The sequence below is a fragment of the Shewanella sp. MF05956 genome (assembly GCF_059758055.1).
This window is the reverse complement of the sequence record NZ_JCAYNV010000007.1, coordinates 57,672-230,840: the sequence shown is the minus strand read 5'-3', so window position 1 is coordinate 230,840 and position 173,169 is coordinate 57,672. Positions and strand designations below refer to the sequence as shown.

Annotated in this window: 154 protein-coding genes, 2 tRNA genes, 1 pseudogene and 1 riboswitch (1 of these 158 cut by a window edge); of the genes and pseudogenes, 93 read left to right on the top strand and 64 right to left on the bottom strand. The window is 41.6% G+C overall.

Features of this window, described 5'->3' with window-relative positions:
- Positions 1 to 272: 272 nt before the first annotated feature.
- The 10 genes and pseudogenes from AC19MX_RS10055 to tnpC all read left to right on the top strand — a co-directional run.
- Positions 273 to 323 (top strand): annotated as a pseudogene (locus tag AC19MX_RS10055) (hypothetical protein); the annotation flags it as partial.
- A complete protein-coding gene (locus tag AC19MX_RS10050; protein ID WP_432406030.1) occupies positions 310 to 747 on the top strand; it encodes a hypothetical protein in 438 nt (145 codons plus the stop codon). The pseudogene AC19MX_RS10055 and the gene AC19MX_RS10050, both read left to right, overlap by 14 nt.
- A 123-nt stretch (positions 748 to 870) precedes the next feature.
- Complete coding sequence (locus AC19MX_RS10045; RefSeq protein ID WP_432406033.1) at positions 871 to 1,257, top strand: TIGR02594 family protein; 387 nt, start codon at positions 871 to 873, stop codon at positions 1,255 to 1,257.
- Entirely contained in the window at positions 1,257 to 1,700 is a 444-nt protein-coding gene (locus AC19MX_RS10040; RefSeq protein ID WP_432406035.1) for a hypothetical protein, read from the top strand. Before AC19MX_RS10045 ends, AC19MX_RS10040 begins: the two co-directional genes overlap by 1 nt.
- A 321-nt stretch (positions 1,701 to 2,021) precedes the next feature.
- The gene (locus AC19MX_RS10035; RefSeq protein WP_432406038.1) at positions 2,022 to 2,654 is read left to right on the top strand and encodes a glycoside hydrolase family protein; all 633 of its coding nucleotides are present in this window, start codon (positions 2,022 to 2,024) and stop codon (positions 2,652 to 2,654) included.
- 151 nt (positions 2,655 to 2,805) lie between these two features.
- Complete coding sequence (locus AC19MX_RS10030) at positions 2,806 to 3,258, top strand: hypothetical protein (RefSeq protein WP_432406041.1); 453 nt, start codon at positions 2,806 to 2,808, stop codon at positions 3,256 to 3,258.
- 208 nt (positions 3,259 to 3,466) lie between these two features.
- A complete protein-coding gene (locus tag AC19MX_RS10025) occupies positions 3,467 to 4,495 on the top strand; it encodes a hypothetical protein (protein ID WP_432406043.1) in 1,029 nt (342 codons plus the stop codon).
- A gap of 386 nt (positions 4,496 to 4,881) precedes the next feature.
- Positions 4,882 to 5,226 carry an IS66 family insertion sequence element accessory protein TnpB gene (locus tag AC19MX_RS10020; protein WP_432406118.1) on the top strand — a complete coding sequence of 115 codons (345 nt, stop codon included), beginning with the start codon at positions 4,882 to 4,884 and terminating at the stop codon, positions 5,224 to 5,226.
- The gene (gene tnpB / locus AC19MX_RS10015) at positions 5,223 to 5,573 is read left to right on the top strand and encodes an IS66 family insertion sequence element accessory protein TnpB (protein ID WP_432406121.1); all 351 of its coding nucleotides are present in this window, start codon (positions 5,223 to 5,225) and stop codon (positions 5,571 to 5,573) included. Before AC19MX_RS10020 ends, tnpB begins: the two co-directional genes overlap by 4 nt.
- Before the next feature lie 91 nt (positions 5,574 to 5,664).
- Positions 5,665 to 7,146 (top strand): IS66 family transposase, encoded by a 1,482-nt coding sequence (gene tnpC / locus AC19MX_RS10010; RefSeq protein ID WP_432406124.1) that lies wholly within the window; start codon positions 5,665 to 5,667, stop codon positions 7,144 to 7,146.
- A gap of 212 nt (positions 7,147 to 7,358) precedes the next feature.
- Here the strand turns inward: tnpC and AC19MX_RS10005 are convergent, their stop codons facing one another.
- Complete coding sequence (locus tag AC19MX_RS10005; RefSeq protein ID WP_432404740.1) at positions 7,359 to 8,645, bottom strand: citrate synthase; 1,287 nt, start codon at positions 8,643 to 8,645, stop codon at positions 7,359 to 7,361.
- Positions 8,646 to 9,054: 409 nt separating this feature from the next.
- Here AC19MX_RS10005 and sdhC point away from each other — a divergent pair, with 409 nt between their 5' ends.
- The 9 genes from sdhC (at position 9,055) to AC19MX_RS09960 (ending at position 19,640) form a co-directional block, all read left to right on the top strand.
- The gene (gene sdhC, locus AC19MX_RS10000; protein WP_432404743.1) at positions 9,055 to 9,450 is read left to right on the top strand and encodes a succinate dehydrogenase cytochrome b556 subunit; all 396 of its coding nucleotides are present in this window, start codon (positions 9,055 to 9,057) and stop codon (positions 9,448 to 9,450) included.
- Complete coding sequence (gene sdhD, locus AC19MX_RS09995) at positions 9,444 to 9,791, top strand: succinate dehydrogenase, hydrophobic membrane anchor protein (protein WP_432404746.1); 348 nt, start codon at positions 9,444 to 9,446, stop codon at positions 9,789 to 9,791. The genes sdhC and sdhD overlap by 7 nt, the downstream gene beginning before the upstream one ends.
- On the top strand, positions 9,792 to 11,558 hold the full coding sequence (gene sdhA, locus AC19MX_RS09990) for a succinate dehydrogenase flavoprotein subunit (protein WP_432404749.1): 1,767 nt from the start codon (positions 9,792 to 9,794) through the stop codon (positions 11,556 to 11,558).
- A gap of 16 nt (positions 11,559 to 11,574) precedes the next feature.
- Positions 11,575 to 12,282: a succinate dehydrogenase iron-sulfur subunit gene (locus tag AC19MX_RS09985; RefSeq protein WP_011637799.1), complete on the top strand. Its 708-nt coding sequence runs from the start codon at positions 11,575 to 11,577 to the stop codon at positions 12,280 to 12,282.
- Between the two features lie 211 nt (positions 12,283 to 12,493).
- Positions 12,494 to 15,316, top strand: a complete 2,823-nt coding sequence (gene sucA, locus AC19MX_RS09980; protein WP_432404752.1) for a 2-oxoglutarate dehydrogenase E1 component — start codon at positions 12,494 to 12,496, stop codon at positions 15,314 to 15,316.
- A gap of 29 nt (positions 15,317 to 15,345) precedes the next feature.
- Positions 15,346 to 16,533, top strand: coding sequence for a 2-oxoglutarate dehydrogenase complex dihydrolipoyllysine-residue succinyltransferase (gene odhB, locus AC19MX_RS09975; RefSeq protein ID WP_432404755.1), 1,188 nt, complete (start codon positions 15,346 to 15,348; stop codon positions 16,531 to 16,533).
- 75 nt (positions 16,534 to 16,608) lie between these two features.
- Positions 16,609 to 17,775 (top strand): ADP-forming succinate--CoA ligase subunit beta, encoded by a 1,167-nt coding sequence (gene sucC, locus AC19MX_RS09970; protein ID WP_011637796.1) that lies wholly within the window; start codon positions 16,609 to 16,611, stop codon positions 17,773 to 17,775.
- Positions 17,775 to 18,647 carry a succinate--CoA ligase subunit alpha gene (sucD, locus tag AC19MX_RS09965; RefSeq protein WP_432404758.1) on the top strand — a complete coding sequence of 291 codons (873 nt, stop codon included), beginning with the start codon at positions 17,775 to 17,777 and terminating at the stop codon, positions 18,645 to 18,647. The genes sucC and sucD overlap by 1 nt, the downstream gene beginning before the upstream one ends.
- Positions 18,648 to 18,713: 66 nt before the next feature.
- Entirely contained in the window at positions 18,714 to 19,640 is a 927-nt protein-coding gene (locus AC19MX_RS09960; protein WP_432404761.1) for an AEC family transporter, read from the top strand.
- 77 nt (positions 19,641 to 19,717) lie between these two features.
- On the opposite strand, the gene fur is transcribed toward AC19MX_RS09960, so the two are convergent.
- On the bottom strand, positions 19,718 to 20,149 hold the full coding sequence (fur, locus tag AC19MX_RS09955) for a ferric iron uptake transcriptional regulator (RefSeq protein ID WP_432404764.1): 432 nt from the start codon (positions 20,147 to 20,149) through the stop codon (positions 19,718 to 19,720).
- 367 nt (positions 20,150 to 20,516) lie between these two features.
- Between fur and cobB the strand changes: the two genes are divergently transcribed.
- Both cobB and AC19MX_RS09945 read left to right on the top strand, forming a co-directional pair.
- The gene (gene cobB, locus AC19MX_RS09950) at positions 20,517 to 21,251 is read left to right on the top strand and encodes a Sir2 family NAD+-dependent deacetylase (RefSeq protein ID WP_432404767.1); all 735 of its coding nucleotides are present in this window, start codon (positions 20,517 to 20,519) and stop codon (positions 21,249 to 21,251) included.
- A gap of 13 nt (positions 21,252 to 21,264) precedes the next feature.
- Positions 21,265 to 21,717, top strand: a complete 453-nt coding sequence (locus AC19MX_RS09945; RefSeq protein WP_432404776.1) for an ATP-binding protein — start codon at positions 21,265 to 21,267, stop codon at positions 21,715 to 21,717.
- Positions 21,718 to 21,776: 59 nt separating this feature from the next.
- Here AC19MX_RS09945 and AC19MX_RS09940 read toward each other — a convergent pair whose 3' ends face one another.
- From AC19MX_RS09940 to ggt, 6 genes are all read right to left on the bottom strand, one after another.
- The gene (locus AC19MX_RS09940; RefSeq protein WP_498297798.1) at positions 21,777 to 23,873 is read right to left on the bottom strand and encodes a bifunctional 2',3'-cyclic-nucleotide 2'-phosphodiesterase/3'-nucleotidase; all 2,097 of its coding nucleotides are present in this window, start codon (positions 23,871 to 23,873) and stop codon (positions 21,777 to 21,779) included.
- 429 nt (positions 23,874 to 24,302) lie between these two features.
- Positions 24,303 to 26,474, bottom strand: coding sequence for a M3 family metallopeptidase (locus AC19MX_RS09935; protein ID WP_498297796.1), 2,172 nt, complete (start codon positions 26,472 to 26,474; stop codon positions 24,303 to 24,305).
- A gap of 228 nt (positions 26,475 to 26,702) precedes the next feature.
- The gene (locus AC19MX_RS09930; protein WP_498297794.1) at positions 26,703 to 27,098 is read right to left on the bottom strand and encodes a type 2 periplasmic-binding domain-containing protein; all 396 of its coding nucleotides are present in this window, start codon (positions 27,096 to 27,098) and stop codon (positions 26,703 to 26,705) included.
- Between the two features lie 11 nt (positions 27,099 to 27,109).
- Complete coding sequence (locus AC19MX_RS09925; protein WP_498297792.1) at positions 27,110 to 28,297, bottom strand: porin family protein; 1,188 nt, start codon at positions 28,295 to 28,297, stop codon at positions 27,110 to 27,112.
- Between the two features lie 75 nt (positions 28,298 to 28,372).
- On the bottom strand, positions 28,373 to 29,989 hold the full coding sequence (locus tag AC19MX_RS09920; protein WP_498297790.1) for a methyl-accepting chemotaxis protein: 1,617 nt from the start codon (positions 29,987 to 29,989) through the stop codon (positions 28,373 to 28,375).
- A gap of 470 nt (positions 29,990 to 30,459) precedes the next feature.
- A complete protein-coding gene (gene ggt / locus AC19MX_RS09915; RefSeq protein WP_498297802.1) occupies positions 30,460 to 32,217 on the bottom strand; it encodes a gamma-glutamyltransferase in 1,758 nt (585 codons plus the stop codon).
- Positions 32,218 to 32,324: 107 nt separating this feature from the next.
- On the opposite strand from ggt, the gene AC19MX_RS09910 reads away from it, so the two are divergent.
- Positions 32,325 to 33,503: a GNAT family N-acetyltransferase gene (locus AC19MX_RS09910; RefSeq protein WP_498297788.1), complete on the top strand. Its 1,179-nt coding sequence runs from the start codon at positions 32,325 to 32,327 to the stop codon at positions 33,501 to 33,503.
- 78 nt (positions 33,504 to 33,581) lie between these two features.
- Here AC19MX_RS09910 and AC19MX_RS09905 read toward each other — a convergent pair whose 3' ends face one another.
- The 3 genes from AC19MX_RS09905 to AC19MX_RS09895 all read right to left on the bottom strand — a co-directional run bounded on the left by AC19MX_RS09905 (position 33,582) and on the right by AC19MX_RS09895 (position 36,574).
- Positions 33,582 to 34,199, bottom strand: a complete 618-nt coding sequence (locus AC19MX_RS09905) for a LysE family translocator (RefSeq protein ID WP_498297786.1) — start codon at positions 34,197 to 34,199, stop codon at positions 33,582 to 33,584.
- A 103-nt stretch (positions 34,200 to 34,302) separates the two neighbouring features.
- Positions 34,303 to 35,343, bottom strand: coding sequence for a 4-hydroxyphenylpyruvate dioxygenase (hppD, locus tag AC19MX_RS09900; RefSeq protein WP_498297785.1), 1,041 nt, complete (start codon positions 35,341 to 35,343; stop codon positions 34,303 to 34,305).
- A gap of 70 nt (positions 35,344 to 35,413) precedes the next feature.
- On the bottom strand, positions 35,414 to 36,574 hold the full coding sequence (locus tag AC19MX_RS09895; RefSeq protein WP_498297783.1) for a homogentisate 1,2-dioxygenase: 1,161 nt from the start codon (positions 36,572 to 36,574) through the stop codon (positions 35,414 to 35,416).
- Between the two features lie 218 nt (positions 36,575 to 36,792).
- Here AC19MX_RS09895 and AC19MX_RS09890 point away from each other — a divergent pair, with 218 nt between their 5' ends.
- Together AC19MX_RS09890 and AC19MX_RS09885 are read left to right on the top strand one after the other, a co-directional pair.
- Positions 36,793 to 37,719 (top strand): LysR family transcriptional regulator, encoded by a 927-nt coding sequence (locus AC19MX_RS09890; protein ID WP_498297781.1) that lies wholly within the window; start codon positions 36,793 to 36,795, stop codon positions 37,717 to 37,719.
- 144 nt (positions 37,720 to 37,863) lie between these two features.
- Positions 37,864 to 38,652, top strand: coding sequence for a TIGR00266 family protein (locus AC19MX_RS09885; RefSeq protein WP_498297779.1), 789 nt, complete (start codon positions 37,864 to 37,866; stop codon positions 38,650 to 38,652).
- Between the two features lie 84 nt (positions 38,653 to 38,736).
- Here AC19MX_RS09885 and AC19MX_RS09880 read toward each other — a convergent pair whose 3' ends face one another.
- A complete protein-coding gene (locus tag AC19MX_RS09880; protein WP_498297777.1) occupies positions 38,737 to 39,207 on the bottom strand; it encodes an EVE domain-containing protein in 471 nt (156 codons plus the stop codon).
- A gap of 96 nt (positions 39,208 to 39,303) precedes the next feature.
- Complete coding sequence (locus AC19MX_RS09875) at positions 39,304 to 39,714, bottom strand: YccF domain-containing protein (protein WP_498297775.1); 411 nt, start codon at positions 39,712 to 39,714, stop codon at positions 39,304 to 39,306.
- 213 nt (positions 39,715 to 39,927) lie between these two features.
- On the opposite strand from AC19MX_RS09875, the gene AC19MX_RS09870 reads away from it, so the two are divergent.
- Positions 39,928 to 40,884, top strand: coding sequence for a 1-aminocyclopropane-1-carboxylate deaminase/D-cysteine desulfhydrase (locus AC19MX_RS09870; RefSeq protein WP_432404801.1), 957 nt, complete (start codon positions 39,928 to 39,930; stop codon positions 40,882 to 40,884).
- A 919-nt stretch (positions 40,885 to 41,803) separates the two neighbouring features.
- Here AC19MX_RS09870 and AC19MX_RS09865 read toward each other — a convergent pair.
- The 4 genes from AC19MX_RS09865 to AC19MX_RS09850 form a co-directional block, all read right to left on the bottom strand.
- Complete coding sequence (locus AC19MX_RS09865) at positions 41,804 to 42,514, bottom strand: ChrR family anti-sigma-E factor (RefSeq protein ID WP_432404805.1); 711 nt, start codon at positions 42,512 to 42,514, stop codon at positions 41,804 to 41,806.
- Positions 42,507 to 43,169: a sigma-70 family RNA polymerase sigma factor gene (locus tag AC19MX_RS09860; protein WP_432404888.1), complete on the bottom strand. Its 663-nt coding sequence runs from the start codon at positions 43,167 to 43,169 to the stop codon at positions 42,507 to 42,509. Before AC19MX_RS09860 ends, AC19MX_RS09865 begins: the two co-directional genes overlap by 8 nt.
- A 144-nt stretch (positions 43,170 to 43,313) precedes the next feature.
- Positions 43,314 to 43,904 carry an LON peptidase substrate-binding domain-containing protein gene (locus AC19MX_RS09855; RefSeq protein WP_432404808.1) on the bottom strand — a complete coding sequence of 197 codons (591 nt, stop codon included), beginning with the start codon at positions 43,902 to 43,904 and terminating at the stop codon, positions 43,314 to 43,316.
- 55 nt (positions 43,905 to 43,959) lie between these two features.
- Entirely contained in the window at positions 43,960 to 44,514 is a 555-nt protein-coding gene (locus tag AC19MX_RS09850) for a lipocalin family protein (RefSeq protein ID WP_432404811.1), read from the bottom strand.
- Positions 44,515 to 44,697: 183 nt separating this feature from the next.
- On the opposite strand from AC19MX_RS09850, the gene AC19MX_RS09845 reads away from it, so the two are divergent.
- On the top strand, positions 44,698 to 45,642 hold the full coding sequence (locus AC19MX_RS09845; RefSeq protein WP_432404814.1) for a chemotaxis protein CheV: 945 nt from the start codon (positions 44,698 to 44,700) through the stop codon (positions 45,640 to 45,642).
- A 72-nt stretch (positions 45,643 to 45,714) separates the two neighbouring features.
- Here the strand turns inward: AC19MX_RS09845 and AC19MX_RS09840 are convergent, their stop codons facing one another.
- Entirely contained in the window at positions 45,715 to 46,359 is a 645-nt protein-coding gene (locus AC19MX_RS09840) for a hypothetical protein (RefSeq protein ID WP_432404817.1), read from the bottom strand.
- Between the two features lie 89 nt (positions 46,360 to 46,448).
- Positions 46,449 to 46,808, bottom strand: a complete 360-nt coding sequence (locus AC19MX_RS09835) for a DUF2750 domain-containing protein (protein WP_160052944.1) — start codon at positions 46,806 to 46,808, stop codon at positions 46,449 to 46,451.
- A 227-nt stretch (positions 46,809 to 47,035) separates the two neighbouring features.
- On the opposite strand from AC19MX_RS09835, the gene AC19MX_RS09830 reads away from it, so the two are divergent.
- The 5 genes from AC19MX_RS09830 to ushA all read left to right on the top strand — a co-directional run bounded on the left by AC19MX_RS09830 (position 47,036) and on the right by ushA (position 52,060).
- Positions 47,036 to 48,283, top strand: a complete 1,248-nt coding sequence (locus AC19MX_RS09830; RefSeq protein WP_432404822.1) for a lytic murein transglycosylase — start codon at positions 47,036 to 47,038, stop codon at positions 48,281 to 48,283.
- 73 nt (positions 48,284 to 48,356) lie between these two features.
- Positions 48,357 to 48,839 (top strand): FKBP-type peptidyl-prolyl cis-trans isomerase, encoded by a 483-nt coding sequence (locus AC19MX_RS09825; protein ID WP_432404826.1) that lies wholly within the window; start codon positions 48,357 to 48,359, stop codon positions 48,837 to 48,839.
- 107 nt (positions 48,840 to 48,946) lie between these two features.
- Complete coding sequence (locus AC19MX_RS09820) at positions 48,947 to 49,174, top strand: DUF3389 family protein (protein WP_160052941.1); 228 nt, start codon at positions 48,947 to 48,949, stop codon at positions 49,172 to 49,174.
- 184 nt (positions 49,175 to 49,358) lie between these two features.
- Positions 49,359 to 50,024, top strand: coding sequence for an alpha/beta hydrolase (locus tag AC19MX_RS09815; protein WP_432404830.1), 666 nt, complete (start codon positions 49,359 to 49,361; stop codon positions 50,022 to 50,024).
- A gap of 308 nt (positions 50,025 to 50,332) precedes the next feature.
- Positions 50,333 to 52,060, top strand: a complete 1,728-nt coding sequence (gene ushA, locus AC19MX_RS09810; RefSeq protein ID WP_432404833.1) for a bifunctional UDP-sugar hydrolase/5'-nucleotidase UshA — start codon at positions 50,333 to 50,335, stop codon at positions 52,058 to 52,060.
- Between the two features lie 147 nt (positions 52,061 to 52,207).
- On the opposite strand, the gene AC19MX_RS09805 is transcribed toward ushA, so the two are convergent.
- The 6 genes from AC19MX_RS09805 to AC19MX_RS09780 all read right to left on the bottom strand — a co-directional run bounded on the left by AC19MX_RS09805 (position 52,208) and on the right by AC19MX_RS09780 (position 56,489).
- On the bottom strand, positions 52,208 to 53,053 hold the full coding sequence (locus AC19MX_RS09805; protein WP_432404836.1) for a D-hexose-6-phosphate mutarotase: 846 nt from the start codon (positions 53,051 to 53,053) through the stop codon (positions 52,208 to 52,210).
- Positions 53,054 to 53,229: 176 nt separating this feature from the next.
- A complete protein-coding gene (locus AC19MX_RS09800) occupies positions 53,230 to 53,847 on the bottom strand; it encodes a DUF938 domain-containing protein (protein ID WP_432404839.1) in 618 nt (205 codons plus the stop codon).
- Positions 53,847 to 54,509 carry a response regulator transcription factor gene (locus tag AC19MX_RS09795; RefSeq protein ID WP_432404842.1) on the bottom strand — a complete coding sequence of 221 codons (663 nt, stop codon included), beginning with the start codon at positions 54,507 to 54,509 and terminating at the stop codon, positions 53,847 to 53,849. Before AC19MX_RS09795 ends, AC19MX_RS09800 begins: the two co-directional genes overlap by 1 nt.
- Positions 54,510 to 54,968: 459 nt before the next feature.
- On the bottom strand, positions 54,969 to 55,406 hold the full coding sequence (locus tag AC19MX_RS09790; RefSeq protein WP_432404845.1) for an acyl-CoA thioesterase: 438 nt from the start codon (positions 55,404 to 55,406) through the stop codon (positions 54,969 to 54,971).
- Between the two features lie 105 nt (positions 55,407 to 55,511).
- On the bottom strand, positions 55,512 to 55,775 hold the full coding sequence (locus tag AC19MX_RS09785; protein ID WP_432404848.1) for a Rho-binding antiterminator: 264 nt from the start codon (positions 55,773 to 55,775) through the stop codon (positions 55,512 to 55,514).
- Positions 55,776 to 55,955: 180 nt separating this feature from the next.
- Complete coding sequence (locus tag AC19MX_RS09780; RefSeq protein ID WP_432404851.1) at positions 55,956 to 56,489, bottom strand: SixA phosphatase family protein; 534 nt, start codon at positions 56,487 to 56,489, stop codon at positions 55,956 to 55,958.
- A gap of 331 nt (positions 56,490 to 56,820) precedes the next feature.
- Here AC19MX_RS09780 and AC19MX_RS09775 point away from each other — a divergent pair, with 331 nt between their 5' ends.
- Positions 56,821 to 58,059, top strand: a complete 1,239-nt coding sequence (locus AC19MX_RS09775) for an HD-GYP domain-containing protein (protein ID WP_498297771.1) — start codon at positions 56,821 to 56,823, stop codon at positions 58,057 to 58,059.
- Between the two features lie 177 nt (positions 58,060 to 58,236).
- Here the strand turns inward: AC19MX_RS09775 and AC19MX_RS09770 are convergent, their stop codons facing one another.
- Positions 58,237 to 59,301, bottom strand: coding sequence for a 3-deoxy-7-phosphoheptulonate synthase (locus AC19MX_RS09770; protein ID WP_432404858.1), 1,065 nt, complete (start codon positions 59,299 to 59,301; stop codon positions 58,237 to 58,239).
- 206 nt (positions 59,302 to 59,507) lie between these two features.
- Entirely contained in the window at positions 59,508 to 60,320 is an 813-nt protein-coding gene (gene ppsR / locus AC19MX_RS09765; protein WP_188952407.1) for a posphoenolpyruvate synthetase regulatory kinase/phosphorylase PpsR, read from the bottom strand.
- Between the two features lie 127 nt (positions 60,321 to 60,447).
- Between ppsR and ppsA the strand changes: the two genes are divergently transcribed.
- The 10 genes from ppsA to AC19MX_RS09715 all read left to right on the top strand — a co-directional run bounded on the left by ppsA (position 60,448) and on the right by AC19MX_RS09715 (position 72,249).
- The gene (ppsA, locus tag AC19MX_RS09760) at positions 60,448 to 62,817 is read left to right on the top strand and encodes a phosphoenolpyruvate synthase (RefSeq protein ID WP_432404863.1); all 2,370 of its coding nucleotides are present in this window, start codon (positions 60,448 to 60,450) and stop codon (positions 62,815 to 62,817) included.
- A gap of 128 nt (positions 62,818 to 62,945) precedes the next feature.
- Positions 62,946 to 65,993, top strand: a complete 3,048-nt coding sequence (ydiJ, locus tag AC19MX_RS09755; RefSeq protein WP_432404868.1) for a D-2-hydroxyglutarate dehydrogenase YdiJ — start codon at positions 62,946 to 62,948, stop codon at positions 65,991 to 65,993.
- Positions 65,994 to 66,024: 31 nt separating this feature from the next.
- A complete protein-coding gene (locus tag AC19MX_RS09750; RefSeq protein ID WP_432404871.1) occupies positions 66,025 to 66,477 on the top strand; it encodes a DUF1285 domain-containing protein in 453 nt (150 codons plus the stop codon).
- 112 nt (positions 66,478 to 66,589) lie between these two features.
- Entirely contained in the window at positions 66,590 to 67,009 is a 420-nt protein-coding gene (locus tag AC19MX_RS09745) for a MarR family winged helix-turn-helix transcriptional regulator (protein WP_432404874.1), read from the top strand.
- 510 nt (positions 67,010 to 67,519) lie between these two features.
- Complete coding sequence (locus AC19MX_RS09740; protein ID WP_432404877.1) at positions 67,520 to 67,960, top strand: DUF7832 domain-containing protein; 441 nt, start codon at positions 67,520 to 67,522, stop codon at positions 67,958 to 67,960.
- A gap of 299 nt (positions 67,961 to 68,259) precedes the next feature.
- Positions 68,260 to 69,063 (top strand): DUF2971 domain-containing protein, encoded by an 804-nt coding sequence (locus tag AC19MX_RS09735; RefSeq protein ID WP_432404881.1) that lies wholly within the window; start codon positions 68,260 to 68,262, stop codon positions 69,061 to 69,063.
- 123 nt (positions 69,064 to 69,186) lie between these two features.
- Positions 69,187 to 69,546 carry a hypothetical protein gene (locus AC19MX_RS09730; protein ID WP_432404883.1) on the top strand — a complete coding sequence of 120 codons (360 nt, stop codon included), beginning with the start codon at positions 69,187 to 69,189 and terminating at the stop codon, positions 69,544 to 69,546.
- Between the two features lie 293 nt (positions 69,547 to 69,839).
- Complete coding sequence (locus tag AC19MX_RS09725) at positions 69,840 to 70,547, top strand: uracil-DNA glycosylase family protein (RefSeq protein WP_432404885.1); 708 nt, start codon at positions 69,840 to 69,842, stop codon at positions 70,545 to 70,547.
- Positions 70,548 to 70,947: 400 nt separating this feature from the next.
- Complete coding sequence (locus AC19MX_RS09720; protein WP_432400141.1) at positions 70,948 to 71,604, top strand: Bax inhibitor-1 family protein; 657 nt, start codon at positions 70,948 to 70,950, stop codon at positions 71,602 to 71,604.
- Positions 71,605 to 71,844: 240 nt separating this feature from the next.
- Positions 71,845 to 72,249, top strand: coding sequence for an NUDIX hydrolase (locus AC19MX_RS09715; protein ID WP_432400142.1), 405 nt, complete (start codon positions 71,845 to 71,847; stop codon positions 72,247 to 72,249).
- Here AC19MX_RS09715 and AC19MX_RS09710 read toward each other — a convergent pair.
- Positions 72,211 to 73,233 carry a Gfo/Idh/MocA family protein gene (locus tag AC19MX_RS09710; RefSeq protein WP_432400143.1) on the bottom strand — a complete coding sequence of 341 codons (1,023 nt, stop codon included), beginning with the start codon at positions 73,231 to 73,233 and terminating at the stop codon, positions 72,211 to 72,213. The two genes, AC19MX_RS09715 and AC19MX_RS09710, sit on opposite strands and share 39 nt — an antisense overlap.
- A 3-nt stretch (positions 73,234 to 73,236) precedes the next feature.
- Positions 73,237 to 73,551: a putative quinol monooxygenase gene (locus AC19MX_RS09705; protein ID WP_160052919.1), complete on the bottom strand. Its 315-nt coding sequence runs from the start codon at positions 73,549 to 73,551 to the stop codon at positions 73,237 to 73,239.
- Between the two features lie 141 nt (positions 73,552 to 73,692).
- Here AC19MX_RS09705 and AC19MX_RS09700 point away from each other — a divergent pair, with 141 nt between their 5' ends.
- Positions 73,693 to 74,568: a LysR family transcriptional regulator gene (locus AC19MX_RS09700; protein ID WP_432400144.1), complete on the top strand. Its 876-nt coding sequence runs from the start codon at positions 73,693 to 73,695 to the stop codon at positions 74,566 to 74,568.
- A gap of 7 nt (positions 74,569 to 74,575) precedes the next feature.
- Here the strand turns inward: AC19MX_RS09700 and AC19MX_RS09695 are convergent, their stop codons facing one another.
- From AC19MX_RS09695 to AC19MX_RS09680, 4 genes are read right to left on the bottom strand one after another with little or no spacing between them, the layout of a single operon-like run.
- Entirely contained in the window at positions 74,576 to 74,977 is a 402-nt protein-coding gene (locus AC19MX_RS09695) for a CBS domain-containing protein (RefSeq protein WP_432400145.1), read from the bottom strand.
- Positions 74,974 to 75,324, bottom strand: a complete 351-nt coding sequence (locus AC19MX_RS09690; RefSeq protein ID WP_432400146.1) for a P-II family nitrogen regulator — start codon at positions 75,322 to 75,324, stop codon at positions 74,974 to 74,976. The genes AC19MX_RS09695 and AC19MX_RS09690 overlap by 4 nt, the downstream gene beginning before the upstream one ends.
- 4 nt (positions 75,325 to 75,328) lie before the next feature.
- Positions 75,329 to 76,096 carry a DUF1538 domain-containing protein gene (locus AC19MX_RS09685; RefSeq protein ID WP_432400147.1) on the bottom strand — a complete coding sequence of 256 codons (768 nt, stop codon included), beginning with the start codon at positions 76,094 to 76,096 and terminating at the stop codon, positions 75,329 to 75,331.
- 21 nt (positions 76,097 to 76,117) lie between these two features.
- Positions 76,118 to 76,855, bottom strand: a complete 738-nt coding sequence (locus tag AC19MX_RS09680; protein ID WP_432400148.1) for a DUF1538 family protein — start codon at positions 76,853 to 76,855, stop codon at positions 76,118 to 76,120.
- A 267-nt stretch (positions 76,856 to 77,122) separates the two neighbouring features.
- Between AC19MX_RS09680 and AC19MX_RS09675 the strand changes: the two genes are divergently transcribed.
- Entirely contained in the window at positions 77,123 to 78,244 is a 1,122-nt protein-coding gene (locus AC19MX_RS09675; RefSeq protein WP_432400149.1) for an energy transducer TonB, read from the top strand.
- Between the two features lie 20 nt (positions 78,245 to 78,264).
- Here the strand turns inward: AC19MX_RS09675 and AC19MX_RS09670 are convergent, their stop codons facing one another.
- From AC19MX_RS09670 to AC19MX_RS09655, 4 genes are all read right to left on the bottom strand, one after another.
- Positions 78,265 to 78,609, bottom strand: coding sequence for a hypothetical protein (locus tag AC19MX_RS09670; RefSeq protein ID WP_188952444.1), 345 nt, complete (start codon positions 78,607 to 78,609; stop codon positions 78,265 to 78,267).
- A 410-nt stretch (positions 78,610 to 79,019) separates the two neighbouring features.
- The gene (locus AC19MX_RS09665) at positions 79,020 to 79,406 is read right to left on the bottom strand and encodes a CBS domain-containing protein (protein ID WP_432400347.1); all 387 of its coding nucleotides are present in this window, start codon (positions 79,404 to 79,406) and stop codon (positions 79,020 to 79,022) included.
- A gap of 217 nt (positions 79,407 to 79,623) precedes the next feature.
- A complete protein-coding gene (olsF, locus tag AC19MX_RS09660; RefSeq protein WP_432400150.1) occupies positions 79,624 to 81,363 on the bottom strand; it encodes a bifunctional ornithine lipid synthase OlsF in 1,740 nt (579 codons plus the stop codon).
- Positions 81,364 to 81,749: 386 nt separating this feature from the next.
- Positions 81,750 to 82,781, bottom strand: a complete 1,032-nt coding sequence (locus tag AC19MX_RS09655) for a Glu/Leu/Phe/Val dehydrogenase dimerization domain-containing protein (RefSeq protein WP_432400151.1) — start codon at positions 82,779 to 82,781, stop codon at positions 81,750 to 81,752.
- Between the two features lie 284 nt (positions 82,782 to 83,065).
- Here AC19MX_RS09655 and AC19MX_RS09650 point away from each other — a divergent pair, with 284 nt between their 5' ends.
- Positions 83,066 to 83,506 (top strand): DUF4826 family protein, encoded by a 441-nt coding sequence (locus AC19MX_RS09650; protein ID WP_432400152.1) that lies wholly within the window; start codon positions 83,066 to 83,068, stop codon positions 83,504 to 83,506.
- Between the two features lie 65 nt (positions 83,507 to 83,571).
- Here AC19MX_RS09650 and AC19MX_RS09645 read toward each other — a convergent pair whose 3' ends face one another.
- From AC19MX_RS09645 to AC19MX_RS09620, 6 genes are all read right to left on the bottom strand, one after another.
- On the bottom strand, positions 83,572 to 84,711 hold the full coding sequence (locus AC19MX_RS09645) for a ribosomal protein uL16 3-hydroxylase (protein WP_432400348.1): 1,140 nt from the start codon (positions 84,709 to 84,711) through the stop codon (positions 83,572 to 83,574).
- An 85-nt stretch (positions 84,712 to 84,796) separates the two neighbouring features.
- Positions 84,797 to 86,167, bottom strand: coding sequence for an adenylosuccinate lyase (gene purB / locus AC19MX_RS09640; protein ID WP_432400153.1), 1,371 nt, complete (start codon positions 86,165 to 86,167; stop codon positions 84,797 to 84,799).
- Between the two features lie 39 nt (positions 86,168 to 86,206).
- Positions 86,207 to 86,839, bottom strand: coding sequence for a high frequency lysogenization protein HflD (gene hflD / locus AC19MX_RS09635; RefSeq protein ID WP_432400154.1), 633 nt, complete (start codon positions 86,837 to 86,839; stop codon positions 86,207 to 86,209).
- Positions 86,840 to 86,842: 3 nt separating this feature from the next.
- Positions 86,843 to 87,961 carry a tRNA 2-thiouridine(34) synthase MnmA gene (mnmA, locus tag AC19MX_RS09630; RefSeq protein WP_432400155.1) on the bottom strand — a complete coding sequence of 373 codons (1,119 nt, stop codon included), beginning with the start codon at positions 87,959 to 87,961 and terminating at the stop codon, positions 86,843 to 86,845.
- Positions 87,962 to 88,200: 239 nt separating this feature from the next.
- The gene (locus AC19MX_RS09625) at positions 88,201 to 88,746 is read right to left on the bottom strand and encodes an NUDIX hydrolase (RefSeq protein ID WP_432400156.1); all 546 of its coding nucleotides are present in this window, start codon (positions 88,744 to 88,746) and stop codon (positions 88,201 to 88,203) included.
- 46 nt (positions 88,747 to 88,792) lie between these two features.
- Entirely contained in the window at positions 88,793 to 89,458 is a 666-nt protein-coding gene (locus AC19MX_RS09620; RefSeq protein ID WP_432400157.1) for an rRNA large subunit pseudouridine synthase E, read from the bottom strand.
- Between the two features lie 393 nt (positions 89,459 to 89,851).
- Between AC19MX_RS09620 and AC19MX_RS09615 the strand changes: the two genes are divergently transcribed.
- Complete coding sequence (locus AC19MX_RS09615; RefSeq protein ID WP_432400158.1) at positions 89,852 to 92,077, top strand: NADP-dependent isocitrate dehydrogenase; 2,226 nt, start codon at positions 89,852 to 89,854, stop codon at positions 92,075 to 92,077.
- A 161-nt stretch (positions 92,078 to 92,238) separates the two neighbouring features.
- Here AC19MX_RS09615 and cspD read toward each other — a convergent pair whose 3' ends face one another.
- Entirely contained in the window at positions 92,239 to 92,445 is a 207-nt protein-coding gene (gene cspD, locus AC19MX_RS09610) for a cold shock domain-containing protein CspD (protein ID WP_011637711.1), read from the bottom strand.
- A 196-nt stretch (positions 92,446 to 92,641) separates the two neighbouring features.
- Here cspD and clpS point away from each other — a divergent pair, with 196 nt between their 5' ends.
- Positions 92,642 to 92,950, top strand: a complete 309-nt coding sequence (clpS, locus tag AC19MX_RS09605) for an ATP-dependent Clp protease adapter ClpS (protein WP_188952464.1) — start codon at positions 92,642 to 92,644, stop codon at positions 92,948 to 92,950.
- A 43-nt stretch (positions 92,951 to 92,993) separates the two neighbouring features.
- The gene (gene clpA, locus AC19MX_RS09600) at positions 92,994 to 95,252 is read left to right on the top strand and encodes an ATP-dependent Clp protease ATP-binding subunit ClpA (protein WP_432400159.1); all 2,259 of its coding nucleotides are present in this window, start codon (positions 92,994 to 92,996) and stop codon (positions 95,250 to 95,252) included.
- 273 nt (positions 95,253 to 95,525) lie between these two features.
- Here clpA and infA read toward each other — a convergent pair whose 3' ends face one another.
- The 3 genes from infA to aat all read right to left on the bottom strand — a co-directional run bounded on the left by infA (position 95,526) and on the right by aat (position 97,239).
- Positions 95,526 to 95,744, bottom strand: a complete 219-nt coding sequence (infA, locus tag AC19MX_RS09595) for a translation initiation factor IF-1 (RefSeq protein WP_011496276.1) — start codon at positions 95,742 to 95,744, stop codon at positions 95,526 to 95,528.
- Between the two features lie 78 nt (positions 95,745 to 95,822).
- Positions 95,823 to 96,542, bottom strand: coding sequence for an arginyltransferase (locus tag AC19MX_RS09590; protein ID WP_432400160.1), 720 nt, complete (start codon positions 96,540 to 96,542; stop codon positions 95,823 to 95,825).
- Positions 96,532 to 97,239, bottom strand: coding sequence for a leucyl/phenylalanyl-tRNA--protein transferase (aat, locus tag AC19MX_RS09585; RefSeq protein WP_432400161.1), 708 nt, complete (start codon positions 97,237 to 97,239; stop codon positions 96,532 to 96,534). Before aat ends, AC19MX_RS09590 begins: the two co-directional genes overlap by 11 nt.
- Positions 97,240 to 97,291: 52 nt before the next feature.
- Here aat and AC19MX_RS09580 point away from each other — a divergent pair, with 52 nt between their 5' ends.
- Positions 97,292 to 97,780 carry an outer membrane lipoprotein gene (locus AC19MX_RS09580; RefSeq protein WP_432400162.1) on the top strand — a complete coding sequence of 163 codons (489 nt, stop codon included), beginning with the start codon at positions 97,292 to 97,294 and terminating at the stop codon, positions 97,778 to 97,780.
- A gap of 139 nt (positions 97,781 to 97,919) precedes the next feature.
- Here AC19MX_RS09580 and AC19MX_RS09575 read toward each other — a convergent pair whose 3' ends face one another.
- Positions 97,920 to 98,255: a hypothetical protein gene (locus tag AC19MX_RS09575; RefSeq protein WP_432400163.1), complete on the bottom strand. Its 336-nt coding sequence runs from the start codon at positions 98,253 to 98,255 to the stop codon at positions 97,920 to 97,922.
- A 337-nt stretch (positions 98,256 to 98,592) separates the two neighbouring features.
- Here AC19MX_RS09575 and AC19MX_RS09570 point away from each other — a divergent pair, with 337 nt between their 5' ends.
- The gene (locus AC19MX_RS09570) at positions 98,593 to 99,345 is read left to right on the top strand and encodes a Nif3-like dinuclear metal center hexameric protein (protein ID WP_432400349.1); all 753 of its coding nucleotides are present in this window, start codon (positions 98,593 to 98,595) and stop codon (positions 99,343 to 99,345) included.
- 58 nt (positions 99,346 to 99,403) lie between these two features.
- Positions 99,404 to 101,350 (top strand): monovalent cation:proton antiporter-2 (CPA2) family protein, encoded by a 1,947-nt coding sequence (locus AC19MX_RS09565; protein ID WP_432400164.1) that lies wholly within the window; start codon positions 99,404 to 99,406, stop codon positions 101,348 to 101,350.
- 197 nt (positions 101,351 to 101,547) lie between these two features.
- Here the strand turns inward: AC19MX_RS09565 and metG are convergent, their stop codons facing one another.
- Positions 101,548 to 103,584 (bottom strand): methionine--tRNA ligase, encoded by a 2,037-nt coding sequence (gene metG, locus AC19MX_RS09560; protein WP_432400165.1) that lies wholly within the window; start codon positions 103,582 to 103,584, stop codon positions 101,548 to 101,550.
- 155 nt (positions 103,585 to 103,739) lie between these two features.
- Between metG and apbC the strand changes: the two genes are divergently transcribed.
- The 9 genes from apbC to AC19MX_RS09515 are packed head-to-tail and all read left to right on the top strand — an operon-like array spanning position 103,740 to position 110,835.
- Complete coding sequence (gene apbC / locus AC19MX_RS09555) at positions 103,740 to 104,855, top strand: iron-sulfur cluster carrier protein ApbC (protein ID WP_498297766.1); 1,116 nt, start codon at positions 103,740 to 103,742, stop codon at positions 104,853 to 104,855.
- Between the two features lie 9 nt (positions 104,856 to 104,864).
- Positions 104,865 to 105,503, top strand: coding sequence for a uridine kinase (udk, locus tag AC19MX_RS09550; RefSeq protein ID WP_432400167.1), 639 nt, complete (start codon positions 104,865 to 104,867; stop codon positions 105,501 to 105,503).
- A 23-nt stretch (positions 105,504 to 105,526) separates the two neighbouring features.
- Positions 105,527 to 106,111 (top strand): dCTP deaminase, encoded by a 585-nt coding sequence (gene dcd / locus AC19MX_RS09545; protein ID WP_432400168.1) that lies wholly within the window; start codon positions 105,527 to 105,529, stop codon positions 106,109 to 106,111.
- A gap of 5 nt (positions 106,112 to 106,116) precedes the next feature.
- Positions 106,117 to 106,944 (top strand): aminodeoxychorismate lyase, encoded by an 828-nt coding sequence (gene pabC / locus AC19MX_RS09540; RefSeq protein ID WP_432400350.1) that lies wholly within the window; start codon positions 106,117 to 106,119, stop codon positions 106,942 to 106,944.
- Entirely contained in the window at positions 106,941 to 107,954 is a 1,014-nt protein-coding gene (gene mltG, locus AC19MX_RS09535) for an endolytic transglycosylase MltG (protein WP_432400169.1), read from the top strand. Before pabC ends, mltG begins: the two co-directional genes overlap by 4 nt.
- Positions 107,954 to 108,598, top strand: coding sequence for a dTMP kinase (gene tmk / locus AC19MX_RS09530; RefSeq protein WP_432400351.1), 645 nt, complete (start codon positions 107,954 to 107,956; stop codon positions 108,596 to 108,598). Before mltG ends, tmk begins: the two co-directional genes overlap by 1 nt.
- Before the next feature lie 26 nt (positions 108,599 to 108,624).
- Complete coding sequence (holB, locus tag AC19MX_RS09525) at positions 108,625 to 109,617, top strand: DNA polymerase III subunit delta' (protein WP_432400170.1); 993 nt, start codon at positions 108,625 to 108,627, stop codon at positions 109,615 to 109,617.
- A 47-nt stretch (positions 109,618 to 109,664) separates the two neighbouring features.
- Positions 109,665 to 109,991: a PilZ domain-containing protein gene (locus AC19MX_RS09520; RefSeq protein ID WP_432400171.1), complete on the top strand. Its 327-nt coding sequence runs from the start codon at positions 109,665 to 109,667 to the stop codon at positions 109,989 to 109,991.
- A gap of 55 nt (positions 109,992 to 110,046) precedes the next feature.
- On the top strand, positions 110,047 to 110,835 hold the full coding sequence (locus tag AC19MX_RS09515) for a TatD family hydrolase (RefSeq protein WP_432400172.1): 789 nt from the start codon (positions 110,047 to 110,049) through the stop codon (positions 110,833 to 110,835).
- A gap of 331 nt (positions 110,836 to 111,166) precedes the next feature.
- On the opposite strand, the gene rsmF is transcribed toward AC19MX_RS09515, so the two are convergent.
- A complete protein-coding gene (rsmF, locus tag AC19MX_RS09510) occupies positions 111,167 to 112,621 on the bottom strand; it encodes a 16S rRNA (cytosine(1407)-C(5))-methyltransferase RsmF (RefSeq protein WP_432400173.1) in 1,455 nt (484 codons plus the stop codon).
- Positions 112,622 to 112,743: 122 nt separating this feature from the next.
- Between rsmF and AC19MX_RS09505 the strand changes: the two genes are divergently transcribed.
- Positions 112,744 to 113,970: a nucleoside recognition domain-containing protein gene (locus AC19MX_RS09505; protein WP_432400174.1), complete on the top strand. Its 1,227-nt coding sequence runs from the start codon at positions 112,744 to 112,746 to the stop codon at positions 113,968 to 113,970.
- A 125-nt stretch (positions 113,971 to 114,095) separates the two neighbouring features.
- On the opposite strand, the gene AC19MX_RS09500 is transcribed toward AC19MX_RS09505, so the two are convergent.
- The 3 genes from AC19MX_RS09500 to AC19MX_RS09490 are packed head-to-tail and all read right to left on the bottom strand — an operon-like array spanning position 114,096 to position 118,033.
- On the bottom strand, positions 114,096 to 116,738 hold the full coding sequence (locus tag AC19MX_RS09500) for a PqiB family protein (protein ID WP_432400175.1): 2,643 nt from the start codon (positions 116,736 to 116,738) through the stop codon (positions 114,096 to 114,098).
- Positions 116,725 to 117,414, bottom strand: coding sequence for a paraquat-inducible protein A (locus AC19MX_RS09495; protein WP_432400176.1), 690 nt, complete (start codon positions 117,412 to 117,414; stop codon positions 116,725 to 116,727). The genes AC19MX_RS09500 and AC19MX_RS09495 overlap by 14 nt, the downstream gene beginning before the upstream one ends.
- Entirely contained in the window at positions 117,404 to 118,033 is a 630-nt protein-coding gene (locus tag AC19MX_RS09490; protein ID WP_432400177.1) for a paraquat-inducible protein A, read from the bottom strand. The genes AC19MX_RS09495 and AC19MX_RS09490 overlap by 11 nt, the downstream gene beginning before the upstream one ends.
- Before the next feature lie 209 nt (positions 118,034 to 118,242).
- On the opposite strand from AC19MX_RS09490, the gene AC19MX_RS09485 reads away from it, so the two are divergent.
- The 15 genes from AC19MX_RS09485 (at position 118,243) to AC19MX_RS09415 (ending at position 142,824) form a co-directional block, all read left to right on the top strand.
- On the top strand, positions 118,243 to 118,536 hold the full coding sequence (locus AC19MX_RS09485; RefSeq protein WP_432400178.1) for a YebG family protein: 294 nt from the start codon (positions 118,243 to 118,245) through the stop codon (positions 118,534 to 118,536).
- Between the two features lie 49 nt (positions 118,537 to 118,585).
- The gene (locus tag AC19MX_RS09480; RefSeq protein ID WP_432400179.1) at positions 118,586 to 119,059 is read left to right on the top strand and encodes a free L-methionine (R)-S-oxide reductase MsrC; all 474 of its coding nucleotides are present in this window, start codon (positions 118,586 to 118,588) and stop codon (positions 119,057 to 119,059) included.
- Positions 119,060 to 119,320: 261 nt separating this feature from the next.
- Positions 119,321 to 119,941, top strand: coding sequence for an RNA chaperone ProQ (gene proQ / locus AC19MX_RS09475; RefSeq protein ID WP_432400180.1), 621 nt, complete (start codon positions 119,321 to 119,323; stop codon positions 119,939 to 119,941).
- A 21-nt stretch (positions 119,942 to 119,962) separates the two neighbouring features.
- A complete protein-coding gene (gene prc, locus AC19MX_RS09470) occupies positions 119,963 to 122,014 on the top strand; it encodes a carboxy terminal-processing peptidase (protein WP_432400181.1) in 2,052 nt (683 codons plus the stop codon).
- A 165-nt stretch (positions 122,015 to 122,179) separates the two neighbouring features.
- Positions 122,180 to 124,738, top strand: a complete 2,559-nt coding sequence (gene pepN / locus AC19MX_RS09465; protein ID WP_432400182.1) for an aminopeptidase N — start codon at positions 122,180 to 122,182, stop codon at positions 124,736 to 124,738.
- Positions 124,739 to 124,833: 95 nt separating this feature from the next.
- Entirely contained in the window at positions 124,834 to 125,049 is a 216-nt protein-coding gene (locus AC19MX_RS09460; protein WP_432400183.1) for a DUF2835 domain-containing protein, read from the top strand.
- A 316-nt stretch (positions 125,050 to 125,365) separates the two neighbouring features.
- A complete protein-coding gene (locus AC19MX_RS09455) occupies positions 125,366 to 127,414 on the top strand; it encodes a DUF1302 domain-containing protein (protein ID WP_432400184.1) in 2,049 nt (682 codons plus the stop codon).
- 13 nt (positions 127,415 to 127,427) lie between these two features.
- Positions 127,428 to 128,792, top strand: coding sequence for a DUF1329 domain-containing protein (locus AC19MX_RS09450; RefSeq protein ID WP_432400185.1), 1,365 nt, complete (start codon positions 127,428 to 127,430; stop codon positions 128,790 to 128,792).
- A gap of 52 nt (positions 128,793 to 128,844) precedes the next feature.
- On the top strand, positions 128,845 to 129,855 hold the full coding sequence (locus tag AC19MX_RS09445; protein WP_432400186.1) for a WD40/YVTN/BNR-like repeat-containing protein: 1,011 nt from the start codon (positions 128,845 to 128,847) through the stop codon (positions 129,853 to 129,855).
- A 48-nt stretch (positions 129,856 to 129,903) separates the two neighbouring features.
- Positions 129,904 to 132,210, top strand: a complete 2,307-nt coding sequence (locus AC19MX_RS09440) for an efflux RND transporter permease subunit (protein ID WP_432400187.1) — start codon at positions 129,904 to 129,906, stop codon at positions 132,208 to 132,210.
- A gap of 327 nt (positions 132,211 to 132,537) precedes the next feature.
- Positions 132,538 to 137,382 (top strand): NAD-glutamate dehydrogenase, encoded by a 4,845-nt coding sequence (locus tag AC19MX_RS09435; RefSeq protein ID WP_432400188.1) that lies wholly within the window; start codon positions 132,538 to 132,540, stop codon positions 137,380 to 137,382.
- A gap of 324 nt (positions 137,383 to 137,706) precedes the next feature.
- On the top strand, positions 137,707 to 138,726 hold the full coding sequence (gene pyrD, locus AC19MX_RS09430) for a quinone-dependent dihydroorotate dehydrogenase (RefSeq protein WP_432400189.1): 1,020 nt from the start codon (positions 137,707 to 137,709) through the stop codon (positions 138,724 to 138,726).
- A 171-nt stretch (positions 138,727 to 138,897) separates the two neighbouring features.
- Positions 138,898 to 139,431, top strand: coding sequence for a cell division protein ZapC (locus AC19MX_RS09425; RefSeq protein WP_432400190.1), 534 nt, complete (start codon positions 138,898 to 138,900; stop codon positions 139,429 to 139,431).
- A 1,084-nt stretch (positions 139,432 to 140,515) separates the two neighbouring features.
- On the top strand, positions 140,516 to 141,631 hold the full coding sequence (locus AC19MX_RS09420) for a GAF domain-containing protein (RefSeq protein ID WP_432400191.1): 1,116 nt from the start codon (positions 140,516 to 140,518) through the stop codon (positions 141,629 to 141,631).
- 8 nt (positions 141,632 to 141,639) lie between these two features.
- Positions 141,640 to 142,824, top strand: a complete 1,185-nt coding sequence (locus tag AC19MX_RS09415; RefSeq protein WP_432400192.1) for a putative bifunctional diguanylate cyclase/phosphodiesterase — start codon at positions 141,640 to 141,642, stop codon at positions 142,822 to 142,824.
- A gap of 126 nt (positions 142,825 to 142,950) precedes the next feature.
- On the opposite strand, the gene AC19MX_RS09410 is transcribed toward AC19MX_RS09415, so the two are convergent.
- The 5 genes from AC19MX_RS09410 to AC19MX_RS09390 all read right to left on the bottom strand — a co-directional run bounded on the left by AC19MX_RS09410 (position 142,951) and on the right by AC19MX_RS09390 (position 147,607).
- A complete protein-coding gene (locus AC19MX_RS09410; RefSeq protein WP_432400352.1) occupies positions 142,951 to 143,700 on the bottom strand; it encodes an SDR family oxidoreductase in 750 nt (249 codons plus the stop codon).
- A 73-nt stretch (positions 143,701 to 143,773) separates the two neighbouring features.
- Positions 143,774 to 144,475, bottom strand: a complete 702-nt coding sequence (locus AC19MX_RS09405) for a histidine phosphatase family protein (RefSeq protein WP_432400193.1) — start codon at positions 144,473 to 144,475, stop codon at positions 143,774 to 143,776.
- Between the two features lie 2 nt (positions 144,476 to 144,477).
- A complete protein-coding gene (locus AC19MX_RS09400; protein WP_432400194.1) occupies positions 144,478 to 145,545 on the bottom strand; it encodes a phosphotransferase family protein in 1,068 nt (355 codons plus the stop codon).
- Entirely contained in the window at positions 145,542 to 146,375 is an 834-nt protein-coding gene (locus AC19MX_RS09395) for an SDR family oxidoreductase (RefSeq protein ID WP_432400195.1), read from the bottom strand. The genes AC19MX_RS09400 and AC19MX_RS09395 overlap by 4 nt, the downstream gene beginning before the upstream one ends.
- Before the next feature lie 11 nt (positions 146,376 to 146,386).
- Positions 146,387 to 147,607, bottom strand: a complete 1,221-nt coding sequence (locus tag AC19MX_RS09390; RefSeq protein WP_432400196.1) for an acyl-CoA dehydrogenase family protein — start codon at positions 147,605 to 147,607, stop codon at positions 146,387 to 146,389.
- Between the two features lie 173 nt (positions 147,608 to 147,780).
- Between AC19MX_RS09390 and AC19MX_RS09385 the strand changes: the two genes are divergently transcribed.
- Together AC19MX_RS09385 and AC19MX_RS09380 are read left to right on the top strand one after the other, a co-directional pair.
- Positions 147,781 to 148,722: a LysR family transcriptional regulator gene (locus AC19MX_RS09385; RefSeq protein ID WP_432400197.1), complete on the top strand. Its 942-nt coding sequence runs from the start codon at positions 147,781 to 147,783 to the stop codon at positions 148,720 to 148,722.
- 619 nt (positions 148,723 to 149,341) lie between these two features.
- Entirely contained in the window at positions 149,342 to 150,988 is a 1,647-nt protein-coding gene (locus AC19MX_RS09380; RefSeq protein WP_432400198.1) for a methyl-accepting chemotaxis protein, read from the top strand.
- A 104-nt stretch (positions 150,989 to 151,092) separates the two neighbouring features.
- Here the strand turns inward: AC19MX_RS09380 and AC19MX_RS09375 are convergent, their stop codons facing one another.
- On the bottom strand, positions 151,093 to 151,407 hold the full coding sequence (locus AC19MX_RS09375) for a hypothetical protein (RefSeq protein ID WP_432400199.1): 315 nt from the start codon (positions 151,405 to 151,407) through the stop codon (positions 151,093 to 151,095).
- A gap of 172 nt (positions 151,408 to 151,579) precedes the next feature.
- On the opposite strand from AC19MX_RS09375, the gene AC19MX_RS09370 reads away from it, so the two are divergent.
- Both AC19MX_RS09370 and AC19MX_RS09365 read left to right on the top strand, forming a co-directional pair.
- Positions 151,580 to 152,074 carry a putative 4-hydroxy-4-methyl-2-oxoglutarate aldolase gene (locus AC19MX_RS09370; RefSeq protein WP_432400200.1) on the top strand — a complete coding sequence of 165 codons (495 nt, stop codon included), beginning with the start codon at positions 151,580 to 151,582 and terminating at the stop codon, positions 152,072 to 152,074.
- Positions 152,075 to 152,099: 25 nt separating this feature from the next.
- The gene (locus AC19MX_RS09365; RefSeq protein WP_432400201.1) at positions 152,100 to 153,935 is read left to right on the top strand and encodes an AsmA family protein; all 1,836 of its coding nucleotides are present in this window, start codon (positions 152,100 to 152,102) and stop codon (positions 153,933 to 153,935) included.
- A gap of 178 nt (positions 153,936 to 154,113) precedes the next feature.
- Here the strand turns inward: AC19MX_RS09365 and AC19MX_RS09360 are convergent, their stop codons facing one another.
- Positions 154,114 to 155,667: a lytic transglycosylase gene (locus AC19MX_RS09360; RefSeq protein ID WP_432400202.1), complete on the bottom strand. Its 1,554-nt coding sequence runs from the start codon at positions 155,665 to 155,667 to the stop codon at positions 154,114 to 154,116.
- 149 nt (positions 155,668 to 155,816) lie between these two features.
- A complete protein-coding gene (gene gloB, locus AC19MX_RS09355) occupies positions 155,817 to 156,596 on the bottom strand; it encodes a hydroxyacylglutathione hydrolase (protein ID WP_432400203.1) in 780 nt (259 codons plus the stop codon).
- A 111-nt stretch (positions 156,597 to 156,707) separates the two neighbouring features.
- Here gloB and AC19MX_RS09350 point away from each other — a divergent pair, with 111 nt between their 5' ends.
- Positions 156,708 to 157,442: a methyltransferase domain-containing protein gene (locus AC19MX_RS09350; RefSeq protein WP_432400204.1), complete on the top strand. Its 735-nt coding sequence runs from the start codon at positions 156,708 to 156,710 to the stop codon at positions 157,440 to 157,442.
- 55 nt (positions 157,443 to 157,497) lie between these two features.
- Here AC19MX_RS09350 and rnhA read toward each other — a convergent pair whose 3' ends face one another.
- The gene (gene rnhA / locus AC19MX_RS09345; protein WP_432400205.1) at positions 157,498 to 157,971 is read right to left on the bottom strand and encodes a ribonuclease HI; all 474 of its coding nucleotides are present in this window, start codon (positions 157,969 to 157,971) and stop codon (positions 157,498 to 157,500) included.
- A 77-nt stretch (positions 157,972 to 158,048) separates the two neighbouring features.
- Between rnhA and dnaQ the strand changes: the two genes are divergently transcribed.
- The 4 genes from dnaQ (at position 158,049) to AC19MX_RS09325 (ending at position 160,773) form a co-directional block, all read left to right on the top strand.
- Positions 158,049 to 158,777 carry a DNA polymerase III subunit epsilon gene (dnaQ, locus tag AC19MX_RS09340; RefSeq protein WP_432400206.1) on the top strand — a complete coding sequence of 243 codons (729 nt, stop codon included), beginning with the start codon at positions 158,049 to 158,051 and terminating at the stop codon, positions 158,775 to 158,777.
- 70 nt (positions 158,778 to 158,847) lie between these two features.
- A complete protein-coding gene (locus tag AC19MX_RS09335) occupies positions 158,848 to 160,125 on the top strand; it encodes a TIGR03503 family protein (protein ID WP_432400353.1) in 1,278 nt (425 codons plus the stop codon).
- Between the two features lie 407 nt (positions 160,126 to 160,532).
- A tRNA-Asp gene (locus tag AC19MX_RS09330) sits at positions 160,533 to 160,609 on the top strand.
- Between the two features lie 87 nt (positions 160,610 to 160,696).
- A tRNA-Asp gene (locus AC19MX_RS09325) sits at positions 160,697 to 160,773 on the top strand.
- Between the two features lie 485 nt (positions 160,774 to 161,258).
- Here AC19MX_RS09325 and AC19MX_RS09320 read toward each other — a convergent pair.
- Positions 161,259 to 163,406, bottom strand: coding sequence for a TonB-dependent receptor plug domain-containing protein (locus AC19MX_RS09320; protein ID WP_432400207.1), 2,148 nt, complete (start codon positions 163,404 to 163,406; stop codon positions 161,259 to 161,261).
- 266 nt (positions 163,407 to 163,672) lie between these two features.
- A riboswitch (TPP riboswitch) is annotated at positions 163,673 to 163,772 on the top strand.
- A gap of 205 nt (positions 163,773 to 163,977) precedes the next feature.
- Here AC19MX_RS09320 and thiC point away from each other — a divergent pair.
- From thiC to AC19MX_RS09280, 8 genes are all read left to right on the top strand, one after another.
- Positions 163,978 to 165,945, top strand: a complete 1,968-nt coding sequence (thiC, locus tag AC19MX_RS09315; RefSeq protein ID WP_432400209.1) for a phosphomethylpyrimidine synthase ThiC — start codon at positions 163,978 to 163,980, stop codon at positions 165,943 to 165,945.
- Positions 165,945 to 167,681: a thiamine phosphate synthase gene (thiE, locus tag AC19MX_RS09310; RefSeq protein WP_432400210.1), complete on the top strand. Its 1,737-nt coding sequence runs from the start codon at positions 165,945 to 165,947 to the stop codon at positions 167,679 to 167,681. Before thiC ends, thiE begins: the two co-directional genes overlap by 1 nt.
- Positions 167,678 to 168,481, top strand: coding sequence for a HesA/MoeB/ThiF family protein (locus tag AC19MX_RS09305; RefSeq protein WP_432400211.1), 804 nt, complete (start codon positions 167,678 to 167,680; stop codon positions 168,479 to 168,481). Before thiE ends, AC19MX_RS09305 begins: the two co-directional genes overlap by 4 nt.
- The gene (gene thiS, locus AC19MX_RS09300; RefSeq protein ID WP_498297761.1) at positions 168,471 to 168,698 is read left to right on the top strand and encodes a sulfur carrier protein ThiS; all 228 of its coding nucleotides are present in this window, start codon (positions 168,471 to 168,473) and stop codon (positions 168,696 to 168,698) included. The genes AC19MX_RS09305 and thiS overlap by 11 nt, the downstream gene beginning before the upstream one ends.
- Positions 168,699 to 168,700: 2 nt before the next feature.
- Complete coding sequence (locus AC19MX_RS09295; RefSeq protein WP_432400212.1) at positions 168,701 to 169,471, top strand: thiazole synthase; 771 nt, start codon at positions 168,701 to 168,703, stop codon at positions 169,469 to 169,471.
- Entirely contained in the window at positions 169,468 to 170,586 is a 1,119-nt protein-coding gene (gene thiH, locus AC19MX_RS09290) for a 2-iminoacetate synthase ThiH (protein ID WP_432400213.1), read from the top strand. Before AC19MX_RS09295 ends, thiH begins: the two co-directional genes overlap by 4 nt.
- A gap of 166 nt (positions 170,587 to 170,752) precedes the next feature.
- Positions 170,753 to 171,037: a chemotaxis protein gene (locus tag AC19MX_RS09285; protein WP_432400214.1), complete on the top strand. Its 285-nt coding sequence runs from the start codon at positions 170,753 to 170,755 to the stop codon at positions 171,035 to 171,037.
- A 2-nt stretch (positions 171,038 to 171,039) separates the two neighbouring features.
- Positions 171,040 to 172,503, top strand: coding sequence for a putative metalloprotease CJM1_0395 family protein (locus AC19MX_RS09280; protein WP_432400215.1), 1,464 nt, complete (start codon positions 171,040 to 171,042; stop codon positions 172,501 to 172,503).
- A gap of 404 nt (positions 172,504 to 172,907) precedes the next feature.
- Here AC19MX_RS09280 and AC19MX_RS09275 read toward each other — a convergent pair whose 3' ends face one another.
- Positions 172,908 to 173,169: the 3' end of a LysR family transcriptional regulator gene (locus tag AC19MX_RS09275; protein ID WP_432400216.1), read on the bottom strand. It continues 644 nt past the right edge of the window; only the last 262 of its 906 coding nucleotides appear in the window; the start codon falls outside the window, past its right edge; it ends in the stop codon at positions 172,908 to 172,910.

Here is a 173,169-nt window from a genome sequence, read left to right as displayed (position 1 = left end):
AGCCGACGAAGATAAGCATTGTTGGAAAACAAAAGCGATGCATGATGAATCCATCGATGCTTGAAGCAGTATTAAAGGCTGGATTTAGTAGTTAGGTTAAAAATTAAACACTCATGCGGTGACCCTGGGTAACCGTATGAGTTTGTTTTTTATTCACAATAAATGATTACAACACTCATTTACGTCCAATGAATCATTAAGCGATAACGTACTGAAAAAAATAAGTTTTAACAACATACTATGAGTATAATGGTTCGCCGTACAAACAGAATAAGTATGATGTTAAATTGCAGAAGACATTTGAAAAATATGACAAAAAGTAAACTTTCTAACGCTTTGTGGGTTTTACCCTTTTTTTTAGTTGCACCATGTAGTGCTTCTCAGCTTGATAAGGCAGAAAGTATATTTAAATGCCACGCTGATCAGCCTAAATCGATAGATGTTGTTATTAGTAAAATGGATAACTCGTTTAAATTAGAGCAATTTAATATTGAGAGTTCAAAGCTTGCTAGTGCAGCGCTAATTAGTGATGTGAGTAAATCGAGCTACCACCGCTCTTTAGTGACAGAGCACAGTATGACTTTCACGTACGGCGATAGTGAAGTCTTAGTGAGTGACTACTACAGCGAAGAACTTAATATGATTACTAAAGAAACATCAGTAACAATACAAAAAATTGGTACAAAAGAATATTGGCTTTGTGATGATTCAAGCTTTAGTCAGTTGGGCTCTATTGAAGATTTCTAGTTAGTTACATAGGTATGGCTGAATTACTTATGTCATTGCAATTAATGGTCTTTTATAGTGATTTTCAATATCCATCTGGTAAAATATTGCCCGATTCGCCTCATAATTAGGTCTGACAGCGGTATGAACCTTGCAGACCGTGGTGGTCAAAATGCCTGGTGTGGCTCTTTTGTTGCTTGGGTGATGAAACAAAATAATTTTGAACCCGTGAAAAATGCTTTTAGAGCGAAATCGTGGATTGATTTTGGTAAACCAATAACTCAACCTGTTTACGGTGCTATAGGCATTAAATCAAGGCAAGGTGGTGGGCATGTAGCGTTTGTTGTAGGGCAAAGCGTTGATGGTCAGTATTTGTTTATGCTCGGAGGTAATCAAAGTAATAGTGTGAGAGTTTCTAAGTATAAAAAAGAGGTATGGGATGATTTTGTTGTCCCTTCCAACTTTGATTCATCATCGGCCTCTTTACCTATTTATACTCAAAAGTCATCGATTGCAGGAAGTGAAGCATAATGAAAAAAATAATAGTCATCCTATTCTTGTTAGTCGGTGTTATACATTCCGCAATAGCTCAAAGCGTCGTTTCATTAGAATTAAACGGTTTTATACAAGCAATCGAAAATGTTCATTATCTTGCTAAAATAAAAGTCACTAAAGTAGAAGTAACGGTCCAAGATGATGGATTAGAAAAGCAGGTTTATTTTGCTGACGTTCTTGATACCTATAAAGGTGAATTTCACAAAAAAATAAACTATGAAATGCTTGTGGAGCAAGGTGAGGATATCGTTTTTAATTCGACACCTGTTTATGTCGCACTGTGTATAAATAGTACAGGAAACTACTACTGGCCCGGTACTGGCTCAGAATTCAAACTTTCAACAGCAATTGACTTATGGTTAGCTGAAAACAAAGAAAAATTGATAAATATGGACACTGTCGAAGGATGGTGTAAGTAACCTGAACTCGGGATAACAAAAGGTTTTCAAACAGCCCTTTGTCTCGCTAACGGTGTTGAATGAACTTGCAATAGGCCAGCTATTGACGCATTAATTCGCCTTGTTAGCAAAACAAATGACAAGTTTGAATATTTGAACCCTAATGATTTGATTCTAAGAATTTTACTCCCATTTCTTACCCCGAGTTCACTAACCTAATCCGTTGGGGAATATCTCATAGAAATGGAATTATATCGTTAGATTGTCAAAAATCAGTTCACGAAAATTAAAGAATTACAGATTTTATTTCTTATTAAAGTCAACTATGACAAGGATAATACGATGTCATCGATAAAAATAACTCAAGCTGTCGGGCTGGGTGGCGCAAACAATCTAAACGATGTAAAAACAGTACAAATGGCTTTAAATAAATTACTCAATTTCATTCCTCCTACAAAATCATTAATTGTTGATGGCCGTTTAGGCTCTAGGCCTGAAAGCGCTAAAACTGTTGCTGCGATAAAGCTATTTCAAAGTAAAGTGCTCAACATGGTGCGACCAGACGGTAAAATTGATGCTAATGGTCGAACTCATCGAAAGATGAATGAAAAGTTGGCCGGTAGCATTGGCTTAAATATCGGGCTTACATTAAGGGTAAAAGGTATTAACTTATTAAAAGCAATAGAAAATTTTAGAGGCAACCCTTATGATGATCAAACTGGTTTTGATATAACAGCATGGGTTGAAGGAGCAACCATTGGATATGGTCATTTAATTACTAAAGGTGATTGGGCTAGATACAGTTCTTCGATTACAATATCTGAGGCATCTATTTTATTTGAACATGATTTAGCCCCTTATGTTCGAGATGTGAGGCAACAAGTAAAAGTAGCACTAACTCAACAACAATTTGATGCACTTGTTATTTTTACCTTTAATATCGGCGGTTCAACTTTAAGTCATCTTCGGTATTAACGTTAATTAATGACTCTGCAGCACTGACATCCTATCCGAATTTAGAGTCCGCTTGGAAAGCATGGAAAAAATCTCAAGGGATTGTTAATAAGGGCTTAGTTAATCGCAGAAATTGTGAATGGAATATTTATACAAAAGGGATCTATAAAGAATGGTAAAATTAACAAAGATTATTTTTTTAACTTTTCAACTGTTCGTTATTTCACCGTGTTTCGCTATAGATAATCCTGATGCTCCAGATTATGTCAGCGATTTTATAGCTGATGCACTTATTTATGAAAATAAGTTGTCACAATGTAGTTGTAGTTCTATTGAATTAACTGCTGAATTTGAAGCGTTTAATCAGTTTTTAGACCAACGTCTAGTCCATTCTGAGCGTCTAGTTAATCATTTCGTAACAGGTGATGAAAAATTACTATTTAATGATTCACAAGCTTCTTGGGAAGCTTATGCTAAAAAAGAAAGTGATTTTATACTAGCTAATTGGACAAAAGAAAGTTTCGGTTCTTCTTACTTGTTGTCTCGATTAGATTATCTAACCAGCATCAAGAAACAGCGAATAATAACCCTTTATTATTATGCAAAAAACTACCCACCTTTATGACTTATGTTGTCCTTCAATTCTTATTCAACATCACCTCCAGTTAATGCGTTCGTTGCTTAACTGGAGTTATTTCATAGTCTTAGTGATTATTTGTCTAGCACCAGTATTAACTCAATAAACTTATCACTATAATATTTTACGCCTAATTTTATACCGAAATTAGCCTAAATCAACATCATAAATACCATCAACAACGTAAAGGAATACTATGCACGATATATTTGGCGAAATTAGACGCGAATTTTACACTCAAACAATCAAGGAGTGGTTAGGTTGGATTGTGGGGACATTTCTGCTTGTCGTGTTGATTAAATGGTTTGCTCAACAATATGACGTCCCTGAATTTGAGTTTCATGTCTGGGTTTCAGCGACGCTTTATCTCTGGTATGTCTCGACTATTAGCTTATTAATCGGTAGCACCTACTTTATAGCCCGTAATGCTCAAACTATGTTAGAGAGGCGAGCAACACACCCTCAAAAGCCCGACAGTATTGATTTAACCAATGATTTGGTCAGAGTTAAAAAAATCAAGATTAAAGCCGCGACTATTGCCGTCGTTGCACATGTTATTAATGCCGGTCTTGTTTACTTTGTCACAGGCCACGTGCCTGGCATGACGTCTGAATATCAATTGTATGCTGTGATAGGTGTGTTTGCGATAGCAGCCATTAAACCTGCGATGTTAGCGGTAAATGCGGTTCGGATGGAAATTTTTGGCATGATTGAAGAAGCTGATTATCCACAACAATCTGTAGCTGATTTATGGCGAGTGGTGAATGACTTTAACGACTATGAAGAACGATTAGAAAAAGTATTTGAACGCATAGAAGACGTTAAGCAGGAGTTTAGTCGTGAAAAAGAGATTGCGATTTCTGATATTGTTGAAAAAATAACAGTATATAAAGCTGAATTACACGCGGTATTTGATGAAAAAATAACACTTTTCTCCACATCAGATAGCACAAGAGAAGCAGCTTATCATGCGTTAAAAGAAGCGCAGGCACCACTCAGTAAAGAAGTCTGTAAAATATTGGCGGAACTGCAAAACTTACAAAGCTTTGTGATTGATTTACGTGATAAAAATATTAAGGGTGAGCAATTGATGTCAGCATTAAAAGAGTTTGGAATTGAATCATTGGCTGATTTAAATGTGAGTTTTCAAAAATCGATAGTGACGCATAATCCTCCCTTACGAAGTGTGCCATCGCCAATAGTAGATGAAGGCATACCTAGCTAAAAACGTCTGATTTTTATAGTTCGATTGAGTGATGATGAGGGTGTGTTACAGGTTAACGCACCTGCTTTAACTATGGCTTAAGTGTTATACCCTATACTATGCGCTTGTCGAAGATAAGGTCATGTAACAGCCAATTGTTCCTGTTGTTGAAGATGGTACGCTACTACTTAATCACTGTGGTACATCACATGCTCAGTCTTCCTCATTAGTTTACATGTAATTTACACCGCTTTGACAGCTGATAATAATGCCCATCTAACAGGTTTTCTGGATGATTGCAGTTTGATGTTGAGTTGTCTTTATCGTAAGCGTCTAGCGAAGTACACCTAGCATCGATGTTCTGATTATCTAAAAATACCTGCTCAATGATAAATTTGGAGCAGGTGATGAAAACATACAGAACAACTACTCAGTGGCAGATGCTACTTCAACAACGCGGCTCGTTTAGTGGCACTAATATCGAATTCTGCCAACACCATAATGTCGCTATTACCACTTACTATAAACAGCGCGCTTTACTGGCTGAGTATCAGCCTAATTCAACCTTGCCAGTGCAAACAACGAACCCCACATCATCACGTTTTATTCAGGTAAAACAAACCACCACTGAAGTCTGCGCGCAAACTCATCAACATGTGGTGCAGTTTGATATCCGCACAGGCCAGTTAATGTTTCCAGCCAATTTAGCAACGAACGATATCGTTGCCATTATTAAAGGGCTAACGGCATGAAGATGTTTGTTGATGTGCCCACCGTTTATTTATGTGCTGATGTGGTCGATTTTCGTAAATCGATTAATGGATTGGCGGTGTTGGTGGAAGCAGAGCTTGAACTACCTGTGCTCAGTGGCGCACTATTTGTCTTTTGTAATAAAGGGCGCGACAAACTCAAACTGCTGTACTGGGATAACACAGGGTTTGCCCTGTGGTATAAGCGTTTAGATAAACATAAGTTCAAATGGCCTAAACTCATGTCACCCACCATGACGTTAACCGAGCAACAATTACACTGGTTATTAGCAGGTTATGATGTGATTGGTCACAGCAAAATGGATGTCGCAGGTAAGACCATGCTTTAATTATTCAAAAGAGTTGGCGATCGATTGATGATCATCAAAAGACGTTCAGTTAGCACTGGAAAGCCTTTTGTTATGCCTTAAAATAGGCGTTATGAAAAATGAACTCGCCCTTAAACAGCGTATTGCTGAACTTGAAAAACTGTTAGCGCAGAAGGATGCACAAATCGCAGCCTTGGAAGAGCGCTGGCGTCTGGCCCAACAAAAACAATTCGGCAAGAGTGCTGAAGGCTTTATCGGCCAAGGCGAGTTATTCAATGAAGTGGAAGAGATTGTTGAGGAAGTTGAGGCAGAGCAGCAATCCATTAGCTATACCCGTAAAAAGCCGGTGCGTAAGCCACTGCCAAAAGACTTACCCCGTGAGCAGGTTATTCACGACATCACCGATAAGACCTGTGATTGTTGTGGCGGTGAGCTGCATAAAATGGGTGAAGATAAGTCAGAAAAGCTTGAGTTTATACCCGCTCAAATCAAAGTGATTGAGCGCATTAGGCCTAAGTACGCTTGCCGTCACTGTGATAAATCCTCGACTCAGACACCGATAAAACAAGCCTCAATGCCTGCCATGCCCATCAACAAAGGCATTGCGACGGCGAGTTTATTGAGCCAACTTATCACCAGTAAATACCAATATGGGTTACCGCTTTATCGCCAGGAAGCGATGTTTAAGCAATACGGTATTGAACTCAGTCGCCAGACCATGAGCAGTTGGATAGACAAATCCGCCACACTCTTCGCGCCATTAGTTGCGCGGCTTAAAGCCGAACTGCTAAAGCAGCCCACGTTGTTTGCCGATGAAACACCATTGAAAGTGGTGAAATCCGATAAAGTGAACAGCTATATGTGGGTGTATTGCTCGGGTCGAGACTCACCAGACCCGAATAATCCTATCCCTAATATCGTGCTTTACGACTTCCACAATAGTCGCGCGGCCGCGTGCGTGGTCAATTATCTTGATGGATATCAAGGGTACTTGCACGTGGATGGTTATCAGGCCTATGCCAAAACAGAGGCAACGTTAATCGGCTGTTGGGCTCATGCTCGTCGTAAATTTATCGAGGCGAAAAAGCTACAAGGTAAAAACAAAACCGGCAAGGCAGATGTGGTATTGAGCCTTATCCAAAAATTGTACGGCGTTGAGTCACGCATCAAAGATAAAAGTGTGGATGATAAATACACGACAAGACAACAAGCCAGTGTGCCTATACTGGACAAGCTAAAAGCATGGCTTGAGCAGAACCAGCCAAATTTAGTGGGCAATGCCAAACTGATTGAGGCGGCTAATTACCTGGCTAATCAATGGCACAAGCTTATCCGCTATGTGGATGATGGACGACTCAGCATCGATAACAATAGAGCTGAACGCGCAGTAAAACCGTTTGTGATAGGCCGAAAGAATTGGTTATTTAGCCAAACGGCTAACGGTGCACATGCTAGTGCAACCCTTTACAGTATTGTGGAAACCGCAAAGGTTAATGGACTCATCCCATTTGATTACATCATGGCTTGCCTTAATGACCTGTGCCAACCAGCACCGGATATCGATAGCTTGTTACCCTGGAATTTTAAAAAATAGGTGTGGTTCGCTAGACGCTTACTCTTTATCAAGTGATACTGTTGTTTTAGATTAACTGAGAGCAATTTAGAGGGGAGTTATTCTGAATTAGGTTAGCAATCATTAGAGGTATTTAACGTTGATTTATTCACTACGATAATAATCAGTCACATCCAAACTTAGATAACAAAAAAGCGCCTTTCGGCGCTTTTTTAGTTTGGTTAATCAGGTGATTAACGCTTATCAACGCTCACAAAATCACGCGCAGACTCGCCAGTGTATAACTGACGTGGACGGCTGATTTTATGGCCTGGTTGATCTAACATTTCTTTCCAATGTGAAATCCAACCAACAGTACGTGACAGTGCAAATAACACTGTGAACATATCGTTAGGGATACCAATGGCTTTCATGATGATACCAGAGTAGAAATCAACGTTCGGGTATAGCTTCTTAGAGATGAAGTATTCATCTTCAAGGGCAATACGCTCAAGTTCCATTGCTACGTCTAATAATGGGTCAACCACTTTAAGTTCTTTAAGGACTTCATGACAGGTTTCACGCATCACTTTAGCGCGAGGGTCGAAGTTCTTATAAACACGGTGGCCAAAGCCCATTAGACGGAATGGATCGTTTTTGTCTTTCGCTTTCGCGATAAACTCAGGAATGCGATCAACACTGCCGATTTCTTCTAACATTTCTAAGCAAGCTTCGTTAGCACCACCATGAGCGGGCCCCCACAACGAAGCAATACCAGCTGCGATACATGCAAATGGATTCGCACCAGAAGAACCAGCTAAGCGGACTGTAGATGTAGAGGCATTTTGCTCATGATCAGCATGCAATACAAAAATACGTTCCATTGCTTTTTCAACGACTGGATTAACTTTGTACTCTTCACATGGAGTAGCAAACATCATCGACAGGAAGTTACCCGCATAACTTAAATCGTTACGTGGATAAACAAAAGGTTGTCCCATTGAGTACTTGTAGCACATCGCTGCGATTGTCGGCATTTTCGACACTAGGCGGTAAGCTGCAATTTCACGATGCTTTGGATTGTTCACATCAAGAGAGTCTTGATAGAAAGCAGATAATGCACCGGTTACACCACATAGCATAGCCATTGGGTGTGCGTCACGACGGAAGCCTCTGAAGAAGAATGCAATTTGCTCATGTACCATAGTGTGTTCTTTCACTGTGGCAACAAATTGTTCGTAATCAACTTTCGACGGTAATTCACCGTAAAGGAGCAGGTAGCATAAATCTAAATAGGTCGATTCGGTTGCTAGCTGTTCAATTGGGTATCCACGATGCAACAAAATACCTTTATCACCATCGATATAGGTAATTGCTGACTCACAAGATGCAGTAGCTAAAAAGCCTGGATCGAAGGTGAAATAACCTTTCTTCCCAAGTGTGCTAATATCGATTACATCAAAACCTTCAGTACCTTTTTTAATCGGTAGGTCGATTGAATCGTTTCCTGGTAACTCTAATTTGGCTATATTATCAGCCATACCCCGTTCTCCTTACGTCATTCTTATCTATGAGTGCGGCATGTTAAGCGGACATTACTGTACAGTGAATGTGGATCACAGATCAATTTAAATAAGCGTTTAAATTTGTTAGACCATGGTATATATCAGCTGAAAACCGCTCTGCGCTTGCATTAGAATAAAAAATCAATAAAAAAACTTATTTTGCATAATGTGAGGTTTGTATTTGACAATTCCCACGAGTATACTTGCCTGCGTCCCTAAGGGAGACCAACGTCACAGTTTAGGAATGATGAATTTACGAACTAAATAGTGATTTCTCAACTGATTAAGATGTGTGAGTAGTCTGTTTTTTGTTTAATACTGTTATGCCGAATGTCGACATTGTCCATTAAGCAAAAAAATAGACACATAACAAAAACAATGCTCAATGGAGCTGAGTGAGCAGAACGTGAAAAAGCAAAGACCTGTCCATCTAGACCTGCAGACGATAAGCTTTCCTGCGACAGCTATCGCGTCAATCCTACACCGCATTTCCGGTGTCATCATGCTATTTGCTATTGGTATCCTTCTTTGGTTGTTAAATTCAACTTTAACATCAGCAGAAGGTTTCGCTAGCGTACAATCCTTGTTCGATGGTTTCGTGATGAAGTTCATCCTCTGGGGAATTCTTACCGCGTTGGGTTATCACTTATTAGGTGGCATTCGCCATTTAGTGATGGATACCGGTCGTTGGGAAGAGTTAACTTCGGGTGTCGCATCAGCTAAAGCTACTTTTGCTTTAGCAGCGGTTTTATCAGTAATAGCGGGGATTTGGGTATGGTAACAAACGCAGCAAGTTTTGGACGCAGTGGTGTTCATGACTATATTCTATTACGCGCAAGCGCAGTGATTCTCGCTTGTTATACTGTCTTCTTAGTTGGCTTTATCGCGTGTAGTGCCCCGTTAACATTCGAGATTTGGAATGGCTTATTTAGTTCACTTCCAATGAAAGTATTTACCCTTATAACGTTAGTTGCTTTGCTTATCCATGCGTGGATTGGTGTATGGCAAGTATTGACAGATTATGTCAAAAATACAGCGTTACGTGGTGTATTACAGTTTACCTTTGTATTGATTGCTTTTAGTTATTTAGCGTCAGGCATAGTAATAGTGTGGGGTGTTTAAGTGAGTATTCCAGTACGCGAATTTGATGTAATCGTAATCGGTGCCGGCGGCGCGGGTATGCGTGCGGCATTACAGATTTCTAAAGAAGGTAAGAGCTGTGCGCTTTTATCTAAAGTGTTCCCGACTCGTTCTCATACCGTTTCTGCTCAAGGTGGTATCACCGTAGCATTAGGTAATGCACACGAAGACCATTGGGAACAACACATGTACGACACGGTTAAAGGTTCTGATTTTATCGGTGACCAAGAAGCCATTGAGTTTATGTGTCAAACCGGTCCAGAAGCAATTATCGAACTTGAGCAAATGGGTCTACCGTTTTCTCGTTTCGAAAATGGCACAATTTATCAGCGTCCTTTCGGCGGCCAGTCGCGTAACTTCGGTGGTGAGCAAGCAGCTCGTACTGCTGCAGCAGCAGACCGTACTGGTCATGCGTTGCTTCATTGCCTTTATCAACAAAACGTCAAGCATAAAACAGATGTGTATTCTGAATGGTATGCATTAGATCTCGTTAAAAACGAAGATGGCGTTATTGTGGGTTGTACTGCGATTGAAATTGAAACGGGCGAGATTGTTTATTTCAAAGCCAAAGCAACTATTTTAGCCACTGGCGGTGCAGGGCGTATTTACGCTTCAACCACTAATGCGCACATTAACACTGGCGACGGTGTTGGTATGGCTGCTCGTGCAGGCGTTCAGTTACAAGACATGGAAATGTGGCAGTTCCACCCTACGGGTATTGCTGGTGCAGGTGTTTTGGTTACTGAAGGTTGTCGTGGTGAAGGTGGATATCTTCTAAACAAAGATGGCGAGCGTTTCATGGAACGTTATGCGCCAAACGCGAAAGATTTAGCATCACGTGACGTGGTTGCACGTTCAATGATGACTGAAATTCGTGAAGGCCGTGGTTTAGACGGTCCTTTAGGTCCACATTGTTTACTAAAGCTTGATCATTTAGGTAAAGAAACCCTTGAAGCTCGTCTTCCTGGTGTATGTGAATTGTCTCGTACCTTTGCTCATATTGATCCAGCCGATGGTCCAATTCCAGTGTTGCCAACTTGTCACTATATGATGGGCGGTTTACCGACTAAAGTGAGTGGTCAAGTTATTCGTATGAATGATGATGGCACTGAACAAGATGTATTAGGTTTATTTGCTGTGGGTGAGATTGCTTGTGTATCTGTACACGGTGCAAACCGCTTAGGTGGTAACTCACTGCTGGATTTAGTGGTATTTGGTCGTGCTGCTGGTCAGCATTTAGGTAAAGCATTAGATGCGACACCTGATCCAAAACCGGCTTCAGACGTAGAAATTAATGCATCACTTGCTCGTCTTAATCGTTGGGAAAGCAACAAAGACGGTGAAGAGCCTGCGGTTATCCGTAAAGACCTTCAATTGTGTATGCAGTTAAATTTCTCTGTTTTCCGCAGTGGAGATGCCATGGCTGAAGGTTTAGAACAGCTACAAGCAATTCAAAAGCGTCTTGAAAATGCTAAGTTATCTGATAATTCGACAGAATTTAATACTCAACGTATTGAATGTTTAGAGTTAGATAATTTAATGGCTACAGCGCTAGCAACGGCTTATGCAGCTAACTTCCGTACTGAAAGCCGTGGTGCGCATTCTCGTGAAGATTACTTAGATCGTGATGATGATAATTGGTTATGTCATAGTTTGTATAACCCAGTCACTCAAGGTATGAGCAAACGTGATGTCAACATGACACCTAAATTACGTGAAGCGTTTCCACCCGTAAAACGTACCTATTAGGCAGGAGTTGCAAAAGATGAAATTAACATTTGCATTGTATCGTTATAATCCTGATGTAGATACCAAGCCTTATATGAAGGATTACACCCTTGAAGTGCCTGATGGCACTGACATGATGGTGTTAGATGCGTTAATTAAACTGAAAGAACAAGACTCAACGCTTGCGTTCCGTCGCTCATGCCGTGAAGGTGTGTGTGGTTCTGACGGTGTAAACATGAATGGTAAAAACGGATTAGCGTGTATCACGCCATTATCGACCTTTAAAGGGAAGAAAATTGAAATCCGTCCTTTACCAGGCATGCCAGTAGTTCGTGATTTGGTTGTTGACCTTACTCAGTTCTACAAGCAATACGAAAAAATTAAGCCTTATCTGATTAATGACGAACAGGCTCCAGCTCGTGAACATTTACAATCACCTGAAGAGCGTGCTCATTTAGATGGTTTATATGAATGTATCATGTGTGCATGTTGTTCAACTGCTTGTCCATCTTTCTGGTGGAATCCTGATAAGTTTATCGGACCAAGCGGTTTATTACATGCTTATCGTTTCTTAATTGACAGTCGTGATACGGCCACAGAAGAGCGTTTATCTGAACTAGATGATGCTTACAGTGTGTTCCGTTGTCATGGCATCATGAACTGTGTTGATGTTTGTCCAAAAGGATTAAACCCAACTAAAGCGATTGGTCACATTAAGTCAATGCTGCTTAAGCGAGCTGTTTAATGCACGAAGTTGAGCAAAATAATGTAGATTATTAAGCTCTAATAAGAGTCATCTTCAATCTTGGGGATGGCTCTTTTGTGCGTTATAAGTAAGACCTTCTGCTATTATCTTTTAGCTTATTGAAGATAATGTCAGTCTACGTGTGAAGTAACTTCGTTACTCACTGTTATGTTTATGGCTAGCACGTGTATCAAGTTTGAAAGGAATAACAATGCACCAAGGCATCATGAAAGCCTGGCTCGAGTCGTCACATTTAAATGGTTCGAACTCGTCCTACGTAGAAGAGATGTATGAATCCTATCAAGAAGATCCGCAATCAGTTTCGTCTGATTGGCAGCTTGTTTTTGATAATCTTCCTCCCGTTGAAGGTGCCTCTGTCGAAGTACCGGAAACTGCCCACTCTAAAGTTCGTGACTATTTCCGCAGTTTAGCACTAGAAAGTCGCTCTAAAGGCGCTGCTCGCGTCAGCGACCCTGAGCTGGATGCGAAGCAAGTTAAAGTTCTGCAGTTAATTAACGCTCACCGTTTTCGTGGCCATCAAAATGCCAATCTAGACCCATTAGGGTTATGGAAGCGTGAAGCTGTTCAAGAATTAGATCCTGCTTATCACGGGTTAAATGCTGAAGATATGCAACGTGAGTTTAATACGGGTTCATTCGCTTTAGGCGGTGAAACCATGAAACTTGCTGATATCATTCATGCCCTTAAAAGTACTTATTGTGCTTCTATCGGTGCTGAATACATGCATATTACTGACACCGATGAAAAGCGTTGGATACAACAACGTCTTGAACCGACATTAGGTAAAGCCAAATACGATAATGCAGTTAAAAAACGTATTCTTGAAGGCTTGAATGCGGCTGAAGGTATTGAAAAATATCTTGGTGCTAAGTTCCCTGGTGCTAAACGTTTCTCGTTAGAAGGTGGTGATGCGCTCGTTCCGATGATGCGTGAAATCATTTATCGCGCAGGTGAAGCTGGCACGAAAGAAATCGTAGTGGGTATGGCTCACCGCGGTCGCTTGAATTTGCTTATTAACGTGCTAGGTAAGCGTCCTGCTGAATTGTTTGACGAGTTTGCCGGTAAGCATGCTGATACTCATGGCTCAGGTGACGTTAAATATCACCAAGGTTTCTCATCAGATTTTGAAACGCCAGGTGGCAATGTCCATTTAGCGTTAGCCTTTAACCCATCTCACTTAGAGATCGTTAATCCAGTGGTTATTGGTTCTGTTCGTGCTCGTCAAGATCGTCGTGGTTGTAAAGACGGCCTGCAAGTGATGCCTATTACCATTCATGGTGACTCAGCCATTACCGGTCAAGGCATTGTGCAAGAGACATTTAACATGTCTCAAACACGTGGCTTTACGGTTGGCGGTAGTATTCGTATCGTCGTCAACAACCAGGTGGGCTTTACCACATCTAACCATGCTGACGTGCGCTCTACAGAATACTGTACCGATATCGCGAAGATGGTTCAGGCGCCCATTTTCCATGTGAATTCAGATGATCCAGAAGCTGTAGCGTTTATTTCTCAGTTGGCTGTAGATTATCGTAATGAGTTTAAACGGGATGTGGTGATTGATTTAGTTTGTTATCGCCGCCATGGCCATAACGAAGCGGATGAGCCTAGTGCAACGCAGCCGCTAATGTATGCCAAAATCAAAAAACACCCAACACCACGTAAAATATACGCTGACAAATTAATTGCTGAAAACAGCATTCCTGCTGATGAAGTGACCGGGCTGATTAACCATTACCGTGATGCGTTAGATGCGGGTGATTGTGTGGTTAAAGAATGGCGTCCTATGACGTTGCATACTGTTGACTGGACACCGTATTTAAATCGCGAATGGGATGAAGATTACGCCGGTTCAATGTCGATGGAACGCTTGCAGAATTTAGCCAACAAGTTGGTTGATATTCCACAAAGCCATACATTACAGTCTCGCGTTGCTAAAATTTGTGCCGATCGTGCTTCAATGGCCTCAGGTGAGAAATTATTAGACTGGGGTTTCGCTGAAACCTTAGCTTATGCTTCTATCCTTGAAGACAAAAAGCGCGTTCGCATTACCGGTCAAGACTCTGGTCGCGGCACGTTCTTCCATCGTCATGCGGTTTTGCATAACCAAAACGACGGAACGACCTATTTACCTTTGCGTAATGTGGCTGACGAACAAGGGCCAATTGATATTACAGACTCAGTGTTGTCTGAAGCATCAGTACTTGCATTTGAATACGGTTACGCAACAGCAGAACCTGGTGGATTAACCATTTGGGAAGCGCAGTTTGGCGACTTTGTTAACTGTGCCCAAGTGGTTATTGACCAATTCTTATCATCTGGTGAGCAAAAGTGGGGCCGTTTATGCGGTCTAACAATGTTACTGCCTCATGGTTATGAAGGTCAGGGTCCAGAGCATTCAAGTGCGCGTTTAGAGCGTTTCTTACAACTTTGTGCTAACCACAATATGCAGGTATGTGTGCCATCAACACCGGCACAGGTTTACCACATGTTGCGTCGCCAAGTTGTACGTCCTATGCGTCGTCCATTGGTTGTGATGTCACCTAAATCTTTATTGCGTCACCCGTTAGCGGTATCAAGTTTAGAAGAACTTGCTGAAGGCACTTTCCAAAATATTATTGGCGAGATTGATACTTTAGACGCAAGCAAGGTTGATCGCGTTGTATTTTGTAGTGGTAAAGTGTATTTCGAGCTTCTTGAAAAACGTCGTAAAGAAAACATCACTAACGTTGCCATTATTCGTGTTGAGCAGCTATACCCATTCCCTGATGTGGAAATGCGTGCAGCATTAGAAACATATCAACATGTTAAAGATTTTGTATGGTGTCAGGAAGAGCCGCAAAACCAAGGTGCATGGTACTGTAGCCAGCATCACTTCTGGGCTAACATTCCTGCAGGTGCTCAACTAACTTATGCCGGTCGTGAAGCGTCAGCTGCACCAGCATGTGGTTATCCATCACTGCATGTACACCAGCAAGAATCATTAGTTAATAGCGCATTAAAACTGTCGTAATAGATAATTTATATAAAGGGAAGCTTTCCATGAGTATCGAAATTAAGGTACCCGTATTACCAGAATCAGTTGCTGATGCAACAATTGCTACTTGGCATGTAAAACCTGGTGAGGCGGTCACTCGCGATCAAAACTTAGTTGATATCGAGACTGATAAAGTTGTGTTAGAAGTGGTAGCACCAGAAGACGGTTCGATTTCTGAGTTGTTATTCCAAGAAGGCGACACAGTTTTAGGCGAGCAAGTGATTGCTAAGTTTGTTGCTGGTGTTGTGTCTGGTCAAGAAGTGACTAAAGCTGAAGCTCAAGCTCCTGCTAGTGACGCGGCAAGTGATGAGTCTAGCGACGCATTAAGCCCATCTGTACGTCGTTTAATTGCGGAGCATAATCTTGATGCTGCAAAGATTAAAGGCACTGGTGTTGGTGGGCGTATCACTAAAGAAGACGTTGAAGCATTTGCTAAATCAGCACCTGCTAGCAAACCTGCTGCTGTAGCGGCACCGGTTGCACCGTTAGAAGGTCGTAGCGAGAAACGTGTTCCAATGTCACGTCTTCGTAAAACGATTGCAAAACGTCTTTTAGAAGCGAAAAATTCAACGGCTATGCTAACTACGTTTAACGAAGTTAACATGAAGCCAATCATGGATATTCGTAAGCAGTACCAAGACATTTTCGAAAAACGCCATGGTATTCGTTTAGGCTTTATGTCTTTCTATATCAAAGCTGTGACAGAAGCGCTAAAACGTTTCCCAGAAGTGAATGCCTCTATTGATGGTGATGACATTGTTTATCACAACTATTTTGACATCAGCATTGCCGTATCAACACCTCGCGGATTGGTAACACCAGTTCTGCGTGATACCGATACCATGAACTTAGCTGAAATCGAAAAAGCGGTACGTGAATTAGCCATTAAAGGCCGTGACGGAAAACTTTCTGTTGCAGACATGACTGGCGGTAACTTCACTGTGACTAACGGTGGTGTTTTCGGCTCACTAATGTCTACACCAATTTTGAACCTGCCACAAAGCGCAATCTTAGGCATGCATGCCATTAAAGATCGCCCAATGGCAGTCAATGGTCAGGTTGAAATCCTGCCTATGATGTACCTAGCACTCTCTTACGACCACCGTATTGTTGATGGTCGTGAGTCAGTTGGCTTCTTAGTCGCAATTAAAGACTTCTTAGAAGATCCAACTCGTCTGCTACTTGATCTATAAGTTAGTAGATAAACCCTCGTCGCTGGCTCATGGTGAGCCAGTTGGATTTGATTAGAAGTATATGGATAGATCATCATGAATTTGCATGAGTATCAGGCAAAATCTTTATTTGCCGAATATGGTTTACCAGTCTCTGAAGGCTTTGCATGTGATACTGCTCAAGAAGCAGTAGAAGCGGCTGGCCACATTGGCGGAAACTTATGGGTTGTTAAGTGTCAAGTACACGCAGGCGGCCGTGGTAAAGCGGGTGGCGTTAAAGTGACCGGCAATAAAGACGAAATCAGAGCATTCGCTGAAAACTGGTTAGGTAAGAACTTAGTAACGTACCAGACTGACGCTAAAGGTCAGCCAGTTGCTAAAATTCTAGTTGAAAGCTGTACTGACATCGCTAACGAATTGTACCTAGGTGCAGTGGTTGACCGTAGCACACGTCGCGTTGTGTTTATGGCATCAACAGAAGGTGGTGTTGATATTGAAACTGTGGCTGAACATACGCCAGAGCTTATCCACACAGCTATCATTGATCCGTTAACTGGTCCTCAAGCTTTCCAAGCTCGTGATCTTGGCTTTAAGTTAGGTTTAAACCCAACTCAAATGAAGCAGTTCACTAAGATCTTTATGGGTCTTGCGAACATGTTTAACGACCATGATTTTGCGTTATTAGAAATCAACCCACTTGTTATCACAACTGAAGGCAATCTTCACTGTTTAGATGGCAAAATTGGTATTGATGGCAACGCATTATTCCGTCAGCCAAAAATCAAAGCGATGCACGATCCATCACAAGATGACGCTCGTGAAGCGCACGCTGCTAAATTTGAATTAAACTATGTTGCTTTAGACGGTAACGTAGGTTGTATGGTTAACGGTGCTGGCCTAGCAATGGGCACAATGGACATCGTAAACCTACACGGCGGCAAGCCTGCTAACTTCTTAGACGTTGGCGGTGGAGCAACGAAAGAACGTGTAGCTGAAGCCTTTAAGATCATTCTTTCTGACAGCAATGTTAAAGCGGTATTGGTTAACATCTTCGGTGGTATCGTACGTTGCGATATGATCGCTGAAGGTATTATCGGTGCGGTTAAAGAAGTTGGCGTTAAAGTGCCAGTCGTTGTACGTCTTGAAGGTACTAACGCCGAATTAGGTCGTGAAGTATTGGCAAAATCTGGTCTTGATATCATCGCGGCTACAAGTCTAACTGACGCGGCTGAGCAAGTTGTTAAAGCTGCGGAGGGCAAATAATGTCTGTTTTAATTAACAAAGATACCAAGGTAATCTGTCAAGGTTTCACTGGTGGTCAGGGTACTTTCCACTCTGAACAGGCGATTGCTTACGGCACGCAAATGGTTGGTGGTGTTTCTCCTGGTAAAGGTGGTCAAACTCACCTAGGTCTTCCAGTGTTTAACACTGTTAAAGACGCTGTAGCAGCAACAGGTGCAACTGCAACTGTTATCTACGTACCAGCACCATTTTGTAAAGACGCTATCCTTGAAGCAATCGATGCTGGCCTAGAGCTAATCGTTTGTATCACTGAAGGCATCCCTACACTTGATATGCTACAAGTGAAAGTGAAGCTAGAAGAAACTGGCGTTCGCATGATCGGTCCAAACTGCCCAGGTGTTATCACTCCTGGTGAATGTAAGATTGGTATTATGCCTGGTCACATTCACTTACCTGGAAAAGTCGGTATTGTTTCTCGTTCTGGTACATTAACGTACGAAGCGGTTAAGCAAACGACTGATGAAGGTTTCGGCCAATCTACTTGTGTAGGTATCGGTGGCGACCCAATTCCTGGTACTAACTTCATCGACGTATTGGAAATGTTCCAAAACGATCCACAGACTGAAGCGATTGTTATGATCGGTGAAATCGGTGGTAATGCTGAAGAAGAAGCGGCTGCTTATATCAAAGCACACGTAACTAAGCCTGTTGTATCTTACATTGCTGGTGTTACAGCACCAGAAGGTAAGCGCATGGGCCATGCTGGCGCAATTATCGCTGGCGGTAAAGGTACTGCTGAAGACAAGTTTGCTGCTCTTGAAGCTGCAGGCGTGACCACTGTTCGCTCTTTAGCTGACATTGGTAAAGCTTTACGTACTCGTACTGGTTGGTAATTTATTCTCCAGTTTAAAAAGGCGCCTCGGCGCCTTTTTTATTGCCTTTGAGATAGGTTTTTATCGATGCCCATCATCAGTATTATTTTTCCGATTATGTTTATGGTTGCACTAGGTTATGGACTCACTCGAGCCGGCTTTTTTAGCAAAGAACATATTGCAGGGATCAGTAAATTTACTTTTTATGTCAGCATACCCGCTTTTCTATTTATTAATATGTTTGCCGCACCATTAGCACAAAGTATTGATCCATTTTCTTTATTCGCTTTTTATATCCCCGTGTTGGCAGTGTTTGCCATTGGTTACCTTATTAATCGATATTTGGCGGCTAAAACACTGCAACGCAGCGATGCCAGTGCCGTTTTTGCTTTAGGCTGCAGTTATTCTAATACTGTGATTGTCGGTTTGCCGGTGATTACCGCGGCATTAGGTAAAGCAATGATTGGGTCAATATTTATGATCATTACTTTCCACAGTGCATTTCTATTTGCGTTAACATTTGCTTTGGCCGCTCGTGCTCAGCAGCAAGGTTTTTCGTGGCGCCATTTTATACGCTCCATGGTATTAAATCCGGTTGTGCTAAGTATTAGTCTTGGTATTGTAGCCAATGGCTTGAGCCTTAATTTAGGCGAACAACTTAATGATGGGCTCGTATTATTAGCCAAGCCTGCATTGGCCTGCGCATTATTTGTTTTAGGCGCTAATCTGAGTTTTTATCGGATAGGCGACAACTGGCGTTTTGCCTTGATAGCGAGTGGGTTAAAAGTACTATTATTACCCGCTTTAGTTTATGTGATGGCGGCTATCGTGTTTGAGTTACCTGCGCAAAACACCATGATGTTAGTCTTATTAAGTGCTTCACCGTTAGGCGTCAATGCCTACCTTATTGCGACTGAGATTAAGCAACATCAAGCAACATTAGGCAGCACGGTAGTGTTATCGACTTTGTTATCAGTATTAAGCTTTAGCTTATGGTTAACGTGGTTGGTTTAGCAGAAGTAATACCAATACATGAATTTCAGATAATAAAAAACCAGCAACAATGCTGGTTCTTTTACAACACAAACCGACTATTCGTCAGCGTGATCACATGTGTCGTTAGTGCAGTGACCATAAAGATACAAACTATGGTGCGTCAGCTTAATATTATGTCTCATTGCGATTTCATCTTGACGGCGTTCAATGACATCGTCAGAAAACTCAATCACTTTATCACAGGTTAAACAAACCAAATGGTCGTGATGTTGCTGTGTCGACATTTCAAACACGGCTTTACCATTTTCAAAATGATGACGATTTAAAATACCGGCATCATCAAACTGGTTTAAGACTCGGTATACTGTAGCTAGGCCAATTTCTTCGCCAATTTCGAGGAGTTTTTTATATAAATCTTCAGCACTGATATGTTGGTTACCTGGGTCTTGCATCAGTTCTAGAATTTTAACTCGCGGCAGGGTTATTTTTAATCCGGCTTTTTTGAGCGCTTGATTTCCATCTGTCATTGCTAATCTCTTGATTGCAGAACCCATCGGTTCATCGGTGGATAATCTGACCATTATATGTCTTGAAGATAAAAACATAAACCTCTTAACACGGTTAATCAACTTATATGCAGATTATTTAGTAAAACAGCCACAAATGTTGATAATATTTGCGTTAAATCACTAAAAACTATTTAATAAACTTACTTATACTAAGGGATTATTGCACTCTATAAGCGATAAGATAAGCTATAAGATAAGATGGCGTTAACAGATAAAAACATCACTTAAGTGGAATTATTGTTAGCTGTTTATCATGATAAGATGCCATAAAGTGTTACTGTTACATTAGCAATAATAGTGTCATAACAATAATAAGGGACTTAACATGTACCGGCAAATTGTGGTACTGACCGGCGCGGGGATTTCAGCTGAGTCAGGGATTAAAACCTTTAGAGATCAACATGGCTTGTGGGAGGAACACCATATTGAAGATGTTGCCACTCCAGAGGGTTATGCTCGTGACATTGATTTAGTCGAGCGTTTTTATAATACTCGCTGGCAGCAACTGCATGGTGGAGATGTTGAGCCCAATGCTGCCCATGCTGCGCTGGCAAAACTTGAAGATGAATTTGATGGTGAGCTCCTAGTTATCACCCAAAATGTCGACGATCTGCATGAACGTGCCGGTTCACGCCGCTTGTTACACATGCATGGTGAGCTATCAAAAGGACGATGCCCGCAATCTTTACAAACGTTTATATTGCGTGAGCCTTTTGGTGTCGATAATTGCTGTACTTGTTGTATTCCTGCGCGGCGATTACGTCCACATATTGTGTGGTTTGGTGAAATGCCATTTGGCATGGATAGAATTCACGATGCCTTAGACCGTTGCGATTTGTTTATTGCCATCGGGACTTCGGGAACCGTTTATCCGGCAGCGGGTTTTGTTGATTCAGCCAACCATCATGGTGCTCAAACGGTTGAAGTAAACCTTATTGCTGCAGACAGACATAGCCAATTTCAATATCATTTAACGGGTAATGCAGGCGAAATTGTACCGCAATTAGTTGAACAGATTTTAGCGGGTAAGGTGATTGGTAGTGACACCGCCGATGAATAAGGTGACAGCCGTTATGAATCATCCTAACGTAGCCATTATTATGCGAGGATTGCCAGGCAGCGGTAAATCTTATTGGGTGGAGCAATACATTAGCGCGTTAGGCATTGAACAGTCTTTTCACATTAGGCAATATGGCTATTTTTCAACCGATGATTATTTTATGCATAATGGCGAATACACGTTCAATCCGCACAAATTGGCGCAATATCATCAAGCTAATTTAACGGCATTTATAAATGCGATGTACCATGGTGAACCTGTGGTTATCTGCGATAATACTAATGTCGCTAAATGGGAGTTTATGGCTTACGAAGCAGCGGCAAGGGCATTAGGGTATCAGGTGAGGGTCGTCTTAGTCGGTCAACCCAAAGATGCACAGCATCAACAATTATGTGCCGAGCGAAATCGTCATCAGGTGCCGTTAGCTCATATTCAGAAAATGGGGCACTTATTTGAAATAGAATAAGGTTTCTGAGGCAATAAAAAAGGCGCTGTTAGCGCCTTTTTTGGGTTTTAGCGTCAGGATTACTGAGCGACAGGGGTTGTTAAGTCAATGCTATAGATAGCAAAGCCAGCAACTACATCAGCCGTTAATGGTAATTTAACCATTTTACGTTGTTGATTTTCAGTCACAAACTTATCAGCAACTTCACTGTCTTGAGTTTCAAAACGAATGTCTAATGCCACTGTAGCATTGTCGATTGTTTTAAAGTCCCAGTTGTAATCTGCAGATGGGTCAACCATAGCATCATAACCACCAGTGGCATTAGGTTGTGATTGTTCAGTGATATAAGCAGACAATGCATCACGGTTAGTATCAGGCAGTTCAAGCACCACGTGATCAGAACCGGTACCCGCAAACGATCCACCAAAAGCACGGTAGTTATTTGATGCCACAACAAATGACATTGCAGCTAATTCGTCACCGGTAATCATAGTGCCGTCTTGCGCAGTGTACGCTAAGTCTACAATACGATTTGCATCAGCATTAACAACTGCGCAGTTACGGTCAAACTTACTTGGCTGAGTGACGTCAATTTTGTATGTTAAGCCATCGATAACATCGAAGTTATACGTTGGGTGGCCTGCACGGTTAATCAAGTTTTGTGGTGTACTGACTGTTGGGTCAATTTGGTTAAATTGGTTGGCTGAACATTCAAGCCAATCTTTTAACTCAGCACCGGTCGCTTTAACCGCAACCATTGTATTTGGGTATAAATACAAGTCTGCAGCGTTTTTGTAAGACAGATCGCCTGCATCAACTTGTACGTATTGGCTTGCATCACCTTCAGCATAACGTCCACCGGCTTTAAATGGCGCAGATGCAGATAGGATAGGTAAGTCTTTTAAATCATCAGTGATTAATGCTTTAACGCGTGCAATTTGTGCATTTGATACAATTTGAACGGTTGGATCATCTTGTACTAAGGTTAAGAAGCTGTACATGTCAGCCGCTGCAACACCAATAGGTTGGCTGACATATTCGATAGTGCCATTATGTTCAACTTCAATCGCATCGCGTAAGCTTGCTTCGCCAGTGACTAATTCAACTTTATTAGCATTGTCGTAAATAGGACGCGCTTTTGCTGTTGATTCCTCATGAATAACAGTCCATTTACCTTCTACTTGACGTACGACTAAATCAACCACACCTAGGTTATCACCCCAACGTCCTGGCATTACGGCTGGTACGCCGTTTAATAAGCCTTTAGTGACATCGGTGTTTGGTAAATCGCTATAGGTTGCAGAAGGGAACACAGAGTGGCTGTGACCAAAGAAAATAGCATCAATACCATCAACGTTCGTTAATGCATATGTTGCGTTTTCTGCCCATGGATCGCCAGGGTTTTCGCTTGAACCAATACCAGAGTGCGGAATCGCTAAAATAATATCAGCGCCTTCAGCTTTCATTTGTGGCACAAATTTATTGGCCGCTTGAACAATACCTAATACTTCAACTTTACCGTCTAAGTTTGCTTTGTCCCATTGTAAAATCTGTGGTGGAACAAAACCGATATAACCAATTTTAATGGTTTGCTCATTACCGTCTACGTCAGTAACGACTTTCTCTTTGATGATATAAGGCGTGAACATGTTTTCATTAAATAATACGTCATCCCAACAACCGTCTTTGTCTGCACAAATAACGTTAGCATTAATATAAGGGAAGTTTGCACCGTCTATTGATTGCTCTAGGAATGATAAACCATAGTTAAATTCGTGGTTACCGATATTACCGACTTCATAGTCAAGCGTATTCATCGCCTTGTAAACAGGGTGAGTATCGGTAAGCATGTTGCTTTCAGTTTTGAATTTATTGGCAATATAGTCGCCCATAGGGCTGCCTTGTAATAAATCGCCGTTATCAACCAATACTGAGTTAGTGACTTCAGCACGTGCAGCATTGATTAAGCTAGCGGTACGCACTAAACCAATGGTTTTATCTTCTTTACCAGAGTAATAGTTGTAATCCATCATATTAGTATGTAAATCAGTGGTTTCCATTACGCGCAGTTTAATGTCTGCAGCCACTGTATCTTTATTATCGTTATTATCTGAATTACAACCGCCTAGCCCCATTGCGCCAGCGATAACAACAGCAAGTACTTTTTTATTTAACATAATTATCTCTCTGTTTATTTGACCCCGGGGCATAATTTGTCATATGCCCCTAACGTAGCGTTAACATCGTTTACCTATTTTGATAATAAAATGAAAACACGCCCGTGATTATAAGCATAATTAATGAATAAATTGTGATGAAACACTAAATTAAATTGATTAATAAGTGAGAACGCTCAAATGTTAAGCGTAATTGGTGATAAATTAATTTTTAACTGAGTTGATTAATGAAGTGAAATATTAACAATATGAAAGGTGTGTTTAATATTCATAGTTTTATATGAATGAGTTTTGTTGTCATTGATTTAATCAGTATTGTCGATGCGTTGAATATATATTCATTATTTTTGTTATTACATTCGCAATGATATTAATTTCATTGCGAATGTAATTTTGGCTGTTGTTATCAATGTAGTGTTAATGATCTTATTACTTTAAAAAGCCTCTACTGCGTAATAAGGGGTCTATTCCTGCTTCTTTGCCCCTAAATTGTCGATATAATTTCATCGGATCTTCACTCCCTCCTTTTGAGAGTATATTGTCGCGGAATTTTTGTGCTGTCATTGGATCAAAAATACCGTTTTCTTTAAAGGCTTCAAAAGCATCAGCGCCTAAGATATCTGACCACAAATAGCTGTAATAACCGGCAGAATATCTACCTGAAAAAATATGAGAGAAATAAGAGCTACGATATCGTGGACTGACTTCATTGATTAAATGCATTTTTTTCAATGAGGCCGCTTCGAATTCCGCTGCGTCATGAATTTGATTATTTTCAAGCGAATGCCAATCAAGATCTAAATAGGCAGCGGCCATGTACTCAACAGTATAAAACCCCTGGTTGAATTGACTTGCCGCTTGAATTTTCTCTATCAAAGATTGCGGGATCACTTCATTGGTTTGATAATGCCTGGCAAATTGCGCTAATACTTCAGGTTGAGTCATCCAATTTTCCATCACTTGTGAAGGAAACTCAGCATAATCCCGTGGTACAGCGGTGCCAGATTGTGAACGATAAGTCACATCAGACAACATACCATGCAGAGCATGACCAAATTCATGGAAGAGGGTACTCGCTTGGGCAAAGGTTAATAGTGCTGGTTCTTTACCCGCTGGACGTGGGAAGTTTAAAACATTCACGACGATTGGCATGGATTCTACACCATTCATCTTATATTGCTGACGATACACGTTCATCCATGCACCGCTGCGTTTACTTTGACGAACAAAATAATCACCCATAAATATTGCCAGTAAGCTGCCGTCTTTATCGTACACCTCCCAGGTTCGCACATCTGGATGATATTTCGGTAAGTCATCACGCTCGATTAATGTGATGCCGTATAAACGATTAGCAGTATAGAATACGCCTTTTATGGTGTTTTCCAGTGAAAAGTAAGGTTTAGTTTGTTGTTCGTTAAAACTATATTTAGCGACACGGATCTTGTCAGAGTAATACCACCAATCCCATGGTTGTATCGTGATATTAGCCCCCTGGGTATCGACTAAAGCCTGCATGTCATTGACTTCACTTTTTGCTTTGCTTAGCGCAGCAGGCCAAATTTTATCAAGTAAGTGATAAACATGTTCAGGTGTTTGTGCAGTACGTTCTTCAAGGACAAAATGGGCATAACTCTTGTAACCCATAAGCTCAGCGAGTTCGGAGCGTAGTGCGGCAATTTTGGCTAAAACAATTTTATTGTCATGTTTATTATCTTTATTTGCTTTTGATATGTAAGCATTAAATATTGTTTCACGTAATTGACGATTATCGGCATAGGTTAAAAATGGTGTTATGGAAGAGCGGTTTGTCGTGAATACCCATTTTCCAGGATAGCCTAGACGAGTTGCTTTACGTGCTGCAATATCGATAACATCTTGTGGCAAACCGGATAACTGTTCTGATTCTTCGATAACAAGTTCAAAATCATTAGTTTCTGCAAGTAAATTATTAGCGAAAATAAGATTTAGCTTACTGATTTTTTCATTCAACTCTCGTAACGTGTTTTTGTCTTCAACTGATAAGTTGGCTCCTCCTCGAGTAAAAGCGAGGTAAGTGTCACGTAGAAGTTTAGTTTGTGCGGTATTAAGCGATAAATTATCGCGTAACGCATAAACCGCTTTGACTCGTTGAAACAGCAAATCATTAAGATAAATATCATCTTTAGATGCCGATAATTTCGGGGCTATCTGTTTAGATATTTTTTGTAGTTCATAACTTGTGTCAGCACTGGTTAAGTTAAAAAAAACGTGTGTCACCTTTGACAGTAAATCTCCAGAGAACTCTATCGCCTCAATGGTATTGGCGAAAGTAGGGGGTTGTGGGTTATTGGCAATGGATGTGATTTGCTGGTGTAACTCTGCTATGCCTGCTTCAAATGCGGGTAAATAATCTTCTGAGGTAATGTTGGTGTAGTCAGGTATTTGGTAGGGGGTGTCATAAGGTTTAAAAAAAGGATTGTTTATGTCTTGTTGTATTATTTGTTCTGCGGTTATCTGAACTTCTGTTAACGTTGCCTGAGAAGGTGACGTTGAGCATGCATTTAGAGCTAAGACAATGGCCATACTGGAAAAAAACGGCTTAAGCGATAATCCCTTCATATGATATCCTTTTCGATTATTACTTGAAACATGAGTAATAAAATGTCGCTCATTTAATCACTCTATTTCAAAGCGTAGGTTATTTTTGAACCCGTATTGTACCTATGTGGATGTAAATATTATTATAGCGAATGTAAAGATTACATTTAGTCTGTAACAAAAAAGCCGAATAACTTGTGAGTTACTCGGCTTTTAAATAACGATGATATATGCACTAACAGGCGGTGATTACGGTTTTAAAATCACTTTTACCGTAGCATCAACATCTGCTTCGTCAATATAACCAATCGCATTAGGATTGCTGGCAACAGCTGATTTCATTGCAGCTGCGCTAGGCACCGTTGCCGGTGGGTTACCTTTACCGGTAAAGACCTGTTTTGACCAAAATGCTTTAAGCTGAGCATCTGATTTACCGGTAACGGCTTGGTGAAACGCACTGCGTGTAGCGTTGCCTTCTTCAAGCTCATAAACCACAACAGATGAATCGCCTTTACCTAAAAAGGCTTTTTTTGCATCACTTGCCGACATATCGCCAGAAGCGCTGTTACCAATAACCACTACGGCAGCGTTTGCTGAAACAATAGCTGACAAACTTAGTGCTAATACACTGAATAACGTTTTCATTTCGACACTCCTTAGAATACTGCGTCAAATTTAACGGTGTAGATTAAGGTGTCATCGTAAGTGAATTTACCTGTTGTTGTGTCCATGCTGTTGTTAAGGAAACCACCAGAGGTGTCACCAAAATCATCAGCATAAGTGACGTCAAATTTAACCGCGACGTTATCGATTGCGTCCCAACGTAAACCTAGGCTGTATGCCATTCGCTCAGCATTAAAGGCAACCATTTGAATTGCTGCGGCTTGAGATAGTGGTAAACGCTCGTCATTGTCTTGAGTTTTCAAGTAGGCGACAGTCACATAAGGCGTAAACTCTTTAATGCGGTAACCTAATGTTAAATAACCAGAATCACTATCAGGGTAGGCTCCATCAACTTCAATACGAGTCAATTCTGTCACTGCGATAACTTCACCGTTATCATAACTTGCGCCGACACCCACGAAGGTACCTTTGTCGTCATTGAGTTCTAAGACTGTGTAGCCTGATTCACTTTTAACGCTACCATCAAACTTTGCTTGACCATATACCGCACGTAAAGTCCACGTTTCATCTGTCCAGCTGACGTTTGCACCCATCAAATTACTGACATCAGTGCCCGTAGCTTTAACTTTCGATTCGCCGCCAAACATTTGCATTGTTAGGGTTGAGTCATCATAGTCGACATCATATGATGCACCTGCACCTGTGTATGACGAGAACGGCACAGCACCGTAAACTTCTTCTGGTGGGCGTGCAAAAGGTTGTGCATATCCCACATCTAAGTAGTCTGAATACATGAATAAAGGTACGCGCAGTTTACCACCACGGAGTTTAATGCCATTTTCAAAACGGTGTGCTAAATAAGCCCATTCTGCTTCTACTTCCCAGTCATATTCGCCACGCATCATTAACTGTAAAACAGCTTGAGTGCGGTCAGAAATATCGAATGTGGCTTGTAAGCCCACTTTGCTGTCTTCACTGAAGTTTGCACTTGAATCAGCACTGTTATAGCCAACGTCATTGTCTGAGCTAATATAAGCACCACTGATAAAACCATTAAGTTTCACTTTATCTTTTAGGCTTGCATTTTGCTGTGATTGTAACGCTTGAACTTGCTGTTCTAACTTGGCGATTTTCGCATCTGCTGCGTCGTCAGCTAGGGCAATACTCGGCGCCATTGCAATCGAAATTGCGACAGGCAACGCTTTCAAATTAAATTTCATGTTGTCACTCCTGGTTATTACTCATCATTCGCCCAAAGGCTCATTTTTATAATAGATATTGCCGATACAATGTACTCAAACCTTAAATTGGTTTGTAATAGATTGCAGTTTTTCACTTATGTTTTGAATATCAACGCTTATTCCGCCCATATCCGTTGTAGTAGCCCTGACTTTTTGCGCACTGCTTTCCATCTCGGCCACATATTGTTGAATTAATACTGACGTATTGTGCTGCTCTTCTGTGGCAGCGGCAATTTGGTCATTCACCTCTGCAATTGCACTGACTTTATTGGTAATACTGGTTAAGGCATCACCCGCTGTTGAGGTTGAACGAACGCCTTTGTCAGCCGTTTCAATACCGCGTTGCATCGCATCAACCGCTTGTTTAGAGGTGGTTGTTAGCTCTTTTAACACTTTTTGAATTTCTTGAGTCGATGTTTGTGTCCGTGATGCGAGAGTTCTCACTTCATCCGCGACAACAGCAAACCCTCGGCCATGCTCACCGGCTCTTGCCGCTTCAATTGCCGCATTTAATGCCAATAAGTTAGTTTGGTCTGCAATACTGCGTATGGTGTCAAGGATGCCATTGACCTTATGAGTAAAGGCATCTAATTGATTTACCACAACCGCAGTGGTTTGTACTTCTTCAGCTAAGGTTTTTATCGTGTCTACGGCTTCATTTACAATCACAAAGCCTTTCTTAGCTTCAGTATTGGCATTTTCAGCCTCTAATGCTGCACTTGATGCATACTCTGCAATATGAGTAACACTGACAAACATCTCTTTCATCGCATGAGAAATTTGTTCAATTGCCGCATTCTGGCGTTCAACATTTAGTTCACTTTGCTGACTGCCGTTTAATAAACCGAGTGCCACTTCATTTAAATGTTCTGTTGTGTGCTTTGTATCGGCAAAAGATGATTGAAGTTTAGTAATAAATTGATTAAACCAATAAACAAGTTCTGCTATTTCATCTTTGCCTTGATATTGTATGCGTGAGCGTAAATCGCCTTCACCTTCAGAGATGTTTCTCAGAGATTGAGTCACATTATCGATTGTACTGATAATAGAGCTATTGACTAATAATCCGAACCCAATCATGACCACCGTCGCGACAATGCCAATGATTAACACACTGTTTTCCGCTTGTTCTGTTCGGGTTATCGTGGTCTGGATCTGTTGTTCAAATTGCTCAGAATAGGCTTGTTTTTTCTCGGCAAACTGCTTAAGTAAGGATTGATAGCGTTTGGCGTTATCAGCCGCTTGAACTTGTATTTTACTAAAGTCGACATCATCTTTAATAAACTCAGCGGCCAAACTTCTGGCGTTTTCATGATACAAGGCTAATTCACGCTTTTGCTGTTGCACATGGCTAACCTCTGTTGGCAGTAATACCGCTAACTCGGTCAAATTATCGTTAATGTGTTTAACCATTGTTGCCGCAATATCTAAACTGTCTTCTTCGCCAGTAGTAATCGCTGACTGAATAGTTTGATCTAACTGTAGTAATAAGCCTTGGTTAACGGTCGCTAAATTGAGCGCGGGATAAAGTTGGTTTTGAAGTCCGTTTAACCGTTGTGCATTGTCTTCACCCGTTTGGTTGTTAATGATTAACGAAATCACAAACGACACAATGGCGACAAATGTTAGCAGGGCAATTCTGTGCCTGATTTTTAAATTAGTTAGCTGCATGGCGCCCTTTTCGTAGTAAGTTGATAACCAGTTAATAATAACATTATAAATTTAGTGATTAAATTGCTAATAAAAACGGATGCTTATTAACAAACTGTTGATTGTGTAAAGTATCGTCAGTTATTGCGTTAAAGCAATATAGGATGCGTTTGAAAATTATTTTTTTAATATAAAAATTAGCATTAGATTTTTCTAATACCATGAAAGTGTGATGTTTTATTGTGATTTAATAATAAACAGTTGTTTTGTTTTTTTAAAGTGATGTTTACATTTGAGATGGCTAGAACTAGAAGTGTAATAAAATTTATTTACAATTTTTTTGTCAGTTTAAGCGTTATCAATGAAGAGTCGGCGTGTAGTTATAACGTTTAGTTTGCACCTCATTATTTTTAAATCTGAATAATTAATAAAGGCGACTTTACATTAAAGTCGCCTTTACGTTACGTGCTGATTGAGTTTAGCGGTTAGTGTTAATAACCAACAGCGGCAGAACCTGCTCGGCGAGGATCAGATGCGCCGAAAATACCTTGATCTGTAACCATGATCGATTGCGTGCTGCCAATAGATTCTTGGGTTTTTACCTGGTGACCTTTGGCTTCAAGTAGCGAGATGGTATCGCGATTTAGCGTATGCTCGGCCCAAATAAAGTCTGGCTGCCATTGATGGTGGATTCGAGCTGCCGCAGTGGCTTCAGCAATATTCAATCTGTGGTCAATGACATTCATGATGATTTGCAAGGTAATGTTAATAATGCGCGAACCGCCTGGGCTGCCAGTCACAATGAACGGTTTACCGTCTTTCATGACAATCGTTGGGCTCATCGAACTTAATGGTCGCTTATTACCTTGAACCGCATTGGCATCGCCACCGATTAAGCCATAACCGTTAGGTGTACCGGGTTTAACTGAAAAGTCATCCATTTCATTGTTAAGTAAAATACCGGTGCCTTTTGCCACGAGTCCAGAACCGTAACTAAAATTAAGGGTATAAGTATTTGCCACTGCGTTACCCCATTGGTCTACAACAGAGTAATGCGTGGTTTGGTCGCTTTCATAACCGGCAAGTTTACCGGGTTTTATTTCACTGCTTGGGGTGGTTTTATTAATCGCGATTTTATCTGAAATCGTTTTAGCGTATTCGCGGCTAATTAATTGTTCTACAGGCACAGTAATAAAATCAGGGTCACCTAAAAATTCACTGCGGTCGGCATAGGCATACTTCATGGTTTCTGCCATAAGGTGTAGCGTATTTGCCGTATTGTGTCCTAACTGATCAATGGGGAATTTTTCGAGGACGTTGAGCATTTCAATAATATGAATCCCCCCAGATGACGGTGGCGGCATAGAAACGATTTCGTAACCACGATAATGACCACGCACCGGTTCACGTTCAACCACTTTGTAGTTTGCTAAATCTTGCAAACTCATCACGCCGCCTGCATCTTGAACTGCTGCTACAATCTTGTTCGCTGTTTCACCCTGGTAAAATCCTTTACTGCCTTTGTCTGCAATAAGTGATAACGAATGAGCTAATTCTGGCTGTTTTAAGATTTCGTTTACTTGATAGTCACTACCATCGGCGTGATAGAAAATTTTGGCAGAACTCGGCCATTGAGTAATACGTGATTTAAGCCCGCTTAATGAGTTTGATAAATCAGAGGTAACCACAATACCGTCTTTGGCTAATTTAATCGCAGGGGCAATCACTTGTTTTAAATTCATGGTGCCGTATTTTGCTAACGCAAGCTCCATACCCATAACGGTACCCGGGACGCCTACTGCTAAGCCATGCTCACGGCTAAGTTTGTCGACGGCATTTCCTTTTTCGTCTAAAAAGATATCTTTATGGGCTTTACTTGGCGCGGTTTCACGGTAATCGATAGCAATGGTTTTATTTTGCTCTGCTAAATGTACTAACATAAAACCGCCTCCACCGATGTTGCCCGCTCTGGGGAGTGTAACGGCGAGGGCATAACCCACTGCAACAGCAGCATCAACGGCATTGCCGCCTTGCTTTAATATATCGACACCAATTTTGCTTGCAATCGCTTCTTGGCTTGAGACCATGCCATGTTTGGCATAAATTGGCTGCGCGGTCGCCATTTCGCTGAAAATAGAGATATCATTGGCATAAGATGGGGCGCTGTGTAAGGCCGGATAGCACAATGAGACTGATAATGCTGCGCTAAGTAATAATGGTTTCAGTTTAGGGAGTCGGCTCACGATCATTCCTTGGTGTTTATTTATTTGATTATGTTGTTGAAGATGCCACATGATAGCGGCAATTGGTATGAGATTTTAAATAGAACGATTAAACATTTACAGGTGGGTATTGAGTGGAACAAACCAGGGCGCTAGTTTATCAATTCAGATTTATTAATACTATTAGTGAGATAAAAAAATCCGATTGGAATGATTACTTTGGAATCACTCATCCATTTACACGTCATGAATATTTATCCGCATTAGAATTAAGCCACTGTGTGAGTGTAAAAACTGGCTGGCAACCACAGCATTTAGTGATAAGTCAGGATGATACATTTATTGCGTTGATGCCGATGTACATTAAAACGCACTCTTGGGGAGAGTATGTGTTTGACTGGGCTTGGGCGGAAGCTTATGAGCGAAATCAATTAGACTATTACCCTAAATTAGTCAGCAGTATCCCCTTTACACCAACAACCGGGCAACGTATTGGCTTTGCGCCATCGCTAAGTGAAGCTGAAAAACAATGTGTGATTGCCCAAGCGAGCCAGTTTATTCGCCAGCAGCTTGTTGAGCGTAATTGGTCATCTTGGCATGGATTATTTAGCCAGCAATCACAACATGAACAGTGGGGGAATACAGACGTCATTCAACGTCTTGGTTGTCAATTTCATTGGCGTAATCAAGCCTATAGCGATTTTAATGACTTTCTGGCGAGCATGAGTTCTAGAAAACGTAAAAACATCATTAAAGAACGAGCTCAAATTCAGCAAGCCGCGTTGCGCTTTACCTTTGTTGATGGCGATAAAGCCACTGTTGAGCAATGGCAAGGATTTGTGCAATGTTATCAACGGACTTATTTGAAACGCTCTGGTCATCAAGGCTATTTGTCGGCTGATTTCTTTTCATTAATCGCCAGGACTATGGGCGAATCAATTCGGTTGTTATTGATTGAGAATAGCGATAATCAACTTGTGGCATCCGCGCTTTATTTTGTCTCAGACAGCCATTTATACGGTCGTTATTGGGGAGCGTTAAACGAGTTTGATGGTTTGCACTTTGAGGCTTGTTATTATCAAGGCATCGAATATGCCATTGCTAATCAGTTAAGTGTATTTGACGCAGGCGCGCAAGGTGAGCATAAAGTGGCCAGAGGATTTTATCCTGTTGCCACTTATTCAAGCCATATTATTAAGCATCAAGGCTTTAGTGAGGCCATTGCTGATTTTTGTCAGCAAGAACAGCAGCACATTAGCCTTTATATGCAGCAGATGACAGAGCAATTACCCTACAAGGTGAGTGATCAGTAAGAGCAGTAACAAGTCTGGCTCTACAGAAGCAATAGCGTCAGTAAGGTCATCTAACAAGAAGGGCGTAGGTTTTTGGTATTAATCCAGTGCGAGCCACACACCTACAAGCATCATCAAGCTACCGGCGATACGGTTCATCCAACGGATATTATCGCCGCGGCTTAAAAACAGCCGTAAGCTTTTACCGCCACTGGCATAGGCTAGCATCGATACGCTTTCGGTTATCATGATAATACCCAGTAACACACCAAGCTGTGGACCAACTGGATTATCGACATTAATAAACGGTGGCAATAGTGAAATCATGAACGCCCAGCCCTTAGGGTTGGCAATGGCGGTGATAAACCCTTGGCTTATCAGGCTTACACGGCGGGTATTGACTTGTGCATTGTCGATGACCGCCATTTTACCTTTCGCGCGCCACATATTAATGCCGATATATACAAGATAGGCGCCGCCGACCCATTTGAGTAAATCAAATACCTGTGGGTAATTGAGCATAATGCTGGCAACGCCTAACACCGCGGCTATCGCAACCAATGCTACGCCAACAAGCTCACCTAACATCATCCATAATGTTTTACGTACTCCAATGCTCATGCCCAGTGTCATTGCTAAGGTCATGCACATTCCTGGGGTGATAGAGACAAAAAAGAACGTGGGTATAAATACGGCTAGTACGGCGTAATCAGGCATGACTCGAGTCTTTAATAAACAATTTAGAGGGCTGAGTGTAATGGCCTAAAATGATAAAAACCAGCAATTTGCTGGTTTTTATGTATCAGATTATATTGATTGCTTACAGCACACCGCGTTTCATTTGATCGCGTTCAATGGATTCAAATAACGCTGTAAAGTTACCTTCGCCAAAGCCAAGGTTATTTTTACGTTGAATAATCTCAATGAAGATAGGGCCGAATAGATTTTTGGTGAAAATCTGTAATAAATAGCCGTCATCATCGCCATCAACCAAAATTTGGTGATGTTTAATGCGATCATGATCTTCGGTGACTTGTGGTAGCTTCTCAAAAATGGTGTCGTAATATTCAGGAATAATATCCAGCGTTTTAATCGATGTGCCTTCCATTGCATCTAATGACGCCACGATATCACGGCTTCTAAAGGCTAAATGCTGTACACCAGGGCCGTTATATTCACCCAAATATTCATCAATTTGATTTTTATCGTTGCCTTTACCTTCGTTAATCGGGATGCAAAAACTGCCATCTGGCGAACGTAACGCATAAGAGACCAATGCGGTTTGCGCACCGCTAATGTCAAAGTAGCGTACTTCGGTAAAACCAAAGATATCCTTATAAAAATTCGCCCATTTCTCCATGGTGCCTTTGTAGACATTGTTGGTTAGGTGGTCGACTTCCATAAAGCCTTTTTCCGGCGTGACAATTGGTTGCTCTAAATCGACAAAGTCGGTTTGATAGATATTGTTTTGCTCGCCAAAAGTGTCGATAAAATAAATTAAGCTGTCGCCAATACCGTAAATGGCTGGGTAGGGCATGTCTTTGTTTGCATCATCTGCAGGTTTAGCGCCGCGATTAACCGCTTCTGTGAATGCAAAGTCAGCATCTTCAACACGCCAACCCATCGAGCAAATTGCTGGGCCGTGCGATTTAGCAAACTCAGCAGAAAAGCCTGAGCGACCTTTATTTAACAAAAAGTTAATGTCGTTTTGTTGGTAATAAACGATGTCGTTGTTTTTTGCTTTTTTTAACATCGAAAAACCAAAATCAATAAAGACCTGGTGCATATATTCTGTATCTGGGCTGGCAAATTCAGTAAATTCGATGCCTAAAAGTCCCAGTGGATTAAGTTCGCTAGCCATTTTGTTTTCCTTTTTGTTATGTCAACACGCCATCACTCTTTGGTGACTTTGGTTAAATATAAACGCGGTCTTAGTTTTCTAACCAAGAGCGGTTGTAATCATCACTCATGCAATTTTTTACATGAGTTGTTAAGTTAAGTGGGTTGAAGGTATCTACCATCACCGCATATTCGTAAGTTTCTGTTTTACCAATCGAGGCTTCGGTGCGGCCAGGTTGTGGGCCATGCGGTACCCCTTTTTGATGTAACGTCATGTAGCCTGCTTCAATCCCGGTACGGCTCATAAAGTCGCCGTCAACGTAATAAAGCACTTCATCGCTGTCGATATTGTTGTGGTAATAAGGTGCCGGGATCGACTTTGGGTGGAAGTCGTAAGGGCGCGGCACAAAATTACAAATCACGAAATTGTGTGCGCTAAAGACTAAATGCTCAGATGGCGGTAAATGAATTTTGCCAACTTTAGGTGCATACTCGCTAATGTTAAACGCCCATGGGTACACACAACCGTCCCAACCGACTAAATCAAATGGATGCCATTGCAACATCATTTGTTGATAGCGATCGCCAAACTTACACACTAAGGCAAACTCGCCTTTTTCAACCACTGCATCGGTTAAGGTTGGGGTGCGAATATCACGTTCGCAATAAGGTGCAGATTCAAGCATTTGGCCGTATTCATTTCTAAAGTGTTTTGGCACTTCCACCATTGACGATGATTCAATCACAAACAAGCGTACGTTTTGATAATCATTAAAGGTTAATTGGTATGTGGTACCGCGGGGAATAATCAAGTAATCCCACTTTTTGGTGTTAATAACGCCGTACTCGCTTAACAGTTGGCCTTCACCCTCGTGGATAAAGACCACTTCGTCAGCATAAGCATTGCGGTAAAACTCAGTTGTGGGCTCAGTGACCTTGGCGGTATACATCGCTACATCGTTATTGAAAAAGATTTTATTACGGGCACTAAAAAAGTTGCCTTGGCCATCGGCCTGGCGCGAATCCAATTTATAGTTTTGAATTAAAGGATCTTGCCATTGCTCACCGTGCCCTAACGTATAAGGCTTAACATCAATCGCCTTTGTTGGCATGTTATGGTGATACTTGTTGGAATAAATATTTGAAAAACCGTGAGTTGAAAATAACTCTTCGCGATAAAGTTCACCATTGTCTTTTTCAAAGGCGATATGACGCTTAGTCGGAATGTGTCCTTGCTTAACATAGAATGGCATTTGATATTCCTATGGTTAATCGACTGCGTGTGACGCGGCTGAATGTTGATTATTGTTATGGCCTAATCGCACTGGGCAAACCAATATGTGATCTTATTAACAATTTAGTGGTAAAGATCCACAAAAAAAAGAATAATAAAAAGCTTATCTCAATCAAATTAATAGATGGTTACGTTAGCTTTACACAAGTGTATTGATAACAAGACACTGGAGCGGCTATGCGAATTGATATTGATGCGTTTAATGTACTGCAAGTCCTTGTTGAAGAAGGAAGTTTTTCTAAAGCGTCGGAGCGATTACATAAGGCTCAGTCTGCAGTGAGCTACCAAGTTAAAAAATTAGAACAACATTTAGGGGTGACTTTATTTAATCGTGATCATTACCGCGCAGAGTTAACGCCGGAGGGAAAGGTGATTTTGGCTGAAGGCCAGCGTTTATTGCAGCACTTGGCTAACATAGAACATCTTGCCAGCAGATTCAGTCAAGGCTGGGAACCCAAGCTTGAACTGGTGATTGATGGTGCTCTGCCCATGGAGCCGATCATGAGTGCTTTAAAGCTGATGTCTGAACATAACATTCCCACTAAAATCCAGTTAAATATGGAGTTTTTAGGCGGGGTGCAACATCGGTTTGAGCGCGATCAAGCAGATTTAATGCTAGTTAAAGATTATCGAACGGGACCGTCTTATCTCCCTAAACCGTTACCGACTATCACCAGTGTGCTGGTGGCTTCACCCATGCATCCTTTGAGTCAATTGCACAACATCAGCCTACCTGAATTACAACAGCATGTTGAGCTCACCATTGAAGATTCCTCTCCGAGTAAACGAGCACGTGATGAAATGCAATTTGGTGGTGATAAAGTGTTTTATCTCTCTGGCTTTATTATGAAAAAGAATGCCTTATTAAAAGGCTTGGGCTTTGGCTGGATGCCTGATTTTTTGATCACAGAAGAACTCGCTAACGGTCAATTAACGCAAGTGGATTTTATTGGTGGTAACCGTTTTAGCTTCACGCCACAATTAGTGTCAACGCTAGAGCGGCCATTAGGCCGAGCAGGCCAATTATTTACCGAACTTATTTTGCAAGAATTTGCCCTGTATCAACAGCAACAAACTGGCTTTAGTGGTACAGGTTTAGGTTAACTGGTATTAACAATAATCACTTAGACATATTATGTCACAAAGTTGGCGTGGGAAAAGTGGTTACATCTTGTTAACCTAAACCTAAACCTAAGGCACAGCGAAGATAAATATAAACGAGTAACATTCATTTTTAAGGAGCAAAAAATGACCAGAAAATGTCACGAAGTCGATTACGAAATTATTGGAACCAGTATGCAGTTGGTCGAAATAGAATTAGATCCTAATGAAGCCGTGGTTGCTGAAGCTGGGGCAATGACATACCTAGAAGAAGATATCTCATTTGAAGCGAAAATGGGTGATGGCTCAGAACCGGAGTCTGGCTTTTTTGGTAAATTATTGGGTGCAGGCAAGCGTGCTATTTCAGGTGAGGGGATCTTTATGACTCACTTTACCAATGAAGGTAATCGTAAACGTAAGGCTGCATTTTCAGCGCCGTTTCCTGGCACAATATTGGCTATCGATCTTGCTGAACATAATGGCGAACTGATATGCCAAAAAGACAGTTTTTTAGCGGCAGCGTTGGGCACCCAGGTTACGATGAAGTTTAATAAACGCCTTGGAGTCGGCTTTTTTGGCGGTGAAGGCTTTATTTTGCAAAGCCTTAAAGGTGACGGTATGGCGTTTGTGCATGCGGGTGGCACTTTAATCAAAAAAGAACTGCGCGGTGAAACATTACGTGTCGATACAGGGTGTTTAGTGGGCTTTACCCCAGGGATTGATTACGACATTCAACGTGCAGGTTCACTTAAATCAATGGTGTTTGGTGGTGAGGGGTTATTTTTAGCGACCCTGCAAGGACATGGCACGGTATGGCTTCAAAGCTTACCATTTTCTCGCATGGCAGATCGTATTATTGCTCACGCACCTTCTAGTGGCGGCAAAGACCAAGGTGAAGGTTCGGTGTTAGGTGGCATTGGACGCATGATTAATTAACAGTTGATTGTATGTGAATTAATTAAAAAAAGGTGACTGAATTTAGTCACCTTTTTTATTCATCTCTACTTTTGGTTAATGGCGTTATTTGGCCGTTTGGCCGAGCTTAACAATGTGCTCAAACTCATTGGCTGTAACTGGTTGCACACTTAACCGAGCACCTTTGGTCACTAACACCATGTGTTGTAATGTCGGGTCACTTTTGAGTTGGCTTAGCGGAACTAATTGATCGAGTTTATGTGTAAACTGAATATCTACTTGCCACCAACGTGGTTTACTTGGGTCTGACTTAGGGTCAAAGTAGCGAGATTGAGGATTAAATGCACTCGCATCAAGTTGCGGTTGGCTGACAACGCTGGCAATCCCAACAACACCTGGTACTTTACAGCTTGAATGATAGAACAGAACACTGTCACCCGCATTGATGTCATCACGAATAAAATTTCGTGCTTGATAATTACGGATCCCTTGCCATGACATTGTATTGTTTGGACTATCACGTAAGTCATCAATACTGATGTCATCGGGTTCAGACTTCATTAACCAATATTTCATGCATTACTCTTTTGTATTTATTATTGGGTATACATTACCATCCACACAGCAAAAAGCCGACAACATGATGTTATCGGCTCTATGGTAAACGTCAGTTTATACTGGTTTTGTTACAACTGTTTGGCCAATTGGCGTTAGGCTTAACAGTGCTAACTTAATGTGTTGTATCGCAAATGGAATGCCAATAATGGTCACAAAGCAGGCCAGGGCATGGGCTAAATGACCAATCGCTAACCATATACCAAAGAACAAGAACCAAATGACATTACCGATTAAGCCGAAGCTACCGGTGCCGAGATCTTCATTACCCGTTAAGTGTTTACGATTCACACTTTCTTGGCCGAATGGCCAAAATGCCATTTCGCCAATCACGAAACACGCACGGCCAAATGGAATACCAATAATACTGATAAAGCACAACAGCCCAGCAAGCCACCAGGCCAAGCCCATCACAAAACCGCCTAAAACAAACCAAGCAATATTAAACAGCAAACGTAAAAGAGACATTGTTATTCCTTATTAGAAGCTAATGTACATAACCTGTACCAATTACTCTTAACTAAGCGATTTTCATGCCAAAGTGTTAAGTATATGCTTTTAATGGGTTTTTGTGATTTTTTGGCGTTGTTTTAGATTGGCTATAGTGAAAAAAACAAATCAAACGGTGAGTTTTATCATTTTTTGGTTAAAATACTCATCTTAATGATTTTGAGATTGATCATGTTTACGACAAGCCCTGTACAGCAGATGTTATTTGAACAAAGACGTATTTTTGTGAAACGTGATGACTTATTGCATCCCGATTTTAGCGGTAATAAGGCGCGCAAGTTTTATCATTTTTTATCGCAAGATTATTCTCATGTTACTCATCTGGTAGGATCTGGCTCTGCTCAAGCAAACTCATTATATTCAATGTCTGTATTAGCTAAGCAACGAGGCTGGCAATTTGATTATTACGTGAGTCACGTAAACGACTTTATTATTCATCACCCAAAAGGTAATTATGCAGCGGCAATCGCGAATGGCGCCAATATTATTGATGTCAGCAAACGGAAACAGGCTGACCAATATCAACAGATGCATTTAGATGACGTCGTAAAACAAATACTAGAGTCCAACAATTCGCAGTTTTGTTCACTGTTACACATTCCTGAAGGTGGACGCTGCGAATATGCTGAAGTAGGTTTAGCAATATTAGCCAACGAGATCATCGATTGGGCTCGATTAAATAACATCAGTGAATTAAAAGTTTTTTTACCCTCAGGTACAGGAACAACTGCCGCGTATTTAAATAAGCAACTCATACAACAATTAGCCTGTATTGATGCAACCCAACTCAATATTGAGGTGATAACCTGCAGTACTGTAGGCGGTGATGGCTACTTAACAGAGCAATTTTCACAATTAGTCGACAAGGTGTATTTTCCGACAGTAGTCAATGATGGCCATAAATATCATTTTGGTAAGCTCACTAGGCGCTGTTTTGATATGTGGAAAACTGTGTGTGAGTCTGGCATTGAGTTTGAGTTACTCTATGATCCTGTTGGATTTTTAGTGCTAAAAGATTATTTAGCTAAACACCCGCAGTGGCAAGGCGATATTGTGTATTTACATCAAGGTGGGGTATTGGGGAATCAAACGATGCTACCAAGATATCAACGTAAATTTGCAAAATAGCGATAACTAAACGCAAAAATGTAATGAGTTTTTTAATGAAAAACTTATTGAAATATCGATGGGATTTTGTAAAGGGTAATTCATTTTGCTCTGTTTTAATAAACATCGGTAAGTGAGAGGAGAATACCGAGAAATGAGTTTATTAAATAACAGAGCAAATGATTAACGCGATGCGTTAGGGGTATTACTTACTTGCAGATATTAACCATTTCATGAAGTTTATTGCTTCAATACGCTTTGAAAAGGTTTTTTTGTTTTTACCTAGGCTGTCGGTAAAAGCAATTGAATTTTTGTTTGACGAAATTGAATTAACTGGAAAGCTAACTGAAATTTCATGTCCATTTATGTTGTATGACATATGTCACATTCCTTATTTGTGCTTATCACCCTTGGGTGAAAAAATTGTTCAATATAATATCCTTGGCATTTTTTAGTGGTGCGAAAGATTAACTTGTCGAGATTTAACTTAACCTATTCTGAACTCACTAATCAAGTGTTGTTTTATAAATAGTTGATTAAGATAATAAAACCTAATCACTATTGTTTATACTTTTCACTTAACGGAGTAAGTTGAACATAATTATATGACAGTGTTATGACGGATAAAGTTTGTTGATAATGTTCATACAAACATTGGCCATGTCATGGTCAATAAAAATGAGCAGAAGCTTGTCTTGGGTTTACGAAGGAAGTTGAGCAGACTTACAGGTAGGTACCAAAATTAACAAGATTTTTAAATCTGTATGGATTCTATACTCACTTTTCGTTTATAGCAACAACGTTTTTCATAAAAAAGACAAATAACATGCATTTTTTGCTTGATTACCGCTATAAATATTATATTTTCAATTGGTTTTTATTTTAAGTTGATGATTTAAATCGCGATAATGTTATTATCGCGATTTACAGCAACACCTAATTAATAAAGTAACTCACCAATAGGATTGAGTAACTTACTGATGCCTTTTGTAAAGTACAGTGGCGCATCTACGATTGTGTAACATAAACAACCTTCAGTTGTTTTAGGTGAATGCTCGTGGTCTTGGTCAAGCAACATAAAGTCACCTGGTTTGTAAGTGTTGTAACAATCACTAAACTCACCAGCTAGCAATAACGTTAACTCAGAACCTTTATGGGTGTGATCCGGTATTTCACCGTTTGCCGCAATGTGCAACAAGCTTGCTCTTGCTTGTGGTTCACCGGTGTCTAAACGTAAGCGGCTCACTTTACCTATGCCTTGCCATGAAGCATTAATTTGCTTTTTAAACACACGCGGTAAAGGATAATGCTGACCTTTAATGGTGACACTGTTGTCGATTATCTCAGGCTGTGATGTAGCCTTACTATCAACACTATCAACACTATCATCGGTGTCTAATGCATCGAGTGTTGATGACAAAAATTGGCTGAGTAAATCGTCGAACTCAACGTGTTGTTCCGCTGCGGTTGTATTTTTGACATCACCTTGCTCAAACTGCTGCTCAGACAACGCAATTGTCATTTGATCTAGCTGTTGTTGGCAATGCGGACAAAATTCTGCATGCGCTGCGATGGCAATTGACATTGAAAGAGGCAACTCACCTTTAGCGTGGAGAGACAGCAAATGCTGATCTGGGTGGTAATTAATCATAATGTTTCTCCATAAAGCTTTTTAACTTTTCTAAGCCGAGTCTAAGTCGGGATTTAACTGTTCCGATAGGAATGTTCAGTTTGTCTGCCAACTCTTGTTGTGTCAGCTCTTGCATGTAAATACCTTGAACCACCTGGCGTTGTAATGGTGGTAATTCTTCAACATGTTGCAGTAAGCTTGCTGATAATAAAAAGTCATCATCATTATTTTCTGCATCATCTGATTCAAATAATGGCCAAATGTCATCACCAAATGCATCTTCACGGTTGTGTTGTACTTTGCGAAGCATGTCGAAACATTGATTACGCATAACGGTGAATACCCAAGTGCTAACCGCAGCTTTGTCTGCATTGTACAAATGTGCTTTGGTCCACACGCGAGACATGGTTTCTTGTACCAAATCCATTGCTAAACCTTGCTGGCTTAAACGCTGGACTCCAAAAGAGTTTATTTTGGGCGCGAAATGCGAAAAAAGTTTGGCAAATGATGTTTTGCAGCGGTTGTTTGCAACCTGCATCATAAGTTGAGCAAGCTCGTCTGCTAGCGGATTAGGTTCGTCTGATTTCATAGCACCATTTCGTTGATTAGAGGATCTTTGTGCAAGATTTCCCTTATCATAACGAGTTTGTGCGCTTTGTGATTGAACATTTTCCATTTTTTTCACTCGCATCCAATAAATCACTATTGAGCATATGTGTATATGCCATTTATGCAGCTACTAAAACAGCTGCACAGGGTAGTTGATCAAGTCATTATTGAGTTATACGGCTGATGTAGATTAACGGATCATAAAATGTGATTATTTTATAACGTCGAATAAAAAAGATTTAGCCAATAGGTGGTCGTGACTATGAATGCACTGGTATTTTTCCTTGGCACTCAATGGAATAATCTCTAACCATCGTTGGCATACCCATGAAATGTCGTTAAAGTCGTTTTCACTGTAATGGGCTAAATGTTGTGGGTATTGTTGCAGCAGCTGTTTTAATGTTTTGCTGAGATACTGATCTTTTTTACGCTCATTGAGTTTAATGTGTGGTTGAGCAGGGTGCGTTTCAATGATATTGCTTGGCCACCCATCAATGAGCGTTACCTCAGCACGTTTTAAGCCATCACTTTCTTCTGTAATGTTATTTATGGTGAAGGTTTGCTTACCTTGAACACTTATGCCCAATAAGCCATCTTCTAACGTTTCAAAATCGATAATGTGTGTCAGAGTGCCTATTGGCATGATGGTTTTTTTGTCGTCAGATAACATGCACAGCCCAAAACCCTGGCCACTTTTTAGCGACTCAGACACCAATCGTTTGTATCTGGCTTCAAAAATCCGCAGTTGCGTATACCCTTGTGGGAGTAGGCAAATCGGTAAAGGAAAAATTGGGATAATCATTACAACCTCTGGATTGTGTATTACGGTGCATCGGCTTAACTATACGCTTGCTGAGTTATTGTTGATCACCTTGATTAACCCAAATGAGTTTATCTTCATTTATCGACAATGCGTTAAGCTTAGTGATAAAGCGCTGCTTAATAACCGGGTCAATGGTGGCGGTGCGCGATAGAATCCATGCATAGTCATTATTAGGACCGATCACCAATGAATCGGTATATTGCCCTTGGTCATTTTGTACAATATCGTGTATTTGGTATGCGCCGTAAAATGGGCCAAAGAAGGAGACCTTGAGTAAACCTTGATTGCTGCCGTTAATAAAATAAGCTTTACCTTCAGCTTGATCCCATTGTTGTTTATCTTGTTTGAATCCTTTATTGATGACCACCACTTTGTCGCCGTCAACACTGTATTGCGCAGTGACATTTGACATATTGCGTTCAAATGAATGATCTAAACGGGCGATTTCATACCAGGTGCCTAAATATTGATTTAGCTCAAACGGCTTGACCACATCGACTGGTTTATCAATTATTGTGCAGGCCGATAGCCCAAATACTGACAGTGCAAGTAAAGGCATTTTTATCATCTGACTTAATCGTTTTTTCATTGTCGACTCCGTTTTATAAAACTATATCGATTATTGTTAACTATACGACTTAGAACATTAGATTGATCTTCAATTAACCGGTTTAATCCTTTTTTGTCGGTTCTATCATGCTTACTACGTCCTTTTGTCTGCGTTTTTTAGTATAATTTACTCGATTGTTATTTTCAGTAGGTGGATGGCTTTATGAGAAAAGTGCTCGATACGGTAGATCAACGCACCAAGTTAGTCGGTGAAAACCGTTTAGAACTGTTATTATTTCGCATTAGCTCTACGCAATTATTCGCAATTAATGTGTTTAAAGTAAAAGAAGTGGTGAAGTTACCCACTATTAATGCTTTTCCCGGCAGCAATGCCAATATTTATGGCGTCGCGAATATTAGAGGTGCATCAATCCCGGTGATTAATTTACGTGAAGCGATCGGTTATTCGCCAAGGCCGATTACCGAAGACAGTAATTTGATTATTACAGAGTACAATCGCAGCGTGCAGGCTTTTTTGGTCGGTAAAGTTGAGCATATTATCAATATGACTTGGAGCGACATTATGCCGCCACCAAAAACATCGGGTGGACATAATTACCTCACTGCAATTACGAAAATTGAGCAAGATGGGCTCACTCAATTAGTGTCCATTATTGATGTTGAGAAGGTACTTGCAGAGATTATTGATTACGATGTTAGCTTATCTGACGGGGTGTTAGATGAAGCATTAGCGGGGAAAATGCACGGTCGTAAAGTGTTAATTGTCGATGACTCGTCTACGGCACGTAAGCAAGTTCGTGATACGTTAACACCATTAGGCATCGAGATTGTTGAGGCATCAGATGGCTTACAGGCATTACAGCTGCTGCAAGGCTGGGCTGATAATGGCAAGCATGTGGCAGATGAATTATTGATGATGATTACCGATGCCGAAATGCCCGAAATGGACGGTTATAAGCTCACTGCGGAAGTGCGTGCTGATCCGCGCATGGCATCATTATTTATTACGTTAAATACGTCACTCAGTGGCAGTTTTAATAAAGCCATGGTTGAAAAGGTGGGCTGTAACGAGTTTATCTCTAAGTTTCAGCCAGATTTGTTAGTGGGTGTGGTGCAAGACCGGCTGCGTGCGATTTTGTCGGTATAGATCACTAACTATGATTCCATAAGGGTTACGGCAGAAACTTATCTGCCGTTTGTGCGTCGCACTCGTGCCACGTTATGTCTGGTCATTGTCTTCGATTAGCTCATCAATAATTCTACGTTGATGTTCGCGAGTGATACCAATATTGAGCCTAGCGACTTTAATCGCATGGCAAAATTTAGCTTTACCAAGTAACGTCACCAATTGTTTCAGAAAGTTTGGGTCAAGTGATAATGTATTACTGTAATGCTCAATTGCTTTTGGTAATGATGTGAAGGTGACGTCGTCAAACTCGAACCCACGTTGATAATGACCATTTTCACCATCGAGTAGTACTCCTTCTACACTTAATGGCCAACCTTTAGCGTTAATACGTCCTTGCGCTATTTGGTACATCATCCATGCACTTTTTTTAAAGCCACCAAAGATTTTGCACTCAAATTCAGACTCTTGTAATTCTTGCTCGGTCCAATTAATGCCAATGGCTAAATCTTTACGGTAAAGGTGCATTAGCTGATCTTTAACGGCATCGCGGCAATCCCAAATCGAGGTTAATGGGTTCTTCTTCGCTAAGCCTAAGCACTCTTTACAAGCCGGCACCGCAAGAGAGGGGTGCGGTGTGTGGGTCATTCGATAATAATCAAAAATTTGATCACTCGGTTCTGCGCAAAACCAACATGTGTGGCGCTGTTCAAAAGGAATATCAATTAATGTTGGCATAGGCTTGCACGCTTTAAGTAGTGAGTGGAGAGCTTAAAATAAAAAAGCCGCTCATAAAGAGCAGCTTAAGTGATGTCGATTCAAAAAAGTTATTCTTTTTCGAAGTCGACTAATTCTTTTGCCAAAATGATTGGATCAATTTCTTCGCATTCTTGATCGGCTTCCCAATCAATACCGATAAGTACACCATCGTCATTTAAATCGCCAACCCAGTACTCTAAAAACTCAGTTAGGGTAATGGTAACCGCTTTATAATCTGCCCATTCTTCAGTGCAATGACTGGTCGCGGCTGCTTCGCTTGACCATAAAGGCATCACGTCGGTTTCTTCAAATTCAGATGAGTCACATACTACCCAGCCTTCACCTGTTTCATCTTGTAAGCCCCATAAGACTTGGTGTTGTTTTACGTTTTCGATAAAGCCGATTAGTGCGGGAGTTTGTTCGGTCATGATAAGTCGCTTCAATGAGTGAGAATTAACCTCATTATACGTACTCACAAAATAAGGAAAAGGCTTAATTAATGACAATGTTGTTAATGCTGATTCTTTATACCAATTGGGTGATTAAAATGGTCGGTTTTGAATAAATAAACAGGGATTAATGCTAACAGGTCTTGTTTCCTGAGAAGCGATGCGTCACGATATTCGTCATTCATTTGTGATAAGTAAGTGTTTTCATGACCCATAAAAGCCGTTTTTCAGTGTTTGTTGCTTCCATGTTTGTTTCAAGCACCTTATTAAGTGCTTGCGCGGTATCCGCCTCCCCAGAACCTGTTGTGATTGTTCCGCCTGAGCCTGTACAAGCAGATTTTGCCACTTGTGTAATTAATTTGCAGCAAAAGGCCAAAGCGGCTGGGATATCACAACATATCATCGACACGACTGTTGCTCATTTAAAGTATGTGCCTCGAGTGATAGAACTCGATAATCAACAACCCGAGTTTACGACCTCGTTTGGCGATTACTTTGAGAAACGGGTCACGACTTGGCGCGTTGATCAAGGTCGAAAAATGATGGCAAAGCATCAAGCATTATTGGCTAACTTAACCAAAGAATATGGTGTCCCTGGGCAGTACATAGTCGCTTTTTGGGGCTTAGAAACAAACTTTGGCAGTTATAAAGGCAGTATGCCTGTTCTTGATTCGCTCGCGACATTAGGTTGCGATCCTCGTCGCAGTGATTATTTTACCGGCGAGTTAATACAAGCATTAAAGTTAAAACAGCAATATAATTTCGCTGATAATAAAATGGTTGGGTCGTGGGCCGGAGCCATGGGGCATACTCAATTTATGCCGACTAATTACCGTAAGTATGCTGTTGATGGCGACGGTGATGGTGTTGCAGACCTATGGAACAGTGAAGCTGATGCGCTCACATCGGCCGCTAATTTTTTACAACACTTAGGGTGGAAAGCGGATCAACGTTGGGGCCGTGAAGTTCTTATTCCTCAAGATTATGCCTTTGAGTATTTAGGCAGTAAATCAGTATTACCGTTAACACAGTGGCGTGCCTTAAATATAAAGCAGACCAATGGCCAGCCAATAGCCACTGCAGATATGCAAGCTGCATTGTATTTACCAGCAGGACACACTGGGCCAGCGTTTTTAGGTTATGACAACTTTAATGTGATTATGCGTTGGAATCGATCTGAATTTTATGCCATTTCAGTGGGGCATTTGGCTGATCGTATCAATGGTTCACCAGAATTAACTCGTGCCGTTCCCAAACAACCAAGATTAAGCCGCGAAATCGTAAAACAACTCCAGCAAAAGTTGAATGATGCCGGTTTTGATGTGGGTAAACCGGATGGTATTTTTGGACGTAACTCTGCATTAGGTTTGCAAGGATATCAAAAGCAACATGGCTTGATTGCTGACGGATTTCCAGATGTCGATACCTTTAAACGTCTTGGTATTACGCTATAACATTGACTTTTTTGTGGCTGCTTTGGCGGCCTTTTGATAAGCTTCGGCAAAATTTTAGCGTTAAGGAATAAAAATGAGCATTAAAGACGATATGGTTGTGCAGTTTAATTACTCACTGCGTGACGAGAAAGGCGAAGTGATTGAGTCAAATGAAGGCCGCGAGCCGATTGCCTACTTACATGGCCATGACAACATGATGCCTGGTATCGAAGATGCCATAAACGGTAAAGAAATTGGTGAGAAGTTTACCATTACACCAGCAGCAGCAGACACTTATGGTGAACGCCAACAAGATGCTGAGCAGCGTGTATCTGTAAAACATTTAGTGGGCGCTAAAGTATGGAAACCCGGCATGGCAGCAGTGGTCAACACTGAACAAGGTCAACGTCAGGTTACCATCATCAAAGTCGGTAAGTTTATGGCGACTGTGGATGTTAACCATCCTTTAGCGGGTCGTGAATTAACATTCGACATTGAAATTGTTGGTGCTCGTGATGCTTCAGACGAAGAAATCGCACATGGTCATGCCCATGGCGCTGGTGGTCATCACCACTAAGTAATATTGTTATTTACTCTGAAATCCCAAGTGAATCACTTGGGATTTTTATTTGGGTAACAGTATGATGACTTAAGTATTTTTTAACGCTATTAAAAGGGAAGGTCATGGTCATTGATTTTTCAATCGGCAAGCTCATTGTTACCATCAATGAAATCCAGTGTCGTTTTCATGACAATCATATTGTATTAACCGCTTCTGTTGACGACATCAGTTGTTTTCATCAAGGTCTGGTTATTGCCGCTGATGGTGGCACTGTGCGTTGGAGCATTAAGCTCGACAATGCGACACAATTAGAGCAAGTGCTCAATTGCACCGGTATTCAAGCTCAGTAAGCTTAAGCTAATAACCTCAAATCTGTTTGCAAATGGATTGGAATGATATGCTTAGTGCACATCTTGAATTAATCTGTTTAAGTATAGTGACTGTTGATCTTTCAGGCATAGAGTCAAAATCAACAGGCTCTCGCGAGCGGTTAGTTCTTTGAATCAAGTTTTTGATATAAATAAGGTCAATTTGATGTCTTCATTAGAAAAAATTGTAATCGAACCACAAACAACGGCTACAGCATGTGTTATTTGGCTTCATGGCTTAGGCGATTCTGGCGCAGGTTTTGCGCCTGTAGTTCCGGTGTTAGGCTTACCTGAAAATCACAGTATTCGTTTTATTTTTCCTCATGCACCCGAGCAAGCTGTGACGATTAATGGTGGCTATGTGATGCGTTCTTGGTACGACATCAAAAGCATGGATTTACATGACAGAGCAGATATTCAAGGGGTATTGAGCTCTGAGCAAGCCGTGCAACAATTGATTAATGAGCAAATAGAGAATGGTATCAGTGCGGGTAAGATTATCTTGGCAGGATTTAGCCAAGGCGGAGTAATGAGTTTATTCACGGGCTTACGTTTTACTCAAAAACTGGCGGGTATTATGGCACTCTCTTGTTATTTACCTGGTGGAGAACATTTACCTGAACAACTTGCAGATGAAAACCGGACAACACCTATTTTGCAACATCACGGTGAACAAGATGATGTTGTGCCATTGTTTGCAGGGAAAATGGCAAATGATGCGTTAATAGCCGCTAATTATCAGACAAGTTGGCGCACTTATCCTATGGCTCACAGTGTTTTACCTAACCAACTTACTGATATCGGTCAATGGATACAACACGTGTTGAAATAAAAGCTTCACGCTATTGTTTTTTATTCAGAACAATGGTGTCGATGGTGAGGTTTCAAAAAAGTAAGTGATTTTAGTGGCTTAGCAGTTTATCTGTTAGAGCCATTTTTTTTACTTGTTTTTAACATGTTTATTAACAAGTTGACTGTTTTCAAGAGAGAATTGTTGTCTATTTAAGTTATTGTTATTAGTGTATTAAAAATCACATTTTGTCATAAAAATGAAATCAAAAACCGTCAATCTTTGTTATCATTCAGCCTGTGAATTGGATTTTCACAGATTTAAAAATAAATAATAACTCGGGGTAAATCATGACAAACATGTTAATTAAAGGATTAGTTGCAACGGCTGTATTAACAGCATTAACCGGTTGTAACAGTGACGATAAAACACACTTAGTAGAAACGCCTGTCGCAACAACATGTGCCGAAGCAGGTGCAGATTGTAAAATATTTACAGTATTACACACCAACGACAACCATGGCCGTTTCTGGTCTAACAGTGATGGCGAATATGGTATGGCAGCGCGTAAAACGTTGATCGACCAAATTCGTGCTGAAGTCAGTGCAAACGGTGGCGAAACGTTATTGCTATCTGGCGGTGACATCAACACAGGTGTTCCAGAGTCTGATTTACAAGATGCTGTGCCTGATTTTATTGGTATGAACGAAATCGGTTACGATGCTATGGCAGTGGGTAACCATGAGTTTGATAACCCATTAGCAGTATTAGATTCACAACGCTCAATTGCTAATTTCCCAATGCTTGCTGCAAACATTTATAAGAAAGATGGCACACGTTATTTTGATGCCTACAAAGTATTCGATGTTAATGGCGTTAAAATTGCTGTTATCGGCCTAACCACCGAAGATACCGCTAAAATTGGTAACCCAGAATTTATCGGTGATTTAGATTTTAAAGATCCAAAAGATGAAATTGTCAAAGTAATAGCAGAAATTAAAGAAGCAAAATCTGCAGATTTGATCTTCGCAACGACTCACATGGGTCACTATGCTGATGCTGCAAATGGTAGCAATGCCCCTGGTGATGTTGCCATGGCTCGTGCGTTAGCTAAAGGTGATTTACAAGTTGTTATCGGTGGTCACTCACAAAACGCAGTTTGTATGGAGCCAGGTACTAACGCATATAGCGAAACATTTGAACCAGGCAGCGAATGTACACCTGATATGCAGAATGGCACTTACATTATGCAGGCTCACGAATGGGGTAAGTACGTAGGCCGTGCAGATTTTGAATATTTCAACGGTGAAATGCATTTAGTAAGCTACAAGCTAATACCTGTTAATTTGAAAAAATCAGTAACCGATGCTGCAGGTGTTAAAACTAAGGTATTGATTGCTGACGCAATTGAAGAAGATGCAGCATTAAAAGAATTGCTAAAATACTATCAAGATCAAGGTAGCGCTAAGTTAGGCGAAGTGATTGCAACCACTGATGGATTGTTAGATGGTGAGCGTGCAAACGTACGTAGCATGCAAACCAACTTAGGTCGTTTACTTGCTGATGCACAGCGTACTAAAGTTAAAGCTGACATTGGTGTGATGAACTCTGGAGGTGTACGTGCATCTATCGAAGCGGGTAATATCTCTTACCGTGACGTGCTGACCGTTCAGCCATTTGGTAACATGGTGACATTAAGCACTATGACTGGTGCAGAAGTCACAGAATACTTAAACACAGTAGCATCTTTCCAACGTGGTTCTGGAGCTTATGCTCAAATCACAGGTGTGAAAATGACGGTAGATTGTACTGCGCAAACAGTCGCTATCAGTGAAATCAATGGTAAAGATTACAGTGCCACTGATTCTTATAGCTTTACAGTACCAAGCTTTAACGCTGCTGGCGGTGACGGTTATCCAAAACTTAACCCAGTAGCAACAGGTTATGTGGATGCTGAAGTGTTATACACTTTCTTCAAAGACAAAGGTACTATTGTTGCAGCAGATTATGCGCCAATGGGTGACATTGTTTATGAAAACTCAAACAGCCCACTAGGTTGTGAAGTAGCGGCTAAGTAAGATGCATTAAATGGTTTGCCTTGTATTTGGCTAGCCAAGATGCTCTGAGTAAAGTTGATAAATGTGTTAACAAAAAAGGTAGTTTAGGCTACCTTTTTTATTTTCTCAACTTTTTATTTACTCAACTTAGCCTATGCGATGTTGAGTTTACTTCCAGCGAATATGAGTTGTTAGCGTATGGCTCTCACCGGGGGCGAGTACGACTTTATCTTCTAATACATTGGCCGCTTCTAGGCACACCATTGAAAGATAATCATCGCTATTAAATCGAGACAGTCTTATTGATTTGTCTATCCACGGATTCCATAACACCGCAGACTGACTATTCTCACGGCTTACCACAATAGTCCCTTGTGGCGTATGCAACTCTTGGCAACTGGCTAAATCGGTATAAACGCGATCAGTTTCCCGGTCAAAGGTGACGTTATCTTGTGGTTGTTGAATCGGTCCTTGACCAAATTCAATGTATTTTGATTGGCTAAAGCCACTGGCGGTTAGTTGATGAATATCATCAATCGGGAAATAGCTGTGCAACGCTTGAGTTAAGCTAACACTCGTATCGTCATTGTTGGTATTCACAATACTGACTGACAATGATTCGCCTAAGGTAAATAGCACTTTGACTTCGGTGTTATGTGGCCAATATTGACGTTCAAATTCTGTTGCTGGCAAGCTAAACACTAAATCAACAATTTGGTTACGCATCTTGACTGACTCAAGTTTCCACAGCTTATTACGAGCAAAACCGTGTTGAGGGAAATCAGGGTTTTCATTCATGCCAAACCACGGCCAGCACACAGGGATGCCACCACGAATACCATTACCCGGTTGATAATCATCAGCAGATGAAACCCACAAAAGAGGGGGTTTACCCACAGGGATAAATTGGTCTATCTGAGCGCCTTGCATAAAAATTCGTGCCTGACAAAGCTCAGTGTCTACCTTGACATACTCAAGACCATTTGGGTGTTTTAGGGTGGTAACAGAACCCATAGTGTGTGTCCTTGTGTTAAAAGCTGTTTAAAATAATTGTTGTCGTCTTAACAGACGATAAGCCGCTAGCTTAGCGTATTTCTTCCCGTACGATAATACTCTTGTCGTGTGCAGCCTATTGTCTGTATCGTGTTGAATTAGTGATGAAGAGTCTGTGATAAATGGCGGGAGAGGGATTATGTGCGAGTAAAATACAACAGCCTATTATTTGCAGGCATCGCGACATCTTCTGTAAGAATAAGCCCTTGTTGTTTAGCTAAAGTGGTTATCCATTCAATATCCCGTATACCGCTTAATGGATGTTGCTGCTTTAGCCAAACGTCAAACTGTGCATTACTGTCGCTGGTAAATTCACCTGAATAATTAAACGGCCCATAAATAGCAACACATCCTTTAGGCGCGAGTGTTTTACCACAACCCACAAAAAAGGCTTCTACTAATTCACAGCTCATGATGTGTAGTGTATTTGCTGTATAAATCGCATCGATAGCGGCCACTAATTTTGGCCACGACTGACTGACATCAAGTTCGATGCCATCAGCTAGGTTGTTAAGCGGGTAGTGTTGTAATCGTGCCTGTAAATTATCGAGGTAATGTGGCTGGTCACTAGGCTGCCAGCGAAGGTGCGTTAAATGCTCTGCAAAAAATACACAATGCTGCCCTGTACCGCTGCCGATTTCTAGCACCTGAGTTGTGTGGCTTAACCACTGTACCAGATGAGTTAATATTACATGCTTATTGTTTTCGCATGCCTGTGAAAAAGGCAATTGTGCGAGTGGGATAGTATTTTGCATTACGATAGATCGACTTTTTCCATTTCTAGTTGCTGTAAGGCTATGACAGCTTGGGTACGATTGCGCACGCCAAGTTTTCGAAATATCGCTGTTGCATGAGCTTTAATGGTCGCTTCCGACACACCAAAATCATAGGCTATTTGCTTGTTGAGCAGCCCCTCGGCAAACATTTGCAATACTCGATATTGCTGTGGAGTTAAATCTGATAGACGGCTGGCCATTTTATCGGTTGGATCGTCAGACACTGGCACCAATTGAGTACCGCTAGGTAACCAAATATCACCGTATAATACCGCGGTGAGCGCATCAGTTAATGACTCCATAGAGGCAGATTTAGGAATAAACCCACTGCTTCCATAATGGACCGCACGGCTAATAGTATTAATGTCTTCGTGGGCCGAAATTACCACCACAGGAATATCTGGATAGTGAGTTCTAAGATGGATCAAGGTCGAATAACCATGAGATCCAGGCATTTGTAAATCCAGCAGTATGAGATCAAATTGACATTGTTTGTTATTCAGCACATTTTCCAGCGCTTCAGCACTGTCGGCTTCAACCCATTGAGTTTGATTGAATGCACTGCTCAATGCCTGTCGTAAGGCATTACGAAATAACGGATGATCATCTGCAATGACGATATTTAAATTTTCGAGCTTCATGGCGTTTTTTATTCTATGTTGCACGTGAAGATTAATTCAATGTAACAGAAAAGCAATCGAGTGTTCTATTGCTTTATGCATCAAAATGATGCTTTTTTGTGAATAATACCATTGTGCGTTAATAAGAGATGACTCAACGAGAGTTTAAAAGGGCTTAAACAAGGGGCATGACTGAATGAATAGTGGTCCTTTTTCGAAGCTATACAACGCAGTGTAAGCCCTTTAAACACTCGCCAGAAAGGAATGTCCCAGAGGATTTACTCAGCGTACTCGCTATGTGAAAAGGAACGACCATTAGTGTATCGCGACGCTTTAATCAAAAACTGCTGGACGGATTCTGAGTGGTTACTTATTTAATGCGGATTGGTGTAAACAGCAAAGTATGACTTTAGTTTAGGTTTACATCACAGTTTGTTCGATAGCAGCGCAGCACAATGGCTGCGCTGACAAAGACCGCCATTAAGCGTGAGGCCACACTTGTGTAGGTTGTCGATTTTCATCAATTGCAACAAAGGTAAATACACCGCGAATAGCATGTTCGCGATGATCTTTGTACATGTCTTCTACATAAATATTCACCTCAACTTTTAGTGAGGTGTTACCCACATGGATCACTTTAGCAATCAATTCCGCTAAGCTGCCCGCTGGAATGGATTTTTTAAAATCAATACGGTCAGAGCTTACAGTAACTAACGATTTACGACAAAAACGTGTCGCGGCAATAAAGGCCGTTTCATCCATCCACGCTAATGCGTCTCCACCAAACAAGGTGTTGTGATGGTTAGTGTTAGAGGGGAAAATGGCTTTAAATACTCGCGCTTCAGAATGGATAATGCGTGCAGCGATATCTTCAGGAAAATCAGTTTCAGTTTGATCTGGATTTTGAGCAAGGGACATACAACGACCTAAAATTAAACAATAGACAGGATTAAACGCGGCGCATTGTACTGTATGAGCTTAAGCGGTGTCGAATATTACCCAGTGTGGTTTGTTTTCTCTGCGCTAGCCGAGCAGTAAATGCTCAAATACAGGGTTAGCGCTGAGTACATCAATACGTCTAATGTCAGTTAATATAATGTCTATTGGTTGCTGTTGTTGAGTGACGCCGCGAATCGCTTCGTGTTTTGTGCCACCTTGTTGCACGATTGTCGTTTGAGTAAAGTGGCCCACAATTTCAACACCAGAATGCAAGCTTAACTTCACTTGATACTGATGTAAGCACATGATTTCGATAAAATCATAATGAGCACAATTAATTGGGGGCATTTACTCTTTTTATCCTTTAAGTATTCAGCATTCAGCATTCAATGTACAGATGCAAAGTCTCAACTCATTTACGTGGGTGAGTTAATCGCACATCTATTGACGTAATAAATAGTCGTGCAATTAATCAGGTAGTTAATCACTTCGCTAGCTACATCACTAACAGCATCACTAGCTACATCGTTAATATCGTAATAGTACCGTCGATACTTCATGGTTATTACCATCGACAGTGACTATATAGAGTCTGTCGAACTCGCTTGCATCATTAATGGCAGGCTGTTTTTCTGCGCCAAGCAGTTCTGCCAGTGCGGTTGTGGTATTGCTGTGGCCGATCACCAAAATATGCCCTTGCTGACTTAACAATACTTCTGCTGCTTTTTGAAGATCTGTAGGATCATATAAACTGGGTGCCAGATGCTGCTCTTCAGCTACCGCCAATGCGGTTTCACGCGTGCGCTTATAGTCTGTGGTATACACTTTGGCTAACGGGGTGCTTGATAATACTTGAGCTAAACGGATGGCCCGCAGTTTCCCCTGTGCAGATAAGCTCGGATCTTTTCCCTCAAGCTTTTCTGCATGTCTTACCAAGTAAAACACTTTTGCTTTAGCATTTATCATTTGCATAGGTATATCGGTATTTGATGTCTGTGCCATTAATGAACTGCTGAATAGCATAAGAAAGAAGGTGAGTGCATATCGAATGTCATTAGTCATGTATTAATCCATTAATTTGATGGTCATTGTGTTACCGAAAAAGCGCTTTATTTTATCTATCAACACGTTCGGCGTTTATCCTAGCAATAAACTTTCGTTTATGCAGGTTTTCTTTCTTTCGTTTAATCGTTGCACCAACATATAGGTTTATGATGTGGACATTGCCGTTCAGTGCTTTATGTATTAGAAATTATAGATGATTTTAGCTGTGATATGAATGAGATGGACTATTGTTAATTCATACCTTATTTTCTTTTAAAGCAGCAAGACTTGCTTTAGCAAGACATTTATTACCATGCTCACCGGATTGGTTAACCATTAAGGAAAGGATATGCCTGAATCGTTAGAGGCTCAAATTATTCAATTAGAACCAGATGATGCACTACCTTTATGGCGCCACACCATTTTTATGCGCATATTTACTGTGCTAGCGGTACTGAGTATCCCTTTGTATATCACAAGCGTATATGTATGTATTGACCAAGGAATTTGGTACATGGCGGCCTTTGATACGCTCTGGTATGGCTTGTTGCTATTCATTCTCTTTTGGCCTTCGTTAGCAGATAACACCCGATATTTATGGGGCTGTTTGTTGGCTTTTTTTGTCGGTGCAGGATTTTTGCTCGCGGTGGGCCCTTCAGGTGCGGGTTTGTTTTGGTTGTTTACCTTTCCACCGTTAACCAGTGTGCTGCTTGGCGCAAAGCCTGCGGTAATCGCTCAGGTTGTTAATGCTGTCTTGTTAATACTCACAGGAATTGCATTTCATTACGATTGGTTACATTGGCCTGTGATGGAACACTTTTCAACGACAATTTGGTATGTTGTCGTGATTAACTTTTTGGCTACCTGTGCCATAGTGACCCAATCTATTTCCTTTTTGCTGGGTAAATTGACCCATTCATTGCAATCGACATTAGCATCAAGACAGGCGACCGTGATTGGGTTAGCAAAATTAGCGGAGTATCGAGACAATGATACTGGTGCCCATCTTATTAGAATGCAGCAATACGCTAATATGCTCGCAAAACAAAGACTAGATGATGAACACGTGCCGGCAGAGTTAACAGAAGCTTTTATCAAAGAAATCAGCTTGTCATCGATTTTGCACGACATTGGCAAGGTGGGAATTGCAGACCATATTTTACTTAAACCCGGTAGATTAACCCCTGAGGAGTTTGAACACATCAAAGCCCATCCTGTTATGGGGGCTAAAGTGATCGATAGCTTGCTGAAATATGCGCCTCAATGTGAATTTCTGTTGATGGGGCGAGACATTGCTGGTGGTCATCATGAGAAGTCGGATGGCAGCGGTTATCCAAAAGGCCTTAAAGGTGAATTAATCCCATTGTCAGCAAGGATTGTGGCATTGGTTGATGTGTATGATGCGTTAACCTCTCCGCGTTGCTATAAGCGTCCATTTACACATGAAGAAGCCAAAGAGATAATAACGGCAGGTCGGGGTAATCACTTTGACCCAGCACTAGTTGACAGCTTTATGACAATTGAACAACGCTTTGCTGATTTATCGCAGGCCTCTTTGGCACACCATTCAGTAAGTTATGAGCCATAGATAATCAACTTTTACGATTGATTAAGTGTGCCGTAGGCAATGTTGTTAACAACATGCCCGCACTCATTTTATCGTTGCCCATAAAAATGCCAGTCTGTGTAAACTGGCATTTTTTATGGGCATTTAACTTTGTTTATTTGCAAGCATGCTGATGCTTGCAAATAAATTGAACTGGGATTACTTAGCCAACAGATTTTTGCGGTCACGAGAAGCTTGCGCTAATTCACGCAATAACGTTTCAGAATCAGCCCAATGCAAACACGCATCCGTAATACTTTGACCATACATTAAAGGCTCGCCTTTAATCACTTTCTGATTACCTTCAATCATAAAGCTCTCAGCCATAATACCGGCAATGGCGGTACTACCATTGCGCATTTGTGCCATGATACTGTCTGCAACGTTTAATTGATTTTTATGCTGCTTTTCGCTGTTTCCGTGGCTAAAGTCGACAACCATACGTTGGGTTACGCCGACGGTTTCAAGCTGTGCGCGTGCAACTTCAATATCTTCAGCTGAATAGTTAGGGGTTTTACCACCACGTAAAATAATGTGACCAAACGGATTACCGTGTGTGCGGTAAACGGCCATGGCACCGTCTTTATCTGGAGAGTAAAAAATATGCGGTGCTTGCGCGGCACGAACAGCATCTACAGCAATATTAATATTACCGTCAGTGCCATTTTTAAAGCCAACAGGACAAGACAAAGCAGAAGCCATTTCACGGTGGATTTGGCTTTCCGTCGTACGTGCGCCAATGGCACCCCAGGTGATTAGATCAGCAATATATTGTCCGTTCACCATGTCTAAAAACTCAGTTGCAATCGGCAATTTAAGTTCAGTAATTTGCTGTAATAACTGACGTGCCATACGTAAGCCTTTATTTGGGCTAAAGCTGCCGTCTAAATCGGGATCTGAAATTAAGCCTTTCCAGCCCACAATCGTACGTGGCTTTTCAAAATACACACGCATCAAGATGCATAAGTCGTCTTTAAGCTCATGGTGAAGGTCTGATAAGCGCTGCGCGTATTCTAGTGCCGCTTTAGTGTCGTGAATGGAGCAAGGACCAATAATCACGAGCAAACGTTGATCTTCGCCCGCTATGATGGCTTCAACTTCGCGACGCTGAGCAACAAGGTAATCAGCTGCATCTTGAGTTAAAGGATATTCTGAAGCCAACTGAGCAGGAGAAATAACTTTGCTTAATAAGGTTGTTCTGAGTTCATCTGTTTTAATAGTCATGCATATTACCGAGAAATCGTGAGATGCATCTGCATCATATTGCTCGAGATTATATACCCAAAGAAGTTAAAGATGCGAGGCTTAGCCTAGGATTGTAGGCACTAAAAAACAGATTGCCTTAAAAGCCAAAGGCGAATCAACCTAAGTCAACATCGCCATTTGATGATTTTTTATGCTATTTAAAGCCCAAATCGATTGTTTATTTATCAGAACATGTGGCGTTTAAGACCGGTAATATCGAGAATTTTAGTGGCAATTTCTTCAACCGAATGATTGGTGGTATTCACGAATGGGATGCGCTCTTTTTTGTACATCATCTCAACTTCTTTGACTTCAAGGCGGCATTGTCTTAGTGAAGAATAACGACTGTTTTCCATGCGACTTTGACGTATTTCATGCAAACGATGAGGATCAATGGTTAACCCAAAAAGCTTCGACTTATTGCGTTTGAGTGCTTCAGGTAACTTGAGGTTATCCATGTCATCTTCAGTAAAGGGGTAGTTTGCAGCCTTTATACCAAACTGCATCGATAGATATAAGCTTGACGGTGTTTTACCACAGCGCGATACACCTAATAGAATAATATCGGCTTTATCCATGTGTTTCATGGTTTGGCCGTCATCGTTTTCCATCGTGTAGTTAATGGCATCGATACGGGTTTCATAGCCATGATTACTTTTACCATGAGTACGGTGCAATAAAGGCTTAGCTTGCACGCCTAAGTGTTGTTCGAGTGGCGCAACAAAGGTGTTCAAAAAGTCATAATCGACACATTCACTCGAAAAAATCACGTTACGAATTTCAGGATTAATGATTGAGTGGAACACTAACGGTCTTTCACCTGTTGTAATAAAACAATCATTTATTTGCTGCTTAACTTTTTGAGCTTTTTGAATAGTTTCCACAAACGGAATCGTAAGTGCTTCAAATTCTATAGGAAATTGTGAAAGTACGGCATGACCAAAAACCTCTGCTGTGATCGCGGTCCCATCTGAAATATAGAATACTTTTGGTGTCATTCTGACCTCTTGTAGTAATAAAATTACAAATAAAATTATAGATTTACGCGTCTTGTATGGGAGTGTAAGATGCTATTGCCCTCGTGTGAAGTGGCCACTGAAATAAAAAACTTGCGGAGATAAAACTGTGCAGCAATACGTACTCTGGTATCAAGAATTAGGCATGGGTGATGTAAACAAGGTTGGCGGAAAAAACGCATCCCTTGGAGAGATGATCAGCAATCTGGCTAATGCAGGGGTTCAAGTTCCTGGCGGTTTTGCAACGACCTCTCATGCGTTCAATGAGTTCCTTGAACAAAGTGGAGTTAACCAGAAGATTTTTGACATTCTGGCTACATTGGATGTGGATGATGTCAATGAACTGGCAAAAGTAGGTGCACAGATCAGACAGTGGGTTATCGAAACCCCATTCCAACCTGCGCTTGAAGAAGCGATTCGTGAAGCTTATGAGCAATTGTCGAGTGAAACACAAGACGCTTCATTTGCGGTACGTTCATCAGCAACTGCTGAAGACATGCCAGACGCATCGTTTGCAGGCCAACAAGAAACATTTTTAAACGTTAAAGGCTTTGATGCCGTCATGCTAGCAATTAAGCATGTATACGCTTCACTCTTTAACGACCGTGCAATCTCTTATCGTGTTCATCAAGGTTACGAGCATCAAGGTGTTGCTTTATCTGCTGGCGTACAACGTATGGTGCGTTCAGACAAAGCGGCTTCTGGTGTTATGTTTACCATGGACACTGAGTCGGGCAACAACGACGTTGTATTTATCACTTCATCATTTGGTTTGGGTGAAATGGTAGTGCAGGGCGCGGTTAACCCTGATGAATTCTATGTGCACAAGCCAATTTTATCCCAAGGCCATGATGCAGTAGTGCGTCGTAACATTGGCAGTAAGTTGATTCAGATGGTTTACTCTGATGATGCTTCTCATGGCAAGCAAGTTAAAATCGAAGACGTTGCTGCAGATCAGCGCCGTATATTCTCTATCAATGATGCAGAAGTGATGGAGCTTGCAAAGCAAGCAGTGATCATTGAGCAACATTATGGCCGTGCGATGGACATCGAATGGGCAAAAGATGGTAATGACGGCAAACTGTATATTGTACAGGCGCGTCCAGAAACCGTTCGCAGCCGTGAAGATGTGCAACTAATTGAACGTTACCATTTAAAAACCAAAGGCGATGTGATCTGCGAAGGTCGTGCTATTGGTCATAAAATTGGTACTGGTATTGCCAAGGTATTAACCTCAATTGACCAAATGGATCAAATTGAGCCAGGTGATGTGTTAGTGACTGACATGACTGACCCAGATTGGGAACCTATCATGAAACGCGCTAGCGCGATTGTTACCAACCGTGGTGGCCGTACTTGTCATGCTGCGATTATCGCTCGTGAATTAGGTGTGCCAGCTGTTGTAGGTTGTGGTGACGTGACCGACCGCATCAAAACCGGCGATATTGTTACCGTTTCATGCGCCGAAGGTGATACAGGCCTTATTTACTCTGGTAAACAAGAATTTGAAATCATCACAAACCGTGTTGATACATTGCCGCCATTACCAATGAAAATCATGATGAACGTCGGTAACCCTGATCGTGCATTCGACTTTGCTCGTTTACCTAACGAAGGTGTCGGTTTAGCGCGTTTAGAGTTCATCATTAACCGCATGATTGGTATTCACCCTAAAGCGCTATTAGACTTCAACGACCAAACTGCTGAATTACAATCAGAAATCAATGACATGATTGCCGGTTACGATTCGCCTGTTGAATTTTATATTGCACGCTTAGTGGAAGGTATTGCGACTATCGCCTCTGCGTTTTACCCGAAAAAAGTTATCGTACGTATGTCTGACTTTAAGTCTAACGAATACGCAAACTTAGTCGGCGGTGACCGTTATGAGCCTGAAGAAGAAAACCCAATGTTGGGCTTCCGTGGTGCTAGCCGTTATATTTCTGAATCATTCCGCGATTGTTTCGCACTTGAATGTGAAGCGATTAAACGTGTTCGCAACCAAATGGGCTTAACCAACGTTGAGGTGATGATCCCATTTGTTCGTACCGTAAGCGAAGCTTCTCAAGTTATCGAATTACTTAAAGAGCAAGGGCTAGAACGTGGTAAAGATGGTTTACGCGTTATTATGATGTGTGAATTACCGTCTAACGCCTTGTTAGCTGACCAATTCCTAGAGCATTTCGATGGTTTCTCTATCGGCTCTAACGATTTAACTCAGCTAACACTAGGTTTAGACCGCGACTCAGGAATCATCAGTCACTTGTTCGATGAGCGTGATGAAGCCGTTAAAGTATTATTGGCTATGGCCATTAAAGCGGCTAAAGCGAAAGGTGCTTACGTTGGTATTTGTGGTCAAGGCCCATCAGACCACTCTGACTTTGCAGCTTGGTTAGTTGAACAAGGTATCGACACCGTGTCATTAAATCCAGACACCGTTATTGATACTTGGCTATATCTTGCCGAAGCGCATGGTTAATTTAGCCTAAATAGCGTTAAAAATTGCAGCTCAACCTGCAATTTTATCAAGTTGTCATAAAAGCCGCTTTTTAGCGGCTTTTTTTTGTTTATAATGAACTCAATATACTCATAATAAATAAGTCCTCTATGTTACCTTTGCTATCACATAAACAAACATTAGAACCTATCTATCTAGAATATCTCGACGCGCTTGAACAAAGTGAGTTTGAAGGTGAAATAGACAAGCGTTACAGTGCGCGGCTTATTCAAGCAACCGATAACTCGGTATATCAATTTTTGCCTCAAGCAGTCATTTACCCATTGCATCAGCAAGATGTTGAACTCGTTTTGGCATTAGCCTCTCAACCTCAATATAAGCAAGTGACATTTAGTGCTCGCGGTGGCGGCACAGGAACCAATGGCCAATCACTGACCCACGGACTTATTTTAGATGTGTCTCGCCATCTAAACCAAGTGCTCGAGATTAATGTAGAAGAAGGTTGGGCGAGGGTACAAGCAGGTGTGGTAAAAGATGCATTAAATGATGCATTGCGGCCACATGGTTTCTTTTTTAGTCCAGATTTATCAACGTCAAACCGTGCCACCATTGGCGGTATGGTCAATACAGATGCCTCAGGTGCAGGCTCATTGGTTTACGGTAAAACATCCGATCATGTATTGGGCGTGACGAGCGTGCTTATCGATGGCAGCGTACTTTGTACAACGCCTGTGGCCAACCCACAGCTTGACCAACAACCCTATGGCGACAATCAATTAGCCAACACCATCGCTAAGCAAATCGCAGATGTATGCCGCGAAAAGCGTAGCACTATTATTGAGCGTTTCCCAAAGCTAAATCGCTTCCTAACAGGGTACGATTTAAAGCATGTGTGGAATGATGATCTAACACAGTTTGATCTGTCACGTATTTTAGCAGGCTCAGAAGGTACGCTTGCGGTCATAACCGAAACCAAGCTTAACCTCACGCCGTTACCCAAAACACGCATGATGGTGAACATAAAATATGACTCATTTGAATCAGCACTGCGTCATGCTCCATCATTAGTTAAAGCCAACGCGACCGTGGTTGAAACCGTCGACTCAAAAGTGCTCAACCTTGCTCGAGAAGATATTATTTGGCACTCGGTGGCAGACCAAATCAAAGCGGTGCCTAACAAGATCATTGAAGGTCTTAACATGGTTGAGTTTGCTGGTGAAGATGATGATGTGATCCAAAAAATTGCCCTGCTTGAACAAATGCTGTCAGAACAACTGAGCCATGAGCAATATGGTTTAGTGGGTTTTCAAATCATTAAAGACCGCAGTGACATAGACAGTATTTACGCCATGCGCAAAAAGGCCGTCGGGCTACTTGGCGCCACAAAAGGCACTCGCAAACCGCTAGCGTTTGCTGAAGACACCGCCGTACCACCCGAAAACCTAGCCGACTATATTATGGCGTTTCGTGCACTACTCGATAGCCATAATTTGCAATACGGCATGTTTGGCCATGTAGATGCAGGTGTATTGCATGTGCGCCCCGCATTAGATATGTGCGATCAAGCCGATGAGAAACTCTTAAAAGTCATCTCCGATCAAGTGGCTGCGTTAACCCTTAAATATGGTGGCTTAATGTGGGGCGAACACGGTAAAGGAGTACGCGGCGAATATGGCCCTGCGGTATTTGGCGATGAGCTTTATGCTGTGCTTGAGCAAATTAAAGGCTGGTTTGACCCAGACAATCGCTTAAATCCGGGTAAATTAGTCGCACCGCCAAAGTCTGGCCCGTTAATGTTCAATGTCGACAGTGCCAAACGTGGCAGTTTCGACAGACAAATCCCGGTGCAAACGCGTAACGCATTCCCAGATGTTATGAACTGTAATGGTAATGGATTGTGCTTTAACTACAGCAGCTATTCGCCCATGTGTCCGTCATTTAAAGCCACCGGCGACAGAGTACAGTCACCTAAAGGCCGTGCCGGTCTTATGCGTGAATGGCTTCGTTTACTTGAAGCAGAAGGTGTCGATGTCGACGCATTAGCAAAGTCAAAACCACTAGGGTGGATGCAGCGTACCCAAAATACCCTCAATAACCAACGTGATTACGATTACTCACATGAGGTAATGGAGTCACTTAAAGGCTGTTTGGCCTGTAAGGCTTGTTCAGGGCAATGCCCTGTTAAAGTAGATGTGCCTAAGTTTAGAGCGCAGTTCTTTAATATTTACTACAAACGTTATTTACGTCCAGCCAAAGACTATTTAGTGGCAGGTATCGAAGACTCGTTGCCACTGATGGCTGCAATGCCAAAATTAACTAACCTTGCTTCGCAAAATCCACTGAGCCAGTGGGTCATTAAAAAAGCCATTGGTTATGTGGATGCGCCTAAACTGTCGGTGCCCACATTAAAGCAACGCTTAGACGGCCATGGTAGCCGAGGTTATGATTTAGATGCTTTATGCGCTATACCAGAAGCTGAACGCAGCCAATATGTATTAGTGGTACAAGATCCATTTAACAGTTTTTATGATGCAGGTTTAGTGTATCGCTTTATTCAATTGATTGAAAAATTGGGCTTAAAGCCGGTATTACTGCCGTTTAAACCCAATGGTAAACCGACGCACATTAAAGGTTTTTTAGACAAGTTTGCCAAAACAGCGCAAAACAGTGCCGATTTTTTAAACCGCGTTCACGCGCTGGGCATGCCGATGGTCGGCCTCGATCCTGCTCTAGTGTTATGCTATCGAGACGAATACAAAGAGGTATTAGGCCAACGTCGTGGTCCGTTTGAAGTGTTGCTAGCCAATGAATGGTTAAGCTCAGTCGTTGCAGCACGCAATGATTCAGTACCGTTAACAAATGATGCCCCAGAGTTTACCTGGTTTAGCCACTGCACAGAGTCAACTGCCAAGCCCAATACCGCTAACGAGTGGAAGGCCATATTCAGTCACTTTGGTGCTAAGCTCAACAGTGTCAATTTAGGCTGTTGTGGTATGGCGGGAACTTATGGCCATGAGCTAGAAAACCTTGAGCGTTCAGAGCAGTTGTTTGACATGTCATGGCAACCGACGATTGCGCAAATAGCCACGCACAGCCAAGTATTAGTGTCGGGGTATTCCTGCCGTAGCCAGGTTAAACGCTTTGCAGGGTTTAAACCTCAGCATCCAATTGAAGCATTACTTAAATTAATCAACTAAATGCATTAACGAGATTAAACAAGGTAACAATATGGCAGATGAAACAGCAGCATTACATTCATTTATCCACTCAGGTGAGGCTGCGCTGTGCAGTGAAGACGTGCTGTTTCATATTCAATCCAATGGTGATTGGCTGTATTTAAATAGCCCATTACCGCCTAAGTTTGCTGCACTGTTTAGCAGTATTTTGCATTGCATCGACAACGAATATTACCTTATTACCCCAGTTGAAAAGGTGAGAGTCAGTGTCGACAGTTACCCGTTGATATTGGTGGATTATGAGGCGAGCTCAATAATAGAATCGCCTCACAATACTCAATTAGCCTTTACCAGCAGTATTGGCACACATCTCCAAACGGTTAATCTTGCTGATGTTATCGTTACCGATGATGGCATTTATGCCCCTTTGGTTAGAGGCTTAGTCGGCCAACTTAATCGTGCTTGTTATTATCGATACATTAATGAGTATTTGTCTTGTGACTAAAAATGCTTCTTATCACGTATAGAAATGGTAATCTGAATGAGTTCGAGCGTGTTTAATTGCTGAGCATAGTGATGCAAACTGAACATGCCAATGACGGTGTTGGAGGTATCATTTGAAACGCTTTGAAAGTTTAAGTTACCTGATTTCCCATCTAAATATTACTTTACAGCAAGAACTCGACTCGCGCTTAAAGCGTTATGAGTTAGACAGTAAACTGTGGCCAGTATTATTTACCCTATGGCAAGAAGAAGGGCTCAGCCAAACTGAACTGTCTAAGCGTTGTGATGTGGCCAATTACACCATGACCCGTCTGCTTGATACTTTGCAAGTACAGGGATTTATCACCCGTCATCAAGAAGCCGACAATCGTCGCGCTTTTCAAATCTTTTTAACCGACAGCGGTAAAGCATTAGAACTAGACTTAGTGCACGAAGCCGAGTGGGTTAATGAACGCTTTTTAGCGGTACTCACTGACGCTGAGCAAGATGAATTTATGCGCCTGTTGAATAAAGTGAATCAGTTTAGTCTGTAAAGGTTAAAGTTCAGCGTTGCTTTTGTCCTATTAAATCAGTGTGCATGACTCTTTTTTGTCCCCAAAGTATGTTTGAAATATGGCCAGCGACCACTTACATCTTGGCGCTTCACTCTGCTTCAGACGACATTTAACTGGCTTGCAAATGTCGGCTAGATATCCAGTGGCAGCTAGTCTCTCACCTTTATGTGGTGTGTACTGTGCATAAAAACAGTTGTAATGGTTTTTGGCGTGTCTTTAAGTTTAATCGGCTAATAAGTAAACTAAAGTAGTATGAACAATAATTCTCGAATGTTGTAATGCATTGAAATTAAAGTGTTTTTGTTTGCTGTCAAATATTGGGTTCACTTTTAACGCGCAAGCTCGCTTTTATTGGTCTGTGGAGTTAATTAAAACTGTTTTACATCAATAAGATAGTAAATGTAGGATGATATTAATCAATAACTTAAATGACCGACTTTAAATTTATTTGGCCATTCAATAAGCTGTTATGTATAGCAAGGAGGTTCCGTGGCTTACGATAGAGCTGATTGGCATTACGGTGGTGATTACCCTGAAGATTTACCGCTAGAAAATGCAGGAACACATATAGGGTTATTTTTAGCTTGGATTATAAAAAATAACTTAGAGGGTGAGTTCCATCAAAAAGAGTCTTGTGAAAATCTTATAAAAGTTAGAAATGAAGAAATCAGTGGAAGAGATTTTCTAATCGATATGTGCGATGAGAAATTCTGGGAAGAAGACCTAAGTGAAGAAGGTCAATCTTTTACTAAGCATTACTACGAATCAGATCTTTATCTTAACAACTACGACAGTGCTTTGTCTTCAAATCTTGAAACTTTATATCATGTCGAAAATTCTTGGGATAATTATCATAAATTAGCTCCTTTAATTTCTGCAGCTTATGATAAATGGAAAAAGCCAAAGAAGTTTTGGCAGTTCTGGAAATAGCTATACATAACAAGTCGTTAAAGCAGGACAAATAACAGTTGGCTTTTGCTCCTGCGTCGCTTATTTTAGCCAACAATTATTTGCCTCTTAACGAGGCGTTGAGGTTGTAGAATTACTCTAAAGTAGAAAATCGTGGGTGATTCTTGTGTTTATACAGCCCGTAAAACTCACTTTATAGTAGAATATTCCCTCAGATTTCACGTAGCAACGCAATTTGAGGCTTAATTTTTAATAAATTCTGAGGCTGTTTTTTCTAAAATAGAAATTCTACAGGCTCGTTATGTGTCATGGAGGCTGTGTTGAATATCCCAAAAAAGTTATATAAATATGAATCTGTTTCGGTTCAGTCCTTAGTAAACCTTAAATCACAAACAGTTTATTTTGCTCCTCCTTCCGGCTTTAATGATCCTTACGATTGTGCTTTAAAAGCGCAGATAGCAGAACCGACTGATTCTGAAATAGAGAGCTTGCGTGAAGTTTATTTGGCTAAGGATTGGCCTAAAGAAGTCAAAGAAAAACTTGATAAAGCCTCATTAAAAGAATTAAAACCAGGGCTATTTCGAGCTGCAAAAGATGCTAGTGAGCAAATAATTGACAATTTCATCCGGAGTAGAGGCGTATCTTGTTTCTCGGAAGTAAGCGATGAACTCTTAATGTGGGCACATTACGCAGATAAATACACTGGCTTTTGTCTTGAATTCTCAACTAATCACGAATTATTCGAAAGAGCTAGAAAAGTAGACTATGTAGAAAAAATCCCACTGTTAAATATTAAAAATATTTATGCTGATGGTGAGCGAGATGAAATGATGAACTTGTTTTGTACAAAATCGAAATCTTGGGCTTACGAGAAAGAATGGAGAGTCATTCATAGTGATGCCGGAACTGCTTATACATACCCACCTGAAATTTTAACTGGTGTCTATTTCGGGCCTAATATGCCTTTTGAAATGTTAGAAATAATATGTTTAGTTCTTAAAGGCCAGAACCCTCATGTGAAATTATATCGTGGTAAAAGAAGCGAGCTAGCCTTTAAAGTAGAATTCGAAGAGTTTAACTACACACCATATATTGAAACTCCAGTAGGGAGTTCTGGCACATAACAAGCCAATGAAGCGGGACTGAAAACAGTTTGCTCGGTTTCGCTTCGCTAATTTTTAGCCCCTTATTGGGGCATTAGGTCAATATTCATACATTCATTTCAATCTTAATTTTTAGGGATAACTGTGGAACAAAAAACTATTAGTCCATTAAAGGAAGCATTTCAAAATGTTCGAGAGCAACAAAATATTGATCTTATTCTTCCTGTTTTATTAACATCTGATTTATATATTATTACCGCAGAAACAGAACCTGGCGTGTTTGATTACTTTTATACAAAGTCACCTAATCCAGAACGATTTTGTGTAACTCTAGCCGAAAACGAATCTACTCTAGCTTCTGTAAAATGGCCGAAGCGAAAAATGACTGGCCGTGAATTATTAGTTGATCTGCCAGATGAAATAGAAATCATAATTACTTATGAAGACGGCGGAGACTATATTACTAGAGAACACTTACAGTGGTATCGGAAGCAATTGGCCTAAAAAGCCAATTAACAGGACTAAAAACAGTGGGCTATCGCTCGTGCCTCACTCATTTTAGCCCACAATTTTTCGCCTGTTATTAGGGGGGTGAGGCTGTAGAATTTCTCTAAAGTAGAAAATAGCAGGTGATTTTTGTGTTCATACAGCCCGTTAAACTCACTTTCTAGTGGAATATTCCCTCAGATTTCACGTAGCAACGCAATTTGAGGCTTAATTTTTTAATAAATTTTGAGACTGTTTTTCTAAAATAGAAATTCAACAGTCTCGTTAAGTCACTTGAGTTTGAGGTTTATATGCAAGCACAGAAGTACCTAAGCTTACTTAGTCAACTAAAAATTTCTAAATATAAAAATAGCTCTCAGAGTTTGTGTTGTTTTAATGCTCAAAAAGGAAATGAATATAACAACAATCTTATGATCGTCGGGCGAGCTGTAAATGGTTGGCACCATGAGTTTGATATGAATAATTTAAACGTAGAGACGATGGTTAATGAAATCTTTAATCAGGCGGCTACTTCTGATTGTCCGTTAAAGTGGGTTGAGGATTCGTGGGGGATTAATGAAGGATACAATACAAAGTCATCTGCATTTTGGCGTGTTACCAAACAAGTATCTCAATGTTTAAATGAAAATTCTTCAAGTACAGGATGGGCTAGTAAAATTGTATGGTCAAATCTTTACAAAATTGCTCCAAGCATTACAGGAAATCCTAGTGACAGTCTGTGTGATAAACAGTTTGTCTACTGTAATGAATTACTACTTGCTGAAATTGAAGAATACAACCCAAGAGTAATTATTTTCTTTACTGGTCTTAACTGGTTTAATGGCTTCTTAAGCAATGCTGTATCACTAGCAAGTAATAAAGAACATAGTTTGGTTGAGGCTCATGGAGTCTTAAAGATTAATGATGAAGAAGTCATAATCATAATTGCTAAACATCCTCAAGGCAAACCAGAGGCAGAGATGGTAAATGAAATTTTGAGTATCACATCGGTGACTTAACAAGCTGTTAAACAAGGACTAAATACAGTTGGCTTTTGCTTCTCGTCGCTAATTTTAGCCAACCACATTTAGCCTGTTAACAGGGCGTTGAGGCTGTAGAATTTCTCTAAAGTAGAAAATAGCAGGTGATTTTTGTGTTCATACAGCCCGTCAAACTCACTTTCTAGTGGAATATTCCCTCAGATTTCACGTAGCAACGCAATTTGAGGCTTAATTTTTTAATAAATTTTGAGACTGTTTTTCTAAAATAGAAATTCTACAGTCTCGTTACACATAGACATTTTAACCTGAAACTCACGAATTAGAATGAATGTTCTAACTCGGAAATGTCCAATAACAAGTTATTGTTACGATGAGCATGTACAAACTCAATTCAAATCTCAATTTATAAGGATGTAAAATGGAAGTCGATGTATTTAACAGAACTCACACCAATGACAAAATAATCAGTGGGTCTACTTACAATTTTGTCATTGGCTTAACGCTGTTATGGGGTTTTGCCATCAATTGGCTTATGGTGCTGAATATTTCAGTTGAATCAATCAGTAGCATTAATCCGATAATCTTTTTTATTGGGTATTTTGCTTCGTGTTTTTTTGGTATTTATCTTTTTAGCAAATCAGATAAGCCTATTGTGAGCTTTATTGGCTATAACTTTGTGGTGGTACCGTTTGGGCTGATTATTAATCTTGTGGTGAGCCAATATAATCCAGATATTGTTCAAGAGGCCATTAGGGTTACCGGCATGGTAACGTTTGTGATGATGCTGTTAGGCTCAATGTATCCTGCCTTTTTTAACAAGATAGCGGGTGGGTTAACCATTGCGTTGATTTGTGTGATTGTAGTGGAACTCATTGAAATATTTATTTTTAATACCCATCACGGCATTTTAGATTGGATTGTCGCGCTGATTTTTTGTGGTTATATTGGTTATGATTGGGCTCGTGCTAATGCAATCCCTAAAACATTTGATAACGCCGTTGATAGCGCTGCGGCCTTGTATATGGACATCATCAATTTATTTTTACGAATACTCAGAATTCTCGGTCGAAAATAGTCCACAATAACGATTGATATCAATCGTTATTGTGCTTGTTGATATCAGCGTTTCATATCAGCGTTTAAATGGAGCAGGTAAGCGCCTAGAACAGTAGTCACTCCATATTGATACCATTGCAGTTGGTTTTTTTTGACGCCCTCTGCAATGGTATTACCAGGTGTTAACTCGTTTATATAACGTTGTTCAGTTCAATTTTAGCCCCTGATTTTTAGCCACTGAATTTTAGGTACCAACATCATGGCATTTAATGACTTATTTAGATTGAGCTCGCATGCGGTGATCACCAATGCGGCAGGGGACGTTTTGTTATTAAAAGCCACTTACGGTGACAAGCATTGGGGCTTACCGGGAGGCGGGCTTGATCCTAATGAAACCATTCATCAGGCATTACTGCGAGAATGCCAAGAAGAGTTAAGCTGTTTGGTGAAGGTGAATTATTTATCTGGGGTGTATTTTCACAGTGCTTACCAGTCGCAAGCGTTTATCTTTCGTTGTGAGTTAACCAAAGAGGCGGTGATTAGTCTAAGCGATGAACACAGCGAATACGCATATTTCGCTGTTGCTGACTTATCTTCAGTGCAACAACAACGAATTAACGATTGTCTAGCGTTTAACGGTCAGGTTTTCAGCGCTGCTTTCTAAAGCCGCTTGATGCCAGGTGGTTAACATGCTCATGATATCGTGCGAGTCTTGCAGTTGTGCTAATGGTCTTGGCACTATGTGTTGTTTACTGTCTAGCGCCGCTAGCACCGCTTCTACCTGGTAGTAAAAACCATTGCCTTTGGCTTTAACATTCACAACGTCAGCATCTTGCTCATATAACCTTACTGAAAAATGATTACCTTGAGCTTCTGGTAACCAGGGATTTGAGGTGAACTCAATACTTCCTAAGCTGCCTAAAATGGTAAATCCTGCGTGTAAGCCATAATCTTCAGCTGTGTGTAAATGACATTGCACGCCGTTTGTATAAGTCACAATAGCCGTAGATTCACAAATATTGCCATCTTGCCCACGTCGCCCAGTTGCTTGCAATTGATAATGTTGGCTGATGCTATTACCAAATTGTTGCTGCATGACTAATTGCATTAATGATGCAGGGTAACAACCAAGGTTAAACAACGCGCCAAGACTGGCCGGATTAACAAATTGGCTGATAGCCGCGCAATACTGACCACGAATACTTTTTACGTCACCAATCACGCCAGATGCTAAGGTTTGACATAACTGCTGCATAAAAGGATGCGCAAGATACATTAGCCCTTCTAAAAAGAACACTTTGTTGTGCTTAACCGCATCAAGGCTGGCAATGGTTGATGGCATATCGACCGACAGGGACTTTTCGCATAAGATAGCTTTACCCGCATTGGCTGCTTTAATCACATACTCATGGTGCAAGTGATTAGGCAGGGCGATGTAAATCACATCTACCAGCGGATCATTAATTAATGCATCAAAATCAGTAAATTGATGTGCGATGTTATATTGCGCTGCAAACTCGGCTAACGTTGTGGTGTTACGGCCAGCGACGGCATATATCTGACTTTGACCTTGTGCTTTTATCGCATCAGCCATCACGCCAGAAATAAAGCTGGTGCCTAAAATACCCCAGTTAATTATTTTACTCATCGGTTATTCCTCGGTTGCTAGGCGTTGATAGTCAAAGGCTTGTTTGAGTTCGGTGAGTCCTGCTTTAATAAAGGCTTGAGTATGAGGCGCGGCAAAGTGAGCGTCAAATGCGGCTTGATCATCATAACGCTCCCAAAATACAAATTGCTTTGGGTGAGTTTTATGTTGAGTTGCCATTGCAAGTGAGCAGCCTGGTTCGCTATTCATGTCTGCACAAAATTGACGGATTGCAGCAAGGCCTTGGGCCAACGGTACGTCATCTTTAATGTGAATTTCAGCGGTAATAAAAATGCCTGCTTGATCTAATTTGTAATCCATAACAACTCCTCAATAATGATGGCTCATCGTAAACCAGTTTTGTTAACGGCAATACCAGTCATTGGTGTTTACAGAAAACACTATAGGTTTATAATCTTTGGTATCAATTTATAGTATTTGGGATCAATGAGTGGAGTGGCGATGGATAAATTAACCGCGATGCAAGTGTTTAGCTGCGTAGCTGAGCAAGGTAATTATGCTGCGGCTGCGCATCAGTTTAATATCAGCCGCACCATGGTCAGCAAGCATATTAATCAGTTAGAAGGCTATTTAGGCGTTAAGCTAATCAACCGCACCACACGACAACAAGCATTAAGTGAGTCTGGCCAATTATATTATCAAGAATGTAAAAGCATTTTGGCAGCCATTACTGCCGCTGAAAATACCTTACAATCCATGACAGGCACAGTGAGTGGCAGCATTAAGATTAATGCACCGGTGAGTTTTGGTAATGCGGTACTGGCGCCCATTGTGAATCGTTTTTTGTTAGCGTATCCGCAAGTCGATGTTGACTTACGTTTAGACAATAACCTTGTCGACCCAATGTTAGACAGTGTCGATTTATTGGTTAGGATTGGTGAGCTTAGCGATTCAGCTTTGATTGGTCGCCATATTATGAATTATCACATGCAGTTTTGTGCATCGCCGCAATATGTAGCGCAGCACGCTGAGATAACATCGAATGCAGATTTGCGTGAGCATCACTGTCTTGGGTTTAGCTATTCAAGCAATGGTTCGTTATCTGTGGCGCATCAACAAGTTTTTGGCAAGCGACAGTTTAGGCTGTCGTCAAACAGTGGTGTGGTACTGACTCAAGCTGCCGTTGATGGTTTAGGCGTGGTGTTACAACCCAGTATTGTTGTTAAAGAGGCGATAGATGCTGGCCTCTTAGTCAATATTGCGAGTTTAACCCCACCAGAAGCCATGCCAATTCATTTGTTGTACAAAGATAAAAATTTGCCGTTAAAAATGCGCTCGTTAATTGAGTTTATCGTTAAGCACATTGCTGAACAATAACGTCAGTTTAGCGCTTGATCATGCCTTTTAGTACAATGTCATCATAAGTGACGAAACCTAAAATGTGACCACTTTCGACCACGGGCGCTTTGTTAATGTTAAAGCGCTCAAATAAGCGTGCTGTATAACGTACATCCATATCAGCAGGTACAGAAAATACCGGCTTTATCATGATCTCGTATATATTAGTGCGCTCGGGTGATTTGTCTTTTGCCAACACTTTTCGGGCGATGTCACTCATGAGAACCATGCCATATTCGTCATGTTCATTGCGTTTATCGACCACCAAAATACTGACATTTTTATTGATGGCCACTTGGATTGCTTCTGCAACCGTGTGCATACCGTCAACCATGGCGTAACGGTTATTCATCACATCGCGATTACGGGTAGGGATAATGCTACTCATATTTGATCCTCAATGTCTTTACTTAGCTTAGCAACTTGATGAGCCACACCGACGGCATCTTCAACATCAATTTGAATCGCAATGCCTTTACCTGAATTAGTGTCAAATTCGCCTACTTTAGATATCGTTTCGAGTATCTTGCGGCACATATGTTCTTCAACCAACCATAAAATCACATCGCGTTGTACATCTAAGGTGAGGCCCATAAAGGTTTTCTTTTTTTCTAATCCTTCACCACGAGCATGGTTTATTACCGTCGCGCCAGTGGCTCCTGCAAGCCTGGCTGCATCGAGTACTGCGTCGGTACAATCTTCGTCGACAAAGGCGACGATTAGTTTAAAACGCATAGATTTAGTCCTTAATCGCTTTTCGTTTGGATAAATAATCAACGATTTGGGCGTAACCCATTACGGTGATCATCGGAAATAAACTGGCAAAGGCGATTAAACCAAAGCCGTCAATAAGTGGATTACGCCCTTCAACGTTGGTGGCAAGCCCAAGGCCTAGTGCCGCAACCAAAGGCACTGTTACGGTTGATGTGGTCACGCCGCCTGAGTCATACGCCAGAGGTACAATCATTTTTGGGGCATAAAAAGTTTGAATAACCACGATGACGTAACCGGCCATAATGTAGTAATGGATGGGATCGCCTACTACAATGCGAAAGCACCCTAAAGTAATGCCAATGGCGACACCCAATGCCACAGACATTCGCAGGCCTTGTATACCAATGGTGCCACCTGATACCTGGTTGGCTTTGATTGCTACGGCAATCAGTGACGGCTCGGCAATGGTAGTGCTAAAGCCAATTGCAGCTGCAAAAACATACACCCAAAAATAATCCTGCCAAATAAACGGTGCTTTGCTGCCATCGGGGTGTAAAAACTCGCTGGTGGTTAATTGGTTTGCCATGCTTTCGCCAATGGGGAACAGTGCGAGTTGTAAACCGACTAAGAAAAAGGTCAGGCCAATAATCACATAGACAAATCCCAGTAACACTTTACGCCATTGGGTGACAGGGCGCTTGAGTACGCCAAGTTGAAAGCCAAACAAAATCACTGCAATAGGGATGACATCGCGTGCAGTGAGCAAAAATGTGCTAATCAGCTCAGTAAACAAATTGGCTCCTTATCGCACGCATCAGTTTAAAAACACCATGCCGTAAATTAATACAAAAATCATAGGGCTAAGGCTGGCAAATGCAATGAGGCCAAAGCCGTCTAACATCGGGTTTCTGCCTTTAATCACACTGGCAAGGCCGACGCCCAATGCAGTCACCAAAGGCACGGTAATGGTTGATGTGGTGACACCACCTGAATCGTAGGCGATGCCGATAATATTGGCTGGGGCAAAGCTGGTAAGGATCATCACAAGTACATAACCACCAATGATGATGTAATGAATAGGCCAGCCTTTAAGAATACGGATCACGCCAAGTAAAATGGCTAAACCTACCGAAATCGCAACCGTGATACGCAATCCCATAGCATAGGAACTCATGGCCTGCTTATTAGCCTCAATCGCACCGGCATTTGCGGCAACTTGAGCCGCTTCATTGGCTACGGCTGTTAGCGCCGGTTCTGCTAATGTGGTGCCAAACCCCAATGAGAATGAGAAAATTACTAACCAAAATATACTGCCTTTTCGTGCTAATGCTTCTGCTAATGATTCACCAATGGGGAATAAGCCCATTTCTAAACCAAACACAAAAAATGTTAATCCCAAGACAATAAAGACTAAGCCAATAAGAATAGACCCAAGCTCTGCGGGAGCTTGGCGGAGGACAAATATTTCAAAAAAACTGACCACCAATATAATGGGGACAAGGTCTTTAAAGCTACTCAACATGGCTTGGAGCAATTTTGCGATGGCAGACATCTATACTCCTGAGGGGTAAAGTGATGGGTTCTGATCATGTTTGGCACTTATGTTGGCAGTGTTGGCACTAATATCCAGTGATATAAATAGTAAACGCTTTATTAAGTGTGACTCTTGATAGTAATTTCGCAACATATTGTTTACACTGATTTTCATTAAATTGACTCAGGTCATAAAAGTCAGGCAAACTGTGCCGTACATCTTTGATTACTGATTTATACCCTGTGTAATAAAGGATCTTAGGTAAAACTAAAAAGGACTTTAACCATGAAAAAAACACTTTTACGCTTATCCATTATCGCCGCGTGTGCAAGCCACATGGCCTACGCTCAACCTACGGACATGGTCACTGGGTCGGTTGATTTTTCATCAGCATATCAACAATACAACCAGGCTGTTGAGGCTAATAGCCAAGCCGATATCATCACCTATGCCCAACAAGCTTACGAACTTGGCGAAGTAAAATTCGGCGCAGACAGCATTGATAGTGCCAAATTAGCTATGAACTGGGGAAATGCCATTGTTGTGCAATCGAAGCAGAACAATAATGGCAGGGTGATTCAAGATGAACAGGTGATAAAAGCGCAACAATTATTTGAGTCAGCTTTAGCGGTATATCGTCAAAAATTGCCTAAAAATGATATTGCCCTTATCGATCCACTTGTGGGCTTAGCTGAAACCACCGCAGATGATGCTTATGCCAAAAAAGTGTTGTTTGAGGCGATTGATATTGCTCAAGAAGCGGATAATGAACTCACTATAGCTGAAGTGAAAACTTTGGCTTTTTATCGCCTAACGGGCACGGAGTTTTATACTCGTACAGTTAGAGGTTTTGCTTTTGACGCCTATGATATCTATGTCAGTAAGCTTCCAGAAAACGCGATAAAACGTGTTAATGCGACTTATCTTTATGGGGCATTAAATGAAGCAATGGGTAAACACACTAAAGCTGTTTATGCTTTAGTTGAAGTGATAAAACAATATCAAGCATTACCTTACAGCCATCCTCATGAGCTGCGTGCTCATGCCTTGTTAGTTGATATTTATCAAAAGCAAGGCCAAAGTGATCAAGCCACTGAGCATTGTATTGCCATTGGTAAAATGACGCCATGGAACGAGCAACAAGAGCAAACGCCTTTATTTAGAACGCCACCAGATTACCCTATGTCTTATGCAAAGCGGGGTAAAAGTGGTTGGGTAAAACTACAATTTACCGTAGATGAGCAAGGTTTTGTGCAATCGCCTCAAGTGCTTGACTCTAAAGGTGGTAGTCAATTTGAAAAAGAATCAATTGAGGCGTTAAGCCAGTGGCGTTATGCACCTAAATTTGTGGATGGTAAGCCGGCGCAGGGCACTTCAACAGTGCGCTTAGACTTTACCCTAGGTTAATGAGTCTATAGAGTTGTGAGTTAGCTCAATAAATACATACTCAACATACCCACGCACACAATCACAAAGCCAGATTCAATCATGAACTGGCTTTTTTGTAGCTGTTTTTTACCTTGTTTTAAAATGGTCACCAGTTGGTTTTGTTTGTAGATTCTGCACGATATTAACGACGTTTGCGGATCGGCTATGAGTTGGAAACGGCACTTTTTACCGTTATCGAGCAACACATCATGCATACTCTGTAAACCAAAGTTAAATTTGCGCGACACCACTTTGCCGTTGATAAAAACTCGTTCTAGACCACACCAATTACTGGCTTGTAATTCGATATTGTCTTGATTTAGGTGGTAAGAAAATTTAATCATAATGCTCATCCTTTCACATGATAACCGCGTGTTTACCTATACCCATCACTCAAAACAGCCTTAACATTTTCATCTTTGAACTTGTTGAGTCAGTCATGCAACTGAAAAAAACTGCATTAAGTACTAATAAAGCAGAGCAATGTGACAATTTCCAGCACAAAAATATGAACAATTTGCGAAATAAAGCTATGTTGTTGCTGGCTATGAGAATATTTATTTTTATCATGGAGTATTGCAAAACGTCAGTGATTAAGCATTGGGTAAGATGTGGGCGAATATGAGGTAGCGAGTCGCAATGTGACTGTGAATGAGGATGGTCAATTAGGCATTAGCCAATTCACTTTAACCTTATTGGTTTTAAAGGTCGTGTTAGTGATTAAGCAAAGTGCCTTTATCGGTTGTGGGTCTTTTTAAGCGGTGTAATAGGCTTTTAATAAGTCTTTCCAGGTAATGATCCCCACAATGTGGTTGTTCTCTAATACCGGCAGACAGCCAATGTCATGGTCTAGAATCAGTTTGCTGGCAAGGTTAATATCACAATGAGGGGCTATGGTAACCGGATTATGACTCATCACTTGATGAATTCGTTTTTGTAGGGTTTCGGTATCTCGTATCAATTCTGCAGCGGTGCCAATATTGGGACTAAGAGCCCTTAAAAAATCACGGTGAGACAAAATGCCGGCTAATTTGTCATCTTCATCGATAACCAATAAATGGTGAAAGCTGACATTGTCGAATATTTCTTTGGCGACTGAAAGCCTGTCATACATTTCGATAGTCACAACACGGGTGATCATAATATCTGCCACGCTTATACGATGGTGTGATGATTGATCCTCTGTTTCATTGAACGTGTCCTCTACTGTTTCATTCAAGGTTTTACTCAATGAATTGTTTGATGTGTCTGTCGATGTTGTCATAGATGATTCCCCACTCATTTATTCTTTTATATCAGATAAATAATAGCGTAACAATCAAATAACAACCAACAAACGGACCAAAAAGTATCTAAGGTTATGATGCGGCTTGTTCTCGTGGTAAATGGCCTGCCAGGTACTTTTGGTATTTAAGGGGTTTGAGTTGATGAATATCCACCAGAACTAAGCCATCAATGCAGTCGCCAAACTCTGGGTCGATGCCAAAGTCTAAAAACTTCACGCCTTGATTGTCGCAAAGCTCACCATATTGTTTGAATAATGTGGGTACCGATACGGCCATATTCGCTAACGTCCTTTTAAGTATTTTAAAATTTTCTGCGTAATCGCATCCATTAAATAACTGATCAAGTTGGTTAATTCTGTCTGGGGTAAATTGATAGGAATTAAATGAGCATGCTAAGGTTTCGCTTGATGCAAACTGTTGCTGATAAAAGAACACCAACATTTCCTTTGCTTGCAATGGCAGGCTATCGCTTAACGACACCGGCCCAAATAAATAGCGATATTGTGGATTACTCACTAAAAATGCACCTATTCCTTGCCATAGGTATTCTAAACTGCGTCGGCCCCAGTACTTAGGTTGTACAAAGCTGCGCCCAAGTTCTAAACCTTGCTCTAAATAAGGTTGGAATGCCTGTTTATAGTCAAATAATGACTCGCTGTAGAGTGAGTCTTTTCCTAGGGTTTCACGGAGTGTTTTAGCACTGGCAAAACGATAAGCACCGACAATTTCTAAATCATCTTTATCCCACAGTACAAGGTGTAAATAATGATTGTCGTACTTGTCTGTGTCGCGCCTTTTGCCTGTACCTTCGCCCACGGCGCGAAAGGCAATCTCACGTAAGCGGCCAATTTCACGCATTATTGCACTACTTTGATGATGCTTATAAAGGTAGATCTGCTTGTTGTCTTGAGTTTGTCCGAGTCGTTCGCATTGAGATAATTCACTTTGCAGTTCGCTGCGTTTTTCAGGGTGAGCAATGGCATTTTGGGTGGTAAATAATGGGCTACGATTTTTACCGATACGGTATAAATGATTTTTAAGTAATTTCACTTTAGTTTTTAGGGGGAAATCTTGATTGTTAACGACTTCTTTGGCAATCAGTTGCCCAATACGCACTGGCATGACTTGGTCGACTTGTTTAAACATCTCTTTGACTAACAGCAAGGTTGCAAGGGGTTTGTAAATCATTGAAGCGCCATAAAAGGTGGCTGAGTTTTTAGCATCAACAAACACGGGTAATAATGGCGCATTACAGGCGCGGGCCATTTTTAAAAAACCGCTGTGCCAATGTAAATCGGTGACGCCGGTTGGGCGCAAGCGCGACACTTCACCCGATGGGAATATCAGTACCGCACCTTCATTTTTAAGGTGGTGGTGTATTTCATCCAAATGTTGCTTGGGCGTGCCGCCTGTCATGTTACGTACGGGCAATAAAATAGAATGCAGCGGTTTAATGGCCATTAACAATTCATTAGCGACCACTTTGATGTCGGGGCGAACCTGGCTGATGAGCTTAATAAGGGCGAGGGCATCAAGAGAACCAATGGGGTGATTGGCGTATATCACCACGCGACCTTCGTGTGGGATATTTTCAACTTCGTTATTGGGCACACTGTAGGTAAAGTGTAAACTGGCTAAGATTTGCTCAACAAAGTCTACACCTGATAAATGTGCGTGTTCATTGGCAATGTCATTGCATTGCTTTTCGTGGAGTAAATAACGCAACATAGCTTTAGTGGGCTTGGCTAACCACGGTTTGTTGTGCACATTGGGTAGGTTTTTTTCTAGCACATTATCGACGGAAAATATCATAGTCTAGCCCTTAGTTATGCTACGTACTGTTTTTGAGGGTGTGTATGTTTGTTGCTCTGCATGTCGCTATGTCATTGATTTTGAGCTAGCCGTGATAATGGTTGACGCTGTATCAGTGATTGGGTGTTTTGATTACTGTTATTGACCATCTGCCATTTGCCTCAATAAATAAGTTGAGTCAGTGTTAATTTAAGGTAGGGCAGCGACTTGACAGTTAGGTGAACGATTTATGACAAATCAGAGATATATGTGAGTGTTTAAGCAGCAAAAAGGGAAATGCCAATGCATTTCCCTTTTTGTTAGTTCGGCAGTGTGAACACCACAAGCTTGCTTAATAAAGCCTGTGATGCTTCGATTTCACTATTTTGTCTTGCTATTTCGCCTCACTATCTCGCAGCATCGATAATGGCTTTGGCCATTTCATCGGCGACCGAACCTGTGGTGCGGTTTTCGGCGTCTGCACGGCTAAAAATAGTTAATAGCGTATGATAGATTTGCTCCACTTTGGCTTTAGATGCAGCAGCGTCATAGTTTTTCTCAAATGACACATTAATAATACCGCCAGCGTTAATCACATAATCGGGTGCGTATAAAATACCCATTTGCTTGAGCTTTTCACCATGACGCACTTCTGCTAATTGGTTGTTAGCACAACCTGCAACGATGGTCGCTTTTAGTAATGGTAAGGTTGTGTCATTTAAGGTGGCACCTAATGCACATGGCGCGTACACATCAACGTCTTGAGTATAGATATCTTGCGGGGCAACGACAGTTGCACGAAATTCAGTCGCGACACGGTCAAGCGACGCTTGATGAATGTCAGTGACAATCAACTCAGCCCCTTCTTCGTGTAAATGCTTACACAAGTAATAGCCAACGTGTCCGACGCCTTGCACAGAGATTTTAATGCCTTTTAAGCTGTCAATTCCACGCTGATGCTTAATCGCTGCTTTGATGCCTAAATAGGTACCTAATGCGGTTAACGGCGATGGATCGCCAGATTTGCCTTCAAGACCTGCTACAAATTCAGTTTCTCGACTGGCTATCATAATGTCAGATGTTGACACGCCAACATCTTCAGCTGAATAGTATTTACCGCCTAAACTGTTAACAAAACGGCCAAAGGCTAAGAATAGTGCTTCGCGATCGGTGGTTTTAGGATCGGCGATGATAACAGCTTTACCGCCACCCATGGTTAAGCCGGCAAGGGCATTTTTATAGGTCATGCCACGTGAGAGACGCAATACGTCAGTTAACGCTTCGTCATCTGATTCATAGTTCCACATACGGCAACCACCTACAGCCGACCCAAGGTTAGTATTGTGAACAGCAATAATGGCTTTTAAGCCACTTTGCTTGTCATGACAAAATACCACTTGTTCGTGTTCATCGAACGAAACATGATTAAAAACTGCCACGTTGTTATCTCCGCTTACTAGCATGTTAAAGTAAAGTTCATGTATCTTGGTATTATTGAGTATCCAAGACACAAACGACTGCTTGTTATATTTATTGCAGCACGATAGCATTTAGCGATACTCTCAACAAAGCATGATTTAGTTATTTTTGTGATTGATGTGGAAATTTAGCTTGCCACTTTACGTAAACGTAAAGTAACGTATGTTACATTGATGTTTTTAAGATTGGATAACAGGTGAATTATTGTTCTAACCTGTAATATAACAATAAGATAGGAAGTATTATGACTGAAGAAGTTGCAGAGCAGGTAGCACAGCCAGCACCAGACCAAGAAGCACTAAGACAAGAGTGGGTACGTACTCAATTTCAAAAAGCCAATCGCTTTTTAGCTGAGAAAGGCGTGATCCCAAATAATGTGCTTACCACCGAAAGCCGCTATCTTGCACCTTATTTAGCTATTTGGAAGATGGAATCCAAACAACCTAAAAAACAAACTTTTTGGGTGATGTCGGGTGATTTGCCATCTGACTATGTCGATGTCAAAGTGGCAGCGACGGCTCGCGATGCCATTCGTCATTTCTCAATGATGTGGCAATTAAAAGCAGAAAACCTGCATAAATCAGGCGTGACTAAAGATGCGACGCAGATGAAGTTTGCTCAGCTATTAGTGTCTCGTGCAGAAAGCCTGTACAAAATGCACCAAGACGAGAAACTTTGGGGTTAACTTGCAAATCCTGAATAACAAAAAAGGCACCTAGGTGCCTTTTTGTTTAATACAAATTTAAGCGCTTAGCATTCATCTTCAGCAAGATAAAATAGCCCTTGATTTACGAGTTGTGTCAGCACATCAAGTAAGGTTGTGTCTTCTGTTAACTCGCTGGCTTGCTCAGGCATGATGCTGACTTCATTGGCGAGTAATTGCAGTGTGGACTCATTAACGCCTGGTAACGCAAACACTTCGCCGTTGATAAACAATCTTGACTCTGTGTCTTGCTCGAGACGTAATACTTTTAAGCCACCAATACGTTGAATAATAGCGCCTTGTTCAATGGCGTCCAATAAGTCATCGCTGCTCAATGGTTCTTCATCTTCACAGATATCCAACTCAAAACGATTTTGGCTTAGCAACTTACCTAACATGGTTTGATAGGCTTTAGGATCTTGTGCTAATTGCACTAATAAATCCATAATGCCTTGTTGATGCGTTTGGCTAATGATGCCGGGTGCATCAGGCTCATCCACAGAGGTAAAGCGTTTATTACCTAAATTGTTGTCGATAAGGCTGTCGGCTAATTCAGTTAATAATTCCTGTTGGCTTGGCGCTCTAAACCCAATTGAGTATGAAAGGGCCAAAGTGACTGTTTCGCCGCAATGCGGGTAACCTGGCGGAATGTATAATACATCGCCTTTTTGTAATACCACATCGATAATCGGTTCAAAATCGTCAACTAATGGTGAGTTAGGGTTATCGCCACGACGTTTATGCTGGCCTTTATCACCTACCTTCCAACGACGTTCGCCATCACCTTGAATAATAAATACATCATAGTTATCGATATGTGGTCCTACGCCGCCGCCCGGTGTAGCAAAAGACACCATTAGGTCGTCAAAGCGCCAGTCGGGTAAAAAGCGAAATGCTTCGACTAATGGCTGTGATGCTGGATACCAATGGTTAACGGCCTGAACTAATAACTGCCAGTTATCTTCGCCAAATTGGTCGTAGTCTTCAAATGGACCTTGTACCACGTCCCAATCCTCACCTTTAGTGACAACCACGCGCGATGATATTTCTTCTTCACAGGCGAGACCGGCTAGTTCGTCTGCCGCAATAGGGTCTTCAAAGTCGACAAATGCTTGCTTGATAACAAGGGGTTTCTGTTGCCAATGCTGTTTAATAAAGGCTTGGGTATCAATATTTAATGTGTACATCATTGACCTCAGGTCGTGAGAATGTTTGTCCAATAAAAAAGCGGTCACAGATGCGACCGCTAATGGTATGTATAAGCTTATAAGACTATTTTAGCTCATCAACAAAGGCTTCTGCACGGCCGATGTAGTTTGCTGGAGTCATTTTTTTCAGTTCAACTTTAACGTGCGCTGGCAATTCAAGGCCATCGATAAATGTCGCAAGTTGCGCGGCATCAATACGCTTACCACGTGTCAATTCTTTCAGTTTTTCATATGGCTTTTCGATGCCGTAACGACGCATTACTGTTTGTACTGGCTCTGCCAATACTTCCCAGTTTTTATCAAGCTCTGCAAGCAGCTGCGCTTCGTTCACTTCTAATTTGCTAATGCCTTTTAAGGTCGCTTGGTAAGCAATGAGCGAGTGCGCCATACCGACACCAAGGTTACGTAAAACCGTTGAGTCAGTTAAGTCACGTTGCCATCTTGATACCGGTAATTTAGCGGCTAAATGTTGCATTAATGCGTTAGCGATGCCTAAGTTACCTTCAGAGTTTTCAAAGTCGATTGGGTTCACTTTGTGCGGCATGGTTGATGAACCAATTTCGCCAGCGATAGTGCGCTGTTTAAAGTGTCCTAATGCAACATAACCCCAAATATCACGATCGAAATCGATTAGAATGGTGTTGAAGCGGGCAATGGCATCAAACAATTCAGCGATATAATCATGTGGCTCAATCTGTGTAGTGTAGGCGTTCCAGTTAATGCCAAGGCTAGTCACAAAGCGTTGTGACAATTCATGCCAGTTCACTTCTGGGTAGGCAGAGATGTGTGCGTTGTAGTTACCCACAGCACCGTTAATTTTACCCATAATTTCAACAGCGTTGATTTGGTTTAATTGACGCTCAAGACGCACAGCAACGTTAGCCATTTCTTTGCCTAACGTTGATGGTGATGCAGGTTGGCCATGAGTACGTGACATTAATGGCACGCTTTTGTTGTCATGCGCTAACTTTTTAATCGCATCAATAATTTGCTGACAATGCGGTACCAATACCTGTTCACGCGCTTCTTTTAGCATTAAGCCGTGAGATAGATTGTTAATGTCTTCTGAGGTACAAGCAAAGTGAACAAATTCGTCAATCGCGACTAATTCAGCGTTATCGGCAATTTGTTCTTTAATAAAGTATTCAACCGCTTTTACGTCGTGGTTGGTGGTGCTTTCAATTGCTTTAACGCGCAATGCATCTTGTTCGCTAAAGTTATCTTTGATGCTATCGAGTAAGGCAAGGGCGGTTTCGCTAAACGGGGGAACTTCTTCAATCTCTGGGCAGCTAGATAATAACTTTAACCAGTTAATTTCAACTTGAACACGGTACTTAGTAAGACCGAACTCGCTGAAAATCCCTCTTAATGAGGCGGTTTTACTACCATAACGACCGTCTACCGGAGAGATAGCAGTTAGTGCGGAAAGATCCATTTGAAGCTCCTTGATGAACTTTGTTGTAGGGTGAGTCGATTAATTGTTATTTTGGCTTTTTCTTGCGGTATCAAATATTGCTTTACGGGCAAACACTAAATGGCGACGTTTACCGCCTAATTGGCGCCATAATACCGCACTGCGCATAGCAGCGAGTAATAAAGCTCGAATTTTATGTTGAACTAGGGGCTGCTTTAAGCAGTCCGGGTTACCCGAAATCTGTAATTTTGGACCTAATTCACTGATGATGTCGCTGTATATGCTGGCAAAGTTAGACACGACTTGTTCATCGGTAATCTCAAAGTGGCTCAATTGGCGGTGTATTTGATTAATGCGTTCAGCAAGCATGCCTAAACCATTTGGTGAGCGCGCAAGTTTCCGTTCAAGCGCCAATACACCGACTAAATAGCGGGTGGTTTCGACATCTTTATTGCTGCCATCACCCAATTGATTTTGGATCAGTTGATAGCCTTTATTTAAAATACCTTTGTCTTGATACACATCGGCAGTGGCTTCGGGTTCTGTGACCAAAATGGTATTGAGGGTCGCGGCTAACGCTTCTTTATCACTTTCACCGTGACGCGCTAAATACTGAACCTGACCAATTGCCTGTAAAATACCGGCAAAGGCCATTGTACGTTCGAACAGCAGACTGTCTGGAGTTTGACTCACGGTTTATCCTCGAACTAAGGTATCGATAATGCCGCCACCTAAACAAATATCGCCATCATAAAATACTGCGGATTGTCCAGGCGTGACAGCGGCAACAGGTGTATCGAACATGACAGTAATATTGTCAGGATCGTTATAAACTAATGTACAGATAACATCGCGTTGACGGTAACGGGTTTTAACTGTGATTTTACTGTTATTAGCAGGGCCTTTTCGGTCAACCCAATGTAATTGGTTCACGGTCATACCGTGCGACATTAAACGCGGGTGTTCAGCACCTTGTGCAACCACTAATACATTGCGCAGTAGGTCTTTTTCTACTACGTACCATGGGTCTTCGTTGCTATTTTTAAGTCCACCAATGCCTAAGCCTTTGCGTTGACCAAGGGTGTGGTACATCAACCCTTGATGAGTGCCTATGACTTCGCCTTCGGCGGTTTCAATGTCACCTGGTTGTGCCGGTAAATAGGTGGCTAAGAAATCAGTAAACTTGCGCTCGCCAATAAAACAAATGCCGGTGCTGTCTTTTTTGTCGTGAGTGATTAAGCCCATTTTTTTGGCTATTTCGCGTACTTCGTGTTTTTCAAGCTCACCGACAGGGAATAAACTGCGCGCCACTTGCTCATGGCTGAGTGTATATAGGAAATAGCTTTGGTCTTTATTGCCATCAACACCGCGGAGCATTTCAACACTGCCATCGCTGTTGTCTCGGCGACGAACATAATGGCCCATGGCGATATAGTCGGCGTCTAAAATCTCGTCGGCAAATTCTAGGAATGCTTTGAATTTGATTTCTTTGTTGCACATGATGTCTGGATTAGGCGTACGGCCGGCTTTGTATTCAGCTAAGAAATACTCGAACACGTTGTCCCAGTATTCGGCTGCAAAGTTGACGGTGTGCATTTTAATACCAAGCTTGTCACATACTGCTTGCGCATCTCTTAAATCATCTGCTGCAGCGCAATATTCGTCGGTGTCGTCTTCTTCCCAGTTCTTCATAAACAGACCTTCAACCTCATAGCCTTGCTGGATAAGCAAATAGGCCGAAACAGAAGAGTCCACACCGCCGGACATGCCGACAATGACTTTTTTACCTTGAGAAGTTGGGTTGATTGATGTCATAAATCCTAAAACCGTTGAATATAGAGAGTATGTATATGGTGGCGTTATGCAGTGGTTTCAAGCCAGTGATACCAATGACTCAACCTGAATAGCCGTTAAACACAGTCATAAATTACACAGATAAGCCTTTCGCTTATGGTGCTATTGGTACATGAAAGCGTGTAAACATCACATTTGTGCGGCGCATATTCTACCATGCATTCGAGCGTTGGGCTATCTTGAACGACTGTCAATTAGGCTTAACCCACTGACTTATCGGTGTGCAAATAATCAGCGTTAAGCAATGATAATGGAAAATGATGGCTAACACGTTTAGCTGTTATTGGCGGGCGATTGTCTCGCGTTGCGGGAGGCGACTCATCTAGTAAACCCGCTTGCGCAATAAAATCATCGATGCTTTTGAGCACCAGTGGGCTGCGTAACTGTGCAGAGCGTTGAGTAATTTGCGAATATGATAACCAGTGAGTGCGCACTATCGCACAGTCTTGTGGAATCGATTCGATGGGCGTATCAAGTTCAATACAAAAAGTGTAACGCACAAAGGCAAGGTCTTGGTTGGCACTAAATTGATAAATACCGACAAGGGCTTGCGGCATTATTGTCAATCCAGTTTCTTCTGCAATCTCACGAGCACACGCATTAATCAGTGACTCATTGGCTTCTAAATGACCGGCAGGCTGGTTAAATTTAACCTGTCCATCAATGTGTTCTTCAACCAGTAAAAATTGACCCTGGCTGTAAATAACGCAAGCCACAGTGGTATTCGGTTTGTAACGTTGAGTCATTTATGCCAATCCTTATGATAATGCGATTACCGTTAGGTTGAATCGCCTATTGACTGAGTTGTGAATATTGCCCAGTAGGCAAATCATCTAGACACCATTGACCTATTTTATAACGGATTAATCTTAAGGTTGGGTGACCTACATGGGCTGTCATCCGCCTGACTTGGCGATTACGTCCTTCACAAATTTGTACTTCAAGCCAGGTTGTTGGAATGGATTTGCGCTCGCGTACGGGGGGCACTCGTGGCCAAATGTCGGGTGAGTCCATCACTCTGACCATAGCGGGTAGGGTCATACCATCTTTAAGCTCAACGCCATCACACAATGCTTTGATTGCTGCGTCTGTTGGTTCGCCTTCGACTTGCACCCAATAGGTTTTAAAGGTTTTTTTATTGGGCTGAGTCAACTTCGCTTGCAGCTTGCCATCGTTAGTGAGCAGTAATAATCCTTCACTGTCACGGTCTAGTCGTCCAGCGGCATATACATCAGGGACCGGAATAAAGTCTTTTAGCGTTTGCCGGCCTGCTTCATCAGTAAATTGGCACAATACATCAAAAGGCTTATTAAATAACACGATAACAGGGTGTTTAGCCGCTGGCTTGGTGCTTGCTTTACGCTGTGCCCCGCGATGTTGTGAGTGGTTAGCACCTGCTGAACCGGTGGTTTTAGCGGTGCTTTTTTTGAATGAGCTGAATTTACCGACATTTGACATAAAGGTTTGGATAATATCCTTTGTTGAATACGAGTGAGCAATTGTTGAGTGAATCTTGAGCGATTTTAAAATATTTAATCTTAGTTTACTGTGTATTCGCTATTAGTGGAATTTGAAAATTGCCCAGAATGATCTATGATGTCCGCCTAAAAATTGTGATCTGTACCTAATTTATCATTCGCGGCGGTTGTTTTTATTCAAAGTAAGCGCGGCGATGGCGTCAAAACATAATAAAAAATGGGATAGGGGATTTCACATACTTAATTCACACAGGGTGTGTGCTGTAGTTGCAAATCAAGGTTCACTCCGGTGAGTGTTATCCACCAAAGCCCGTCAAATGCTTACACAATTTATTCTAATAAATTATTAATTTACAATAATGTAGGAAAAAAAATGAAAGATAACACTCCAACGATCATATACACAGAAACTGATGAAGCCCCAGCACTTGCTACTCTGTCTTTATTGCCTATTATCCGTACCTTTACTGACGCAGCAGGCGTAAAAGTAGAAACGCGTGATATTTCTTTGTCAGGTCGTGTTATTGCTAACTTCCCTGAAAATTTAACCGCAGAGCAAAAAATTGCTGATGCGTTAACAGAATTAGGCGAATTGGCGAATAAGCCAGAAGCCAACATCATTAAATTACCAAACATCAGTGCGTCAGTTCCGCAATTAAAAGCGTGTATCGCTGAGTTACAAGCTAAAGGTTATGACATCCCTAACTATCCGGATGAGCCAAAGACTGATGCTGAAGTAGAAGCTAAATCGCGTTACGACAAAATTAAAGGCAGTGCGGTAAACCCAGTATTGCGTGAAGGTAACTCTGATCGTCGTGCGCCTACTTCTGTTAAAAACTACGCTAAGAAAAATCCACATTCAATGGGCAAATGGGCAAGTGATTCACAATCTCACGTAGCACACATGAATGAAGGCGATTTTTACGGTAGCGAGCAATCTGTAACGTTACCAACAGCCGATAAAGTGAATATCGTACTGACACAAGCTGACGGTAAAGAAGTTGTGCTTAAGAGTGGCCTAGCGTTACTTGCTGATGAAGTGATTGACTCAGCTGTCATGAGCAAAAAAGCATTAGTTGATTTTTATACTCGTGAAATTGAAGCGGCTAAATCAGAAGATGTTTTATTATCGCTTCACTTAAAAGCCACCATGATGAAAGTGTCTGACCCTATTTTCTTTGGTCACGCTGTTAAAGTGTTCTTTAAAGATGTATTTGCTAAACACGGTGCATTATTTGCTGAACTAGGTGTTGACGTAAATAACGGCTTTGGTGATGTGTATGCCAAAATCAAGTCACTTCCTGATGCAAAACGTAACGAAATTGAAGCTGACATCGCTGCGGTATATGCTGCACGTCCTGCATTAGCAATGGTTGATTCAGACAAAGGCATCACTAACCTACACGTACCAAGTGACATCATTATTGATGCTTCTATGCCTGCAGCGATCCGCTCATCGGGTAAAATGTGGGGCCCAGACGGCCAGTTACAAGACACTAAAGCAATGATCCCAGATCGTTGTTACGCTGGTGTGTATCAAGAAACTATCGCTTTTTGTAAGAAGCATGGTGCATTTGACCCAACGACAATGGGCAGCGTGCCTAACGTAGGTCTTATGGCTCAAAAAGCTGAAGAATATGGTAGCCATGATAAAACATTCGAGATCGGCGCTGCGGGTACTGTGAATGTGGTTAACCAAGCTGGCGATGTGCTAATGAGCCACAACGTTGAAGCTGGCGATGTTTACCGTATGTGTCAAGTAAAAGACGCACCAATTCTTGACTGGGTTAAGTTAGCGGTTAGACGTTCACGTTTAAGCAATACTCCAGCGATTTTCTGGTTAGACAGCGCTCGTGCACACGATGCTGAATTAATCAAAAAAGTGACTAAATACCTAGCGGCAGAAGATACTTCTGGGTTAGACATTCAAATTATGTCTCCTGTTGATGCAACTCGCGTGACCTTAGAGCGTATCATTAAAGGTGAAGATACGATTTCTGTTACCGGTAACGTATTGCGTGACTATTTAACGGATTTGTTCCCAATTCTTGAATTAGGCACAAGTGCTAAAATGCTTTCAATTGTACCGTTAATGAATGGTGGCGGATTATTTGAAACGGGCGCGGGTGGTAGTGCACCTAAACACGTTCAACAGGTAGAAAAAGAAGGCCACTTACGTTGGGATTCTTTAGGTGAGTTTTTAGCGCTTGCAGCTTCTTTAGAGCACTTAAGCCAAACGGCAAACAACCCTAAAGCACAAGTATTGGCTGACACGTTGGATGTCGCGATTGGTGAGTTTTTAGACAGCAACAAGTCGCCATCTCGTCGTGTGGGTGAGTTAGACAACCGTGGCAGTCACTTCTACCTTGGTTTGTATTGGGCAAATGCCTTAGTTAAGCAAACCGTAGACACTCAGTTAGCTGAACATTTTGCACCTTTAGCACAATCGTTAGCGGCGAACGAAGCGGTTATTTTAGCTGAGTTAAATGGTTCACAAGGTCCAGCAGTTGATTTAGGCGGTTACTATCGTTTAGATGCGGCAAAAGCTGAAAAAGCCATGCGTCCAAGTCCAACATTAAACCAATTTATTATTGGTTAATGGTTAATTGTGTCGGGTCATTATTGCGTCAACGTAGTTATGACCCGGTTATCTAAAAGATAAAGCTCAATAATAAATAAATTGATCGTTGAGCTTAAATTTTAGGCAATAAAAAAGACAGGGATTAAAATCCCTGTCTTTTTGTTTTATAGTCTCACCTACTATATTGTAGGAGAGATGGCTGAAGCATGCATTCCTTTAGGGCCTTCTTCAACTTCGAAGCAAACAGGTTGACCTGCTTTTAAGGTACGATAACCTTCCATTTCGATTGTTGAATAGTGCGCAAATACATCTTCGCCACCCTGATCAGGGCAAATAAACCCGAATCCTTTGGCGTTGTTGAACCACTTTACAGTTCCGTTTGCCATACTTCCACTTCCTTCTGTTGTCTACTTACCAGTAAGATAGTAAAACTTATTATCCAGCGGTCTAGTATTCGCCGCCTACCAAACAGAATGAAATTTGTACGAAAAGATGTCAAGCGAAAATTAACATAAACACAACATTTAATTAATTTAATAATATCAAGTGGTCGGGAACCAAACGAGAGGCTAGTATTAAACAATGGCAAAATTAGGCAGTGTAGAACATATTGAGGAAAAGGTTGAATCTGAGCTACAACCACCCCATATGTATAAAGTGGTGCTAAACAATGATGATTACACCCCGATGGATTTTGTAGTTGAAGTGTTACAACGCTTCTTTGAGAAAAACGAGCAGCAAGCTGTTGATATCATGTTGGCGATACATCACCAGGGCAAAGGATTGTGTGGCGTTTTCCCTTTTGGGATAGCCGAAACAAAAGTATTTCAAGTAAATCAGTTTGCAAGAGAAAACCAACATCCGTTACTGTGTACATTAGAGAAAGCATAAAAATCGTTTTCTTACAGTCTGTGGTTAAATTTAGGGGGTGCTTATGCTGAACAAAGATCTGGAAGTCACCTTGAACCTAGCGTTTCAGCAAGCTAGAGATTCACGTCATGAATACATGACGGTAGAACATTTATTATTAGCGCTTATTGATAATCCTGCAGCATACGAGGCGCTCATCGCCTGCGGTGCGGATGTCAATCGTCTCCGTGAAGAAGTGGCTAATTTCATTCAACAAACCACACCCATTATTGCCGAGTCATCTGAAGAGCGTGAAACCCAGCCTACATTAGGGTTTCAGCGCGTACTTCAACGGGCAGTATTTCATGTGCAATCTTCTGGTCGCGACGAAGTGACTGGTGCCAATGTGTTAGTGGCTATTTTTAGTGAGCAAGAATCACAAGCTGTGTATTTGTTACGCCGCAGTGAAATTACTCGTCTTGATGTAGTTAATTTCATTTCACATGGCATGGGTAAAGATGAAGATTCTGGCGAGTCGTCAGATCAAGATCGCATTGATGATCAATCTGAAAATAGTGAAGATCGCAGCATGTTGGCGCAATTTGCTTCTAACCTCAACCAACTGGCTAAAGAAGGCTCGATTGACCCATTAATTGGGCGTGATGCTGAAATCGAGCGAGCCATTCAAACATTGTGTCGTCGCCGTAAAAATAATCCGTTATTAGTCGGTGAAGCGGGAGTGGGTAAAACGGCCATTGCTGAAGGTCTTGCATATCTTATTGTGAATGAACAAGTTCCAGAAGTGATGGCGAATGCCACTGTGTATTCACTTGACCTGGGTTCCTTGTTAGCGGGCACTAAATATCGCGGCGATTTCGAAAAACGTTTTAAGAGTTTATTAAAAGAATTGTCTGCTGATGAACATGCTATTTTATTCATCGATGAAATCCATACCATAATTGGTGCAGGTGCGGCATCTGGTGGTGTTATGGATGCTTCTAACTTATTAAAGCCCTTGTTATCGAGTGGTAAGTTGCGCTGTATGGGCTCGACGACGTTCCAAGAATATCAAAGTATTTTTGAGAAAGATCGTGCTTTAGCACGCCGCTTCCAAAAAATTGATATTAATGAGCCGTCAGTGGCCGAAACCACCAAAATATTGATGGGGCTTAAATCTAAATACGAAGAATACCATGGCGTACGTTATACCCAAGCTGCAATCAGCAGTGCGGCTATTTTGTCGGCGAAACACATCAACGATCGTCATTTACCTGACAAAGCGATTGATGTTATTGACGAAGCTGGCGCACGCATGGTGATGATGCCGCAAAGTAAACGTAAAAAGACCATTGGTCAGGCAGAGATTGAAGCAATCATCGCGAAATTGGCGCGTATTCCTGAGAAGTCGGTATCGTCTACTGACAAGGATATGTTACGTAACCTTGAACGCAACCTTAAGATGGTGGTCTTTGGGCAAGACAAAGCGATTGAGAGCCTTAGCGCTGCCATACGCTTATCGCGCAGCGGTTTAGGTTCAGAGAAAAAGCCTGTTGGTAGTTTTATGTTTGCTGGCCCAACTGGGGTCGGTAAAACCGAAGTCACCAATCAATTGGCTAACTGTCTTAACCTGAAACTCATTCGCTTTGATATGTCTGAGTATATGGAGCGTCATACCGTATCGCGTTTAATCGGTGCTCCTCCGGGCTATGTAGGTTACGACCAAGGTGGTTTGCTCACTGATGCTGTGATTAAAAATCCGCATTGTGTGGTACTACTGGATGAAATTGAAAAAGCACATCCAGATGTATTCAACTTGTTATTACAAGTCATGGATCACGGTACATTGACCGATAATAACGGCCGAAAAGCCGATTTTAGAAATGTCACCTTAGTCATGACCACGAATGCGGGCGTACAAGAAACGATCCGTAAGTCGATTGGTTTTAGACAACAAGATCATACTCAAGATGCATTAGCTGAAATCAATAAAATGTTTTCACCTGAGTTCCGTAATCGCTTAGATTCGATTGTGTGGTTTAATCATTTAGACATGACCGTCATTGCAAAAGTGGTTGATAAGTTCTTAGTTGAGTTGCAAGCACAGCTTGATGATAAACGTGTAACGTTAGATGTTACTGACGAAGCGCGTACCTTGTTAGCTGAAAAGGGTTATGACAAGTCAATGGGCGCACGCCCTATGTCTCGTGTTGTTACTGAACTCATTAAGCGTCCACTGGCAGACGAAATCTTATTTGGTGTACTTGAGCGTGGTGGTATTGCTCATATTGATGTCAAAGACGGTGAGATTAATATTGATTGTGAGGCCACTGAAAAAGTGTCTTAAGCGTCAGTAATGCTTTTAATTTGGCAATAAAAAGATGACCGTTTGGTCATCTTTTTTTATCTGCGAGCTTTTTGTCCGCGAGATGTATCGACGTTAATGATACCCATCACATTAATTATGTAATCCGTAAAAAGCATTACACTTTTTACGCGGCATGGATCCGGTTGGATGTTTCTGCCTGACTAGATAATGAATACGATTGGTAGCATGTCATTAGACTCAACAACAAAAAAACCGACTGACAGTCGGCTTTTACAATGTTGAGGCTAGCGATTAACGTGCGCGGAAGACGATACGACCTTTTGATAAGTCATAAGGAGTCAGCTGAACCGTGACTTTGTCACCCGTTAAAATACGGATGTAGTTTTTGCGCATTTTGCCAGAGATGTGGGCTATCACCACATGTCCATTTTCAAGCTCTACGCGGAACATTGTGTTTGGCAAGGTCTCAAGGATAGTGCCCTGCATTTCAATGTTGTCTTCTTTCGCCATTAATAAGTTATCCCATTAGCCTTCAAATTTGAAAAATCGGGCGTATCATGCCCCAAAATCGCCTAACTGTAAAGGCCGTTAACAAGAAAGAGGTTCAAGTTCTTCGCCAATTTGCCAACCTTGTGGTGTTAATATTTGATAAGGTCGATATTGGCGCTTGTAACGCATTTTCCGATTTTGATCAATTTGATAGCCTAAATACAAAAATCGTTTACCCATCGATTTTGCTAATTGACATTGAATTAAAATCATCAAGGATCCTAATGACCTTTCGGCATAGTCGGGATCAAAGTAACTGTAAATTGCAGAGAAGCTATGCGCCATATTATCGGTGACAGCAACCCCTATCAATTGCTCCTTATCAAAGACTTCGATAAACATAGGTGGTAGCCAGTCAGACAGTAAAAAGTCGTCGTACTGGCTCTGTGAGGCCGGAAACATAGGCCCATCGTAGTGGCGTTCGGTTATGTATCGCTGATAAAGCTCAAAGTGCTCAGGACGTGTTTGATAGCTTACTTTCCAATGTAAATCTTGATTATTCTTCAAGGTTCTTTTTTGACGTTTAGAAAGCACAAAATCGTGCACATTTAGACGTATAGATTGGCAAGCATTACAGCTTGGGCAGCGGGGTTTATAAATTGAATTGCCATTTCGACGAAAGCCCATGCCCAGTAATTGTTCAAATAATGCCCCGTCAATATGCGGTTCTTGAATGATCAATAACTGCTCTTTATTGCCTTCGATATAATTACAATCAAAAGGCTGACTTATGCCTACGTTGACGGATTTAGAATTCAATTAACACCTCTTGTGGAGTCCAAATAGACGCTGATATTGACTGTTCTCGATGTTGGCGTAATAAAGTTAAAAAGTCACATCTAGGCAAGGCTTTGGCGCCTAAACTGATTAAATGCGGGTTCATGACTTGCGCGTCAATCAAACGAAAATCATGTTTAACTACGTGTTGATTGAGTATAGCAAATGCCGCTTTTGATGCATTAGTTTGCCGATGGAACATCGATTCACCGCAAAATATGCCTCCGACAGGGATACCATACAAACCGCCAACAAGCTGTTCACCATCCCACACTTCAATTGAATGCGCTTTACCTTGCAGGTGTAATTCATAATAGGCCATTTGGATTTCAGCTGTAATCCAGGTGCCATCTTGAGCACTTCTCGGCGCAGCGCAGCCGGCTAATACATCTAAAAATGCATGATTGATAGTGTATCGCCAGCTCGACTTTTTAAGGAACTTAAGCAGACTTTTACTGCCAAAAGGATGTGTCGGTATAAATACGGCGCGAGGATCTGGAGACCACCATAGAATAGGGTCTTGTGCGTTAAACCACGGAAAAATACCCTGGTAATAAGCTTGTTGTAAACGCTTCGGTTGCAAGTCACCCCCTATGGCCAATAAACCATTAGGATCAGTGAGTGCATGCTCTGGCGGCGGAAAGCTTATAGATTCATTTAAATAAGACAGTGAGTTCACAATTGAGTATATTAATTGGCATACCTTGTCGTTAACTTAGCGGAAAATAGCGATGTTTAAAATCATAACCGTCACAGGAAAGAGCATTTTTGCAGTATTGCTGACATTTTGCTTATTTAATAGCCAGGCACAAGCCGCTTACGAGCGTAATCAAGCCGTTCCTGTTGAGAAAGTCCTGTATGGCACAATTGAAAGTGTTAGGCATGTGAGCGAAAAACAATTGGTAGAAGACAGCCACAGTGGTTGGAAAACCTTTGGCGGTGCCTTAATTGGTGGTGTGATTGGTCATCAATTTGGTGGCGGTTCTGGCCAAGATGTTGCGACAGTTCTGGGCGCGCTTATTGGCGGCGGTTTAGGCAGTCAACATGGGCGTTCAGCTTATTATCTAGAAAATAAATTAGTAGAATTAATGATAACCCAAGAAGATGGCAACCAAGTGATGGTAATCCAAGACCTGGACCCTGGCATGAGTTTCAATGCCGGTGATGAGGTGAGGGTCGTTTATTTAACCGGTTACGTTCGTGTCGATTTAGCGATGTAGTGATGTAGCAGAGAGTTACATCCTATAACCTGCAGTGAACACTGTGATTGCAGAGGTATTAACGTAAGCGAAAACAAAAGGAGCCGCGGCTCCTTTTGTTTTGATTCTTATTTACAGGTAACGTTTACCTCGTAAATAATTAGAATCCACGCGGTAATGTTTGACTACCTGCCGTCGTTTCAAGCTTTAAGCGCCACAACTGTTTAGGGGTCAATCCACCTGATGTTGTTTTCGCTTTTTTACTGGGTTGTTTTTTTACTGCAGCTTGGATTTGAGTAGCAGGTTTTACAGCTGCAATAGCATGTGTTGCACAGTGTTCTGCATGCATGCTTTCAAGCTCGCTAAAACGAACCGATTTAGCGCCGTCAATTTTATACCAGCTACCAGCTTGCTCAATCGATACTGCTTTGCCTGATTGTTTTTCAAGGGCAAGTTGCAGTTGGCTGATGACCTCTTCTTTAGTCAATGTTGTCATAGTTAATAACCTATTTGTTATCATGTTAAATGAAGGTTGTGACTAATTTTAAAGTGTTAACACTACAAAAGTCCAATATGTGACTTTAGTTGTCGGTTTAATGCTCAAAAAGTAGGAATTATCAGCATTTATCACTGAAATAGTTTAAATGCTCGAGCATGAGTAACACAAACCCCGATTGCGGATATACAATATGGCTATGCATTTTTCTCAAAATTAATACTGTTTTTTGTCTACATCGCTATTTTTATGTGCGGTGTCATTAAGATCTTTTGAAACGACGATGTCTCAATTTTATAGGAATATTATGTCCACACATTATCCAGGTCAGTCAGCGATCACCCGCCAAGATTTAGCCGCCTATTTAGACAGCTTTTTAAATGTTTCTGCTTTTAAAGATTACGCCCCCAACGGTTTACAAGTGCAAGGTAAGTCAACTATTCGCACCATCGTGACCGGTGTAACGGCATGCCAGGCACTGATAGAACAAGCTGCTGCGGTTAATGCTGATGCGATTTTGGTTCACCATGGTTTTTTTTGGAAAAATGAGCCTGAAATTATTACCGGGATGAAATACCGCCGTATTAAGGCTTTAATGGATAACGACATCAGTTTATTTGGTTATCATTTACCCTTAGATGCGCATCATGGCATTGGTAATAATGCTCAGTTAGCATATCAATTGGGGATTTTAAGCCCGCGAGTATATGAACCCATAGCGCAAGATTTACTGTGGCATGGACACCTAGAACATCCTGTTACGGCAAGTGAGTTTTGCCAATTACTCAATAACGTGCTTAAGCGTGAACCATTGCATATTGGCGATAACAGCAAACCTATTTCAACAGTGGCGTGGTGTACCGGTGGAGCGCAAGATTATATTGATCAAGCCGCACAAATGGGGGTGGATGCCTTTATTAGTGGAGAAGTATCAGAGCGTACTTACCATGCCGCGATGGAACAAGGAATACATTATTTTGCGGCAGGCCATCATGCAACAGAACAATTTGGCATTCAGGCATTGGGTCAACATTTAGCCAGTAAGTTTGATTTAACCCACCATTTCATCGACATCACTAATCCTGTTTAGTGGTGATGTAATGCTGTTAAGTTGCCTAACGTTATGCTTTGTTTGATAAGGATAGTGAATGACTGAATACTTTTTGCAGGCTTTTATATATTTAACTGCGGCTGTCATTGCCGTTCCATTGGCCAATAAACTTGGTTTGGGCTCAGTGTTAGGTTATTTAATTGCTGGTGTAGTCATTGGTCCGATAGTCGGTTTAGTGGGCAACGAAACCAATACCATTCAACACTTTGCCGAATTTGGTGTCGTGATGATGTTATTTTTGGTCGGTTTAGAACTTGAGCCGAAAATGCTTTGGGCGATGCGTAATCGACTTTTAGGCCTAGGAGGATTACAAGTCGGTGGCTCAGTGGTTGCGGTAATGGCCTGCGCGATTTATGCCGGTTATCAAACCAGTATTGCACTCTCAATAGGATTAATTTTTTCGTTATCGTCGACAGCGATTGTATTGCAAACCCTGTCAGAAAAACGTCTTAATAAAACGCATGCAGGCAAAAATGCCTTTTCGGTGTTGCTGTTCCAAGATATTGCCGTTATTCCGATGCTGGCGTTTATTCCCTTATTGGCATTACCTGAATTAGTCGAAAAAGCCCAGGCAGCAGCCAGTAACTTGAGTGAGCAGCATGAACAGCTTAGTTTGGTGGCATCATTACCGGGTTGGGCCTATGCCATAGTGCTGTTACTGGCAATTGCCGTTGTGGTGCTGGGCGGACATTACCTGAGCCGGCCACTGTTTAAAATGGTCGCAGAGTCTGGCGCACGTGAAATATCTACCGCTGCGGCATTAATGCTGGTGATTGGTATCGCGGCGTTAATGAGTTTAGTGGGGATTTCTCCGGCTTTAGGGACATTCTTAGCGGGTGTTGTATTAGCCAACAGTGAGTTTAAACACGAGTTAGAAGCCAATATTGGGCCTTTTAAAGGGCTATTGTTAGGACTGTTCTTTATCACTGTAGGCGCAGGTATCGATTTTGCCGTGTTATTTGCTGATTTTGGCGAAATAATATTAATCACGTTAGGTGTGATGCTTATAAAAGCACTCGTGCTGTTTGTATTAGCCTTAATATTTAGAATTAAAGGCAGTGACCGATGGTTATTTGCATTAAGCCTTGCGCAAGCTGGAGAGTTTGGCTTTGTATTATTAAGCTTCAGTGTGCAGCAACATGTTATCCCAACTGACTTAGCACAGACGTTATCTATCGTCGTTGCCTTGTCGATGTTTTTAACCCCAGGCTTATTTATCTTATTTGATAAAGTGATTTACCCGCGTTTTCAAGTTAAAACCAATCAACGTGAACAAGATAATATAGACGATGAGGGTACCGTGATTATTGCCGGTATTGGCCGTTTTGGCCAAGTGGTAAACCGTTTTCTTATTTCAAATAATATTAAAACCGTTGTGCTGGATTATCAGGTATCACAAGTGGATACCATCAGGCGGATCAATACGAAAGCCTATTACGGAGATGCAACGCGCCCAGATTTGCTGAAAACGGCGGGCATTGAAGATGCCTCTTTATTTGTGGTGGCGATTGACAACCGAGAGAGCAGTGTAGAGTTAGTGAAATATTTGCATCATAGTTATCCTAAACTCAAAATTGTCGCCAGAGCGTTCGACAGAGGGCATGGACACTTGCTTAAAGAGGCTGGGGCAGATGTGGTTGAGTCAGAAACGCACCATTCTGCACTCGAACTGAGTGTATCGTCTTTGCAGTTACTTGGGCACAGTGAAGAATATGCCATGAGGCGCAAAGCTACTTACAAACGTGTAGAAAAAGAAGCATCAAAGCGTCTTTATGATTTTTGGCTAAAAGAATCAGCAGGGGAGCGTTTTAGTAATGACTTTATTAAGTTATTTATGTTGTATGAAGAACGCTTAAAGCAAGCCATGGATGAAGATAATGCTGCTCATCAAGATGATACTGATATCGCAAATCTACACAATGATGATACCGCTGAAGTGATAACCGATGTTGAAAATAAAAATGATACTCAAGCAACCACTTAAGTCAGAGTCTGATCTGTCACATCTGTCTACAATTGCTGATAGGTGTATATATCGGGCTAACCAATCTCATAAGCTAATCACTTTAGCCAATTAACAAAAAGACCGCCGGAGCGGTCTTTTTAATTTATCGGTTTAGTCCTCGAATATATCTATCATAAGGACTAAACAGCAAACATACTTTTATGGTCACAATGATACTATTTTACGCGCATACCCGGTTGTGCACCTTCGTGTGGCTCTAAAATAAACAGGTCTTTACCGCCAGGTCCGGCTGCTAATACCATGCCTTCGGAGTCACCAAACTTCATGGTGCGCGGTGCAAGGTTAGCCACCATCACAGTCAACTTGCCGACTAAATCTTCAGGTGCGTAGGCTGATTTAATCCCTGCAAACACTTGTTTAGTCTCACCACCTAAATCAAGTTCTAGACGCAGTAACTTATTTGCCTTTTCAATGTGTTCAGCTTTGCTGATACGGGCAATACGCAAATCAATTTTTGCAAAGTCATCGAAGGTGATTTCAGGACTAATAGGGTCTTGCGCTAATTGATCAACTGCTTGTGTCGGCGCTGGCGCTTGAGTCACTTGCAGGTTTTCTTTAGACGCTTCGATAATGGCTTCGATGCTTTTCATCTCAATACGTTGCATTAAGGCTTTAAACGGCGCAATTTCATGACCAGATAAATCTTGCGCTAGGTTTTCCCACGTTAAAGTCAGTTGTAAGAAACCTTCAACATCTTGTGCCAGTTTTGGTAACACCGGTTTAAGGTAGGTCACCAATATACGGAACAAGTTTAATGCATTACTGCAAACCTGATGTGCTTCTTCTTGTTTATCGTCTTGCTTAACTAACTGCCATGGTGCGGCGTCAGCAACATAACCGTTTGCAATGTCAGCTAATGCCATAATTTCACGCATGGCTTTACCAAATTCACGGGTTTCATAAAACTCGGCAATGGTTTCTTTTTTAGCTAAAAACATCTCGGTTAGGCTCGTGTCAGCGACGTTAGCAAGCTTACCGTCAAAGCGTTTACTGATAAAACCTGCGGTACGAGAGGCAAGGTTAACCAGTTTTCCGACTAGGTCAGAGTTAACGCGCTGAGCAAAATCTTCTAGATTTAAATCTAAGTCATCAATACGGCTATTTAATTTAGCGGCATAGTAATAACGTAAATATTCAGGATCTAAATTATCAAGATAAGTACGTGCTTTAATGAACGTGCCTTTTGATTTTGACATCTTTGAACCGTTTACCGTCACATAACCGTGCGCATATACGCTGGTCGGCTTGCGAATACCTGCGCCTTCTAGCATGGCTGGCCAGAACAAGCTGTGGAAGTAAACAATGTCTTTACCAATGAAGTGATAAACCTCAGCCGTAGAATCAAGGCTCCAGAAATCATCGAAGTTGAGATCGTCACGTTTGTCACATAAGTTTTTAAACGAGCCCATGTAACCGATTGGCGCATCTAACCAGACGTAAAAGAATTTACCTGGCGCATCGGGTATTTCAAAACCAAAGTAAGGTGCATCACGAGAGATGTCCCATTGTTGCAAGCCTTGCTCAAACCATTCGCCCAGTTTGTTGGCCATTTCTTGTTGTAATGAACCCGATTGAATCCATTCTTTCAACATGCCTTCAAATGCAGGTAGGTCAAAAAAGAAATGTTCGGTGTCTTTCATAATCGGTGTCGCACCCGACACGGCTGATTTAGGATTAATCAAATCTGTGGTGCTGTAGGTTGCGCCGCAATTATCACAGTTGTCGCCGTATTGGTCTTCAGACTTACATTTCGGGCAAGTGCCTTTAACGAAACGGTCTGGTAAGAACATGTTTTTTTCAGGGTCATACAATTGCGAAATGGTTTTGGTTTTGATGTAGCCGCCATCACGTAGCTTAAGATAAATATCGTTGGCTAACGCGCGGTTTTCGTCGCTGTGAGTGCTGTGGAAATTATCAAATTGAATATTAAAATCAGCGAAATCTTGTTCATGCTCTTTTTGCACCTGAGCAATCATTTCTTCTGGTGTAATACCCATCTGCTGAGCCTTCAGCATGATTGGCGTACCATGAGCGTCATCGGCACAGATGTAATAACATTCATGCCCACGTAACTTTTGGAAGCGCGACCAGATATCCGTTTGGATATATTCAAGCATGTGACCTAAATGGATCGGACCATTGGCATACGGTAAGGCACTTGTGACCAGTATTTTTCGCTGTGATGTCGTCATTTTGTCTCTATATCAAATTACACCAAAAATATGGCTTAATCGTACCTGATTGAGTGACATTTTTCATCAAAACATGACTTAAAAAGTGTATTAATCACTATTTTTTTACCAAGTTCTGATACACTTGTAAAAATTTCATGTTCGGAGCCATTGTTTTGGTTAAATCGCATACAAACTATCAATTAAGTGATGAATTATTGTCACCAGTGTTAGATATTTTAGAGGCCTTTGTTGATCCTTATTTGAAAAAAGGCTTAGTTTCGGCACAGTGCGTTACCGCACTATCAATATCAGGAAAACGTTTACAGCTCAGCTTAGTTTATCCTTATCCTTGCATGACCCAATATCGCGATACAGTGATGGCCATAACGAACCGTTTAGCGGTGTTAGATGCCATTGATGAAGTGGAATGCGAAATTGATTTCCAGCCCCGAGTTTACTCAGCTTTACCCTCTATAGCTCCTATTCCAAATGTAAAACAAGTGATTGCGATTGCATCTGGTAAAGGTGGTGTAGGTAAATCAACCACAGCAGTCAATTTAGCATTAGCGTTAAAGGCAGAAGGCGCTGAAGTGGGCATTCTTGACGCCGACATCTACGGCCCTTCAATTCCGTTAATGCTAGGCATACCAAATTTCAGACCACAGTCTCCAGACGGTAAGCACATGACCGCGGCATTAGCTCACGGCATTTCAGCACAATCGATTGGATTTATGCTCAGTGGTGATGAAGCCGCGGTATGGCGCGGCCCAATGGCTGCGGGTGCGTTAGCGCAATTGCTAAATGAAACCCAATGGCCAGAACTTGATTATTTAATTATCGATATGCCACCAGGAACCGGTGACATTCAATTAACGTTATCGCAAAAAGTCCCTGTGAGTGGCGCTGTTATTGTCACTACCCCACAAGATATTGCCTTAGCGGACGCTAAAAAAGGCATTACCATGTTTGGTAAAGTCAATATCCCGGTATTAGGTATTATCGAGAACATGAGTTTTCACCTTTGCCCTGAATGTGGTCATAAAGAGCACCCATTTGGTACTCATGGTGGCAGCCAAATCGCCGAAAAATACAATGTTCCTTTACTGGGCTCATTGCCACTGCATATCAATATTCGTGAATCTATGGACAACGGCACACCCAGTGTAATCAGTGAGCCAGAAAGTGAAGTGTCAGGGATATATCGCGAAATCGCCCGCAAATTAGGGGCGAAATTAGCACTTCAACAAGTTACATCAACCGTAAAAATTAGCATATCAGACGACGAGTAAGGTTAAGAGATGAATTCTCAGCAGTGTGTCATTATTGGGATTGCCGGTGCGTCGGCGTCGGGTAAAAGTTTAATCGCCAAAACTATTTTTGAAGAGTTGTGCAGAGACTTAGGCACAAACCAAATTGGGGTGATAAACGAAGATGCCTACTATCGTGATCAAAGTCATATGACCATGGATGAACGGGTTAAAACAAACTATGACCATCCAAAAGCGTTAGACCATCAGTTATTAGCGACACATTTAACCCAACTTAAACAAGGTGAAGCCGTTAATATCCCTTGTTATAGTTACACAGAGCATACTCGCACTAGCGAAACACTCGCGATGCAGCCTAAAAAAGTGATTATTTTGGAAGGCATTTTGTTATTAACTGATCCTAAGTTACGTGAATTGATGGACGCTAGTGTGTTTATGGATACACCCCTGGACATTTGTTTCTTACGTCGGTTAACCCGTGATGTTGCTGAGCGTGGCCGAACGATGGAATCGGTGATCTCTCAATATAAGCGTACCGTACGTCCTATGTTTTTACAGTTTATTGAGCCATCAAAACAATACGCTGATATTATCGTACCTCGTGGCGGTAAAAACCGGATTGCGACTGATATTTTAAAAGCTAGAATTCAACATTTATTAGCTAAGTAACCGTACCAAGCAGAGGGTGTTGCATGCGTTTAACTGATATTGAAATTGAACAGTGTTTAGATAATGGCACCATTGTTATCGAGCCGCGCCCTAGTATTGAGGCCATCTCTGGTGTCAGTGTTGATGTGCGTTTAGGTAGCCAGTTTCGCGTATTTAAAGACCATACAGCCCCTTACATCGATTTAAGTGGCCCTAGTGCAGAAATGCAATTAGCACTTGACCGTGTGATGAGTGACAAAATTGAAATTGCTGAAAATGAAGCCTTTTTCCTCCATCCTGGTGAACTGGCTCTGGCAGTGACATTAGAAAACGTCACACTACCGGCAGATATTGTCGGTTGGTTAGACGGTCGCTCATCTTTAGCGCGTTTAGGGTTAATGGTGCATGTAACCGCGCACCGTATTGACCCGGGTTGGCAAGGTAAAATTGTTTTAGAATGCTATAACAGTGGTAAGTTACCCTTAGCATTGCGTCCTGGAATGACCATTGGCGCCCTTAATTTTGAACGCTTAAGCTCCGCCGTTGCGCGTCCTTATAACACTCGTAAGAGTGCCAAATATAAAGATCAGCAAGAAGCCGTGGCTAGCCGGATCAGCCAGGACAAATAATGGCGCTGGTTTGGGTTAACCAAGTAAAACAAGGCTCCATCAGCCCTTTTGACCGAGGACTGGCCTATGGTGATGGTGTTTTTGCGACAATGCGTACCGCTTCTGCCCATCAGGCAGCGGCGGTTTTGTTTTTGGACTCTCACCTGCAACGCTTGCAACAAAGCTGTCAGCGAATTGGGATTCAATGGCAAGCAAGTCAGCCACTTGTCGATCAACTCAGTTTATTAGCCGCCACGTATCCAGGTCACTGTATCAAGCTTTTACTCACTCGCGGTGTCGGTGGGCGAGGTTATCAAGCACCTGATATGGCCAATGTCACCGAAGTGGTTTCAGTACATGCTATTCCAGAACATTATCAACACTGGCAACAACACGGTATCGCACTGGCATCATCACCTATTTCTCTTGCACGACAGCCTTTATTAGCAGGGATTAAACACCTTAATCGGCTTGAGCAAGTATTGATAAAATCACAACCCTTAATCGCTAACACCGAAGATTGGTTGGTGTGTGACACTGATGGTTGGGTGATTGAATCTTCGATGGCGAATATTTTTGCTATAAAGCAAGGCAAGGCTTTTACACCTGCAATAACCCATGCTGGTGTGAGTGGTGTCATGCGTGAACAAATGATAGACCGGCTGTTACAAGAGGGCGTTTCGGTTACCGCACAGGCGATGCAATATGTCGATATTTGCAGCGCAGATCATATTTTTATTACAAACAGTTTATTTGGTGTTGTAGATGTTAACACCATTGACCAATTTCAATTTAGCCGTTGGACGCACACATCGCGATTCAGGCACGTTCTGAGTGTAAATTTATCATCATGAAAAAAACAATAACAACTCGATTACTGGCAAGTTTAATACCGTTATTTGCCGTGCTGTGTATCAGCGGATATTGGTTTGCTACAGACTTAATTGCATTTCAAAAGCAGCCATTACCCATCACTGAATTACAACCTCTAAATGTAGCTGCTGGCACGTCTGTGATTAAACTTGCGCAACAACTTGAACAACAAGGGTTGATTGTTGACAGTTGGAAGGTGAAATATCTGGTGAAACTTGAGCCTAAATTAGCCAGCATCAAAACAGGGTATTATCAATTAATCCCAGGGGATACGTTAGAGAGTGTGTTTAAACGATTACGTTTAGGCCAAGAGGCAGTATTTACCGTTACACTTATCGAAGGTAAATCCATTAAAGAATGGCAGCAAGCGTTAGCCAGAAGCGAGCATTTAGTGGTAGGAAGTGATGACTTTAACCAGGTGTTAATCGCCAATGGCGACACATCGGGGTTACCAGAAGGTAAGTTTTATCCTGAAACGTTTCATTATCATGCAGATGACAACGTACAAGCGGTATTACAACGTAGTTATGACATGATGCAAATGAGCCTTAAACAAGCGTGGGACGGGCGAGATGACGATCTTAAGTTAACGTCTCCCTACGAGTTGCTGATCATCGCGTCAATTATCGAAAAAGAAACCGGTAAGCCTGAAGAGCGAAATTGGGTTTCTGCGGTGTTTAATAATCGCCTAAAAAAAGGCATGCGTTTACAAACAGACCCAACAGTGATTTATGGTATGGGCGAGCGCTACAAGGGTAATATTACCCGTAAAGATTTACGAGAAGCCACTGCATTTAATACTTATAAAATCGATGGTTTACCGCCAACACCTATCGCCGCGCCAAGTCGTGCTTCATTATTTGCCGCAGCCAATCCTGCTAAAGTCGATTATTTATATTTTGTCTCGCGTAATGATGGTAGCCATGTTTTTTCAGCCACTCTTAAAGCCCATAACCGCGCAGTAAACGAATTTCAGAGAAAAAGAAAATGATGAGCCAAACAGGAAAATTTATTGTAATTGAAGGCCTTGAAGGGGCTGGGAAATCAAGCGCAATTGCATTAGTTAACGATTTAATCCAACAGTATACCGGACAAGCCCCTGTGTGTACTCGTGAGCCTGGTGGTACACCATTGGCTGAAAAAATGCGCGATCTGGTAAAAATTGCCGATGAAACCGATCCTCTGTGCGACGAGGCTGAGTGTTTACTCATTTATGCCGCTCGCGCGCAACTGATTGCTAATGTGATTAAGCCAGCTCTTGCTAAAGGGCAATGGGTGTTAGGTGACCGTCATAATTTATCATCGCTCGCTTATCAAGGTGGCGGGCGTGGGTTAATGCCGTTAGTCAAAGCGGTGAGTGATGCTTGTTTAGCTGGCTTTACCCCAAATTTTACTTTGTATTTAGATATCGACCCAAAACTGGGGTTAACTCGGGCGGCCAATCGTGGCGAGTTAGACAGAATTGAGCAACAAGCTATCGATTTTTTTGAACGAGCAAGGCAAACCTATTTGCAGCTCGCATCCCAAGACGACTCTATTGTGGTCATTGATGCAAGCCAAAGCATGGATAAAGTCCATCAAGATATTCGCAGTCAATTGCTACAGCGTTTACCTTTATTGCACAATAATAACTAGCGGATATTGATAAGGACTATGCTGAAATGAGCGATTATCAACTGGCACAATTGCCGTGGTTAGCTGATGCCCATCAAGGTTTTGTTGATGTGCATTATCGCGGTAAAAGCAGCCATGCTCATTTACTGAATGTCGACAATGCCTTGGGCGGTATTGTGCTTGCCAATGCTTGTGCACAAACGGTGTTATGCCAACAATTAACGCCAGTAGGGGCGTGTGGTCAGTGTAAGAGTTGTTTGCTACTGCATTCGGGTACCCACCCTGATTTGCACATTATAGAGCCAGACGGAAATCAAATTAAAGTTGATCAAATCCGTCAACTTTGCCAGGCCTTGACGCAAACAGCACAGCAAGGTGGGGCAAGAGTGGCTGTCATCACTCATGCTGAGCGATTAAACATTGCTGCCGCCAATGCCCTGTTAAAAACCTTAGAAGAGCCCGGTGAAGGCGTGGTGCTAATTTTACAAACTAATCGTAAATCGCAGTTATTACCCACGATAACCAGCCGTTGCCAAACGTTAGCATTTATCTCACCACAAAAAGCCGATATTCAACAATGGCTGGCAGAGCAAGATTTATTACCCGCGCCAAATTCACAAGGCAAAATTCATGATGTAACCTGGTGTATTAACGTAGTGGGTGGTCCTTTATCCTTGGCCAGTAGTTTACGCAGTAAACATTATCAACAGTTACTGGCGTATCGCCAAGATTGGGCTCAGAGTTTAAAAACGGGACATTTATGTCATAGTCTTTTGAGCTTGTCTGAACAACAAATTGTTGATGCACTTAATGTTTTGTATTTGTACTTACGCCAATATGTGTTAAAAAGTAATAGTAAGGTTCAATTACAAACGCAAGTGAGTGACTCGCAGCAATTGAACCCGTTAGTGCAAGCTAAATTATTAGAGCTTGCTGGGCGCATAATGCAAATGTGCCAAAAGCTGGAAACAATGCCTAGTGTGAATACTCAGGCGTTGTGTCAACAATATGTCCTAGCTTATAAACAATTAACACATTGATTAGCTAGGTTTTATATCAACATTTTACGAAAAGAATGCATTCATATATGGTTGATCTTGTAGTTAACTACGATACATTACACAAACTTTATCGTGCTTATATGCCGTTTATTAAACCGGCAGGCTTATTCATTGCGACCACAGAAAGCCATTTTTTAGGCCAAGAGCTAACAATCTCATACCGTTTGCCAAATGCAACGCAAGCCAATGAATTTAAAGGCGCAGTGGTGTGGATTAACCCGATAGGTGCTTCAGGCGGGCGTCCTGCGGGTATTGGTGTGAAAATAAAGTCGGATGTAGAAAGTCATAAACACCATATTGAAAAACTTTTATCAAGCGAACTGTCCTCGAGTGATTTGACCTGCACCATGTAGCTAGGTATTCTTGCGCATCTGATTTAGTTACTGACATCGTTGTGAAAGAATACCCATGTTAATTGATTCCCATTGTCACCTTGACCGCTTAAAAGCGGCTCCTGATACTGAAAGCCTTCACACCATTATGGATAACGCCAAAGCACAAGGTGTTGACTATTTATTATGTGTTAACGTTCGTCAGCAAGGCTTTGAAGCCATGCGCGATAAAGTTGCTGCATTTAATAATGTGTTTCTCTCTTCTGGTGTTCACCCACTTGATGTGCAAGAAGGCTTGAATATTGAAGACATCAAACGATTTGCGACCGATCCAAGAGTCGTGGCCATTGGTGAGACCGGTTTAGATTACTTTTATTCTAATGACACTAAGACGTTGCAACAGCAATGTTTTGAGCAACAAATTGCCTTAGCCGTTGAAGTGAATAAACCATTAATTGTCCATACTCGAGATGCTCGAGAAGACACCATTAATATGCTTAAAGCAGGTAATGCTGACAAAGTTGGTGGCGTGTTACATTGCTTTACTGAAAACTGGGAAATGGCCAAAGCGGCTATCGACTTAGGTTTTTATATTTCAGTTTCAGGGATTGTAACGTTTAAAAATGCTGGGGAATTACGGAGTGTTATCCGCCAGGTGCCTAAAGACAGGTTACTGGTTGAAACAGACTCTCCTTATTTAGCTCCAGTACCACATCGTGGTCAAGAAAATCAACCAGCATACGTTCGTGACGTAGCAGAGTTTGTGGCTGAGCTTCGCGGTGAAAAATTCGATGAGCTAGCACAATACACCACTGATAACTTTTTCAATTTGTTTAAAGATGCTGCCAAATTGATTGGGCGATAGCCATTAATGGCAGATAAAAAAAGACCCAAAACTATCCAATTGTTTTGGGCCTAGGGGAAGGGCTCAATAAAGAGCCTTGCGCTACTGTTGAGGCATTTCATTGGCTGAGTATGGTATACCATCAAGTTGTTGAACTTATAAATGGTTTGCTCTACTTAGGTACATTGAAATGCCAAATTCTCAATGGGCTGTAAAATAAATTATAGTCAGGCTTATTTATTTTGCATAACAGTAGTGAAAATATTTTCTACATCTACATCTACATCTACATCTACATCTACATCTACTTCTAAATCTACATCAGTACCAAGAGTCTCATAATTCAACATGGTTATAAGGTTAAATTGACTTTGTCGCGTACTAACTCTCTTGGTAAATTATTTTTTAGTCTATGGCCTAAATGTTTAACCACGCCTAATACAACGTCGTGATAACTCACCAACATTTCCCCGTGGGCAGTAATGGCTAATTGCTGCTGTAATGCGTCATTAAAAGAGTCTGTTGCAATATCTCTGCCCATTAAAAAATCTTGTGCCTGAGGCGCGGATAATTCAACAGTGCGAGGCAAGTATTGCGCTGAGCTTGATAATGCAATAATGGCTTCGTGTTTGGCTTTATAGCCTTTTTTCATGACATCTGCGAGTTTAAGTCCAATACGCTGAAAGCGCATCTTGCCAATAAATGGCATAAACATGGCTGGAAATAACCAGTATTCATCGTCGCGCAGCATGATGATGTCATCTACGGGGAGTTCGATTGCAAAACTATCGCTAAAGTATTGTCTTAATTCTACTTGTTGCTTATCTCCAGCAAGAGTGAACGGAAAGTTTTTTTGTAACTTCGGCTGTTTTTTTATGCGTTCAACCGATTTCGTTTTACGCATTTTTGCAACAAAAAAGCCTTCACTGTCGTAAATTTGCGGCCAAACATGCAAAAATCCTTCTTCAGTACAGGCTTTGTTTGCGCCATCAAACAGATTTTTCAGTGAGACAAACTCAACGGCATCAGGATAAGTCTGCTGCAAATACTGACAGATGTGTTGGTTTTCTAACTGGCTTAACGTACAAGTTGAATAGACTAGCGTGCCACCTGGTTTTAATGCCAAAAAAGCAGATTCGATCAACGCTTTTTGGGTTTCACTAATGGCTGTAACGTCTTCAATGTCCCAATGCTTTAATGCCAGTGGATCTTTACGAACCGTACCTTCACCACAGCAAGGTGCATCTAATAAAATAGCGTCAAACGATTCAAATAAATATTCGCCAAATACGCAGCCGTCAAAATGAGTCAGAGCAGTATGGCTCGCGCCCATCCGCAGTACATTGGCATGGAGCACTTTTACGCGGCTTGCAGAATATTCATTAGCCACTAATAAGCCATTATTTTGCATTAAGGCTGCTATTTGCGTGGTTTTAGACCCTGGTGCTGAAGCGACATCTAAGACTAATTCTGCAGAGGTATTGTCAGCAAATAAGGCTGTAGGCGGTAACATCGAACTGGCTTCTTGAATATAAAACAAGCCTTGGATATGTTCGATGGCGTTACCCAGCTGCACATCATCTTTACCGTCAATCCAAAAACCGTCATCACACCATGGAATTGGCTGTAATTGCCAACCCGTCTGAGTCATTATCTCAACAAATGCAGGGGTCGTTATTTTTAACGTATTAACCCTGATTGATTTGCGCAGTGGAATATCGCAAATGGCGATAAAATCATCCATAGACAGATGAGCAGGCAATTCTTTTTCGATGTGACTGATAAAGTTTGGGTTTAATTGGGCCATATTAACTACGTTACATTATTTATTGCGGAATTAGCCTGATCATACCACGGAATTGTTGCCCCCGTTTCGCAATGATTACTGTATATTAAACAAAAACTCACCACTGAGTCATGGAGTTATGTGTGCTAAATAGGGTTTGGCTTTTATTTTTTATTGTCGCAGCACTTTCAATTGTTATTCAATTGATTGGTGGCAACACTGAGGTGTTAAGTGAGTCGGTTACGGCATTATTTGCCAGCGCTAAGCTTGCTGCCGATATTTCACTCGGGTTAATTGGGGTATTGGCTTTATGGATGGGCTTAATGCAGGTTGGCGAAAAGGCCGGAGTCGTCGGGCTATTTGCACGTGTATTTGAGCCATTGCTGTCTAAACTCATGCCAGAAGTGCCTCGTGGCCACGTGGCGTATGGCAGTATTAGCATGAATTTAACTGCGAATATTTTAGGATTAGACAACGCAGCAACGCCTTTAGGCTTAAAAGCGATGCACGATTTACAGAGTTTAAATCCGGTTAAAACGGTCGCGACAAATGCGCAGATTTTGTTTTTGGTGTTAAATACGTCTTCGGTGACATTGGTACCTGTTACCGTTTTTTTATATCGTGCCCAGCAAGGGGCGGCCAACCCTGCAGATGTGTTTTTACCAATCCTATTGGCAACGAGTGCATCAACAATAGTGGGATTATTAGTCGTTGCCATTGTGCAAAAAATCTCACTGTTTAACAGTGTTATTTTAGCGTATGCAGGGCTTATTATCGGCTCATTAATGGCTGGTATCGCTTATTTAGTGACCTTGTCTGCAGATGCCATAGGTCAAATGTCGATGGTGCTTGGCAATGGTATTTTGCTCATCTTGATATTCAGTTTTATCCTTGCGGCGGGTTATCGAAAAATTGCCGTTTACGATGAGTTTGTCGAGGGAGCAAAACAAGGCTTTAATCAGGCGATAACCTTAATTCCATACCTTATCGCAATGTTACTGGCCATTGGCGTATTGAGGGCTTCTGGCGCATTAGATTATGCGCTACAGATGTTAGCATCCGTGGTGAGTGGTTTAGGCTGGGATACACGCTTTATTGATGCTATGCCCACCGCGTTTATGAAACCGTTTAGTGGTTCTGGTGCGCGGGCAATGATGTTAGAAACCATGGACCATCATGGCGTTGATTCTTTTGCGGGGCGTTTGGCGGCCATTTTACAAGGAAGCACGGAAACCACATTTTATGTGTTAGCGGTATACTTTGGTTCTGCCGGTATTCGTAATGGACGTCATGCGCTCAGTTGTGGCCTTGCTGCGGATATGGCCGGTATTAGTGCGGCAATCGGTGTGTGTTATTGGTTTTATGGTTAATTAACGCGATAGTAAGTAATTTACAAATTGCTAATAAGTAATAATGATTAAATTACTAATAACGATTAAATAAAAAGGCCGATAGTGATATCGGCCTTTTTGTCATTTATATCAAACTAAACTTATCATTTGGTTTGCGTCGGTTGCCACTCGGCCCATTCTTCAAGCATGTTATGTTGCAAGAGGATACGGTCATTGACAGACAAGGTGTTTGAATCAGTAGTGACATCTCGTGTCGCAATGGCTATCCCGCCAGCTAGAATCGTTTCAAGTGATTGAGTTTCTAGTTGTGCACCCGAAAATAAGCCAACATCTAATTTGATCCCAGAGGCATCCCAAAATTGACTGCTTTTATTGACAAGATGAGCGTATTGGGCGTTCACATGTGCAAATAACGTAATATCAACACCGCTATCCGCTAATTGATATCCATCAATCTGCCCGACATTAATGCCACGGAAAAACAGAGGTGTGCCCACTTTAATTGAACCTAATTGCGTATCGACTAGCTGAAATCTCACAGCATCAGTTGGTACGTTTGCATCTAAGCGAGCATGGTTTTTAGCCGTGAATACATCAGTGGTTAACGTTTCTTTTCCTGGGATTACCCCGATATAAGGACCAGTGAGTAGGGTTTCAGGTGCGTTGATACCCGCAAGTGATATTTGCGGCTCTACAATAAAAAACTCACTGTCTACGCGACTAAAATGAGCCGCATAATCACCATAAAGATAAGCTTTGGCATTAAGTATTGTTAAGCTTGGGTCAAGTTTAACGTGTGATATTTCACCTATTTGATGGCCTTGGTATCGTATCGCCGCTTTGGGTGTCACTTTCGCGCTGACAGGTAAGGTGAGGTCAATCACTTTGGCCTGCATTAACGCTAAAGACTGGTTATCGTATAAGCGTAAATTCGTCTTGGTTTCGCTTGCAGTATTACCGTCTAAATGCCCAAGGGTTATACCGCCATTAATAGCACCTTTAAGTGGCGCTACATCTATATTCACACCAGCAAGACTTGCATTGATGGATACGGCATTGTTTCGCCAAAACACCGTATTGGCTTTGATTAGCGGTGCAAACTTTTTGTCGATGTTAATATCGATATTGAATTTATCTGTTTTAGCCTGCCAATTGATTTTAGCAACGGCCCCAATTTGCATCTTTTTGTAATAAATAGGCGAGCCTTCCACTAAATCAGCACCATCAATACTGTTTAAGGTTAACTGGGTCATTTGTTGTTGCGCGTATAAAGATTGCGCGGTTGCTAAAGACTCATGTAACGCTAAGGTGCTGTTTGCTTCAACCAAAGCCTTACTTTTAGCAGGAACAAGGCTAATAGCGCCTTCTAACATAGTGGTTAAGTCTCGCGTCGTTACATTAACTCCATCAAGGGAGGCATTGATGGCCAATGCACTTTCTGGCACAAAAAAGCTGCCTTGAGTGACGAGATTCTTAAATTCAGGCAGAATCTCGATTTGATATTCAACGCTTGTAAAGTCATCACTTAAGTTAACGCTAACCACTTGGCCGATGGGCAATTGCTTATAACGTATTTGCGCGCCATTGCTCACCCCTGTGTGAGTGGAAGCCACGACAGTTAAAGCCAGTTTATCAGCACTGAGTAGGTCAGGGGCTTGTGAGGCAAGGGTGAATTGCATTGTTTCTGTTTGCGGTTGAGTACCCGGTAATACACTAATGACACTCCCCGTGATTAATCGGCCAACATTTTTCATGCCTTTAAGCGACAGCTCAGCTCCGCTTAACCAAAAACGGCTATCAGGGGTAATGAGTTCTTTATAGTGATGATCAACACGAACGGATAATTCTACTCCGTTTTTTGTCAGTTGTTTTTTGTCAACATTACCGACAGTGATGCCCCGGTATACGATGGCAGTCCCTTCGCTAATATCTTCAGCATCAGCAGTCAATAGTGTGAACATAACACCACCTATAGCGGTTTGTTCATCTTGAAATAATGGGTAAGTATCGCCGTTCTTCGCCTTAATTGTTTCTGAGCCACTGTCGAAACTGATACCACCGGCTAAAATGGAAGCAATACTCTCAGTGTTAACTTTAATGCCTGCCAGTGATGCATCAATCTTTAATCCAGACACATTCCAAAAGCGGGAGTCTTTGTGCACTAAGTGAGTGTATTGCTCTTGTACAAATGCACTAATGATAATTTGTTTATTACCGTCAAGGCGGTAACTGACCACACTACCCACAGGCACTTGGCGGAAGAACACCGGTGAACCCACATCAATAGAGCCGAGTTTTGGGGCTTTTAGCTCAATCATAATACCTTCGCTACCCGGTAAAATTGCCGGCGCTTCGCGCTGAGCTTCAAACTCTGTAGCCGAGCGGCCATCACCAGGTTGAATAGCAATATAATTACCTGAAAATAAGGTATCTAAGCCTTCAACACCGGTAATGCTTGCTTTAGGTTTTACAAGCCAAAACAAAGTATTTTGATTTAAAAATGGATCAGCACGGTAGTCCATCACAACTTTAACGTTAACACCTTTCAAATCGTCATCGATCCCGATATCAGACACTTTACCCACAGTTAACCCTTGGTATTTCACTAAGGTTTTACCAATGTCGATGCCTGCTGCACTCGGGAAATGGATTACAATTTCAATGCCAGACTCTTTGATGCTTTTAACGCCAAGCCAGGCGCCTAAAATTAACGCGACCACGGGCAATAACCAGATTGGCGAGAATAATTTTTTCTTCACAACTTTAGGTGATTCAATTTGTGTCATGTTTTTTTTCCAAGCGGTCCCAGAGTAAACGAGTATCAAGCACTTTAGCGGCCAGTTGTGTTAGTAAAATAACTAACGCAAAAGCCGTCGCTGCAGGCGCAGGTTTAGCATCAAGTAATTGCCCCATATTAACGAGTGCAACGGTTAATGAAATAACAAATAAGTCGAGCATCGACCAACGGCCAATCCATTCAATAATATGAAAACCAACCATTAATTTTCTTTTTGAAATAGGTAAGTTAAAGCTAATAGCGGCTAAGTATGTCGCCAGGCCAAATATTTTTAACCAGGGCACTAAAATACTGGCCGTAAACACAATAATAGCAATCGGAAACATGCCTGTTTGGACGAGATGGCTTATGCCGCTAAAGATGGTGTCATTGGTCACAACTCCACGGTTTGTTAACAGCGTAATAGGGTAGATATTGGCTAGCACTAATAAAATAGTGGCGGTAACAAGCAACGCCCAACTTTGTTGTACGCTGGCGTAATTACGTGTCGATAACGGACTAAAACAGCGACGGCAATGGCTATTGCTCGTGACATTGAGCTTTTTACACACGGAGCATAAACATAACCCTAACTGATTACCTTGTAGATGTGTAGGTGCAGTTACCCCCTGCTGTGTAACGACCTCAACGGGCTGCTCAGATGTTGATGATTGATCAATGTTCATCGACATAACTCCACATGTGTTCAAGATTATATTCTCGTTGTAAAAATAAAATAATGACAAATAACATGGTAAAGCTAAACGTGCCCATACCAAAATACACATCTGAAAAATCGGATAATTGAAATGCTGACACTAAAAAACTGATGACATAAATTTCAAGCATGGTCATTTGTGCAATTAACCCCTGATTTTTGAGTAATGTAGTATAAATGCGTTGCCAAAAAGATCGCTGTAGTTTTAACTTTACGATAATAACTTGCGTTAAAATTGATAAAATTAACACTGCAGGCGCAATCACAGCGGCGACTAATACGGCTAATCCCACCACCCAATATCCTTGTGTCCATACGGCAATGGCGGCTTCTATTACTGTGGTGGTGCGGATACTGCCTAAAAAGTGAATTTCCAATACTGGTAATAAATTCGCGGGGATAAAGATAAACAATGCAGCAAGGCATAAAGCTAGCATGCCATTAATAGAGCAATAAGGTGAGTCATATAATACCGTATCGCAACGCGGGCAAATAGCCCTTGCACTTGAAGGCAATGCACGCTTTGTGACTGCCAGATCACAAGACCGGCATAAGATGATGGAATCGTGGTCATCTAGTTCATGCATCAAAAGTTTTTAATCCATAGTCATACACGGTGTTATAAATGAAGCAAACACTTGCTAGGTCATCTTTTTGACTCAAATGACGGCTGATAAAATACAGCACACAATCTATCTGCATTGCCTGATAATATCAGAATAATCAGAACACTTGCATCATAAGTTAATAGTATGAGATTCTATGTACTGTATATAAAAACAGTGAGGATAATATCATGGCAGTGATTACCCAATTTGTCGTGGTCAGAGAAGGGGTGGAAAAGATGACATTCACATCGAAAAAGGAGGCTGACGCCTACGATAAGATGCTTGATATTGCCGATAACCTACTTCCTTTTTTAACGCAAGCAGATTTAGGGCTTGATGAAAATAAGTGCGAACAACTCGCATTTTATCTAGCAAACAATAAAGATGAGCTTTCTAACTTGCTAAAAGGCACAGTACAGGTTAAAACCCCTCCTGCAGCAAAAGTAAAAAAAGCGTCTGCAAAAAATACATCAGCGGAATAACGACGTTAATGCCCATAGTGAGCATGAGCGCCAGAGTTAAGGAACAAGAATGAAAACCGAATTTTACCAAACATTAAACCGCCAAGCCCAAGCATTGTTAGAAGGCGAAGACGATTTAATTGCGGGCATGGCTAACTTTTCAGCATTACTTAATGATAATTTAACAGACCTTAATTGGGCGGGATTTTACATTAAGCGTGCTGACCAATTAGTATTAGGCCCGTTTCAAGGTAAAGTGGCTTGTACTCGAATTGCGATGGGTAAGGGCGTATGCGGAACCGCAGCGGCTTTAAATGAAACCCAGCGTGTTGCAGATGTGCATCAATTTGATGGTCATATTGCGTGCGATTCGGCGAGTAATTCAGAAATTGTCATCCCGGTTCGCCGCGGCGAAGAGGTTGTGGCCGTTCTAGACATCGACAGCCCATTATTGAATCGTTTCGATGAAGATGATCAAATTGGCCTAGAAATGATGGTAAAAAGTTTCGAATCTTGCCTATTTGCTCAAATAGCGAACAAATAAGACTAAATCATGGTCGCATTCGCTGCGGCGGGCTTTATAATACGCAGCTGCACGCATTTGTACTGGATTTCATTGTTAGCGATGATTTAAGCTGATAGTCAATTCGGTTAAATTGTTAAGGTTTGTTTCAATGACTTTAGCAAACAGGCGGATAGTGATAATTTGTACGTTGAGCTTTAACGATGAAGCTTGGCGAAAGATGAACGACTGCATGGCAATTAATGCCGCTGAACCAGTCCCTTTATTAACGTGGAAGTAAAAATGGAATCAACAGACAAGTTGACCGACACCAACGCAATTTTAGCGTATTTATATGAAACCTTTCCTTTATGCTTTATTGCTGAAGGTGAAACTAAGCCATTAAAGATTGGTTTGTTTCAAGATTTGGCTGAACGGTTAGCTGATGATTCTAAAGTCAGTAAAACACAATTACGTGTTGCTCTTCGTCGTTACACAAGTAGCTGGCGCTACCTAAAAGGTGTTAAAACCGGTGCAAAGCGTATCGATTTAGATGGCAGTGAATGTGGTGAGTTAGAGCAAGAGCATATTGACCATGCTCAGGCGACGCTAAAAGAAAGCCAAGAAAAGGCTAAAGCTAAGCGTCAAGCTCAAGCACCTAAAAATGCCCCAAAGAAGCCAGTGAAGAAAGCCGCACCTAAACGTGCTCCAGTGAAAAAAGAACGTCCAGCACCTGTCGCTGCGCCTGTTGTTAAACTTGAGCCTGCAAAGCTTGAAGAGTTAAAACAAAAGCAACGAGTGAATGTTAAGTTAGGCGCGACACCGGTTCCTGGTGTAGTAACTGATATTAACAAAGAAGATGTGCATGTTCAGTTAGACACTGGCTTGACCATCAAAGTACGTGTAGAGCACATACTATTATAGAAATTTAAGGAGTACTTGTTGATGCGAAAACTTACCTTGGCCGTGTCGATTGCCAGCTTATTTGTCGGCTTTTCGGCGTGGGCAATATCACCAACGATTCAAATCAGCGAGTTACCCAAGCTAGCACAAGAGCCACAACACAAAGTGGCTAGCAAGCGAGTAACGACTTTATTTACTCGCTCGCACTACCATCGTTTTAATCTTGACGATGCTTTTTCTGAACAAATTTACGGACGTTTTCTCGAGCAACTTGACTATCGTCGTAATGTGCTCACAGCAGAAGATATCGCTAGTTTTGACCAATACAAAAATCAATTTGATAATATGGTGGCTTCGGGTGATATAAGCCCTGCATTCACCATGTATGATTTGGTGCAAAAACGTCGTTATGAACGTTTCGCTTATGCATTAACACTTTTAGATAAAGAGTTTGATTTTACCAAAGCAGGCGATGCCTATGAGTTTGATCGCGAAGAAGCGGCTTGGCCAAAAGATGACGCTGAAGTTAATGAATTATGGCGTCAACGCGTTAAGTACGATGCGTTAAATCTAAAGTTAACCGGTAAAACATGGCCTGAAATTGTTGAAGTGTTAGAAAAACGCTACAACAATGCGATTAAACGCTTAAGCCAAACACAAAGCGAAGACGTGTTTCAAAGTGTGATGAATGCGTTTGCTCGCAGTGTTGAACCCCACACCAGCTATTTATCGCCTCGCAATGCTGAACGTTTCCAAATGGAAATGAACTTAAGCCTTGAAGGTATCGGTGCAGTGCTGCAAATGGATGACGACTACACCGTCATCAAAAGTCTTGTCGCTGGCGGCCCTGCAGCAAACAGTGAAAAATTATCTCCTGAAGATAAAATTGTCGGTGTCGGTCAAAAAGATAAAGATATTGTTGATGTTATTGGCTGGCGTTTAGATGATGTAGTCGACTTGATTAAAGGCCCAAAGGGCAGTGAAGTTGTATTACAGATTTTACCTAAAAAGGGTGGCGCAAATGCTAAACCTTTTGAAGTCACCATTACACGCGACAAAATACGTTTAGAAGATCGAGCGGCAACCTCTAAAGTGGTTGAACCAAAAGACGGCCAATATGCCAATCGCAAGGTCGGTGTGATCCAAATTCCTGGTTTTTACATGAATTTATCGCAAGATGTTGCCAAAGAAATTACCAAACTTGAACAAGACAACGTTGAAGGCATCATTATTGACCTTCGTGGTAATGGCGGTGGAGCCCTCACTGAGGCCACGTTATTAACCGGTTTATTCATTGATATGGGGCCGGTTGTTCAGATCCGTGATGCTAATGGCGGTGTCAATCAAAACCGAGATAACGATGGTAAGAGTGCATATAACGGCCCGTTGACTGTGATGGTTGATCGTTACAGTGCTTCAGCCTCTGAAATTTTTGCTGCGGCGTTACAAGATTACGATAGAGCCCTTATTGTAGGGGAGTCAACGTTTGGTAAAGGCACAGTCCAGCAGCACAAAAGCTTAGGCAGAATTTATGATATGTACGAAAAGCCAATCGGCCATGTACAGTATACCATCGCTAAATTTTACCGTATTAATGGCGGCAGTACTCAGTTAAAAGGTGTAACGCCAGACGTTCGTTTCCCTAGTGCTCTAGAGCCAGGTGAATATGGTGAGTCTGAAGAGAAAAATGCATTGCCATGGGACAAAGTACCCGTAGCGCAATACAGCACACTAGGTAATATTACACCAAACTTAATCAGTAACTTAGACGTGAAGCATAAAGCACGTATTAGTACAGATACAGAGTTTAGTTATATCTATGAAGATATTAACGAGTTTAAAAAGCATCATGATGACAAAACGATTTCACTGGTTGAGAGTGAGCGTATTGCTTCACGTGAGTCTGATGATAAACGCGCTTTAGACCGTGAGAATGCTCGTCGTACTCATCAAGGTTTGCCAGTAGTTAAATCGCTTGATGACATTGAAACAACGGATGACAGTAAGTTACCTGATGCATTTTTGGATGAAACGGCATATATCACATTAGATATGGCTGATGCAGAAAAACTGGCTAACGCTAGTACTAAATAAGTCACAACGTAATGACAAAAACGCGCTTAGGCGCGTTTTTTCTTAATAAAATTAATATCGATATGTTTTACCGAATTTAACGAACGGTGTAACTGCCTGGTTATATTTGTTTAACGGTACGATAAGCACTGCGACATCAATGAGTTTGTTCGAAAAGGATCCTGTATGAGCCAAGCACAAGAAAAACACCTAAAAAATTATGCCAAGCCAGTATTCACCATTACCCATGTTGATCTTAATGTCATTTTAGATGGCAAAAACACCAAAGTGACAGCGACAAGTAAAGTGATCCGTAATGGTGATCACCAACACGAGTTGGTATTAGAAGGTGAGCAAATATCATTAAGCTCGGTTAAATTGAACGGTGTGGCTGCAAATTATCGCCAGCATGATAACCAGTTATTTATTACCACAGATCAAGCTGAGTTTGAGCTAGAAGTGATTACCTTGTTAGATCCTGAAGCAAACTCAAGCCTTGAAGGTTTGTACATGTCTGATGGCGCTTATTGCACTCAATGTGAAGCTGAAGGTTTCCGCCGCATTACCTACTTTTTAGATCGCCCTGACGTGCTAGCCATTTATACCGTTCGTATTGAGGCCGATAAATCAGCGTTTCCTTTTTTATTAAGTAACGGTAATTTGGTCGACAAAGGCGAAATGCCGCGCTCTGGACGTCATTTTGTTAAATGGCATGATCCATTTCCGAAACCGAGTTACTTGTTTGCCCTTGTCGCGGGCGATTTTGATGTATTAAATGACAGCTTTACTACGCAATCAGAGCGCGAAGTTAAACTTCAAGTTTTTGTTGATAAAGGTAATTTGCACAAAGCTGATCATGCAATGGCATCATTAAAAAAATCGATGAAGTGGGATGAAACACGCTTTGGCTTAGAATATGACTTAGACATTTATATGATTGTTGCTGTTGATTTCTTCAATATGGGCGCGATGGAAAATAAAGGTTTGAATGTGTTTAACACTAAATACGTCCTTGCCGACACAGCCAGTGCCACGGATGATGACTATCACGGTATTGAGTCGGTTGTGGGTCATGAATATTTTCACAATTGGACGGGTAACCGCGTCACTTGCCGCGACTGGTTTCAATTAAGCTTAAAAGAAGGTTTAACGGTATTTCGTGACCAAGAATTCAGTTCAGATGTTGGTTCACGCGCAGTGAACCGTATTCAAGCGATTCGTGTCATGAAAAACCAACAGTTTGCTGAAGATGCAGGACCAATGTCGCACCCTATTCGTCCAGAAAGTGTCATCGAAATGAACAACTTTTATACTGTAACGGTATATGACAAAGGTGCTGAAGTGATCCGTATGATGCACACCATTCTAGGCGAAGAGGGCTTTCAAGCTGGAATGAAGTGTTATTTTGAGCGCCATGATGGTCAAGCTGTCACTTGCGATGATTTTGTCAATGCTATGCAAGATGCCAGCGGTAAAGACTTAACCCTATTTAGACGTTGGTATAGTCAAGCGGGTACACCTGTGGTGACGGTAACCGATAAGTTTGATGCTGATAAAGGTGAATATCATTTAACGGTTGCTCAACAGGTTGTCTCTAAAGGGGTAAAAGGTCAAACGTTACACATCCCATTTAGTATTGAGTTGTTAGACAGTGCAGGGAACTCGTTAGTTAATAAAGTATTGGATGTCACTAAATCCATTCAAACATTTGTGTTCGATGAAATAAGCTCTGCACCAACACCTTCTTTGTTACAGGATTTCTCAGCCCCTGTTAAATTAGTTTATGACTTTACCATTGAAAAGCTAGTGCATTTAATGCGCTATGCAACAAGTGAAGTTGCGCGTTGGGAAGCATCGGTGCAATTAGTCAGTCAAACGATTTGGGCTAACATTGCCCAGTTGCAACAGCAGCAAGTGATGACCGTCGACAGTCGAGTTATCGAAGCATTTAGGGGTATTATTTTAGATGTTAATATTGATCAAGCGCTTGTAGCTGAAATCTTATCTATCCCATCTGCTTCAGCGCTAATAGAACAAGTTGATACTGTTGATTTAGACGCCCTTGCAAAAGCCAGAGAATTTGTCGTCGAAGAGTTAGCCACCGCATGTGAAGATGAATTATTAGTACGCTATCGCGAGCTGGCTAATATCGATGATGCAGGTGCTCGTGCATTTAAGAATATAGCGCTAAGTTTACTGTGTCAGGTATCTGATGTGCATGAGAGCTTGGTCGAAAAACAATATTATGCAGCGCAAAATATGACTGATTGCCTTGGTGCATTAAAGGCAGCGGCCACCGCACAACTAGCTTGTTTGCCTGCTTTGTTAAGTGACTTTGAATCGAAATGGCACTCTACGCCATTAGTCATGGATAAATGGCTCACCTTGCAAGCGCTTATCAATAGTGATGATGTGATTGAGCACATTAAACAGCTAACTAAACACAATAGCTTTAGTTTCTCTAATCCCAATAGAGTGCGTTCATTAATCGGTGCGTTTGCAGCAGCGAATACGTATCAATTCCATCGTGCAGATGGCGAAGGTTACCGCTATTTAACTAAAATCTTAGTTAAATTGAATAAAAGTAACCCACAAGTTGCCTCGCGAATGATTACTCCGTTAATCCAATTTGCTAAATTTGACGTTAAAAGGCAGGAGTTAATGAAGCAGTGTTTGCAAGAGCTCAAAAATCTGCCCGATTTATCGAAAGATTTATACGAAAAAGTCACTAAATCGTTGGCTTAATAGTTGTCGTTTTACTGTCATCTTATTAAGATTAACGGATGACAGATTAGACAATAAGAAAGGAGAGCTTGCTCTCCTTTTTTGTGGAGAAAACAATGGAATTATACTTTTCTTTGAATGTAAGTTACGACGCTTTTTTACCGTACTACCAAGGGCTTGCTGAAAAAGTAGAAGTGCGTGATCAGCATGGAAGAGTGTTGCACATCAATGGTAAGTATTTTAGAACATTTCTAACCCCTCAAGGGATACAAGGTAAGTTCAAATTATTGTTAAATAATGATGGGAGCTTTAAATCACTGAATAAAATTTAGAGTATATACTCCAAACGTTTGATTGATTCATGTTATGGTAAAGTGAATAAGATGATTATTTATAAGTGTATGAAAATAAACTTTTTTCATTAGTGGTTCATTCTTTGTAAACATTTCTATTATCTCAATTCAAATATAAGCGTGTTTTTTTCGATGCTATTGAACCGGACATCGTTCATTTTCTTAAACATTTTCTTTTTTTTGACCTTGCTCAATATAGTTAAATGCTGTAACAATGGTGTTGCCTGTGGGCTAACAAGATGTTGGTTTTAATTCCTATAACAACTAATCCAACAGGTTACGGAGATGAACTAAAATGAATATTGTTAAAAAAAGATTTAACAAGTCGGCTCTCGCTTTGGGGGTGGTGTCGGCATTATGTTTGGGTATGAGCACTTCAGCCTCAGCAGTTTCGTTTGATTGGGGTGATGTTCAAGGAACATTTGACTCAACATGGACAGCAGGTGCAAGTTGGCGCGTATCTGACCGCGATTGGAGTGGTCAAATTGGCAAGGTAAACCAACCCCAATTTGATTGGTCTGGCTATTCTGCTTTTGGTGGTGCGTTTGGTTCAACCAAATACACATCGGCTCAAATTTGGGACCAGTCTGGTTCATACTCGAGCAACAACGATTTAAGTAATTTATTATATGCCAAAGGTGATACTACCTCTGAGATTGTAAAAGGTCTGCATGAGTTATCACTGAAATACGAAAATTACGGTGTATTCCTTCGTGGAATGTATTTTTATGACCGTAAATTAAACGACGGCACTTACGATTTTAATGACCCGTTAACGGGCCAAAAGTTTGACCCATGTGAAGATAGCGAAGCATCAGAAGTGCAATGTAAAGACATTCGCTTATTAGATGCGTTTGTTTATGGTAACTGGGATTTAAATGACGGTGCTAATCCATTAAGTGTTCGCGTCGGTAGCCAGGTAGTGTCATGGGGTGAAAGTGCACTGATCTCTCATGGTATTGCTGAAATCAACGCGGTTGATTTAAACATCCTTAATGCACCAGGTTCAGAACTTAAAGAAGCATTTCGTCCTCAAGGGATGGTATGGGCTTCTTTAGGGTTAACTGAAAACCTCAACGTTGAAGCTTTCTATCAATATGAGTGGCAGGGTATTTGGGTTCCTACACCAGGGTCCAACTTTGCAACCAATGACTTTGCCGGTTTTGGTGGCTACAGTCAAAATGCACAGTTAGGGTTTAACTCTAACCCTGATATTAATCAAGACTTCTTAATATCTGAATATTCTCGTTTATACGAAGCGGCAGCAGCGACAGGGTTTAACCCTGCATATGCGGCCTACATGACGGCATATTCAACTAAAGTTGCGTTGGTGCAAGATGCTGCAGATCCAAGTGATGATGGCCAATATGGTATTAAATTAGGTTATTACTCTCCAGAATTAGGCGAAACTGAGTTCGGTTTGTACTACATGAACTACCATAGCCGTCGTCCAATCATCAGCGGTTCAGCCTCTAACTTTACTGCAGAAGCGATTGGTCGTGATTATGGTCGATTAGCCGCGAGTGGTGGAAACATCGACCGCGATTTACTGCTGAGCATGGAAACGTTCACTAAATCACAAATTGTTTATCCTGAAGATATTCAATTATATGGTTTCAGCTTTAACACGTTAGTCGGTGACACATCTGTTGCGGGTGAAATTGCGCATCGTGTTGACGAACCATTACAAATCGATGATGTCGAATTACTGTTTGCTGCAATGCCTCAACAGCTAGCAAATGCGGGTTTACGTCCAGATTTAGACGGCATTTCTCAAATGGATGTTCCTTTACCTGGAGAAACTGTTGATGGGTATATCACTCGTGATACCACTCAGGCACAAATGACGTTCACTCATTTATTTGGCCCAACATTAGGTTTAGATAACTTAACCATGCTAGCAGAAGTGGGCGGTGTTTGGATCCATGACATGCCAGGGTTTGATGAGTTGCGTTTAAGTGGCCCAGGTACGGCACGTTCTGGTGGTAATCCAGATATGCCGGGCATTATTGAAGCGTTACACAATGGCCCAGAAACGAATCCATTCCCAACAGATTTTGCTTGGGGTTACCGTCTAGTGGCTAAAGCTGACTTTAACAACGTGTTTGCTGGGGTAAACATGTATCCACGCATCATTTTCTCTCATGATGTTAAGGGTATCACGCCTGATCCTATGTTCTTATTTACAGAGGACAGAAAGTCAGTAGCGATAGGTCTAAACTTTGATTATCAAAGTCGTTGGGGCGCGGACATTTCTTACAACAACTTCTTTGGTGGTGTAGGAACAACAAATGCGATGACTGACAGAGATTACATCTCTTTAAACGTCAAGTATTCGATTTAAAAGGATAATTATAATGAAGAAACTGACGATATTATCGGCAGCAGTGATTATGGCACTCGGTGCACCTGCTGCGCTGGCGAAAGTATCACAAGCTGACGCTGACAAATTAGGCACAACCTTGACTCCTTTAGGGGCTGAAAAAGCGGCGAATGCCGATGGTTCAATCCCCGCTTGGGACGGTGGTATTACTAAGCCTGTTGCGGGTTATACCAAAGGAATGCATCATCCTGATCCATTTCCTGAAGATAAAATACTATTCACCATCTCTAACGCGAATAAAGCGCAATATGCTGAGTTTTTAACGCCAGGCCAAAATAAGCTATTTGAGCTTTATCCTGATACGTACAAAATGAATGTGTATCAAACACATCGTAGTGCATCTGTACCTCAGTATGTTTACGATGCAACCAAAAAGAATGCCGTTAATGCTGAATTAGTTTCACAAGGTAATGGTATTTCTGGTGCAACAATTGGCGTCCCTTTCCCTATTCCAGCAACGGGTTTAGAAGTGATTTGGAACCATATTTTGCGTTATCGTGGTGTGGATGTAGAGACTTATCGTAGCCAAGCAGCACCAACGTCTAGCGGTTCTTATACGCTTGTTGAAAATGCTGAAGAAATTCGTTTTGAGTATACTCGTCCAGACATCACGTTGGATAAACTTAAAGAAACCAATACCTTGTTTTATTTTAAACAAGTGGTTACACAACCTGCTCGTTTAGCGGGTACTGCTTTGCTAGTAAAAGAAACCATGGACCAAGAGGCATTACCTCGTCAAGCATGGACTTACAACACTGGGCAACGCCGTGTTCGTAAAGCGCCAAATGTAGCATTTGATACGCCAGGCACAGTATCAGATGGATTAAGAACTACAGATGACTTCGATATGTTTAACGGTTCTCCTTCACGTTATAACTGGGAACTTGTTGGCAAAAAAGAAGTTTATATTCCTTACAATGATTACAAGCTGCATTCAGACAAATTAAAGTATGACCAAATTTTAAAACCTGGTCATATCAATCCTGAATATGCACGTTATGAAAAACATCGTGTTTGGGAAGTGAAAGCAACGTTGAAAGACGGTATGCGTCACATCTATAAATCTCGCGTATTTTATATTGACGAAGATTCATGGCAGGTATCATTAACGGATATGTACGACAACCGCGATGAGTTATATCGTGTTGGTGTGGCACATACCATTAACTACTATGATGCATTAACGAATTGGAGTACGTTAGAAGTATTCCATGATTTACAATCACGTCGTTACTTAGCAATGGGATTAGATAACGAAGGCCGCATGTACAACTTTGATGCGTCACTTTCAGAATCTAACTTTACCCCAGATGCGTTAAGACGTGCCGGTATTCGTTAATTAGCCGTAAAATTGGGGCGCTTAGCGCCCCTTCATTGTTAAGGAAGTTTGTATGACGTTTAGCATGCTTCGCAGTGCAGTGGCGATTGGGATTAGTGCATGTTTATATACTGCTTCAGTCAATGCCCAATTAGACCCACTAACTGTTCAAATTCAGCCTTTAGCTCAATCCTCATTATTACTTGATATTGCCAATGCGGGCGACCATCTCGTTGCCGTAGGGCAACGTGGTAATGTGCTATTACTTAAAAATGGTCAATGGCAGCAAGTTGCTACACCTGTATTAACTCAGCTAACTAAAGTGTTTTTCTTCGATGCTAAGAAAGGCTGGGCTGTTGGCCATGATGCGACAATTATTCATACCGAGGACGGTGGTGAAACTTGGTCGTTACAAATGCAATCAACGGAGATTGAAAAACCCCTTTTAGATGTGCGTTTCTATACGGCTAATGACGGTATTGCTGTGGGGGCCTACGGATTATTTTACCGTACTGCTGATGGCGGTAAAACCTGGCAAGACGAATTTCATCAAGAGTTACTCTTTGAAGAAGATATTGCTTACTTAAATGAGCTGAAAGCTGAAGATGAGGCTCTTTATTTATCTGAACGTTCTGCCTTATTGCCGCATTTTAATCGTTTGATCCGCCTAGCTGATCAACGTTTATTATTGGTAGGTGAATTAGGGATGGTTGCCGTTTCAGAAGATAATGGCCACACCTTTAGTAAAGTCGATTTTGATTATGATGGATCAATGTTTAATGCCATTCAGGTGGGTGACAACATTTACGTGATGGGGCTGCGTGGTCATGTGTTCAAATCAGATTTAAGTTTATCAGAGTGGCAACAAGTTGACTTACCTGTTGAATCGTCAATCAATGGGGCGCTTGTTACTGCAAATAATGAACTATACCTTGTGGGAAATGCTGGGGTTGTATTGTCTATTGATGATACCAAAGCTGAAATCGTCACTCGACGCCAAGGTGAAAACATTGTGGCAATTGCGAAGGACAGTAAAGGCCAGTTATGGTTTGCCGGTTCTAAGGGACTGTTCCAGCTTAACTAACCTTACGGTTAGATTGGATTATAAAACAACAATAATAGGGCCGATAAGATGTTAGAAAAACTGGTCAATGGATTCGAATCTCATTTATTCCGTAATCGGAAATGGGTCATTATTTCATTTATTTTTATTACCTTTTTTTTAGGTTACCAAGCCAGCCAATTAAAAATGGATGCGGCTTTTAGTAAAAATATTCCGCTTAACCATTCGTATATGCAAACTTACACCAAACACCAAAAAGATTTTGGTGGTGCTAACAGCATCATGGTGGCGGTTGAAGATACGAGTGGCAATATCTTCAACCCGGTATTTTTTGATGCACTTAAAAATGTGCATGATCAATTATTTTTTATTCCGGGTGTAGAACGTTCACAAGTTAAATCGCTTTTTTCACCCTCTACCCGTTTCACCGAAGTGGTTGAAGACGGCTTTGCCGGTGGTCCGGTGATCCCAGCTGATTTTCGTAATGATGATTACAGCTTGAAAATTGTTCGCGACAACATTGAAAAAGCAGGCATTGTCGGTCGACTGATCGGTAACGATTATACTTCTGCAATGGTGTCTGCACAGTTGATGGAGTTTGACCCACAAACGGGGAAGGCCATTGATACCATTGCGTTTGCCAACCAATTAGAACAAGAACTGCGAGGCAAGTTTGAAAACGATAAGATAAAAATCCATATTATCGGTTTTGCCAAGATGGCTGGGGATGTTGCAGAGGGCGCCAAAGGCGTACTGCTGTTTTTCTTAATTGCCATCGTCATCACAGCGGTAATGGTTTACCTGTTTTCTAAATCCATCATGTTAACCATTTTACCTTTAGTGTGTAGTTTAGTGGCGGTTTGTTGGCAGTTAGGCTTATTAACTGTGGTTGGGTTTGGCCTTGATCCCATGTCGATTTTGGTGCCCTTTTTGGTATTTGCAATTGGTGTGAGTCACGGGGTACAGATGATCAACGCTGTGCGTCGCCGTGTACTTGACGGTCAGAGCACAAAAGCGGCCTCAGCGTCAGCATTTCGCAGTTTACTGGTGCCCGGTGGCGTCGCGCTTTTATCCGATACGGTTGGTTTTTTAACCCTGTTAGCGATTGACATCGGCATTATTCGTGAGCTTGCTATTTCTGCCTCGTTAGGTGTGGCAGTGATCATTTTAACCAACCTTATTTTATTGCCATTGGTGATTTCATATTTTGAATTACCTAACAAGCAAGAAAACCCAGAAAAGCGCCAGAAGATTGAAAATATGTGGCGTTGGTTATCAAACTTTGCCACGCCGAAATATGCTGTCATTGTGTTGATTTCAACTGCAGTGTTGTACGGGATTGGTTTTCAGCAAGCGACTAAGATGAAGATTGGTGATTTACAGGGCGGTGCACCCGCACTTCATCAAGACTCTCGCTATAACCTAGACACGTTCTTCATCACTGACCATTTCTCTATCACTACCGATGTGATGACAGTGATTGTTGAAGCAACACCTGAAGCCTGTACTTACCACTCTGTATTAACTCAAATTGACCAATTTGAATGGATGGTTGCCAATACTCCGGGTGTTGAATCTACCGCAAGTTTGGCTTCTGTGGCCAAAAAGGTGAATGCAGGCTTTAACGAAGGCAATCCTCGTTGGGAAATATTACCGCGCACTACTGCAAGCTTGGTACAAGCTGTGGGACAGGTGCCGACAACCTCAGGTTTGTTAAACGGTAATTGTTCAGTCATGCCTGTGTATTTGTTCTTAAAAGATCACAAGGCGGAAACCATTGAAGTTGTGGTCAAGAAAGTAAAAGCGGTTGCGGCAGAACTTAATAGCGACACATTACAGTTTAAACTGGCTTCGGGTCCTGTTGGTGTTATGGCGGCGACGAACGAAGCCGTCAGTGAAGCACAGCTTCCAATGATGTTGTATGTTTATGGCGCGGTGTTTGTATTGTGTTTAATCAGCTTTAAATCACTTAAAGCCACAGTTGCAGTCATTATACCGTTGTACGTAGTGTCAACGTTAGCCCAGGCGTTAATGACTTTACTCGACATTGGCCTAGCGGTGAGTACTTTACCGGTTATTGCACTTGGTGTCGGAATTGGTGTTGATTACGGTATTTATATCTTATCGACAATGTCCAATAAACTGACAAATGGTATGCCAGTACAACAAGCTTACTTTGAAGCATTAGTCGAGCGCGGTAGTGCGGTGATATTTACCGGGTTAACGTTAGCTATTGGTGTGAGCACTTGGTTCTTTTCAGACCTTAAATTCCAAATGGACATGGGAATTTTGCTTACCTTTATGTTTTTAGTAAATATGTTAGGGGCAATTATTATTCTTCCAGCACTTTCGGCTATGTTCTGGCGAAAAAAGTAAATAAAACATGTAATTAAATAAAAAAGGGAGCTTAGCTCCCTTTTTTATTTTGCATAGTTACTCTATGCAAACGACTTAAATGTCATTTTAAACGCTAATCTATGCTGACGACTGGATTTATAGAGGATGTACCACTAAAATTTTCCTCGATATAGCAGCAATTTAGTAATAAACTTTGCACCAGATCTCAGATATGAGTTTCTTTTGTAAAACGCAAAACAGTAGTTTACGTGATAAATACAAATGACTCGGACCGACCGAATCAACAAGCCGAAGCATCCATATAATGATAAAAGCGCTGCCATAGACGCTTAAGGAATCTGCAACATGGCCTTGAAAGATGCAATGCCTTCTGTACTACTTGAAAACGTAGTCAACTTAATTCACACAAAAATCCCTAATTCTCAAGCCAAACAAGTGGAGCAATTTGCTAATTGTCTCTATGCCCATATGTCAAAAGACGATCTCAATGCGCGAAATGACAGTGATTTATATGGTGCAGTTGTTAGCCTGTGGAATGCCCTTAATAAAACATCACCAGATAAAACCCATATCCGGGTGTTTAATCCAAGCCAAGCAAAACACGGCTGGCAGTCAACACATTCTGTGATTGAAGTGATTCAATCTGATATGCCGTTCTTGGTTGACTCATTAACCATGGCGCTAAACCGCATGGGCATAACGGCTCATGTGATGTTACATACGCCATTGGCTGTGATCCGCGACAACAATGCTGTCACCGATGTGTCATTTTTAAATGATGCAGCAGAAGACAGCGGCAATGTTGCGGTATTTTTGATTGAGATTGATAAGCAAAACAGCGATGCCGACATTAAAATTATAGAAAAAGAAATACAGTCGGTACTTGCAGATGTTGCAGCCTCAGTCAATGACTGGCAGTTAATGACAGATAAATTAACTGACACGATTAAACAATTGCCTTCACGGCCATTTCCGGGCAACAAGGCCGAGTTACAAGAGTCGATTGATTTTTTAAATTATTTAAACAATCACCATTTTACTTTGCTTGGCTACCGTTATTACGACTTAAAGCGCGTTGAAGGCGATGTAGAGCTTGTACCTGATTTAGACTCAAGTCTTGGTTTAATGCATCGCTCTAAAGCTACTCACAGTGAGCGTGGCCTTTTACTGTCAACCTTGTCTGACTCAGCACGTAAAGAAGCCTTAGATGAAACGTTATTAGTGTTGACTAAGAGCTCAGCCAAAAGCCGGGTACATCGCCCTGCTTATGTCGATTATGTCGGCGTTAAGCGTTTTGACAAAAAAGGCAACGTGATTGGTGAAGACCGTTTTATCGGTTTATACGCTTCTAATCTTTATAACCGCAGCCCGCGTGAAATCCCTTTATTGGGTGAGAAAGTGCAACGTATCCTTGATAATTCAGGGCTTACACCGCGCTCGCACGATTATAAAGCGTTGATGAACATTCTTGAGAATTTACCTCGTGACGAACTAATCCAGGCTAAAGATCATCAGCTTGCTAATATGGCCCATGGCGTATTAGAAATGCAAGATCGAGATAAGCTTAAGTTATTTGTTCGCAAAGACGGTTTTGGTCGCTTCTTATCGTGCTTAGTTTATGTATCAAAAGACCGTTACAACACTAAGTTACGTCAAGACACACAGCGTATTTTGGCACAACACTTCAAAAGTAATGAAGATGTTGAGTTCACCACGTATTTCTCCGAGTCGACTTTGGCTCGAACTCATTACATTATCAAAGTTGATAATAACGATATGGATGTTGATGTGGCCGCGATTGAAAAAAATCTTATCGAAGCAGCTCGCTCGTGGGATGATAAATTACACACGGCATTAAATAATGCCCTTGGTGAGCAAGCGGGTACTGGCTTAACGAAACGTTATTTAAATGCGTTCCCGCCAAGCTATAAAGATGACGTATTGCCAAGCTCTGCCGTAGTCGACATGCAGCACTTAGAAGCATTAGACGACGACCATAAATTAGGTATGTTGTTTTATCAGCCACAAGAGTCAGCATTAAACGACAACAAAGTTCGTTTAAAATTGTTCCATAAAGACGAACCAATTCATCTATCAGACGTATTACCAATGCTTGAAAACTTTGGTCTACGCGTAATTAATGAACGTCCTTATGAAGTGAAAACCAATGACGGGGCCACGTTCTGGATTTTAGACTTCTTAATGACAGTACAAGGTGCTGCTACAGAGAATCTTGCTGACAGCCAAGACCGTTTCCAAACGTCATTGTTACAGGTGTGGCAAAAGAAACTTGAAGATGATGGCTTTAACCGCATGGTATTGTCGACAGGCCTTAGTGGTCGTGAAGTCTCTATTTTGCGTGCATATGCTAAATATATGCGTCAAATCGATGCAACATTTAGTCAGTCATACATTGAAGAAACGTTCAGTCGTTATCCAAAGTTAGCTGATTTACTGGTGAAAATGTTCATCCGTAAATTCAATCCAAAGTTAAAAACACGTACTTTGAGTAAGTTCCTAGAACAAATCAATATCCAGCTCGATGACGTTTCAAGCTTAGATGATGACCGTATTATCCGTCGTTACTTAGATTTAATTAACGCGACATTACGGACTAACTTCTACCAAACCGCAGTGGGTGGTTTAGCGAAAGACTACATTTCATTTAAGTTTGCACCAGGCCTCATTCCTGAGATGCCTAAACCGTTACCGAAGTTTGAAATATTTGTTTATTCACCTCGTGTTGAAGGCGTGCATTTGCGTGGCGGTAAAGTTGCGCGTGGTGGCTTACGTTGGTCTGATCGTCGTGAAGACTTCCGTACAGAAGTATTAGGTCTTGTCAAAGCCCAACAAGTTAAAAACACCGTTATTGTGCCTGTTGGTGCCAAAGGTGGCTTTGTCTGTAAACAATTACCGACAGAAGGTGGCCGCGAGGCTTACTTTACTGAAGGTCAAGAGTGTTACCGTATCTTCATCCGTGCATTGTTAGATATTTCTGACAACATTATTAACGGTGAAGTGGTTCCACCTGTTGATGTGGTTCGTCACGATGAAGACGACGCATACCTTGTTGTTGCAGCTGATAAAGGTACCGCAACCTTCTCTGATATTGCCAATGCCATCGCAGTTGAATACAACTTCTGGTTAGGTGATGCGTTTGCATCTGGTGGCAGTAACGGTTATGACCATAAGAAAATGGGTATCACTGCCCGCGGTGCATGGGAATCGGTTAAACGTCACTTCCGTGAAATTGGCGTAGATTGTCAAACTACACCATTTAGCTGTGTGGCTATCGGTGACATGGCGGGTGACGTATTTGGTAACGGGATGCTGTTATCTGAGCAAACTCAATTAGTCGCCGCATTTAACCATATGCACATCTTTATTGACCCGACGCCAAACATTCCAGAAAGCTATGCTGAACGTCAGCGATTGTTTGTATTACCGCGCTCAAGCTGGGAAGACTACAACGCAAAATTGATTTCTAAAGGCGGCGGAATATTCTTGCGTTCTGCTAAGTCAATTAAATTGACTCCAGAAATCAAGCAGATGCTTGCTACTGACAAAGACACCATGAACCCAACAGAGCTGATGAAAGAACTACTGAAAATGCCAGTAGATCTGATTTGGAACGGTGGTATCGGTACTTATGTTAAGTCGAGCAAAGAAACCCATGCAGAAGTGGGTGACCGTGCTAATGATGCATTACGTGTGAATGGTAAAGAAGTTCGCGCGAAAATCATTGGTGAAGGGGGTAACTTAGGTTGTACCCAATTAGGCCGTATTGAATACTGTGCTAACGGTGGCCGCATGAACACCGATTTTGTTGACAACGTTGGTGGAGTCGATTGCTCAGACAACGAAGTGAACATTAAGATTTTCTTGAACACCTTGGTTGCAGAAGGTGAGTTAACGGTTAAACAACGTAACCGCTTACTGGAAGAAATGACAGATGAAGTCAGCGACATTGTGATTCAAGACTGTAAAGACCAAACTCGTACTATTTCGGTAACTCAAGTACATGGTGTATCACAGCTTAAAGAGCAAATTCGTTTTATTCAGTACCTTGAAAAAGACGGCAAGCTTGACCGTGCTCTCGAGTTTTTACCAACAGATGATGACTTAGCTGAACGTTTAGCCAACGGCCGAGCATTGACACGTCCAGAGCTGTCTGTATTAGTCGCTTACGCTAAGATGGTGCTTAAAGAGCAATTAGTGACGCCAGAAATCACTGAAGATGCCTATTTAAGTAAATTGTTAGTGGCTTATTTCCCTAAGAAGTTACAAGCTAAATATGCTGACAGAATGACGGCTCATCCACTGCGTGGCGAAATTATTGCCACCTCTTTAGCTAATGAATTAGTTAACGATATGGGCTTTAATTTTGTACAACGTATGCAAGATGAGACCGGTGCAACAGTTGCCGAAGCGGCTATTTGCTATACTATGGCGCGTGAAGTGTTTGGCCTTGATGAGCTAACAACATCAATTACAGACTTAAATGGCGTTATTCCTGCACACGTGCAAGGTGAGATGCTGCATCAGTTACGTCGTAATATGCGCCGTGCCTGTCGCTGGTTCATTCGTCATCGCAATCGTGCTCAGGATATTGTGCAAACAGTGGCCTTCTTTAAGCCAGTATTTGAACAGCTTAAAGCCAACGTTGACCAATATATGATTGCTGCTGAAGTGAAAGCCATTTCTGCTGAAATCACTGCGCTAACTAACCAGAATGTACCTAAAGCTGTCGCACAAGTTGTGGCAAAAATGAGTACCTTATTCTCTGCGTTAGACATTGCGCAAATCGCTCAACTTGAGAATAAGACTCTCGAGTTAGTTTCTGAAACCTACTTTAAATTGGGTGCAAAAGTTGAATTACATTGGTTCTTAGAACAAATCAGTGCTCAACCCGTTGCAAACCATTGGCAAGCGCTTGCGCGAGCTGCATTTAGAGAAGAGCTAGATTGGCAACAGCGTGCGTTAAGTTCTGCAGTATTACGTACCTGTACTGATACCTGCGATGCTGACAGTGTGATTAACGAATGGATGACATTAAACAAGCCATTGCTTGAAAGATGGTATCACATGCTTTCAGACTTCAAGGTCTCACAAACTCATGAATTTGCTAAGTTCTCAGTCGCCCTTAGAGAACTGAACTTGCTGATTTTGCATTGCGAAGGTCAGAAGTAGTTTTATACCCAAACAACCTGGAGATGTTCGATTTCAGCAAGAATTTACACACGTTTAAGCAAGGCATGGATTGCGGTTAATGGTTGTTCCCTTTCCAAAATCAATAACGCAGCATAAACGTGTGTAAAACTTGCCCATTGGGAGTTTCACCGTGTTCCCACTACGTTGTTGCGTTAATTCATAAGGTACCTACATTACCGTATTAACGCGCCTAGTATTGAAAACACGGTGAAGCTCTGAAACACGTATCTTCAAGTAGTTTGGGTATATAATGTAAACAAGCCCTGGCGATTGCCGGGGCTTTTTTTAGGTCTAGGAGAAACCATGTTTTACAAAATCGCACAAAAAGTCATGTTTCAGATGGACCCAGAGTTAGCCCATAATGTGGCTATTGGTAGTTTGAAAATGACGGGGAATACTCCGTTAAATTGTTTTTATCGCCAACATGTAAAATCAGCACCCGTGACCTGTATGGGACTGACTTTTCCAAACCCGGTAGGGTTAGCCGCTGGAATGGATAAAGACGGTGAGTCTATGGATGCATTTCATGCGATGGGATTTGGTCATGTTGAAGTGGGCACCGTTACCCCACGTCCACAGCCGGGTAATGACCAACCACGATTATTTAGATTAAAGCCTGCCCAAGGGATCATTAACCGCATGGGCTTTAATAACAAAGGTGTTGATAACTTAGTGCGTAATCTCATCGCCAAAAAATCCGATATTATGGTAGGAGTTAATATTGGTAAAAATAAAGATACGCCAGTAGAGCAGGGTAAAGATGATTACCTTATCTGCATGGAAAAAGTCTACCAATATGCTAGCTACATCGCCGTCAATATCTCTTCTCCTAATACGCCTGGTTTGCGTGCAATGCAATACGGTGAGTTATTAGATGATTTGCTCAGTTCAATTAAAGCCAAACAAACACAATTAGCCGAAAAGTACGGCAAATATGTTCCTATCGCGTTAAAAATAGCACCTGATTTGTCCGCCGATGAAATTCAAGCTATTGCGGACTCGTTAATTACCAATCAATTTGACGGTGTTATCGCAACGAATACCACCTTAAACCGTGATGCTGTAACAGGATTGTTGCATGCTGAAGAGATGGGCGGCTTGAGTGGTAAACCTTTGACTGATTTATCGACCCAAGTGATCAAACAATTATCGATCTGTTTGCAAGGTAAGATCCCGATCATTGGTGTCGGTGGGATCAATAGTGCTGCTGATGCGCTGGCTAAATTCGACGCTGGCTCAACGATGGTGCAGATATACTCTGGTTTTATATATCAAGGTCCAAAATTGATTGATCAGATCGTCAACGCTTATTGTGTAAAATAGCAGCGAAACTACCAAGTTATTGTTCAAAAATCATGCCGCGATCGAATTGTTGATCGTTCGATCGCGCTAACACTATGATACATATGTTATAATTTATAATTAAATTTTGATATTGCGTGAAATTTCATCTATTATGCACTGGTGTTCATTTTAATTTAGGTGCAGACAGCCATGTTATTAATGCCAAACAAGGACTGGCATTGGGAATACAATGAGACTTGCAAACAGCTGAGTATTTCATTGGGTTCCGAGATGGAGTTCTTAACCCCATATAAAGCTAAACAACTCATTCCAGATGCACTTACTGCCGCTGAATTCAGTATTGAACACGCTAAATTCTATATCAAAATGCTAGATACCCTTCCTAGAGTACTTCACATATCCGATGCTGGTATTGTGCAAACTGCGTTAAATGCCACCGCTGCTCACTTTCTTTTACAATCACAAATGCCTAAGTCGTGGTTTTTTGATGTCAGTGATGAATGTGTTTATTGCGAAGTAGGTAAGTTATTCCAATTAAACTGTGGTTATTCAAAAGTGTTAGCCTTGGTGATTGATAATGGCTTACAAGCCGCAACAGTGATGATTTTATCGCAGTATTGCCAGCTTTCAGACAGCAAATCGTTAGTCCAATTTGACACCATTAAAGTGATGCATAACCGCTTACATCCTTTACGTAAAGCAAGACAAGTCGTCGCGGCTTAATAGAGAAAAAGTGCCATTGAGCGTTTTTTAGATTTATTTTACGCGCGTTCAGTATGCCCTTGCTTACACTCGTTACCCGCACGTCCAGATAATCACACTTCCAGTTACTCGCACGACCAGTTAATCAACAAGAAAGCCTATTCCACATTGATGTTATACACATCGTTTACCACGATTTCGCTTCAACTGCTTATCCTCATAGATATTTTTTAGGCTATGATTAATACCATTTCCATTAATTATGTGACCAATCAGAGTCACTCAGACTGTCCAGTTTGAGGCGCATTGTTGAAAATAATGGTTATTCCCTTTTTAAGACTATGCAACAAAGAAATGGACAGTCTGAGCGCCTCCTGCAAGGCGGGTTTCTGTGCCTTCTATACTGCTTAATAGCATTTTGACGTAGAGCAACTATGCCTACAATCCTATTACTTGCCTAGAAGGCACAGAACTCCCGCTGAATGACCAGATAATTAGTGGAATTGGTATAATACCAATCCGCATTAATAAGTGACCATTACACTGTTTCATTAGACCATTACAGAATGCGTCCAGCGGTTTTTGATTAAGGCGTCGTTATGTCGTCATGGTGTTCACTTTCAAATAGCGAGAATGCAGAGCAAACTGCCGATGAATACTTAAAAGGCGAGTGTTAAAAGGGCTTACGCTGTGTTGTATGATTTCGAAAGATAACCACTATTTATTGAGTCATGCGTTTTGTTTAAATCCTTTAAACTCTCGCAGTGTCATCACTTACTTAACGCGGAATGGTATAGTACCGAGTATCATGTGGGGTGTTTTAGTATTCTGTAGCACAACATCATTGTCTAAATCGTAGGCTAAAATTATTGTCCAAAATCATCGGCTAAAAATACGGAAATGCTTGTATAACTTGATAACTTTACGTTACTTTACTCAATACGGTTAACCGAATGCATATTCTCTTTTATTGTTACGCTAACTTATGATAATGGCTCAATATGTGCCAAAACGTCATCGATTCTTAGTGTAAAGCACATTGTTAAGATAATGGTATTACCTCAATAGTGCCAGTGACTCAACGCGAATAGGACAGTCATCTATTATGACGGTAAAAATCAAAGATCGTACAATTGAAGAGAAAATATTATTGGCTGTGACAGTCGTGGCAATATTAATTTTATCGCCATTCTTGATTAAAAGTGTATTTGAACACAATCATTTACGCACCCTTGTCGATCTGATAGCCGTTGGCGGAATTTCAGTGATTTTTATTGGTGTTTGGTTTACCAGCAGGGTTAAGCTCTTTAGTGGATTGCTTGCCATTATTGCCCATGTGAATATTTTATTTGGTATTTATATCGTCGGTAGCGATTTAATTTTTTGGTTGTTTCCGATTATCATCGCCAGTTTTTATTTATTACCGACGTTTATTGCATGTCTTCTCAATGCCTTACTTATTTCAATTGCCGGAGTATTAACTTACCAACAATTTGATGAGTTCTCGTTACCGCTCATTTTGGCCTCTTTGGTAGTAACCGGTATTTTCTCGTTAATTTTTTCAATATTTATGCAACGCAAAAACCGCCAATTATCAGAAAAAGATAAAATAAGTCAGCTACGTAACAATATTTTGGAATTGATAGCCAGTTCGAGCAAATTGTCCAAAGTGTTATCTGCCGTTGTCGAAGGGATTGAAAACGAGCTGCCACGGGCGATGTGCAGTATTTCATTATTAGATGACACAGGTAAACAGTTAAGATTAGCCGCAGCACCCAGTTTGCCCGCGTTTTATAATGAGGCAATCGACATGGTCAATATTGCAGACGGAACCGGTACTTGCACTCAATCTGTAACACTCGGTAAAAGAATCATTGTTGCTGATATTGCTCGCCACCCTAACTGGTTGCCTTTAGCACATTTAGCCAACCAAGCTAAATTGGTTTCATGTTGGTCTGAACCCATTATTTGTCATCATGGTAACGTGTTGGGCACGATTGCAATATATTTTGATAGGCTTTCAAAACCGACAGATAATGAAATCAATTTGGTTGAGCAATTTGTCAATCTTACCCGAATTGCGATTGAGCGTGACAAAGCCGATAACATTATTTGGCATCAAGCTAACTTTGATAATCTAACCAATTTACCAAATCGACACTTATTACATGAGCATTTAACCAATGCGATGATAATGCAGAGCGCGATAAAAAGCAATTAGTGATCGCGATGTTAGATTTAGATAACTTTAAAGACGTCAATGATTCATTAGGGCATGGTGCTGGCGATTTGGTGTTAATTGAGTGTGCAAATCGAATCAAAAACACCATTAGAAAAAATGATATTGTGGCTCGTTTAGGCGGAGATGAGTTTATTATTGCCTTTGTGGGCACAACGGTCCCAGAGGACATTGATAAAATAGGTCAAAAACTCTTAATTACACTTGCTCAGCCCTATATCATTGATCATAAAAATGTCTATTGTACTGCCAGTATTGGGTTGGCATTTTACCCAAATGATGCAATAACCATCGAAGAATTACTCAGAAATGCAGATCAAGCGATGTACCGTGCTAAATCTCGCGGCCGTAATAGCATTCATTATTTTACTGAGAACATGAGTACTGATTTCCTTAAACGTATGGAAATCATGCGCGATTTACGTATTGCCGTTGAGCAAAAGCAGTTTTACATGGTTTATCAACCTATCGTTAACTTAACAACGTCGCGTATTACCAAAGCTGAAGCGTTAATTCGTTGGCAGCATCCTCAAAAAGGAATGATTTCGCCATTAGAGTTTATTCAGGTCGCTGAAGAAATAGGCTTGATTGTTGAAATGAGTGAGTGGATTTTTAACGAAGTTTCACAACAGGTCAATATCTGGCGTAAAGCCTATTGCCCTGATTTATGCATTAGTATTAATACTTCCCCTGTGCAATATAAAAATAATGGTGCACAAATTAACGCCTGGGCAGATTCGCTTATTTTACGAGGTATTCCTTGTGAGGCTATTTCGCTTGAAATAACCGAACATTTATTAATGGAAAATCAACTTGAAGCTGTTGAAGCGCTTGATAAAGTTCGCCTTCATGGGATGTCTGTTGCCATCGACGACTTTGGCACGGGCTATAGCTCTTTTGCATACCTTAAAGACTTTGATTTTGATTACTTAAAAATCGATCAACGGTTTGTGCAAAACATGTCAGCCGATAATAAAGACACGGCACTGTGTCAAGCGATTATTGTGATGGCCAGTAAACTGAAAATGAGCGTGATTGCTGAAGGGATAGAAACCGAACAACAAAAGCAGTTGCTCATTAATGCAGGCTGTACTTTTGGACAAGGTTATTTGTTTGCAAAGCCGCTTTCTGTTGTCGATTTCGAAGCGTTACTCATCGAACAACATACTCAATGATAAAAAAGTCAATCTTTGGGTGGTATAGGATAGAACTAGGCTCTATTTTGCGAGTTATCTTAAATGATAACTCGCAAGAGATTGGCGGTGATGAATAAAATAACGAGCGTCAGTTTTAGTGCAGAGTTAACTCATCTTTCGAATAATGCTAATCGGTGCGATACGCAATACCCAATGTAAAAATGCCCAGGGATAACTAGGCACAAAGGCATTAGCTTTCTCTTTTTGAATGGCATTTACCATGGCTTTACAACCTGTTTCGGTATCAACTATAAACGGTACTGTTTTGACTTTTTCGTTAATCTCACTGCGAATAAAGCCCGGATGAACACAAGTGACTTTTATAGGCGTATTCATCACATCGATACGAATACCCTCTGTTAACGAAGTTAGGGCTGCTTTAGTCGCCGCGTAAACCGTCATGGCTCGTCTAAAGCCACGTACTGCACTGATGGATGAAATCGTCACTAAATGGCCACTATTTTGTTCACGAAAAATAGCCATTGCCGCTTCACATTGGGCTATTGCGGCAATGAAATTAGTTTGCGCAGTTTGTAAATTAGCCGCAAAAAAGCCGGTTCCAATCGATGCGCCTTTACCCATGCCCGCGTTGACGATGACTCTGTCAAGTTGTCCCATTTCTTGTTTAAATTGGCTAAAGACTTCAAACACTTGCGGATGGTCGTTTACATCAAGTGATTTAATCAGCACGGTAATATTGGGGTTGATACTTAATAAGTGTTGTTTTAATTCTTCAAGGCGGTCTAGTCGTCTAGCGCACAAAGCTAAATTATGATTTTGTTTAGCAAACTCAATGGCCATACCGCGTCCTAAACCAGAACTTGCCCCAGTGATTAATATGTTGGTCCGTTTCATCATCTACTCTTTATTATTCTTAGGTGTTAAATACTCATGACGCTATAGCATCACGTTGAGTGTCTATTAAAGGTTAAATTAAACTGTACAAATGTTGCTGAGTACCCTCAAAGTACCCATGCTCATTTAAGGTTATCACACTCAGTCGTTGTCGTTTAATGTGCAATTGTGTCACGCTGCAATTAACTAACTGTTTATTAATATTGAAAAATTGTGATTCAGGTATCGATAATATTTGCATTACTGCGGCACTAATTACGCCACCAGAGGTGTACACAAAAACCGTGTCATCATCGTCGGTTTGTTCAATAAGCTGAGTTAACCCGTTTGCAATCCGTTGGCTAAATTGTTGCCATGACTCACTATATTGAGCGCTATTGTCGGCATGTTGCCACTGATTAATTGCTTGGCTAAAGAGTTCAATAAAGGCTCTGGTCGGCGAGGGTTGTTGGCTGAGGTATTGCTTCATTGTGTCTGGATGAGCTAAATCCGGTCGATAAACGGCAATCACTTCTTCATGATTAAATTCATTCCAATCGGCGCAAATCTGTAGCGAGTCGTGTAATAACGGAGGTGACAATGCCGCTAAACAGGCATTACGCGTCTGTTGATGGCGAGCCATATTGCCACAAATAACATGATTTGGTTGAATACCGCGTTGGTTAAAGTGTTCCGCTAAGTGCCGAGCCTGGCTATGACCAAGATTCGACAAGTTGTCGTAATTATCACTGCCAAAACTCGCTTGACCATGACGGATTAAATAGATGTTAGCCATGGTTATCCTTGTTGTTTCATTGCGCGATGACAACGCCACATTAAGTAATGTGAGAAAATCCAAAATTGTTTGAATGCCGGGTTACGCGTTTGCTTGTGGTGATAGCGATAGTAAATTTGTTGCACAATACCTGCTAAACGAAATAAACCAAACACTTCATAAAAACGAAAATCATCAATAGTGATGTCCATTTTGTCACAGTAATATTCAACCACTTGCTTACGAGTCAACATGCCTTCAAGGTGTGTGGGTTGGCGCCGGGTCATTTGGGCTAAAAAGTCATCATCGGCTTCAACCCAATAGGCGAGAGTATTGCCTAAATCCATTAATGGATTACCTAAGGTTGCCAATTCCCAATCGAGCACGCCATTAACGTTACTGATGTCATTTGGATCTAACACCACATTATCAAAGCGAAAGTCATTGTGGGTTAAACAAATGGTTTCTTGTGATGGTTTATGTTGTTGCAGCCAAGTCATGACTTTTTTACCAGAGGGGACATTCCAGGTTTTAGCTTGAGTATAGCGAATGCTCCAACCATCAATTTGGCGCTGTGTGTAACCTTCACCCTTACCAAGGTGATTGAGGTTCGCAGCATCAAGATCCACTTTATGCAATTCAATTAAGCAGTCAATGACATTAGTACACAGCGTGTTGGCCTGTTGTTTATCAAGGTGTAAGCCTTTGGGTAAATTTTGTCTTGGAATAATGCCATTCAATTTTTCCATGACATAAAACTCAGTGCCCAATACGCTTTCGTCTTCGCAATGTGCCAGCATGGCGGGCACATAAGGGTACACAGGTTTTAGCGCTTGTTGTAAGCGGTATTCACGGCCCATGTCGTGAGCGCCTTTGGCTTTTGTGCCCATGGGTGCTCGGCGCAAGATGAGTTCACAATTGCTGTACGTTAAGCAATAAGTCCAGTTTGAAGCACCGCCTGTGTATTGGGTTATTTTGAGATCGCCTTCAAGTCCGCCGATATGTTGTGTCAACCAAGGGCCAATAACGTTAGGGTCGAGTTCTTCACCCGTGCGAACGGATTTCGCTTTATCTAAATACTGTTGGTTCATTTAGTTTGCTCATTCCCTAACAATTGTCTTAATTTAAGTGTTTGTTTTAATACTAATTTAAAATACCAGCTAAGCGGCAGTAAACGTTTTAACCGATATAAACGTTTGCCCTGTTGGTGCGTTAATAACAGAAACTGTTTATTTGCCTCACCTTGATAAGCAATGTCGGCGACTTGAGCTGCATTGATGGGAGACTTATCAAAGAGTTTACCCAACAGCTTTTCCATTGTAGGCAGTTGTGTACGTAAACTACTCCCGAGATTGGTTTTAAAAAATCCTGGACATAATACGCTGACATTAATATTGTCATCGGCAAGTTCAAGTCGTAATGTTTCTGACAATGACACCACCGCTGCTTTTGAGGCGTTATAGCTCGACATAAACGGAATGGGTGTCAAGCCTGCTTGTGATGCCACATTGAGTATGCTGCCATAACCTTGTTGCTTAAAAAAGGGCACAAATTGCTGGCACATATTCACCATACCAAACACATTGATTTCCATTACCCAGCGCCATTGCGACATAGGCTCCGTTTCTATTTTATCTGCTGTTGCTACGCCGGCATTATTCACCAATAAATCAATATGCTGCCAACGTGATTGCACGTTTTCCAACAGTGCGGTAATGCTGTCTGTTTTGGTGATATCGCAAGGCACAAAAAATGCTTTTCCACCTAACGCTTGTATTTCCTGACAGACTTGTTCGCCAGCGTGCTGATTAATATCGGCAACGCACACCTCAGCATGTTGACTGGCCCATTTAAGTGCCAATGCTTTGCCTAAGCCTGATGCCGCACCGGTAATGAGCACATGTTGTTGTTTTGTTTTCATCGTCATCACCGTTATTTGTATTTTGCTAATTCTAGGCGCGACACCATGGCCATGTGCACTTCATCGGGGCCGTCAGCTAAGCGTAAACTGCGTGCCATAGTGGCAAAACCGGCCAATGGCGAGTCATGATTCATCCCTGCACCGCCATAGAGTTGAATGGCCATATCAACCACTTGGGTTAACATATTGGGTACAACCACTTTTATCGCAGAGATATCCGTCATGGCGTGCTTTACACCCAGATTATCTATTTTCCACGCGGCATTAAGGGTTAATAATCGTGCTTGTTCAATGCTCATACGGGCTTGAGCAATTCGCTCTAAATTTCCCCCAAGCTTTATAATGGGCTGGCCGAAGGCCACGCGAGATAATCCGCGTTCAATTGCTAAGGCTAAAGCGCGTTCTGCGGCGCCGATAGCTCGCATACAATGGTGAATTCGCCCAGGACCTAAACGACCTTGTGCAATTTCAAAACCTTTTCCGAGTCCCATTATGACATTGCTTTTAGGTACACGAACATTAACGAGCTCCATTTCACCGTGTCCATAAGGCGCATCGTAGTCGCCATAAGCGGTTAACATCCGAGTGATATTGACACCAGGAGTATTGATAGGCACTAATACCATACTGTGACGTTGATGCTTAGGTGCATCTGGATGAGATAGCCCCATAAATATCATGACATTACTGTTTGGATGACCTAATCCCGTTGACCACCATTTTCGGCCATTAACGATAACATCGTCGCCATCTTCAATGATGGTTGCCTGCATGTTTGTGGCATCAGATGACGCTACATCAGGTTCTGTCATGGCAAACACTGAACGAATATCTCCAGCAAGTAGAGGTGTGAGAAATTGTTTTTGCTGTTGTTCATCCCCAAAGTGATAGAGCACTTCCATATTGCCAGTGTCGGGTGCATTACAGTTAAAAATTTCAGGTGCTAAAATAGAACGCCCCATTTCTTCTGCTAATGGTGCGTATTCAACACAGGTTAAACCTTGGCCGAGAGTGGCGTCGGGTAAAAACAAATTCCATAATCCAGCCGTTTTCGCTTGTGCTTTTAGTGCTTCTATTTGAGGTAATAACTGCCATTGAGTCCAATCACTACTGTGATTAATGCGTCTGTTTTCGGCGAGTAACTCTGCTTCTACAGGTAAAATCTGCTCATCTATAAACAATTTCACTTTCGCTAAATATTGTTGTGATTTTTCTGTAGCGTAAATATTCATCTTTATACCTTTGTATTCTTAGTCTAAAAGCCACTAATAATGTGATCTGTTAAGCATATGTTGTCAGCATAACGTAGTAATCAATATGAATGAAATGAAAAAATATGTTAGCTTGTGATGAATAATACTCATAGTATTGGCATGACACATTAGTTTTTATTCTTGAGGTTAATATGGCGGATACAAAAGCAATTCAACAACTTGATTTAAATCTACTGAAGATTTTTGAAGCGCTGTACTTTGAGCAGAATATGACAACGGCAGCGAAATCGCTATTTGTTACACCATCTGCGGTCAGTCACGCCATAAAGCGCTTACGTTTAGTATTAAATGACCCATTATTTGTACGTCAAGGTCAGCAAATGCAACCCACAGCAGCTTGCCAACGTATGGCGCCACAATTGATTAATGCGTTGAATCGTATTCGAGAGGTGTTGCAACAATGCGGCGAATTTGACCCATTAACAACAGAGCAAACATTCACCATTGCTATTCATGAAGCATTAGAAAGCCAAATTATGCCGGCGCTTATTAATCACGTTGCTGAGTTAATCCCGCAAGCTAACATTGCCAGTATTGCACTCTCTAGAGAGCACATAGCACGTCAACTTGCCAATGGTGAGGTTGATTTAGCCATTGATGTTGCACGAGCAGTCAATGCTCCTTTAATGCACACACAATTAGTGTCGGATCCATTTTGTGTACTCATTGATCCGCAACATCATCTTTGCAACAACGGCACTTTAACCCAGGAAGATTATTTGCTGGCGCAACACGTTGCGGTGTCAAGTCGTCCGACAGGCAGAGTGATGGAAGATTTATTGCTGCAGCAACAAGGGATTAATCGACACATTAAATACCGATGTCAAACCTATCAAACAGCAGTCAAAATAGTCAGTAACACGGCACTGATGCTAACGTTACCACGTTCAATTGCTTTACAGTTTTTGGACTCTGATTTAAAAGTAATCCAGATACCATTTGCATTAACCGACATCGATACCCATTTATATTGGCACAGTAATACTCAGTCAGATCATGCGCTTATCTGGCTTCGGCAACAAATTGAAATCGCAGTCGAACGATCAAATTTAGTTAGCGTTGAAAATGAATAATGAATACTATTTCGCAGTAAGAAGTTTAAATGCACACCAAACATATACATATAGACAAGAAAAGACTTAGCTATCGTTAGTATTAACGCATGTCAGAACGAAGATTTGCCGATGATATGTGTAATGTGTTTGCTTAATATATTTGGCCAATAAATAAGTTAACCGTGATGTTGTTTGTTGGTCTTGCTCCAAGCTAAACGAAAAGAGGTGGTATTTAATAAAAACATGAGCTTAGCGTGTGCCATGACCAGCCGGCGGGTAAAAATAAACTGACTGTTGAGACTTTACCTCTAAGTCATTCTTTTCCATAAATAGTCCGTCATGTTTAGTTATTCATTTTGCCATTGAGTACTGAACTTTAATCTACCTTATTGCATGCTAGCTAAAATCCAGTCCCTGCATCACTTCTGTTTGCAAGCCAATGCGAATAGCTTAAAAAATATCCTGTTGTGAACATTCAGATATCGCCACATTATCCGATAAAAACTAACCACCTTGATTGACAAAAAGACACTTAAGCGCAACAGTGATTAATGCTTAAACAATATGCGTGTTAAAGAAACAATTGTGTTAATTGATCCATAAAAATAATTATAAATCACAAAGAGATGGTGCATGTATGAATACGTTTAATCAGTTGTTCCGTAAGACAACCATCGCCAATAGGCTAATGGGCATGTTGGCATTAGCCATTATTGCTACTGTGATCGTGTTTTGGTTCTCACTAAATAGAGTCGAGTCTGTTTTAGTGGGGGAAAAAGAGGCCAAGTTGCATGCGCTTGTTGATGCAGCGGTGACCATTGCGGATAAATTTTACCAAGATAGCCAATCAAATCTGTTAACTGAATCCGCAGCTAAAGCGATGGCATTAGCTGCTATTGATAAACTTCGTTATTCGGGCAATGAATATTATTTTAGTATTGATACCCAAGGCACCATGATCCAACATGCATTTGCCAAACAATTAGTTAATACCACGGTAAGAGGAATGAAAGATCCTAACGGAGTGGCTTTATTTGAATTGATGATACAAGGCACTGAAAACCAGGATGCTGTTCGTGTTGATTATATGTGGAATAAACCTCAGCAAGAACAACCCAGCCCTAAAATGTCTCTAGTTAAGCGTTTTAGACCCTGGGGATGGATTATTGGGACAGGGATTTATGTTGATGATATTCAAACGGATAAACAACAATTTATTAGTGATTATTTACTATTACTTGTGTTGGTTTGGTTACCTGTTATTGCGTTGTTATATTTTATCATTCGCAGTGTTTCAGTCCCAATGCGAGAAACTATTAACGCATTTGAAAACATCGCCAAAGGTGAAGGAGACTTAACATTACGTCTATCAGAAGAGGGCGATGATGAGTTGAAGCAAATCGCCCATCATTTCAACGTATTTACCAGCAAAATTCAAAAGGTCATTAAATCAGTCGGTGAGTCAGTCAACGAATCGGGCCGATTAGCAAAGGAAATGGCTATTGTTGCCGAAAAGGCTAATCAAATATCAGTTAATGTGCAAGCTGAGACAGAAAATGTCGCCACGGCGATTAACCAAATGTCGATGACGGCGGCAGAGGTTGCATCAAATGCTAAGTTGGCAGCAGACAGCACACATGAAGCAGACAGTGAAGCTGATATCTCAGCGGATGTGGTCGATAAGGCAATGAAAAAAATTACTGAATTATCAAATGAACTTATCTCAACAGAGGAAGTGGCAAAAGGGCTGCAAGTCAGTTCTAGCAAAATTGGCCAGATATTAGATGTGATAGTAGGCATTGCTGATCAAACTAATTTATTGGCTTTAAATGCTGCAATTGAGGCAGCCAGAGCAGGTGAGGCAGGTCGAGGCTTTGCCGTTGTCGCAGATGAGGTTCGTACACTGGCAAGTCGTACTCAGGCATCAACCAATGAAATCAACCAAATTATTGATGCTATTCGCACAGCCATTAATTCCGTAAATGCCTCTGTGGCTCGTGCTAAAACCAAATCAACCGAGACTGTGAATGATACCCAACAAGTGGTGGGTGCCCTGAGTAATATAAAATCATCTATTGGACAGATTTCACAAATGAACATTCAAATTGCGACCGCGACTGAAGAGCAACATGCAGTGATTGCTGAACTCAATATGAATATCACCCGCATTAGCGATATGTCGTTAGACAACAGAACGCAAAATGAACAGATCAATAAAAGCAGTATGGCTATTGAACGGGGATCAGAGCGACTTGATACTCTTATTGAGCAATTTAAAGTCTAAATAAGATTGCTAATTGAAGGGGTTTATCTGTTTTCCTACATGAAGGGTAAGTCGTCAACGTTGTTAATTTGACGACTTAAATAATCTCAATAACAGGTTAATGATTATTGAGATAGCTGTACCATAATATTAATGACGTCTTGATATGAAATATTATATTGACGAGATAAATTAATGATTTTGGTTTTATAGGTTTGGATATATTCTTGTTTAACCAGATTCGATTGTTTCTGCTCTACAATCTCATTGACAGATTCTTGTAAAATCAATAAACGTCGCAAGCTGTAATCTAACGAATTGATGTATGCCGACATCTGTTGCTTATTACGGGCATTTTCAAGATTTGAAGTCGTGCGTTGTTCAAAATCTAATTCATCAAACGCATTCATCATTTGTTGTAAATTTAAATCGTTGCTCATAAGTATGATTGTCTACGCTATTTTTTAGGATTATATTCATATTTGATGATTAAGTCACCTTTCGCATTGTTAAATTGTGTAAAAAGCATTCATTAGATTATCGATAATTAACAAAAGTTGTTGAATTGCATAATTATCAGTAACCTAAGGTTTTGATTCTCAAGGAGGACTCATGTTAGATCTATTACCTGATTTATTTGATCATTATCCTGAACAATTGACTTTATTGTCTTCGCCGTGGCGCTCCTTTGGCGCAAAGCCGATATTTTTTGGTGAGGTGGTAACGGTTAAATGTTTTGAAGATAATTCAATGGTTAAATCTGAGCTCGCAAAACCGGGCCATGGCAAAGTTTTAGTCGTAGATGGTGGTGGTTCAACTCGGCGTGCATTGCTGGGCGACATGATAGCCCTTAATGCATATAACAACGGATGGGAAGGCATTATCATCAATGGATGCGTACGTGATGCAGGTGCAATCAGTGCAATGCAAATTGGTGTGCAGGCATTAGGGACTAATCCGATTAAAACAGACAAGAAAGATGTTGGCGAAGTCAATGTTACTATCGATATAGCGGGTGTCAGCGTTGTACCTGGCATGATGATTTATGCCGATCTCAATGGTATTGCCGTGAGTCAGCAGTCGTTAGATTTGTCTATTTTACAATAGAAAAAATACAGACAAGGAAGCAACAATGAAAGTAGTAAAGTGGTTATTAGCAATTGCGCTAACACTCGTTGTAGGCATTACCGTCTACTTAACAATGTTTTTTGACCTTAATCATTTTAAGCCACAAATTGTCGACGCCGTGAAAAAACAAACGGGTCGCGATTTAGTCATAACAGATGATCTTAGTTGGAGTGTCTTTCCTTCATTAGGGATTAAACTGGGCGGTATTTCACTTTCTAACCCAGAAAATTTTACCCCCGCATCCATGTTAGATGTAAACGAAGCTGTGGCTAATGTGGCGCTAATGCCTTTATTTAGTCAGCAAATTGAAGTGGATTTATTAACACTCGATGGCTTAACGTTAAATTTAGTCACTCAGAAAAATGGTCAAACCAGCTTTGATGGCTTATCGGGTGATGGCTTAACTGATGACGCAGCAAAGACGCCTGCAACAACTCAACCCAGTGACGCACAAGCAATAGCGTTACAAACATTAGATATCGGCGGAATTGAACTCACCAATACTAATATCAACTTAATTGATATGGCGAGCAATACCACTCAAACATTCAGTTTAAAAAGCTTTACATTAGGGCAATTCAGTTTAGGGCAATTTGCTGATTTTGCTTATGAGTTTTCTGTTACTTTACCAGACATGTCTGTAGCATCTTCGGGTCAAGGTCAGCTTAAAATTGACCAAATGTTAAAGCATATTACGATTAATGATTTTACCATGAGCCATTCTGCGCAAGGCGACAGTTTACCCAACAAGTCGGTGAGTGCTGAAATGATAACTCAAATGGTCATGGCGTTAGAGACTAAAACTGTTGAGTTACAGCTCACAAAACTTGCGGCAATGGATATTGCCGCCACCGGTGACATAAAAGTCAATTACGCAAACAGTATTCCTAAGATTGCGATGACCTTAGATGTCGGTGACATTGATGTTGATGCACTCTTTCCTAAACAAGAAAGCCAAGCAGAAAATAGCACTAGTGACACTGCAACAGTGCCAAGTGCCGAGCCGGATTTGTCTGCGCTTAACACAATTGATTTAAGCGTAAAACTGACGGCAAAGTCGATTAAAGTCAGTAATATGCTGACACAAAATTGGCAGTTAACTATGGCTGTTAAAAAAGGTGTGCTAACGCTGTCGTCATTAACGGCCGATTTGTATGAGGGTAAGCTCGCGTTGAGTGCCAAACTCGATGGCCGCAAATCTGTACCTACTTATCAATTTGATAAGAAGCTAACAGGGGTAAACATTAGACCATTATTAATGGATGCTGCTGAAATTGATTTACTTTCTGGTCAAGCGAGTTTCGAAGTCAAAGGCAGTGGTGCAAGTTTGATCCCCGATAACTTGAAAAAGAATCTTGATGCAGTAGGTCAATTTGAAGTTGCCGACGGCTCGCTTTATGGCGTTAACATTCCGCAAATGATCCGCAGCGCTCAACAAAAGCTAAAAGGCGATTTATCTGCCGACAGTAAAGAAGAGTTGAAAACCGATTTTACCAGTTTAACTGGTAGCTTCACCATGAAAGACGCCGTAGTGACCAATCCAGATTTAGCGATGGCAGCTCCCTTGATCCGCTTAAAAGGAAAGGGGACTGCGAATATTGCCTCTGAAGCGTTAGATTACACATTAACCACCAGTGTTGTCGGCTCGCTATCTGGGCAAGGTGATGCGGTTGATGAGTCTCTTAAAGGGGTTGATATCCCCTTAACCATTAAAGGGACGTTCCAAAAACCTAAATTTGGTATTGATACTAAAGCGTTATTGGAAGGCCAATTTAAAGATGAAGCAGATAAAGCCAAAGAAAAACTCAAAGAGGGTTTGTTTAAAAAGCTGGGTATTTAATCCAGTGATTCAATGCGAGAAGCTTAAGTCACAGTGATTTAAAGGTAAGAGACAAATGACTAGGAATTTATTCCTAGTCATAGTAAATAAAATAGTCGTTACAAATAAATAGTGACTACAAACAAAAACGGACAAGTGATAACTTGTCCGTATTTTATTGCGTATTTACTAATAGCAATTAGCTGTTAGTTACGATCAATTTCAAGATTTGCCCTGGTTGGATCAGCTTACTGTTTTGTAAACTGTTCCACTCAATTAACTCTGCAACGGTCACATTATATTTCGTTGCAATACGTGCTAATGAATCACCAGACTGAACTCGGTAGTTGACCGTTTTCTCTTTAGTGGCATTGTTGACAGCCACTTCGTTAGGGTAAATAACCAGATTTTTGCCCACTGACAATGTTGATTGCTGCTTAAGATTATTCCACTTCATTAATTGTGCTACGGATACTTGCTGAGATTGAGCAATTTTCCATAATGAATCGCCAGACTTAATGGTGTAAGCCTGTTTATTCGGGCTCGATTTAATCACAGCCTTACGAGCAAGGATCTGATCAGCTGTCATGGTCGCTAAATCAGGATCTTTTGCCGCAACAGGGATAATAAGGAATCTGCCGGCAACAATATTGTTACCTTTAATACCGTTACTGCTGCGAATTAACGTCGCCGTTGTTTCAAACTGATCAGCAATGCGGCTAATACTGTCGCCTGATTTAATTTTATAGCGTACCCAGTTAATCCGTGAGTCAGGCTCAACAGTGGCTAATGCACGTTTAAAGCTAGCGGCTTTGTCGCTCGGTACAACGAGCTGATGTGGGCCTTGTGGCGCAGTGGCCCAACGCTTTAAACCTGGATTAATCGCTTTTAAATCGACTATGTCGATTTGAGCTAAGTCAGCGGCTAAATTAATGTCGAGCTGACTTTCAATATTCACCACTTCAATTTGTGGTGAATTTGCAATAGGGGTTAAGGTAATACCATATTTATCGGCATGCTTAATCACATCTGCTAGTGCAAGTAATTGCGGTACATAATGTGCGGTTTCTTTTGGTAATGATAAAGACCAAAAATCAGCTGGCTTGCCTCGGTTTTGGTTATGCTTCACGGCATTTAACACGCGGCCTTCACCTGAGTTGTAAGCTGCGATGGTATAAAACCAGTTATTGTCCATTTTAGGATACAGGTATTGCAATAGATCAAGCGCAGCTTTAGTCGATGATGCCACATCTTGTCGCCCGTCATACCACCAGTTGGTTTTAACCCCAAATGATTGTGCCGTAGGCGGTGTTAATTGCCATAAACCTGAAGCATGGCCGCTAGAATAGGCTAAAGGGTCAAAACCACTTTCAACGATAGGCAGTAAAGCCAGTTCAATAGGGAGTTTACGCGCTTCGAGTTGTTCAACAATGTAATATAAGAAAGGACCAGCACGTTGAGTTACAATTTCTAAATGCTTTGGGTTGTCTAAATACCATTGTCGATATTGGGCTACCAGCGCATTGTCGGTAACGGGAAGCTGCATTTTATTGCTGATCCGCAACCATAAGTTATTAACTTCGGCAACTTGCTCTTCTATTTCATCGAGGGTAACGGTTGCAGATTTTTTGCTTTTAGCTTTGATAGCAACACTGTGTTGGTCATTGTCTGATTGCGGCTCAGTGGACTGGAGCGTCTGGCACCCCGTTACCGCCAATAAGCTGCCGGCAATAATGAATAAATTTACGTTCATTGAAGATACACTTCCTCAAGTTCTCAGGCCTTAAAATAAGGATCGAACACACCAAATGCCTATGAGACTCTTTTGGTCATGCTTTAGTTCAGTTTTGCATTGTAGATTAAATCATTTGGCTTGTCTTATTAAAGTGTTTTCATGTTCATCTAAAACTGGTTTTTCCATTCTCTTAATAAAGTAAATGTCTGAATTTCATCAATATTCACAATGTTATAATGGTTCGAAATTGCGACTTGTGTCTCATTTAGATGACAACGTAAGAAAGGGTTTATCGCTTTTTCTGTCGCGATTGTGCTAGGGATAGTGGGGATGTTTCGTGAGCGTAATTGGTCTACTTTTGCCGCGTATTCGTTCAATTTATGATTGTGTGGGGTCACGTGTTGAGCGAAATCGAGATTAGCACGAGTATATTCGTGAGCACAAAATACTTGAGTGTTGTCAGGCAAGTTGGCAAGCATTTTCAACGATTGCAGCATTTGAGTTGGTGTACCTTCAAATAATCGACCGCAGCCACCACTGAATAACGTGTCACCACAAAATAGCTTGTTATCAATATAATATGCGATATGGCCTAACGTATGACCCGGAACCGCCATCACTCTTGTTGCCCCTAAGTGAGGGATATCAATTGTTGATACCGCGTCGAGGGTCAGTGGCATAGTGAGCCCATTAATACGCTCATTACTTGGGCCGTAAACTTCAAGTTTGTGATCAAAATATTCTTGCAGTTGCTTAATACCGCCGGTGTGATCACTGTGGTGATGAGTGATTAAAATACCCACTAAATTTAATTCTGTGGTAGCCAAATAGTCGATAACGCTTGTGGCGCAACCGGGGTCAACGACGTAAGCGTCAAGGCTGTCAGTGTGATGCACTAACCAAAGGTAGTTATCATTAAAAGCGGGAATGGTATGAACGTTAAGCATAATCTGGCTCGAGTGATATTGAATTATCTGTTAGGGTAACGGATAAAACCGAATCACATCAAGTGCAACGCTGTGAAAGTCGGTAAGGTCATTGGGATTGAGGAGTGAGACGTGGCAAACTCAAAGTTAGTACCACAACATTGGCATGACTTACCATTTGGCGAAATATTGCAAGCCGAGATTGAAGCGGCCCTTGCGCCTTGGTGGCCGCGTATCTTTGGTTATCATTTATTAAAGGTGGGTGCGCTCAGTAGTCAAATCAACAGTTTACATTGTTCTATTGCTCGTCACTTTTCATTGTTTGACGGTCATGACGCCAATATACAAGCGGATCCACATTATCTGCCATTACAACAAAACGCTATTGATGCTGTGGTAAGTTGCTTTTTACTCGAGTTTGAACAAAATCCTTATCAAATTTTACGTGAGTTTGATCGTGTACTCATTAATAGTGGCTATGTATTCATTGTCGGATTTAACCCGGTAAGTCCGATTTTTGCTGGGAAAATCTTACCTAAGTACCAAAGTAACATTCCGTGGAATGGACAGTTTTTTATGCCTTCACGGGTCAAGGATTGGCTGGGTTTATTAGGATATCAAGTGCTGGCAGACGAGCGTTTAATGCACCATTCATTATTAGGGCCGGTTGGCCGTCAGGCAGAGCATCAACCATGGTGGCAAAAAAGTTTAGCCCATTGGTTACCCAGCACAGGTAGTGTTTATGTGATTGTGGCTCGTAAACTTACAGTACCGTTTACGCCAATTAAAGATAAATCTAAAATTAGCGCACCTAATTGGTCTACCGCCCCGAGTGCCGGACGTACCGGTTTGTCAAAAACCAAATAACATACAAAGATGTTGATGAGTGAGGATGAATACTCACTTTTTAAATCCGAGATGACTATTCAGCCTGGTAACCTTCGTCGATTTGTTTGGGTTTTGCTTCTGCGGCTTTTCTGGCTAGAGTATCGCAACGTTCGTTTTCTACATGCCCAGCGTGACCTTTAACCCAACGCCAATCTATAGTGTGTTGTTGGCTTACCGTATCTAAGCGTTTCCATAAGTCGACATTTTTAACCGGTTGCTTGGTTGACGTTATCCAACCTTTCTTTTTCCAACCATGGATCCAAGATGTGATACCTTGGCGCATGTATTGGCTGTCGCTGGTTAAGATAATATTACAAGGTTCAAATAACGCTTCAAGTGCGATGATGGGGGCAAGTAATTCCATGCGATTATTGGTGGTAAGGGCAAAGCCGTCGGCTATTTCATGCGTTTGATGTTGATATTTCATTACCACGCCATAGCCGCCAGGACCCGGGTTGCCTAAACAAGATCCATCAGTAAAAATATACAGCTGTTTGAGTTCGGCCATCAAGTTGTTACCATAGCAAAATATTCGCGCCAGTATACTCAATTTAACTAGGGGCGAGGGCTTAAAGAGTAAAAATTATGAACATTATTTCAAGTGCAAGTCGTCAAGTCATTCTCGATACCGAAACCACAGGTATGAACCAAGCGGGTGGCCCTATTTATGTTGGGCACAGGATCATTGAAATCGGTTGTGTCGAAGTGATAAATCGCCGTTTAACGGGCAGGACGTATCACCAATACATCAATCCAGGCCAATCAATCGATCCCGAGGCCATTGAGGTTCACGGCATTACCAATGAACGCGTGGCCAATGAGCCGCGGTTTCATCAAATTGCATCAGAATTTATCAACTTTATTGACGGCGCTGAGATTGTTGCACATAACGCAAACTTTGATGTGAGCTTTATGGACCATGAGTTTTCAAAACTCAATCCAATCGGGCCGAAAACCAAAGACATTTGCAGTATTTTAGACAGCTTAGCCATTGCCAAGCGATTACATCCAGGGCAAAAGAACAACCTTGATGCCTTATGCCGTCGTTATGGTATTGATAATGGCCGTCGAACCTATCATGGCGCGTTACTCGATGCTGAAATCCTGGCTGACGTTTACTTAATTATGACTGGCGGACAAATTAAGTTTAATTTGTCTAATGAAAAAGCGGGTCAAGAAGGTGGCGGGATAAAAAAGATCGACACATCCGCGTTTAACCTTAAAGTCGTCGGGGCATCGGCCGATGAAATAGTATTACACGAACAACGACTTGACCTCATTGCCAAGTCTGGAAAATGTCTCTGGAGAGGGTAAACCCACCTTTATGACTGTTAGCCTTTCACGTAGCGCCACCATTGCTTGTTTTCTATTGCTATGCCCTATTATGGCGTGGCAATCTTCTGCGTTCGCAGCACCGGTTAAAGCCTCACAAGCTGCAGAGCTTAAGAATCGATTTCGTATTGATTATATGGTGGATAACCTAACCTTGGTTATCCAACGAGATTATGGCTCCGCGCCGGTCGTAGTGGTGCTACCCGATGGCAGTAAATGGTATTCAAATCGCCACCCACAATCGGTAAAGTGGGTTGATGGTATCGCTGCTGACATGCTCCACATAGAAAAACCAATGGCGGGCCCATGGCAGTTACTCGGGCAAGTTACCGAAGGTTCTACTATTCAGAAACTCTCTAAACTCGACATTGAAGTGCAACCTTTACCGCAACCGCTGTTTCAAGGTGAACGTCTCAAAGTGACAGCGCGCCTTTTGGGCGACAACTTAACCATGAGAATGCCCGGATTGGAATACATGGTTGAGTGGACCTCGCGTTTTACCAGCCAGCATATCGTGGGTGATGACAATTTTGCGACAGGCACCATTATTGTTGGTGCCTACAAAGATAATGGTGAAGATTTAGACGAAGCCCCAGATGATGGTGTCTTCACAGGGGCTCAAAACTTAGAACAACCCAGTGGGCATTATATATTAAACGTCTCAGCACGTAATAACGTGTTTGAACGTGAGTTTGTGATGCCATTTGAGTTGTCTAAACAGCCCATAAAAGCAGAAATGGTGCCCAACAACGATCCGTTAAAAGGCATTTGGCAAATCCAGTTGTCCGTAGATGAAACTCAAGTCTTGCTTGCAGAAACTCATTTTGAATTTGAATTAGTTGGCCCCGCCGGGTTACAACTACCAATAATTTTGCAAGAACTCACCAGCGCTGATCAAATTTTATATTTACCGAAAGTGACTGAATTTGGTAGCTACCGAGTGAAGGGGACTGTGGTGTCTACCGCGGTAGGTGGACGTGAAATTGTATTGAATTTACCTGAGATGTTTTTCAATTTAATTGAGCCACCAAAGCCTGGCCCAACAGCTGAGGAACTCGCAGAGCAAGCTGCAGTGCAAGCGGCGATTGAAGAGCAACTCGCTAAAGATGATGCGATATTTTGGATTGTTACCGTTAATGGTGTGCTATTCCTGTTTGGGATTGTAGGCATTATTGTGTGGCGTAAAAGACAAGCGTTAGCGAAAGCGATGGCGGCGGCAGAAGAGCGTTTAAAGCAAAATCCACCTAAAGAAGATAAACCCCCCGAGAATGAACTTGAAAGCCTAGATTTGGACGACATTGATTTAACCATGCCAGATGATAAAAGTTAATTGATTATTTTTAACGTCGATTAATACTTGAATGTGGTCCTTATACCATTGCGCATTAATAAGTGACCACTCAGAATGCATCCAGCGGTTTTTGATTAAGGCGTCGCTATGTAGTAATGGTTGTTCCCTTTCAAATAGCGAGAACGCAAAGCAAAAGCCGCTGGGGCATTCCTTTCAGGCGAGTTTTAAAAGGGCTTACACTGCGTTGCATGACTTCGAAAGAGAACAACTATTCATTCAGTCATACGCCTTGTTTAAGCCCTTTTAAATTCTCGCTGAGAGATCATTTACTAACGCGCAATGGTATTAAATACAATAATTGTGCATTTTTTAGCTAAACGAGTTAAAACCGTTAAAAAATAGTTGACGATTAATTATCACAACTTTATTATTCAACGCACTTGTGTGGAGCGGTAGTTCAGTTGGTTAGAATACCGGCCTGTCACGCCGGGGGTCGCGGGTTCGAGTCCCGTCCGCTCCGCCATTCAAGTGACTGTTTACATTTAATAAAATTAATTTTATGCGATTGTTTTTTCAAGTTTAATTTTATTAAGTGTAAGCAAACCGTTTTGGAGCGGTAGTTCAGTTGGTTAGAATACCGGCCTGTCACGCCGGGGGTCGCGGGTTCGAGTCCCGTCCGCTCCGCCAAATAGATAAGCCCTTACAGCAATGTAAGGGCTTTTTTATTCTTTTTAATTTCCAGCATCTTCAACATTCGATCACGACACTGGTCGCGAGTTCACTCATTCAAGGTCAGCGTCCGCTGTGTCAAATAGATAAGCCCTCACAGCAATTTAAGGGCTTTTTTATTATTTTTAATTTCCAGCATCTTCAACATCTTCAACATTCGATCACGACACTGGTCGCGAGTTCACTCATTCAAGGTCAGCGTCCGCTCCGCCAAATAGATAAGCCCTTACAGCAATGTAAGGGCTTTTTATTCTTTTTAATTTCCAGCATCTTCAACATCTTCAACATTCGACCATGGCGCACTGGTCGCGAGTTCACTCATTCAAGGTCAGCGTCCGCTCCGCCAAATAGATAAGCCCTTACAGTAATGTAAGGGCTTTTTATTCAATTATGTGTTTATGTCAGTAAAGAAAAACAATGATCCCTAGGCTGGGTAGGTCGCGTTAAAACGCATAGTTGACGCTGAGCTCTACTGAACGGCCGGCGCCATTCATTTGGGGGAAACCTTGGGTGTTATCTTGCTTATATTGCGCAATACTCACCCCACCTAAAGGCAGTTGGTAATATTCATCAAGTAAGTTGTTTACTGCCAGAGTCATGGTTGCACCTTGCCATTCAATACTGCTTGAGATGTTCAGTAGTGAATAACTGTCAGTGGTGTTTTCAAGGCGATTATTGTCGACCCGATCTTTTGTCGCCACCCATTGCCAGCTAATACTATTGTTCCAATCACCACGTTGATGCTGAAGTGTTAACTCGCTCTGTAATGGTTTGATTTGATATAGAGGCGTATGGGTATCGTTTCTTTTGCCATGAGTGGCACTGATATTGGCTGCAACAACCCACTTACCATTATCGTTTTCTGTTAACAGGTAACTCGCATCTGCGCGCGAGCCATAAATTGTCGCATCGACATTGGTAAATTGTAAAATATTACGGCGGTTTAGCTCGATGCTCGTGCTATTAACGCTACCAATAACATCAGCATCAATATAGTCATTGATATCGCTATACCAGGCGGTAACTGAGGCCGTGAAATCAGTTTGCACTAATGTATATGCGGCGCTAAGAGTGCGAGCCGTTTCATGGTTTAAATCGGGATTACCTACATAGCCATTAGCATCGCCATACCAACCTATCATGGTTGTCGCCATCGTACTTTGGCCCCAGCTGTAGCGTTCATATAAGTTTGGTGCCCGGCCTTTTTGAGCTAAACCAAATTCGATGATTTCGGTATCGCTTAATTGATATCGTGCTAATAATGTGGCATCAATAATATGGTCATGTCGTGGTCGATAAAGCTGATTAAATTCATCTGCTGCCAACGCATTAACGTTACTCATACCCATCATACTCATGCTGTTATAAGGTTGCACTTCACCAGTAGTGGTCGTGACATATTCATAGCGAACACCCGCTGTTATCCACCATTGTGTATTTAGCGTTTGTTGCCATTCTCCGTAAACCGCAGCGCGTTTGCGTTTACCATCATTAATATTGACGTAATCATTTGGGCCCATCATGGATGAGCCTTCAATAGCAGGCCAGGTATCATCAAGTTGATACAGATAATATTCTTGTCCAAGCAATAACGTACTGTCATTACTCATAGGGAGTTGCCAATGCAATTGGTAACTAAAATCTTTACCTGTGGTTTCCATCGGCATCATGCCGGTTTTTTCTGGCGTGAAGAAACCCATATCATGTTCGACACTGTGCCAATTCGCTTGTGCACTAAATTGACCTTCATTTTCAAGTGCTAATTGATAACGCAGTATTGCACCATAACTGTCGTTGTTGGTCATATCCATATACTGATTGGCGAACCCCTGATATGGAATATGTTGATGGGTTAATTTAATGGCAAGTTGTTGGGTATCATCTTGCCATGCTGCAATTAAGGCATGGTTTTGTGCTTGATATAGCGTGTCTAACACGGTGTCGCCATTACCATCGGTATAACTATTGGCGTCTTCAAAAGCGCCTTGGTAGCTAAAACTCAGTGCTTTACTGGCGACGGTGGCATTGACACTGGCTAAGCTGGTATCGCTAACACTTCGATAACCTGCAGACACATTACCGCTATGCCATGTAAGTTGGTCTGTTAAGGAAAACTCTGGGTTAAAACTATTGATTTTAATCACACCGGCAATGTTATCTCCACCGGCACTGACCGGCGACACACCTGCAACCACTTGGGCTGAGGTAATTTGACTTGCTGCCACGTAAGATAGTGGTGGATTCATGTGATTGGCACATGATGAAGTAATGTCATTGCCGTCGATAAGCACTTTAATGCGATCGCCCATCATGCCATTCAAAATCGGTAAGGCTGAAACACCGCCCGCTTGTGAAAACTCAACACCTTGTTTTGTGAGCAAGCGTTCCGCTGAACCTAATAAATCTTTATCACCGTTTTGTTGACCGTGGACTTCAACTCTTTCAATGTCTGAATATGTGTCTTGTGTTGATGGCTGTGCTGCAACAGGTGCAGACAACACTACCATTATGGCGAAAGATATTGATGAGTAAGCAGTGTTAATATTATGATTAGATTTAATGCTTTGTGTTTTTAATGTGGTCAAAATCATCACCGTATTTATTATATTGTAAATTAGGATGAATATATTTCATCGCTATTTTTTGCATTAGAAAATTATAACCTACTAATAAATCTATGGAATGCGACATATTGTCGCATCTAAAATGATGACTTTTCGCAGTGTGAATCAGCTTGTGTGAACTCAGCCGCAGCGTCATGGTTTTGGATATGACTGCTCTGTTTTAGAGTGAATAAAGTGAAATACGTGCGAAATTTAATGCTTGTTTTTTTATTGTAAGCTTGCCTATACTGCGGGACATCTTGTCGGAGTGCCATTATGGCTGAGACCGTTTATTCGGGATCCGTTGAACCTGATCAGGCTAGAACCTGCGAAGGAAACAAGCGTAATAATCGTTTTTATTACGGCATCATGTTGATAATTTAGCGTTTTGGTTGATGGTTTTTTCACAGCCATTTATTCACTTAACCTAAGCCTAAATCGATACAGACAGTGTCATTGTAATGATTGATTATTTATATGCGTCACAATCTTTTTGTGGCCATAGCTTTGCTCAACACCTCTCCTGACAAGCAACTCTACTCTTAAAATGAGGTTGCTAATGTCACATTCAAACCGTCGTCAGACACGAGCGAAAGCTCAACAATTTATCGATACCCTAAAACCATTACAACACCCAAATTCTGAAAAAGTCTATCTGCAAGGCAGCCGTCCCGATCTGCTGGTGGCCATGAGGCAAATCCATCAAGCCAGCACTCGAACGGGTGGCACAGATAAGCATCCTATCACTGAGACAAACCCTGCCATTATGGTTTATGACTGCGCAGGGCCTTATTCCGATCCCCATGCTGATATTGATGTCCGTCGTGGTTTAGCTCCATTACGTCTAGCCTGGATAACAGAGCGTCAAGATACTGAGCAATTAACCCATGCAAGTTCTGGCTTTACTCAGCAACGTTTAGCTGATGATGGTTTAGACCATTTACGATTTGACGGACTTAATGCGCCACGACGGGCCACAGTCGGCAAACGCGTCACGCAAATGCACTACGCTAGGCAAGGGATTATTACCCCAGAAATGGAATACATTGCCATTCGTGAAAATATGGCGCGCGCCGATGTGCATGATAGCGTACTCACACAACACGCTCCCGGTGAAGCGTTTGGGGCGCACATTGGCCAACTGATTACCCCTGAGTTCGTGCGTGATGAAGTGGCAAGAGGCAGAGCAATTATTCCGCTTAATATTAATCATCCAGAAGCTGAACCTATGATCATAGGGCGTAATTTTTTGGTTAAAGTGAATGCCAATATTGGGAATTCAGCCGTAACGTCATCGATTGAAGAAGAAGTAGAGAAGTTAGTGTGGTCAACGCGTTGGGGCGCCGACACTGTAATGGACTTATCCACGGGGCGTTATATTCATGAAACCCGCGAGTGGATCATTCGTAATTCTCCTGTGCCTATTGGTACCGTGCCTATTTATCAAGCGCTTGAGAAGGTTAATGGGGTTGCTGAGGATCTTAATTGGGAAATATTTCGCGACACACTCATAGAGCAAGCTGAGCAGGGAGTTGATTACTTTACCATCCATGCCGGCGTGTTATTACGCTATGTGCCGATGACGGCCAAGCGTCTAACGGGCATTGTCTCTCGTGGTGGTTCCATTATGGCAAAGTGGTGCTTAAGCCATCACAAAGAAAGTTTTTTGTATGAACACTTTGAAGATATTTGCCAAATTTGTGCCCAATACGATGTGTCGTTATCGCTTGGTGATGGTATGCGCCCAGGCTCTATTGCTGATGCCAATGATGAAGCGCAATTTGCTGAGTTAGCCACCCTAGGTGAGTTAGTCAAAATAGCCTGGCAATATGATGTGCAGACCATAATCGAGGGTCCCGGCCATGTGCCGATGCAACTGATTAAAGTCAATATGGAAAAACAGCTTAGTCTGTGCGACGAGGCACCATTTTACACATTAGGCCCACAAACAACGGATATTGCTCCCGGTTACGATCACTTCACATCTGGTATTGGTGCGGCAATGATGGCGTGGTATGGCGTGGCGATGTTGTGTTATGTCACTCCAAAAGAGCATTTAGGTTTACCCAATAAAGACGATGTAAAACAAGGGCTAATTGCTTACAAAATTGCAGCTCATGCCGCGGATGTTGCCAAAGGGCATCCCGGGGCACAAGTGCGTGACAATGCGTTATCTAAGGCGCGCTTTGAGTTTCGTTGGGAAGATCAATATAACCTAGGCTTAGATCCTGACACCGCACGTGCGTATCACGATGAATCCCTACCGCAAGAATCAGCAAAAGTGGCTCACTTTTGCTCTATGTGCGGGCCTAAATTTTGTTCAATGAAAATCACCCAGGAAGTGCGTGATTACGCTAAATCTCTTGAAGATGCTAACACTCATGCCAAAGTGCAACACATTGAATTAACCACGGCGACTGATTATAACACCTTGGCAATGAAGCAAAAATCGGCTGAATTTAAAGCATCGGGTTCGGCTATTTATCATGAAGTCGCTGCTGCAAAGGCTAAAGAAGGGGTGGAGTAATGGCGACAAGTACGCACGCTAAAATCGATAACCTTATGCCAAAACCCATTGTTTGGACCATTGCGGGTTCTGACAGTGGCGGCGGCGCGGGTATACAAGCTGACCTACTGACAATGCACGATCTTCAATGCCATGGTTGCAGCGTGATTAGCAGCATTACTGCGCAAAATAGTGTGAATGTGACTCTCGTTGAAGCCGTTTCTGAGCAGATGTTAATTACGCAGTTAGATACTTTATGGGCTGATTTAACGCCGGTTGCGATTAAAATTGGCTTATTGGCCAATCAACAACAAATCGATATCGTTGCAAAATGGTTATCGCGATTAAGCCGGCTTTGCACATTACCTTTTGTAGTTCTCGACCCTGTGATGGTAGCCAGCAGTGGCGCGCAATTTTGTCAGCAAGCTATCAATTTTACGCCATTTGCTGGCTTAATCAGCTTGCTCACACCAAATCAGCATGAATTGTTTCGTTTAAGCTCGACATTATTATTGGAAAATACCAATCCAAGTAATGCAGATCTCAGTAATAAAAAGCCTAGGCATAGAGATTCTAGTCACACATTAACAAATCAACAAACTTCCGATACCAATACCGATAGCAACACAGATAACGATGAACTGAGCATGATAATGGCGGCTAAATGGCTTGCTAATCATTATCGTTGTCATGTACTAGCTAAAGGTGGCGATGCTGCTTGGCAACAGCAGCTAGCCACAGATGTTTATGTGACACGTAGTGTGGCGGGGGCGAGCCACATTCATGATAATCAAGTGTTTAAACTCACCAGCCCCAGAGTGAATACTAACAATAATCATGGCAGCGGTTGTACGCTGTCATCGGCAGTAGCGTGTTTTGTTGCGCATCAATTTTTGATTCATGACGCGATTGTGTTGGCAAAAGCTTATGTCAATAAAGGTTTAAGTGACAGTTATGCTATTGGCGCAGGGCCTGGCGTATTGGCACGTTCAGGCTGGCCTAACGAATTAAGTGTGATGCCGACCATTACAAACGTTGAGGATAATAGTGCTTATCGTAGCAATAAAGCCTTTCGGCCTGTGGTGACGCCATTAGGTGTTTACCCCGTGCTGGACTCGTTATCACAGTTGCACTCGGTTCTCGAGGCTGGGTGCCGTACCGTGCAGTTTAGAGTTAAATTATCTCAACCTATTACCGAGTTAACGTTACAGGCATTAGAGCAAAATATTATTGATGCAATTACTCTAGGTCGCGATTTTAACGCGCAACTGTTTATCAATGATCACTGGCAATTAGCCATAAAACACCGTGCATTTGGGGTGCATCTTGGCCAGGAAGATTTAGCCAGTGCAAATCTGGAGGCAATAGCTGAGGCAGGTTTAGCCTTAGGTATATCGAGTCATAGCTATTTTGAGGCGTTGTTAGCCCACCAATGTAAACCGTCTTATATCGCATTAGGTCATATTTATCCTACCACAACCAAGCAAATGCCATCAGCGCCTCAAGGGGTGACTAAATTAACGCATTATGTGAATTTGTTGGGCAAACATTATCCCACTGTAGCCATTGGCGGCGTTGATGTTGAGCGTCTTGAGCGACTGGCGAGCAGTAAAGTGGGGGATGTTGCTGTTGTCAGAGCGATAACTCAAGCGAGTCATCCCAGTGAGGCATATCGTTTAATGCATCAACGTTGGCTGCAACTCACTCGAGGCCATCAAGTGCCTAAGGTTATGAGTGCGCTTAAGGAGGCGATATGAAAGCGTTAACGGACAAGCAATATCGACAGTATTCGCGCACCATGTTGCTTAACGACATTGGTGAAACAGGGCTGTTGGCGATTATAAATAGTCAGGTGGCCATTATTGGTTTGGGTGGACTCGGTCAGCTGGTGGTGCAATATCTTGCAGCTGCAGGCGTTAAGCACTTTATGCTAGTCGACCATGATGTGGTGGCGCTCGATAATTTACCAAGACAATTATTATACAGTGAGGCCGATATTGGTCAGCATAAAGTCAGTGTCGCCAAACGCACATTGAGTCGTTTGTACTCAGATGTCTATGTCAATGCGATTACCGATAAGTTAACCGAAACTAACGTTATTGAGTTTACCAAGTACTTAGATACCGACACATTGGTGTTTGATTGCACCGATAATTTAGTTGCTCGTCATGTGATTAATCAGCTTTGTGTTACTCAAGGTTTAACCCTTATTAGCGCGGCGATCAGTGCGTATCAAGGACAATTATTCTGTATCGATTTTGGCGCTAAATTAACGCATGAGAAGCAATATGGTTGTTATCGCTGTTTATACCCTGAAGATATCGACATTAAGCAAACCTGTTCGCAGCAAGGTGTACTTGGGCCAGCGGTCGGGGTTATGGCCAGTATGCAAGCGTTAGTCGGTTTGCAGCATATCTGCAATACCTTCACTCAGTACGGCATTTTACAGCGCTTTGATGCGTTAACGCTACAGTGGCATCAAGCCAAAATGAACCGTGATCTGCAATGTACATTATGCCAACAGCCGCAATTGCAGGAGTACGCAAATGAATGCTAATCAACCATCTCAATCTATCAATGTGATGATCAACGGCGTTGCAGAAACGTTGGAGGGGCACGTGACAATCTCAGAACTGTTGATATTAAAGCAGCTGCCGATTAACGCCATCGCTGTCGTGGTTAATGATGAAGTGCTACCGCGCAGCCGCTGGAACCATGTTATGTGTCAGCATGATGACTCTATTTGTGTGTTTTCTGCTGTGGCAGGAGGGTAACTATGTTAACGATTTCCGGTCATCAATTTACCTCTCGGTTATTTACTGGAACAGGTAAGTTTAGTCATCAAGACATTATGTTAGCCGCAATCGCGCAGTCTCAATCACAGTTGGTGACATTAGCGATGAAACGCATTGATTTACATGCTAACCACGACAACCTGTTAGCGCCATTGCAATCATTAGGGGTGAAATTACTGCCCAACACGGCAGGGGCTCGCAATGCCAAAGAAGCCATTTTTGCGGCGCATTTAGCCTATGAGATGCTCGGCACTAAATGGATAAAATTGGAAATCCATCCCGATCCTAAATATTTGATGCCCGATCCTATTGAAACATTACTAGCAGCAAAGCAGTTATGCGATGACGGTTTTGTGGTGCTGCCTTATGTGCATGCAGACCCTGTGTTGTGTCGACGTCTTGAAGATGTTGGCTGCGCAGCGGTTATGCCATTGGGTAGCCCAATTGGAAGTAATCAAGGGCTGGCAACAGAAACCTTTTTAAACATTATTATTGAGCAGGCACAAGTGCCGGTGATTATTGATGCTGGTATTGGCTCACCTTCTCAAGCATGCCGCGCAATGGAAATGGGCGCCGATGCTGTATTAGTTAACACCGCGATTGCCAGCAGTGCCCAACCTGAAAAAATGGCTCAATGTTTTGCTCAAGCTGTTATCGCGGGTCGACAAGCATACGAAGCGGGACTTGGGCATGTCAATCGTCAAGCTTTAGCGACCAGTCCTCTAACAGGCTTTTTGGGGCTCAATGTATGACATCATTTGTTGATGAATTTGTAACACTCAATGCCGATGCAATGTCACTGAAACTTTATTCAACGACAGCGCAAGATGTTGAGCGAGCACTATTACAGCCCACGGGTAATTTATCGAGTTTAATGGCGCTATTATCACCAGCGGCAATGGCCTATTTAGAACCCATGGCACAACAAGCCGCGGCATTAACGCGACAACGCTTTGGTGCTAACCTTGGTTTGTTTTTACCTTTGTATGTATCGAACTTATGTGCAAATGAATGTGATTATTGCGGCTTTAGCATGAGTAACAAAGTTAAGCGTAAAACATTGAGCCAAGATGAATTAAATCAAGAGATGGCTATTATTAAGCAACGTGGCTTCGATTCAGTATTGTTGGTGTCTGGCGAGCATGAAACCAAAGTCGGTATCGATTATTTTGCAGCCATTTTACCGCAGGTTAAAGCCAAGTTTAGTCACGTGGCTATGGAAGTGCAGCCACTTGAAACGGTTCATTATCAGCGTTTGGCTAAGCTTGGTCTCGATTCAGTCATGGTGTACCAGGAAACGTACCGGCCGCACACCTATGCTCAACATCATACTCGGGGTAAGAAACAAGATTTTAACTATCGATTAGCCACAGCCGACCGAATTGCTAAGGCGGGTATTGATAAAATAGGGTTAGGGGTGCTACTAGGCCTTGATGATTGGCGTCTTGATGCACTCTTTATGGGACATCACTTACAGTATCTCGAACAAACCTATTGGCGCACTCGATACAGTATTTCATTGCCAAGACTTCGGCCTTGCACCGGAGGTATTACACCCAAAGTCGAGCTCAGTGATGCCGGTTTAGTTCAGCTTATCTGTGCCTTTAGATTATTTAATCCCCAAGTCGAAATTAGCTTATCGACTAGAGAACTAGCCAGTTTACGCGATAATTTATGGGCCTTGGGGATCACTCACTTAAGTGCAGGAAGCTCGACGCAACCAGGAGGGTATTTGAACCCTAGCACCCAGCTCGATCAATTTGAAATCAGTGATGATCGCTCAGTTGAACAAGTTGTTTATCGGCTTAAACAGCTTGGTTTCAATCCCTTATGGAAAGATTGGGAGATGGCCTGGATAAATCAATAACTCACTCTGTTTGTTATGCTTAAAAACTGTACATTTATGGGTGTTTACGCCATAATAATTATTAGTTATTTTACGACTTAATTGTCACTTTTTATTTTAGCTTTAGGCTAAAATTGATACAGTAACAATACATCTTTAGATTACGGTTAATAGCCAGGAGCGTATTATGCAAGTTCAATCAGCGTATGCATCAGGTATGCAGGGATTGCAAAGTGCACAACAAGGTTTAGCGCAAGCAACCACGTCTGTGGCGATACCTGATCAACAAAAACCCGCAGTCCCAACATCAACTCAAGATACTGTTACCTTAAGTTCGCAAGCGGTAACAGCTAATGATCAGACTTCTGCATTAATTTCGGCTACTGAATCGGTAAATCAAGGGCAAGCTTCTGCCAAAGTCATTGAAGCTGCATCTGAAACGATTGGTAGTTTGATTGATATCGAAGTGTAACAATGAACGCGGTAATCAGTCCCGCATCAATGAGCGTCGCGACACCCGCGACGCATAAAAGCGGAAGTGGCCACACTTCCGTTTATGGTCGTAGTAATAGTTCACATACCAGCTCATATACAACATCTCGTAATGCATCAGCTAATATTTCAACAAGCACTCCCGTCGTTAATTCGGTAAAATCACTACGTTCAAGTCCTGTATTATCTAACACATCAATTTCAGATACACCGCTTTCAAATACAGCGCCAGTATCATCCGCATCATCTATCCAGCCAGTGAACGCAAGCTATAGCTTAAAAAGTGGCCCAATGAATATTGCAGCGGTGTTACAAAAAACGTCTGTATCCAATAGTGGTTCATCGAATGCATCTGCTCAAGTCAGTGCTCAATCGACCCATTTTCAAACAAGCACTGTACAGGCTAATACGGTTCAGTCACCAACCAATTATAAAACCACGGAATCTCAGCAGGCAACACCATTTCAACCTGTGGTATTTACTGATGTTAATGATCAACCAAGTACAGTAAACCGTTTTATATCCACAACTGAGCCTCAATCAGAAACGCCTGCAAATGGGCAGGCGATGACCAGTAATGTAACCTCAACCACGGATGCTAACGTAACTTCAAATGATGCCGAAGTAGAGCAAGCCGCAAATGAGCAATCTCAACAAGAGAGCGCAGCAGCTAAAGAGCAAATTAATAAACAAATAGCGCAGAAACAACAGCAGATAGATCAAGCTGAAGCGCAACAGATTTCTGAGTTGAGTAAACGAGATATCGAAGTGAAAACTCACGAACAAGCTCATGCAGCGGTAGGGGGAAGCTTTGCGCAAAGCCCGAGTTACGAATATGAAAAAGGTCCAGATGGCAGACGTTATGCTGTAGATGGTGAAGTCAGTATTGATGTCGCTCCTATCAGTGGTGATCCACAAGCAACCTTAAGTAAAATGCAAAAAGTTTACGCTGCGGCAATGGCGCCAGTTCAACCCTCTATGGCCGATATTCGTGTTGCAGCACAAGCAGTACAGTATATGAACGAGGCTAAACAAGCTTTAGTTGTGGAGCGTCAACAGTCGGTAATGAGTACTCAAGACAGTGAGCATATGACTGAATTAGGCCAAATCTTTAAACAACCAGATAACCGTGACCCTCTTGCTCCTTTTATGCAAAAACAATCGAATAGTGACAATACCATTGCCGCATCAGCGACTCCCTATACCAGCTCTGCTGAGCCGCTAAACTCCCAATCAATCGCCTCTAAGCCAATTGTTAACGCAACACTCACAGCTTCGCAAACCTCATCAAGTGTTACCTCGAGGGGTGCTGATATACAATCTATGTCGGCAAATGGCATTAATCAACAACTCAATTCCGCTAGTCGTTATAATCCTTATCAAAATCAACTTTTACATCAAACTTCCTCCCAGGCACAGCCACCAGGTTTTGAATTTTACGTATAATCAATCTTGTATTCATTTACTGAGGCATACCCGGCAGTTTTTGCTATTTGGAAGGCAACAAGCATGACTACAGAGCGACGCCTTATACCAATTCTATTAATTATGTGACCAATCAGAGCCACTCAGATTGTTCAGTTTGAGGCGCATTGTTGAGATAATGGTTATTCCCTTTAAGGCAATGCAACAAAGAAATGAACGGTCTGAGTGTCTCCTGTAAGGCGGGTTTCTGTGCCTTCCATGCTGCTTAATAGCATTTTGACGTAGAACAACTATGCCTACAATTCTATTACTTGCCTAGAAGACACAGAACTCCCGCTGAATGACCAGATAATTAATGGAATTGGTATTAATCAATAATCATTGGACGTATTCTGAGTGGTCACTTATTAATGCGGATTGGTATTTTACTGGTGTGGATTCATCGGTAATTTATGCTGCTGCAAAATGAGATTTTCAAGTAACTTGGAAGCAGGGCCTTGTTGATCTCTATTTGGGATGACAAGATTTAAAATGACTTTACGTTGAGTGCTGCCACGTAATTGCAAGCGAGTCAGTTGCTTAGTGGCCAATTCCTGTGCAATCACAAAACTTGGCATCCAGCAAAAACCAATGTTGCGCAGTAAAATCGATTTCGCTTCGTGAAAGTTAGACACTGTCCAACGCTGC

What these genes read in the sequence shown, in the direction of transcription:
- AC19MX_RS10050 (WP_432406030.1), top strand. Translation starts at nt 310, where the DNA reads ATGACAAAAAGTAAACTTTCTAACGCTTTGTGGGTTTTACCCTTTTTT.
- AC19MX_RS10045 (WP_432406033.1), top strand. Translation starts at nt 871, where the DNA reads ATGAACCTTGCAGACCGTGGTGGTCAAAATGCCTGGTGTGGCTCTTTT.
- AC19MX_RS10040 (WP_432406035.1), top strand. Translation starts at nt 1,257, where the DNA reads ATGAAAAAAATAATAGTCATCCTATTCTTGTTAGTCGGTGTTATACAT.
- AC19MX_RS10035 (WP_432406038.1), top strand. Translation starts at nt 2,022, where the DNA reads ATGTCATCGATAAAAATAACTCAAGCTGTCGGGCTGGGTGGCGCAAAC.
- AC19MX_RS10030 (WP_432406041.1), top strand. Translation starts at nt 2,806, where the DNA reads ATGGTAAAATTAACAAAGATTATTTTTTTAACTTTTCAACTGTTCGTT.
- AC19MX_RS10025 (WP_432406043.1), top strand. Translation starts at nt 3,467, where the DNA reads ATGCACGATATATTTGGCGAAATTAGACGCGAATTTTACACTCAAACA.
- AC19MX_RS10020 (WP_432406118.1), top strand. Translation starts at nt 4,882, where the DNA reads ATGAAAACATACAGAACAACTACTCAGTGGCAGATGCTACTTCAACAA.
- tnpB (WP_432406121.1), top strand. Translation starts at nt 5,223, where the DNA reads ATGAAGATGTTTGTTGATGTGCCCACCGTTTATTTATGTGCTGATGTG.
- tnpC (WP_432406124.1), top strand. Translation starts at nt 5,665, where the DNA reads ATGAAAAATGAACTCGCCCTTAAACAGCGTATTGCTGAACTTGAAAAA.
- AC19MX_RS10005 (WP_432404740.1), bottom strand. Translation starts at nt 8,645, where the DNA reads ATGGCTGATAATATAGCCAAATTAGAGTTACCAGGAAACGATTCAATC.
- sdhC (WP_432404743.1), top strand. Translation starts at nt 9,055, where the DNA reads ATGGAGCTGAGTGAGCAGAACGTGAAAAAGCAAAGACCTGTCCATCTA.
- sdhD (WP_432404746.1), top strand. Translation starts at nt 9,444, where the DNA reads ATGGTAACAAACGCAGCAAGTTTTGGACGCAGTGGTGTTCATGACTAT.
- AC19MX_RS09985 (WP_011637799.1), top strand. Translation starts at nt 11,575, where the DNA reads ATGAAATTAACATTTGCATTGTATCGTTATAATCCTGATGTAGATACC.
- sucA (WP_432404752.1), top strand. Translation starts at nt 12,494, where the DNA reads ATGCACCAAGGCATCATGAAAGCCTGGCTCGAGTCGTCACATTTAAAT.
- odhB (WP_432404755.1), top strand. Translation starts at nt 15,346, where the DNA reads ATGAGTATCGAAATTAAGGTACCCGTATTACCAGAATCAGTTGCTGAT.
- sucC (WP_011637796.1), top strand. Translation starts at nt 16,609, where the DNA reads ATGAATTTGCATGAGTATCAGGCAAAATCTTTATTTGCCGAATATGGT.
- sucD (WP_432404758.1), top strand. Translation starts at nt 17,775, where the DNA reads ATGTCTGTTTTAATTAACAAAGATACCAAGGTAATCTGTCAAGGTTTC.
- AC19MX_RS09960 (WP_432404761.1), top strand. Translation starts at nt 18,714, where the DNA reads ATGCCCATCATCAGTATTATTTTTCCGATTATGTTTATGGTTGCACTA.
- fur (WP_432404764.1), bottom strand. Translation starts at nt 20,149, where the DNA reads ATGACAGATGGAAATCAAGCGCTCAAAAAAGCCGGATTAAAAATAACC.
- cobB (WP_432404767.1), top strand. Translation starts at nt 20,517, where the DNA reads ATGTACCGGCAAATTGTGGTACTGACCGGCGCGGGGATTTCAGCTGAG.
- AC19MX_RS09945 (WP_432404776.1), top strand. Translation starts at nt 21,265, where the DNA reads ATGAATCATCCTAACGTAGCCATTATTATGCGAGGATTGCCAGGCAGC.
- AC19MX_RS09940 (WP_498297798.1), bottom strand. Translation starts at nt 23,873, where the DNA reads ATGTTAAATAAAAAAGTACTTGCTGTTGTTATCGCTGGCGCAATGGGG.
- AC19MX_RS09935 (WP_498297796.1), bottom strand. Translation starts at nt 26,474, where the DNA reads ATGAAGGGATTATCGCTTAAGCCGTTTTTTTCCAGTATGGCCATTGTC.
- AC19MX_RS09930 (WP_498297794.1), bottom strand. Translation starts at nt 27,098, where the DNA reads ATGAAAACGTTATTCAGTGTATTAGCACTAAGTTTGTCAGCTATTGTT.
- AC19MX_RS09925 (WP_498297792.1), bottom strand. Translation starts at nt 28,297, where the DNA reads ATGAAATTTAATTTGAAAGCGTTGCCTGTCGCAATTTCGATTGCAATG.
- AC19MX_RS09920 (WP_498297790.1), bottom strand. Translation starts at nt 29,989, where the DNA reads ATGCAGCTAACTAATTTAAAAATCAGGCACAGAATTGCCCTGCTAACA.
- ggt (WP_498297802.1), bottom strand. Translation starts at nt 32,217, where the DNA reads ATGATCGTGAGCCGACTCCCTAAACTGAAACCATTATTACTTAGCGCA.
- AC19MX_RS09905 (WP_498297786.1), bottom strand. Translation starts at nt 34,199, where the DNA reads ATGCCTGATTACGCCGTACTAGCCGTATTTATACCCACGTTCTTTTTT.
- hppD (WP_498297785.1), bottom strand. Translation starts at nt 35,343, where the DNA reads ATGGCTAGCGAACTTAATCCACTGGGACTTTTAGGCATCGAATTTACT.
- AC19MX_RS09895 (WP_498297783.1), bottom strand. Translation starts at nt 36,574, where the DNA reads ATGCCATTCTATGTTAAGCAAGGACACATTCCGACTAAGCGTCATATC.
- AC19MX_RS09890 (WP_498297781.1), top strand. Translation starts at nt 36,793, where the DNA reads ATGCGAATTGATATTGATGCGTTTAATGTACTGCAAGTCCTTGTTGAA.
- AC19MX_RS09885 (WP_498297779.1), top strand. Translation starts at nt 37,864, where the DNA reads ATGACCAGAAAATGTCACGAAGTCGATTACGAAATTATTGGAACCAGT.
- AC19MX_RS09880 (WP_498297777.1), bottom strand. Translation starts at nt 39,207, where the DNA reads ATGAAATATTGGTTAATGAAGTCTGAACCCGATGACATCAGTATTGAT.
- AC19MX_RS09875 (WP_498297775.1), bottom strand. Translation starts at nt 39,714, where the DNA reads ATGTCTCTTTTACGTTTGCTGTTTAATATTGCTTGGTTTGTTTTAGGC.
- AC19MX_RS09870 (WP_432404801.1), top strand. Translation starts at nt 39,928, where the DNA reads ATGTTTACGACAAGCCCTGTACAGCAGATGTTATTTGAACAAAGACGT.
- AC19MX_RS09865 (WP_432404805.1), bottom strand. Translation starts at nt 42,514, where the DNA reads ATGATTAATTACCACCCAGATCAGCATTTGCTGTCTCTCCACGCTAAA.
- AC19MX_RS09860 (WP_432404888.1), bottom strand. Translation starts at nt 43,169, where the DNA reads ATGGAAAATGTTCAATCACAAAGCGCACAAACTCGTTATGATAAGGGA.
- AC19MX_RS09855 (WP_432404808.1), bottom strand. Translation starts at nt 43,904, where the DNA reads ATGATTATCCCAATTTTTCCTTTACCGATTTGCCTACTCCCACAAGGG.
- AC19MX_RS09850 (WP_432404811.1), bottom strand. Translation starts at nt 44,514, where the DNA reads ATGAAAAAACGATTAAGTCAGATGATAAAAATGCCTTTACTTGCACTG.
- AC19MX_RS09845 (WP_432404814.1), top strand. Translation starts at nt 44,698, where the DNA reads ATGAGAAAAGTGCTCGATACGGTAGATCAACGCACCAAGTTAGTCGGT.
- AC19MX_RS09840 (WP_432404817.1), bottom strand. Translation starts at nt 46,359, where the DNA reads ATGCCAACATTAATTGATATTCCTTTTGAACAGCGCCACACATGTTGG.
- AC19MX_RS09835 (WP_160052944.1), bottom strand. Translation starts at nt 46,808, where the DNA reads ATGACCGAACAAACTCCCGCACTAATCGGCTTTATCGAAAACGTAAAA.
- AC19MX_RS09830 (WP_432404822.1), top strand. Translation starts at nt 47,036, where the DNA reads ATGACCCATAAAAGCCGTTTTTCAGTGTTTGTTGCTTCCATGTTTGTT.
- AC19MX_RS09825 (WP_432404826.1), top strand. Translation starts at nt 48,357, where the DNA reads ATGAGCATTAAAGACGATATGGTTGTGCAGTTTAATTACTCACTGCGT.
- AC19MX_RS09820 (WP_160052941.1), top strand. Translation starts at nt 48,947, where the DNA reads ATGGTCATTGATTTTTCAATCGGCAAGCTCATTGTTACCATCAATGAA.
- AC19MX_RS09815 (WP_432404830.1), top strand. Translation starts at nt 49,359, where the DNA reads ATGTCTTCATTAGAAAAAATTGTAATCGAACCACAAACAACGGCTACA.
- ushA (WP_432404833.1), top strand. Translation starts at nt 50,333, where the DNA reads ATGACAAACATGTTAATTAAAGGATTAGTTGCAACGGCTGTATTAACA.
- AC19MX_RS09805 (WP_432404836.1), bottom strand. Translation starts at nt 53,053, where the DNA reads ATGGGTTCTGTTACCACCCTAAAACACCCAAATGGTCTTGAGTATGTC.
- AC19MX_RS09800 (WP_432404839.1), bottom strand. Translation starts at nt 53,847, where the DNA reads ATGCAAAATACTATCCCACTCGCACAATTGCCTTTTTCACAGGCATGC.
- AC19MX_RS09795 (WP_432404842.1), bottom strand. Translation starts at nt 54,509, where the DNA reads ATGAAGCTCGAAAATTTAAATATCGTCATTGCAGATGATCATCCGTTA.
- AC19MX_RS09790 (WP_432404845.1), bottom strand. Translation starts at nt 55,406, where the DNA reads ATGTCCCTTGCTCAAAATCCAGATCAAACTGAAACTGATTTTCCTGAA.
- AC19MX_RS09785 (WP_432404848.1), bottom strand. Translation starts at nt 55,775, where the DNA reads ATGCCCCCAATTAATTGTGCTCATTATGATTTTATCGAAATCATGTGC.
- AC19MX_RS09780 (WP_432404851.1), bottom strand. Translation starts at nt 56,489, where the DNA reads ATGACTAATGACATTCGATATGCACTCACCTTCTTTCTTATGCTATTC.
- AC19MX_RS09775 (WP_498297771.1), top strand. Translation starts at nt 56,821, where the DNA reads ATGCCTGAATCGTTAGAGGCTCAAATTATTCAATTAGAACCAGATGAT.
- AC19MX_RS09770 (WP_432404858.1), bottom strand. Translation starts at nt 59,301, where the DNA reads ATGACTATTAAAACAGATGAACTCAGAACAACCTTATTAAGCAAAGTT.
- ppsR (WP_188952407.1), bottom strand. Translation starts at nt 60,320, where the DNA reads ATGACACCAAAAGTATTCTATATTTCAGATGGGACCGCGATCACAGCA.
- ydiJ (WP_432404868.1), top strand. Translation starts at nt 62,946, where the DNA reads ATGTTACCTTTGCTATCACATAAACAAACATTAGAACCTATCTATCTA.
- AC19MX_RS09750 (WP_432404871.1), top strand. Translation starts at nt 66,025, where the DNA reads ATGGCAGATGAAACAGCAGCATTACATTCATTTATCCACTCAGGTGAG.
- AC19MX_RS09725 (WP_432404885.1), top strand. Translation starts at nt 69,840, where the DNA reads ATGCAAGCACAGAAGTACCTAAGCTTACTTAGTCAACTAAAAATTTCT.
- AC19MX_RS09720 (WP_432400141.1), top strand. Translation starts at nt 70,948, where the DNA reads ATGGAAGTCGATGTATTTAACAGAACTCACACCAATGACAAAATAATC.
- AC19MX_RS09715 (WP_432400142.1), top strand. Translation starts at nt 71,845, where the DNA reads ATGGCATTTAATGACTTATTTAGATTGAGCTCGCATGCGGTGATCACC.
- AC19MX_RS09710 (WP_432400143.1), bottom strand. Translation starts at nt 73,233, where the DNA reads ATGAGTAAAATAATTAACTGGGGTATTTTAGGCACCAGCTTTATTTCT.
- AC19MX_RS09705 (WP_160052919.1), bottom strand. Translation starts at nt 73,551, where the DNA reads ATGGATTACAAATTAGATCAAGCAGGCATTTTTATTACCGCTGAAATT.
- AC19MX_RS09700 (WP_432400144.1), top strand. Translation starts at nt 73,693, where the DNA reads ATGGATAAATTAACCGCGATGCAAGTGTTTAGCTGCGTAGCTGAGCAA.
- AC19MX_RS09695 (WP_432400145.1), bottom strand. Translation starts at nt 74,977, where the DNA reads ATGAGTAGCATTATCCCTACCCGTAATCGCGATGTGATGAATAACCGT.
- AC19MX_RS09690 (WP_432400146.1), bottom strand. Translation starts at nt 75,324, where the DNA reads ATGCGTTTTAAACTAATCGTCGCCTTTGTCGACGAAGATTGTACCGAC.
- AC19MX_RS09680 (WP_432400148.1), bottom strand. Translation starts at nt 76,855, where the DNA reads ATGTCTGCCATCGCAAAATTGCTCCAAGCCATGTTGAGTAGCTTTAAA.
- AC19MX_RS09675 (WP_432400149.1), top strand. Translation starts at nt 77,123, where the DNA reads ATGAAAAAAACACTTTTACGCTTATCCATTATCGCCGCGTGTGCAAGC.
- AC19MX_RS09670 (WP_188952444.1), bottom strand. Translation starts at nt 78,609, where the DNA reads ATGATTAAATTTTCTTACCACCTAAATCAAGACAATATCGAATTACAA.
- AC19MX_RS09665 (WP_432400347.1), bottom strand. Translation starts at nt 79,406, where the DNA reads ATGATCACCCGTGTTGTGACTATCGAAATGTATGACAGGCTTTCAGTC.
- olsF (WP_432400150.1), bottom strand. Translation starts at nt 81,363, where the DNA reads ATGATATTTTCCGTCGATAATGTGCTAGAAAAAAACCTACCCAATGTG.
- AC19MX_RS09650 (WP_432400152.1), top strand. Translation starts at nt 83,066, where the DNA reads ATGACTGAAGAAGTTGCAGAGCAGGTAGCACAGCCAGCACCAGACCAA.
- AC19MX_RS09645 (WP_432400348.1), bottom strand. Translation starts at nt 84,711, where the DNA reads ATGTACACATTAAATATTGATACCCAAGCCTTTATTAAACAGCATTGG.
- purB (WP_432400153.1), bottom strand. Translation starts at nt 86,167, where the DNA reads ATGGATCTTTCCGCACTAACTGCTATCTCTCCGGTAGACGGTCGTTAT.
- mnmA (WP_432400155.1), bottom strand. Translation starts at nt 87,961, where the DNA reads ATGACATCAATCAACCCAACTTCTCAAGGTAAAAAAGTCATTGTCGGC.
- AC19MX_RS09625 (WP_432400156.1), bottom strand. Translation starts at nt 88,746, where the DNA reads ATGACTCAACGTTACAAACCGAATACCACTGTGGCTTGCGTTATTTAC.
- AC19MX_RS09620 (WP_432400157.1), bottom strand. Translation starts at nt 89,458, where the DNA reads ATGTCAAATGTCGGTAAATTCAGCTCATTCAAAAAAAGCACCGCTAAA.
- AC19MX_RS09615 (WP_432400158.1), top strand. Translation starts at nt 89,852, where the DNA reads ATGAAAGATAACACTCCAACGATCATATACACAGAAACTGATGAAGCC.
- cspD (WP_011637711.1), bottom strand. Translation starts at nt 92,445, where the DNA reads ATGGCAAACGGAACTGTAAAGTGGTTCAACAACGCCAAAGGATTCGGG.
- clpS (WP_188952464.1), top strand. Translation starts at nt 92,642, where the DNA reads ATGGCAAAATTAGGCAGTGTAGAACATATTGAGGAAAAGGTTGAATCT.
- clpA (WP_432400159.1), top strand. Translation starts at nt 92,994, where the DNA reads ATGCTGAACAAAGATCTGGAAGTCACCTTGAACCTAGCGTTTCAGCAA.
- infA (WP_011496276.1), bottom strand. Translation starts at nt 95,744, where the DNA reads ATGGCGAAAGAAGACAACATTGAAATGCAGGGCACTATCCTTGAGACC.
- AC19MX_RS09580 (WP_432400162.1), top strand. Translation starts at nt 97,292, where the DNA reads ATGTTTAAAATCATAACCGTCACAGGAAAGAGCATTTTTGCAGTATTG.
- AC19MX_RS09575 (WP_432400163.1), bottom strand. Translation starts at nt 98,255, where the DNA reads ATGACAACATTGACTAAAGAAGAGGTCATCAGCCAACTGCAACTTGCC.
- AC19MX_RS09565 (WP_432400164.1), top strand. Translation starts at nt 99,404, where the DNA reads ATGACTGAATACTTTTTGCAGGCTTTTATATATTTAACTGCGGCTGTC.
- metG (WP_432400165.1), bottom strand. Translation starts at nt 103,584, where the DNA reads ATGACGACATCACAGCGAAAAATACTGGTCACAAGTGCCTTACCGTAT.
- udk (WP_432400167.1), top strand. Translation starts at nt 104,865, where the DNA reads ATGAATTCTCAGCAGTGTGTCATTATTGGGATTGCCGGTGCGTCGGCG.
- dcd (WP_432400168.1), top strand. Translation starts at nt 105,527, where the DNA reads ATGCGTTTAACTGATATTGAAATTGAACAGTGTTTAGATAATGGCACC.
- mltG (WP_432400169.1), top strand. Translation starts at nt 106,941, where the DNA reads ATGAAAAAAACAATAACAACTCGATTACTGGCAAGTTTAATACCGTTA.
- tmk (WP_432400351.1), top strand. Translation starts at nt 107,954, where the DNA reads ATGAGCCAAACAGGAAAATTTATTGTAATTGAAGGCCTTGAAGGGGCT.
- holB (WP_432400170.1), top strand. Translation starts at nt 108,625, where the DNA reads ATGAGCGATTATCAACTGGCACAATTGCCGTGGTTAGCTGATGCCCAT.
- AC19MX_RS09520 (WP_432400171.1), top strand. Translation starts at nt 109,665, where the DNA reads ATGGTTGATCTTGTAGTTAACTACGATACATTACACAAACTTTATCGT.
- AC19MX_RS09515 (WP_432400172.1), top strand. Translation starts at nt 110,047, where the DNA reads ATGTTAATTGATTCCCATTGTCACCTTGACCGCTTAAAAGCGGCTCCT.
- rsmF (WP_432400173.1), bottom strand. Translation starts at nt 112,621, where the DNA reads ATGGCCCAATTAAACCCAAACTTTATCAGTCACATCGAAAAAGAATTG.
- AC19MX_RS09500 (WP_432400175.1), bottom strand. Translation starts at nt 116,738, where the DNA reads ATGACACAAATTGAATCACCTAAAGTTGTGAAGAAAAAATTATTCTCG.
- AC19MX_RS09495 (WP_432400176.1), bottom strand. Translation starts at nt 117,414, where the DNA reads ATGAACATTGATCAATCATCAACATCTGAGCAGCCCGTTGAGGTCGTT.
- AC19MX_RS09490 (WP_432400177.1), bottom strand. Translation starts at nt 118,033, where the DNA reads ATGCATGAACTAGATGACCACGATTCCATCATCTTATGCCGGTCTTGT.
- AC19MX_RS09485 (WP_432400178.1), top strand. Translation starts at nt 118,243, where the DNA reads ATGGCAGTGATTACCCAATTTGTCGTGGTCAGAGAAGGGGTGGAAAAG.
- AC19MX_RS09480 (WP_432400179.1), top strand. Translation starts at nt 118,586, where the DNA reads ATGAAAACCGAATTTTACCAAACATTAAACCGCCAAGCCCAAGCATTG.
- proQ (WP_432400180.1), top strand. Translation starts at nt 119,321, where the DNA reads ATGGAATCAACAGACAAGTTGACCGACACCAACGCAATTTTAGCGTAT.
- prc (WP_432400181.1), top strand. Translation starts at nt 119,963, where the DNA reads ATGCGAAAACTTACCTTGGCCGTGTCGATTGCCAGCTTATTTGTCGGC.
- pepN (WP_432400182.1), top strand. Translation starts at nt 122,180, where the DNA reads ATGAGCCAAGCACAAGAAAAACACCTAAAAAATTATGCCAAGCCAGTA.
- AC19MX_RS09460 (WP_432400183.1), top strand. Translation starts at nt 124,834, where the DNA reads ATGGAATTATACTTTTCTTTGAATGTAAGTTACGACGCTTTTTTACCG.
- AC19MX_RS09455 (WP_432400184.1), top strand. Translation starts at nt 125,366, where the DNA reads ATGAATATTGTTAAAAAAAGATTTAACAAGTCGGCTCTCGCTTTGGGG.
- AC19MX_RS09450 (WP_432400185.1), top strand. Translation starts at nt 127,428, where the DNA reads ATGAAGAAACTGACGATATTATCGGCAGCAGTGATTATGGCACTCGGT.
- AC19MX_RS09445 (WP_432400186.1), top strand. Translation starts at nt 128,845, where the DNA reads ATGACGTTTAGCATGCTTCGCAGTGCAGTGGCGATTGGGATTAGTGCA.
- AC19MX_RS09440 (WP_432400187.1), top strand. Translation starts at nt 129,904, where the DNA reads ATGTTAGAAAAACTGGTCAATGGATTCGAATCTCATTTATTCCGTAAT.
- AC19MX_RS09435 (WP_432400188.1), top strand. Translation starts at nt 132,538, where the DNA reads ATGGCCTTGAAAGATGCAATGCCTTCTGTACTACTTGAAAACGTAGTC.
- pyrD (WP_432400189.1), top strand. Translation starts at nt 137,707, where the DNA reads ATGTTTTACAAAATCGCACAAAAAGTCATGTTTCAGATGGACCCAGAG.
- AC19MX_RS09425 (WP_432400190.1), top strand. Translation starts at nt 138,898, where the DNA reads ATGTTATTAATGCCAAACAAGGACTGGCATTGGGAATACAATGAGACT.
- AC19MX_RS09420 (WP_432400191.1), top strand. Translation starts at nt 140,516, where the DNA reads ATGACGGTAAAAATCAAAGATCGTACAATTGAAGAGAAAATATTATTG.
- AC19MX_RS09415 (WP_432400192.1), top strand. Translation starts at nt 141,640, where the DNA reads ATGTTAGATTTAGATAACTTTAAAGACGTCAATGATTCATTAGGGCAT.
- AC19MX_RS09410 (WP_432400352.1), bottom strand. Translation starts at nt 143,700, where the DNA reads ATGAAACGGACCAACATATTAATCACTGGGGCAAGTTCTGGTTTAGGA.
- AC19MX_RS09405 (WP_432400193.1), bottom strand. Translation starts at nt 144,475, where the DNA reads ATGGCTAACATCTATTTAATCCGTCATGGTCAAGCGAGTTTTGGCAGT.
- AC19MX_RS09400 (WP_432400194.1), bottom strand. Translation starts at nt 145,545, where the DNA reads ATGAACCAACAGTATTTAGATAAAGCGAAATCCGTTCGCACGGGTGAA.
- AC19MX_RS09395 (WP_432400195.1), bottom strand. Translation starts at nt 146,375, where the DNA reads ATGAAAACAAAACAACAACATGTGCTCATTACCGGTGCGGCATCAGGC.
- AC19MX_RS09390 (WP_432400196.1), bottom strand. Translation starts at nt 147,607, where the DNA reads ATGAATATTTACGCTACAGAAAAATCACAACAATATTTAGCGAAAGTG.
- AC19MX_RS09385 (WP_432400197.1), top strand. Translation starts at nt 147,781, where the DNA reads ATGGCGGATACAAAAGCAATTCAACAACTTGATTTAAATCTACTGAAG.
- AC19MX_RS09380 (WP_432400198.1), top strand. Translation starts at nt 149,342, where the DNA reads ATGAATACGTTTAATCAGTTGTTCCGTAAGACAACCATCGCCAATAGG.
- AC19MX_RS09375 (WP_432400199.1), bottom strand. Translation starts at nt 151,407, where the DNA reads ATGAGCAACGATTTAAATTTACAACAAATGATGAATGCGTTTGATGAA.
- AC19MX_RS09370 (WP_432400200.1), top strand. Translation starts at nt 151,580, where the DNA reads ATGTTAGATCTATTACCTGATTTATTTGATCATTATCCTGAACAATTG.
- AC19MX_RS09365 (WP_432400201.1), top strand. Translation starts at nt 152,100, where the DNA reads ATGAAAGTAGTAAAGTGGTTATTAGCAATTGCGCTAACACTCGTTGTA.
- AC19MX_RS09360 (WP_432400202.1), bottom strand. Translation starts at nt 155,667, where the DNA reads ATGAACGTAAATTTATTCATTATTGCCGGCAGCTTATTGGCGGTAACG.
- gloB (WP_432400203.1), bottom strand. Translation starts at nt 156,596, where the DNA reads ATGCTTAACGTTCATACCATTCCCGCTTTTAATGATAACTACCTTTGG.
- rnhA (WP_432400205.1), bottom strand. Translation starts at nt 157,971, where the DNA reads ATGGCCGAACTCAAACAGCTGTATATTTTTACTGATGGATCTTGTTTA.
- dnaQ (WP_432400206.1), top strand. Translation starts at nt 158,049, where the DNA reads ATGAACATTATTTCAAGTGCAAGTCGTCAAGTCATTCTCGATACCGAA.
- AC19MX_RS09335 (WP_432400353.1), top strand. Translation starts at nt 158,848, where the DNA reads ATGGCGTGGCAATCTTCTGCGTTCGCAGCACCGGTTAAAGCCTCACAA.
- AC19MX_RS09320 (WP_432400207.1), bottom strand. Translation starts at nt 163,406, where the DNA reads ATGATTTTGACCACATTAAAAACACAAAGCATTAAATCTAATCATAAT.
- thiC (WP_432400209.1), top strand. Translation starts at nt 163,978, where the DNA reads ATGTCACATTCAAACCGTCGTCAGACACGAGCGAAAGCTCAACAATTT.
- thiE (WP_432400210.1), top strand. Translation starts at nt 165,945, where the DNA reads ATGGCGACAAGTACGCACGCTAAAATCGATAACCTTATGCCAAAACCC.
- AC19MX_RS09305 (WP_432400211.1), top strand. Translation starts at nt 167,678, where the DNA reads ATGAAAGCGTTAACGGACAAGCAATATCGACAGTATTCGCGCACCATG.
- thiS (WP_498297761.1), top strand. Translation starts at nt 168,471, where the DNA reads ATGAATGCTAATCAACCATCTCAATCTATCAATGTGATGATCAACGGC.
- AC19MX_RS09295 (WP_432400212.1), top strand. Translation starts at nt 168,701, where the DNA reads ATGTTAACGATTTCCGGTCATCAATTTACCTCTCGGTTATTTACTGGA.
- thiH (WP_432400213.1), top strand. Translation starts at nt 169,468, where the DNA reads ATGACATCATTTGTTGATGAATTTGTAACACTCAATGCCGATGCAATG.
- AC19MX_RS09285 (WP_432400214.1), top strand. Translation starts at nt 170,753, where the DNA reads ATGCAAGTTCAATCAGCGTATGCATCAGGTATGCAGGGATTGCAAAGT.
- AC19MX_RS09280 (WP_432400215.1), top strand. Translation starts at nt 171,040, where the DNA reads ATGAACGCGGTAATCAGTCCCGCATCAATGAGCGTCGCGACACCCGCG.